215 protein-coding genes, 1 other RNA gene and 1 pseudogene (2 of these 217 only partly in view) are annotated in these 230686 nt (G+C 32.5%); 80 read left to right on the top strand and 137 right to left on the bottom strand.

Annotated elements, in window-relative coordinates; genetic code table 11:
• The 25 genes from FEF17_RS09165 to FEF17_RS09045 all read right to left on the bottom strand — a co-directional run.
• Nucleotides 1-1011: the 5' portion of an exopolysaccharide biosynthesis polyprenyl glycosylphosphotransferase gene (locus FEF17_RS09165; protein WP_139002028.1), read on the bottom strand. The gene continues 381 nt to the left of window position 1, outside the view; the window shows 1011 of its 1392 coding nt (coding positions 1-1011); the start codon lies at nt 1009-1011; the stop codon falls past the left edge of the window.
• A gap of 57 nt (nt 1012-1068) precedes the next feature.
• Nucleotides 1069-2082, bottom strand: coding sequence for a glycosyltransferase family 4 protein (locus FEF17_RS09160; protein ID WP_139002027.1), 1014 nt, complete (start codon nt 2080-2082; stop codon nt 1069-1071).
• Nucleotides 2039-3397: an O-antigen ligase family protein gene (locus FEF17_RS09155; RefSeq protein WP_246046815.1), complete on the bottom strand. Its 1359-nt coding sequence runs from the start codon at nt 3395-3397 to the stop codon at nt 2039-2041. Before FEF17_RS09155 ends, FEF17_RS09160 begins: the two co-directional genes overlap by 44 nt.
• 11 nt (nt 3398-3408) lie before the next feature.
• On the bottom strand, nt 3409-4218 hold the full coding sequence (locus tag FEF17_RS09150) for a hypothetical protein (protein WP_139002026.1): 810 nt from the start codon (nt 4216-4218) through the stop codon (nt 3409-3411).
• Nucleotides 4218-5348 carry a glycosyltransferase family 4 protein gene (locus FEF17_RS09145; RefSeq protein ID WP_139002025.1) on the bottom strand — a complete coding sequence of 377 codons (1131 nt, stop codon included), beginning with the start codon at nt 5346-5348 and terminating at the stop codon, nt 4218-4220. Before FEF17_RS09145 ends, FEF17_RS09150 begins: the two co-directional genes overlap by 1 nt.
• Nucleotides 5345-6418: a glycosyltransferase family 4 protein gene (locus tag FEF17_RS09140; RefSeq protein WP_139002024.1), complete on the bottom strand. Its 1074-nt coding sequence runs from the start codon at nt 6416-6418 to the stop codon at nt 5345-5347. Before FEF17_RS09140 ends, FEF17_RS09145 begins: the two co-directional genes overlap by 4 nt.
• A 23-nt stretch (nt 6419-6441) precedes the next feature.
• Nucleotides 6442-7773: a glycosyltransferase family 2 protein gene (locus FEF17_RS09135; RefSeq protein WP_139002023.1), complete on the bottom strand. Its 1332-nt coding sequence runs from the start codon at nt 7771-7773 to the stop codon at nt 6442-6444.
• A 62-nt stretch (nt 7774-7835) separates the two neighbouring features.
• Complete coding sequence (locus tag FEF17_RS09130; protein WP_139002022.1) at nt 7836-8912, bottom strand: glycosyltransferase family 4 protein; 1077 nt, start codon at nt 8910-8912, stop codon at nt 7836-7838.
• A gap of 12 nt (nt 8913-8924) precedes the next feature.
• Nucleotides 8925-9533, bottom strand: a complete 609-nt coding sequence (locus tag FEF17_RS09125) for a sulfotransferase (RefSeq protein ID WP_139002021.1) — start codon at nt 9531-9533, stop codon at nt 8925-8927.
• Nucleotides 9530-10462, bottom strand: a complete 933-nt coding sequence (locus FEF17_RS09120; protein WP_139002020.1) for an FkbM family methyltransferase — start codon at nt 10460-10462, stop codon at nt 9530-9532. The genes FEF17_RS09125 and FEF17_RS09120 overlap by 4 nt, the downstream gene beginning before the upstream one ends.
• Nucleotides 10459-11535, bottom strand: coding sequence for a glycosyltransferase (locus FEF17_RS09115; protein ID WP_139002019.1), 1077 nt, complete (start codon nt 11533-11535; stop codon nt 10459-10461). The genes FEF17_RS09120 and FEF17_RS09115 overlap by 4 nt, the downstream gene beginning before the upstream one ends.
• Nucleotides 11536-11613: 78 nt before the next feature.
• Nucleotides 11614-12345, bottom strand: a complete 732-nt coding sequence (locus FEF17_RS09110) for a class I SAM-dependent methyltransferase (protein WP_139002018.1) — start codon at nt 12343-12345, stop codon at nt 11614-11616.
• A gap of 78 nt (nt 12346-12423) precedes the next feature.
• Entirely contained in the window at nt 12424-13617 is a 1194-nt protein-coding gene (locus FEF17_RS09105; protein ID WP_139002017.1) for a glycosyltransferase family 4 protein, read from the bottom strand.
• A gap of 13 nt (nt 13618-13630) precedes the next feature.
• Nucleotides 13631-14797 (bottom strand): glycosyltransferase family 4 protein, encoded by a 1167-nt coding sequence (locus FEF17_RS09100; RefSeq protein WP_139002016.1) that lies wholly within the window; start codon nt 14795-14797, stop codon nt 13631-13633.
• Between the two features lie 10 nt (nt 14798-14807).
• A complete protein-coding gene (locus tag FEF17_RS09095; RefSeq protein ID WP_246046814.1) occupies nt 14808-15917 on the bottom strand; it encodes a glycosyltransferase family 4 protein in 1110 nt (369 codons plus the stop codon).
• Between the two features lie 94 nt (nt 15918-16011).
• Nucleotides 16012-16782 (bottom strand): class I SAM-dependent methyltransferase, encoded by a 771-nt coding sequence (locus FEF17_RS09090; protein ID WP_139002015.1) that lies wholly within the window; start codon nt 16780-16782, stop codon nt 16012-16014.
• Nucleotides 16783-16881: 99 nt separating this feature from the next.
• A complete protein-coding gene (locus FEF17_RS09085) occupies nt 16882-18267 on the bottom strand; it encodes an asparagine synthase-related protein (RefSeq protein ID WP_139002014.1) in 1386 nt (461 codons plus the stop codon).
• A gap of 10 nt (nt 18268-18277) precedes the next feature.
• Complete coding sequence (locus FEF17_RS09080) at nt 18278-19207, bottom strand: glycosyltransferase family 2 protein (RefSeq protein ID WP_170180987.1); 930 nt, start codon at nt 19205-19207, stop codon at nt 18278-18280.
• Nucleotides 19208-19217: 10 nt separating this feature from the next.
• Entirely contained in the window at nt 19218-20135 is a 918-nt protein-coding gene (locus tag FEF17_RS09075; protein WP_139002012.1) for a glycosyltransferase family 2 protein, read from the bottom strand.
• A complete protein-coding gene (locus FEF17_RS09070) occupies nt 20125-20784 on the bottom strand; it encodes a class I SAM-dependent methyltransferase (RefSeq protein ID WP_139002011.1) in 660 nt (219 codons plus the stop codon). The genes FEF17_RS09075 and FEF17_RS09070 overlap by 11 nt, the downstream gene beginning before the upstream one ends.
• The gene (locus FEF17_RS09065) at nt 20774-21544 is read right to left on the bottom strand and encodes a glycosyltransferase domain-containing protein (protein WP_139002010.1); all 771 of its coding nucleotides are present in this window, start codon (nt 21542-21544) and stop codon (nt 20774-20776) included. The genes FEF17_RS09070 and FEF17_RS09065 overlap by 11 nt, the downstream gene beginning before the upstream one ends.
• Nucleotides 21544-22773 (bottom strand): TDP-N-acetylfucosamine:lipid II N-acetylfucosaminyltransferase family protein, encoded by a 1230-nt coding sequence (locus tag FEF17_RS09060; RefSeq protein WP_139002009.1) that lies wholly within the window; start codon nt 22771-22773, stop codon nt 21544-21546. Before FEF17_RS09060 ends, FEF17_RS09065 begins: the two co-directional genes overlap by 1 nt.
• A gap of 117 nt (nt 22774-22890) precedes the next feature.
• Nucleotides 22891-23298, bottom strand: a complete 408-nt coding sequence (locus FEF17_RS09055) for a GNAT family N-acetyltransferase (protein WP_139002008.1) — start codon at nt 23296-23298, stop codon at nt 22891-22893.
• Nucleotides 23295-23984, bottom strand: coding sequence for a WbqC family protein (locus FEF17_RS09050; protein ID WP_139002007.1), 690 nt, complete (start codon nt 23982-23984; stop codon nt 23295-23297). Before FEF17_RS09050 ends, FEF17_RS09055 begins: the two co-directional genes overlap by 4 nt.
• Nucleotides 23981-25054: a DegT/DnrJ/EryC1/StrS family aminotransferase gene (locus FEF17_RS09045; protein WP_139002006.1), complete on the bottom strand. Its 1074-nt coding sequence runs from the start codon at nt 25052-25054 to the stop codon at nt 23981-23983. The genes FEF17_RS09050 and FEF17_RS09045 overlap by 4 nt, the downstream gene beginning before the upstream one ends.
• Before the next feature lie 338 nt (nt 25055-25392).
• Here FEF17_RS09045 and FEF17_RS09040 point away from each other — a divergent pair, with 338 nt between their 5' ends.
• From FEF17_RS09040 to FEF17_RS09025, 4 genes are all read left to right on the top strand, one after another.
• On the top strand, nt 25393-26319 hold the full coding sequence (locus FEF17_RS09040) for a glycosyltransferase family 2 protein (protein ID WP_139002005.1): 927 nt from the start codon (nt 25393-25395) through the stop codon (nt 26317-26319).
• Nucleotides 26312-27196: a methionyl-tRNA formyltransferase gene (locus FEF17_RS09035; RefSeq protein ID WP_139002004.1), complete on the top strand. Its 885-nt coding sequence runs from the start codon at nt 26312-26314 to the stop codon at nt 27194-27196. The genes FEF17_RS09040 and FEF17_RS09035 overlap by 8 nt, the downstream gene beginning before the upstream one ends.
• Entirely contained in the window at nt 27193-28311 is a 1119-nt protein-coding gene (gene rffA / locus FEF17_RS09030; protein ID WP_139002003.1) for a dTDP-4-amino-4,6-dideoxygalactose transaminase, read from the top strand. Before FEF17_RS09035 ends, rffA begins: the two co-directional genes overlap by 4 nt.
• A gap of 66 nt (nt 28312-28377) precedes the next feature.
• Complete coding sequence (locus FEF17_RS09025) at nt 28378-30108, top strand: hypothetical protein (protein WP_139002002.1); 1731 nt, start codon at nt 28378-28380, stop codon at nt 30106-30108.
• Nucleotides 30109-30196: 88 nt separating this feature from the next.
• Here FEF17_RS09025 and FEF17_RS09020 read toward each other — a convergent pair whose 3' ends face one another.
• From FEF17_RS09020 to FEF17_RS08925, 20 genes are all read right to left on the bottom strand, one after another.
• Complete coding sequence (locus FEF17_RS09020; RefSeq protein WP_139002001.1) at nt 30197-30403, bottom strand: hypothetical protein; 207 nt, start codon at nt 30401-30403, stop codon at nt 30197-30199.
• Nucleotides 30404-30910: 507 nt separating this feature from the next.
• Nucleotides 30911-32767 (bottom strand): asparagine synthase (glutamine-hydrolyzing), encoded by a 1857-nt coding sequence (gene asnB, locus FEF17_RS09015; protein ID WP_139002000.1) that lies wholly within the window; start codon nt 32765-32767, stop codon nt 30911-30913.
• Nucleotides 32768-32769: 2 nt separating this feature from the next.
• Nucleotides 32770-33609 (bottom strand): glycosyltransferase family 2 protein, encoded by an 840-nt coding sequence (locus FEF17_RS09010; protein WP_139001999.1) that lies wholly within the window; start codon nt 33607-33609, stop codon nt 32770-32772.
• A 2-nt stretch (nt 33610-33611) separates the two neighbouring features.
• The gene (locus FEF17_RS09005; protein WP_139001998.1) at nt 33612-34550 is read right to left on the bottom strand and encodes a glycosyltransferase family 2 protein; all 939 of its coding nucleotides are present in this window, start codon (nt 34548-34550) and stop codon (nt 33612-33614) included.
• Complete coding sequence (locus FEF17_RS09000; protein ID WP_139001997.1) at nt 34550-35416, bottom strand: glycosyltransferase family 2 protein; 867 nt, start codon at nt 35414-35416, stop codon at nt 34550-34552. The genes FEF17_RS09005 and FEF17_RS09000 overlap by 1 nt, the downstream gene beginning before the upstream one ends.
• Nucleotides 35409-36476, bottom strand: a complete 1068-nt coding sequence (locus FEF17_RS08995; RefSeq protein WP_139001996.1) for a glycosyltransferase WbsX family protein — start codon at nt 36474-36476, stop codon at nt 35409-35411. The genes FEF17_RS09000 and FEF17_RS08995 overlap by 8 nt, the downstream gene beginning before the upstream one ends.
• A gap of 4 nt (nt 36477-36480) precedes the next feature.
• A complete protein-coding gene (locus tag FEF17_RS08990; protein WP_211342469.1) occupies nt 36481-37059 on the bottom strand; it encodes a class I SAM-dependent methyltransferase in 579 nt (192 codons plus the stop codon).
• A gap of 204 nt (nt 37060-37263) precedes the next feature.
• Entirely contained in the window at nt 37264-38409 is a 1146-nt protein-coding gene (locus tag FEF17_RS08985) for a glycosyltransferase family 4 protein (protein WP_139001995.1), read from the bottom strand.
• Complete coding sequence (locus FEF17_RS08980) at nt 38409-39551, bottom strand: glycosyltransferase (RefSeq protein WP_139001994.1); 1143 nt, start codon at nt 39549-39551, stop codon at nt 38409-38411. Before FEF17_RS08980 ends, FEF17_RS08985 begins: the two co-directional genes overlap by 1 nt.
• 5 nt (nt 39552-39556) lie before the next feature.
• Entirely contained in the window at nt 39557-40942 is a 1386-nt protein-coding gene (locus FEF17_RS08975) for a UDP-N-acetyl glucosamine 2-epimerase (protein WP_139001993.1), read from the bottom strand.
• On the bottom strand, nt 40926-41864 hold the full coding sequence (locus FEF17_RS08970; RefSeq protein ID WP_139001992.1) for a sulfotransferase domain-containing protein: 939 nt from the start codon (nt 41862-41864) through the stop codon (nt 40926-40928). Before FEF17_RS08970 ends, FEF17_RS08975 begins: the two co-directional genes overlap by 17 nt.
• Before the next feature lie 25 nt (nt 41865-41889).
• Entirely contained in the window at nt 41890-42648 is a 759-nt protein-coding gene (locus tag FEF17_RS08965; RefSeq protein WP_139001991.1) for a TylF/MycF/NovP-related O-methyltransferase, read from the bottom strand.
• Nucleotides 42645-43451 carry a sulfotransferase domain-containing protein gene (locus tag FEF17_RS08960; protein WP_139001990.1) on the bottom strand — a complete coding sequence of 269 codons (807 nt, stop codon included), beginning with the start codon at nt 43449-43451 and terminating at the stop codon, nt 42645-42647. Before FEF17_RS08960 ends, FEF17_RS08965 begins: the two co-directional genes overlap by 4 nt.
• Nucleotides 43432-44130 (bottom strand): SGNH/GDSL hydrolase family protein, encoded by a 699-nt coding sequence (locus tag FEF17_RS08955; RefSeq protein ID WP_139001989.1) that lies wholly within the window; start codon nt 44128-44130, stop codon nt 43432-43434. The genes FEF17_RS08960 and FEF17_RS08955 overlap by 20 nt, the downstream gene beginning before the upstream one ends.
• Nucleotides 44123-45358 (bottom strand): ABC transporter ATP-binding protein, encoded by a 1236-nt coding sequence (locus tag FEF17_RS08950; RefSeq protein WP_139001988.1) that lies wholly within the window; start codon nt 45356-45358, stop codon nt 44123-44125. Before FEF17_RS08950 ends, FEF17_RS08955 begins: the two co-directional genes overlap by 8 nt.
• Nucleotides 45358-46203 carry an ABC transporter permease gene (locus tag FEF17_RS08945; RefSeq protein ID WP_139001987.1) on the bottom strand — a complete coding sequence of 282 codons (846 nt, stop codon included), beginning with the start codon at nt 46201-46203 and terminating at the stop codon, nt 45358-45360. The genes FEF17_RS08950 and FEF17_RS08945 overlap by 1 nt, the downstream gene beginning before the upstream one ends.
• Before the next feature lie 21 nt (nt 46204-46224).
• Complete coding sequence (locus FEF17_RS08940; RefSeq protein WP_139001986.1) at nt 46225-47211, bottom strand: SDR family oxidoreductase; 987 nt, start codon at nt 47209-47211, stop codon at nt 46225-46227.
• Nucleotides 47211-48503: a nucleotide sugar dehydrogenase gene (locus FEF17_RS08935; protein WP_139001985.1), complete on the bottom strand. Its 1293-nt coding sequence runs from the start codon at nt 48501-48503 to the stop codon at nt 47211-47213. The genes FEF17_RS08940 and FEF17_RS08935 overlap by 1 nt, the downstream gene beginning before the upstream one ends.
• 20 nt (nt 48504-48523) lie before the next feature.
• The gene (locus FEF17_RS08930) at nt 48524-50998 is read right to left on the bottom strand and encodes an exopolysaccharide transport family protein (protein WP_139001984.1); all 2475 of its coding nucleotides are present in this window, start codon (nt 50996-50998) and stop codon (nt 48524-48526) included.
• 1 nt (nt 50999) lies between these two features.
• Nucleotides 51000-51806: a polysaccharide biosynthesis/export family protein gene (locus FEF17_RS08925; RefSeq protein WP_139001983.1), complete on the bottom strand. Its 807-nt coding sequence runs from the start codon at nt 51804-51806 to the stop codon at nt 51000-51002.
• A 625-nt stretch (nt 51807-52431) separates the two neighbouring features.
• On the opposite strand from FEF17_RS08925, the gene FEF17_RS08920 reads away from it, so the two are divergent.
• On the top strand, nt 52432-53184 hold the full coding sequence (locus FEF17_RS08920; protein ID WP_139001982.1) for a hypothetical protein: 753 nt from the start codon (nt 52432-52434) through the stop codon (nt 53182-53184).
• Between the two features lie 257 nt (nt 53185-53441).
• Here the strand turns inward: FEF17_RS08920 and cysC are convergent, their stop codons facing one another.
• From cysC to cysQ, 3 genes are all read right to left on the bottom strand, one after another.
• Complete coding sequence (cysC, locus tag FEF17_RS08915; RefSeq protein ID WP_139001981.1) at nt 53442-54035, bottom strand: adenylyl-sulfate kinase; 594 nt, start codon at nt 54033-54035, stop codon at nt 53442-53444.
• 363 nt (nt 54036-54398) lie between these two features.
• Nucleotides 54399-54824, bottom strand: coding sequence for a DUF2061 domain-containing protein (locus tag FEF17_RS08910; RefSeq protein WP_139001980.1), 426 nt, complete (start codon nt 54822-54824; stop codon nt 54399-54401).
• Nucleotides 54817-55620, bottom strand: coding sequence for a 3'(2'),5'-bisphosphate nucleotidase CysQ (gene cysQ / locus FEF17_RS08905; protein ID WP_139001979.1), 804 nt, complete (start codon nt 55618-55620; stop codon nt 54817-54819). Before cysQ ends, FEF17_RS08910 begins: the two co-directional genes overlap by 8 nt.
• A gap of 146 nt (nt 55621-55766) precedes the next feature.
• Here cysQ and abc-f point away from each other — a divergent pair, with 146 nt between their 5' ends.
• From abc-f to FEF17_RS08855, 10 genes are all read left to right on the top strand, one after another.
• A complete protein-coding gene (gene abc-f, locus FEF17_RS08900; RefSeq protein WP_139001978.1) occupies nt 55767-57632 on the top strand; it encodes a ribosomal protection-like ABC-F family protein in 1866 nt (621 codons plus the stop codon).
• A gap of 245 nt (nt 57633-57877) precedes the next feature.
• Complete coding sequence (locus FEF17_RS08895; protein ID WP_139001977.1) at nt 57878-58186, top strand: GIY-YIG nuclease family protein; 309 nt, start codon at nt 57878-57880, stop codon at nt 58184-58186.
• Nucleotides 58187-58288: 102 nt separating this feature from the next.
• Nucleotides 58289-59062 carry an O-methyltransferase gene (locus tag FEF17_RS08890; protein WP_139001976.1) on the top strand — a complete coding sequence of 258 codons (774 nt, stop codon included), beginning with the start codon at nt 58289-58291 and terminating at the stop codon, nt 59060-59062.
• A gap of 67 nt (nt 59063-59129) precedes the next feature.
• The gene (locus FEF17_RS08885) at nt 59130-59702 is read left to right on the top strand and encodes a cob(I)yrinic acid a,c-diamide adenosyltransferase (protein WP_139001975.1); all 573 of its coding nucleotides are present in this window, start codon (nt 59130-59132) and stop codon (nt 59700-59702) included.
• 284 nt (nt 59703-59986) lie between these two features.
• Entirely contained in the window at nt 59987-60208 is a 222-nt protein-coding gene (locus FEF17_RS08880) for a DUF2795 domain-containing protein (protein WP_019387375.1), read from the top strand.
• Nucleotides 60209-60454: 246 nt separating this feature from the next.
• Complete coding sequence (gene secA, locus FEF17_RS08875) at nt 60455-63811, top strand: preprotein translocase subunit SecA (RefSeq protein WP_139001974.1); 3357 nt, start codon at nt 60455-60457, stop codon at nt 63809-63811.
• 13 nt (nt 63812-63824) lie between these two features.
• A complete protein-coding gene (locus FEF17_RS08870; protein WP_139001973.1) occupies nt 63825-64622 on the top strand; it encodes a M23 family metallopeptidase in 798 nt (265 codons plus the stop codon).
• A 199-nt stretch (nt 64623-64821) separates the two neighbouring features.
• A complete protein-coding gene (locus FEF17_RS08865; protein ID WP_139001972.1) occupies nt 64822-65406 on the top strand; it encodes a YceI family protein in 585 nt (194 codons plus the stop codon).
• Nucleotides 65407-65429: 23 nt separating this feature from the next.
• On the top strand, nt 65430-66713 hold the full coding sequence (locus tag FEF17_RS08860; protein WP_139001971.1) for a hypothetical protein: 1284 nt from the start codon (nt 65430-65432) through the stop codon (nt 66711-66713).
• 95 nt (nt 66714-66808) lie between these two features.
• Entirely contained in the window at nt 66809-67393 is a 585-nt protein-coding gene (locus FEF17_RS08855; RefSeq protein WP_139001970.1) for a YceI family protein, read from the top strand.
• 72 nt (nt 67394-67465) lie between these two features.
• Here the strand turns inward: FEF17_RS08855 and argS are convergent, their stop codons facing one another.
• Nucleotides 67466-69250 carry an arginine--tRNA ligase gene (argS, locus tag FEF17_RS08850; RefSeq protein WP_139001969.1) on the bottom strand — a complete coding sequence of 595 codons (1785 nt, stop codon included), beginning with the start codon at nt 69248-69250 and terminating at the stop codon, nt 67466-67468.
• Nucleotides 69251-69762: 512 nt separating this feature from the next.
• On the opposite strand from argS, the gene FEF17_RS08845 reads away from it, so the two are divergent.
• Entirely contained in the window at nt 69763-71820 is a 2058-nt protein-coding gene (locus tag FEF17_RS08845; RefSeq protein ID WP_139001968.1) for a tetratricopeptide repeat-containing sensor histidine kinase, read from the top strand.
• A 2-nt stretch (nt 71821-71822) separates the two neighbouring features.
• On the opposite strand, the gene ctlX is transcribed toward FEF17_RS08845, so the two are convergent.
• From ctlX to rpsL, 38 genes are all read right to left on the bottom strand, one after another.
• Nucleotides 71823-72758 carry a citrulline utilization hydrolase CtlX gene (gene ctlX / locus FEF17_RS08840; protein WP_139001967.1) on the bottom strand — a complete coding sequence of 312 codons (936 nt, stop codon included), beginning with the start codon at nt 72756-72758 and terminating at the stop codon, nt 71823-71825.
• 36 nt (nt 72759-72794) lie between these two features.
• Nucleotides 72795-74096, bottom strand: coding sequence for a M20/M25/M40 family metallo-hydrolase (locus FEF17_RS08835; protein WP_139001966.1), 1302 nt, complete (start codon nt 74094-74096; stop codon nt 72795-72797).
• An 18-nt stretch (nt 74097-74114) separates the two neighbouring features.
• The gene (locus FEF17_RS08830) at nt 74115-75029 is read right to left on the bottom strand and encodes a dimethylarginine dimethylaminohydrolase family protein (protein ID WP_139001965.1); all 915 of its coding nucleotides are present in this window, start codon (nt 75027-75029) and stop codon (nt 74115-74117) included.
• A gap of 142 nt (nt 75030-75171) precedes the next feature.
• Entirely contained in the window at nt 75172-76458 is a 1287-nt protein-coding gene (locus FEF17_RS08825) for a citrate synthase (RefSeq protein ID WP_139001964.1), read from the bottom strand.
• Nucleotides 76459-76631: 173 nt separating this feature from the next.
• A complete protein-coding gene (gene eno / locus FEF17_RS08820; RefSeq protein ID WP_139001963.1) occupies nt 76632-77921 on the bottom strand; it encodes a phosphopyruvate hydratase in 1290 nt (429 codons plus the stop codon).
• Nucleotides 77922-78058: 137 nt separating this feature from the next.
• On the bottom strand, nt 78059-79180 hold the full coding sequence (gene carA / locus FEF17_RS08815; RefSeq protein ID WP_139001962.1) for a glutamine-hydrolyzing carbamoyl-phosphate synthase small subunit: 1122 nt from the start codon (nt 79178-79180) through the stop codon (nt 78059-78061).
• An 84-nt stretch (nt 79181-79264) separates the two neighbouring features.
• The gene (rplQ, locus tag FEF17_RS08810; protein WP_139001961.1) at nt 79265-79738 is read right to left on the bottom strand and encodes a 50S ribosomal protein L17; all 474 of its coding nucleotides are present in this window, start codon (nt 79736-79738) and stop codon (nt 79265-79267) included.
• 59 nt (nt 79739-79797) lie between these two features.
• Nucleotides 79798-80790, bottom strand: coding sequence for a DNA-directed RNA polymerase subunit alpha (locus tag FEF17_RS08805; RefSeq protein WP_139001960.1), 993 nt, complete (start codon nt 80788-80790; stop codon nt 79798-79800).
• A gap of 98 nt (nt 80791-80888) precedes the next feature.
• Nucleotides 80889-81494: a 30S ribosomal protein S4 gene (gene rpsD / locus FEF17_RS08800; RefSeq protein ID WP_139001959.1), complete on the bottom strand. Its 606-nt coding sequence runs from the start codon at nt 81492-81494 to the stop codon at nt 80889-80891.
• A 96-nt stretch (nt 81495-81590) separates the two neighbouring features.
• Entirely contained in the window at nt 81591-81974 is a 384-nt protein-coding gene (rpsK, locus tag FEF17_RS08795; RefSeq protein WP_139001958.1) for a 30S ribosomal protein S11, read from the bottom strand.
• 8 nt (nt 81975-81982) lie between these two features.
• Nucleotides 81983-82357 carry a 30S ribosomal protein S13 gene (rpsM, locus tag FEF17_RS08790; protein ID WP_139001957.1) on the bottom strand — a complete coding sequence of 125 codons (375 nt, stop codon included), beginning with the start codon at nt 82355-82357 and terminating at the stop codon, nt 81983-81985.
• Nucleotides 82358-82463: 106 nt separating this feature from the next.
• On the bottom strand, nt 82464-82580 hold the full coding sequence (ykgO, locus tag FEF17_RS08785; protein WP_010181906.1) for a type B 50S ribosomal protein L36: 117 nt from the start codon (nt 82578-82580) through the stop codon (nt 82464-82466).
• Nucleotide 82581: 1 nt separating this feature from the next.
• A complete protein-coding gene (gene infA, locus FEF17_RS08780; RefSeq protein ID WP_007094967.1) occupies nt 82582-82797 on the bottom strand; it encodes a translation initiation factor IF-1 in 216 nt (71 codons plus the stop codon).
• Between the two features lie 10 nt (nt 82798-82807).
• A complete protein-coding gene (gene secY / locus FEF17_RS08775) occupies nt 82808-84154 on the bottom strand; it encodes a preprotein translocase subunit SecY (RefSeq protein WP_139001956.1) in 1347 nt (448 codons plus the stop codon).
• Nucleotides 84155-84168: 14 nt separating this feature from the next.
• Nucleotides 84169-84621 carry a 50S ribosomal protein L15 gene (rplO, locus tag FEF17_RS08770; RefSeq protein WP_139001955.1) on the bottom strand — a complete coding sequence of 151 codons (453 nt, stop codon included), beginning with the start codon at nt 84619-84621 and terminating at the stop codon, nt 84169-84171.
• Between the two features lie 15 nt (nt 84622-84636).
• Nucleotides 84637-84816 (bottom strand): 50S ribosomal protein L30, encoded by a 180-nt coding sequence (gene rpmD / locus FEF17_RS08765; protein WP_099563536.1) that lies wholly within the window; start codon nt 84814-84816, stop codon nt 84637-84639.
• A gap of 11 nt (nt 84817-84827) precedes the next feature.
• Nucleotides 84828-85352, bottom strand: a complete 525-nt coding sequence (rpsE, locus tag FEF17_RS08760; protein ID WP_136480155.1) for a 30S ribosomal protein S5 — start codon at nt 85350-85352, stop codon at nt 84828-84830.
• Between the two features lie 6 nt (nt 85353-85358).
• Nucleotides 85359-85715 (bottom strand): 50S ribosomal protein L18, encoded by a 357-nt coding sequence (rplR, locus tag FEF17_RS08755; protein ID WP_139001954.1) that lies wholly within the window; start codon nt 85713-85715, stop codon nt 85359-85361.
• Between the two features lie 10 nt (nt 85716-85725).
• Nucleotides 85726-86268, bottom strand: a complete 543-nt coding sequence (rplF, locus tag FEF17_RS08750; RefSeq protein WP_139001953.1) for a 50S ribosomal protein L6 — start codon at nt 86266-86268, stop codon at nt 85726-85728.
• Between the two features lie 18 nt (nt 86269-86286).
• On the bottom strand, nt 86287-86685 hold the full coding sequence (gene rpsH, locus FEF17_RS08745; protein ID WP_139001952.1) for a 30S ribosomal protein S8: 399 nt from the start codon (nt 86683-86685) through the stop codon (nt 86287-86289).
• A 68-nt stretch (nt 86686-86753) separates the two neighbouring features.
• Nucleotides 86754-87023, bottom strand: coding sequence for a 30S ribosomal protein S14 (rpsN, locus tag FEF17_RS08740; RefSeq protein ID WP_139001951.1), 270 nt, complete (start codon nt 87021-87023; stop codon nt 86754-86756).
• A 3-nt stretch (nt 87024-87026) separates the two neighbouring features.
• Nucleotides 87027-87578, bottom strand: coding sequence for a 50S ribosomal protein L5 (rplE, locus tag FEF17_RS08735; protein ID WP_139001950.1), 552 nt, complete (start codon nt 87576-87578; stop codon nt 87027-87029).
• Nucleotides 87579-87580: 2 nt separating this feature from the next.
• Nucleotides 87581-87892, bottom strand: a complete 312-nt coding sequence (gene rplX, locus FEF17_RS08730; protein WP_139001949.1) for a 50S ribosomal protein L24 — start codon at nt 87890-87892, stop codon at nt 87581-87583.
• Nucleotides 87893-87906: 14 nt separating this feature from the next.
• Nucleotides 87907-88275: a 50S ribosomal protein L14 gene (rplN, locus tag FEF17_RS08725; RefSeq protein ID WP_019386277.1), complete on the bottom strand. Its 369-nt coding sequence runs from the start codon at nt 88273-88275 to the stop codon at nt 87907-87909.
• Between the two features lie 2 nt (nt 88276-88277).
• The gene (gene rpsQ, locus FEF17_RS08720) at nt 88278-88535 is read right to left on the bottom strand and encodes a 30S ribosomal protein S17 (RefSeq protein WP_139001948.1); all 258 of its coding nucleotides are present in this window, start codon (nt 88533-88535) and stop codon (nt 88278-88280) included.
• A 12-nt stretch (nt 88536-88547) separates the two neighbouring features.
• Complete coding sequence (gene rpmC / locus FEF17_RS08715; RefSeq protein WP_139001947.1) at nt 88548-88739, bottom strand: 50S ribosomal protein L29; 192 nt, start codon at nt 88737-88739, stop codon at nt 88548-88550.
• A gap of 13 nt (nt 88740-88752) precedes the next feature.
• Nucleotides 88753-89172: a 50S ribosomal protein L16 gene (gene rplP / locus FEF17_RS08710; protein WP_139001946.1), complete on the bottom strand. Its 420-nt coding sequence runs from the start codon at nt 89170-89172 to the stop codon at nt 88753-88755.
• A gap of 21 nt (nt 89173-89193) precedes the next feature.
• Complete coding sequence (gene rpsC / locus FEF17_RS08705; protein ID WP_092847748.1) at nt 89194-89913, bottom strand: 30S ribosomal protein S3; 720 nt, start codon at nt 89911-89913, stop codon at nt 89194-89196.
• Between the two features lie 7 nt (nt 89914-89920).
• A complete protein-coding gene (rplV, locus tag FEF17_RS08700; RefSeq protein WP_139001945.1) occupies nt 89921-90328 on the bottom strand; it encodes a 50S ribosomal protein L22 in 408 nt (135 codons plus the stop codon).
• Between the two features lie 6 nt (nt 90329-90334).
• Nucleotides 90335-90613 (bottom strand): 30S ribosomal protein S19, encoded by a 279-nt coding sequence (rpsS, locus tag FEF17_RS08695; protein WP_139001944.1) that lies wholly within the window; start codon nt 90611-90613, stop codon nt 90335-90337.
• A 3-nt stretch (nt 90614-90616) separates the two neighbouring features.
• The gene (gene rplB / locus FEF17_RS08690; protein ID WP_139001943.1) at nt 90617-91444 is read right to left on the bottom strand and encodes a 50S ribosomal protein L2; all 828 of its coding nucleotides are present in this window, start codon (nt 91442-91444) and stop codon (nt 90617-90619) included.
• A 5-nt stretch (nt 91445-91449) separates the two neighbouring features.
• On the bottom strand, nt 91450-91740 hold the full coding sequence (gene rplW, locus FEF17_RS08685) for a 50S ribosomal protein L23 (protein ID WP_139001942.1): 291 nt from the start codon (nt 91738-91740) through the stop codon (nt 91450-91452).
• Between the two features lie 7 nt (nt 91741-91747).
• Nucleotides 91748-92377: a 50S ribosomal protein L4 gene (rplD, locus tag FEF17_RS08680; protein WP_139001941.1), complete on the bottom strand. Its 630-nt coding sequence runs from the start codon at nt 92375-92377 to the stop codon at nt 91748-91750.
• A complete protein-coding gene (gene rplC, locus FEF17_RS08675) occupies nt 92377-92994 on the bottom strand; it encodes a 50S ribosomal protein L3 (RefSeq protein ID WP_139001940.1) in 618 nt (205 codons plus the stop codon). The genes rplD and rplC overlap by 1 nt, the downstream gene beginning before the upstream one ends.
• Before the next feature lie 164 nt (nt 92995-93158).
• Nucleotides 93159-93464 carry a 30S ribosomal protein S10 gene (gene rpsJ / locus FEF17_RS08670; protein WP_007650482.1) on the bottom strand — a complete coding sequence of 102 codons (306 nt, stop codon included), beginning with the start codon at nt 93462-93464 and terminating at the stop codon, nt 93159-93161.
• An 11-nt stretch (nt 93465-93475) separates the two neighbouring features.
• Entirely contained in the window at nt 93476-95602 is a 2127-nt protein-coding gene (gene fusA, locus FEF17_RS08665; protein ID WP_139001939.1) for an elongation factor G, read from the bottom strand.
• Between the two features lie 6 nt (nt 95603-95608).
• Entirely contained in the window at nt 95609-96085 is a 477-nt protein-coding gene (gene rpsG / locus FEF17_RS08660) for a 30S ribosomal protein S7 (protein WP_139001938.1), read from the bottom strand.
• A 21-nt stretch (nt 96086-96106) separates the two neighbouring features.
• Entirely contained in the window at nt 96107-96481 is a 375-nt protein-coding gene (gene rpsL / locus FEF17_RS08655; RefSeq protein ID WP_102756994.1) for a 30S ribosomal protein S12, read from the bottom strand.
• Between the two features lie 178 nt (nt 96482-96659).
• Here rpsL and FEF17_RS08650 point away from each other — a divergent pair, with 178 nt between their 5' ends.
• The 4 genes from FEF17_RS08650 (at nt 96660) to FEF17_RS08635 (ending at nt 104262) form a co-directional block, all read left to right on the top strand.
• Nucleotides 96660-98354 (top strand): POTRA domain-containing protein, encoded by a 1695-nt coding sequence (locus FEF17_RS08650; protein ID WP_139001937.1) that lies wholly within the window; start codon nt 96660-96662, stop codon nt 98352-98354.
• Between the two features lie 115 nt (nt 98355-98469).
• The gene (locus FEF17_RS08645) at nt 98470-101673 is read left to right on the top strand and encodes a SusC/RagA family TonB-linked outer membrane protein (RefSeq protein ID WP_139001936.1); all 3204 of its coding nucleotides are present in this window, start codon (nt 98470-98472) and stop codon (nt 101671-101673) included.
• Between the two features lie 19 nt (nt 101674-101692).
• Nucleotides 101693-103360, top strand: a complete 1668-nt coding sequence (locus tag FEF17_RS08640; protein ID WP_139001935.1) for a SusD/RagB family nutrient-binding outer membrane lipoprotein — start codon at nt 101693-101695, stop codon at nt 103358-103360.
• Nucleotides 103361-103371: 11 nt separating this feature from the next.
• A complete protein-coding gene (locus FEF17_RS08635) occupies nt 103372-104262 on the top strand; it encodes a hypothetical protein (RefSeq protein ID WP_139001934.1) in 891 nt (296 codons plus the stop codon).
• A gap of 621 nt (nt 104263-104883) precedes the next feature.
• Here FEF17_RS08635 and FEF17_RS08630 read toward each other — a convergent pair.
• Entirely contained in the window at nt 104884-108840 is a 3957-nt protein-coding gene (locus FEF17_RS08630; protein ID WP_139001933.1) for an FG-GAP-like repeat-containing protein, read from the bottom strand.
• 434 nt (nt 108841-109274) lie between these two features.
• On the opposite strand from FEF17_RS08630, the gene FEF17_RS08625 reads away from it, so the two are divergent.
• From FEF17_RS08625 to rlmB, 10 genes are all read left to right on the top strand, one after another.
• Nucleotides 109275-110933, top strand: a complete 1659-nt coding sequence (locus FEF17_RS08625) for an aryl-sulfate sulfotransferase (protein ID WP_139001932.1) — start codon at nt 109275-109277, stop codon at nt 110931-110933.
• A gap of 319 nt (nt 110934-111252) precedes the next feature.
• Nucleotides 111253-114384 (top strand): SusC/RagA family TonB-linked outer membrane protein, encoded by a 3132-nt coding sequence (locus tag FEF17_RS08620; protein WP_139001931.1) that lies wholly within the window; start codon nt 111253-111255, stop codon nt 114382-114384.
• Nucleotides 114385-114442: 58 nt separating this feature from the next.
• A complete protein-coding gene (locus FEF17_RS08615; RefSeq protein WP_170180985.1) occupies nt 114443-115822 on the top strand; it encodes a SusD/RagB family nutrient-binding outer membrane lipoprotein in 1380 nt (459 codons plus the stop codon).
• Between the two features lie 11 nt (nt 115823-115833).
• Nucleotides 115834-116757: a hypothetical protein gene (locus FEF17_RS08610; protein WP_139001929.1), complete on the top strand. Its 924-nt coding sequence runs from the start codon at nt 115834-115836 to the stop codon at nt 116755-116757.
• Between the two features lie 456 nt (nt 116758-117213).
• Complete coding sequence (locus FEF17_RS08605; protein ID WP_139001928.1) at nt 117214-120312, top strand: SusC/RagA family TonB-linked outer membrane protein; 3099 nt, start codon at nt 117214-117216, stop codon at nt 120310-120312.
• 10 nt (nt 120313-120322) lie between these two features.
• Entirely contained in the window at nt 120323-121798 is a 1476-nt protein-coding gene (locus FEF17_RS08600) for a RagB/SusD family nutrient uptake outer membrane protein (RefSeq protein WP_170180984.1), read from the top strand.
• Between the two features lie 15 nt (nt 121799-121813).
• The gene (locus FEF17_RS08595) at nt 121814-122707 is read left to right on the top strand and encodes a hypothetical protein (RefSeq protein WP_139001926.1); all 894 of its coding nucleotides are present in this window, start codon (nt 121814-121816) and stop codon (nt 122705-122707) included.
• 11 nt (nt 122708-122718) lie between these two features.
• Nucleotides 122719-123597 carry a hypothetical protein gene (locus FEF17_RS08590; protein ID WP_139001925.1) on the top strand — a complete coding sequence of 293 codons (879 nt, stop codon included), beginning with the start codon at nt 122719-122721 and terminating at the stop codon, nt 123595-123597.
• Nucleotides 123598-123697: 100 nt separating this feature from the next.
• The gene (locus FEF17_RS08585) at nt 123698-126508 is read left to right on the top strand and encodes a T9SS type A sorting domain-containing protein (protein ID WP_139001924.1); all 2811 of its coding nucleotides are present in this window, start codon (nt 123698-123700) and stop codon (nt 126506-126508) included.
• 59 nt (nt 126509-126567) lie between these two features.
• Entirely contained in the window at nt 126568-127305 is a 738-nt protein-coding gene (gene rlmB, locus FEF17_RS08580; RefSeq protein ID WP_139001923.1) for a 23S rRNA (guanosine(2251)-2'-O)-methyltransferase RlmB, read from the top strand.
• Nucleotides 127306-127313: 8 nt separating this feature from the next.
• Here the strand turns inward: rlmB and FEF17_RS08575 are convergent, their stop codons facing one another.
• Together FEF17_RS08575 and FEF17_RS08570 are read right to left on the bottom strand one after the other, a co-directional pair.
• Nucleotides 127314-128594: an aryl-sulfate sulfotransferase gene (locus FEF17_RS08575; protein ID WP_139001922.1), complete on the bottom strand. Its 1281-nt coding sequence runs from the start codon at nt 128592-128594 to the stop codon at nt 127314-127316.
• A gap of 73 nt (nt 128595-128667) precedes the next feature.
• Nucleotides 128668-129399, bottom strand: coding sequence for a rhomboid family intramembrane serine protease (locus FEF17_RS08570; protein WP_139001921.1), 732 nt, complete (start codon nt 129397-129399; stop codon nt 128668-128670).
• 133 nt (nt 129400-129532) lie between these two features.
• Here FEF17_RS08570 and FEF17_RS08565 point away from each other — a divergent pair, with 133 nt between their 5' ends.
• Nucleotides 129533-130816: a replication-associated recombination protein A gene (locus FEF17_RS08565; RefSeq protein ID WP_139001920.1), complete on the top strand. Its 1284-nt coding sequence runs from the start codon at nt 129533-129535 to the stop codon at nt 130814-130816.
• 14 nt (nt 130817-130830) lie between these two features.
• Here FEF17_RS08565 and FEF17_RS08560 read toward each other — a convergent pair whose 3' ends face one another.
• The 4 genes from FEF17_RS08560 to radC form a co-directional block, all read right to left on the bottom strand.
• On the bottom strand, nt 130831-131712 hold the full coding sequence (locus FEF17_RS08560) for a hypothetical protein (RefSeq protein ID WP_139001919.1): 882 nt from the start codon (nt 131710-131712) through the stop codon (nt 130831-130833).
• A gap of 71 nt (nt 131713-131783) precedes the next feature.
• Nucleotides 131784-132473 (bottom strand): YjjG family noncanonical pyrimidine nucleotidase, encoded by a 690-nt coding sequence (locus FEF17_RS08555; RefSeq protein WP_139001918.1) that lies wholly within the window; start codon nt 132471-132473, stop codon nt 131784-131786.
• Nucleotides 132463-133764 carry a DUF7033 domain-containing protein gene (locus tag FEF17_RS08550; RefSeq protein WP_139001917.1) on the bottom strand — a complete coding sequence of 434 codons (1302 nt, stop codon included), beginning with the start codon at nt 133762-133764 and terminating at the stop codon, nt 132463-132465. The genes FEF17_RS08555 and FEF17_RS08550 overlap by 11 nt, the downstream gene beginning before the upstream one ends.
• Nucleotides 133764-134462: a RadC family protein gene (gene radC / locus FEF17_RS08545; RefSeq protein WP_139001916.1), complete on the bottom strand. Its 699-nt coding sequence runs from the start codon at nt 134460-134462 to the stop codon at nt 133764-133766. The genes FEF17_RS08550 and radC overlap by 1 nt, the downstream gene beginning before the upstream one ends.
• 49 nt (nt 134463-134511) lie before the next feature.
• Here radC and FEF17_RS08540 point away from each other — a divergent pair, with 49 nt between their 5' ends.
• Genes FEF17_RS08540 through FEF17_RS08530 form a run of 3 tightly spaced genes read left to right on the top strand, consistent with a single transcriptional unit; the run spans nt 134512 to nt 136489 of the window.
• Nucleotides 134512-134955 carry a DUF1569 domain-containing protein gene (locus tag FEF17_RS08540; RefSeq protein WP_139001915.1) on the top strand — a complete coding sequence of 148 codons (444 nt, stop codon included), beginning with the start codon at nt 134512-134514 and terminating at the stop codon, nt 134953-134955.
• A gap of 6 nt (nt 134956-134961) precedes the next feature.
• On the top strand, nt 134962-135555 hold the full coding sequence (locus FEF17_RS08535; RefSeq protein WP_139001914.1) for an FMN-binding negative transcriptional regulator: 594 nt from the start codon (nt 134962-134964) through the stop codon (nt 135553-135555).
• 43 nt (nt 135556-135598) lie between these two features.
• Nucleotides 135599-136489: a dienelactone hydrolase family protein gene (locus tag FEF17_RS08530; protein WP_139001913.1), complete on the top strand. Its 891-nt coding sequence runs from the start codon at nt 135599-135601 to the stop codon at nt 136487-136489.
• 37 nt (nt 136490-136526) lie between these two features.
• On the opposite strand, the gene FEF17_RS08525 is transcribed toward FEF17_RS08530, so the two are convergent.
• A complete protein-coding gene (locus FEF17_RS08525; protein WP_139001912.1) occupies nt 136527-137882 on the bottom strand; it encodes a UDP-N-acetylmuramate--L-alanine ligase in 1356 nt (451 codons plus the stop codon).
• 101 nt (nt 137883-137983) lie between these two features.
• A complete protein-coding gene (locus FEF17_RS08520; protein WP_246046812.1) occupies nt 137984-138901 on the bottom strand; it encodes a tetratricopeptide repeat protein in 918 nt (305 codons plus the stop codon).
• A gap of 216 nt (nt 138902-139117) precedes the next feature.
• Here FEF17_RS08520 and FEF17_RS08515 point away from each other — a divergent pair, with 216 nt between their 5' ends.
• The gene (locus FEF17_RS08515; RefSeq protein WP_139001910.1) at nt 139118-145234 is read left to right on the top strand and encodes an alpha-2-macroglobulin family protein; all 6117 of its coding nucleotides are present in this window, start codon (nt 139118-139120) and stop codon (nt 145232-145234) included.
• Here FEF17_RS08515 and FEF17_RS08510 read toward each other — a convergent pair whose 3' ends face one another.
• Both FEF17_RS08510 and FEF17_RS08505 read right to left on the bottom strand, forming a co-directional pair.
• A complete protein-coding gene (locus tag FEF17_RS08510) occupies nt 145235-146152 on the bottom strand; it encodes a hypothetical protein (protein WP_139001909.1) in 918 nt (305 codons plus the stop codon). It lies immediately after the preceding gene.
• 803 nt (nt 146153-146955) lie between these two features.
• Nucleotides 146956-147471 carry a DUF4136 domain-containing protein gene (locus tag FEF17_RS08505; RefSeq protein ID WP_139001908.1) on the bottom strand — a complete coding sequence of 172 codons (516 nt, stop codon included), beginning with the start codon at nt 147469-147471 and terminating at the stop codon, nt 146956-146958.
• A 135-nt stretch (nt 147472-147606) separates the two neighbouring features.
• Between FEF17_RS08505 and FEF17_RS08500 the strand changes: the two genes are divergently transcribed.
• Nucleotides 147607-148542, top strand: coding sequence for a glycosyltransferase family 2 protein (locus tag FEF17_RS08500; RefSeq protein ID WP_139001907.1), 936 nt, complete (start codon nt 147607-147609; stop codon nt 148540-148542).
• Here FEF17_RS08500 and FEF17_RS08495 read toward each other — a convergent pair.
• Nucleotides 148526-148933, bottom strand: a complete 408-nt coding sequence (locus FEF17_RS08495) for a sugar 3,4-ketoisomerase (protein WP_139001906.1) — start codon at nt 148931-148933, stop codon at nt 148526-148528. The genes FEF17_RS08500 and FEF17_RS08495 overlap by 17 nt on opposite strands.
• 1 nt (nt 148934) lies before the next feature.
• Nucleotides 148935-150026: a glycosyltransferase gene (locus FEF17_RS08490; RefSeq protein WP_139001905.1), complete on the bottom strand. Its 1092-nt coding sequence runs from the start codon at nt 150024-150026 to the stop codon at nt 148935-148937.
• A 52-nt stretch (nt 150027-150078) separates the two neighbouring features.
• Here FEF17_RS08490 and FEF17_RS08485 point away from each other — a divergent pair, with 52 nt between their 5' ends.
• The gene (locus FEF17_RS08485) at nt 150079-150951 is read left to right on the top strand and encodes a glycosyltransferase family 2 protein (protein WP_139001904.1); all 873 of its coding nucleotides are present in this window, start codon (nt 150079-150081) and stop codon (nt 150949-150951) included.
• A gap of 4 nt (nt 150952-150955) precedes the next feature.
• Here FEF17_RS08485 and FEF17_RS08480 read toward each other — a convergent pair whose 3' ends face one another.
• The 8 genes from FEF17_RS08480 to typA form a co-directional block, all read right to left on the bottom strand.
• Nucleotides 150956-152401, bottom strand: a complete 1446-nt coding sequence (locus FEF17_RS08480) for an oligosaccharide flippase family protein (protein ID WP_139001903.1) — start codon at nt 152399-152401, stop codon at nt 150956-150958.
• Entirely contained in the window at nt 152402-153400 is a 999-nt protein-coding gene (locus FEF17_RS08475; protein WP_139001902.1) for a hypothetical protein, read from the bottom strand.
• Nucleotides 153401-153970: an acyltransferase gene (locus FEF17_RS08470; protein ID WP_139001901.1), complete on the bottom strand. Its 570-nt coding sequence runs from the start codon at nt 153968-153970 to the stop codon at nt 153401-153403. It abuts the gene before it with no gap.
• Nucleotides 153970-155073, bottom strand: coding sequence for a DegT/DnrJ/EryC1/StrS family aminotransferase (locus FEF17_RS08465; protein WP_139001900.1), 1104 nt, complete (start codon nt 155071-155073; stop codon nt 153970-153972). Before FEF17_RS08465 ends, FEF17_RS08470 begins: the two co-directional genes overlap by 1 nt.
• On the bottom strand, nt 155070-155942 hold the full coding sequence (locus FEF17_RS08460; protein WP_246046811.1) for a GNAT family N-acetyltransferase: 873 nt from the start codon (nt 155940-155942) through the stop codon (nt 155070-155072). Before FEF17_RS08460 ends, FEF17_RS08465 begins: the two co-directional genes overlap by 4 nt.
• 143 nt (nt 155943-156085) lie before the next feature.
• Nucleotides 156086-157390, bottom strand: coding sequence for an O-antigen translocase (locus tag FEF17_RS08455; protein ID WP_139001898.1), 1305 nt, complete (start codon nt 157388-157390; stop codon nt 156086-156088).
• Nucleotides 157391-157554: 164 nt separating this feature from the next.
• The gene (locus tag FEF17_RS08450; protein WP_139001897.1) at nt 157555-157797 is read right to left on the bottom strand and encodes a uroporphyrinogen decarboxylase; all 243 of its coding nucleotides are present in this window, start codon (nt 157795-157797) and stop codon (nt 157555-157557) included.
• A gap of 70 nt (nt 157798-157867) precedes the next feature.
• Nucleotides 157868-159667, bottom strand: a complete 1800-nt coding sequence (gene typA, locus FEF17_RS08445) for a translational GTPase TypA (RefSeq protein WP_139001896.1) — start codon at nt 159665-159667, stop codon at nt 157868-157870.
• Between the two features lie 172 nt (nt 159668-159839).
• Between typA and FEF17_RS08440 the strand changes: the two genes are divergently transcribed.
• Nucleotides 159840-160199, top strand: a complete 360-nt coding sequence (locus FEF17_RS08440) for a hypothetical protein (RefSeq protein ID WP_139001895.1) — start codon at nt 159840-159842, stop codon at nt 160197-160199.
• A 31-nt stretch (nt 160200-160230) separates the two neighbouring features.
• Nucleotides 160231-161052, top strand: coding sequence for a 3-deoxy-8-phosphooctulonate synthase (kdsA, locus tag FEF17_RS08435; protein ID WP_139001894.1), 822 nt, complete (start codon nt 160231-160233; stop codon nt 161050-161052).
• On the opposite strand, the gene FEF17_RS08430 is transcribed toward kdsA, so the two are convergent.
• The 4 genes from FEF17_RS08430 to FEF17_RS08415 all read right to left on the bottom strand — a co-directional run bounded on the left by FEF17_RS08430 (nt 161049) and on the right by FEF17_RS08415 (nt 164202).
• On the bottom strand, nt 161049-161426 hold the full coding sequence (locus tag FEF17_RS08430; RefSeq protein ID WP_139001893.1) for a DUF1801 domain-containing protein: 378 nt from the start codon (nt 161424-161426) through the stop codon (nt 161049-161051). The genes kdsA and FEF17_RS08430 overlap by 4 nt on opposite strands.
• A 39-nt stretch (nt 161427-161465) precedes the next feature.
• Complete coding sequence (locus tag FEF17_RS08425; protein WP_139001892.1) at nt 161466-162200, bottom strand: slipin family protein; 735 nt, start codon at nt 162198-162200, stop codon at nt 161466-161468.
• Nucleotides 162201-162412: 212 nt separating this feature from the next.
• On the bottom strand, nt 162413-162934 hold the full coding sequence (locus FEF17_RS08420; protein WP_139001891.1) for a hypothetical protein: 522 nt from the start codon (nt 162932-162934) through the stop codon (nt 162413-162415).
• 68 nt (nt 162935-163002) lie between these two features.
• Complete coding sequence (locus tag FEF17_RS08415) at nt 163003-164202, bottom strand: NAD(P)-dependent oxidoreductase (RefSeq protein ID WP_139002167.1); 1200 nt, start codon at nt 164200-164202, stop codon at nt 163003-163005.
• Nucleotides 164203-164561: 359 nt separating this feature from the next.
• Between FEF17_RS08415 and ssrA the strand changes: the two genes are divergently transcribed.
• The 3 genes from ssrA to FEF17_RS08400 all read left to right on the top strand — a co-directional run bounded on the left by ssrA (nt 164562) and on the right by FEF17_RS08400 (nt 167421).
• Nucleotides 164562-164955, top strand: a transfer-messenger RNA (tmRNA) gene (gene ssrA / locus FEF17_RS08410).
• Between the two features lie 613 nt (nt 164956-165568).
• A complete protein-coding gene (locus tag FEF17_RS08405; RefSeq protein ID WP_139001890.1) occupies nt 165569-166948 on the top strand; it encodes a sugar porter family MFS transporter in 1380 nt (459 codons plus the stop codon).
• Nucleotides 166949-167040: 92 nt separating this feature from the next.
• A complete protein-coding gene (locus FEF17_RS08400; protein WP_246046810.1) occupies nt 167041-167421 on the top strand; it encodes a formylglycine-generating enzyme family protein in 381 nt (126 codons plus the stop codon).
• A 2-nt stretch (nt 167422-167423) separates the two neighbouring features.
• Here the strand turns inward: FEF17_RS08400 and FEF17_RS14420 are convergent.
• Together FEF17_RS14420 and FEF17_RS08390 are read right to left on the bottom strand one after the other, a co-directional pair.
• Nucleotides 167424-167567: pseudogene (locus FEF17_RS14420) on the bottom strand (CDGSH iron-sulfur domain-containing protein); the annotation flags it as partial.
• Between the two features lie 42 nt (nt 167568-167609).
• The gene (locus tag FEF17_RS08390; protein WP_139001889.1) at nt 167610-167843 is read right to left on the bottom strand and encodes a (4Fe-4S)-binding protein; all 234 of its coding nucleotides are present in this window, start codon (nt 167841-167843) and stop codon (nt 167610-167612) included.
• A gap of 117 nt (nt 167844-167960) precedes the next feature.
• Here FEF17_RS08390 and kynU point away from each other — a divergent pair, with 117 nt between their 5' ends.
• The 9 genes from kynU to FEF17_RS08345 all read left to right on the top strand — a co-directional run bounded on the left by kynU (nt 167961) and on the right by FEF17_RS08345 (nt 176121).
• On the top strand, nt 167961-169235 hold the full coding sequence (gene kynU, locus FEF17_RS08385; protein ID WP_139001888.1) for a kynureninase: 1275 nt from the start codon (nt 167961-167963) through the stop codon (nt 169233-169235).
• Entirely contained in the window at nt 169225-170643 is a 1419-nt protein-coding gene (locus FEF17_RS08380) for an FAD-dependent oxidoreductase (RefSeq protein ID WP_139001887.1), read from the top strand. The genes kynU and FEF17_RS08380 overlap by 11 nt, the downstream gene beginning before the upstream one ends.
• Before the next feature lie 5 nt (nt 170644-170648).
• Nucleotides 170649-171050 (top strand): RidA family protein, encoded by a 402-nt coding sequence (locus FEF17_RS08375; protein ID WP_139001886.1) that lies wholly within the window; start codon nt 170649-170651, stop codon nt 171048-171050.
• A gap of 65 nt (nt 171051-171115) precedes the next feature.
• The gene (locus tag FEF17_RS08370; RefSeq protein WP_139001885.1) at nt 171116-172558 is read left to right on the top strand and encodes an aldehyde dehydrogenase; all 1443 of its coding nucleotides are present in this window, start codon (nt 171116-171118) and stop codon (nt 172556-172558) included.
• Nucleotides 172539-173003 carry a GNAT family N-acetyltransferase gene (locus FEF17_RS08365; protein WP_139001884.1) on the top strand — a complete coding sequence of 155 codons (465 nt, stop codon included), beginning with the start codon at nt 172539-172541 and terminating at the stop codon, nt 173001-173003. Before FEF17_RS08370 ends, FEF17_RS08365 begins: the two co-directional genes overlap by 20 nt.
• 1 nt (nt 173004) lies before the next feature.
• Nucleotides 173005-173787, top strand: a complete 783-nt coding sequence (locus FEF17_RS08360; RefSeq protein WP_139001883.1) for an SDR family oxidoreductase — start codon at nt 173005-173007, stop codon at nt 173785-173787.
• Nucleotides 173788-173822: 35 nt separating this feature from the next.
• Nucleotides 173823-174356: a 3-hydroxyanthranilate 3,4-dioxygenase gene (locus tag FEF17_RS08355; RefSeq protein ID WP_139001882.1), complete on the top strand. Its 534-nt coding sequence runs from the start codon at nt 173823-173825 to the stop codon at nt 174354-174356.
• Nucleotides 174357-174394: 38 nt separating this feature from the next.
• Nucleotides 174395-175477 (top strand): amidohydrolase family protein, encoded by a 1083-nt coding sequence (locus FEF17_RS08350; RefSeq protein WP_139001881.1) that lies wholly within the window; start codon nt 174395-174397, stop codon nt 175475-175477.
• Entirely contained in the window at nt 175477-176121 is a 645-nt protein-coding gene (locus FEF17_RS08345) for an O-methyltransferase (RefSeq protein ID WP_139001880.1), read from the top strand. The genes FEF17_RS08350 and FEF17_RS08345 overlap by 1 nt, the downstream gene beginning before the upstream one ends.
• A gap of 10 nt (nt 176122-176131) precedes the next feature.
• Here FEF17_RS08345 and FEF17_RS08340 read toward each other — a convergent pair whose 3' ends face one another.
• The 6 genes from FEF17_RS08340 to FEF17_RS08315 all read right to left on the bottom strand — a co-directional run bounded on the left by FEF17_RS08340 (nt 176132) and on the right by FEF17_RS08315 (nt 183576).
• A complete protein-coding gene (locus tag FEF17_RS08340) occupies nt 176132-178402 on the bottom strand; it encodes an ATP-binding protein (RefSeq protein WP_139001879.1) in 2271 nt (756 codons plus the stop codon).
• Nucleotides 178403-178528: 126 nt separating this feature from the next.
• Entirely contained in the window at nt 178529-178816 is a 288-nt protein-coding gene (locus FEF17_RS08335; RefSeq protein WP_139001878.1) for a Sec-independent protein translocase subunit TatA/TatB, read from the bottom strand.
• Between the two features lie 79 nt (nt 178817-178895).
• Nucleotides 178896-181199 (bottom strand): M1 family metallopeptidase, encoded by a 2304-nt coding sequence (locus FEF17_RS08330; RefSeq protein ID WP_139001877.1) that lies wholly within the window; start codon nt 181197-181199, stop codon nt 178896-178898.
• Nucleotides 181200-181310: 111 nt separating this feature from the next.
• Nucleotides 181311-181814: a DUF6702 family protein gene (locus FEF17_RS08325; RefSeq protein ID WP_139001876.1), complete on the bottom strand. Its 504-nt coding sequence runs from the start codon at nt 181812-181814 to the stop codon at nt 181311-181313.
• 60 nt (nt 181815-181874) lie between these two features.
• Nucleotides 181875-182675, bottom strand: a complete 801-nt coding sequence (locus tag FEF17_RS08320) for a peptidase associated/transthyretin-like domain-containing protein (protein ID WP_139001875.1) — start codon at nt 182673-182675, stop codon at nt 181875-181877.
• 79 nt (nt 182676-182754) lie between these two features.
• The gene (locus tag FEF17_RS08315) at nt 182755-183576 is read right to left on the bottom strand and encodes a carboxypeptidase-like regulatory domain-containing protein (RefSeq protein WP_246046809.1); all 822 of its coding nucleotides are present in this window, start codon (nt 183574-183576) and stop codon (nt 182755-182757) included.
• An 87-nt stretch (nt 183577-183663) separates the two neighbouring features.
• On the opposite strand from FEF17_RS08315, the gene pepE reads away from it, so the two are divergent.
• The gene (gene pepE / locus FEF17_RS08310; RefSeq protein WP_139001874.1) at nt 183664-184371 is read left to right on the top strand and encodes a dipeptidase PepE; all 708 of its coding nucleotides are present in this window, start codon (nt 183664-183666) and stop codon (nt 184369-184371) included.
• A gap of 2 nt (nt 184372-184373) precedes the next feature.
• On the opposite strand, the gene FEF17_RS08305 is transcribed toward pepE, so the two are convergent.
• A complete protein-coding gene (locus FEF17_RS08305) occupies nt 184374-184799 on the bottom strand; it encodes a GNAT family N-acetyltransferase (protein ID WP_139001873.1) in 426 nt (141 codons plus the stop codon).
• A 122-nt stretch (nt 184800-184921) separates the two neighbouring features.
• On the opposite strand from FEF17_RS08305, the gene FEF17_RS08300 reads away from it, so the two are divergent.
• A complete protein-coding gene (locus FEF17_RS08300; protein WP_139001872.1) occupies nt 184922-185689 on the top strand; it encodes a M48 family metalloprotease in 768 nt (255 codons plus the stop codon).
• Nucleotides 185690-185766: 77 nt separating this feature from the next.
• Here the strand turns inward: FEF17_RS08300 and FEF17_RS08295 are convergent, their stop codons facing one another.
• On the bottom strand, nt 185767-186162 hold the full coding sequence (locus FEF17_RS08295) for an ankyrin repeat domain-containing protein (RefSeq protein WP_139001871.1): 396 nt from the start codon (nt 186160-186162) through the stop codon (nt 185767-185769).
• Nucleotides 186163-186408: 246 nt separating this feature from the next.
• Between FEF17_RS08295 and gpmI the strand changes: the two genes are divergently transcribed.
• From gpmI to FEF17_RS08270, 5 genes are read left to right on the top strand one after another with little or no spacing between them, the layout of a single operon-like run.
• Entirely contained in the window at nt 186409-187926 is a 1518-nt protein-coding gene (gene gpmI, locus FEF17_RS08290; RefSeq protein WP_139001870.1) for a 2,3-bisphosphoglycerate-independent phosphoglycerate mutase, read from the top strand.
• A gap of 38 nt (nt 187927-187964) precedes the next feature.
• The gene (locus FEF17_RS08285; protein WP_139001869.1) at nt 187965-188369 is read left to right on the top strand and encodes a BT0820 family HAD-type phosphatase; all 405 of its coding nucleotides are present in this window, start codon (nt 187965-187967) and stop codon (nt 188367-188369) included.
• Nucleotides 188370-188413: 44 nt separating this feature from the next.
• Nucleotides 188414-189232: a type I methionyl aminopeptidase gene (gene map, locus FEF17_RS08280; RefSeq protein WP_139001868.1), complete on the top strand. Its 819-nt coding sequence runs from the start codon at nt 188414-188416 to the stop codon at nt 189230-189232.
• 2 nt (nt 189233-189234) lie between these two features.
• Nucleotides 189235-189552: a cupin domain-containing protein gene (locus FEF17_RS08275; protein ID WP_139001867.1), complete on the top strand. Its 318-nt coding sequence runs from the start codon at nt 189235-189237 to the stop codon at nt 189550-189552.
• A gap of 6 nt (nt 189553-189558) precedes the next feature.
• Entirely contained in the window at nt 189559-190323 is a 765-nt protein-coding gene (locus FEF17_RS08270) for a class I SAM-dependent methyltransferase (RefSeq protein WP_139001866.1), read from the top strand.
• A gap of 81 nt (nt 190324-190404) precedes the next feature.
• On the opposite strand, the gene FEF17_RS08265 is transcribed toward FEF17_RS08270, so the two are convergent.
• Nucleotides 190405-191403 carry an FAD:protein FMN transferase gene (locus tag FEF17_RS08265; RefSeq protein WP_139001865.1) on the bottom strand — a complete coding sequence of 333 codons (999 nt, stop codon included), beginning with the start codon at nt 191401-191403 and terminating at the stop codon, nt 190405-190407.
• Entirely contained in the window at nt 191404-191781 is a 378-nt protein-coding gene (locus FEF17_RS08260) for a DUF8840 domain-containing protein (RefSeq protein ID WP_139001864.1), read from the bottom strand.
• A 78-nt stretch (nt 191782-191859) separates the two neighbouring features.
• Between FEF17_RS08260 and FEF17_RS08255 the strand changes: the two genes are divergently transcribed.
• The 7 genes from FEF17_RS08255 to FEF17_RS08225 all read left to right on the top strand — a co-directional run bounded on the left by FEF17_RS08255 (nt 191860) and on the right by FEF17_RS08225 (nt 197827).
• On the top strand, nt 191860-193299 hold the full coding sequence (locus FEF17_RS08255) for an SLC13 family permease (RefSeq protein WP_139001863.1): 1440 nt from the start codon (nt 191860-191862) through the stop codon (nt 193297-193299).
• 92 nt (nt 193300-193391) lie between these two features.
• Nucleotides 193392-194141: a DUF6090 family protein gene (locus tag FEF17_RS08250; RefSeq protein WP_139001862.1), complete on the top strand. Its 750-nt coding sequence runs from the start codon at nt 193392-193394 to the stop codon at nt 194139-194141.
• A 117-nt stretch (nt 194142-194258) separates the two neighbouring features.
• The gene (locus FEF17_RS08245; RefSeq protein ID WP_139001861.1) at nt 194259-195032 is read left to right on the top strand and encodes a DUF6090 family protein; all 774 of its coding nucleotides are present in this window, start codon (nt 194259-194261) and stop codon (nt 195030-195032) included.
• Nucleotides 195025-195780: a DUF6090 family protein gene (locus FEF17_RS08240; RefSeq protein WP_139001860.1), complete on the top strand. Its 756-nt coding sequence runs from the start codon at nt 195025-195027 to the stop codon at nt 195778-195780. The genes FEF17_RS08245 and FEF17_RS08240 overlap by 8 nt, the downstream gene beginning before the upstream one ends.
• Before the next feature lie 16 nt (nt 195781-195796).
• Nucleotides 195797-196558 carry a DUF6090 family protein gene (locus tag FEF17_RS08235; RefSeq protein ID WP_139001859.1) on the top strand — a complete coding sequence of 254 codons (762 nt, stop codon included), beginning with the start codon at nt 195797-195799 and terminating at the stop codon, nt 196556-196558.
• Between the two features lie 8 nt (nt 196559-196566).
• The gene (locus FEF17_RS08230) at nt 196567-197328 is read left to right on the top strand and encodes a DUF6090 family protein (RefSeq protein ID WP_139001858.1); all 762 of its coding nucleotides are present in this window, start codon (nt 196567-196569) and stop codon (nt 197326-197328) included.
• A 49-nt stretch (nt 197329-197377) separates the two neighbouring features.
• Nucleotides 197378-197827, top strand: coding sequence for a Na(+)-translocating NADH-quinone reductase subunit F (locus tag FEF17_RS08225; RefSeq protein ID WP_139001857.1), 450 nt, complete (start codon nt 197378-197380; stop codon nt 197825-197827).
• Nucleotides 197828-197938: 111 nt separating this feature from the next.
• Here FEF17_RS08225 and nqrF read toward each other — a convergent pair whose 3' ends face one another.
• The 6 genes from nqrF to FEF17_RS08195 are packed head-to-tail and all read right to left on the bottom strand — an operon-like array spanning nt 197939 to nt 204011.
• The gene (gene nqrF, locus FEF17_RS08220) at nt 197939-199246 is read right to left on the bottom strand and encodes an NADH:ubiquinone reductase (Na(+)-transporting) subunit F (protein ID WP_139002165.1); all 1308 of its coding nucleotides are present in this window, start codon (nt 199244-199246) and stop codon (nt 197939-197941) included.
• A 1-nt stretch (nt 199247) separates the two neighbouring features.
• Nucleotides 199248-199994: an NADH:ubiquinone reductase (Na(+)-transporting) subunit E gene (gene nqrE, locus FEF17_RS08215; protein WP_139001856.1), complete on the bottom strand. Its 747-nt coding sequence runs from the start codon at nt 199992-199994 to the stop codon at nt 199248-199250.
• Nucleotides 199995-200028: 34 nt separating this feature from the next.
• Nucleotides 200029-200676, bottom strand: a complete 648-nt coding sequence (locus FEF17_RS08210; protein ID WP_139001855.1) for an NADH:ubiquinone reductase (Na(+)-transporting) subunit D — start codon at nt 200674-200676, stop codon at nt 200029-200031.
• 3 nt (nt 200677-200679) lie between these two features.
• A complete protein-coding gene (locus tag FEF17_RS08205; protein WP_139001854.1) occupies nt 200680-201426 on the bottom strand; it encodes a Na(+)-translocating NADH-quinone reductase subunit C in 747 nt (248 codons plus the stop codon).
• Between the two features lie 3 nt (nt 201427-201429).
• On the bottom strand, nt 201430-202656 hold the full coding sequence (locus FEF17_RS08200) for an NADH:ubiquinone reductase (Na(+)-transporting) subunit B (RefSeq protein WP_139001853.1): 1227 nt from the start codon (nt 202654-202656) through the stop codon (nt 201430-201432).
• Nucleotides 202656-204011 carry a Na(+)-translocating NADH-quinone reductase subunit A gene (locus FEF17_RS08195; RefSeq protein WP_139001852.1) on the bottom strand — a complete coding sequence of 452 codons (1356 nt, stop codon included), beginning with the start codon at nt 204009-204011 and terminating at the stop codon, nt 202656-202658. Before FEF17_RS08195 ends, FEF17_RS08200 begins: the two co-directional genes overlap by 1 nt.
• Nucleotides 204012-204167: 156 nt before the next feature.
• Between FEF17_RS08195 and FEF17_RS08190 the strand changes: the two genes are divergently transcribed.
• Together FEF17_RS08190 and apaG are read left to right on the top strand one after the other, a co-directional pair.
• Complete coding sequence (locus tag FEF17_RS08190) at nt 204168-205418, top strand: type IX secretion system plug protein (RefSeq protein WP_139001851.1); 1251 nt, start codon at nt 204168-204170, stop codon at nt 205416-205418.
• Between the two features lie 109 nt (nt 205419-205527).
• Entirely contained in the window at nt 205528-205914 is a 387-nt protein-coding gene (gene apaG / locus FEF17_RS08185) for a Co2+/Mg2+ efflux protein ApaG (RefSeq protein ID WP_139001850.1), read from the top strand.
• Here the strand turns inward: apaG and FEF17_RS08180 are convergent.
• Together FEF17_RS08180 and FEF17_RS08175 are read right to left on the bottom strand one after the other, a co-directional pair.
• Complete coding sequence (locus FEF17_RS08180; protein ID WP_139001849.1) at nt 205911-206900, bottom strand: DUF6695 family protein; 990 nt, start codon at nt 206898-206900, stop codon at nt 205911-205913. The two genes, apaG and FEF17_RS08180, sit on opposite strands and share 4 nt — an antisense overlap.
• Nucleotides 206893-207615 (bottom strand): NRDE family protein, encoded by a 723-nt coding sequence (locus FEF17_RS08175; protein ID WP_139001848.1) that lies wholly within the window; start codon nt 207613-207615, stop codon nt 206893-206895. The genes FEF17_RS08180 and FEF17_RS08175 overlap by 8 nt, the downstream gene beginning before the upstream one ends.
• Nucleotides 207616-207766: 151 nt before the next feature.
• Here FEF17_RS08175 and pruA point away from each other — a divergent pair, with 151 nt between their 5' ends.
• From pruA to FEF17_RS08145, 6 genes are all read left to right on the top strand, one after another.
• Entirely contained in the window at nt 207767-209395 is a 1629-nt protein-coding gene (gene pruA, locus FEF17_RS08170; protein ID WP_139001847.1) for an L-glutamate gamma-semialdehyde dehydrogenase, read from the top strand.
• Between the two features lie 113 nt (nt 209396-209508).
• The gene (locus tag FEF17_RS08165; protein WP_170180983.1) at nt 209509-211869 is read left to right on the top strand and encodes a S9 family peptidase; all 2361 of its coding nucleotides are present in this window, start codon (nt 209509-209511) and stop codon (nt 211867-211869) included.
• Nucleotides 211870-212235: 366 nt separating this feature from the next.
• Nucleotides 212236-212583, top strand: a complete 348-nt coding sequence (locus FEF17_RS08160) for a YciI family protein (RefSeq protein WP_139001846.1) — start codon at nt 212236-212238, stop codon at nt 212581-212583.
• Nucleotides 212583-213827, top strand: a complete 1245-nt coding sequence (locus FEF17_RS08155; RefSeq protein WP_139001845.1) for an RNA polymerase sigma factor — start codon at nt 212583-212585, stop codon at nt 213825-213827. Before FEF17_RS08160 ends, FEF17_RS08155 begins: the two co-directional genes overlap by 1 nt.
• Nucleotides 213828-213897: 70 nt before the next feature.
• Nucleotides 213898-216324, top strand: a complete 2427-nt coding sequence (locus tag FEF17_RS08150; protein WP_139001844.1) for a CehA/McbA family metallohydrolase — start codon at nt 213898-213900, stop codon at nt 216322-216324.
• An 88-nt stretch (nt 216325-216412) separates the two neighbouring features.
• Nucleotides 216413-217372 (top strand): tetratricopeptide repeat protein, encoded by a 960-nt coding sequence (locus FEF17_RS08145; RefSeq protein WP_139001843.1) that lies wholly within the window; start codon nt 216413-216415, stop codon nt 217370-217372.
• A gap of 6 nt (nt 217373-217378) precedes the next feature.
• Here the strand turns inward: FEF17_RS08145 and rsmG are convergent, their stop codons facing one another.
• Nucleotides 217379-218002, bottom strand: a complete 624-nt coding sequence (gene rsmG / locus FEF17_RS08140) for a 16S rRNA (guanine(527)-N(7))-methyltransferase RsmG (protein WP_139001842.1) — start codon at nt 218000-218002, stop codon at nt 217379-217381.
• Nucleotides 218003-218143: 141 nt separating this feature from the next.
• Here rsmG and FEF17_RS08135 point away from each other — a divergent pair, with 141 nt between their 5' ends.
• Complete coding sequence (locus tag FEF17_RS08135; RefSeq protein WP_139001841.1) at nt 218144-219238, top strand: fatty acid desaturase family protein; 1095 nt, start codon at nt 218144-218146, stop codon at nt 219236-219238.
• 33 nt (nt 219239-219271) lie between these two features.
• Nucleotides 219272-220456 carry a pyridoxal phosphate-dependent aminotransferase gene (locus FEF17_RS08130; protein ID WP_139001840.1) on the top strand — a complete coding sequence of 395 codons (1185 nt, stop codon included), beginning with the start codon at nt 219272-219274 and terminating at the stop codon, nt 220454-220456.
• Nucleotides 220457-220527: 71 nt separating this feature from the next.
• Here the strand turns inward: FEF17_RS08130 and FEF17_RS08125 are convergent, their stop codons facing one another.
• The 3 genes from FEF17_RS08125 to trkA form a co-directional block, all read right to left on the bottom strand.
• A complete protein-coding gene (locus FEF17_RS08125) occupies nt 220528-220782 on the bottom strand; it encodes a hypothetical protein (RefSeq protein WP_139001839.1) in 255 nt (84 codons plus the stop codon).
• A gap of 152 nt (nt 220783-220934) precedes the next feature.
• The gene (locus FEF17_RS08120) at nt 220935-222428 is read right to left on the bottom strand and encodes a TrkH family potassium uptake protein (RefSeq protein WP_139001838.1); all 1494 of its coding nucleotides are present in this window, start codon (nt 222426-222428) and stop codon (nt 220935-220937) included.
• 3 nt (nt 222429-222431) lie between these two features.
• Nucleotides 222432-223781 carry a Trk system potassium transporter TrkA gene (gene trkA, locus FEF17_RS08115; RefSeq protein WP_139001837.1) on the bottom strand — a complete coding sequence of 450 codons (1350 nt, stop codon included), beginning with the start codon at nt 223779-223781 and terminating at the stop codon, nt 222432-222434.
• A gap of 194 nt (nt 223782-223975) precedes the next feature.
• Between trkA and ubiE the strand changes: the two genes are divergently transcribed.
• Both ubiE and porT read left to right on the top strand, forming a co-directional pair.
• The gene (gene ubiE / locus FEF17_RS08110) at nt 223976-224704 is read left to right on the top strand and encodes a bifunctional demethylmenaquinone methyltransferase/2-methoxy-6-polyprenyl-1,4-benzoquinol methylase UbiE (protein ID WP_170180982.1); all 729 of its coding nucleotides are present in this window, start codon (nt 223976-223978) and stop codon (nt 224702-224704) included.
• Nucleotide 224705: 1 nt separating this feature from the next.
• A complete protein-coding gene (porT, locus tag FEF17_RS08105) occupies nt 224706-225434 on the top strand; it encodes a type IX secretion/gliding motility protein PorT/SprT (protein ID WP_139001835.1) in 729 nt (242 codons plus the stop codon).
• Between the two features lie 17 nt (nt 225435-225451).
• On the opposite strand, the gene FEF17_RS08100 is transcribed toward porT, so the two are convergent.
• Nucleotides 225452-226171, bottom strand: a complete 720-nt coding sequence (locus tag FEF17_RS08100) for a TrmH family RNA methyltransferase (protein ID WP_139001834.1) — start codon at nt 226169-226171, stop codon at nt 225452-225454.
• 186 nt (nt 226172-226357) lie between these two features.
• Between FEF17_RS08100 and tamL the strand changes: the two genes are divergently transcribed.
• The 3 genes from tamL to accD form a co-directional block, all read left to right on the top strand.
• Complete coding sequence (gene tamL, locus FEF17_RS08095; RefSeq protein WP_139001833.1) at nt 226358-228883, top strand: translocation and assembly module lipoprotein TamL; 2526 nt, start codon at nt 226358-226360, stop codon at nt 228881-228883.
• Nucleotides 228884-229016: 133 nt separating this feature from the next.
• Entirely contained in the window at nt 229017-230084 is a 1068-nt protein-coding gene (gene fbaA, locus FEF17_RS08090) for a class II fructose-bisphosphate aldolase (RefSeq protein WP_139001832.1), read from the top strand.
• A 216-nt stretch (nt 230085-230300) separates the two neighbouring features.
• A protein-coding gene (accD, locus tag FEF17_RS08085; RefSeq protein WP_139001831.1) for an acetyl-CoA carboxylase, carboxyltransferase subunit beta crosses the window boundary here: on the top strand, nt 230301-230686 show its beginning. The gene runs 472 nt beyond the window's last position; only the first 386 of its 858 coding nucleotides appear in the window; the start codon lies at nt 230301-230303; its stop codon lies off the right edge, out of view.

The raw sequence follows: 230686 nt of genomic DNA, 5'->3' as shown, positions 1-230686 counted from the left end.
TTCGGCATTTATAATCATGGTTCGGTATTTAATCATTTTAAACACATCGCCATTCTTACCAATTCTATCTTGAGTAAAAAATAAGGGCCCTCTATTACCTAAAAGGTTCCCTAATAATATTAATGGTAAAAATACAACTCCAAATACCAACCCAATAAAAGAAATTACAATATCCATAAAACGATGAAAAAACAAGTATAACTTGTTTTGGTTACTTCTACTAAATGGAAAATATTTGTAAAAATCTTTTCCTACGAATTGAACAGGAACCCTATAAGTCATCTCTTCATAAACCTGCGTATATTCCTTTATGGGAAAACCTGTTTCTAGAAGCGTAATTAACTTATGATAAATATCCGAAGTTATATTTTCCGAATTATAGGTGGCTACGACAATCTCTTTAATTTCTTCTTCTTCAATAACCTTGTGTATTTCACTTGGGTTATACTCAGGGATACCAAAAAAGCGAATACCCTCCTCTGCATCAGATTCACAATTTATAAAGCCGACAATTTTATAGTTGGGATCAGCATCCTTAAAGGCATTAATGATAGTTTCAATATTTGAAATTTCACCAACAATAAGGACTTTTTTATAAAATCGAGGAGAAATCACAAAGGTCAAATAGATAAAACGCCATAAAAAAAGCGCTGCCAATATTGAGAAATAAAAGTATAAAATCTGTAACCGATTATCTGGTAAAAATGGCGTAAAAAATGGTGTTAAGAAATAAAGTAAAACGGTAACAGAAACCGTTAATACAATGTTTGATGTTACTTGATCCATTCTACTAGACTTCTGTAAATCATAAAGCTCGAAAACAGTACCAAAGACAGAAATATAAAGTATAAGCACAAAAACCCATGTCCAATTCTCTTTTCGAATGGTAAAATAATCAAATTGAAAAACAGTGCCTACTAAATATAATACGCCTAGAACGAATAGAATATCGAAAATCCTAAGAAGAACTTTCCTTTCGGAAATATTAAAATGAATACTTCGATTAGACATGATAGAAAGATTAATAGCAACTATAAATATAAGGCCTTAATTTTAAAGGACAATGTTCTAAGTTAAAATGCTCTTCCACTGTTTTTTAACATGACTCCAATCAAATTTTTCCACCTTTTCCCTTGCTCTGCAGGTCATTTTAAGAGCGTTATCCGGATCATTGATAACACATTTTATAGCCTTAACAAAATTTTCTTCACTATTTGGCTCTACTAATATTCCATCCACACCATTTTCAATCATAAATGGCATCCCCCCAACATTAGTTGAAATAATAGGCAACCCTAATGCCATGGCTTCAATAATGCTAACAGGCATATTATCGAAATTGGTGGTATTGATAAAAATATTATAATCTTTCGAGAGCTTTATCCATTCAACTTTCGACAGTTTCCCAGTAAATTTCACGTCAACATTTAAATCATCAGCTAACTTTTGCACCTCATTTAAAGAACCTTCCGCATCAGGTCCTACCATGCACAATGTAGATGAAATACCTTCCCTGTTTAAGGATGCGAAAATTTTTATAGCCAATTCTGGGTTATAAATGTTTGAAAAAGAGCGAACCCATAGTAAGTTAACATGTTCAAAGTCTCTATTTTCAAACTGGTAATTCTTAATTTCAATTGTATTTGGTATGTGAGTTATATTCTCATATCCAAATTTTTCAAAACCGATTTTTAAATATTTAGATGGGGCGACATTCTTATAAGCATTATTAAAAATGAGTTTACTTAGTTTTGGAGTATTCTTTAGTCGATCTGGTAAGTTACCACCATGCAAAATAGGGATGTATTTCAATTTTAAAAACATGCATAACTGAGACACAAACAGGGCATAGTAGAAATTCTGCGTACTGTAGGTGTCAATGAGCACATAATCAACGTCATGTCTATGCTTAAAACAAGCCCATAACATGTCAATCAAGCGAAAAAATTTATTTGCTTTAGATGAGGCATAAAATAAATAATAATCTTCATTTTCAAATAATTGCCCTAAATAATTAATTGAAGATATATTTGCGCTTTTATGCCCTAATTTGTTTCCTATGTACAGGAGTCTTTTTTTCATAAGTTACATTTAAAAGGGCTAAAGCATATATAAAGGCAGGTGCTGCTATTCGCATTGAGGAATGGTTAATCGTTGCAAACCAAAAAAACAAAAAGCCATAAAAATAATAGTTGGTCCTATTTTTTGTACGCATTTCTAAAGGCTTAAAAATTAAAATTAAAAGAATAATAATTCCAAAAATGCCGTGTTCTGCTAAAATACGACTCACTTCATTATGTGATGTAATACCTTGACCCTCAATCTCTATCCTTTGATCTTTCGCTCTACTGGAACCTATCCCGAAAAAAGGACTCGAGATAAAACCCTCTAACTCATCCATAAATAGCTTCCCCCTTCCCGTCGTAACATCTTCTTTTTCGCGACCTAAATGATCTTTATTGGCATATCGTAATTCAATTAACCCGCCTGTTTGATTGGTACTAATGATCCAGGTAGTAAAAAGACTTAAAAAAAACAAAGCTAACACTCCAATAATTTCATTCCTACGTCTCTTTGAAACTTTAAAATAATAGATGGCCAGAAACCCCAATATGGCGATTAAAGCCGCAATCACACCACCTCTGCTAAAAGTAACAACCGCTCTATAAGACATTAAAACTAAGAGTACTGTGTTTAACAACTTCAGACCAATATTAGGTGATTTTACAAATAACCTTATTGTCATAATAAATACTCCTAAACCCAATACTGTTGAAACTTGATTAGGACCAAACCCTCCTGATGCTGTCCTATTAGAAGCTGTAGTTGTTAAAAATTCCTTAACACTTGGACTATAAAAAACCACATAAGATGTTAAGCTTATAATGGGTAATAAAACATATAATAATACTTCAGATAATTGCTGTCTGGTTACCTTTTTATCAAAACAAAATAAAGCTGCTACTCCTAAACATATGGGGCCGCTCAAAACAAAGGAAATATTAGTTCTAAAATTGGCATCAAACCTCAAGGTAGTCGAGGCGACAAAAATAGAAGGCACTAAAAATAAGAGATAAAAAAAATAAGGATAGGCTTTCCCAGAAATACCTTTAAAAATCATACCCATCATCATAAATAAAATCACTAAATATTTAGATGCTTCATACGAAAATGAACCTTTAGTAATTCTTAAAATTAATTCGGCCCCTACAAAATAAGCACAGGCTTTTAATATCTCTACCGTTTTTAAATGATCTGGCGCTATTACTGTTCTATATAAAAAGTAAGTTAAAGCAAGTAAAAAATATATTTTCGCCAGCGATTCATTAAAATAAATTAACATGCCAAGTGCAAAATGTAATACAATTGCAGAAATATATGTAACATCTAGCTTCACAAAGTTGTAATTTATGTTCGAACAAAAATTGCTCTATAATCATCCAATGCGAACTTATAATGATAACTTTTACCAAAAAGATAAACCAAAAAATGAATCACAAATACAGGGGCAAACATTTTAAAAATATTTAAAAAACTATCATAAACTTTATTAGAATAGTTGCATATTAAAAAAGGAACATTGCGTTTATCTAAAAAATTATTAGTTATAACCGATGCATTAAAACGCCTAACTTCATGAAAAGATTTAAAATTAACTTTAATATCCTGTCTTACCAATTTATATAATTCAACAACCGATAAAGGCAGCTCACTATCATGATAAAACAGGATGCCATAAGAAACATCAATTAACACCCATTTACCAAGTTGCTTACAAAATACCTCATTAAAAGAATGTCCTCCAAAGTCATTTTCAAATGGTGCCCTTGTCACCCCCCATTCTCGAACTTCTACTTCATTAATAACACAAAAATTATTGAAAATTTGTGTCAAATCACTACAAACCCCACCTTTACCTTCTAACATTATTTTAAGTGCTTTTTCTGAAGGTTCACTTAAACCTGGGCCACCTTTTATATTTTGCTCAAACCATAAACTTAACTGTTTTACCAAATCCAAATCACTTGTTGGCTTATAGTCTTTAAAAATTTTGGCATTAACTTCAAAGAAATATTCAGGAAAATCATTTAAGGTATTGACCTGATTATAGCTGCAGTCATTTATCTCTTCAATTGAAGCATTCTTAGACAACAATTTAAATCTTGTTTTATATAAAAATGGGTGTCTTTTAAATATCCAGACTAGTTTTCTAAACATCAGCTCAAAATAAAATTTTTAATTCTATTATTATAATATTCGTACGTAAACTTATACAGTTTATGTTCACTAGATTCTATCATTTTAAAATAGTCCTCCTCAGTAAAATCTAAAAGCTCCATTAACTTTTCGGTTAGTCCTTCTTCCGAAATAGCGTTTAATAACAATCCATTCTTTCTATCTTTTACATATTGACCAATTGAAGACACATTAGAGACAATAGGTAAACAGCCATAATTCATCGCTTCAGCAACAACTTTAGGAAACCCTTCAGAGGCAGATGGCAATATAATGGCGTTAGATACTTTGTAAATGGCGTGCACCTCTTTTCTGGATAGGGTGTTATGAAAAATAAAAGTTAAGCCCGATCCATCGGACAAAGACTTGTAATGATTCATTTTTGACCCTTTTCCAACAATATGTATTTGTCCGATTTTAACTTTATTGTTTTTATCTAATTTGAGAAAAGCATTCATTAATAAATTCACACCTTTTGCGTCCTCTAGCCGTCCTACAAAACAAAAATTAATAGAAGTTTTGTTAAATTTTTTAGTAGAAATACACCGTTCTCCTGCTTTAAGTTCATCCGAAGTAAGGCAAGGGTTTTCAAAAGACTTACAATGCTCTGGTTGCCCTTCCCAAACACCATTAATAGTCACGAGACTATTGCTTTTTTTTAACAACCACCTTTGAAATTGATAAGCTAAAGGGCCATGATGTTGTTGCCAATTACCTGCATATTTAAACCATCCTTTTTTACTGCTTAATAATAAATAAGGAATTACAAATACACCAATTCCCGTTGGTGCCCTAAACTGAAAATAATAGGTTCGCTTTAGTGCTTTTCTAACTTTACCAATAACAGAAGGTATAGAAATAATTAATTCTAATTTATTTTTAAGGCCTTTCCCGCCAAGTGCTTTTATCGGAATGAATTTTATTTTATTAGAAGTATAGAGAATAGTGTTGGGGGGTGCCTTGCCTTCATGTAACATGGCTACATGATATATCTCATCAAAAACTTCTAAAAGGTGATTTATTTCTGTCACCGTTGATACTAAACCAACAATATTACCATCAGTATCTTTATAATGTTCTGTATGCGATATAATGGTTAGGCCTTTCTTCACTTTAATATTGATATATAAGATTGAATAATATGAGACCAATTAAATTGTTGTACCCAACTTAAAGCACTAGCACTATAGGCTTCTTTTGAATCAAGAATATTATTGACTGCAGTAATGAATTCTTTTGAGCTATCAGAGTTAACTAAAAGACCAGAACTACCATGATTAATGGCATCTTCTATGCCACATCCTATGGAACCAATAGCCGAAACACCCAAAAGATTAGCCTCTAAAATGGCAATACCAAATCCTTCAACATCCCCTGATATGGTTTCTTTACTTAACATTATAAAAATGTCTGTTTGATCTAAAATAGAAAACACAACTTGGTCCGTTACACTGCCATGAAATGTTATGTGAGATATAACACCTAACTCTTGAGCTAATTTAGAACACCTATCAATTTCGTTAGCAATACCTACACAATGATAATGCAACCTTGGATATTGCTTAATAAGTTGAGGTAAATGTGCAATAACTTGCATCTGCCCTTTTCTTTCACTTATTCTACCAACAGTTGTTAAAACTGGGGCTCCTTTTACTTTTAATGAAACATTTAAATCTTTCCATTTATTAATATTAATTCCATTAGGAATCACAATAACTTCCCTTTTTAAGTGCTGTACCAATGACTTTGTATAATGAGATACTGCAACGATGTTGTCAAACCTCAACAAGGACTTATCAATAAAGACCTTAAGAAAGTAGGATTTGAAATTGACCTCAGTACCATGAATAATTGCAATAGATTTGAAATTTAAAAATAAACTACAAAAAGCCACATTCCAAAGTGAAAATTTACCAGTTGCGACAGCATAGTCGCCGTCCTTTAGTTTTTTAAAGGACATTACTAGTCGTTTAAAATAGGTTAATATGTTTACACTCGACCGCTTTACTCTTGATACATTAAAAGGTAAGGCTTCATCAAATTTAGCTTCTTCAACGCCTTCTTTAGAACGTCTATCAGCAATGACTTCAACTTCATAACTGTCTTTAGATAAATACAGTGCAAGATTATAGGCATGATTTCCTATCCCTCCTGGTTGAGGCGGAAATTCGGAAGTGATCATGACTAATTTATTTTTAGATGTATTCAATCTAATTTTTTTATTAATGGGCCTTCTTTTATTTTTTTGCTCGCTAATTGCCAAGATCTATATACTTGGATAAAAATTATTGGACTAATTAATATAGCTAAAAGACCTCCTAGAAATAATAAAGGTTTATTTTTTTTAAATTGATACGGTAAAACAGATAATGGTATGGTCCTTAACAAAGCTAATCTCGCCGCTTTATCTCCAAAATACATTCTAAAATAATACAACACACTCGGTATAGGTCTTGGAGCGAACCATTTTTTACTCCTATATCCATCCCAACTTCCCATTTGCCTTAATCCACCTGTACTCACTTTTAAATGTAAGCGCTCTGCAAATGGATTAGAAATATTTAAATAATTATTTAGATACGTACGCATACCAAACTCCCCATCTCCCATACGTTGCTTTTCGAATTGCCTATCAAATAATCCAATACTCTTAAATACTTCTTTTTTTATTAAAACATTGCCAGTATCTATTTGGTCACTTATTCTGAAAAAAGAATAATTCTCGGGAACTTTAGCCCCTTTTTTGGAAATTGAAATTCCAGAAGAAACATCTGCTTTAAAAAAATCAAGGCATTCTATATGGTTTTTAATCCAATCCTTTTTTACTCTACTGTCATCATCAAAGAATAAAAGATACTCTCCTTTGGACATTCTAATGCCATTATTTCGAGCTAGCCATAAAGCTTTCTCTTTTTGTTTGTCTACTATTAAATTTAAATTAAATGATTTGTAAAAATGCTCTTGAAACGCATCGGTTTGGTCTATTATAATGACCTCAAAATTTTTATAATCTTGCCGTTCTAAATCCTTCAATACATCCTTTAAAAATTCATATCTATTTAAGGTTGGAATAATGACGCTTATTTTAGGGTTTAACTTTAGTAATTCAGAATCAAAACCCTTCCAAGAATCATATTTTAAAGGCTGCTTTAAATAATTTATTCTGTTAACATGTCTTGTTTTAAAATAAGCTGAAAATTCTTTAAAGATGTTTCTAAAACTAAATATGCGCATTAGAAAAACATAAAATACCCAAACTTTATTAAAATACTTTCTAATAAACACATAATTATCATGCAACGGTAAATTATCAAAGCTTGTATAGGTTTTTGCTTCACCTATATATCCAAGTTGAATAGCTTGCCAAGACAAATCATAATTTTGCCCTTGTTTAGATAAATAGTTTGTATCATGAGTTAATTGCATTAAAATATTCCTCGGTAAATTTTCTGCAATAGGAAATATTGATTTACCATCATTTTTATAACGCTGAAAATAATGTGTAGGTTGTAAGTATTTGATAAATCTAAACAGCATGAAATGTTATAACAAGTTTTTAATATTATTTATTCTAAACGTTAAATCAATAAGCTGTATTTTCATCTTAAAATTATCTTTTTTAAATCTGAATAAATATTCTCCTTGTTAAAGTTTTCAAGATATAATTCTCTAATGTATTCTTTTTTAATGGGAGTCCCTTTAAAATACAGAGCCAATTTTTGTGTCAGAGAATCAACAGAATTAGGATTAAAAGTAATTTCACTTAATAGATTATTTTTATCTTCATGAATAAAGCTCAATGCTCCAAATCGAGAAGATACTAAAACTGGTGTTCCCAAAGCTAAAGTTTCAATTAATACTAATCCAAAAGCTTCATGCAAACTTGGTAAAACAATTACATCCATACTTTTGTAAAAATCTATCATTTCATCAACAGATAAATTGCTAATAAATTTAACTTTATAATCTAAATTGCTCTTACAAACTAATTCTTTAAGTTCTTTAATAGTCTCACCATTTCCAACAATATAAAGTATAAAGTTATCTTGACCATTATTCATAATTCTAGACAAAGCTTTAATGACTACTTGCTGATTTTTATGATGCTTAAGTCTTCCTGGGCAACCTATTTTTACAGCTTTTGATTGATTTCCAAAATTTCCAGTCATTAATTTTCCTTTATTCTCTATAATATTTGTCCAAAAAGGAATCACTTTAGTCTTACTTTCTGCTAATGCATAGGAAGTGTGCAGTTCTTTTTCCGTTAAAATTGAATTAGCAATAACAATATCCGCCAATTTTAAAAAATACCTTTTAATTAATATGTTGGATTTACTTGATTCCATTTGAACATTTAAAGAATGAGACCAAGCTAAATTATTTTTTACTCCAAAGAATTTACCAAAGAAAAGCGCTGGATTTACATAACTGAAATTTGAAATAATAACATCTGGTTTTATTTTTTTTATAATCCTATAAACATGTAAGTAATTATTTATATATCCAGATTTTTTTTCTATAAATAACTTAACGCCATCAAACTCTGCAGAATCTTTTTTTCCTTTAAATGAAAAATTAAAAACTTGATGCTCTTCTGATGATAATCTTGACGAAATTTCTTTAAAGAAACCTGATAAGTAACCTTGATTGTGTGTATAAAATATTAATATCTTCACAAATAATATTTATTAATATTTATTTCTAAAGTTCCAATATATAGAACGTAAATCCCTATACCATTTATAATTAGGTAGTTTCCGTTTTTTATTGTTCCGCGCATGTGGGAATAGGTCTTTAGGTACTATAGGCATATTTAAAAATTGACATAAAGTTTCATAATTAAAGTTTTTGTTTTGCTCCATGATTATGAAATTTTCTTTATCCTTAAAAAAATCTATAACTTCTACATTAAAATTATTATAAACGTCTATATATTTTTGCTCATAACCTTCAGCACATGGAACATTATATATTTTTTCGTGCAAAGGAATTCTTATACTGGCAAAATATTTAACAACACTTTTAATCCAATCTTGAGTGTGACGATATGTCAAAATAAATTTAGCTTCTGGGTATAGTTGGTGTAATTCTTTATAGAATAAAGGCCAGGGCATATCCTGTACAGCATCCCAATATTTTAATGTTTCAAGGATATAATTATTAAGAGATTTTTGGTCTTTAAATTTAAATAAGTTTTTATCTCCACCATAAACACGATAACCTAAATTAATTAAAGCTAATTCCAGTGAAGTAGTTCCTGTCTTTTGAAAACCAATAACAAAAACTTTAGCTTTCATAAGTATAAATAATTAAATCCAATCAATGGATTAAAGGCATTAAGAAGTATACTTCTATTTAACTCTTTTATTAAAGCTATATCTTGTTTATTTACACATATCCAGTTTTTATTGCTTTTCACTTTAAAATCGTTCAAATCTACTTCATAAATACCTATTTGGTTTATAGAATAACAATAATAATTTAAATTAACTAAATATGCATATAATTCGGCTAACTCAACATGACCCCTTTTTTTTAGATAAGATTCATTAACTTCAAGAACTAATATAGGTTTATTTTTCTGAATTAAATTTTCTGCTCCCTTTAGAACATTATATTCAAAGCCTTCAACATCTATAGAAATTAATGAAATGATTTCGTCTTTAAATTCAGAATCTAAAGTAGTTACTTTATACTCCTTAATATTTCCTGAATTATTTTGCTGTGTAATGTAACCCGATCCTGAATTGTTGCCAGAAGGTAAATTAAAAAAATCACTGCCATTTTTATTAGAAACAAGACAACTGTAGATATCTAGATTTTGAAGTCTATTTTGCTTTTTATTTAAAACAAGAGATTGAACATTTGAAGAAACAGGTTCAAAAGCATATACTTTTACCCCATGCTTTTTTGCAATATCACAAAAAGATATAGTTTCCGTACCAATATTAGCACCAACTTCAATAATATCGCCAACTTTATAGTTTAAAACTTTGTTAGCCAGAATTATATTTCTCCAGTCGAAATAACCGTGAATACTAAATTTAAAAGCATGAAAATCTGATGTATTCCCATAAAAATTGCTGCCAGTTAAACTTTTCTTTATAAAGTCTAACTTTAAAGTTTCACCTTCGGAAATTGTAATAATATTATTACGAATAGTCTGCGAAATTATCGGAGGCAAAAAGGCACATATTATCTTTGCAAGTTTATATTTAGTAATCATACCTCCTTAAGTAAACCTTTTAAAAATTTAAAATCTCTTTTTATCGCATAATTATTTTCGTAAGATTCTAGGAAGTTTTTAAAACCATTTTCAGCCAAATTATCTCTTAATGCAACATTTGTGAGTACTCTCTCGAGTTTTATTGCTAAATCGATCTCATCACCAGTTCTAAATAATAAACCTGTCTCATTATCGATAATTGTTTCTTTTATACCTGTATTGTCTGCTCCAATTACGCAGCTACCAGCACTCATAGCTTCAATGACAGTGTAACCAAAAGCCTCTGTATAACTTGGTACAATTGCACAAAAGGAGTTTTTAAATGCTCTTAAAACATCTATTTTACTTTTACTTCCCAAAAAATTAACACTTTTAGATATTTGCAATGTTTTGGTTAATTCTGTTAACATATTAAGAGAATTACCAATTCCTATAATATCAAGATGAACATTAAAGTTTTTATTTAATAGAATAGATACTGCACGAATTAATACGTCAACTCCTTTCTCTGGGTGAAGACGACCAACATATACTAACTTTAAATTATCTCTTGGAATGTCCAATAACAAATGACTATAATCGCTTACTGAATTTGGAAGCACTTTTATTTTGCTCTTTTTAATTTTATAAAAATTAGCTGCGTCAATTTTAGTGGCAGTAGAATTTGTTATAATTTGAGTACTAAATCTATAAATTATTGATTTCCTTAATATGTGAATCTTTTTATGAGAAAATTGAGTACTTAATGTTCTAATCCAAGCTATACGGATTTTAACTCTAAATAACCATCCTACAATCAAGAACATACTTACCATCCCAAATATAGAAATCATCATATCTGGCCTATAGTTTTTTACAATTTTAAGTAGAAAAACAAAGTCTTTAAACTTCGTTGGACGTTTAGAAGGCCATTTTAAAACAATAATATCCGGATTTAAAGAAATGTTAGTTTCTCGAATCTTTCCAGTAACAATTATTACTTTGCCAATTTTGGACAGTTCATTCCCCAAACTAATAAAATAGTCTGCAGTAGAATTCCTCATTAAATTAAAAGAAAGAAAAAATACTTTCATAAATAATTAGTTATCTATTCAATAATTTAGTTTAAAGATAAAAAACAATTCATCGTTCTTCTTGCTAAGAATAAAATACTACTTATAACAAATCGCAATCAAATGTGCAGTTTCAACAGAAGTGCTTTTAACACCTCTAGATTGAAAACGGTTAATAATGTTAGAGAAAATCGATTTTAGTGTATGTATCGGCTCACGTAAGCTAAAACTTCTCAAGCCTTGAACGCGATATTTCCCTGTTTTTATAGCATACTTAACCTCAACTTTTTCAAAGTATTGTTCAAGAAGTGTTTTAAGTCCTTCTTTAGTGTAATGTCGCACGTGGTCTGGATTTTTATTAGGTCCTTCATTTTTAATAAAATCACCGTTTGGTGTAGTGAAATAAGCCCAACCCCCTTTTTTAATGGCTCTAGAAATATTTTTGACAAACAAATCATCCTCAACGACATGCTCAATAACCTCAACACTAACAACAGCATCGTAAGACCTATCCTCTATCGTAGATTGCGTCATGTCCTCAATAATAATAGCGTTAATATTACTACGCTTCTTCTGAATTGATGTTAAAATATCTGATGTAAAACCAAGATTTAGTTGTTCTTGAGTTTCACTTTCTTGTGGGATGTCCTGTAATGTGATATCGGCATTAAGATTAATAGTGTATGGCGATTTTCTACCACCAACATCTAGAATTTTTAGGTGTTTCTTTTTTGTTTGCCGAATTAATTTTTTAATGTCATTTCTAACTGTTATTAAAATTACCGGCATTACTGGGTAGGTTATCCAGCGAAGAAATTCATACTTGGTCATTTAACTAAGACTATATAATATATACTTAATTCTAAATACAATATTAACGATTAAAAATTGAAATAAATTAAACTATGCCTATTTATAAAACTCGATGAATTTATGTCTTTGTTGTTCTAAATTAAATTTTTGAGTAACACGCTCTATTGCATTATTCTGTATCCTTTCTTTATCAATAGGAAGTAAATTTTTGACTTCTACTATTTTATTTGCTAGGGCTTTTGGGACTCTTTTATTGATCACCCAACCTGTTTCATTATTAATAATATTCTCTGGTAATCCTTCGGCATTAGAAACTATACACAGAAGCCCCATGGCTTGGGCTTCTAAAACAGCATTACAAAAGCCTTCTTGTATACTGTATTGCAAATAAATATCTGTTTCCTGCAAAGATTTTTTAACTTCATCTTGATTAAGCTCTCCCTTAAACTTTACATAATTAATTATACCTAATTGATGTGCCGCAAAAATGAGGCGCTCTCGCTCTTCACCGTCACCAATTATAGTAAATATAAAATCTAATCCTTGCTGTTTTAAAATAGATAATGCTTCAAGCGTATATTCCAATCCTTTTTTCCAATGCAATCTAGCCACCGTTGTTAGTTTTAAAGTACTATTAGGCTTACGATGGTTTATATTATTGAAAAATTCTACATCAATAGCAGGTGTTATAACTTGAATGTTTGCATCGTTAATGTTATAATCGATAAGTGTATGTTTCATTTCTTCAGACAGCACATGGTATTTTACATCTTTTGTAAATAACAGATCGTAACAATTTTCATGTTTCAAGGGTGTTAAATACAAGTCTGAACCTCTAAAACTCACTGCCATTTTAGATCCAATTGCAGAAGCCACATTCTCCTTATTTATGGCATTCATACCAAATCCAAAATGCAACCAATCTAATTTTTTAGTGAAGTAAAACTGATTGAAAATAATATTTTTAATTCGGTTAGTAAAGGTCAACTTATCTTGCTTATCTAATTTATAAAGATGAATGGTCTTTTTGGGATAGAAAACTAAAGCCTTAAACAGTGCTTTAAAACCATTAACAAAAACGCTAAAGCTATTACCGTTGAGTTTAGGCGCATAAAGGACTTCATATTCACAATTATAGTCATTAGGTTTCTTATAATCTACAAATAAAATAATGCGGTAATTGCTTTTTTGAAGACTCAAGATTTTATTCTTAAAAAACGTTTCAGAATATTCTGGAACATACGATAAGACAATACCAATGGTTTTTATATGTGAATTTTTGTTCTTCAAATTACCTCAAAATTCAAAATAGATTAGTGTACATATGCATCATATTACCTACCATTAATTTCTCACTATGATTTTTTTGAATTGTTTCAAGCGCATTATTAAGGATTGATTCTTTATCGCTATCTGATAACGATTTTGCTTCTTTTATGGCTTTAGCCATTGCTTCTGGGTCTCTAATGGGGACTATAAAACCGTTATGATGATTAGTAATAACTTCTTTCATACCACCACAATCTGTAGTTACAACCATTGTTTTTAATGCCATAGCTTCAAGAACCACATTGGCAATACCTTCTTCAACACTAGGTAACAGCAAGAGATCTGATGATTGTATTTGATTAACTACTTCTTTAAATGTTAACTGATCTACTAAAGTTACATGTTGTTCTAATCCCAAATCTTTTATTTGGTAAGCCAACTCAATATTATTTTTCCCTCCTACTATAACATAATTAAACTCAAAATTTTTGTTCTTTAATATTTTAAATGCATCTAGAGCGTAAGTATAGCCTTTTTTCCAATGTGGTCTACCCACTGATACTATTCTAAATATTTTATTTTCTTTATTAGCGTTGTTGTTAAAAGCATCGGGATTAATGCCACTATAGATTACATTAATGTTTTCTTTTGGTGCACCATACTTCTGTGCTTCAAAACTTATGGCATTCGATACCGCATGAAAGGCATCAACTTTTGGGAAATGGGCCTTATATGTATTGGCTAATTTTTCATTCGCTAATGGCGAGTAATTAATATGCGCACCTCTCAAACTTACTACTAATTTCATTCCAAATGCTTTTACCCAAATCCATTCATCTATTCCTTTTGCCCATTGCAAATGAAAAATATCTGGTTTATACCATAACACTGGATAGTACTTAACCCGCGATGTTAAACGATTATCTTGTTTTTGATTTAATATCTTATCTAATTTTGTCTTTTCTCTGTTCTTAAACAGCAACAACAAAATACTAAACTTTAATAAATGTAATCCCTTACGAATTTTAGTTTGCTTATACCCAAATACTGAAATGCTGTTATCATATTTAATCTTACTTTTAATAAAACCAAAAAGATAAATTTTAACATCCCCTGCCGACAGTCCGAGAATTAATCGCTCTATAAAAGTAGTACTTGGTACTTCTCCTGAATAAATTGCTATTTTAATTGTTTTGTTCAAAAAATCTAATTCAACATTTAGAAATTATATGTTTATAAAGAGCTGTATAAGATTGAATAAAGTTTTCCATAGAATAGGTCGCTTCAACTCTAGCCCTCATGTCTTGACTTAATTGAACATGTGCCTCTTCACTCATATCCAAAATATTTAAAATACAATCTTTTAAACTTTCGACATTATTTGGCTCAAACATACAGTGGGGAAAAGGGTTTAAAATATCTTTAACACCACTAACGTTTGATCCAATTACAATTTTACCTGAAGCCATCGCCTCCAGCGGCGCTAAGGGAAGTCCTTCTCCTAATTCTAATGTTGGAATAACAAACACATGCGCAACAGCATGATACGGTCTTACATCTGCTTTCTTTCCTAAAAATTGAATAGAAGAAAAGTCACCAGCCATTTTTTTTAATGATTTCGCATAGTCTCCTTGCTCTGAACCAACAATAAAAAGTTTTATGTTAGGTCTATTTAATTCAATTATTGCCTTAATTAATACTTCTATACCCTTAACCGGAATTAAATTCACCACAGAAACAACAACAAAGTCATTTGCCTTAATGTTATGTTCATTCAAAAACGCTAGGTCAGGCTTATTTTGAGGAGCATAATAATTAGTATCTACACCAAAGGGAATTTCTTTAACTTTTTCGATGGTTTTTTCAGAATAAAATGACTTCATATCTGTATTAACGATAATAATTCTTGAACTTAATACTGTTCTCCATTTCCAAGCCTTATTTCCCCATCCCATAGATTTTTTGGTATGAACCCAAGGAGTTCTTGCTAGTTTTGCGGCCAATGGCTCTGAAAAATCCGAACTCCAGTGCCAAGAATGTATCAAATCAAATTTCTCCTTTTTAAAGAATCGAATGATTTTTATAAGTCTAAAAGGGAATGTATAAAATGGGCGGTAATTTATTGCAAAAGGGAACAAATGGATTTTTACATTCATCTTTTCAATTTCCTTAAAAAAAGCGCCTTTATTATGATAGCAGCATATTTCAGGTTCAAAAAATCTTCGGTCTAAATTTTTTACCAAATCATAAACGACTTTACCACTTCCAGCTGTATCAAAATTAGTGATGGTAAATAATATTTTGATTTTTTTTTGAATCATTTCACTTAGGGCTTGGAGAATTGTAATTTGATATCTTAATTAACCAATGTTTTCTTCAATTGGACAATGTTTTGAGCGTTTTGATACTTAAAAATTATTTTTTACAATGATAAATTAATTCTGATTCTAATAAACCATATTTAAATATATCATTCTTGCTTAAAGTAGAAATAAAATGATCTACATTAACAGTGAACCCGCAACTCTCCAGTCTTTCTTTATAATCCTTTCCATAATATCTAACATGATCTGGGTGACCATATTCTTGTAGTCTTTCTTCTCGTGACGTAATATTAGGATCTTCATACGTCTTTTCTCTTTTAAAATCAATAGGAACCTGTAAAATAGCATCACCTTTTTTTGATAAAACTCGTTGCAATTCAGACATAGCTAAACGGTCATTTGGGATATGTTCTAAAACATGGGAACATAATATAAAATCAAATGAATTATCTTTAAAAGGAATTTTTGTTATATCTGCTTTGGTGATTTTCGTTTTTCCATCGTATTGCTTTGGAAATAGGTCGCAAGGAGTATATTCAATTCCACTGTTTTCAGAAAAGATGTTATAAAACATTTTCTCTGGCGCGAAATGCAATAATCGAATTTTATCTTTTGAACTCTTATCAAAAAAATTGAATTTTTCAATTAGATACAAGAACATAAGACGATGTCTTTCTAAAGAGCCGCAATTATGACATTTTCTACTTTCTCTTTTTGAAGTTCCAAATGGAGCAAACTTTTTATAGTAAGAATTACAAATAGGGCAAAACACCTCTTTTCCCTTATATTTTTGATATGCCCTATATCCATTATATTTTTTAATTACTATTTGCGGTAATATTGACTTGATTAATTGTTTCATTGAATATAAGGGTATCTATTTTGGTTGTGACCAACTCTGGCATAAATATATAATTAATTTAAATTAAGAAATGCTTTCTTGTTACTTAATAATTGGTAGTCAAAAATTATTAAACTTTTCCTGAAACAATGCCAATGTTAACATCATACTAACCGGATGCGAATACTTTATACGGTCCTTCTCCTTAAAGTTATCATAGAATTGTTGAATGATATGTAATGGAATCAAATCCTTTAATTTAGATTCAAACAACCAGTGTTTTAAATGCACATCATTTTCCTTTCCTACAAATTGTAGTTCCCAATTTCTGGAAACATAAGGCTTCCCACAGAAATCATTATACACGCGCTTAGTTTTATTAGCAACCCTGTAAGGTAAATTATAAGGAACTTTATTTAAATGATAATTATTTAAATTAAAAGGTCTCTGCTCCTGCCAGGTAATCTTTGCGAGATCTGGAGCATTTTGTTTAATGTAGGCAATCTGTAATTGCCTATTAGATAAATGTTCTTCTGGGATAGTACAAATAAATTCAAACATGCGGTTATCATAATATGGTAATGTCACTGTATGTAAAGCTTCAAAAACTGCTAAATTATTAGAAGACCATCTGGATACAAAATAGTTTGTTTTAAATGCACGTAACTTTGCATTCGTGTTATCAATTTTTATTTCTTTTAATAATTCTCTTAATCTTAAAACAAAATAAGCTTCAAAAGACCCTTCAAGATTCCATGATTGCCATAAATCATTAGCCAATTCGAAACCACCTTTTTTAAGAAGCAATTTAATAAGCACGTCAGCTTCCTCATCGAAAGATAATTGAGGCAATCCAAACGAATCAAACATCAAATCCCCCATATGGCCTAAAGAAAACACATCACCCATATCCCGGAATGAATCAAAAAATGCCATTTGGCGAGGATGGGTAAACTCTGAATAGCATTGGTTGATTTCTGCTAAATCTTCAATACAATGCCATAAATATCCTTTTGGAACCTTGAAAGATTGAAATGGGAAATGACAGGTAGCTGCAATTTTCTTGGCAATCTTAGTTTCTTGATATCCATGTTCGTACTCATAACTATAGGACTTCACATTAGGATGATTTCTTAAAGCAGCAGCTTGTGTCCTACTATCTAATCCTCCAGAAATTGGTAGAATAACATTCTTATTAGTTGTCTGTTCCTTTACAATGGTTTCAAATAAATTTGTGAATTCATGAAGTGTTTGTTGAAAGCTAATTTCTCTAGGTGAATAATGCCAATCAAACCATTTTTTAGATGCAATTAATGTATCTTTTTCATCTAACTGATTAGTAGTTCCAGGAGACAAAACCACTTCATCTCTCCAATAAGTATCTGTGTCGAAAAAAAAACCAAAAGCTATAAATAAACAAATAGCTTCAAGGTCTAATTCATGTTTCCCTTGAGTTTTTACTATGGTCTTATTTATAGGAAGTATAGGTGTTTTAATCGTTTTCATTTACAGAATTCTATTTGTAAAAATATCTATTCAACTTCAAAAACAAATCGTTTGAAATTAAATTAATTTTATATAAGTTTATAAATAACAACGCTCTCATGTAACCGAAATACGACATATAATTTTTCTTATAAAATACTTTTAAACTATTTTGAACATGGTTTAAATCTCTTTTATCCTCAGAACGACTAAAATAGCGTACACATAAAAAATAATAGCCTGTCAATAAACCTCTTTGTTCCTTATCTAAAGCGTAATGATTATTAAGGTGAGAGATTAGATAGTTTACGGATTCACAAATTATATTTATTGGTGTCTTTTTGATATTAATTGGTGAAACAGAATAAAAGAAGTCCACTTTATTATCTATTACTCTATAATTATTACTTAAAAAAAGAGCACGAATAGATAGCTCTATATCCTGTAATCTTTTTAAATGAGTATTAAATTTTCCAATTTTTATTAAAAAACCCTTATTCCATAAAATAGCAGACGTTTGCCAAATAAATTTTGCTTGTAAAAAATGATTTAAATAATTAGAATCTTTTGTAGGTGCAGGTTTATTATTTCCCTTTTCATCTATAAGATTAAAGTTTTTAAATACTGCAAAATCCTGAACCTCAATCGCTCGATTACTTATAAAATCTTCAGCTATCATATCATCTGAATCTAAAAATACTAAATGATTGTAGGATGCATGATCTACCCCAATATTTCTGCAGACAGAAGCATTTGTTTTTATATCATTAAAAACTAACTTAATGTTTTTGCAAGGATAATTCTTCAAATATTCAATTAAAGATTCTTTTATTGGGTCGTCTGAAAAATCATCAACAATAATCCACTCCCATTGTTCTGAATCTTGTTTAATTAAACTGTCATGAGTTTGTTTTATCCCTTTAAAGTCATTATGATGTGGCGTAATAATACTAATACTCATAACATATGTTTTAGGCATCTAAATAATGTAAACCTACCCCCTTATTTTTCTTCCTACTGTTTTTAATTTCTGGCAATACACTGTTTAAGAGTTTATACTTAATTAAGTTAAATAATGCATCTCTAAACATTAATTTAAAAAATGACTTAAAAGATTGTTTTAATAAAATTTGCTTCTTTTTTTTAATATGACGCTCTATTTCTTTATTAATATTTGCTAACCCTTGCTTTAAACCACGCTCAAAATGTGCTAGTTTTTCAGTTTTATTATTAAGTATCCTCTTGGGTCTAAATTCTCTATCGTGCCTTATGTAAACTTCTGGCACCACGCCAATTTTTAAATGATGATATAAAATACGTTGACAATAATTAACATCCTCACCATAGTGATGAAAAATAGGATCAAATCCTCCTATCCTCTCTATTGCGTTTCTTGGCAGTAACCATGCTGCTGCATTAATAAATGGTATTTCATAAATCTGTTGTGTATACAATTGCTTTTGTATATCATATTGGAGTTCTTTATTGTCCTTAATATACTTGGAGAAATTATAATCCATTTTTTCACCATTTCCATTAAGATGCATGGGGCTAATAACACCAAAAACAGTATTTTCTTTATGACATTTTATTAAATGATTAATAGTATTTGGTTCTAAATAAGCATCTTGATTTAATAAAAAAACATAATCTGCTCCATTATTTAATGCATGTGAAATACCAATATTATTAGCAGCACCAAAACCTAAATTTTCACTTTGTTGAAGAATTGTTATTTCTGGAAAATTTTCCTTAATAAAAGAAACCGTCCCATCAGTGGAATTATTATCTACAGCAATAACATTATAGGGATCACAACTTCTTAAACATTTAGGAAGCCATTTCATTCCATTGTAAAAAACAATTACTACGGATACTTTAGTCTTCATGAGTACAAACTACAATATGTTGAAAGGTTACAAGATCTTTATTAATCATTTTTAACAATCGAGACTTCCAATTAAATTTAGAGCCTATAGCATCACGAGATCTATAATTTCTCTTATACATAAGAACTTTTAAATCTGATGCTTTAATTAAATTAAAAACGTCCTTACGAGTAAACCAACTTAAATGCGTTCTATCAAAAATGCCTCTTGGGTTTCGAGGAAAAGTTCCTTTTATATAAACCTGAATAAATAATTCAACATGTCCTATATTGGGTAATGAAATAATAATTTTTCCATTTTCTCTTAACTTTGGTTTTAAATCGATAAGCACTTTTTGCGGATTCAATAAGTGTTCTAAAACATCTCCGAACAATATATAATCAAATAATGGAGAATCATCTATAACAGATTTTCTAAACGCTTTAGAATTTAAATCTCCACAAAACACTTTTGTGTTACATTTTTCTGCTTCTTTTGCCATGTTAGCATCAAATTCAACTCCATAAACAAAATCAGCTATATTATTCTTAATCAAATAATCACCATTCACACCTAAAGCACATCCAACATCCAAAATGGTATTTGAGTTTCCTTCTATTAATCCTAATAGATCCGTTCTTAAACCAATATAAGATTTATTATAATCCATTAAAATTTAATTTCTTTAAAATTAATATCACCTTTATTGTAAATGATTTGTGCCATTTATTAAATGATTTGGGCGTACTTGATGACAAAAAATTATACTTTGTATGATAATGATTAGAAAAAAATGAGTATTCATTTTTTTCCCTACGCCCTTTCATTATCCCTGGCTCTATATTAAACTTTTTTAAGGCGTAAGGTAATGAGAGTTGATCGCGTCTTGATTTATGTTTAATCTCATGCCACCATAAGTTAACGAATTCATGAGATAATAATTTATTATTCTTTACGACTATCGATGTGTCATATAATCCAGCTTTACACTTAATTCCTTTAACATAATATCCTAAAACTTGTTTTAATATTTTAAAAGGATAATCTTTTTCTAGTTGAATACATTTAATAGCCTCATCATAAACACAATCTCTTTGAGAATGCTTAAAAAAGGCTATTCCCTTATTTTCAACAAACTTAAGCACATTTAAAATTTTATCCTGTGCAATCTGCAAATTAGCATCATGCCAAATAATAAAATCATAACTTTTGAATTCATCTAACCCAATAATTTTATAATATCTGGCATTTTTAGTAATATCATCATAAATCGGTTTTTTATAGATAATCTTATAAGAGTCTGATTTTAATTCTTGATCATCTGAAATAAGAAAATAATCAATATTGTCATCCTCTTTATAACGCAGTGGTTCTCTAACTTGATCCTTCCCTCCAAAAACAGCCGTATAAATCGCGATTTTACATGCCATTAATTTTCCTTTAATTTAAAATCGACTATTTCAATAAGTTCAACAACCTTTTTCTTTACGGCTTCTCTCGAATATAATTTAAACAACAAAGATCTATTATGTTCTATTTCTTTTTCGCTTAACTTCGAATAAAAACTATTAGAATTAACACTATTTATATTAAAAACTTGAATGCCTAATTTTTTAAAATATTTAAATATGGGACTTTCACTGTTCAAAAATAATTTTGCACCAAAATAGCCCATTGTATTTATATTTCCGAGCGCTTGCTGTCTTTTATGGTTAAACACAGCAAAACCACATCCCGAAATAAGTTGATTATATTCATTTAAAGGCATAAAATTTAATATTGGTATAAAACTATCGCCAAAATAGTAATTGCCTTTCTCTATAACAAAATTGATATAATCCTTTTTACCTCCGTAACTTAAAGGAACAATTACCTTTTGACTATCTTGTTTATAATTTACAATCTGTTTAAAAGCATCGATATGATTATTAGTAGGAGAAGCTGAATTACCTACTAATATATTATTGGCATTTTTAACATTATATAATTCATTGTTTATGGCTAAATCTTCTATGTTAGCATATTCAAACGGAGCATAGACCAAGTTATTATTAATTCTTTTTACAAGTTCATATTCCGCAGGAACAATAGGAACAGCAATATCAATCTTTTGAACTACTTTATAAAAATCTGTTAGAAAATTAGTTTCAAGTTTTTTAACTAGAATTTTTGGAAGCCATATTTTATTATCTCTATGCTTTGAAAATAGCCATAAGGAACAATTATTAAACATTATTTTATTCCTAAGTGAAGTTTTTGTGTTTTCTCCATATAAGAAAGTATATGTTTCTCTTTCAAACATATCTTTTTTTAATAATTTCCAATTCCAATATAAATCAGAGCCCCAAATAAACCAGACCTTAAGAATGTCCTTACTGAGAACATTTACAATCCTCTGTTTTTTCAAGTGTAATGCATGCAAAAACACGACCTCAATTTTATTTTCATGTAATAAATCTTTAATTTTATGTTCATCACCTTCTTTTTGAATTAAAAATGGCTTTGCCTTTTCAGATCGCACATGCTTAAAAGGTTCATTGGTTGATTGTAAAACATAATAAATTGATTTATTAGGATAAACGTCTTCAAATAGTTTAATCGTTGAATCAATGAATTTTTCATCATTACATATGTGAAGTATTTTGTAATCAATTTTCATCTGTTTAAATTTACTGTTTTTAAATCTGTCAGATGTAATTCGCTATAAAACATTGAAGGTGGTCTAAAGAATTATATTAGCTTATTTCATAAATTCGTATATCAAACATTTGAATTTTTACAGCCTCTTTTCCATATTGATTACTCCATTTTCTACACTAGTACTAATAAACCCGTACTTTTTGTATAATTTTATAGCCTTAAAATTATCTTCTTTCACCTCAAGTCTATATAACTTATAATCTTTGTTTCGTATTTCGTTTATTGAAAACTCTAATAACCTTTTACCATATCCAGATTGCCAACATGCTTTACAAACAGCAATCATGGTTAAATATGCCGTTTCACCATTTTTATCATTTTCATAAAAAGCAATAAAAGCTTTAAGCTCACTCTCTTTAGAAATAGATATTATAGTTGCGCACTTTATAATTTTATCTACATAACTTGGGATATCCACACTTAATAATGAGTTCTCTAAATCATTATTTAAGGTTTCCAGAAAGTCAATTAATTTGCCCCTCATATTAATTCATATTGCTTTAATAATTCTTTTACCTCGTCCTTTTCATTAAACATTAATACATCAATTATAGACAACCATGGTATAAATTGATTATCATATTGCTTATAGGTTATTGGCTTTGTATTTATAAAATTTAAAGTTATCTGATTAGCATTAAAATCGTCTTTATTATATAGATTTTGCCCTCCAGTGGCATTTATATAATGTATAGCATTTAATGCTTTACATATAGCAATTACTTTGTCTTGAGCTTTTAAGTTATCATCCTTTTTTAGTTCAGATGATAATTTAAAGGTTGTTTGAATATCTAAATACTGAGCTATTCTTTGCAAAGTCATCATTAAAAATCTAGATATACTTTTTTCCTCATTCAATGCTATCTCACGAACTAATGGATATACTGCGCTAAAAAAAGGTGCTTTTCTATAGGATTGCTCAATGGTTTTCAACCACTTCTTGTTTTCAACAATTCTACTAATCTGATTTATTTTTTTATACGAACTTGCTCCTTCAACAATTAAATTTATTCTAAAAGCTTCATTTTTTACTAAAATGTTATTTCTCGTAATCCAACTTTGCTTTATAAAATTAACATCATCATAGATTACAAAAATATCAACAGCATGTATCAATTGGAAATATCCAATATAAGGAAAGAAATATGGCTGCATGATCGCTACTTTCATTCAATCTCATTTAATATTTCACATATTTTTAAAATAGATGCTTCATTTAAATCATGAGACAAAGGCAAACAAAGTATTGTTTGTGCAATAGATTCCGAAACAGGCATATCGACCTTTTTCAAATAAGGTAAATTATTTAGTGACGGATAAAAATACCGTCGCGGGTAAATATTGTTCTTATTTAATTCAAGAATTGCTGCTTTTAATTGTTTTTCAGTTTCAAAAACTACTGGATAATAACTGTAATTCCAATTGGTATTATCCCTAATTATCAAAGGTTTAAGTTTTGAAAAAATTAATTCTCTTTGGTACACATTAATAACCCTTTTTCGTTCATCTAAAATTTTTCCCATATAAGGTAAAACTGCTAAGCCCATAGCTGCTTGTAGCTCACTCATTTTAGCATTTATACCTAATCCTTGAAACTGCTCTGGGCCATCATGTCCAAAATTATGAAGGTAAAATAGTGTATTAAATAACTCCTGATTATTACAAAACATGGCACCTCCTTCTCCTGTATGAAATAATTTAGTAGCATGAAAACTGCAAGCACTTATGTCACCATAATTAAAGATAGAATTACCCTTGTAAGTAACCCCAAAACTATGGGCAGCGTCATAAATTACTTTTAGTTGGTGTTTTTTTGCAATAGCTTCAATTTTATCAACATGACAAGGGTTTCCAAATACATGCGTCGCTATAATTGCTGAAGTATTTTCAGTAATCGCTGATTCAATTTTTGTTTCATCAATCGTTAAATAGTCTGGGTGAATATCAACAAATACTGGAATGCAACCCTCCCAAACAATACTTGATGATGTGGCAACATAACTAAAAGGTGTCGTAATTATTTCACCCTTCAACTTTAAAGCCTTAATAGCTATCTGTAAAGGCAAGGTACCATTTGTTGTTGCAATAATATTTGGAACAGATAAATAGGTTTTTAATTTTTTTTCAAGTTCTAAAACCAAATTACCCCTATTTGTTATCCATTTTTTGTCCCATGCTTGCTTAAGAATGGCATTAAATTCTTCTTGTGGAGGTAAAAATGTTTTAGTTACATTAATCATTTTTTTTACTCTTTAAATATTTTGGAATTCATAGAAGATTTGTCTTAGGTTTAATACCTAAATCATAATAAATAAACAAATTTGGCTTATTCTTTAAACATCGGTGCAATCTGTTTTCAATATATAAATTAATAGTTTTTTTATTTTGATTAATTAGCATTAAAAATTAATAACATTATCAAGTAAAGAGAAAATCTATCTTCATAAAGAATAAATTTAATATCATTGTGCAATTTGCGTTTAAAGAATATTAAATTTATATAATTAAAACCAATATATTATAAAAGTTATATTTTAATTTTAATTTAATCATATCATAGTTAGAAACATTTAGTTAAATGAAAATATCTGTAGTAAGCCCTATTTATAAGACGGAAAAATCAATACAAGAATTAGTTGATAGACTAAATGAAGTATTAGCTATGCTCTGCGATAATTTTGAGATAATCTTGGTTGAAGATGGAAGCCCAGATAACTCATGGAATATTATTAAAGAAATTTGTAAGAATGATTCTAATGTAAAAGGGATTAAATTAAGTAGAAACTTTGGTCAACATAATGCCATCACTTGCGGTTTAAATGCTGCTCGAGGTGATTGGATTGTTGTTATGGACTGCGACTTACAAGATCATCCAGAAGAAATTCCAAATTTGTTTAACAAAACCAAGGAAGGCTATGATATAGTTTTTGCACAGCGAGAAAAAAGACAAGATACTTTTTTAAAAAAATTTAGTTCAATTTTTTTTTACAGAATATTAAGTTATTTAACTAACACGAAACAAGACGCTACAATTGCAAATTTTGGTATTTACAATAAAAAGGTAATACAGGCTGTATTGTCAATGAATGATTATATTCGATATTTTCCCACAATGGTGCAATGGGTTGGTTTTAAAAGCACAAAAATTAAGGTTACACACTCTTCAAGATTTGATGGCAAATCTGCATATACGTTTTCGAAACTATTGAAATTAGCTTTTAACATTATTATTTCTTATTCGGATAAGCCCCTAAGACTTTTAGTTAAATTTGGACTAATAATATCAATGCTTTCCTTCTTATATGGTCTAGTATATCTTTACAAATATTTTAATGGACTTATTGAAGTTTTAGGATTCACTAGTATAATAATTTCCATTACTTTTTTATCTGGAATTATTATTCTTACTCTTGGTTTAGTAGGGATTTATGTAGGAAAAACATTTGAACAAAGTAAGCAAAGACCAACTTTCTTAATAGAGAAAAAACTTAACACCAATGGGTAAAATTACATTATTTCTAATGTCAGAAAAAGGATATCGTTCACTGGTAACTTTTCTCGACAATTTTGACTCTAAATTAATCGATTTTGTGGTTTACGCTAGAGACAAAAATGTAATAACGGATTATGCAGAGCAAATTAATAGTTTGGCTGGAACCCATAAAATTAAAGTATACCAAAGAACTGACAATTATGTAATTAGTTCAAAATATATTATTGCTATTTCTTGGAGGTGGCTCATCGATATAACTAAGGAAAGGACATTGATAGTTATTCATGATTCGTTGCTCCCTAAATATCGCGGTTTTGCACCTTTAGTAAGTCAATTAATTAATAAAGAACCATATATTGGTGTGACTGCGGTAATTGCGAATGCAGAATATGATAAGGGAGATATCATTACTCAACAAAAAATAGAAGTAAGCTATCCTATAAAAGTGAAAAATGCCATTTCAAAGATATGCGACCTTTATGAAAGTATTCTTAAATATTTAGTTCAGGAAATAAATGAAAACGATTCACTTAAAACCGTCCCTCAAAATGCCCAAAAAGCTACTTATTCTCTCTGGAGAGACGAAGCAGATTATAAAATAAACTGGGAGTTGAGTGCATCTGAAATAAAGAATTTTATTTATTCCATTGGATTCCCTTACAAGGGTGCAACTACTAATATCCAAGATTGTAAGATTCGCATATACGATGCTCAGGAGATCGAAGATGTAACCATTATGAATAGAGATGTGGGCAAAATAATTTTCATGGACAAAGGTTTCCCTGTAGTTGTCTGTGGCAGAGGGTTACTTAAAATAACAGAAGCCGTTTATGACAAAAATTTAACTTCTATTTTTCCCTTAAAAAATTTCAGAATAAGACTAGCATGAAAATTCCATTTAACAAACCTTTCCTAACGGGAAAAGAGACGTTTTATATAAACGATGCCGTTAATTCTGGAAAAATATCCGGAAATGGTAAATACACAAAACTTTGTCATTCCTTTTTTGAAAAGAAATATGAATTTAAAAAATGTTTTTTAACTACTTCTTGTACCGATGCATTGGAAATGGCTGCTATTTTACTGGATATTCAACCAGGCGATGAGGTTATACTGCCATCGTTTACATTTGTATCGACTGCAAATGCATTTGTACTCAGGGGTGCCAAATTAGTTTTTGCTGATAGCAGTAACCAAAATCCAAATATAGATGCTAGTAAGATTGAATCACTAATCACCAAAAATACAAAAGTAATTGTTGTAGTTCATTATGCAGGAATGGCATGCGAAATGGATGAAATCATGGATATTGCTAACCAATATAATCTATTTGTTGTAGAGGACGCCGCTCAGGCCATTGATAGCTTTTATAAGGGAAAGCCCCTTGGTAGCATCGGTCACTTGGGAGCATTTTCGTTTCATGAAACAAAAAATATCACTAGTGGAGAAGGAGGTATGCTTACAATAAATGATGAAAAATTTATTGAACGAGCTGAAATTATATGGGAAAAAGGCACTAATCGTTCAGCATTTTTTAGAGGTGAAATCAATAAATATAATTGGGTAGATATTGGATCTTCATTTTTGCCCTCAGAAGTGGTTTCTGCATTTCTATATGCACAATTGGAATGTTTGGATGACCTCCAAAAAAAGCGAAAGAAGATTTGGTCCAAATACTTTGAGGCATTTAACTTAAATCAAAATAAAACCTTTGAGCTTCCATATATTCCTCACTATGCAACTAACAACGCTCATATGTTTTATGTTAATTTTAAAACTGTAAAAGAGAGGGATGAATTAATTCAAATACTTAAAAAGAATCAAATTTTAGCAGTATTTCATTACATCCCACTTCACTCCAGCCCTTTCTATTTTAACAAACACGATAGAAGGATACTTGCCAATTGCGACAGGTTTTCGGATTGCCTAGTTCGACTCCCACTATATAATGATCTGAAAAAAAAGGAACAGTCTAAAATCATAAACATTGTTAATGAGTTATAAAAAATATTTTTTAGAAATATTATAGACTGTTTATTAATGTATGTCATTTTAAATGATAATTAATTTATGAAAATTAAAAGAAAATTAATTTTATTGTTTCTATTTATATTAGTTTATCCTTTTTTGTTTATTTGGCAAGGTGGTGATTTAACAGATACTGGGTTTCATGCAATTCATTACCAATCATTTTTCAACAATTTATTGACTTACAAAGTAGATGGTCTTCCTTCGGATAGTTTATCTTTCTTAACCAATTTAATTGGAGCAATATGGATTAAAATATTTCCAAATGCTGGAATTTTAGGCCTAATGATCCTTGAAGCCGTATTTGTAATGGCAATAACACTCGTTACATATAAATCATTAAATAATTATACTAATAACAAATCTATTTTACTGTTAGGAATCTTCTGTGGTGTTGCATTTAGTATAAGACACACAACTTTGGCTTTCTCTTACGATATATCTTCATTCTTCTTTTTATTGGTAATGAGTTTTTGCATATTAAAATATTTTCAGTTATATAAATATATCTATTTGTTTATATCGGGGATGTTACTTTTTTTAGCGTTTACTTCAAGATTTCCCAACATAATTTTTTTAGCCTTATTCCCAATTATACTTATATATCAATTCATTCATGCGAGGCAAAATAAGAGTTTTTCCTTTTTAATTCGAGAATTTTTTATTCAATGTATAGTTTTCTATTCGGGTTTCATTTTTTTATTTGGAGCTTTTTATATGATATTAAAACTAAATGGTATATGGCATGTATATATTGGATATTTTGAACTGATTGGATCAGATACAAATCCGAGTTATTCCATAAACAGGCTATTAAAAGGTTATATTAAGGATTTCCTAGAATTTAGCCCGCATATCATTATTGTAACATTAATAATATTTCCGATTTCGAGGTTATTTGAGTATGCTAAAAAACACAACAATAAATTCTATTTTTTAGTTCCATTGTCTTTATTATTTGTTTTAGCTTTTTTAATTTATGGAGGATTTTCTATCGGAAATTCCAGTGCATATGAACTAAAGTATTTTGCCCCTGCATTTTGTACATTTCCACTATTATTATCAATAATCAAAAAAGACAGATTTAGTACTGCTGTTTTAATTTTTAGTATTACTGGTATAACTCAGGTTTCAGGTACCAATACCGGAATTTTTTTGAAGTTATCTTATGGTTTGGTTGTACTAATTCCTTTATCATTAATTATTCTTTACGAGTATCGAGAGTTCAATTTCAAAAAAATAAAAATCATTACTAAACCAGTTTATTTAACAGGTATTCTTTTTATTCTATTCTTTAGTATATGGTCAAGAGTTGGTTTTATTTATCATGTAGATGCTGGGTTATTTGCAAGGATAAGGTGTACTTATCCAATCAAACATAAGAAAATGAGAGGTGTTTATACCTCTCAAAAAAATGCTGTTCACATTAACAGATTAACTAAATCAATTGAAAGAAACTTAAAAGAATCGAATACTTTATTTATATATGGACATCAGCCCATGTTTTACTATTTAACCGAACAAATTCCTCCAATAGAAAAATTTTGGCTCACAGATAATGCTATTCAAGCTGATAACCTGATTACCGTACTTGAAAAGAGCATTTTGAAAAAAGAGAAATACCCATTGATTGTTGATACTAAACAAAATATTATGAAAAGTAAAGGTCAAGAAAAGTTAAATGAGTTTTTAATAAAACACGATTATTATAAAATTGACGACGATAAAAATTTTGTGATTTGGCAGACAGATTTGAACTTTCATAGCCGATAAAATTTATCTCATCTAAAAAAATAAAATTAAGGCATATCAATAAAACAGTTAAGCTGCTAAGTGATAAACTGAGAAATAGAGCAAAAGATTAATCTTTTTGCAACGATTTGTTTGAATGTACATTAAAGTCCTTGGGTACAATTATATTAAAAAACTCCCCTAATGTCTCCCACTTATCATCATCACTTAAGGCACAATGAATCAATCGGTTAGAATCATGGTCATCAAAAAAATTAATAATTTCTTTATTTCTTGACTCAAATATGTCTATATAGTGATCCTTATGCTCAAACAAAGCTAAAAGATTGTCTTTTTTATCTACAATATAGGTAATGCTCTTACCTAGTTCAAATTTTTGATAAAACTCTTTTTCTCTTCTATATATTTACAATGCAATTTTGTGTTACCTAAAGTTTGACCATTAGAGTGTTAAAGCATGAACTTAAACCAAGACTCACTATCTCTTGTAAAAAGTATAAATTTTGAGTTTAGGAATTTATGAAATAATATTTTATAAAATTCCGGAAGCCGCCAAGGGTCATTTTCAAAAATTTGAAAGGATTTAAAATCATGAGATTAAAAAATAAATTCAAAATCACCGTTATACCAAAATGTAGTCCAATAGTTTTTTCTGGAATGACTAGATCTTACCACAGTGTACCCAAAATGTTTAAAAAAAGCAATACCAGCGGTTGTTCCACATCGTTGCATAGATATACAGAAAATTCTATTGGAACCTTTCCACTTTTGCTAAGCTTTCAAGATATTCAATCTCTTTTTCAAAAAATTAGGGATATGCTTTTTAATCATTGCTGGTATTTTTTAGAACATGGTTATATGCCCATTTTTGCCAAGCATAAATATGCCACACCCCCCAACCGTTATTGTGTTTTCTGTCAAAAAAATCACTTACAAACCTTTTAACTTTAACAATATTGATATGGTCTTCCCCGTAAAAAGGTTTTTGAGAAATATACTCTTGTACATTTTCTTTTAAATCATTTCTTAACCATTCTTCAATAGGTACACTAAATCCTTTCTTTTGTGCTTGAACTATTTTTTTTGGGTAATACATGGCTAAATTATCTTTTAATACTTTTTTAAGGTCATTATGATCATTTAATTGTAAAGGTATATTATCCCATGCATATTTAATACTATCTTTATCTAAAAAAGGGACTCTAACTTCTAAACTATTCCCCATACTGGCGCGATCTACTTTTATAAGGACCCTTTGCATATGTCCATAAAATTCATTCCACCTCAACCAGTGCAAAAGTTTCTTCTTGCTATTAATATTAGATATTTTAAATAAATCATTTACCTCTTTTGAAAAAACATCTTTTTCAAAAAAAGAATTCAATATATTTGGTAATATGTACTGTTGTTTTGATTTAATCCATTCTCCCAAAGTTCTGTAAGAATAAGGTGCCCAAGTGTTAATTATATTTAGTTTGTTTAGAATTGCAATCAAGGGTTTTCTAATAAAAAATGGAACCAAAAACCACTGCCTTTTATTTAAGACATCTAACATTCTAGGATATCCAAAAAACAACTCATCACCTCCATCTCCTGAAAGCATGACTGTATGAGATTTTCGTGCCTTTTTTGTAATTACATAGGTTGGTACACTTGAATAATCACCAAAAGGTTCTGAAAAGTATTTAAAATGTTCTTCAACATGAGAAACAATCTCAGATTCATCAACTTTTTCCAAAGTATGGGCTATCTGTAAGTGCTTTGCATAACCAACGGCCTTCTTACTTTCGTCAAATTTAACATGGTCAATACCAAAAGTAAAGGCTTCAATATCTTTTTTTGACACCTTGGCAACCGCCGTAATTAAAGGGCTATCAACACCGCCACTTAAAAAAGAAGCCAAAGGTACATCACTTGCTAATTGCTTATAAACCGCTTTCTTTAAAACGGCATTGTAAGTCATCTTCAGTCCTTTTTTATTTCTTTTAGAAACATATTTAGAAAAAGTTATTTGTGATTTTTTAATTAATTGCCCTTCATTTGAAAACTCTAGTAACTCTCCTGGTTTTACTTGAAAAATATTTTCATAAATGGTATTTGGAGCATGCATAAAACCAAACCCAAAATATTCTTTCATGATTTCAGGTCTTAATTTTAAAACACCCTTTTGCCAAGGGTGTTTAAATATTTGATTGAATTGAGAGGCGAATACAATGCCTTTTTTTGATATGCCGTAAAATAATGGCTTAATTCCCGCAAAGTCACGTGCTAGAGAAACCGTTTTATTACTATTGTCTACAATGGCAATGGCAAACATTCCATTAAGCATACTTATGGTTTTATCAATGCCAAATTTATCCAATAAATGAATTAATATCTCAGTATCAGATGTGGATTGCAAATTTTTTAATTGGTATCTTTTTTGAAGTGCTTTATAATTATAAATCTCTCCATTAAACACCACGGTATATCGTTTTGAAACCGACTGTTTGGGCTGATTGCCATTTTCTGAAATATCTAAAATTGCTAACCGATTAAAACCCAATTGAAAATCATCTTCTCTTATAACTTCTGTACTATCTGGCCCCCTAAGCTTAGATAATTCTAATAAAGAATCGAACAGCACGCTATTTGTTAAGTCGCTATTATTAAAAGAAAATTCACCTAAAAATCCGCACATAATTAAGATTGATTCAATAACCGTTTAACCACTAACAAAAAATGAAATTTTGTTCTTACTAGCCTTAATTGTAATATCGAATTAAAAAAATTTTTGTAATACTTTCGTAATATCGTTTTCTTTAATGCTAAAGTTAATGCTTCTGAAAAATATTTTTTACTCATTTTATAAGTATGAACATCTAACATTAATGTTCTACTACCAACATCCCTACTACCTCCCACTGGAGCAACAGCATGTAATAATTTTGCCTTACTATTATACCTAATTGCAACTCCTCTTAAATAGAGTCTTAAAGCAAGATCTCTATCTTCTCCAGCTCCAGTTGGATCTAAACTTTCATCAAAAGAGCCTATTTCAAAAAAGAGGTTCTTTTCTATTGCAGCACAACAGCCCGGAAAAGAGATGCAATCTCTTGAAGTTTTAGAATCTGGATTATTGGTCAACACTTTTATAAAATTTTCGCTAGGAGACTTTAAAAAATCGCTGTCTTTTCTTAAATAATTTCCTTCTAAATCACAAACAGCTCCAGCTACAGCTAAATAGTCACCTTTCAAAATCGGCTTGGTAATTTCCTTAATAAAATCATTACCAACCCGAGCATCATCATCCAGAAAAACCAAGATATTACCTTTAGCAACTTTGGAGGCAATATTTCTAGAAACACATGGACCTTTGGATTTTGTAATTATATGATTGCAGTCTAAAATTGGCTTAGGCTCATCAGATTGATCTACAACAATAATTTCAAAGTCCTTGAAATTTTGATCTTTTAGATCATTTATTAAAGCAATGATATAAAAATATCTATTTCGGGTAGGTATAATAATACTTACATACATAATTAACTGTCTAAATAATGTGGATGTTTTGTGATGGTTGTATTTCTGCTATGTTCAATAGACGCGATCGCTTTATTAAAATAAACATACTTTTTAAAATAACCTATGACATTTTTAAAGTTAAACTTAAATAAATTAATAAGAATAAGTCTAAAAATATGCTTTCTAACACCATTATAATCACTTTTATTAATCACTTTATTGATATCGCATAAATTTATTTTGAGTTTATTTAACGCATCTCTATAATAATTCCTAGTAAACAACTCTTCAGGTTTTGTGTACCTCACTACACTATCGTGCTCAATAAAACAATTAGGAACAATTCCAATTTTAAAACCGTGGTATTGGACGCGCTGACAATAATTATTGTCTTCACCATAATGAAAAAAAACAGGGTCAAAACCACCTACAACTTCTAGAATATTCCTTTTTAACAACCAACAAGCCGCATTAACAAATGGGGCTTCGTAGACACTTTTCAATTTTTTTTCTAGAACAAAATCAGAATAAAAATTTGGGTTATTCAATGCAAATTTCGAAAAATAATGTTCTAAATTATTGCCATCCCAATTTAAGTGAATGGGACTCAAAACACCGTATTCTTGATAATTTTTACCCGCATTAATTAAACTTTTGATAGTGCTTGGACGTATTTTAGCATCTTGATTAAGCAATAAAACATAATCTGCTCCTAATTTTAAAGCATGTGATATGCCCAAATTATTTGCTTTTCCAAAACCTAAATTCTCATTTTGCTTTAATATTGTAACATTTGGAAAATTAGTTTCAATAACATCTACTGTAGTATCTGAACTATTATTATCAACTACGATTGTAAAAACTGGCACTTCACTTAGGTTAAGACTATCTAAACAGTCTTTAATCCAAGAAACACCATTATAACTTGCAATAACCACAAAGACTTTAGGTGTATTCATTATTTTAATGTCTTAAGTTTTCGATACACTTTAAATAAAAAAAAATACCTCTTAAGTAAAAACCATCTAAAATTATTATGCAAAAACCAAAAATAGCGCTTGTAAAGAATGCTATAGTAAAGTTCATGATCATTCAACTTATTTTTATTGTTTAAAAAAGACATTTGATTTAGATGCAATCTAAAACTTGCTAATGGTTCATGCAAAAAACCTATTTTATAATGCTTTAGAAATCGCAGCCAATATTCATAATCTACTAATTGAAACATTGACTCATCAAAAAAACCAACTAATGGAATAGCAGATTTTTTAAACATAACTGCTACAGGTTCGCCTATAATATTAATAGGTTTTCTCTTAAAATAAGGCGCTTTAAGTATATCTTTTCCATCCATAACATGAATATAATTTTCATTCATTGGAAGATTACACTGTAAATTTTTGAAATTAGCAATCCAGTTTTTCGTAAAACTATTGTCTTCTGCAGATATAATATGCCTTTTACAACAAACCAAACCAATTTTTTTATCAATAACAAAAGCATCTACCATTTTTTTTATGCAGCTTGGCTCTAAAACATCATCTTGAAATAAAAACTTAATATATTCTCCTTTGGCATGTTTGATACAATGGTTCCAGTTGGCACTTATCTCTGAAGGTTGGTGATGCAATATAATGATAGGCAATTTGGTTTTTTTGCGATAAGATTCTATCAGTTCTAAAGTAGAGTCTGTAGACCCATCATCACTTACAATAATTTCCAGATTGGTATAGGTCTGAGCAATTGCACTATTTATAGCCTCTTGTATATAAGAGGCACCATTATAAGTTGGTATGCAAATTGAAACTAAAGATGATCTATTCATTATTTTCTATAGCCTTTTTAGTCGCTTCTAAATAGTAGGTACCATATTTAACGCAAGGTTCTAAATGATTCCCTTCTGCCCACTCATTCATAGCATTAATAAAGATAAAATTTTCATCTTTAGAATAGGGCTTAAAAATTTTAACTATATAATTTAACCACTCATAATAAATCTTTGGACTATTATTAATCCCTATAATGCCATTGTTGCCCTTTCTAGCAGAGTTATCCCAACCAGGCGTAACACACCTAAATAATTTATGGTTTGGCAAAACTCTAGAAATTATACGATCTACCCCTAATTGATAGTCTTTAATATCTAAATTAGGGTTCTTATTAAAAATTTTATCCCAAAAAGAGGGTTTCTTTTTCTCCATCATCACAGTATGCGGAGAAAATTCAATGGCTGCATCAAAATCTATCTTATGTGGTGGTGTATTATCATGAAAGCTTTCTGTAATACACAAATATAAACCTTCATAGCCATACTCATTGATAGCAATATCTTTCCAAACGCTTACGGTTTCTTTAATATTTGGAAATAATTGATGCCTGTAAATTACAAATACGGGTTTATTATCTACTCTTATATATCTTTCATCTTTGAAGACATTTTCGCAAAGCCAACGCATATGGTTTTTATCATCCTCGACACTATACTTTTGCTCTATGAGTATTTCCTTATCTAAACCATCCCAACGTCTCGTCCAGTTTTCATTTGCCCAACATAACATAAAGGGCATATTAGGCTCTTGTAGCCTTAAAATTTCATCAACAGGATAGTTTAACAGGCGTTTACCGTTAAACCAATAATGATAATAACAAAAGCCATGTATTCCATATTTTTGTGCCAAATGGGCTTGAGCCATTCTAGCATCTGGTTCTCTTAAATCGTAGTAACCCAAATCTGTTGGCACGTGCGGTTGGTAATGCCCTTTAAATAGTGGTTTTGCTTTTTTAACATTAGTCCATTCCGTAAAACCTTTACCCCACCATTTATCGTTTTCTGGTATAGGATGAAACTGTGGTAAAACAAAAGCTATTGGTCTTAATTTGGGCATGGTTTTATATTTTTTTCGCAATAACAATTTCTATGTATTCTGCTCTTATGCCTTTTGATAAATCGTCTAGATATATTATTTCACACACCGCACCAGTATGCTTTTCAATAAAATTCTTTATGTCATAACCCCAGTGAAATGTTACTGGAGACCCTTTTGCATCTGCGGGATTTCCATGCCATTCTGGCTCAAATAAAAAATGAGGACTCCCATCCGGATTTTTAGCTGCCCAACGCTGTGTAGGCTTATGCTTATTAATTATAGGCACTGAAAAAATATGAGCACCGCCAGGTTTTAAAGTTCTATGTATCTCTCTAAAAGCCTTTTCTGGCTCATAAATATGTTCCATCACATCTGAAGTAACCACCAAATCAAAACTATTGCTTTTAAAGGTTTGATTTTCTAAATCTTCATTTCGAAATCCTTTTACACTACTACCAAAAGGTTCATTAGGAAAATATTGGGATGCTATATAATTTTTAGCCTGCGCTTTTAGAGTAACACTATGGCCTCTGTTACCTGGAGAAGATTCATGAATTTGTAAATCTTTCCAATTTGGATATTTAGTTATTATTACATGCATTAAAGCACGTTCTCTTGGTAAGCTGCTACAAGTACTACATTTAAAATGGTCACGCAACCAATTATGCCTAGCAATAAACTCAACGCTTTTTTCGCAGCAAGGGCAATAGCCTTTATGTTTAAAATAAAACGTGGCAATTTTATTTTCATACAATGTAGCTATTAACTTCTTTATATTATTTTTTATAGCCTTTATCAACTTAAACTATTTGCTTAATGTTTTATGTATTACATCCGCCAGTTGTGGGCAAATATTTTCTGGTGTAAAAGATGCAAACAGTGCGCTAGCATTTTCACCATGCTCTTTTAATTTATCTCTATTTTTATAATAATACACAATTTTTTCAGACATACTTTCAATATCTAAATAAGGAACAACAAAACCACCCCCTTTTTTTATAACTTCTGCACTTCCCGAAGCATTTTCAAAACAAATTATAGGTTTGCTTAACATTGCCAATTCTATACAAACTAACGGAAATGGGTCTTCTCTTGAAGTCATTAAAAACACATCAAAATCATTATAAGCCTTATTAGGCGAAGACAATTCGCCAGTAAACTCTACAATATTCTGCAACCCCAACTTTTCTATATCAGATTCTATAATTGGCTTGTCTAAAAATTCATTTCCAACCCATTTGAATTTTATGTTATGGTCTGGATAAAGTTTTGTAACATATCTAGCTACTTGTATAAATACATCATTTCCCTTGCGCCAATAAGATAATCCACTTGCGCCAACAATAAAATCATCGCTCTCCTTTTTATGAGGTTCTATATTCACTTCTGCGCACGCATAAACCACATCTATTAACTCTTCATTTATTCTCCATTTATATGTTAAATTATTTGCTACTTGATTAGAAACCGCTATAAACTTATCTATATTAGGAATGTGTTTTTTAAAATCTGGAAGTAATGTTGTAATAATAGTTTGCAACTCATGTACATGTAATAAAAATTTAACGTTAGGTGCTAATGCCTTAATAGCAGTACCATAAGGAACAGAAACAATAGTGTTTGCATATATTAGATCATAATTCTTGCTAGCTATTTTACTATAAAATTGGGTTTCCCTTACTCTTTTTTGCCTTCTTATTATTTTATTAATTACTCTATAAAAAATATTTGTGCGTTTTATTGTTCCATTGTCTATAGTACCAACTTGTTTACTGTAGTTATAAGTAGAGTTAGAAACCTCCTTGAACTCTTTTTCTAATACACCACCACGAACAAAAAGAACATCCATTTTTATGTCTTTTTTGTTTTTATGCAGCCACCGCATTAAATACAGAAGCACTAAAGGAGCACCAGATCTTGAAGCATCGTGTATTATGAAAAGAATTTTCATTATAAGAACTCTTTAATTTTATTGGAAAATGTTACAATTGGATCTTCTTTAATTACTTCAAATAATTTACTACGTGATAATTTACCCATTTCTATCCATTCATTTCGCTTTAACCAAGCTCGTTCAAGAGCCTCATCAAGGAAACTAACACTAAAAGTTTTAGCTAAGAATCCTGTTACATTATCATCTATCAGCTCTGGCGCAGCTCCAACTTCGGTACTAATTATTGGGCGTCCAAAAGACATAGCCTCTAACATCGCTAGACTTTGTCCTTCCATTCTTGAAGGCATTATACAAGCTTGATTAATACTCCAAATCGATTCTTTACTTTCAACGTGCCCTCTTAACCTTACTAAATGTTTTATATTATAGAGGTCAATTAATTTTTTTAAATGATTTTCATTAATCCCACTACCATATAAATTAAAACAAATTTTTCTTTGTTGCCATTTTTCTTGAGACAACAGTTTTAATAATAAATCTTGACCTTTATGAAACATTGCATAAGCTGCTACACAAGCCACTTGAAATACTTCATTAGGTTTAGGTTTTAAGTATGTCTGTCTATAATTAAAAGGATTGTTTATTTTAAAAACATTTTTTAATGTTAAACCCAACTGTGTTTTTAGAACCTCACGATTTTCTATAGACAAACAACCTATACCTATAGCATCGTTATAGGCTGTTTGAAGTCTTTTTATGTCCATATCATTAAGATTCTTTAAACTTGTTGCTAACTGCACTACAATAATATATGGCACATTATGATGTTTAAGATAACTAGTATAGCTCACAATTTTTGAGTCAACGTGATTGCCTACAGAAATTATTGCAAGATTATATCTAGTAATATCTTTAATAGATTCAAAATCGTTTTTAGATGTAGGAGTTACTGTCTTAAGTTTAGTTAAAACCTTATTCGTTAATCCTCCATTATGTTTTGGTTTTTTAATAGGTTTATAAACAACATTTCCTCCTGAAGCCAAAATCTGTTTAATGCAATCATGCTCAGTAGGCCATTGCTTTTTTAAAACAGTAACCTCATAATCATTTACAAAGGAAAGTGCAGTTTTACTCCACAACTCTTCACTGCCTCCCCAAGATACATGGTCATTTAATGTTATGAATAAAAAGTTAGGCATTCTTATTAAATATTTTCTAATATATAACTAATAACAGATTTGACATTTCCTTTCGGAATTAACTTTTCTGAAAGTTGTTTTTGTTGTTCAATCAAAGTTGCCCTCTCATATTCATCTAAATTAAATGCAAGTTCTATGCTATGCAATAACTCATCTTCATTAAACCCTTTTAAAGCTGCTTTTTCTTTTACAAGTGGCAAAACAGGTTCTACGGTTGAAAAATTAGCATGTATTAATGGAATCCCAAACCTCATCACCTCTACTCCTGCTGTAGAGTCTTCTGTAATAACTATAGCACTTTTAGATAACAACTCATTTATAGAAGTGTTTTTTATTCTAGCTCTATTTTGCAACTTACATTCTGATATAGCGTTTGTATAAAAAGATATGATATCCATAGGATGTGGCTTAATAATAAGTTCTATGCTTTTATTCTTCAATAAAAACTTTAAAATTACCTTTAGAATTTCTAGGCCTTCTTTATGGCTTCTAGAAGGTGCATAACATTTTAGAGGTTTATGTGGTCTTGTAATATAAAGGATAGTATTAGAAACTTTATTTTTATCTATAGCAAGATTATTTAAAAATACGTTACCAACAATCTTATAAGATATTGGTTGTGTTAAAGAATTTAGGATATATCTATTCTTTCTATGAGCACTCCATACTGCTACATAATCTGCAAAACAATCATTATAATAATAATGCTCACAGTCTAAACCGTGCTGATAAGTGAACGTTGGAATGTTTAACATTTTAGCAGCAAGCACATAATTAATATATGGCGGATGATTATCTGAATGTACATATACTGCATCTGGTTTATTAGTCTTAAGCTCTGCAACGGCTAAATTAGTTAATCGTACTGCTCCATAAATTTGTTCTTTTAAAAGCCACACATCTTCTGGGATTAAATTTATATTACTAACATTTAGGGCTTTTATTAGGTTAGAATATAATACTTCACTCCATTCTTTATCTTGCTTAACGGGGCTTAATTTTATGATACGCTTTTGGGGTAAAATATCTCCAGATATTTTTGAGATAACCTTTGCACTTTTAGACTCATGTAGTTTGCTAACAATTCCCTGTGTAAGACTGGATTGATAAGGAATAAATATAATTTTTTTTCTAGAAAATAAATTTCTCTTATAACTGCCTCTTGGCAATAGCGTAGTATAATATTGAGGAAAGTTTTTGTATTCTTCTTTATAGGCATCTACCTCATTATTACCTATACCATTTTGTATACGTAAAGCTCTACCTACTTTATCCCATAAATAAAACCTAATAATTAGGCTATAGTCTATGCCCTTATAAACTGGGTTAAAGTCGATACTTTTATACCAATTGCATACAATGTTATAGGCTCGCTTATCTAAGTCTTTCAAACCAATTATTGTTTTTTTCGTACCCAAATTTCAATAACATTTCTCCAGCAATATCATGAAAGAGCTTCCCGTCTTGCTCAATAAAATAATTCTTCCAATCTCCTGCTATACCCTTTCTAATATGAGCATTATGCTTAGCTTGACCTTTTTCTCTTCCTTGAGACATGTTTTTAAAACTAGCAGATGTAACACATTTATTAAGTATTTCTTGGTTTAATTTAACTTTTAAAAATTTAAAACATTCTGCTAATACTATTTCTGGTTTTTCAAGTAAAGCCTCATAGTGTATTATTTTAACATCGTGCTGCTTTTTTGCAGACTCTATAATTTGCAATGGCTGTAACCACTCATTCGCCCATTGTTTAATCTCTTTATCTTGAAAAAAACGCTCTAACTCTTTACCATTTTCTAAATACAAAGCTCTCCTTTGTTTTTCGAAATTATTTAATTTAACATCTTGGTGCTGTTTATTAAACCAATGAAACACACCGCTGGTTAAAACATCTCTTCCATCTCGTACCAAAAATATAAGCTTAGATTTTGGAAAATAGGTGTTTATTTGGTTTAATACTGTGTTAGAAGTGTTTAAATAAGGTGTTATTTTATCTACCACTATAGCTTTGCCAGAAATATTACGTTCTTCCTTTATAATGGTATTTATAAGCGCTTTAGTTAAACTGGTTTTATTTTGGCTAGATAAACCATGATGCAATAATAAACTGTTTACATACTTATCTAAAGTAACCCGCAATCTTGGATGTATTTGGTTTTGGTCTTTAACAAAATCTGCATAGTCACCAAACAACCTACGCTCTACACATAAAGTGTTAGGGTGTGCATTAAGCATTTTACTTAACCACGTTGTGCCAGACCTAGGAGACGCAATTATGAAGTGACAATTTAAATTATTTTTAAATAACATATTTACCTAGGTAATAAAGTTTCAGTTAGCAAAGCATCACTGCTACTTGTTGTCCACTTTTAAATTTTTCATTCTTTTGATAAGTATATCCTATATATTTAAATTTAAGTTTGTGTTCATTAACAAACTCTATCCAGGCTTTATATTCTCCGTTTCTCCAACCTGGATAATTAAAAAATTCATCAAAAACTATTATTAATCCCGGTTTTATCAATTTTGAAATATTATTAAATATAGTGACAGTTGAAGAATATAAATCACAATCTATATGTATAAGGTTTACCTCTTGTTTTAAATCTAAAATAAATGAAGGAAGAGTTTCATTAAAATAACCTTTAACCAAGTTTACATTATTATTAACTACTGGCAAATCTTTTACATCTGAAAAAGCACCCCGATTGTTAAATATCCAAGGCTCTGACAGACCCACAAATGAATCAAAACCATAAAAATCAACTTCTGGTAATAAATTAGACATGTGATTTATGGTTGAACCTTTCCATACTCCAAACTCCAAGATTGTTCCTTTTTTATCCTTATTATTTTCTTTTAATAACTTACAAGTATGCGTTAAAAGAGAAAATCTATCTTCAAAATGTAAATTTATAGGTATATTATTTATTACAAATTCTGCCGTATCATTTACCGCTATTTGCTGCATTGTATATTTTATATCATGACTCCTGTGTTCTAATTCGCATCTGATAATATCACGCATTTGAGGCAATAAAATTTTTATAATCTTTTTAGTTAAATTATTTAATATTTTACTCGTAAATTTCATTTTAAACAAATTGAAGGTTCATAATTAAATTTCTTCACCAAATCTTCGCCCCCTACCTTAATAAAATCATTGATGTTTTTATCTGTGAAATCATTTTTCCAACCTCCTGATTTACCAGAATGAAATGTAGCAGATTTTTTATCTATTAGATTATTTTTTAATAAATCTTCTGTTTTTTCATCTTCAATTCCTAAAAAAGAAATGACTTTATCTATCGCCCTAATAAATGATTCTTTGCCAAGGTTCCCACTCAGCTCTTCATATTTTAGAACGCATGTGTGGCCACTTTCAGTCCATGGAGTTAAGTGTTTATATCTTTCTTTAATTGGTTTATCCCACATAACAAATGAATCATTATCATTAAATGGTGAAAAATCCGGCATTCCATTTATAGCATAAGACAATTGCTCTTCTTTGGTTAAATTTTTAAAAAAATTATTGGCGTCCCAATTTTTCCTTAAATCGGTAACCCATCTAACTGTTGAACAAATAACATCTCTAGGGTCTCTTATAATAAATAAAACTTGAATGTTATTTTTTAAAAAAAAATCTAAAACATCTTCGTTATATCCTATATGCCCTTTCATAGCAAAACCATGCTTATAGGTAATAACTCTTTCTGAAATAATATTTATTAGCTTTCCAACATCATTGGGAGTCGATTTTACAGCTTCATCTTTATACCAATCATTTTTATTATTTAAAATAATTGATGCCATATTTAATAATAAGTGAGTACCTGATTTAGGCCAACTATTACAAAATATAATATGATCTTTTTTTTTATTTTTTCTCCAAAGCATTTTTAATCTTTTTTAGAATTAAAGGAGCGAAACTATAGTTATTTAAATGATGGTTTGTCTTATCATCATTTAATAAAGTTAATTTAACCACACCTGTTTTCTTATCAATTAATTCATCAGTTATTTTAACAAATCCAAATCCATTTATTGCAGAAATATCTTTAAGTCTGGAATTATATTTTAATGTAAGTAATGTTCTTTCTTCAATACTTGCTACCACTTCTCTACGCTCATGAGCTATTTCGCCTTTAAATCCATCAAAAATAGTTGGCAAAACAGTTTCTATAATATATAAGTTTTTAAATCCTTCTTTTTTTAAATTGACTAAGAAATTCTCGTAATTTCCTAAACTTCTTTCAAATTGAAAATCAATAGATTCATTATATTTCTTTGCTCTATACCAAATTACAAAACCACAATCTACTTCTCCTAAAAAAAAAAACAAACTATCTTTTTTAGAACACTCGGTATTAATTTTTTCTTTAAATAATTCTAACGCATTCGTTTTAGACCTAGGATTAGTTAAACCATAGGCTGTAGCCCCTCCAATTGATAAAACTTCTATTTTTTGTTTTAATATGTTTTTGTTATTTATGTACTCAAAAACTCTAGCATGGCTATCCCCAAAAACAAAAATTTTATTTTTTGATTTAAATAAATTAAAAATACGATTAATCACTTGTTAAATTATTTTTCCAACTTCCTTTTAGCAAACAAGGGGAATGAGAATAATAAGTATTCCCAATAACATTAATAGATTTTACGGATCTAATTAATGATAAAATATCTACTTCTTTATTATGGACATTTAATTCTCTTACTACAAGATGTAAACTATATACCCCAACATTAAAAAATAACTTTTCAATTTCCACATCTATACTCATTTCATCATCTAAATTAATATTATGAATAATTATATTATCATTAATTGAGCTTAATTGAGCTATTGGTTTTTGTTCTACATCATAAAAAGTTACCTTAACTGATAGCTTTTCAATAGGCTTAAAAAGTCTTAACTTAAGTCCTAATTTAAAAGACTTGTCAAATTCTAAATCTACAACCTCCTTTAACTCTCCATTAATAGCAACTTCTTGTATTTCTATACTTCCATTTCCAAATTCTGTCTTAATAGACTTACCTGCCAACTTATAATACTCTTCAATTGCTTTAGCACTATTCGCAGATTCGTTCATTACAATAACACCTCTCTCCATAAGAATAATTTCGGTACTAATTCGAGTAACTTGAGGCATACTATGCGAAACAATAATTACCGCGCACTTCTTAATTAATTCCTCTAAAACATTAAAGCATTTTAACTTAAAACCTACATCTCCCACCGCCAATACCTCATCTATAATAAGCACATCTGGTTCCATTTGCGCAGCTACAGCAAAACCTAAGCGCACCTTCATACCAGAACTGTAGTTTTGTACAGGCATATCTATAAACTCACGTATTTCTGCAAAATCTATAATAGCATCTACTTTGGCATCAATTTCTGCCCTAGTAAACCCTAAAACAGCCCCATTATTGTAAATGTTTTCTCGCCCAGTTAATATGGGGTTAAAACCTGCACCCAACTCTATTAGTGCGCCTACACGTCCTTTTATGGTCACTTTACCCTCGTCTGGTTTTATTAAACCATTTAATATTTTAAGTAAGGTAGACTTACCAGCACCATTATGCCCAATTAAACCCAAACACTCACCACGCCGCAATTCGAAATTTATATCCTTTAATGCCCAAAACTCTTTGGGTCTTAACTGTCGTTGCTTTTGGTTACCAAATAAGTTTGTAGATAAGTCTTTAACACCATACCACAGACTTGTTTTTAGGTCTTTGCAAAACTTTTTGCTTAAACCTTCTACTTTAACTAATATGTTATCTTCGTCTTCCTTCATTAGGAACTCATACGTTCAACAATTATAGGAATGGAAATTCGGTAAAACAACAACGCCAAAAAGAACATTGGTAAACATACTAAAACAATGACTATAAAATAATTTAGAAATTCTGGTGATGTACCAAATACCATATCTCTGGCTGTTAAAATTATTGCAGTAAACGGATTATATTCCATAACTGTCTTCATTATTCCTTCTTTAGGAATAACATACACTACAGGTGTTACATACATGAGCAGCTTTAAACCCATGCTTACTATCTTACCAATATCTTTATATAACATGCTTATGGGTGTTAAAAACAAACCAATAGTAGTTCCAAATAAAATGGCACCGACAATAATTACAGGAAATAAGAATAAAGACCAATTAAAACCAATACCATAAAAGAATACAAATACCAGCAGTAAAAGTATTTTTATACTAGAATTAAATAGCAACTTATAGATTCCTGAAATCACTAAGGCTTCTTTAGGAAAATTAATTTTAGACATAATGCCTTTAGCCGCATTGGTGCTTGAAGTAGGCGAATTTATGGACTCTACTATAATGGCCCATAATAAGGTGCCCGAAAACGCAAACACAGGATATGGTATACCTGTATCTGATAGTTTAACGGTCCCCGAGCTATTTAGAAATATCCACACAAAAGCTGTAGTTAGTGGACCTACAAAAGCCCAGAAAATACCGAGATAAGACTGCCTATATTGGGCTTTAATATCTCTTACCGCTAATTGTTTGGCTAAAAACCTAGAACTATAGATATCTGCTAAACTTTGTTTTAAAAGCTTAAAGATTTTTACATTGTTCTCTTTTTGATATATTCTGGTTTCTAGAGCCATTTGCGTTAAAAGACTTTAATTTTATAAATTAGATTTAAACTTTTTCCACGTTATTTTAATGCCATCATTAGCTAAAAATTCCGGGTTATAATGTAATAGTTCTTCAGCTTTTGAGATGTCTGCTAAAGAATCTTTAACATCACCTTGCCTAGTAGATTTAAATTCTGGCTCTAAATTAATATTAGCTTCAGTCTTAAAATTTTGCCATAATTGATTAATACTTAAACGTTCTCCACAGGCAACATTATAGACCTGATTACTAGCAGCTGTTCCCGCAAAAAAAGCTTTGATATTGGCTTGTACTGCGTTTTCAACAAATGTAAAATCACGTGTTTGCTCGCCATCGCCATAAATAACGGGTCGCGTATTGGATTTTATAGCTTCCATAAATAACGGAATCACGGCTGCATAAGCACCTTTAGGGCTTTGCTTGGGTCCGAACACATTAAAATAGCGTAAGCCTATGGTATCTGTACCATAAGTTTTCCCAAAAACATCAGCATACAATTCGTTCACATACTTTGTTACCGCATAAGGCGATAATGGCCTCCCTATATAATCTTCAGTTTTTGGCAAGGTTTTACTATCACCATAAGTAGAACTAGAGGCCGCATAAACCATACGTTTAACTGATGTACTTTCCTTTAAAGTAATCATCATGTTTAAAAACCCAGTTATATTTACTTCGTTTGTGACTATTGGATCTTTGATAGATCGTGGAACCGATCCCAAAGCGGCTTGATGCGACACATAGTCTATCCCTTGCATGGCGCTTTTACACGTTTCTAAATCTCGAATATCGCCTTCTATAAGTTCAAACGCAGGATGTTGCTCAAATTCTAAAACATTCTCACGATAACCATTAGAAAAATCATCTAATACCCTAACTTTTTTAGCCTTATACTTTAGCAAATACTCTACGAGATTAGAACCAATGAACCCAGCGCCTCCTGTTACCAGAAACGAATGTTTTGACAGATCGTTATTATGGTATATCTTATTGTACATTATAGTCTCGCGTCAACTTTATCTATAGGTAACATGGCCTTTACATCAAATACTACTGCGTTTTCTGATTTTAACTGATCCAAATCCAACTCTAAAAATTGCTGATGTGCAACCGCTAAAATAATAGCATTATAATTTGATTTTATTGCTTCCGGCGAATTAATCAAATTAATATTATATTCTTTTTTTACTTGATCAACAGACGCTAAAGGATCAAACACATCTACATGAATACTAAAAGATTTAAGCTCATTTATAATGTCTATTACCTTTGAATTTCTAGTATCTGGACAATTTTCTTTAAATGTAATGCCTAGCACTAAAACATTTGCGTCTTGTATTATCTGACCTTTAGCTATCATAAGTTTTACGGTCTCTTGAGCCACATAGTTACCCATGCCATCATTAACCTTACGTCCTACAAGGATTATTTCTGGATCGTAACCTACTTCAATTGCTTTTTGTGCCAAATAATAAGGATCTACACCTATGCAATGCCCTCCAACTAAACCAGGAGTGAAATTCAAAAAGTTCCATTTGGTTCCAGCGGCCTTTAACACTTCTTTAGTATCTATATCTAACAATCTAAATATTTTAGATAATTCATTTACAAAAGCAATATTAATATCGCGTTGAGCATTTTCTATGACTTTTGCAGCTTCAGCCACTTTAATAGATGGTGCCAAATACGTTCCAGCAGTAATAATAGATTTATAAAGGTCGTCTACCTTTTTTGCTGTTTCTGGAGTCGAGCCAGAGGTTATCTTTAAAATTTTAGTGACTGTATGTGTTTTATCACCAGGGTTTATACGCTCTGGGGAATAGCCTACAAAAAAATCTGTATTAAATTGTAAACCCGAAGCATCCTCTAAAACAGGAACGCAAATGTCTTCTGTAAGTCCAGGAAACACGGTAGATTCATAGATAACAATATCGTTTTTAGTAATAACTTTTCCAACAATTTTACTTGCCTTTAATAATGGTGAAAGTAATGGTTTATTGTTTGAATCGATAGGCGTAGGAACGGTGATAATGTATATGGACGCATCAGAAATATCTGAGACTTGATTAGAAATTTTTAATCCATTACTAGGATTATTTCCTCTAGACATTAAAACTTCTTTTAGAACATCACTTCGAACTTCGTGGGTTACATCTAGAACATTATTTAGATCGTTTACTCGCTTCTTATTTATATCAAACCCAATAACATGATATTGTTTGGCAAACTCAACCGCTAGGGGCAATCCAACATATCCCAATCCTATTACAGCAATTTTGTTTAACGGCATAAATAATTATAACTTATTCTTTAAATGGACTTTATTTTATTCCACAAGTTTTTGAAGACATTTTTATTGTCTTTTTCATGATAAGCATTACCATAAGTTCCGTAACCATAGCCATAGCCATAACCGTAACCATAGCCATAATTATGATTGGATTTATGCTTGTAAAAATTTAATACAAAACTTACATTCTCAATTTCACCAGCCCGATACTTTGCATTAATAAGTTGCAGCATACCTCTTTTCGTATAATCTAAGCGAATTAAAAATAATGTAGCATCTGCATATTGTGCCAACTCCAATGAATCTGAAACCAGCCCTAAAGGTGGTGTGTCTAACACAATGATATCATAGGTTTGTCGAAGTTGTACAATTAAATTTTTCAATTTATCGCCAATAAGTAATTCGGATGGATTGGGTGGTATGGGACCAGAAGTAACAACGTCTAAATTCTCTATATGCGTGCTTTCTACCACATCACTAAAATCGGTTTCCCCAATAAGATAATTGACCATGCCTTTACCATTATCTAAATCGAAGTCATCAAATATCTTTGGCTTACGTAAATCTAAACCTAACAATATGGTTTTCTTCCCAGATAAGGCATAGGCCGTTGCAATGTTTATTGAGCAAAATGTTTTCCCTTCACCACTCACAGATGATGTAAACATTAAGGTTCTTCCGCCTTCTTTACCCTGTTGTTTATATAAAAACTGCAGCCCAGAACGTATGGCTCTAAATGATTCTGCAACTGCAGATTTAGGTTTTTCAAAAACCACCAAATTATTGTGATATTTATATCTGCCAATAAGGCCAATAATAGGGATTTTGGACAAACGCTCCACCTCATCAGAACCATGAATGGTATTATCTAATAAATAAATAACAAATATTAAAAATAAGGGTATGAAAAAACCTAGCATCAAGGCCATCATATAGTTTAAAGAATTGTTAGGGCCTATACGGCCTCCACCAATATCTTTAGCTTCATCAATCATAGTGATATCAGATACATTTGCCGCCTTTACAATGGCTGCTTCACTGCGTTTAGCCAAATACACATTATAGGACTCTTGACCTATATTTAGCTTTCGTTGTATCTTTAAATACTCCTGTTGATCTTCTGGTAAGGAGCTCAATTGCGCTCTTAAACTTCCTATATTACCATTAATGATACGACGTCTATTTGTTATGGTATTTCTGGTCGCATTAATAGTTTCTAGAAGCACCCTTTTTTCAGCATCAATTTTTCGATCTAAATCTTTAAAAAGATTAGAGCCTTCTCGTGTGGTATATTCTAAATTTTGACGCTCTATTGCTAATGTCGTAATCTTAGATACACTCGCAAGAATATTATTCTCAGATATTCCAACCGACGTTGGTGCCGCAATATTGGAGTAATCGGTCTTTGTTTTTAAATAAACTTCAAGGTCATCTAAATAATTAATTTTGGTACGTTCACCTTCCTCCTCAAGTTCAAACTGCCTTAATCTAGAATTAACCTGTTTAACTTCTTCAGTTACATTAAACACTTTGTTTTTCCTTCTAAAGGCATTCATTTCTTCATTAAATCCTTTCAAGTCTGCATTTACAGCATTAAGACTACTATCTATAAACTTAATCGTATTAGTGGCATATAGGTTTTTACGCTGTAATTCGGCCTTACTTAAAATAGCCACCGTAGTATTTAAATAATCTACAATCTTCATTTTATTAGTACCGGACATCACCAAATTTAAAACGGAGCTATTATTTGAGGAAGTCCTTACCAGAATTCCATTTTTACAAGAGTTTACTATACTATCGAAGTTTAAAAATTGAATATAGAATATGGTTTCAGGATTAATCTTTCTATTTGGTCTTTTGTATAATTTAAAGTTTAAAAATGGTAAAGACACCGAATCTTTAACATTAACAATTTTTGAAAACAACCCTATTGGTACTGAAGCCCTACCTTTGGATTTATCATGATAATATTGCACACTAACGCTATTACTTTCAAACTCCGTAAACAATTCAAATTGTGTATCATTAATAAACCTTATACCCATAGGCTTACCTAACATTTGTCCTTTCGATTTATCTATTTCTATATAGAATGGTGCCCCTTTATAGATATCAATTTTATTATACTTGCCTTCGGTAAGGTAATTGATATAAAACTGCAAAGAATCTACAACCTTTTCGTTATGTGTTCGGGTTTTCAGCGTAGTAATAACCGTATTTACTTTGCCAGAAACACCTCCCCAATTAAATGAAATACTCGTATTTGCGGTAAAAAACGGATTTTGCTCAGTTTCAACAGACACTAAAGCCCCTAAACGATATACGCTTTGTTTTCTTACATTAATAAAATAAGCAATAAGTAAGGCTGCAGAAACAGAAAGCAATACAAATTTCCAAAGATTTAAAACTTTAAATAAAAACCCTCTAAAATCGAACACCATACCTTCTCTAGCATCAATATGGTCTATATTATCAAAATCGGTATTCGCCATACTAAAGTCTATCTATAATTAAATACGTACTAATTAATATGGAAAATGTTCCTAACACTGTTGTTAAAGTTTGTAACCCACTAGTACCCGTACCCCAAGATTTTTGTTTTAAAGGTTTTACATAAATAATATCATTTGGTTGAATATAGTAAAATGGCGAGTTCATAATCGCGATATCGGTTAAATCCAGATGATGAATTTTTTGCCCTTGTGGATATTGTCGAATAATTAAAACATCCTTTAAATTACCCGTAACAGGAATTTCTCCAGAATTAGCGATGGCTTCATAAATATTAACGCGTTCTTGAAATAATGTTTTTGTTCCAGGGCTACCAATTTCACCACTTGCTGTAAAGCGCATACCTGCGAGTCTAACCGTAACAAATACGTTGGCAGTTTCCTTAAATTGATCTGCTAACAATTTTTCTTTAATAATCTCTTCAATTTCTTCGGTGGTATACCCCAACACATTTATTTTACCCAGGGTTGGCACTCTAATTTGGCCATGCATATCGACTGAAAACCCATCATAATAAGCACGCTCTGCTGATGTTGAATTAACATTCCTAGCACCTCCACCTGAGCTTATAGGATTAAAAATTTCAACATTTTTTTGATCCAAAACTTTTATATTGATATTTAAAATATCATTAATTAAAACCCGATACGGTTTTTGAGTTTCAACTATTTGATGTATTGAATCTAAAGCTTTCGATTTATTTTGAAAATAAACGGTGTCTTTATGTGGAATGCATGATGCCAACAAAACACTTATAAATAAGCATGTAGCAAAAAAAAATCTCTTCATATTGAGGCATGTTGATTTGTCACAAATCTACATATTTTTTTGGTCTAAAGCCAAATTAACTAGCCCTTCACTTGTTTATAATAAAACTAAACGGAAAATTGTATCAGTGGATGAATTCAATGTGGAAGAGCGCTAGGCAAAATGATAAATGCAATAATATATATGAAGTAGTTTTTTAATACAAATTCAAACTGTTTTTCACATATTTTCTAAAATAAAAATATTCACTTATAAAGAAATCAGTCCTTATCAACGATAATTACACATACTTATATCACTAAAAAAATAAATTGTTTCAACCTGAAATTCTTCTAAACTCTTATTTATGTAAAATGATGATGATTTCATCTAATGCAACTACTTAAAATATAGAAAGTGTATCGATAATGTATCGATAGGGTATTGAAACAGTATTATCGAAACATGTTTTTAACAACCATTAATTACAGACTTAGAAAAAAAATAAATATTAAATGACGTCATTTTAAAAAACCCTTAGATAACGTAGATAATTTTACAGCATCAGAAAACCAAAAGACTCATAAAGTTGATAAGCTAATAATCACATATATCCTTTGGGTGAATCTGATAAAAAAAAATTTGTATAACTAAAACCATATAAACTATGGCAAAATTAAAAAGCTTAATTAAGATCGAAGGCACGCTAGACGATCTTACCTTTTACAAGGGCAAAGAAGGAGCGTATTTAGTAAGAACCAAAGGAGGTGTAAGTGCAAACAGAATTAAAAATGATCCTGCTTTTGCTAGAACTCGCGAAAATGGTACCGAATTTGGCCATAGTGCCACAAGTGGTAAAATATTGCGAAGAGCAATAACAAGTTTAATGGCAGATGCCAAAGACTCTGGTGTTACACCACGTTTGACTCAGGTAATGAGCAAAATCAAAAATGCCGATCTAAGCTCCATTCGAGGAGAACGGAAAGTATCAGTTGGTTTAGCTACAGAAGATGGCAAGGTAGCACTTAAAGGTTTCGATTTTAACAAACAGGCCATATTAAGTAGCGTGTTATTAGCAAATTATTCGCTTGAAACTACTACCGGTGAGATTGTTATTTCCAATCTTATAGCAAGTCAGGACTTAAGCGTACCTAGCGGTGCGACGCATGTAAGTTTTACATCGGCGTTTTTGAATCTTGATTTCTCGACAGGTGAAAAAGACCTAACGGTTAGTCCAGTATCCAATGTAACTATTAATGGAACGTTGTCATCTATTACGTTAACACCGCCAGCGGCACCAACTGGAACTGGAAATACATGCTACTTTTTAAAAATAGCATTTTTTCAAGAGATTAATGGTGTTCAGTACTCACTTAATAATGGAGCATTTAATGCCCTTAAACTAATTGAGGTATTGTAATTAAAACTCGTTAATGCGTTTAGAGGCTATCTATGTTAGATAGCCTCTTTTATTTTTAAATACATTATGAGGTAGAGAAAATAATTGAATTATCCCCTGTTATAAAAGTCAGGTTTAATTTAATTTGCTCCTCCCTTACCTGTAAGACGACCAAGCGTTAAAAATATATCAAGTTGATATATTTACTGCAGGAGCGAGCTGGTGTAAGAAGCTGAATAGTTTGCTATTCAGACGGAGGATTACTTTAAAAAACTCTGCTACATAATTTTTAGTTTATGCTTTATTTTATTAAAAATTAACGCAACAGACTCATCAATAGATTGATGTTCTGATAATTCAATATCTGGATGTTCCGGGGCTTCGTAAGGCGCAGAAATCCCGGTCATGTTTTTTATTTTTCCTGCTCTCGCTTTTTTATACAACCCCTTGATATCACGACGTTCGCATTCTTCCAGACTAGTATTAACAAAGACTTCTATATAATTATCTGCTCCAACAATTTTTTTAATATATGCTCTGTCTTTTTTATATGGAGAAATAAAAGCGCATAAAACCACAATCCCTGCATCAATAAACAATTTAGATATTTCAGCGATACGTCTGTTATTCTCAGATCTATCTTCTGGTGAAAATCCTAAATTTTTATTAATCCCTTTTCTAACATTATCGCCATCTAAAACATAAGTATGAATACCTTCATTATACAAACGTTCCTCCAATCTATTCGCTAAAGTAGATTTTCCAGCGCCAGACAAGCCCGTAAAAAACACTAAAAAGGAATGATGCTTATTCAATGCCCTTCTTTCATCGCATGATATTTTATAGGAATGTTTGGTAATATTCTTTTTCATCTATTTAAATTTTATTGTTTTTTATTGGTCATGCTTCGACATTGCTCAGCATAGAATTGTAATGCGTTAATAATCATTTCGGTTGGTATCAGCTTCTTGTTATGGCTTATGTCATAGTTTAATAATAACTATACCTGCTATGCATTTTGATTAAATAGATTAAACTAAATATCAGTTCGAGTAATTTTCTGTCAGACTGAGCGCAGTCGAAGTCAATAAAACTGTATCGAGAACAGGTTTTTTAATCGAAAAATTTGATTTTCAATAATTCTGCTCAGCTTGTCCAAGTGCTAATTTAATTCATAAAAATGAGCAAAATTCACTAGTAGCAACAATTTTTTTTCAAAACACACTAAGGTTTAACTAATTCTCATGAGATTTATTTTTACGTCTTTGTTCAATACCATAATTTAACTTATACCATCCACGTTCATGCAGGTAATACAATATCATTTTGGTAATAACTTCTACAAAACCAATACTTAAACCTGTTATTGGGTTTCCAGTAATTACCCAAGCCACTAAAACGGTATCAATAGTACCAACTACCCTCCAAGTTACTGTTTTAAATAAATGTCGCTTATTTTTTTCTTTGACATGACTTTTAAACCAGATTCGTTCATGTATATAATACAATAGAAGCTTTGTAATAACTTCTAAGGCTCCTATTTGCAAACCTACAAACGGATTCCCAGAAATAAGCCATGATAGTAAAATCGTATCTATGGTTCCTACAATGCGCCAAGTAATGGCTTTAGCTATATGCCTCTTATGTGACTTATCAGTCATTCTTAGTAACCAAAAAATGATTATTTAACAAGTTTTGCCTGTTGTAAAACATCTTTTTATTTGTTGTCATATCTATAACTTGCAATCCAACCGCTTCGCATATAGCTTGTCCTGCTGCTGTATCCCATTCCATGGTTGGTGCAAATCTAGGGTATATATCTGCTTTACCATTTGCTACTAAACAAAATTTTAAAGAACTTCCTTTAGATACAATATTAACAGTATCATATTTTGATTTCAAAGTATTTATGAAATTTAAGGTGGTATCATCAATATGAGATCTACTTGCAACTATATTTACTAAATCCTTATTGTCCGGTGAAGGTATCAATTTATCTTGCTCATGGAAAAGTTTGTCTTCATATTGCTCTGAATTTTCTACATGCAATTTATATGCATTAAATTTGGTGGCATCTGTATAATACAATTCCTTTAGTGCTGGTGCAAAAATGACACCTAAAACGGTTATACCGTTTTCGACCAATGCAATATTAACGGTAAACTCATCATTCTTTTTTATAAACTCTTTAGTACCATCTAAAGGGTCTACAATCCAACAACGCGACCACTTTTTTCTTTCAGAATAATCTAACTGCTTATTTTCTTCACTTATTATAGGGATATTTGTTTGCTCTAAATATGAATTTATAACCTGGTTTGAAGCAATATCAGCTTCCGTTAAAGGCGATTGGTCTTTTTTATAATCAACGGCATAATCACGATTATAAATCTTCATTATTTCGTCTCCTGCTTCAAGAGAAGCCTTTATGGCTACATTTAGTAGTTCTTTTAACATAGTAATGCTTTACATTATGCCTATTTTCTGGAAAGACATAATTGGTGTTTTGGGTTTAAACAAAGATTAAAAAAATTAAAACCCTAAACAACTCCATAGAACTTACTAGTTCATACATTTTTCCTTTCTTTGCAAAAAGCAAAATATTGAATTACCTCACAGTAGAAAACATAGCAAAATCTTACGGCGAACTTGTTCTTTTTGAAGACATTTCATTTAGTGTCCATAAGGACCAGAAAATAGCTTTTGTCGCTAAAAATGGCACTGGAAAAACCTCCATTTTAAACATGCTGTCTGGCGATGACATACCTGATTCTGGATCCATTATTTATAGAAAAGACGTAAAAGTGTCCTTTCTATCTCAAGACCCTAAATTTGATAATACCCTCACTGTAGAAGATGCTATTTTAGCTAGTGAAAATCCCATTTTAAAAGTTATTTCAAATTACGAAAAAGCACTTTTAAACCCAGAAGACACGGAAGCTTACCAAGCTGCCTTTGATGCTATGGAGCGTCATCAAGCTTGGGATTTTGAAACCCTTTACAAGCAAATACTGTTCAAACTAAAGCTTGATAATTTAGAACAAAAAATAAGCACGCTTTCTGGTGGACAAAAAAAGCGTTTAGCACTAGCCAATGCGCTTATCAATAAACCCGATTTACTCATTCTAGACGAGCCAACCAATCATTTAGATTTAGAAATGATCGAATGGTTAGAGTCCTTTTTCGCCAAAGAAAGTATAACCCTTTTTATGGTAACGCATGACCGCTATTTTTTAGAGCGTGTATGTAACGAAATTATCGAACTAGATGAAGGGCAATTATATAGTTATAAGGGCAACTACTCGTATTATCTGGAAAAAAGAGAAGCTCGAATTGAACGCGAGTCCGTAGAAACTGGTAAGGCCAAACAACTTTTTAAAAAAGAATTGACTTGGATGCGGCGCCAACCTAAAGCAAGAACCACAAAATCGAAATCACGAATAGACGATTTTGCAGATATAAAACATCGCGCTCACCAACGTAGAAACGACCATGAAGTACAGCTAGAACTTAATATGGAACGTTTGGGTAGTAAGATTCTAGAATTCCATAAGGTATCCAAAGCCTTCAAGGATAAAACCATTTTAAACAGCTTCGATTACACCTTTAAAAAAGGCGAGCGCGTTGGTATTATTGGAAAAAATGGGACAGGAAAAACGACCTTTTTAAATATTTTAACCCAAACAAATCAACCAGATTCTGGCAAAGTGGTTAAGGGGGATACTGTAAAATTTGGCTACTATACACAAAGCGGTATTGCCATTAAACCTGAACAAAAAGTCATTGACGTAATACGTGAATTTGGTGATTACATTCCTCTAAAAAAGGGGCGTCAAATTAGCGCTCAGCAACTCTTAGAACGTTTTTTATTTAGCAGAAAAAAACAGTATGATTTCGTTGAAAAATTAAGTGGTGGAGAACGCAAACGTCTCTATTTATGTACCGTTTTAATTCAGAACCCTAATTTTTTAATTCTCGACGAACCCACAAACGATCTCGATATTGTGACACTTAATGTTTTGGAAAGTTTTCTCCTAGATTTCCCTGGATGTATTATTGTTGTTTCACATGACCGCTATTTTATGGACAAAGTAGTCGACCATTTATTTGTATTTAAAGGTGAAGGTGTGATTGAAGATTTCCCTGGTAATTATACCGACTATAGAGTTTATGAAGATAGCCAACCCGTAATTTCTAAAACTCCTTCTGAAGATAAAAAAGATAAGCAATCATGGAAACAAAACGAAGCCTCGAAACTTTCATACAATGAAGAAAAGGAATTGAAAAACATTGAAAGTAAACTTAATTCCTTAGCCTATGATAAAAAAGAACTGGAGAATAAATTTAACAACGCTGAGTTATCCCAAGATGAGATAAACAAACTTTCTGAAGAACTTCAAACTATTATTAATACCATTGAAGCCAAAGAAGAACGCTGGTTTGAGTTATCGTCTAAATTGGAGGGATGATGGTTAGCTGTTAGCTGTTAGCTGTTAGCTGTTAGCTGTTAGCTGTTAGCTGTTAAAATATAAAGCTCTGAAATTAAAGGCATGTTATACCAAATTAAGCAATACATAAAGTTCCTTTTTAAATCTACCAACCAACATGGTATATATTCCCAATTTTAAAGACAACTGTCAGGGTGAGCGCAGTCGAACCCTCTTTTTTTATATGTTTGTACCAATTAGAAAACAAAACCTCAACTAAAACCGATATGCTATTTTATTATGTCTACATACTCAAATGTAATGATGAAAATTTCTATACGGGAATAACGAATGATTTAGAAAAAAGAGTTGCAGAACATCAATCTGGTTACGATAAAGATGCTTACACTTATAAGAGAAGACCTTTATCTTTAGAGTTTTATCAAGAATTTAATGATGTATTACAAGCTATACATTTTGAAAATAAAATTAAAAAATGGACTAGAGCGAAAAAAGCAGCTTTGATACGAGGCGATTTTAATATGCTCCAAATACTTTCTGAATGCAGAAATGCAACACACTTTAAATATAAATAAGAGGGCCCATGGCTTTGATTGCACTTCGACTGCGCTCAGTGTGACACGCTCAGCTTGACAATCAACCGTTTAGTTAAAAAAATATTGAGAATCGCTAAAAACATGTTTTACCAAATAAAGCAATACATAAAGTTCCTTTTTAAATCTACCAACCAACACGGTGTACATTCTCCATTTATATACAACATAGTGACTCAATGTTTTTACGACAAAAAAAATTACCAAGCATATAAAACCCTTTGGGATTACCGAAAATCTTTACTTAAAAACCACACACGTGTTAACGTTACAGATTTAGGCGCAGGATCCCAAGTTATGAAACAGAAAGAGCGCCAAATTTCTAGCTTAGCTAAAAACGCTGGTACTACAAATAAACGAGCACAACTTTTATATAGGCTTAGCTCCTATTTTAATCCAAAAAACATATTAGAACTAGGTACATCACTTGGAATAGCGACCTCAGCCATATCTTTAGGGAATCCAGAAGCACATATTACGACTATAGAAGGTTGTCCCAACATTTCAAAGCTAGTATTAGAACAGTTTTCAAAACTTAACTTAGAGAATACCCATGTCATTAATGGTAATTTTAAAGAAGAAATTAAAAAATTAAGCTCCAACGCATATGACCTCATCTTCTTTGATGGTAACCACCAAAAGGAAGCGACATTACATTACTTTGAAACTTTGTTAACCACTGCCCATAATGATTCTGTTTTTATTTTTGATGATATTTACTGGTCCAAAGGAATGACCGAAGCTTGGGAGACTATTAAAAATCATCCTAAAGTATCCGTAACCATCGACACTTTTAATTGGGGATTTGTCTTTTTTAGACAAGAGCAAGTAAAGGAACATTTTAGAATTAGGGTTTAATCGTAAATTAGATTATTCGTTAAGTTATGAAGTTTACCGTAAATTTGACAAAAACTACGATTAAGAAATGAAAATTTATACCAAAACAGGAGACAAAGGCACTACAGCTTTGTTTGGAGGAACACGCGTACCAAAGCATCATATTAGAATAGAAAGTTATGGAACCGTGGATGAACTTAACTCCTATCTCGGATTGATTCGCGACCAAGACATCCATCAAAATTATAAAGACACCTTGATTCATATACAAGATAGACTTTTCACCATTGGAGCTATTCTAGCTACCGACCCCGAAAAAGCTATCTTAAAAAATGGTAAAGAACGCTTGAATATCCCGAAAATTTCTGATGAAAACATCCAGCTTTTAGAAAAAGAAATGGATAGTATGGATGATGTTTTACCACCTATGACCCACTTTGTTTTGCCTGGAGGCCACCAAACGGTGTCATTCTGTCACATAGCGCGCTGCGTTTGTAGACGCGCCGAGCGTTTAGCTACAGCACTAAATGAACTGGAACCAGTTGAGTCGAATGCATTAATGTACCTAAACCGACTTTCTGACTATCTTTTTGTATTGGCACGAAAGTTGTCTTCTGACTTACAAGCAAATGAAATTAAGTGGATTCCTGAGAAGCAATAGGTTTCTTATAGAAACGGTAAGAGCGTTAGGGATTGCAGTGATAGCTTTTGGCGAGGCATGCATCGAGCCAAAACTTTAAACGAAAAGCCCGACCCTTGTGGTAACGTCAATTTAGTAATTCGAAAATTAATTTTGCTAGATTTTATTTAACCCCGCAGGAATAATTGCAAGGGTTTAGATTACAAAAAGATACGTTCTTTTAATTAATGATTTCAAATATTTCATTTTTTTCTTGTGTGTTTAAACTAAAAAATTATTTTTGCAAAAAATTAAACACATAATACATGTATTGGACTTTAGAATTAGCATCTTATTTAAGTGATGCGCCATGGCCAGCAACAAAAGACGAATTAATAGATTATGCTATTAGAACGGGTGCTCCTTTGGAGGTTGTTGAAAATTTGCAGTCAATTGAAGATGAGGGAGACTCCTACGATTCGATTGAGGAAATTTGGTCTGATTATCCAACCGATGAAGATTATCTTTGGAATGAAGATGAATATTAAATAAAGCACAAAGAACCATTAAAAAAGTCTCGATTTGAGGCTTTTTTTTATGTTATTACGCAAGAAAAAAGCATAACAAAATGTATCTTTGGAAGCGCATTATACAATGCATTATTACTTGACAAATAAATACAAATGTCATTCTGAATGCTATAAAGAATCTCTTTTTATTTTTAAGTGAGATTATTTCGACTCCGAATATATTCGGAATGCTATGAATGACAAATAAATATAAAATACATACATATGAGTTTTTTAGATTCAGTCCTAAAAGTATTTGTAGGAGACAAATCGAAACAAGATGTTAAGGCCATAACGCCTTTAGTTGATAAAATTAAAACCTTTGAATCTTCTATTGCGGCTTTATCGCATGACGAATTACGAGGAAAAACAGCAACGTTTAAAGCAAAAATTGCTGATGCTACTAAAGCCATTAACGAACAAATTGCTAATCTTTTAGAAGAAGCAGAAAACACTGAAGACATAGACCGACGTGAAGACATCTATCAAGATATTGATAAACTAAGAGATGATGTTTACGAGGTTACAGAAGGTGTTTTAAACGACATATTACCAGAAGCATTTGCGGTTGTGAAAGAAACTGCAAAACGTTTTGTGGATAACACCGAAATTACGGTTAAAGCCAATGAGTTTGACAGAACCTTGTCTGGAGAAAAAACATACGTTACCCTCGATGGGGATAATGCGACTTGGGCGAATTCATGGGACGCTGCCGGAAAACCCATTACCTGGGACATGGTGCATTACGATGTTCAGTTAATTGGTGGTATTGCACTACACCAAGGTAAGATTGCAGAAATGCAAACGGGTGAAGGTAAAACCCTTGTCGCAACGCTTCCTGTATATTTAAATGCCCTTGCCGAAAAAGGCGTTCATTTAGTAACTGTAAACGACTATCTAGCAAAACGTGATAGCGCTTGGATGGCTCCTATTTTTGAATTCCATGGGATGAGCGTTGATTGTATTGATTACCATCAACCCAACTCTGATGCTCGCAAAAAAGCTTACAATGCCGATATTACCTACGGAACGAACAACGAATTCGGTTTCGATTACTTGCGTGATAATATGGCGCACTCCCCGGACGATTTAGTACAACGTCCACATCATTACGCCATTGTTGATGAGGTGGATTCTGTTTTAGTGGATGACGCGCGTACCCCATTAATTATTTCTGGTCCAATTCCAAAAGGAGACCGTCACGAATTCAATGAATTAAAACCTAAGGTAGATGACATTGTTTCGGTACAACGAAAATATTTAACTGGTGTTTTAGCCGAAGCTAAAAAATTAATTGCGGCAGGTGATACCAAAGAAGGCGGCTTTCAATTATTGCGCGTTTATCGTGGTATCCCAAAAAATAAAGCTTTAATAAAGTTTTTATCTGAAGAAGGTGTTAAACAACTACTACAAAAAACAGAGAACTTTTACATGCAAGACAACAACCGCGAAATGCCAAAGGTTGATGCTGAATTGTACTATGTTATTGAAGAAAAAAATAATCAGATTGAATTAACCGACAAGGGTATTGAATATCTTTCTGGTAAAGACAATCCAGACTTTTTTGTCATGCCTGAAATAGGTATGGAAGTTGCCAAAATTGAGCAACAAGGTTTATCTCCAGAAGAAGAAGCCAAACTTAAGGAAGAGCTTTTTAAAGACTTTGGTGTTAAGTCTGAACGTATCCATACCCTAAATCAGCTTTTAAAAGCTTATGCTTTATTTGAAAAAGACACGCAATATGTTGTCATGGATAATAAGGTTATGATTGTTGATGAGCAAACGGGTCGTATCATGGACGGTCGTCGTTATTCTGACGGTTTACACCAAGCCATTGAAGCCAAAGAGAATGTAAAAATTGAAGATGCAACGCAAACCTTTGCTACGGTAACCTTACAAAATTACTTTAGAATGTATCGCAAATTGTCTGGTATGACAGGTACTGCGGTAACAGAAGCTGGTGAGTTTTGGGAAATATATAAATTAGATGTCGTTGAGATTCCAACCAACAAACCAATAGCTAGAGATGATAAAGAAGATTTAGTTTATAAAACTAAGCGTGAAAAGTACAACGCGGTTATCGATGATGTAATAAACTTATCGCAAGCTGGACGTCCTGTATTAATTGGTACCACTTCGGTAGAGATTTCGGAGTTACTTGGTAAAATGCTGAGCATTCGAAAAATACCGCATAACGTACTTAATGCGAAGCAACATAAAAAAGAAGCTGAAATCGTAGATCAAGCAGGTAAAACTGGACAAGTTACTATCGCAACAAATATGGCTGGTCGTGGAACCGATATTAAGTTAAGTGATGAAGTAAAAGCGGCGGGCGGTTTAGCCATTGTTGGTACAGAACGTCATGATTCTAGACGTGTTGACAGACAATTACGTGGTCGTGCGGGCCGTCAAGGAGATGTTGGTAGTTCGCAGTTTTATGTGTCTCTAGAAGATAACTTAATGCGATTATTTGGTAGTGAACGTATTGCGAAAATGATGGACCGCATGGGATTGAAAGAAGGTGAAGTGATTCAACATTCTATGATTTCTAAGTCTATAGAACGTGCGCAGAAGAAAGTTGAAGAAAACAATTTTGGTGTTCGTAAGCGATTATTAGAATATGATGATGTTATGAATGCACAACGTGAGGTGGTTTACAAACGCCGTCACCACGCATTATTTGGTGAACGTCTTCGTGTAGATTTAGCAAATATGATTTTTGATACATCTGAAGGCATTGCTGAAACTAATAAAGGGGCTAACGATTATAAGAACTTTGAGTTCGAATTGATTCGTTATTTCTCAATGAGTTCTCCTGTAACAGAAGAAGAATTTGGGAAATTATCTGAACAAGAAATCACGTCGAAAATATACAAATCGGCATTTGAGCATTACAGAGAAAAAATGGAACGCAATGCAGATATTGCTTTCCCTGTGATTAAAAATGTTTACGAAACACAACGTGATAAATTCAAGCGTATCGTTGTTCCATTTACAGACGGTGTAAAAACTTTAAACGTAGTTACCGATCTAGAAAAGGCTTACGAAACGAATGGTAAACAATTGATTACGGATTTTGAAAAGAATATTACACTTGCCATTATTGACGATGCCTGGAAAACGCATTTACGTAAAATGGATGAGTTAAAGCAATCTGTTCAATTGGCGGTTCATGAACAAAAAGACCCATTATTAATATATAAGTTTGAAGCTTTTGAGTTGTTTAAAGCTATGATTGACCAAGTAAATAAGGATGTAATTTCATTCTTGTTTAAAGGTGAATTACCACAAGAGACTCAAAACACCATACAAGAAGCAAGACAAACACGTAAAAAAGAAAATCTAAAAACACAAAAGGATGAAATTCCTAATTTAGATGAGCGTTCTGCTCAAAATAGAGCAGCTTCTAATACGCAACGTAACCAAGAAGTAGTTGAAACGATTGTTCGAGATAGACCAAAAATTGGTCGTAATGATCGTGTTACCATTAAGCACATTATGAATGGTGAAAACAAAACGGTTAAGTACAAACAAGCAGAACCCTTAATTGCAAAAGGCGAATGGGTACTGGTTGAAGATTAAAATTAAGTAGGTGTTGAAAAGAGGGTTTTTAATTGTCTGGACTTTATTGTTTTTCATCAATGCTAATAGTCAAGACATTACATTTACGAAAACTGTAGGTGATACTGCAACCACCTATAATTTTATTAATAAAACATATGCTCCTGTAACTCTTAAAATAGCCAAATTAAAAGAGATTGAGTTTTTTATAAAAGAAGGCGAGACCATTTGTAAACCGGAAGACTCTCTTATTAAAGTTATTAGTATCCCTAAGCGTCTTGTTGAAAATGATAGCACATTTAAAACTGAAGACTTCATAAATGTTTCGTATTCCTTTGGTATAAGACTTTTTAAGGATTCCATAAAAAGTCATCTTTACGAGTTACCTTTTCAAAGAAAAAAAAGATACAAAATAATGCAAGGTTTTAATGGAAAGTTTTCCCACAGTTCGGAACAATCACGCTATGCCATTGATTTTAAAATGCCTATTGGAGATACAATCGTTGCAGCAAGAAGTGGGTATGTAGTTCATGCTATTTCTCATTTTACCGAACGTGGTGGCAGAGAGTTTAGGAATAAAGCTAACCAAATCATTGTTTTCCATGATGATGGTACACTTGCATTCTATGTTCACCTAGATACAAATGGTGTTCTTGTAAAAGTAAACGACTATGTTAAAGCAGGACAGCCTATAGGCATTTCCGGTTTCACTGGTTTTACAACAAAACCACATTTACATTTCGTAGTACGTAATTTTGATTCTGCAATACCAATAGAATTTAAAAAGCAAAAAAATATTGGCAGTAAATCGGGTGTTTGGATAAAGAATTAATCCTCAATTATTCTAACTTTTTAAGACTAATCCCTCCAAACTTATCCGTAAAATAATTGAACATTCCTTAATTGTTACTCATAATTAATAAATATACATCAATAGAAAGGTAACATTTACCTGCTATAATAGATATATGACAAAAGTCATATTAATATGTACTTTAAACATTGACCTTTGTATTAGTAATTAAAAGGCGATGAAAACACTATTAAAACATACCCTAATAATACAGTTATTTCTAATTGTATTTCTATTTCAAACGAGTAGCGCTCAAAATTTTGAATTAGTTCCAGAAGAATCCACACTTATCATAAACGGTACTTCTAATCTTCATGATTGGACTATTACTTCTAGTTCATGTACAGGCACTATATCTTTTAATGATATTAATAAATGTTCGATTAATAGTTTAAAATTTGAAGTACCACCCATCTCTTTAAAGAGTGGTAAAAAAGGAATGGATAAAAACACTTACAAGGCATTAAAAACAGATGAATTTAAAAATATAAAGTTCCTATTAACAGAAGTTACAACTTTAAATAATAGCAACCCAAACAATTATAGTATAGAGGTTGAAGGAGTTTTATCCATTATGGAAAACAATAAGAAAATCTTATTGAAGAATAATATTCTATTAAACAATAATAATGTATGCATTGAAGGTTCTAAAAAGATAAAGATGACAGATTTTGGTGTTGAACCACCAAAAGCTCTTTTCGGAACAATTACTACTGGCGATGAAATTACAATTGATTACAAATTAATTTTTAAAACTATATAACAACCACACTTAATTCAAATATTATGAAAGCAATGTATAAAAATGCGTTAATCGCAATGATTTTAATGGTGAGTTTCACCTTAAATGCTCAAAACAGGCAATTAGATAATTTTAGATCACCTGACAAAAACGGCATTAACGTTTTTGAAACCCCAAAAGACACAGTAAGCACATTTGAAAATGTAAAAGTACGTGTTGGTGGGTCATCAACCCTTCAATATCAAGCATTGGATCACGAAAACTCTGGCGCTGTGGAATTAGCAAATATTGGTGCTAACTTTAATTTAGCAACTGCTAATTTAGATTTAGATGTTGCTTTGGCAAAAGGTGTTCGTATGCACTTACGTACTTATTTATCATCCCGTCACCATCCAGAACCTTATGTAAAGGGTGGCTATTTTCAAATTGATAATTTAGACTTTATTAGCGAGGGTCTTTTAGAGAATTTCATGAAACATGCTACTTTAAAAATCGGTCATATGGAAAACAACTATGGTGATGCCCATTTTAGGAGAACTGATAACTCTCAGGCAATTTATAATCCGTTTGTTGGCAACTTGATTATGGATGCGTTTACTACAGAAGTAGGTGCAGAATTATACTACTATGGAGACACTGGTTTTTTTGGAATGTTAGGTATCGCTAACGGTAAATTAAACCAATCAACAGAAGACCCATTAAAGAGAGGAACAACTGACTACACAAGCGATTTAACTGGTGGTGCTTCTCTTTTAGCAAAACTAGGTTACGATAAGCAATTTAATGAAGAATTCAGATTCCGATTGACTGGTTCTATATATAACACGGGATTTACTCCAAACTTATATCTATATTCTGCAGACAGGACTGGCTCAAGATATTACCACGTAATGGAACCTGTAGCATCATCTGGTTTTAGATCAGGAAGATTTAGTCCTGACATCAGAAATAGTGTTACTGCTATTATGATAAACCCATTCTTTAAGTATGGAGGCTTAGAGTTTTTCGGAACTGTTGAAACTGTATCTGGTAAATCGACTGGAGATTCAGATACTAGAGCAACAACCCAAGTTGCAGGTGAACTAATTTACAGGTTTGGTGAATCAGAAAATTTCTACTTAGGATCTAGATATAATAATGTAAACTCAGAACAAGCTTCTGGTAACGATGTAAGTATAAATAGATTTCAACTCGGCGCTGGTTGGTTTATGACTAAGAACATACTCCTCAAGGCTGAATATATGAGTCAAAGTTATAATGACTTTTCAGGAATCTTAGAGGATGGTAAGTTCAATGGCCTTATGGTTGAAGCTGTTATAAGTTTCTAAGGTAATTTAGATTACTTTTGATTAAGTCTTGGTGTGAAAAAAATGACTCTAATATTTTAATTTACACCAAGGCTTATCCCTTTAAATAAAATAAAATGAACAGATTTGTTGCATATATAATGATACTCCTAATGTTTAGCTTTAATGATTATTCAGACATTAGAGAAACTTTGGTGGTTATTACGCCTTCTAGTAAAGTAGAAATAAAGGGAAAGACAAATATTAACAAGTTTAATTGCTATTTTGATTGTTCAAACATTAAGAATCCCATCCCAATTAGCTACCAATTTAATGACACAAATATGTTATTTCATAATACTAAATTGATATTACAAAACTCTTGTTTTGATTGCAGAAATAACGGAATGAACAAGGATTTTTATAACTTACTTAATTCTGATATACATCCTTCAATTATGATGGAGTTAGTATCTGTTAAAAAACAGGACCTAAATACAAATTTTAATGCCCTTGTAAATATTGAATTATCAGGTGTTAAAAAATCTTATTACATACCAGTTATAATAGAAAAAAATGAGTCGATTTCCATTAATGGCTCGATTAAATTAAATATATGTGATTTTAATTTAGACCCACCTACAAAGGCCTTAGGTTTAATTGTTGTAGATGAAGAAATAGAAATTATCTTACAATTGGAAGTCAAAGAACAAATAAATTAGTGCCTTAATCCTGTAGCCTCCTTATAAAGTTTAAACAGAATGCTTTCAATTAGTAGTATATTATTAGAGCTACTACATCCTTTCCGGCACCTCTATCCCTAATACACTAAAAGCATTCTTAATAGTTTGGGCTACTTTCTTTGACAATTGAACTCTGAATAATTTTTCATTATCAGAGTCTGCTCCCAAAATAGACACGTTTTGGTAAAAGGAATTAAACTCTTTAACCAGGTCGTAAGTATAATTAGCGATTAATGCAGGACTATGCTGCTCAGCTGCATTTTGGATAACTTCTGGAAATAATTGTAACTGCTTAATAAGTTCGCGCTCTTTATCGTGAAGAGAAAGGTCACTTGCGTTTATTGCATCAGAAGAATCTGGATTTGCTTTTCTTAAAATGGATTGAATTCTAGCATATGTATATTGAATAAATGGCCCAGTATTTCCTTGAAAATCAATGGACTCCTTCGGATCAAACAAAATACGTTTTTTAGGATCTACCTTCAAAATGAAATACTTTAAAGCACCCAAACCAATGGTTTTATAAAGCGCTTGTTTTTCTTCTTGAGTATAGCCATCAAGTTTTCCTAATTCTTCAGAAATCTCTCCTGCAGTCTTTGCCATTTCATCAATTAAATCGTCTGCATCTACCACAGTACCTTCTCTACTTTTCATCTTTCCGCTTGGTAAATCAACCATCCCATAACTTAAATGGTATAAGTTTTTAGCCCAATCAAATCCAAGCTTTTTAAGAATTAAAAACAAGACTTTAAAATGGTAATCTTGTTCGTTCCCAACAGTGTAAACCATCCCGCCAACATCTGGAAAATCCTTTATACGCTGAATTGCTGTACCAATATCTTGTGTCATATAAACAGCTGTACCATCGCCTCTTTGTACTATTTTTTTATCAAGACCTTCTTCGGTTAAATCACACCAAACTGAACCATCTTCCTCCTTTTCGAATACACCTGTTTTTAAACCTTCAATTACAAATTCCTTTCCTAACAAATACGTTTTACTTTCGTAATACAAGGTATCAAAATCGACCCCTAAATTCTCGTAAGTCTCATTAAAACCATCATAAACCCAACCATTCATTTTTTTCCAAAGCCCTACAACTTCATTATCTCCATCTTCCCATTTACGCAACATCTCTTGAGCTTCCAATAAAATAGGCGCTTCCTTTTTGGCTTCCTCTTCTGCTTTACCTCGATTAACTAAACTCTGTATTTCCTTTTTATATTCTTGGTCAAATTTTACATAATAGTTACCAACCAACTTATCACCTTTTAAACCAGTGCTATCAGGTGTTTCTCCATTTCCAAAACGTTTCCAAGCCAACATGCTTTTGCAAATATGAATCCCTCGATCGTTAATAATTTGCGTTTTATAAACTTTCTTACCAGAAGCCTTTAAAATTTCGGCAACACTATAACCTAATAAATTGTTTCTAATATGCCCTAAGTGAAGTGGTTTGTTAGTATTTGGTGATGAATACTCAACCATAATAGCGTTATCTCCAGATTTGGATTTAACAAATCCGTAGCTACTATCGCCCTTTATATCATTAAAAAAATTGATGTAATACGAATCATCAATTTCAATATTTAAAAAGCCTTTTACAATATTAAACGCTTTTACTTCTTCAACATTATTAACTAAATATTCTCCAATGATTTCCCCAATTTGCACGGGATTTCCTTTTACATATCGAAGCATTGGAAAAATAACCACCGTAATATCTCCTGCAAACTCCTTGCGCGTTGCTTGAAATTCCACAGATGGAATTTCCAATTGATAAGTTGCTAAAACAGCTTGCTTTACTTGATTAATTAAGGTCTCTTGAAGGCTCATTAATAGTCGCTTTTTAAGTGTGCAAATATAGAATATTTATTGCTTTTTAGCTTTGTGATAGTTAGCAAAAAGCCCTTGGAAAAATATAACTAACCTTCAATAAATTTTTCACTCTAACATCATTCGAACAAACAAAACATAAATTTCATTAGGATCTCCATTAATTATCTATGTTTGAAGCCTTTAAAATATTATATAAAAATGATACATCTCATCGATAAAAGTGTAGTTTTTCTATGATTTCTGCCGTTAATCTATTCGTCGATTTTTACATAAAAAATACGGCTCATTTCATCTAATTTATTGGTAGTAAAACCTAGAAATTAGCTTTTCATAGGTGTTTTTATAACTTTTGTTAAAGCTATTAATCAACTAGATAATTTACATATCGTTTTTTAACGCTAATAATCAAAACATATTAAGCTTAACATATAGAGTTTTCTTGTTCCCTCAATAAAGACCTCTAGATATAACTACTTATTAAAAGAACTTGGTTATATATCGCAAATTGTATGAATAAAATAATTACGTTAGGTCTGTTATTAGCTATTTCATTGGGGTTTTCTCAAACCCAAGAAATAGACAGTCTAACCATACAATTAGCCTTTCAGAAACAAGATTCTTTAAAAGCTGACACCTCAATAAAACTCATTGAATCACTCTATAATGCTAATGACCTTGATAGAGCTTTAAAATACATTTTAGAAACCGAAAAGCTAGCGACTACACTTAACTACAATAAAGGGCTTGCAGAAGTAAACTTCTATAAAGCATCAATCTATGCCCAAAAAGACGATTATATTAATGCAGTTAGCAGTTATTCAAAATCTAAAGCACTTTTCAAAAGCCTTGAAGACATCTTGGGAGTTGCGCGAGTTAATAACAGTATTGGTTTAATTGAAATTAAACGAGGTAACTATAAAAAAGGACTACAATATGCCTTGTCAGCAATCAATATTTTAGAACAACGCGATTTAAAATACGAACTTAATATTGCTTACAGCAATTTAGCACAGGCCTACTTTAGCATAAAATCCTATGATAAGGCTACCGAATTCTATTTAAAAGCTTTAAATATTCAAGAAACTTTAGGAGATTCTGAAGGTGTAAATGAATCGCATAGCCAGCTAGCAGAATTATACTCGATGAAAAAAGAGCATAGAAAAGCAATTGAGTATTACAATAAAGTTTTAAACGCGAATCAATCCAACGACTCCATAACCGGACAAGTATCTGCTAAATTAGGTGGTGAATATTTACAGTTTAATGATTTTGATAATGCCTCAAAATACTTGTTACAATCTTTAAACATTAACAGAAGAATAAAGAATGAGAGCGGTCTATTAACCTCACTAAACAATCTAGGAGCATTAAATTTACAACAAAGACGTTTAATTCTTGCAGAAAGACAACTACTTGAAGCTGGATCCATAGCTAAACGGATCGATAACAAACAAGAATTGCTTACTTATTACGATTTAATGAAAACTTTAGATTCTACTAAGCGACGTTTTGATCGTGCTTTTGTTTGGCAGCGTGAATATTTCACGCTTAAAAACACTTTAAACAAAGAAAATATTACGAATAATGTAATTCCTGAAATGAATTTAGATTCCGAATTAGGAGTCACAGAAACTACTGATTCTGAGAATATTGCAAGTACCAATAACGAGATCCTTTCTGACAGTCAAGAAAAAATGAAGCGCTTTAAGCTATTGTTTTATGTGTTACTTGCTGCTCTTGTTTTAATGGGAATATTTTTGTTTTTGGTTTATTCAAAACAGAACGACAATGTAAAATATGTTCAGGAGCTTGAAGAAAAGAATATTAAGATTGAATTGCAAAATGAGGCTTTCGTTGAACAAACCAAACATTTGGAGAGTGTTAATCAAGTAAAAGATAAATTATTTTCTATTATCTCTCACGACTTAAAAGACTCGTTATCCTCTATTAACGGATTTATCAACTTATTAAGAGATGGTTCGTTATCGCGAGAAGAGTTTGACAATTTAATTCCCGAATTAAGTGAGAACGCTAATAATGCGTCACTGCTTTTATTCAACCTCTTAAATTGGTCTAAATCACAAATGCAATCACTAGATCCTAAACCAAGCCTATTTGATATTCAAGATATTTTTGAAGATAAAGTAAAACTTATAGAACAGCGCATGGAAAGTAAAGGTATCAACTTGGTCGATCACTCCTTACGTGATTTCGCTTATGCTGACAAAAGTATGATTGAAATCGTTGTTCAAAACCTACTTGCCAATGCTTTAAAATTTTGTAACAGTGGTGATACGATTACGGTTTCCAATCATATTAGTAATGGTCATTGTATTTTAAGTGTAGCCGATACTGGCGTTGGTATATCCAAAGAAAATATTGGTAAGCTTTTTAAAAGCAGCTCTTTTACCACTGTAGGAACAAACAATGAAAAAGGAACCGGTTTAGGGCTGTCTATTTGCAAAGAATTAGTTGAACTTAATAAAGGTAAAATTTGGGTTGAAAGCACCTTAAATGTTGGTAGCACCTTTTACGTGCAGTTACCTAAACAAAAACCTGAGATATAAAATTAAGCTTTTGGCAAAAACACCTCTGCCATCATGCAACGTGCACTGCCGCCTCCACATGCTTCAATAGTATCTAATGAGCTTGTTAGAATGTTAGAATGTTTTCTAAGTGTTTTTATTTGATTTTCATTTAATGAATCATGAGCAGCTTGACTCATAATTAAATAAAGCTCATTATTCTTGCCTTTAACTTGCAACATATTTCCAGCGAAATTGTTCACTTGAGCCTCATTTATAGCAACAATTTCTTTTCCATCTTCTTTAAGATGCTTAATGACATTTTTACGCTCTTTCTTATCATCAATACTTTCCAAACAAATTACTGCGAAGGTCTCTCCTACGCAAATCATAACATTAGTATGGTAAATAGCTTTTCGTTCACCATTTACTGTTTGGTTAGATGTAAAAACAACTGGGAAGAACTCGAAATCCTCACAAAATTCTATAAACAAATCTTCATCTGCTCTTGGAGATAAAGCACAATATGCTTTACGATTAATACGGTCTAAAATTACACTACCTGTTCCTTCTAAAAACACTTGTTCTAGTTCAGCTTCAGTATAGTCTATTATATTGTTTATTAAAAAGCCTTTTTCTTCTAAGGTTTCTAAAATATCCTCTCGACGTTCCAAGCGTCTATTTTCTGCAAACATTGGATATAGACCAACGTCACCATTTTCATGAAAAGAAACCCAGTTATTCGGAAAAATAGAATCTGGTGTATCCGTTTCTTTTCTATCATCCACAACAATAACATTGACTCCAATACCGCGCAATTTTTCAACATAACTATCAAACTCCTTCTGAGCCTTAGCATTAATGGCATCGGGCAACATGTTTTCCAAATTCTTTTGGTAATAATTGTTTACAGCCGTTTGTTCATTCATCCTAAAACTTACAGGACGAATCATTAAAATAGTATTTGTTGTTTGTTGCATGAAAAAAGGAAATTACAAAATTAACTATGCTAACTCTTATTGATTAATTAATCTATATATCAATATTGCAGTACGCTTTATTAAGTCTTCAATAGTGTTAAGATTTACCGTTTCTTCTGGTGTATGAGCACCTCGTCCCATAGTCCCTAAACCATCCAAACAATCTACATATTCGGCAACAAAAGAAACATCGGCAGCACCGCGCCTGCCAGGATCGTAAGCATCTACTTTACCTTGACCCAAATCCAAACTTACTTGATTTAATTCCTTCAATAGATTATAATTACCTTCTGATGGTCCCATTGCTGGATAACTATCAATAAATGGAATTTTAGCTGATGTGTTAGGTAAATTATTTTTAACAATTTCTCTCATCTTACTTCTAGCTCGCTCTTTCTGTTCTTCAGAAATAAACCTTAAACCACCTTCCACCACAACAGTTTGAGCCACCACATTAGTTTTACCAAAAGCCTTTCCTTTAGTTAACTCACTATCATAATCGACTTGTGTACCTCCTAAAATAACTCCAGGGTTAAAAGTTAGATACTGCTCTCCTTTAACGTCATTATAAAATTCGTTGAGAACTCTAGACATTTCAAAAATAGCTCCAGCTCCTACCCTTTCATTAAAAATCCCAGAAGAATGTGCACGCTTACCACTGACTTCGACCTTCCAACCTGAGGAACCTCTCCTTGCCACTGTAGCATTATTAAACCCTGTAGATGTCTCAAATCCTAAAGCAATATCACTACGTTTAGCTGCAGCTATTAAATCTCTTCTGCTAATTGATAATGGTTTACCAGAAGCTTCCTCATCGCCGGTAAATGCAACAATTATTTGGGCATCATCTAAAAGACCACTTTCGGCCAATGCTTTAAGCGCATAAAGCACAATTACATTTCCACCCTTCATATCATTTCCTCCCGGTGCATGTGCAATGCTATCATTAATCATTTTAAACTTTTGAAAAGGACTATCCACTTCAAAAACGGTATCTAGATGTCCAATTAAGAGCAATCTTTTCCCTTTGGTTCCTTTAGACTCCGCAAAAAGATGGCCAGAGCGATTAACCTCAGACATATCATACCAAATTGGTTCAAATCCAATATCTTGAAATGCATTTGCGAATACATCACCTACTTGCTTAACACCTTTGTGGTTCATTGTACCACTGTTAATATTTACAACTTCTTTTAAAAAGTTAATAGCCTCGGTATTATTCGACTCAACCGCTTTAATTATTTTCTTTTCTATACGATTAATATTTTGCGCATTGATCGTTAAAACACAACTCGTTATGCATACAACTACAATTTTTAAAGTGCATATTCTTTTCATATCAATAAATTTCTAAAATTAATCTCGGTATAATGGCATGGTAGTGCATCGTAATAAACCTTCTTGCTTTCCAATTTCGGCATATGGCACCTCTTCAACTACAAAACCTTGTTCCCTAAGCCATGTATTTAATCGTGTAAAGTTTCTCTCCGAAATAATGACATCTTCAGAAATTGAAAACACATTACTATACATCTCATACATTTCCTCCTTAGTAATTTCAAAGACATTCTCCTTTCCGAAGAAATTCACGAGCCATTCATATTCACTTTCTAATAAAAACCCGTTTTTATGAATTATAGCTTTTCCTTTTCCTAAAGGATTAAAACAACAATCTAGGTGTAATGCATTCTCTTTAGGGTTTGAATTGGATTTTCTTAATTCAAACGACTTAACTGTTTTATCTGGAAATAGTTCTTGAATTGCTGTAACAGCAGCTACATTGGTTCGCGCTGTAATTAATTCTGAATAATCTTCACCTGAATATGTCCCGATAAAAATATAATCATTCCAAGGCATGACATCTCCACCTTCGACATGACAAGCTTCAGGAAGAATAATTCTATTCTCTTCTGAAACTTGGTTCCATATATAATCAATTGCGGCTACTTCTTCTTCACGATGTGGTAATATGTTTGCTTCAATAATTTTATCCTCTATAACAAATGCTATGTCTCTCGAAAATATCTGATTGCAATCCTTTATAACTTCGGGTCTATAAACTTCAATGTTATACTTCTTAAAAACAGCAGCGACGGCATTCAATTCCATTACCATATCCTCTTCATTTGGATAAGTTCCTGCAATGATGTGTTCTATGCTTTTTGGGTCGTAACAATCTTCTATTTTAGGTGTAGGACCGTTACTTTCAGCAGTACCTAAAACAACTGCTCTAAGCCTTGACGTTTCATTTTTTACATTTAATTCTAGCATACTCTAAACCTAAAATCGTTAAGGGCTCAAAGCTAATAATTATTTAAGCACTTTTTACATTATTCATAAAAATATTGCTTAAAAAAATAAAAGCTTCATGATTTTTTCATGAAGCTTAACAATAATGTAAAAAACATCGAAATTATCTTTTATCGATTGGCATAAATGCTCTTTCTTTTTCACCAATATATAACTGTCTTGGTCGTCCAATTGGTTCTTTACGCAAACGCATTTCGCGCCATTGCGCGATCCAACCTGGTAAGCGTCCTAAAGCGAACATAACTGTAAACATTTCTGTTGGAATACCCATTGCTCTATAAATAATCCCTGAGTAGAAATCTACGTTAGGATATAATTTTCTATCAACAAAATACTTATCTGTTAAAGCTTCTTTCTCTAACCCCTTAGCGATATCTAAAATTGGGTCTTCAACACCTAAATCTCCTAAAACCTCATCTGCTGCAACTTTTATAATTTTAGCGCGAGGATCAAAGTTTTTATAAACACGATGACCGAATCCCATTAAACGGAAAGGGTCTGCCTTATCTTTAGCCTTAGCCATATATTTTTTAGTATCACCACCATCTTCTTTTATGGCTTCAAGCATTTCTAAAACTGCTTGGTTGGCTCCGCCATGCAGAGGCCCCCAAAGTGCTGAAATTCCTGCTGATACTGAAACAAATAATCCAGCATGTGAAGATCCTGTTATTCTCACCGTTGATGTAGAGCAGTTTTGTTCATGATCTGCATGCAGAATTAATAACTTATCCAAGGCGTTAACTAAAATAGGATTTTGGACGTAACAGCTATTTGGCCTTGAAAACATCATTTTTAAAAGATTCTCAACATAACCTAAAGAATTATCCCCATAGTCTAAAGGTAGACCTTGTTTTTTACGCATTGCCCAAGCCACTAAAATTGGAAGCTTACCAAGTAACCGCACTATGGCATTGTACATATCTTCCTCAGAATCAACATTTACTGAGGTAGGGTTAAATGCTGTTAAAGCACTTGTTAAAGAGGATAACACCCCCATTGGATGTGCCGATTTTGGAAAAGCATCTAATATCTTCTTAACATCCTCATCAACTACAGAATGTATTTTAATATCTGAGTGAAATTTTTCTAACTGATTTCCAGTAGGTAATTCCCCAAAAATTAAAAGATACGCTACTTCTAAAAAGTCCGCTTTTTCAGCTAATTCTTCAATAGAATACCCGCGGTATCTTAAAATTCCTTTTTCGCCATCTAAAAAAGTAATTGCACTTTCACAAGAACCTGTATTTTTATAGCCTGAATCTAAAGTTATAATTCCTTTTGTAGCTGCTCTAAGGCTTTTTATATCAATAGCAACTTCATTTTCTGTTCCCTCAATTAAAGGAAATTCATGTTTTTGTCCATTTATTTCTATGGAAGCAGTTTTTGCCATAAGTACCAGTAAATTTATTTTGTTACGCGGAAAGCTAAATTACGAAATATCCCCCTACTTTTAAAGCTAATAATAAATGTTTTAATCAATTGAAAAATTAATAAAATTGATAGTAAATAAAAAAGCGATTGTTTTTTCTAACAATCGCTTTTTAAAAAATGCTTAATACATTTTTATTTTACTTTAAAGGCTTTTTCCTGAGGAAAATAAGCAACCTCACCTAATTCTTCTTCAATGCGTAACAACTGATTGTATTTTGCCATACGATCACTTCGGGAAGCAGAACCCGTTTTAATTTGACCTGTATTTAATGCTACGGCCAAATCTGCTATAGTATTGTCTTCTGTCTCCCCAGAACGGTGAGACATTACCGACGTATAACCAGCATTGTGGGCCATATTTACTGCGGCAATGGTTTCGGTTAATGTTCCTATTTGATTTACTTTAATTAGGATTGAATTGGCTATACCATTTTCGATTCCTCTTGCTAAACGCTCCACATTAGTTACAAATAAATCGTCCCCTACTAATTGTACTTTATCTCCGACTAGCTCAGTTAGATATTTCCATCCATCCCAATCATTTTCATCCATTCCATCTTCTATTGAAATAATTGGATACTTCTCAACAAGTTCTGCTAAATAATCAGCTTGTTCCTTAGAAGTTCGTACAACACCTGTATCACCTTCAAACTTCGTATAATCGTATTTTCCATCTTCGTAAAATTCGGCAGAAGCACAGTCTAATGCAATTTTGACCTCATCACCAAATTTGTATCCTGCGTTTTCAACTGCCTTAGCTATAGTTTCAATAGCGTCCTCTGTTCCATCTAATGTAGGCGCAAAACCACCTTCGTCTCCAACAGCAGTACTTAAATTTCTATCGTGTAATACCTTTTTAAGGTTGTGAAAAATCTCGGTACCCATTTGCATAGCATGTGTAAAGTTTTTAGCTTTTACTGGCATAACCATGAACTCTTGAAATGCAATAGGTGCATCACTATGAGAACCTCCATTAATAATATTCATCATTGGTAATGGCAGGGTATTTCCAGAAACACCACCAACATATCTATATAATGGTAAACCCAACTCATTTGCAGCTGCTTTAGCTACAGCTAAAGAAACACCCAAAATGGCATTAGCTCCTAATTTAGATTTATTTGGTGTACCATCCAGATCAATCATCATTTGATCGATTAAATTTTGCTCAAATACTGAAACACCAAGTAGTTCTTGAGAAATTATAGCGTTTACATTTTCAACAGCTTTTAAAACACCTTTTCCCATGTAAGCATTACCGCCATCCCTCAATTCTACAGCTTCATGCTCTCCTGTTGAAGCACCTGAAGGCACTGCTGCTCTTCCTAATACATTGTTTTCTGTTACTACATCAACTTCTACAGTTGGATTACCTCTTGAATCAAGAATTTGTCTTGCGTGAACATTTATTATAATACTCATAATTGGTTTATTTTTAAGCTATTTATTAACACAAATTTACGGCTAAATCTTCTCTTTTTTTAGCTATTTAAGAATAAATCTATTAAAACGTTGCTATAACGTTTTAGTAAAATTTAGTCCATTTTAGACCATTAATTTTATACTGTTGACAGTTTACTTTTTTTAATGTTTTCAATGAACTGATCGAATAAATACGAAGAATCATGTGGTCCTGGACTTGCCTCTGGATGATATTGAACTGAGAAACAGTTTTTGTCTTTCATAGCTAGTCCAGCTACAGTATGATCGTTTAAGTGTAAATGAGTGACCTCTAATTCTGAATTTGCCTCGGCGTCTTCTCTATTAACCGCAAATCCATGATTTTGCGAAGTTATTTCGCCTTTTCCAGTAATCAAATTTTTGACTGGGTGATTAATTCCGCGGTGACCATTATGCATTTTATAAGTTGACACCCCATTGGCCAATGCAATTACTTGATGTCCTAAGCAAATACCAAACAATGGTAAATCTCTTCTTATAATCTCCTTGGCTACTGCTTGAGCTTCAATTAATGGTTCAGGGTCTCCAGGTCCGTTTGATAAAAAGTACCCATCCGGATTAAACGCTTCTAAATCCTCAAATCTAGAATTATATGGGAATACTTTTATATAGGTATCTCTACTTGCAATATTTCTTAATATATTTCTCTTTATACCTATATCTAGAGCTGCCACTCGGAACGTTGCATTTTCATCACCAAAATAATAAGGTTCTTTAGTTGACACTTTTGATGCTAATTCTAACCCTTCCATATTTGGAACTTCAGCTAGTTGCTTTTTTAAGCCTTCAATATTATCAACCTCGGTAGAAATTACGGCGTTCATAGCACCATTATCTCGAATATAACTTACTAATGCTCTTGTGTCTACATCAGAAATAGCTAGCAAATTATTTTGATCTAGAAAATCTTCTAGTGATCCTTCAGAATCAATCCGAGAATACTCGTAACTAAAGTTTTTTACTATTAGTCCAGCTATTTTTATAGAATCTGACTCAACTTCATCTGCATTAGTACCGTAATTCCCAATATGTGCATTAGTAGCAACCATAAGTTGTCCATAATATGATGGGTCTGTAAATATCTCTTGATACCCTGTCATTCCAGTATTAAAACATACTTCACCAAATGCTGTTCCTTGTTTATTGCCTACTGCTTTACCGTAAAAAATGGTGCCATCTGCAAGAAGAATGATGGCTTTTTGTCGTTTTTGATATTTCATTAAAAAAAAAGTTTTACAAAATTGCATAAAAAAAAGGATAAACTAAAATAGTTTATCCTTTATATTTCAAATGCTTATTAACATTTATTCTTCTTCGTTTGATGCTTGAGTTTCAACTGGAGCAGCAACAACAGGTTTAGAACCTCCTCTTCTACTTCTTCTAGTAGTTTTCTTCTCCTTCTTGCCTGCATTATAGATTTCGTTGTAATCTACTAACTCAATCATTGCCATATCTGCATTATCACCAAGTCTATTTCCTAATTTGATTATTCTTGTATAACCACCTGGACGATCTGCAACTTTAACAGCTACTTCTCTAAACAGCTCTGTCACCGCATCTTTTTGTCTTAAACGCGACATTACAATACGTCTATTGTGAGTTGTATCTTCCTTAGACTTTGTAATCATTGGCTCAACGAACTGTTTTAATGCTTTTGCTTTAGCTACAGTAGTGTTAATACGTTTATGCTCAATTAAAGAACAAGCCATATTTGCCAACATAGATTTTCTATGTGCTGTCTTTCTACCTAAATGGTTTACTTTTTTTCCGTGTCTCATGACATTTGTTTTATCATCTTGCTACCAAACTCGATTACCGAGGAGCAAAATATGATTAATTAATCTTTATCTAATTTATATTTTGTTAAATCCATTCCGAAGTTTAAACCTTTAACATTTACTAGCTCTTCAAGCTCTGTTAATGATTTTTTTCCAAAGTTACGGAACTTCATTAAGTCATTTTTATTAAATGATACTAAGTCCCCTAAAGTATCTACCTCTGCAGCTTTTAAACAGTTAAGCGCACGAACAGATAAATCCATGTCAATTAATTTTGTTTTAAGTAACTGTCTCATGTGTAGTGACTCTTCATCATAAGTTTCAGTTTGTGCAATTTCATCAGCTTCTAATGTGATACGCTCATCAGAGAATAACATGAAGTGGTGAATTAATGTTTTAGCAGCCTCTGTTAATGCATCTTGTGGTGTAATAGAGCCATCAGTAATGATTTCAAAAACTAATTTTTCATAATCCGTTTTTTGCTCAACACGATAGTTTTCTATACTATACTTTACATTTTTTATTGGCGTGTAAATTGAATCGGTAAAAATAGTTCCCATTGGTGCAGAAGCTTTTTTATTTTCTTCAGCAGGAACATATCCTCTACCTTTTTCAATAGTAATTTCTAAATTGAAATTTACTTTAGGATCTAAGTTACAGATAACCAATTCTGAATTTAAAACTTGGAATCCTGAGATAAACTTCTGAAAATCACCAGCTAAAATTTGTTCTTGACCAGAGATTGATATAGAAATAGATTCATTATCAATATCTTCAATTTGTCTTTTAAAACGTACTTGTTTTAAGTTTAAGATGATTTCTGTTACATCTTCCACTACACCTGCAATTGCAGAAAACTCATGATCTACACCTTCAATTCTAACTGAAGTGATTGCAAACCCTTCTAAAGAAGATAATAAAACTCTTCTTAATGCATTTCCTACTGTTAAGCCATAACCAGGTTCTAACGGTCTGAATTCGAATTTACCTTCGAAATCAGTTGAGTTAATCATGATTACTTTGTCAGGCTTTTGAAAATTAAATACTGCCATAATTTGTTTCTTCGTTTTAATTGTTATTTAGTTGCGCGATTTAAAAGTTTGAAGAAGACTAATAAATCCTTTGGCTAAATACCAATATGATTAATTTATTATTTAGAGTATAATTCGACTATGAATTGCTCGTTTATGTTTTCTGGGATTTGAATTCTGGCTGGCACAGAAACATAAGTTCCTTGTTTTGTGTCATCATTCCAAGTAATCCACTCATAAACATGACTTGAATTTGAAAGTGATCTTTCAATTGCTTCAAGGGATTTAGATTTTTCTCTTACAGCAACTACATCTCCTGCTTTTAAAGAGTAAGAAGGAATATTTACTAATTCCCCATTTACAGTAATGTGTCTATGAGATACTAATTGTCTTGCACCACTTCTTGTTGGAGCAATACCCATTCTGAATACAACATTATCTAATCTAGATTCACATAATTGTAAAAGAACCTCACCAGTAATCCCTTGGGCTGCTCTAGCTTTTTTAAACAATCCTCTAAATTGACGCTCTAAAATACCATAAGTATATTTAGCTTTTTGCTTCTCTTGTAGTTGGATTGCGTATTCAGATTTTTTTCCACGTCTTCTGTTATTTCCATGTTGACCTGGAGGGTAATTTCTTTTTTCGAATGATTTATCATCTCCGAAGATAGCTTCGCCAAATTTACGAGCTATTTTAGTTTTAGGACCAGTATATCTTGCCATTTTAAATTTGTTTTTGAGAGTGATTATGAATTAAGGTCTTAATCTTATCCTTCGATAATCGTTGATCTCTCGTTGATACTTGTTATTATTAATTTATTAAACTCTTCTGCGTTTAGGAGGTCTACAGCCATTGTGTGGTAACGGTGTAACATCGATAATTTCAGTTACTTCAATACCAGCATTGTGAATAGAACGGATAGCGGATTCTCTACCATTTCCTGGGCCTTTTACATAAACCTTTACTTTCTTCAATCCAGCTTCCACTGCTACACCAGCAGCATCTTCAGCAGCTAATTGAGCAGCATAAGGTGTGTTTTTCTTAGAACCTCTAAATCCCATTTTACCAGCAGAAGACCATGAAATAACGTCTCCTTTTTTGTTGGTAAGTGAAATAATAATGTTATTGAAAGAAGCAGTAACATGTGCTTCTCCAACAGAGTCTACAACAACTTTACGTTTTTTAGTGCTTGTCTTTGCCATATTACTTATTATTTAGTTGCTTTTTTCTTGTTAGCAACAGTTTTTCTTCTACCTTTTCTTGTTCTAGAATTGTTTTTAGTTCTTTGTCCTCTTAAAGGAAGACCAGATCTATGACGAATACCTCTGTAACAACCAATATCCATTAATCGCTTAATGTTTAATTGTGTTTCAGAACGTAATTCACCTTCGATAGTAAAAGTACCAACAGCTTCACGAATTCCGCTAATTTGGTCATCTGTCCAATCTTGAACTTTAATACTTTCATCTACCTTAGCAGTAGCTAAAATATCTTTTGCTCTACTTCTACCTATTCCATAGATATAAGTTAAAGAGATTACTCCTCTTTTGTTTTTTGGTATGTCTACACCTGCAATTCTTGCCATTCTTTTTTAGTTTTTAGTTGTCAGCTTTTAGTTGTTAGAATCCTAAACATTGCTATTTCAAACAGATTCATCTAACTTCTAATTACTAATGACTAGTATCTTTTTATTAACCTTGTCTTTGTTTAAATCTAGGGTTCTTCTTGTTTATTACGTAAAGTCTACCTTTTCTACGCACGATTTTACAATCGGCACTTCTTTTCTTTAATGATGCTCTTACTTTCATCTTAGTATCTGTATGTTATACGAGCCTTTGTTAAATCGTAAGGACTCATTTCTAATTTTACTTTATCTCCTGGTAATAATTTAATGTAATGCATACGCATTTTACCAGAAATATGAGCAGTCACAATGTGACCATTTTCTAATTCTACACGAAACATGGCATTCGATAATGCCTCTATAATTGTTCCGTCTTGTTCTATTGCTGCTTGTTTTGCCATAGTATAAAAATTAAGCTACTGCTTTTCTATTTTTACCAGTTTTCATCAAACCATCATAGTGTCTATTTAACAAGTAAGAATTTACTTGTTGCATAGTGTCTATTGCAACTCCAACCATAATTAATAATGAAGTTCCTCCGAAAAATAAAGCCCATCCTGCCTGAACGTTCATAAGCTTAACTATGAATGATGGGAACACAGCTATTAATGCTAAGAATATAGATCCAGGTAACGTTATTTGAGACATTATTTTATCTAAATACTCAGATGTTTCAGATCCAGGACGAATACCAGGAATAAAACCACCACTACGTTTTAAATCATCTGCCATTTTATTTGTTGGTACCGTAATTGCCGTGTAGAAATATGTGAATACAATAATCAATAATGCAAATACAACATTATACCAAAAACCAAAAATATCAGAGAATTGAGTTTGCATCCATGCTCCAACAGTAGTTTCTTTTAAGAAAGAAGACCCGCCTATCAAACTTGGCACAAACATAATAGCCTGAGCAAATATAATTGGCATTACACCCGAAGCATTAAGCTTTAACGGAATGTATTGTCTTGATCCTGCCATAGCACTTTTTTCGTATCCTCCAGAAGCTGTTCTTCTAGCATACTGAACAGCAATTTTTCTTACTGCCATTACCAATAAAATAGAAGCCAAAATAATTACAAACCACACAACTAATTCGAAAAGAATTAACATCACATTATTTCCTTCTAATCTCGTTGCTGCATTTTGTAAAAATGCCTGCGGTAAAGTTGCAATAATACCTACCATAATTAAAAGTGAAATACCATTACCGATACCTTTATCTGTAATCTTTTCACCTAACCACATAGCAAAAATACAACCAGTAACTAAGATAACTACTGATGAAAAATAGAACAACCCACCAGTACCAAGTAAAAATGCACTTTGTGGAATTCCTAATGCTGGTAGACTAGCAAGGTAACCTGGAGCTTGAACCAAACAAATTGCAATCGTTAACCAACGTGTAATTTGAGTTATCTTCTTCTGACCACTAGCACCTTCTTTTTGTAACTTCTGTAAATAAGGAATAGCAATTCCCATTAACTGCACAACAATAGAAGCAGAAATGTAAGGCATAATACCCAAAGCGAAAACCGAAGCATTTGCAAAAGCTCCACCAGTGAAGGCATTAAGTAAACCTAACAACCCACTATCAGTACTATCTGCCAATCCACCTAATTGGGCTGCATCAATACCTGGTAAAACTACTTGAGCACCAAAACGATAAACTAATAACAGACTCAATGTAACTATGATTCTGTTTCTTAATTCCTCTATTTTCCAAACATTTTTTAATGATTCTATAAATTTCATACTTATAAAAAGTCTTATATAGTTACAGCTTCTCCTCCTGCAGCTTCGATAGCAGCTTTTGCTGAAGCAGTAAACTTATGAGCAGATACTTTTAATTTTGCCTTCAATTCACCACGACCTAATATTTTAACTAAATCGTTTTTACCAGCTAAACGGTTTGCGAATAATGTATCAAAATCTACTGTATCTTTTATTTTCTTATCATCAACCAATTGCTGTAGAGTATCTAAATTGATACCTTGATATTCAACACGGTTAATATTTGTAAAACCAAATTTAGGCACACGTCTTTGAAGTGGCATTTGCCCTCCCTCAAATCCTAGTTTCTTAGAATAACCAGAACGTGACTTTGCTCCTTTGTGACCACGTGTTGCCGTACCACCTTTACCAGAACCTTGTCCTCTACCTATTCTCTTTCCTTGGTTTTTTACTGAACCTTCTGCAGGTTTTAAATTACTTAAATCCATTTTCAGTTTATATTTTTAAGCTTCTTCTACAGAAACTAAATGTGAAACTTTAGCAACCATACCAAGAATATTTGGTGTAGCCTCATGCTCTTTTACCTGACCAATCTTTTTAAGACCCAGAGCTTCTAAAGTTCTTTTTTGTCTTTGAGTACGATTGATTGCGCTTTTAACTTTTGTTACTTTAATCTTTGCCATCTCTGTCTGTATTAAGCGTTAAAAACTTGTTCAAGTGTAATACCTCTATCTCTAGCGATTGCGTTTGCGTCTCTTAATTGTAACAAAGCATCAAAAGTTGCTTTTACAACGTTATGTGGATTTGATGATCCTTGAGATTTTGATAATACATCATGTACACCAACTGCTTCAAGTACCGTTCTTACAGCACCACCAGCAATTACACCTGTACCAGGGGCAGCAGGAATAATATTTACTCTAGCACCTCCGTACTTACCTTTTTGCTCATGTGGCAACGTTCCTTTTATAATAGGAATACGTACTAAGTTTTTCTTAGCGTCTTCAACAGCTTTTGCTATGGCACTTGCAACGTCTTTAGATTTCCCTAAACCTTGACCTACAACTCCATTCTCATCTCCCACAACAACAATTGCTGAAAAACCAAACGCTCTACCACCTTTAGTTACTTTAGTAACTCTTTGTACACCAACTAAACGATCTTTAAGATCTAATCCACCTGGTTTTACTAACTCTGCACTTTTATATTTTTGAAACATAATTTCTTAGAATTTTAGTCCTGCTTCTCTAGCTCCTTCAGCTAATTGTTTAACTCTACCGTGATATAAATAACCTCCTCTATCAAACGAGACAGCTTCTACACCAGCTTTTAAAGCTTTTTCAGCAAGCGCTTTACCTACTAATTTAGCTACTTCAGATTTAGTTACTTTTGCAGCACTAATGTCTTTATCTCTAGAAGATGCAGCACTGATTGTGTTACCAGTATTGTCATCTACTAATTGAGCATAAATTTCTTTATTACTTCTATAAACAGCTAACCTTGGTCTTGCTTCTGTACCAGAAACTACCTTACGGATTCTGTTTTTTATTCTTAGTCTTCTTTCGTTCTTTGTTAATGCCATAACTTAATTATTAAGCTGATTTACCTGCTTTTCTTCTTAATTCCTCACCAACAAACTTAACACCTTTACCTTTGTAAGGCTCTGGTTTTCTGAAACCGCGAATTTTAGCAGCTACTTGTCCCACAAGTTGTTTATCAAAAGAGGATAATTTAATTATTGGGTTTTTACCTTTTTCTGATACTGTTTCAACTTTTACTTCCGGAGCAATGTTCAAAACTATATTATGAGAAAAACCTAAAGCCAAATCTAATTTTTGTCCTTGGTTAGATGCTCTATAACCTACACCTACTAATTCTAGTTCTTTGGTCCATCCTTTTGAAACACCTTCTATCATATTGTGCATTAATGATCTGTATAAACCATGTTTTGCTTTTTGATCTTTAGTGTCAGAAGAACGTGTAACCCAAACGCTACCGTCTTCAACTTTAATTTCAATAGAATCGAAATTTTGTGTTAACTCCCCTAATTTACCTTTAACAGTTACAGTGCTATCTTTAACTTCTACTGTTACACCTTCTGGAATGGCTACTGGATTATTTCCTATTCTTGACATTTCTTTCTGGCTTTAAAATTAGTATACGTAACATAAAACTTCGCCACCAACATTATCTCTTGTAGCCTGCTTACCTGTCATAACTCCATGAGAAGTTGAAACTATTGCAATACCAAGACCGTTTAAGATTCTAGGCAAATCGTTAGCACCAGCATACTTACGTAAACCTGGAGTACTAATTCTTTGAAGTTTTTTAATTACTGGTTCTTTTGTTTCTTTGTTGTACTTAAGGGCTATTTTAATTGTTCCTTGTACAGTAGAATCATCAAATTTATAACTTAAAATATATCCTTGTTCAAATAATATTTTAGTTATGTCTTTCTTTAAATTAGATGCAGGAATCTCTACCACTCTGTGGTTAGCACGCACTGCGTTTCTAATTCTTGTCAAATAATCCGCAATTGGATCTGAGTACATAATGAATTGATTTTGTGGTCTTGGTTTTCGAACTATTTCGAACCTTAAACCCGATTATTTAAATAATATTACCAACTTGCTTTTCTAACTCCAGGGATAAGACCTTGATTAGCCATTTCTCTAAACGTTACACGAGAAATTCCAAAATCTCTCATATATCCTTTAGGTCTCCCTGTTAATTTACATCTATTATGCTGACGTATAGGTGAAGCATTTTTAGGCAACTTTTGTAATGCTTCATAATCTCCAGCTTCTTTTAAAGCTTTTCTTTTTTCAGCATACTTAGCTACTGTTTTAGCTCTTTTTACCTCACGGGCTTTCATTGATTCTTTAGCCATATCTTAATTCTTTTTAAAAGGTAACCCTAGTTCAGTTAATAATGATTTTGCTTCTTTATCAGTATCTGCTGTAGTAACAAATGTGATATCCATACCAGAAATTTTATTCACTTTATCAATGTTTATTTCTGGAAAGATAATTTGTTCTGTAACTCCTAAATTATAGTTACCTCTACCATCAAATCCTGTAGCTTTAATTCCGCTAAAATCTCTAACACGTGGAAGTGCCGAAGTAACTAAACGGTCTAAAAACTCATACATTCTTTCTCCTCGTAAGGTTACTTTAGCCCCAATTGGCATACCTTTACGTAATTTGAAAGATGCAACGTCTTTTTTAGAAATAGTTGCTATAGCTTTTTGTCCAGATATTGTTGTTAACTCTTCTACAGCGTAGTCGATTAACTTCTTGTCTGCAACTGCTGCTCCAACACCTTTAGATATTACAATCTTAGTAAGTTTAGGAACTTGCATTACATTTTTATATCCAAATTCGTCTGTAAGAGCTGCAATTACTCTGCTTTTATACTCTTCTTTAAGTCTAGGTGAATATGCCATAACTATATTACTTCATTAGATTTTGTTGAAAATCTTACTTTTTTATCGCCTTCTATTCTGTAACCCACTCTAGTTGTATCTCCTTTTGAAGTTAACAACGATAAGTTTGAAACATGAATAGCTGCTTCTTTCTCTACGATTCCACCTTGAGGGTTTTGAGCACTTGGTTTAGTATGTTTCTTAACCAAGTTTACACCTTCAATAATCGCTTTGTTCTTGTCTATTAATACCTTTTGCACTTTTCCTTCAGATCCTTTATGGTCTCCAGCAATTACTTTAACAGTATCTCCAGTTTTTATTTTAAGCTTTCCCATCTTAATAATTTGTATTAAAGCACCTCTGGTGCTAATGATACAATCTTCATGAATTGTTTGTCACGAAGTTCTCTAGCAACAGGACCAAATACACGTGTACCTCTCATCTCACCCGTTGGGTTTAACAACACACATGCGTTATCGTCAAATCTTATATAAGATCCGTCTGGTCTTCTTACTTCTTTCTTAGTACGTACAACAACTGCTGTAGAAACTGCTCCTTTTTTAATGTTTCCATTAGGAGTGGCATCTTTTACAGAAACAACAATTTTGTCTCCAACAGAAGCGTATCTTCTTTTAGTACCACCAAGAACACGGATAGTTAAAACTTCCTTTGCTCCGGTGTTATCTGCTACTTTAAGTCTTGATTCTTGTTGTACCATAATTACTTAGCTCTTTCAATTATTTCAACTAATCTCCAACATTTAGATTTACTTAAAGGTCTTGTTTCCATGATTCTTACAGTATCTCCTTCGTTGCAGTCATTTTGCTCGTCGTGTGCTACGTACTTTTTAGTCTTTAGTACGAACTTACCATACATAGGGTGCTTTACTTTTTTCACCTCAGAAACCACAATAGATTTCTGCATTTTGTTACTTGTAACAACTCCTATACGTTCTTTTCTTAAATTTCTTGTTTCCATCTTTCAGCAGAATTATTGTAATTCTCTTTTAGTTAATTCAGTCGCAATTCTAGCTACGGTACGTCTTATTGCACGTAACTGAATTGGATTTTCTAAAGGAGATATTGCATGAGCCAATTTTAGGTCTGAATAACTCTTTTTTGTTTCACCAAGTTTTTCTTGTAACTCAGCTACAGATAATTCTTTAATTTCTGATTGTTTCATAATATCAAATAAATTATGCTTCGTAATCTCTAGCGATTATAAACTTAGTTTTAACCGGTAATTTTTGAGCAGCTAAACGTAATGCTTCTTTAGCAACGTCTAATGGCACACCACCAACTTCAAATAAAACACGACCAGGTCTACATACTGCTACCCATAGTTCTACACCACCTTTACCTTTACCCATACGTACTTCAAGAGGCTTTTTTGTAATAGGCTTGTCTGGAAATATTTTAATCCAAAGTTGACCTTCTCTTTTCATGTAACGCGTAGCGGCAATACGTGCTGCTTCAATTTGACGTGCTGTAATAAACGTAGCGTCTAATGCTTTTATTCCAAAAGTACCGTTTGAAAGTTGGTGTCCTCTTCCAGAGAGACCTTTCATACGTCCTTTTTGCTGTTTACGAAATTTTGTTCTTTTAGGCTGTAACATTTTTCTTTACTTTATAAAAAATTACTTTCTACGACGAGGCCCTTTATTTCCGCCACGTCCTGCTCCACCTTTTCCTTGCTTCTTAGATAAACCAACAAGCGGAGAAAGCTCTCTTTTACCATATACTTCACCTTTCATGATCCATACTTTTACACCCAATCTACCATAAGTAGTGTGTGCTTCAACTAAAGCATAGTCAATATCGGCTCTAAAAGTTGATAAAGGAATACGTCCTTCTTTGTAGTGCTCAGATCGCGCCATTTCAGCACCATTTAAACGACCACTAATTTGGATTTTAATTCCTTCAGCATTCATACGCATTGTAGCAGCGATAGCCATCTTGATTGCACGTCTGTATGAAATTCTGTTTTCAATTTGACGAGCAATACTAGATCCTACTAAAAATGCATCTAGTTCAGGTCTTTTAATCTCAAAGATGTTAATCTGAACTTCTTTTCCAGTAATTTTTTTAAGCTCTTCTTTTAACTTGTCTACCTCTTGACCGCCTTTACCGATAATAATACCAGGTCTGGCAGTAGTGATAGTAACGGTTACAAGTTTTAAAGTTCTTTCAATAATTACTCTACTTACACTAGCTTTAGATAAACGCGCGTGAACGTATTTTCTAATCTTATCGTCTTCGGCAAGTTTATCACCATAATCGTTTCCTCCGTACCAGTTAGATTCCCATCCTCTGATAATTCCTAAGCGATTTCCGATTGGATTTGTTTTTTGTCCCATACTCTTATTAAGCTTGTGTGTTATTGTTAGCCCCAACCACTAATGTTACGTGGTTAGAACGTTTTCTTATTCTGTGTGCACGACCTTGAGGCGCTGGACGTAATCTCTTTAACATCGATCCACCATCAACTCTAATCTCTTTTACAAATAATTCTGCAGATTCAACATCAGCATCCTCGTTCTTTGCTTGCCAGTTAGCGATAGCTGATAATAACAACTTCTCTAATCTTCCAGATGCTTCTTTGTTGTTGAACTTTAAGATATTAAGTGCATTCTCTACCTTTTCACCTCTTACTAAATCGGCTACTAAGCGCATTTTTCTTGGTGACGTAGGACAGTTATTAAGTTTTGCAAAAGCAACGTGCTTTTTTGCTTCCTTAATAGCGTCTGCCATTTGTTTTTTACGACTTCCCATAGCTTACTACTTTTTACCTTTATTTTTAGCACCTGCATGTCCACGGAATGAACGTGTTGGTGAAAATTCTCCTAATTTATGACCTACCATGTTTTCAGTTACATAAACTGGAACAAATTGACGGCCATTGTGCACTGCTATAGTTTGTCCAACGAAATCTGGAGTAATCATACTTGCACGAGACCAAGTTTTTATTACTGTTTTCTTGTTAGACTCAACATTTGCAGCTACTTTTCTTTCTAATTTATAATGAACGTAAGGTCCTTTTTTTAATGATCTTGCCATGTCTTATTTCTTTCTACGTTCTACAATATATTTATTACTTGCTTTTGTTTTGGAACGTGTTCTATAACCTTTAGCTGGAATACCATTTCTAGATCTTGGGTGTCCACCTGAAGATTTACCTTCACCACCACCCATTGGATGATCAACTGGATTCATAACTACTGGTCTAGTACGTGGTCTTCTACCTAACCATCTTGTTCTACCTGCTTTTCCTCCTACTAGTAATTGATGATCTGAATTAGATACAACACCTATTGTAGCCATACAGTTCACAAGAATTAATCTTGTTTCACCTGAAGGTAATTTAACAGTAGCAAACTTACCATCCCTTGCCATTAACTGAGCAAACGCTCCAGCACTACGAGCCATAACAGCTCCTTGCCCTGGACGTAATTCTAAACAAGAAATAATAGTTCCTAATGGAATTTCACTTAATGGCATAGCGTTTCCAATTTCTGGAGCAACACCTTCTTTTCCAGACACTACATTTTGCCCAACTTGTAAACCATTTTGTGCAATAATGTATCTCTTTTCACCATCTTGATAATTCAACAAAGCGATAAAAGCTGTTCTATTAGGATCATACTGGATTGAAGCTACTTCAGCAGGAATTCCTGCTTTGTCTCTCTTAAAATCGATAATACGATACTTTTTCTTATGACCACCACCTATATAGCGCATAGTCATTTTCCCACGATTGTTTCTACCACCAGACCTTTTATTCGGAACGAGTAAACTCTTTTCCGGCTTATCAGTAGTAATGGCATCGTAACCGTTTACTACTCTAAATCGCTGTCCTGGTGTGATTGGTTTTAATTTTCTTACTGACATTCTAATTACATATTAGCATATAAATCAATCATCTCACCATCCGCCAGTTGTACAATTGCTTTTTTAACAGCATTTGTTTTACCATGTTGAATACCAGTTTTTGTATACTTGGTACTACGATCTGGACGGACATTTATAGTACGAACTTTTTCAACAGAAACACCATAAGTAGCCTCTACAGCTTTTTTGATTTCCACCTTGTTCGCCTTTGTATTTACTGAGAAAGTATAGCAGTTTCTTAACTCGCTATCTGCTGTCGCTTTTTCAGTAATTATTGGTTTAATTAAGATACTCATCTGTTTCTTATTTACTTAAGTTAGATTCAATTCCTTCTAAAGCACCTTCTAAAAGTATCACTTGATTTGCATTTAAAATCTTATAAGTGCTTAATTCTGAAGAAGTTACAACTTCAGACCCTTTTAAATTGCGCGATGACAAATATACGTTATTATTTGACCCACCCAACACAAACAAAGATTTTTTGTTTTCAAGCTCAAGAGCTTTTAAAATTGCTGTAAAGTTTTTAGTTTTTGGAGTGTCGAAATTAAAGTCTTCTAAAACTGTAATTGACTTTTCTCCAGCTTTAATACTTAAGGCAGATTTACGCGCTAAACGCTTTAAATTTTTATTAAGTTTGAAGCTATAATTTCTTGGTCTTGGACCAAACATACGTCCACCTCCTTTAAAAATTCCAGACTTAATACTACCTGCTCTTGCCGTACCTGTTCCTTTTTGCTTTTTAATCTTACGTGTACTACCAGTAATCTCAGCTCTTTCTTTAGATTTGTGAGTACCTTGTCTTTGGTTTGCTAAATATTGTTTAACATCCATATACACAGCGTGATTATTAGGCTCAATAGCAAACACATCTTTAGAAAGGTCTGCCTTTCTACCTGTGTCTTTTCCGTTTATATCTAAAACTGCTACTTTCATTACTTCTGAATTGTTACATAAGCGTTTTTGTGTCCAGGTACACAACCTTTAACAACGAGTAGATTCTTTTCAGCAACTACTTTTAAAACTCTTAAATTTTGAACTTTCACTTTTTCACCACCCATTCTTCCAGCCATTTTCATGCCTTTGAATACACGTGCAGGATAAGATGCAGCCCCAATAGAACCCGGCGCTCTCAAACGGTTATGTTGACCGTGAGTAGCTTGACCTACACCACCAAAACCATGACGTTTTACAACACCCTGAAATCCTTTACCTTTTGATGTACCCGCAATATCAACAAATTCACCTTCAGCGAAATGTTCTACAGTGATAGCATCTCCTAATTTGTACTCCTCATCAAAACCTTTGAATTCAGCAATTTTACGCTTTACAGAAGTACCCGCTTTTTTAGCATGACCTAAGTCTGCTTTAGTAGCGCTTTTTTCTGTCGCGTCATCGAAACCGAGTTGAATAGCTTCATAGCCGTCAACCTCTTCAGTTCTGACTTGGGTAACGATACATGGTCCAGCTTCGATAACTGTACAAGGAATATTCTTCCCGTTTTCATCGAAGATGCTGGTCATACCGATTTTTTTTCCAATTAACCCAGACATATTTATTTATTATTAATTATTACTATTTCGTTGAAACCTAATTCAACATTCTTTTTAAAAACTTCAGGGACAAAATACCTTTCGTCCCTGAAATGTATTTATCCGTTTTTCTCGCGACCGCATCGGTGAGACATGTCATTCGGCAACTAACTACCGAAATATACTTATACTTTAATCTCTACTTCAACACCACTTGGTAATTCAAGCTTCATCAAGGCATCAATTGTTTTTGATGACGACGAGTAGATATCTAACAATCTTTTATAAGAAGATAGTTGAAACTGCTCTCTTGATTTCTTGTTTACATGCGGAGAACGTAACACAGTGAAAATTTTCTTGTGCGTTGGTAATGGAATTGGTCCAGTTACTACAGCTCCAGTACTTTTTACTGTTTTTACAATCTTATCAGCAGATTTATCTACCAAATTGTGATCGTAAGACTTAAGTTTTATTCTGATTTTTTGACTCATTTTCTTAAATTTTAAGCTTCAACGCCTTTAGCTGCTTTAATTACTTCCTCAGATATGTTAGAAGGAGTTTCGGCATAGTGTGAAAATTCCATTGTTGATGTCGCACGTCCTGATGATAATGTTCTTAAAGTAGTAACATAACCAAACATTTCAGATAATGGTACAGTAGCTTTTACAGTTTTTGCACCAGCTCTATCTCCCATGTCACTTACTTGTCCTCTTCTTCTATTTAAATCTCCAACAATGTCACCCATGTTTTCTTCAGGAGTAATTACCTCAAGTTTCATGATTGGTTCCATAATTACTGCTTTTGCAGCTTTTGCAGAATTTTTAAATCCAAGTTTAGCGGCCAATTCGAAAGATAACTGATCAGAATCCACATCATGGTAAGACCCATCTTTTAATGTTACTTTCATAGAATCAACTTCGTAACCTGCTAAAGGTCCATTAACCATTGCCATTTTAAATCCTTTTTCAATTGAAGGGATAAATTCTTTGGGAACGTTACCACCTTTGATTATAGATTCAAACTGAAGTCCAGTTACACCTTCATCAGCTGGTTCAATAGTAAATACAATATCAGCAAACTTACCACGACCACCAGATTGCTTCTTATAAACCTCTCTATGATCAGCAGCTTGTGTAATAGCCTCTTTGTACTCAACCTGCGGTTGACCTTGATTTACTTCAACCTTAAACTCACGCTTAAGACGGTCAACAATAATATCTAAGTGAAGCTCACCCATTCCAGAAATAATAGTCTGTCCTGAAGCTTCATCTGTTCTTGCTGTAAATGTTGGATCTTCTTCAGCTAATTTTGCTAAAGACATACCTAACTTATCAACATCAGCTTTAGTTTTTGGCTCAACCGCGATACCAATTACTGGATCTGGGAAGTCCATAGATTCTAAAACGATAGGATGTTTTTCATCAGACATAGTATCACCAGTCTTGATGTCTTTAAATCCTACTGCTGCTCCGATATCTCCTGCCTCGATATAATCGATAGCATTTTGTTTATTAGAGTGCATTTGATAAATACGAGAGATACGTTCTTTTTTACCTGAACGGTTATTCAAGATATAAGAACCAGCATCTAAACGACCAGAATACGCTCTAAAGAATGCTAAACGACCTACAAACGGATCGGTAGCAATTTTAAATGCTAATGCAGCAAAAGGATCTTTTGCATCTGGCTTACGAATTTCATCTGCACCAGTATCTGGGTTAGTTCCTACAATGTTATCTCTATCAGTTGGAGAAGGCAAATAACGACATACAGCATCTAATAAGAATTGCACACCTTTATTTTTAAATGCAGAACCACAAATCATTGGAATAATAGCCATATCCATTACAGCAGCTCTAAGTGCAGCATGCACTTCGTCTTCAGTAATAGAATCTTCATCTTCCATGAATTTTTCTAAAAGGTTTTCATCGTAAGTTGCAACTTCTTCAATAAGTAATGCTCTATATTTTCTAGCTTCCTCTTTAAGCTCTTCTGGAATTTCAATAACATCAAAAGTTGCCCCTTGAGTTTCATCATGCCATACAATAGCTCTGTTTTTAACTAAATCGATAATACCTTTAAAATCTATTTCGTCACCAATGTTTAAAACGATTGGCACCGCGTTAGATTTCAACATATCTTTTACTTGTTGACAAACACCTAAAAAGTTAGATCCTTGACGGTCCATTTTATTAACGAAACCGATACGAGGCACTTTGTAGTTATCTGCTAATCTCCAGTTAGTTTCAGATTGTGGCTCAACACCATCAACTGCACTAAATAAGAATACTAATCCATCAAGTACACGTAATGAACGATTTACCTCTACGGTAAAATCAACGTGACCTGGTGTGTCAATTATATTAAAGTGATATCCTTTTGTTTCTGGTGTAGGCTCCCCATTTTCGATTGGGAACTTCCATGTACAAGTTGTTGCAGCAGAAGTAATTGTAATACCTCTTTCTTGCTCTTGCTCCATCCAGTCCATTGTAGCAGCACCATCATGTACTTCTCCAATTTTGTGAGATACACCTGTATAATAAAGAATACGTTCTGTTGTAGTAGTTTTTCCTGCATCAATATGCGCAGCAATACCTATGTTTCTTGTATATTTTAAATCTCTAGCCATTTCCTATTAAAATCTAAAGTGAGAGAATGCTTTGTTTGCTTCTGCCATCTTATGAGTATCAACTCTTTTCTTAACAGCTGCTCCTTCTTCTTTAGCTGCGGCTAAGATTTCTGCTGCTAGACGGTTAGCCATAGATTTTTCGTTCCTTTTACGAGAATAGCCAATTAGCCATTTCATTGCTGTAGAAACTTTACGGTCTGGACGGATTTGCATTGGAATTTGAAATGTTGCACCACCAACTCTACGACTACGTACTTCTACGTGAGGCATAACGTTAGATAAGGCGTCTTTCCAAATCTCTAATGCTGTTTTTTCTTCGTCAGTTTTTTTTGAATCTACAATATCGATAGCATCGTAGAATACTTTAAAAGCCACCGACTTCTTGCCATCCCACATCATCATGTTAACGAAACGAGTTACTAACTGATCGTTAAATCGTGGATCCGGTAAAAGCGGTCTCTTTTTTGCTGCTCTTTTTCTCATGTCTTCTTCTTAAAGTTTAAATTACTTCTTAGGGCGTTTAGCACCATACTTAGATCTACGTTGTGTTCTACCTGAAACACCTGCTGTGTCCAAAGCACCACGCACAATATGATATCTAACTCCTGGCAAATCTTTTACCCTTCCACCTCTAACCAATACTATCGAGTGCTCTTGTAGATTATGTCCTTCACCACCAATGTATGCATTAACCTCGTTACCGTTTGTTAAACGAACCCTTGCCACCTTTCTCATTGCTGAGTTTGGTTTTTTAGGAGTTGTTGTGTAAACACGAGTACATACACCACGTCTTTGCGGACAAGAATCTAAAGCAGCCGATTTACTCTTCTTGGTTATTTTGGCTCTTCCTGTTCTTACTAATTGTGAAATTGTTGGCATATATAATATATATAAATTTAAAAATCCTCTTCTTAGAGGGCTGCAAAGGTAGAAATTAAAATGAATTATTCAAACCCTAAAACATTAATTTTTAGGAGTTTTTAAAAATATCCCAATCTACTATATTATAAGTGTCTATTTTCCGTTAGTTTTACAGCAACAAAGAGCAGATTTTACCGTGCAAAGAATTCCTTTTTTAGTCCTTATAATTTATACACTTTTTTCATCGGAATTGATTTGTCAAAATTTAAACCTAAAAGTTTCTGGTAAAACTGATTTCGAAACCAAAATCATTGACTCTTTAAACTACTTAAAATTCCACAAGGATTATAACAGTATAGAATTTGAAATCGATTCTATTCAAAGCGCATTATTTAAAAAAGGTTTTATTGAAAACAAACTAGAAACACTTAAACAAATTAACGACTCTATTTTTGGGGCTGAAATCCATTTAAAGTCAAAATATTACACCATATATATATACCATAATAAAGGGCAAGTAGACGATGAAACAATTCAAATGATTTCAAGTCAAGTTTTTGATGACTATTTTGTTCTAAATTTTAGTGAGGTTGAAAACGCTTTAAACTTTATTAATTCGAAAATTTCTGAAAAGGGGTTTCCTTTTTCAAAGCTGAAGTTATCTCATATAAAAATAAGAGATAGCTCAAACTTAGAAGCACAACTTACTGTTGACTCTGAAGCACAAAAAAGAATGATTAACAATATCATTATAAAAGGTTATGAAAAATTCCCAAAATCTTATCTAAGATATTTCTTGAAAATTAAACCCAATGAAACTTTTGATCTAGCCGAAATAAAGAAAAAAAGTGAACGCCTTCAAAATCTCAGGTTTGCAAATCAAATTAAACCACCAGAAGTATTATTCACCGAAGACTCAACCAATCTATATTTATATATTAAAAAAACTAAAAGCAATAACTTTGATGGTTTCTTAGGTTTTGGAACCAATGATGAAACTAATAATCTAGAATTTGATGGCTATCTCAATTTGAACCTTACCAATAATCTAAATTATGGCGAGTCTTTCAGACTTATCTATAAGAGTGATGAAAACGATCAAAAAACGTTTAACGCGAACTTGTCTATGCCTTATTTGTTCAAATCCCCCTTTGGCATAGACCTTTCTTTGCAGATATTTAAACGAGACTCATCATTTACAACTACTAATCAAATTGGTAAGCTTCATTATCAAATTAGCTCAAAGTCAAAAATTTATACTGGCCTAAACTCTTCTACATCAAATAACTTGTTGTCCAATAATAACTCGCAATTAATTAGTGATTACGATGCAACATATTATTCCTTAGCCTATGAGTTTTTATCACAACAACCAAATAACTTACTATTTCCTGTAAAAGCAGCATTATTTCTTGAAACGAGCTTTGGCAAAAGAAAAACCACAAATACTTCGGAAAAGCAAACACAATTATTTATTGACGCTTTTAAGATCATTAACCTAAATATTCGCAATAGTCTTTATTTTAGGATAAATGGGTCGTCAATGGATTCAGACTCATATTTTGAAAATGAGCTTGTGCGTTTTGGAGGCATAAATTCAATTAGAGGGTTTGAAGAAAATAGTTTATATGCTTCTTTGTTTGCATTAATTAATACAGAATATAGATTTCAAATTAGTAACAGCATCTATATACACACTATAACAGACGTTGCATATTTTGAAAACCAAATAACTAAAATTAAAGAGAAACTTTTTGGTTATGGGTTCGGTTTTGGCCTTTTAACTAAAGCTGGTATTTTAAAGTTTAATTATGCAAATGGTAAAACAGAAAACCAAAAATTCAAGCTCTCAAATTCAAAGGTGCATGTTAGCTTAATCGCCAACTTCTAATTGTCTGTTTTATTTACCATTTTTTATTGAGCATGAGAAATTTTATCTCAAATTTGTTGTTTTATTTACTTATTATTAAGATTTTTGGCCAGAACTAATTCAAACAAATCAAAAAATGAAAACAAAGTTTAGTGTACTAACGCTACTATTAGCGTTTGTTGTGCAATTTTCTTTTGCACAAGAAAAGACAGTTTCTGGTACGGTATCTGACGGTAACGGTATGCCTCTCCCAGGAGCAACAGTCTTAGTTAAAGGTACCACCAATGGTACGTCAACAGATTTTGATGGTAATTATTCAATAACATTAAGCCAAGGAGATGTCCTTGTTTTTAGTTTTGTTGGATATAACACTCAAGAAATAGCTGTAGGAGCTTCAAATTCAATTAATGCTACAATGCAGGATGATGCTACAACTCTTGAAGAGGTAGTTGTAACCGCACAAGGTATTAGAAGAGAGAAAAAAGCTCTTGGATATGCTGTTTCAACATTAAAAGGAGAAGCTGTAGCTGAAAGACCTGAAACAGATGTAGCGAGAGCTTTATCTGGTCAAGTAGCTGGCGTAAATATCCTTGGTGGAAGTGGTATTGCAGGTAGTGGTACTAATATTACCATAAGGGGTTTTTCTAGTATAACAGGTGACAATCAACCTTTAATAATCGTTGATGGGGTTCCCTTTTCAAATTCAACAAATGAAACAAGTACTTTTTCTACAACTGAATCTGGTAATAATTCCGCAAGTAGGCTTTTAGATTTAGATCCCAATAATATTTCAGAAGTTAGTGTCTTAAAAGGTTTAAGTGCTACAACTTTATATGGTGAACAAGGTAGAAATGGTGTAATATTAATTACTACTAAAAATGGGTCTGGTGAAACACAAAAGAAACTTGAAGTAAGTGTTAACAGTTCTTATTTTGTTGAACAGATTTCTTCTACTCCTGACTATCAGAACAGATATGGTGGAGGATGGCAAAATAGCTTAGGTAAAGCTTTTAGTAACTGGGGAGCGGAATTTACTACGCCTTATTCAACAACTACACACGTTTATTCAGGAAACGCTTATGCAGCAGCTCAAAATGCTGGAGGAGTAACTTTTGATGATGAATTTCCACAATTTGCTGGAAACACATCTTACGTTTATAGACCCTATAATAGTGTAGAAGACTTTTTTACTACTGGGTATACAAATGTAAATAACATAAATGTTTCTAAATCTTCTGAAAACTTAAACATAAATCTTTCTTACACAAATACAGATCAGAAAGGTTTTACACCAAACAACACGTTAAGAAGAAATAACTTTAACATAGGTGGAACAGCAAAACTTTCAAACAGATTCACTTTTAATGGATCTATGATGTATACAAATACAGATAAAGTAAGTCCTCCAAATGCTTCAAGTACTGGAGCAAGTAATGTTTCAGTGGGAGGCACCGGTGTTTTTGCAAATGTTTTCTATACTCCAAGATCAGTTGATTTAATGGGGCTTCCTTATAAGGATAGTCAAAACCGTAGTGTTTACTATCGTGGTGGGAATGATATACAAAATCCAAGATGGACCGCTGAGAATGAAATTGACCAAGAAATCACAGACAGAATTTTCCTTTCTATGTCAGGGACATATAAGCTTACAGATTGGATGTCATTGACGTGGCGTACAGGTCTTGATAGTTACAACGAAACTGCATCTTTTAAAGTAAATAAAGGAGGTATTAATCTTCCTAATGGATTATATTATGAAACTCGTGCTACAGAGAAAACTTGGGACCATTCATTTATAACCAATATAGATACAGACTTAAGTGAGAAAATTAACTTATCAGCTACGGCCGGTTTTAATAGTCGAAGAAATACATACACTTCGTCTACTGTTAATTACGATAGACAACTTATTTATGGTCTATTTTTTGCGAATAATTTTGAAAACAGAAATGCTACAGACCTTTATCAAGAACAGCAAAATGTATATGGTTTATATGGTTCTGCAACATTTGGTTATGAAAACTACTTATACCTAAATGTTTCAGGTAGAAATGACTGGGCTTCAACTCACGAATCTGGAAACAACTCTTTATTTTATCCTGGTGCTAGTGTTTCTTTTATCCCAACTTCTGCTTTTCCAAGTCTTAAAAGCAATACTCTAAATTACTTGAAGCTTCGATTTGGCTATGGTAGTTCTGCGAGGTTTGCTGGACCATATGTTACAAGAAATGCTCTAGGTGTTCAAGCAAGAGGATGGCTAGATAGAAGTGGTAATCCAGTAAATGTTAATGGAAGTAATGTTAACATAAATGATAGTGGTATCAATAGGTTAGGGAATCCTGACCTGAAACCTGAATTAGTTTCAGAATTAGAACTTGGTTTAGAATTTAAACTTCTTAATAACCGTTTAGGGTTTGAGGCAAGTGTTTACAAGAAAGAAGCCGAAGATCAGATTTTAGATCAAAGAGTAGATCCGGCTTCGGGTTACACTGTTACAGCAATTAATGCTGGTAACTTAGAAACTGAAGGAATTGAAATAGGTATTAATGCTGTGCCTTACCAGAATGATAATTTCCGATGGGATTTAATTTTAAATTTCGATGCCTATGAAAGTACAGTTACAGAATTACCAGTGGATGGTGCTTTATTTTTATCTGGTCCATTTTCTAACTTAGGGAATTTTGCAATAGAAGGACAGCCATTTAATACTATGATGGGAGATGTAGTTCAAAGAGATGCTAGCGGAAATCCTATTGTTGGAACTGATGGTTTATATTTACTTCAAGATGAGATTGGTATAATTGGAGACCCTAATCCAGATTGGAACAGCACTTTTATTAATAATATTTCTTATAAAGGCTTTAAATTTTCAATGCAATGGGATTATACACATGGTGGTGATATGTACTCTGCTACGGCTAACACGCTACTTATACGTGGTCAAGCTGGAGAAACAGGTTTTGACAGAACAATTCCTGTAGTAGCTCCTGGCGTTTTTGCTAATGGTACTCCAAATAATATTCAAATTTCTTCGAATGATCATTATTGGGAGAACTTGGGTAATGAAGAGTTTAAAGTATATGATGCATCAACTTTGAGGCTAAGAGAAGTATCTTTATCATATTCCTTTCCTAAAAAGGTTCTTGATAAAACGCCTTTTGGAAACTTAACTATTTCAGCAACTGGGAACAACATGTGGTTTAAAGCATTTAATTTCCCTGACTCTATAAATTTTGATCCATCAGTAAGTAGTGAAGGTGTTGGGAACTCGAGAGGTTTTGACCTATTAACTGGCCCTACTGCGAAAAGATATGGGATATCAGTAAGAGCTTCATTCTAAAAAAAGAAATTAAAAAATTATGAATACAAAAAATAAAATATCAATACTATTCTTTGCATTGTTTCTTGTTATACTCTCTTGTGAGACAACAAATTTAGATGTAAATGAGAATCCTAATAGTGCTACACCAGAATCTGCTGATGTTAACCTATTACTTAATGGAACTTTGCTAGATTTTTCTAAATGGGTTTCTGAAGAAGATGATGACAATCGCTATGGCTTTGAAGCCGGTATGCGTGTTGTAAGAATGTTACACATGTATGGTCCTCTTTACGAAAATGCTTTTGAACCAGGGGATTTCGATGATGTCTGGAGACAAGCATATGCAGGTGTTTTAATTGATGTTAAAAATCTTAAAAATTTAGCATCTCAGAATGACCTGTTCCACCACATTGGTGTTGCTCAAATTCTTGAATCGTACACATTAACCACTTTAGTCGACTTTTTTGGGGATGTACCTTATTCTGAAGGGCTTCAAGGTGACGCAGGAGTATTTAATCCTAATGTTGATGACGATCAAGAATTATATAATACGGCACTTGGTTTACTAGACGAAGCAATTGCAAACTTAGAAAGTTCACCATCCGCATCATTAAGTTCAGTTAGTGATCTTTTTTATGGTGGTAACACTAATAAGTGGATTACTTTGGCAAAAACTCTTAAACTTAGAATTTATAATAATGTTAGACATGTAGATGAAAGTGCTTCTTTGGCAGGTATTAATGCATTACTAGCCGATGGAGATTTAATGGAAAGTGCTTCAGATGATTTCAATGTAGTTTTTGGAACCAATAATACGGCTCCAGATGTAAGACATCCTCAATATGTAAACAATTACGAAAATACTCCTAGTGGTGAATACATGTCGATGTACTTTATGAATTTAATGGTAAGCACTGATGATCCTAGAACTCGATACTATTTCTATAGACAAGTAGAAGAATTCCCTCCAGCAACTGCGCAAGGTATTTTTGACCTTCCGTGTCTTGCCGAAAGCTACCCAAGCCATTACACTCCTGGTGTAGATCCTTTTTGTACTTCTATTGGCTCTGGTTACTGGGGTCGTATACATGGTGATGCTCAAGGTTTACCATCAGATGAGATTAAAATTACTACATGGGGCACATACCCAATAGGTGGTAAATTTGATGACGACTCTTTTTCAGCTGTTGGTGCTACTTCTGGTATGCAAGGAGCAGGTATTCAGCCAGTAATGTTATCTTCTTATGCTTACTTCATGAGAGCTGAAGCTGCATTAGAATTAGGAACCACAGATAGTGATGTTGAAATGCTAGAAGAGGGCATGAGAGCTTCTTTTGACAAAGTTGTTAATTTTGATGCAACTACGTTAGATAACTCTTTTGCTGCCACAGAAACTGATATTGATGATTATGTAGCTGATGTTTTAGCTGCTTATTCAACTGCAACTCCTGAGGATAAATTAAACATAATTATGACTCAAGCGTTTATTGCTTCTTGGGGTAATGGTGTGGAGCCTTATAATAACTATAGAAGAACTGGAATGCCTTTAAATATACAACCTACACAATCATCTGCTCCAGGTGCTTTTATACGTACATTTAAATACCCTTCTGTAGCTATTGATAATAATACCAATATAGATTCAAAACCAAATCAAACTGTTAAAGTTTTTTGGGATTTGAATGATGCTAATTTAGATTTTTAAAAAAATAAATCATGAAAAAAATAATAAACATTTTAGTTCTTCCATGCTTAATCTTATTTAGCTTGAGTTCTTGTGAAGAAGAAGAGAAAGACCCTTTTTATAAATTAAGTTTTGATGAAATTGAAACTGGTGCTTATTTTAGATCTATTTTAGCTGGTGGTACTGTGAATTTAAATGACCTCGATAATTCAGTCTATAATATTCAAGGGGAATTAGTTACTCCTGAAGCTGGTGCTGATGTAGAAAGTATAGAATTATGGGTTGAATTTAAAGACAGATCAACTGATTCTGGTGATGATGATTCCGTGGCTTCTACGTTTGTAACCTCAATAAGTTCTTCATCATTACCAACAAACTCTAACGGTTTTCCAGAACATACTTTTAATATGACTATTCCTGAAGCAATGACAGCATTAGGCCTTGATTCTAGCCAAATTTCTGGCGGAGATCAATTCTTTTTTCAGGTAGTAATAATTATGACTGATGGAAGAGTATTTGATAAGGATACTTCAGGAGATAGTATTAAAGGAGAATTATTTTTTGCTTCTCCATTTGAATACACAGCAACCGTAGTTTGTATAGCTTTTCCTATTCCTGGAGACTGGGTATTAGATATGATCGATTTATTTGGTGATGGATGGAATGGTGGTAACATAGTTGTTAGTTTAGATGGAGTACAAACTACTTATTTTCCTCCTGGATCTAGTCTAACAGAAATTATTACTGTTGCACCGGGAACTTCAGAATTTACTTTTACATATACCGCAGGTGGTTGGGAAGGTGAAAACCTTTATACACTAACAGACCCAAATGGTGTAGTAGTCTTAGATGAAGGTGTAGGTGATTATAGTCAAGAAAATGGTCCTAGAGAAGGGGAGCTATTGAATGTATGCCCTGATTAGTGCCTTCTGCTACTAATAGTAATCTATAAACGACCAATCAAAGGTTTTTTATTCAGAATTAATATTTTTAAGATCTCAGAACAAATCATGATTTGTTCTGAGATCTTTTTATTTTCAATTTCAATAAAATTAGAATATGTATTTAAAGAGGTGTATTATAATCTTATAATCCCAATTTAAATGACCTAAGAGATTAAATATATTTAGGTTCTAAAACCTTAAATTAAGGCAAGAGCAAAAAGTAGGGTTTATAGAGATTAAAAATATTGATTTACATTTCAGATTAATAACGAACATTATTTAACAGGTATCCCAATAAATAAGCAACTATTCTTAGTTCATTTGTTGATTTAAATATTCACGAATAACGCATGAAGCATAAGGAATATCATAATACTGCCAACTACTTAATACAGTTTAAACCACTAACAGTTATCAATTAAGTGAAATTTATAATTTGAGAGGTAAATGAATTTATTAGTTTAATAAAAAAACATTTTAAGTTTAATACTCAAAATTAATATCTGCCTTTTTATTTGTAGAAACCGATTCTCTTAGAGATCTAATCTTAAAAGTCTCTATAAAGAGAATATGCAAAAAACTTGATTTTAATTTAAAATGCTAATTTATTACTAATTTCCAGATTTGATTATCTGATTTTAATATATAAATACCAGATTTTAAAGCAGAATTAAATTCTATATGAGTTTGGCTATTTAGTTCTTTGAAATTATATTTTATTGGAATGTTTCTACCGTTTATATCAAATAATTTTAGAGTAATATTTGGTTTTGAGTTTGTCAAAATTATTCGATGGTCTGAATTTATAGGGTTAGGAAAAAGTTTAATACTGCCAACTTCTTTGGCTGAACTACTAAAATAAGATTTTGCTAATTTAAAAGCATCAACCCCGACCTGCTCACCAATTAAACGACCAGGAATATCATCCATAGGCGGATGTATGCCTCCCCATATCCTTGAAAGACTACATTGGTCTGATGCATCTCTATAAGTAGCCCATTGTAATATAATATCTTGACTAGGTCCTTCTTCAAAAACCAAAAATTCATTCTTTTTAGCAACGAACTCACCCATTCCACCGGGAAAATATTCAGAGCCTGTAATTTTTGTTAAAACTTCAGCAGCTGCTCTTGAATAGGTCGAATGTCCAGAAACATATCCTGCAAAAGGAGGAGTCACAAAGGAAGGTCTTTGATATGGCCACCAATTCTCGGCCAAAATCCAGCCAACATCTGCGATATCGGTATCAGTATTTTCTATATAATCATGTCCTTTCCACGTGTAAAGTTTTATTTTACCTAGATTTTCTCGTACATCACCTACCAAGTCATCATTTTCTCCAACTACCTCAATATATCCATCTATTAATGGAATTCCTTCTTCATGATAGTTTTCTAAACTCATATCTGTACTCTGGCCTTTCTCAGACATATATCTAATCGCAGAAATAGGTCGAATATAATCGTACCATCCTTTAATACTCCAGGCGGCTATTGCCGCATCATGCATTGCTCCTCCTAAGGAAAAGTATGATTTCACTTCCCATTCTAAATCATCCAAAACTGGTCCCGTTCCTTCAAATTTTTTGCTGAAATTTGGCTGATCGTTAACATAATTCAAAATAGTAAACCAGTGCCCTGGTGGTGTTTCAGAATCTGGACCATCAGCCCAGAACTCAGCAAGAACTCTAGTATAATCTCCTCGTGGTACCAATTGCGATTCATATAGCTCATTAGTTATTGGATTCATAGATCGACCAATACTAATATCACCTCCATATATTAAATCGTAAAAGCTATCGTAACTAGAAAAATTTTCAGGAAAAGAATCAGAAGAAATATTACCGAGGGATTTAGGTGAAATATCCCATAACACACCATCATTTGGAGATAAGTGAGAACCCCATACAGACACCAAAGAAAAACCCCATTTATAAATATCTGAAGATTGATCATCCCCTAGCCCTATAAAAGGAGGAGCTCCAGGATCATGATATACACTATAAGTATTTGAGTTTCTAGAAAAAATAGATTGTGAGTCTTCCGATAAGGCAAATGAATAAGTATTACCCCATTCTGGGCTTAAAAATTCTGGAACTGAATTATCTGTAGAAACTACATTACCGCTCTGATCTATATATACTTCTAATGACAAAGGTTGCCAGCGATTCGGATCTGTAATTGATTCATTACCAGGTAAAATGGGCAGTAAAGGATCATTAGCAGGTTGATAATACTGATTTTCATAACTACCTATCTCGTTAGCACCATCCTGCATTCCATATTCAATAATCTTACTTCCAATATAATTCCCAAGTGCTGCTGGATTTCCGTTTGAATAATCTATTGAATTGAATTCTAAATCATAATCCAACAAATACATTAAATTGTCAAACATTTCAATAGTTGTCTCTTTATTTGGTGAATTTTGGAACCTAAACTTCAACAAAGTATATAATGCATAACTAAGTGTTTCTTCAACTTTCTCTTTATTATCTCCTACAACTTTAGACGCATAATTCTCATCAAATGCACATGTAAAACCATTTAATTTATTTCCAACAAAATAGGGTTCGCTATTATCATCATGGATGGCCCAAGCATCATACATAGCCATACTGGCATGAAACAAATTTCTTGCATGTACTGTTGGACGTGCATAATCATTTCTAATAGCATGAAGCAAAACTTCATTCCACAACCTTGCAATCGAATAGTTGCTATTATTTACTGAAGGTAAACTTAAATTAATTTCAATAACACTCGCCTCTACCGAACAATTACTAGATTCATTAATAACCGAGATAACCCCACTGGAGGCAATATCCCATCTAACACGAATTGTATTTGAATCTTCTCCTTCAATAATATGTCCATTTATTACACTCCATCTGTAAATCGCATCTTTCTCAGGAGAACTTATTGAATAGGTTTCAACTTTTAAAGGGTTGGAATCTAAATTTCCCGTAACTAAAATATTATCTAAAATTATACAAGATCCGTCATCAATTGTAGCATTTGGGTCAAAATTACAAGAGTCTGGGTCTGTGCAACCAAAAATTTGAGTATTAGTCTCACCTGTTCCTTCTATTAAGGTTAAGTGCTGATTGGCATCAATATCATAAAAGTAATCTTCTACCCCACTTAACCATTTTACCTTAACATAGTCAACGCTCGTATTATTGCCAATTCCAAAAATTTCAGAAGCAGAATTTTGGGATAAATACCCCTCACCACATAAAGTATATCGATATTGAACTTCTCCTGCGGTTGAAATCTCAATTACGGAACCAATACCGTCTATATTACTCTCAACCCCTTGAAGTTTAATCTTTAACCAGTTATTGGTTGTATTGGTACTATTCTTCCATAAATCGACATTTTTATTATCTCTATTAGTAACAATTATATCCAATAAACCGTCATTATCAATATCTCCAATAGCATTAGAATGGCTTTCTTTCGTATCATCTAAAAACCCATAGCTTGAAGAATTTACAAAATTTTCGTTACCTTGATTTTCAAAAAACAAAGAAGAATTATAAACGCTGCTGCCATCTAATGAACTAGTTACATATAAATCCAAATCCATATCATTATCTGAATCTAAAAAAACGGCACCCCAGCAAAAACCATATACTAGTGTTCCAGCGTTAACAGAAATATCAGTAAAAGTATTATCTCCATTATTTTTAAAAAATGCATTTCCATCATCTGGACTACCTGAAACATATATATCAAACCAACCGTCACTATTAAAATCATCAATTGTAACAGTCATAGCATCAATATCGGTATCTGTACCTGATACTACACTTACATCGGTAAACGTTCCGTTTCCATTATTTTCATAAAGAATATTTTTATTAAATACCCTATCATTGGACACATAAATATCCTGCCAACCATCATTATTATAATCAAAAAATGCAGAGCAAAATGAAAGGTGACCAACTTGACTTATTCCCGCTGAAGAACTAATGTTAGTAAATGTGCCATCACCATCATTTTTGTATAAATAATTAGGCACTTGCTTCGTTGGATCAAAACTGGAAAGAAAAACATCCAAATAACCATCATTATCTATATCCCCCCAAGAAGCACCGTAGGTATAAATGTTAATTTCTGGTAAACCTGTACTAGATGTTATGTCAATAAAAACGTTGTCACCATCATTTCTTAAAAGTTTATTACCACTTGTAAAGCTTGTGACAAACATATCTTTATCTCCATCATTATCAAAATCAACCCAAGTAACTGATTTTGTTTCATAAGATAAATTTGGAATACTAAAAAATTGTTCAACAAAAGTTCCATTAACATTTTTAAAAAAACGTATTTGTTGATTTTCATCGGTGGTAAAGGTTAAATCATCCCAACCATCATTATCAAAATCAAAAAATGAAACGCCGTTACCATGTTGAGTATCTCCAGAAGAAAAAATCAAACCTAAATCAACAGCTTGATTAACAAAATTGATTTGTGAAAATCCTCTGTTCACAAGCCCACTAATAGATAGAATAAGGCAAACTTTAACTAAAAAAAAATCTTTTTTCATAAACCTATGCAATATCTAACTAAATTTAGATTTTTAAAACAATTTAATAATAAAAATAATTTAAAGTTAATTCTGTTCTTTTTTAACATTTCTGGATACAACTCATAAGATTAAGTATTATTAAGTTGTTTAATTTAGGCTTTGGCTTTGGCTTTGAAACTAATTAAAATCCAATAATTTTCTTAAAATTTATTTCATATTTATTGATTTATTTACGTTTTATTAGGATTTTTGAAGCTGACTAATTCTGATAAAAAATTATAGTTAAAGAAGAAACATTTTTTTATTTCACTTTTACCAAGCAATAAACTAGGCTATTTCATTAGTGCAAATTTAGGTTGAGTTAGAAGATAATTTTTGTTTGTACTCATAAATTTTGAGCAGATAAAAAAAGGTGTTCATAAAACTTTAAAAAAAGAAAAATCATTCATTTAATGATCACATTAATCTCAATATTAAAAAATTCAACTTGCAACTTAATTATACTCTTTTTATCAGTTAACTTTATATGTTCCCAAAATACAGTTGGAGTTATTTCTAATACAACAGACTCATTTGATGGATACACCCTATTTACAGCACAAACCGAAACTTATTTAATTAATAATTGTGGCCAAGTTATTAACCAATGGTCTAGTCAATACCCTCCTGGAAACGCTGTCTATTTATTAGAAAACGGTAATTTATTAAGAGCTGCTAAAATTGATAATCCTACCATTGATTTTGGTGGAACTGGAGGGCGAATTGAACTTTTTGATTGGGATGGGTCTCTTATCTGGGAATATGAATACAATTCGGATGAAGTCAGGCAGCATCATGATATTTTTCCAATGCCTAATGGAAATATACTTATACTCGCAGTTAAAGTAATGTCTAATGCAGATGCTATCCAAGCCGGACGAGATCCTAATACATTATCAGAAACAGTACTTTATAACGAGCAAATAATAGAAATACAACCAACTGGCACAAATACCGGAAATATTATTTGGGAATGGAACATTCAGGATCACTTTATTCAAGATTTGTTTGCAGATAAGGATAACTATGGAGTGGTTGAAGAAAATCCACAGTTATTAGATATTAATTATTTAGGAATGTCACAAGGTAATGCTAATTGGATGCATATTAATTCGATGCAGTATTACGATGCACTAGATCAAATAGTACTTAGCTCAAGACTTCTAAACGAGTTTTACATTATTGATCACTCTACATCTACCAGCGAAGCAGCATCTCATTCGGGAGGAATTTATGGAAAGGGTGGAGACTTGCTGTATCGATGGGGCAACCCGCAAAGCTATAAACAAGGGGGCTCTCAAGATCAAAAATTATTTGGTCAGCATTTTCCACATTTTATTCCCAATGGCTTAAACGATGCCGGTAAAATAATTCTCTATAATAATGGATTTGACAGAAGTCCATCTTTTTCTGAGGTTTTTATAATTGACCCTATGACAGATGCTCCTGGCTTTTATTCATATACACAAGACGCGGCTTATGGGCCATTAAATATTGATTACAGTTATATTGATCCTGATGATTCTACTAATTTTTATTCTGCTATTTTATCAAGTGCACAGCGATTACCAAATGGCAATATCTTGATTTGTGAGGGCACTAAAGGCCGGTTGTTTGAAATTGATAATAATGATGAAGTAAAATGGGAATATATTAATCCAGTAACTAGAACTGGCACTATTAGCCAAGGAACCAACCCCCTAGGAAAAGGTAATGCTTTATTTAGAGCTTTAAAATACGACAAAGACTATCCTGCCTTTAATCAAAAAGATTTAAGTCCTGGTGAAAGTATTGAGTCACCCACAAATATAGATGCTTGCCTTTCTTTATCTATGCCAAATAATAAATACTTGAATTTAAATATTTATCCTAATCCTATTGAAGATTATATTCAATTTAAATCAAGTGAACCAGTTACAAAATTCAGGATTTATTCTATTCTTGGAGAAAAAATAAAAACGGCAAAAGTAAATAATAAAAAAATTGACATATCTACTTTACAATCAGGTATTTATATAATAGAATTAATTTTTGCGAATCGTATTGTAAAAAGAAAGTTTGTAAAAAAATAATTGTGTATTTAATTTAAGAAACCTCTGTCCCTTGCAAATATTAAGAGTAAAAGAATTCTTCATTAAAATATTAACTTGTTGGTAGATTTTTAAAATACAAAATCCAATATTAACTATCTGGCTTAACAAATCTGGATTTTTCCTGACCATAACCATTATTAAAACACAAGATTTAAACTTTTGAAAGAAATTCCAAAAGCTAATTCAAGTGATATTAAGAGAACTAGTCTTAAAATACTTTTAAAATTTATACCATATTAATTGTTTTATTAAGATTTTATTAAGATTTTTGACATTGACTAATTCAAATAATTATAACATGAAAACAAAGTTTAGTGGAATGCTAGCGCTTTTGCTGGCGTTTGCTGTGCAATTTACTTTTGCACAACAAAAGACTATTTCTGGTACGGTTTCCGACGATAGTGGATTACCTCTACCAGGAACAACAGTCTTAATTAAAGGTACATCTTCTGGTGCCTCTGCAGATTTCGATGGTAAATATTCAATAGATGTAAGTCAAGGGGCTACTCTTGTATTTAGTTTTGTTGGATATAATACTCAAGAAATTATTGTAGGAACATCGAATACTATTAATGTTACAATGGTAGAAGATGCTCAAGCTTTAGAAGAGGTAGTTGTAACTGCTTTAGGAATAAAAAGAGAAGCAAGAAATTTGGCCTATGGAACCGATGTAGTTAAAGCTGCGGAATTGACTAGAGCTCGTGAAACAAATATCAGTAATGCCTTACAAGGTAAGGTTACAGGTGTTCAAGTAACTAACTCTGGTGGTAATCTTGGTGGTTCTTCTAAAGTAATAGTTCGTGGTGTATCATCACTTTCGGGAAGAAATAACCCATTATGGATTGTTGATGGTGTTTTAATTAATGATTCGCAAACTGTTTCTGGAGATACTAATAGAATTACTGGTAACAGAGATTTTGCCAATGGTGCATCTGCAATTAACCCTGATGATGTAGAATCCATAAATGTACTTAAAGGTGCGGCTGCAACAGCTTTATATGGTTCTCGTGCAGCAGCAGGGGCAATTGTGGTAACCACAAAACGTGGTAAGGAAGGCGTTGGACCAACGGTTAATATCAACTCTTCTTTAAGATTCGATAACTTGTTTAGAATACCTGATTATCAAACAGAATATGCCGGTGGTACTGGAGGTAGATTTGATGCCGGATTAGGTGTAGACTGGGGACCTAGAATCGTTGGGCAAACCGAACAAAACCTTGCTATAACTGGTGCTACTGGCCCACTAACAGCGGTTAAAGATAATGGTATAAATGAGTTTTACAAAACAGGCCAAACTGCTATTAACAATTTCGCTATCTCAGATGGTAGTGAAAAATATGACTACCGTCTTAGTTTGACGAACTGGGCTCAAACTGGTATTCTTCCTGGTGCTGAGCTTGACAGAACTACTGTCAATTTAAATGCTGGTCTTAGACATAGTGATAAGTTAAGATCTAGATTTAGTGTTCAATATGCAAAAACTAAAACTAGAGGTACTGGAGCTGCTGGTGCAAATGATCCAAACATTTTTGCCTTGCATCAATTTAGTAGCACAGTAGATCCTAGAGATTATATTCCTTGGAAAGACGCATCTGGAAATCAGATTAACACCTTATTTGACAATACAGGTCTTGAAGCAAATAACCCTTACTGGTTAAGAAATGAGAATTTAAATAATAGAGATGATGATAGAATATTCGGAAATTTCGAAATGACGTATACTCCTTGGCAGGATTTATCGTTTACTGGAAGAGTTGGAATGGACTTATTAGACGATAGAAGGCTAATTGAAAATAGTAAAGGAACGATTGGTAGATTACAAGGTGATTTTATTAGTGACAATATAAGACGTTTCGAAGTAACTGCTGATTTTATAGCCAATTATACAAAAACTCTTAATGAAGACTTCAACCTTAGTATATTAGGAGGTGTGCAATACAACTCTAGAGAATTTGAAAGACAATATATTGAAGGTGTTAATTTATTAATACCAGAATTGTTTAGTCCAGCTAATGCAGCACAAGTAATTGCTAATAGAGACTTTGCTGAATCTAGAGTTATTGGTCTCTATGGTTCTGCTGAAATAGAATATAAAAATTATCTAACTCTTACTGTAACAGGTAGAAATGACTGGACATCTACTTTGCCAAAAGATAACAATAACTACTTTTACCCTTCAGTAGGTATGGCTTTTGTTTTTACTGATGCTTTTAACATTCAAAGTGATATTTTATCATATGGTAAGTTACGTGGAAGTTGGGCAAAGGTTGGTAATGATACAACACCTTACTTATTAGATTTTAGGTTTACTCCTCAATCTACTGCCGATGGTCAGTATGGGTTAGATTTAAATTTCCCATTAAACGGAGCTTTGGCATACTCTGCTTCTGCTACGATTCCACCAGATGCATTACTTCCGGAGGAACAAACTTCTTATGAAGTTGGTTTGGAATTAAAATTATTTAAGGGTAGAATAGGATTAGATCTTTCTTATTTTAATACAAGAAATGAAGATCAAATTCTTAATGTTCCAATTCCGGAATCTACTGGTTTTGGCTTCAACACTCAAAATGTTGGTCGTGTAGATAATGAAGGTTTTGAAATAGCAATAGATGCTACACCTCTTAAAATTGGTGATTTTACATGGAGAACAAATATCAATTGGTCTAAAGTAGAAAGTGAAGTTATTTCATTAACTTCAGGTGTTGAAAGAATAACTATAGCATCTGGTTTCTCGAGTGTTCAAGTTATCGCAGAACCAGGTAAACCATTCCAATTGAGTGCTATACCATTTTTAAAAGACCCTGTTTCGGGAAGACCAATTATTGATCCAAATACTGGTAGAAGACAAGCGGGAGCAGTCGAGTCTTTTGGATCTGTTTTACCAGATTGGACAGCCGGTTTTGTTAACAATTTTAGTTATAAAGGTTTTAATCTTTCTGCAACTATTGATGCTCGATGGGGCGGCGTAATGAAATCATCTACTGTTGAAGACTTACAGCAGCAAGGTTTAGTTACTGAAACTTTAGCAAATAGAGAAGGTGCATTTATTGATACTGCTGGTGTTTTAGATAATGGTGATGGAACTTTTAGAGATAATGACGTACCATTACTTAATGCAGAAGACTTTTGGAGTAACTCGCTAGGTATCGGTAATGCTTCAGAGGCCTACATATTTGACGCATCATTTGTAAAATTGAGAGAAGTTTCACTTTCTTACACTTTTAATAAAGAGCAATTAGGTAATGGATTTCTTCAAGGTCTTTCACTTGGTATAGAAGGAAGAAATTTAGCATTACTTTACTCAAAAGTACCTCATATTGACCCAGAAGCTAGTTTGTTCGGATCTGGCGCAGATGGTTTTGGAGTTGAAAGAGCGAGCGTACCTTCTACAAGAAGTGTAGGTTTCAATGTAAGATTAACATTTTAATAATATATACAAAATGAAAAAAATATATTCAATAATAATATTATCAACTGTTTTCACTTTGAGTTCTATATACTCATGTGACAATACGTTAGATATAAATACAGATCCGCTTGCCGCGACATCTGCAGACCCTAATGCAGTATTACCATTTGTGTTTGGCGAATATTCTGCTAGGAAAGTTTCAGAACTAGGGACGAGAATTTGTGACGTATCGCAATATATATCAAATACTTTTAATAGTCCTAATAGAGGTGCCGTTAGTGGAACTCTTTCAGGAAATACTTGGGGTGTTTGGTATGTTAGTATGCTTGGTAACCTGTCATTAGTAAAAGCTGATGCAGCAGCTGCAGGCCCTACTAGTAATAATGTAAATGCAATTGCCACAGCTTTAATGGCAAATACATTTCTTGAATTAACGTGTATTTGGGAAAAAGTTCCTTATACAGAAGCATTAGATGGGGCTAATTTTCCAGCACCAAATTTTGATGATCAAGAAGTTGTTTTAAATGGTGTTGTAGACCTTTGTGATGAAGCTATTGCGCTTATTGACGCTCATAGCACTGAGGGACAATTTAGCATTACACCTTCAAGTGATATGTTCTACGGAGGTGATTTATCTAAATGGAAAATTTTTACTAATTCATTAAAATTACGTGCCTTAATGCTACTTAGAAGTGGTGGTGCCAATGTTGATTCTCAAATTACAGCGGTATTGGGTGAAGAGTTAATGACGTCTAATAGTCAAGCTGCGTTTGTCCCTTATGCAGGTGGCCCTGGTGCTCAAAGTGCAATGCTTGGTATTATTACAGCGTTTTTTGGACCTGATAATGAAAGTCAAAATATATTTGGCCCTGGTGACCCAATAGACGAACTTTTAAATGGGTCAGGTGATCCTCGTTGGGATTTATGGGTAGCTAGAAATGATTTAGATCCACCTGGTAATGATGTTTTTCCAGATCCAGAGACTTCTGTATTAAGTAATAATATAATTAGGGGTGACCTTCCAGATGTTTTAATGAATCCAAGCGAAATAGATTTATATAAAGCGGAATTAGCTTTAGATGGTTTTGCAAGTGCTGGTTCAGCAGAAACAAATTACAAAAATGGTATAAGAAATTCAATTAAATGGTGGGGTCAAGATATCCCAGGTGTATTAGCACTAGCTACCGATGCCGACATTGATACTTATGTTGATGGATTATCTGCGCCAACTATGGATGATATTTATAACCAGCAATACTTAGCTGCATTTAATCAACCTGTTCTAGCTTGGAATCATGTAAGAAGGAATAAAATCCCTGTATTATCTCCACCACCGGGCTCTAGTATTTCAACAATATTAAAAAGATTTACATATCCGCCTGATGAAATTGGAAATAACCCAAGTACACCAGCAAATGTACAGACAGACGTACCAATGTGGTTTGAAAACTTATAAAAAAAAAGAAAATGAAAAAAATAGTTTATATATTATTTAGTATACTTTTAACAGGCTTTTATGCTTGTGAGACAGACTATGATGCCGCAGACCAAGGTATAACATTGGAAGAACTTCCTAAGTATGTTGCTTTTAGTGTTTCAGGTGTTGTTACAACTATTGATGACATTGATGTGTCTGAGGCCGATGGAGATACAGACGATGAAATTAATGTTGAAATCCCAGGAGGAACTACTAGCGATGTTACAGTAAATTTTGCTTTTAGTGGTACTGCCGTATACGGAACAGATTTTACTGTAGATGGTGGAACTAGTGCTGGAGGTAGTATTACAATTAAATATGATAATACTCCTAATATTGATGGACTACCATTTAATGCTGACTTAGTAGTTAATTTGTTAAAAGATGATTTACAGGACGGAAATAAAACCTTAATTATCACTTTAACCTCTGCATCAAACGCTGATGGTGAAATAGCTGTTGGCCGCGCAGGTACAGATTTATTAAAAACTGTAACAATTAATATTTCTGATGTTGATTGTGGCGATGTTGCAGGAGTTTATGATGTAACCGGTACTATTCTCGTGGATGATTTTGGTTCTGGTCCATACGCCTACACTGATCAAATAGCTTTAGCAGATTGTTCAACTGAAGGAGAGTATCTTATTTCTGATATTACAGGTGGGCTTTATACAAATGATTATGCAACTTCATATGGTGTAGATCCGGCTTCTGCTGTTATCGAATTTGATCCAACTATGGATGGTCCAGTTACATGGAGTGATGTTTCTGATCAATTTGATGGAGAAGTTTTAGAAGACCCATTAGCTGCGGAGCCAAGTAATTATGATGCCACTAATGGGATTATAACAATTTATTGGACAGCCACTGCTTATGGTGAACGTGGTATTACTGTATATACTATACAACCATAATCAATAAAATTAAAATATTTAAAACCTCGGTATTGTTATACCGAGGTTTTATTTTTATAATCTATATTGTTTGTAACATTTACATTTAAAGAATTTTATCTCAATAAAAGATTAATAAAGAATAACTATTTTAATAAAAATAGCCTAGAGGTTAGTTATTTCTTAAATTAAAATCTGGTAAAAAAACCCCATTAGTTCTTAATTAGTTGAAGAAATAGATATATTCCTTTGAAGTAAAAATCAAATTACATTACCTTATCCTTCGCCAAAGGCATTAAATAAAATTACTTAAATAGATCTGCATATTACCTTCTAAAAAACACAATAATTCGAAGTTATTTATTAATTTTTAGCATTAATTTTATCACTTTTGTAATTAATTTTAAGTTCTTTCTTTGTTTTATTAACTTTTTTTTAAGATTTTTGAGATTGACTAATTTTATAATAATTATAACTATGAAAAGAAAGTTTAGTGGAATGCTAACGCTATTTCTAGCGTTGGTCGTGCAATTAACATTTGCACAAGAAAAGACAATTTCAGGTACCGTTACAGATGAAATTGGGCTTCCTTTACCTGGAACAACTGTTTTGCTCAAAGGAACATCTTCAGGTACATCTTCAGATTTTGATGGTAATTATTCAATAAAAGCAAATACAGGGCAAGTCCTTGTTTTTAGTTTTATTGGCTACACAAATCAAGAAGTTACTGTAGGGAGTTCAAATACAATTAATATTGTATTACAAGAGAGCACTTCTTCGTTAGAAGAGGTTGTTGTAACTGCCTATGGTGGAGTATCTACTTTAAGGGCGAGTGCAGCTGCTGTATCAACTGTACAGGCAGTAATTTTAGAAGATAGAGCCAATGCCTCTGCCATACAAAATCTTCAAGGACAAGTTGCCGGTTTAAATATTGCAACGGGTACTGGACAACCCGGAGCGGATTCGCTTATTATCTTAAGGGGTCCTGGATCTATTAATGGTAATATTGAACCTCTATTTATTGTTGATGGAATTGCAGTTGATGAAGACAACTTTAGAAGTATAAATCCAAATGACATTGCAACTTATTCGGTATTAAAAGATGCGGCAGCAGCTAATATTTATGGTAATAGAGCAGCGAATGGTGCAATAGTTATTACAACAAAGAGAGGGAATTTTAACGAAGCATTAAAATTTCAATATACTTCAACTTATGGTTACAACGAATTACAGGATCAACCCTTTGAATTGATGAATACATCAGAAATTTTAAACTTCCAGCGTACTTATGATGAAGGAAGAGGGGCAGGTCTAACTAATAGCGAAATAGCTACAATAGCGCGTCAAGTAAACACCAGTTGGACAGACATTTTCTTTAGAAAAGGAACCACATCTTCTCATGATCTAGCTATTACATCTGGAGGAGAAAATTCTTCTAATTATACTTCCCTTCAATATTTCGAACAAGACGGTATTTTTATAGGATCAGAATTTCAACGTTTTACTATTAGAAATAACTTTAATGGTAAGTCTAGTGATGATAAATTTAACTATAGCATGAACGTTTCTCTAGGTTTTTCTGAGACTAATGAATTAGATAATGCAGGATCTGGAAATACATTTTTTAATCCTTTTAGTGCCGCATTGCAAGGCCTACCTTATTTAAGTCCTTTTGATGCCGATGGATCTCTAACTAGAGATGGCGGAATACAACCAGGAGACATAACGGCTTTATTAGCTGCAGGAGCAACAAATTTCCCCTATGTACTATTAAATAGTATAAGTTTTAATACAGATAAAGAAGAAGAAATTAAAATTCTAGCTTCTTTTAATGCGAACTGGAACTTTGCTGAAAATTTAACAGCTGGTGTTCAAATGGGTGCTGATCTTGGAACTGAAAGAAGAACAGAAATTTTACATCCCGAATCCATTTTAGGACCATTTCAATCAGATTTTTCGGTTGATGCTCAATTTGGAGGAGTTCAAGAAGAATATTACACCAGAGACTTTAGATTTAATATTGTAAACTCTATAGGGTATGCAAATACATTTGGTGAAGTTCATGATTTTGATGCTACTGCCTATTTTGAATATGTAAAAGGACACTTTGATGGTTTTAACTTTAGACAAGAAGGTATCGATCCAAGATTAGTTGGGACTGGTGCTGGTTTAATTGCAGGCAGAACAACAGAAGAAATTGATGGTGAAACGGTAAACCCTTATATCCCAACTGTCGGTAGGACAGATTTAAATGTAGGAAACTTATCTATTTTTGGAACTTTAAATTATACGTATAATAACAAATATGGATTTTCTGCTTCCATAAGAAGAGACAATTCTTTTAGATTTGTTGAAGAAAATAAATGGGGAACATTTTACTCTGTTGCAGCAAGATGGAATATTGATGAAGAGAGCTTCATGGATAACACGGCTTTTAATCTCTTAAAATTAAGAGCGTCTCATGGTGTATCAGGAAATGATAGAATTGGATCTGGTTACTACTCATCACTAGACGATACCAGAGAGTTATTTGGTACAGGACTTAGTTACAACGGAAGCAATGGTACCTTTCCTAATCAGAGAGCGAATGTTACATTAAGATGGGAAGAAACAACTCAAACCAACATAGGTATAGACTTTGGTCTTTGGAAAAATAAATTTAGTGGTGCTATTGATGTATATGAAAAAACAACAGATGACCTTTTTCAAAGTGATAGAATTTCTGCTATTAATGGCCAAGGAACCATTAGCTCTAATATAGGCTCTATGGTTAATAAAGGAATTGAACTGGATTTAAAATATACTATTATTCAGAATAAAGATTGGAATGTTTCGGTATTTGCAAACGGTTCTTATAACAAAAATGAAGTAGAACAGTTACCTCCATCTACAGATGGGCTTGTAAATTTAGGAGGTTCTACTGCAACTGGTGAAGGAGAACCATTAGGGTCCTTCTATTTGGTAAGATATGCAGGTGTTAATCCTTCAAATGGTAATCCGTTGTTTTATACAGCAGACAATCAACTTACTGAAACATTAACTGATGATGATAGAGTATTTACTGGTAAATCCATTTATCCTGTTTGGCAAGGAGGGTTTGGAGCTTCGATTAGATATAAAGGTTTTGAGCTTAGTAACCAGTGGTCTTTTGTAGCAGATATATATAGAAATAATTTAGATTTTGCTGATTTAGAAGAAGGGTCACAAGGGTCTGTAGAAAATGGTAGAAACAGATCGGTTTCTTTATTTAATGCTTGGGAGAATATAGGTGACATAACCCATATTCCTCGTATAAATTCTTCACTGGGTAGTGTTGATTATATTAATCAAACAGATAGGTATTTAGAAGATGCTTCTTTTTTAAGACTTAGAAATATAACTTTAGGCTATGTCCTACCACGAAAGTTTTTAGAAAACATACCAATTACTGGTTTTAGAGTTTATGTACAGGGTGAAAATTTATTGACTTTTACCAAATACCGAGGTTGGGATCCAGAATCTAACTTTAGAACAACGGATAGAGGTCAATTCCCAACCCCTAAGATATATACATTTGGAGCAACAATAAACTTTTAAAAAAATGAAAATGAAAACATATAAATTTTTTACAACAATTTTTAGCTCTATGGTTTTATTGTTAGCCATGTCTTGTAGCGATGCTACCGATATTGTGCAAGATGGTGAGCTAAATGAAGCTGCTGCAATAAAGGATGTTGTAGACCTTCAAAGTGCACTTAATAGCGTTTATTCATCTTATGGCCCTGATTTTGGTGGTAATGGTTCTGGAGATGTTATTTATTTTAATGCTATTTTTACCGATAACTTAAAATCTGGTGTTGCTAATAATGGACAAGGGTCTCAAGCCTATGGTTTTTTAGTTGATATTAGTGGTAATTCTATTTCAGAATTTTTATGGCCAAATCGTTACTTAACAATTTTTAGAGCAAATATTGCTCTTAATGCCTTAAATAATTTAACAATAGAATCAACTGATCTTGATGAAGCAAATCATATTAAAGGGCAACTATTGGCTTTAAGAGCTCTAGCCCACTTTGATTTATTTCAATACTTTACATCAGATTATCAAAATGACGCGGCTTTATCTATTATTAATGTAGATTTTATTCCTACGATAGCAGATCAATTTGAGAGAAATACAGTTGCCGAAACTCTAGCTTTTATAAAAGCAGATTTAAACGAAGCTGCAACTTTACTAGATCCAAATAACTCAACAAGTGCTAATCCAATTTTTATTAATAACGATTTTATTGATGCTCTTAAAGTTAACATTGCCTTATTGGAAGGTGATAATAGTTCGACTATTATGAATCTAGCAGAAAGTTTGCTTGCTAAATATCCTTTGGCAAATCAAACTGAGTATTTTAATATATTTTCCGATGACAGTAATGCAGAGGTTATTTTTAAGTTATCGCGAGTAAATGGAACAAATGGTATTGGAGATTTATTCTACTTTAATCAGGTAGATCCAGACGATGCCTATTTAGAAGCTTCTAACGAACTTTATAACGAATTATCTGAGGTACCAAATGATATTCGCTTTTTTACAAATATAGATAGTCAAAGTAATTTTATTGCCACTAACGACCCTGATAATTTATTGCTAATTGGGAAATATCCTGGCTCAGGTGATGGACTTCAAATTAATGATATTAAAGTTATGCGTTCTGCGGAAATATTATTGATAAAAGCAGAAATGGAAGCTCGAAATAACATGCTCGTGGAAGCAGCTACATCTATTCAAGATTTAAGGACTGCGAGAGTAGGTACTCCACAGCCTTTACCAGTATATACTAATTTAAATGATGCCTTAGTAGATATTTTAAAAGAGAGAAGAAAAGAACTTTGCTTTGAAGGACAGCGTTTTTTAGACTTAAAACGTCTTGGAGGAGAACTTAATATAGGTGTTGATAGACTAAGTGTAGACTGTGAGTCGTTTGAAGCTCCATGTAATTTAGAAGCTAATAATTTTAGATTCACATTAGGTATTCCTCAATCTGAATTAAATGGTAACAGAGTTATCACGCAGAATTCTGGATATTAATTAAAAAAAATAATTATGAAAAATATATATAAACTTATTTTTTCTTTAGTATTAATTACAGGCTTTTATTCCTGTGATGAAACTGTAGAACCAACCATTTATAACGGGGATGAGAGCACGAATAGAACATTTCTTTCTTTTCCAGCAACAATTGTTAACCTACCAGTCGCAATTGATGCTACAGGAAGTGTTACTCTTACTTTAAATTCAAGTACTAAATCTTCAACAGATCGTACTTTTAATATTAATTTAGTTAATGAAGCAGATATTGAGGAAGGTGACGATTCACCTTTTACAACGGCAAACCCTTTAACATTTTCATTACCATCTACTTTAACAATTCCTGCAGATTCCTATCAAGCATCCATAACTATTATGGGGATGGATAATAATTTGGTTGAGCCAGCTAGTAAGCAAATTGTATTTAAACTAGAAGGTTTAAGTGCAAATGATGATATGGATACAAATCAAGTAATTGTAAATATTTTTGAAGTATGTCCTATTGTTGCAGATTTTAGCGGTAGTTATCTTATGGAACAAGTTACTCCTATTAATCCTTGCGATGGAGTTCAGTTTTTTGAAAATCAAATAGTAGAAATCGCTTCAACTGGCGATACCTCTCGTTCCTTCAGCGCCATTTATTTAGAAGGTATTAGCGCTTCTTTTCCATTACTTAGAATAGACTTTTCTTTGGTTTGTAATGAGGTTATAGTTAATGTTACCGATACTGGTTTAGGATGTTCAGGAGGGACAACACCTCCTATTAATGTAGGACCAGCTGCTACGCCATCTACATACATAGCAACTGAAGATTCTGTTTTCGAAGTTACTATAAATGAATATTTTTCAGAAGATGCTGAATGTGGATGTACACCATACGATACAACTTTTAGATTTACAAAACAATAACACTTAATATTATGAAACATATATATAAAATATTTTTATTCTTAGCTGTTATCGTTTCCTTTAACAGTTGTGACAATAGTGAAGGTGATAATGAAGGTAAGTTTGATGCCTTTCCTGAAACTGGATGGGTTGAGTTTAATTCAAGTTCAGAGCTTAGTTTCTCTTTATTAGATTTTGATTTATCAGAAGCTGTTATAGTTCCCCTTGAAATTGATGTTCAAGTACCTGTTAATCCTACAGATTTAATAATAAACTATAGTTTAGTTTCAGTTTCTGGAGCTGATCCAAATTCAATTTTTAGCAACTCAGGCAAGGTGATTGCAGAAGCTGGAAAATCTAGTTTTCAAGGTAACTACTACCCCGTTTTAGAATTAGATTTAAAAGAGGCTGCAAGTATTACTGAAATATTAATTTTTGATGTCGTACTAAACTCTACTAGCAGAGCAGAAGTGACTGCAGGAGTTTCCGGAGGAAATAGATTAACGTCTGTTCGTATCGAAATTTGCCCATTGTTTACAGAATTTAAAGGCACTTTTTCTGTTACCGAAAACTTTATTGAAGGTAGTCCATTTGCAGGTTCCCCGCTAGGAAGCTTTTTTGGAGAAAGTTACCAAGTTGAGATAGCGTCATTGACAGATACCAGGTTCCTTATTACAGCCAGCTCGGGGTTTGACTCTTTCCTTTGGCCGGATACAGTTATGACTTTAGGAGATTGTGAAACTGGCCCCGTAAGTTTTGATGATGCTATTGATCCAGTAAGTCCAGTAATTGCTTTTTTCAGGTTGATGACTGTAGAATCAGCATCACTCGATTATGTTAATAAAACAATTACCTGTACTGGTGTATTAGGTGAATTCGGTCCTTATCAATTTGTTCTAACAAAATTATAGAGATATTCAATAAATGTATATTAAAAAAGTCAGCTGGAACCAGCTGACTTTTTTTTTTTAATTTCATTATCTTTAGAAAAAAATAATTGTTCCTAAAAAAATGAAAAAAACAAAACTAGTTCTCCTAAGTTTCTCGAGTATCCTTTTAGTTACCATAGTACTCTTAAATCTAAGAGAAATACAACAAAAATCTGATATAGATTTAAGAGAACTTCACCAAAAACATTTAGAACATAGTCCTTTTACAAATACGGGGGATTTAACTAAACAAGAACGTCATGAAGCGGGCCTTCCTCCAAATAGATATTACGAACGCTTATGGGAATTAACATTAGACCCAAGTACAGGTAGACCCATGCCCGAAAGGTTGATCGATATTCAAAATACACTGAGAAGCCAAAGAAAAAGTACTGCAAAAGGTGTTGGAGGAGATAATGATAATGCCTGGGTAGAGCGTGGACCAAATAATGTTGGAGGTAGAACAAGAGGTATTATGTTCGATCCTAACGATGTAGGTAACCCAGATCCTAACGACGACTATACGCGTGTTTTCGCTGGTGGTGTTTCTGGTGGGTTATGGGTTAATGAAGATATTACAGACTCAAATTCTTCATGGACATTGGTTCCTGGGATTGATGAAACTATATCGGTTAATGTAATTATTTCAGATCCCAACGATTCTGATGTTTTCTATATTGGCTCTGGCGAATCTTATGTTTTCGGAGATGCTGTTGGTAGAGGGATTTGGAAGTCTATTGATGGTGGTGCTACTTGGAATAATATTTTTGGCGGCTACATAGATAACGATGGAGGACAGGATATTGAAGGTGTTTTTTACATAAACGACTTGGTTGCAAGAGATGTTGGTGCGACTACTGAGTTGTATGCTGCTGTTGCTGGTAACTTCTATAAATTTTCTGATAATCCTAATCAATTTCATGGCCTTCAAGACCAAGGGCTTTATAAATCTATCAATGGTGGTGCTTCTTGGACACGATTTAACATTACCGAATCTAATGGAACATTCTCTAACCCTTGCGATATAGAGCTAGACCTAAATAATAATATATGGTTTACGACCACAAGAAGTTATTATGGATTTGATGGTGGTAAAATATACAAATCTACTAACGGGACTACTTTTACATTGGAGCACACCATTTCTAATGCCAGAAGGACAGAATTAGAACCATCTAGCTTGGATGCTAATAAATTTTGGATAGCCGCAGATGTACCAGGTCCAACTGCAAATGATGGAAGAGATGTAGATCTTTTTATTACTACAAACGCCTTTGGGATAGTTGCCAACATGCTTGAGCCAAATGATGCGGATAACGATATAAGTAGCACCGACTATGCCAGAGAACAAGCCTTTTATAATCTATTAATTGAAGCTGACGCCAATGACAATTTAATTGTTGGCGGTATTAATTTGTTTAGAACCAGTAATGATGGTGTCAATTGGTCGCAAATATCAAAATGGTCAAACAACCCAGGCTTAAATACTCTTAATGTCTCATTAATAGGTCCCGACCAGCATGCGGCTATACAGAGACCTGGTGCTGGAAATACCAATAAATTTGTTTTTGGTAATGACAATGGCGTGTATTACACGGATAATATTAATGCATTTGCATCTTCTAACGCAATTACCTCAAGGAACGAAAACTATATTACCTCACAATTCTACTATGGTGATATTAGCAATACAGACCTTACGGGAGGAACACAGGATAATGGGACCTTATTAGCCACGTCTGCATCCAATGGGACCAACAGTTTTGTAGACCCATTTGGCGGTGATGGCGGCTATACCGAGATTGATGATAGTAGAACCTATATGATACAAAGTTACCCGCGAAATACGCATCGCTATATAAGCTATCCATCTCTTGCAACTAGTTATACTATATCAACTCCAGAGGATGCTGTTAATGATGTAGATAGAGGCGATTTTATTAATCAAGCCGAGTTAGATGAAAACTTGAATATCTTGTATACCAATGCTTCTACTTCTAATCCTGATAATTTTGTTATTGAAAGAATTTCTAATTTCACTTCTGGTTCTGGCAATGTTGTAAATGACTTTTTGACTAATAATTTTATGGACGCACGTCCCACAGCCTTGAAGGTTTCGCCTCATACTACGAGTTCTACAACATTACTAATTGGATTAGAAAATGGCAAAGTATTACAAGTAAAAACAGCAGATACGTCACCTAACTGGCTAAACTTACCTAACATTAATCCTATTGGTGAATTTACAGGTAGTGTATCAGATTTAGCCTATGGCATAGACGAAACAGAAATTTTTGTGACCATTCATAATTATGGTGTTACAAGTATATGGTTTTCGGATGACAGTGGAGCCTCTTGGGTATCCATAGAAGGCAACCTTCCAGATTTACCTGTTAAATGTATTTTACAAAATCCATTACTCCCAAGTGAGTTAATAATTGGAACAGAACTTGGCGTGTGGTCAACTTCAGATTATACAGTTACCAACCCTGTTTGGCAAACCGCCTATAATGGTATGAGTGATGTAACTGTTTTAGATCTTGACCTAAGACCTAGCGATAATACAATTTTAGCAACCACCCATGGTCGTGGTTTATTTACGAGTCAATTTACCTCCGTGCCTTTATCGGTTAATGAGAATCAAGATGTTAGTGCCTCAGTAAAGGTATATCCAACAATTTCTAATGGCGACATTACTATCTCTACTTCTCTTAACTTAGGCAAAAGTAAGTTGCAAGTATTTAATATTTCTGGCAAAGAAGTTTTTAATACAGATATTGATTTAAATGCTAATACGCAGAAAATTAATTTAACTTCATTTTCGTCTGGTTTATATTTAATTAAAATAAATAAGAACAATCTAAATATTACTAAAAAAATAATTCTTAAGTAGTTGTATCTATAAACTAAAAACCACCTTTTTCAAGGTGGTTTTTTTATACCTTTACCCCAATGGAAAACCAAACACAAATATTCGGTATAAGAGCCATTATAGAAGCTATTAATGCTGGAGAAACCATAGATAAAGTTTTTTTACAAAAAGGGCTAAAAGGTGAGTTATTCGCGGAATTAGAAGCTGTTTTAAGAAAGAATTCAATCAATTCTTCTTATGTACCAGTTGAAAAATTAAATAGACTTACCAAAAAGAACCATCAAGGTGCTGTGGCCCAAATATCGCCTATCGGTTTTCATAACATGGAAGAACTTGTTTTAAGTGTTATAGAATCTGGTAAAACACCCTTGTTCTTATTACTTGACCAATTAAGCGATGTTCGTAATTTTGGAGCTATTATTCGAACAGCAGAGTGTACGGGTGTTAATGGTATAATTATTCAAAAAAAAGGTGGTGCACCTGTAAATGGAGACACTATTAAAACAAGTGCAGGAGCAGTTTTTAAAATACCTATTTGTAAAGTAGACCATATTAAAGATGCCGTATTCTTCATGCAGGCATCAGGCATTAAAGTAATTGCTGCTACCGAAAAAACTAGTGAGATATTGTACGATATATCATTTAATGAACCCTGTGCCATTATTATGGGTTCGGAAGGTCGAGGTATTAATCCATCAACTTTGAAAGTTGTGGATGCTAAAGTGAAACTCCCATTACTAGGTGATATAGAATCTCTTAATGTGTCAGTGGCTTGTGGCGCTTTTTTATATGAAGTCGTTAGGCAAAGGCAAAGCTAATATTTAGATTAAAGGTTCAAATTAATGATTTCCGAATCAGTCAAAAAATAATTATAAGCTCTCCAAAATCTTCCTGAACCGTTGTATTTCCAAACAACTTCTTTTTCAGGTGTAACTTCCCAAAATCCATAGTCACCTTCACAAATTAAGGTATTACCATTTTTAAGCCTTACTGCACCAGATATGCGACTATTAAACAAAGCTGAGTCAGTAAATCGCCATACTTCCTCTGGCTCATTATTAGAGTCTGGGTTAAGCTGAAAATCATTTGGCATTTTAAATTCATGAACTATAGACTGCCCCTCTGCAGTATTGTTATTAAAAACCAATATATTACCTGCACCAGGTTCATCAGACTCCAAAAAATTTGGAAAGTGGTTATTATCAAACAATCTTGTACCAAAAGTATTGTTATAAGCTTCAGGGTTTCCAAACCTATAAATTAAATCACCACCTTTATTATAATTACCTCCTTCATGTGATGAAGCTTCTATGGTTGTTGTGGAATGATCAATAACCCAAACTTCACTATAAAAATTAACGCTTAAATAAATTAAATCCTTATTTAAATCATAATCTATACCATTTGCATGCATTAAATCTCCATCTTCCCTTATATTATAATTATGGTTAATAAGTTGTGGGTTGTCTTTTACAATTCCAAAATTAGGAAGATCGCTATCTGTATCTTGTATTATATGATCTTTTGTATGCCATTCCCAAACTATTTTATTCGTGTTTGGGTCAACTTCAATTAGTGACTCAGTAAAAACATCAAAAGTAACATCTATTCCCATAGCCTTAGCCTCTTCAGCCAAGATACGTTCCCATGCCATAATTAAAATATTCCCACTTGGAAGCATTTCTACATCGTGGTGGGCCAATAAATTATCTGAATAATAATTAAATTCCCAATCAATAGAACCATCAATATTAATAATCCTAACTATACCTCCAAAACCACCAAAAAAGAAACTAAGATTACTAGCTTTAAATATTCCTAATAGTTTTCCACTTGGTAATAATTCTAAATCATTACCTAAACCAATATCGAAATCCCAACTTTTTAGAATTTCACCCTTTTTATTAACTAAATAAGAAGACTTTCCTGCGTTAACAACTGCTAAAACCAAACTATTCTCAATTCCTTCTAACTCGAATAATTCTACCTCTTCTGCTAGAACAACTTCTTCTTCTGGTTCATCAATTATAGTAAAATCATCGTTACTACGACAGGATATACTTAAAAGAATACTAATTAATAAACATACTATACAATACTTTTTCATTTTTATTTATAAAGCTAACAAAACAATTTTATAACTAGTACATAAGTCATTAAATTAGTTATGGCCAATAATTTTAATCTTTATTTTTTTTTAAGGTATAAATAACATCAATTTGCTCTTCTTCAGATTCGGTTTGAATCTGGGTTTTTTCAATAAAATTACCATCAGCATCAAAATGCTTTAAAAATGGATCGTCATCTTCATTGTAATTCTCCTCTTCCCACACATATTTTTTTGGCTTAGCAATTTCCTTTCGAAAATATACGGCGAATAATATACCAACAATAAGACCTGATAAATGCCCTTCCCAAGAAATCCCCTTTTCAATAGGTATGGTATACCAAATCATACTGCCATAAAGAAAAACCACCAATAAAGATAAAGCTATAAGCCTATAATGCTTTGCTAAAACACCCTTGAAAAAAGTAAAACTTACAAGCACGTAAATTAAACCACTCGCTCCAATATGGTATGAAGGTCTTCCAATACACCATGTTAAAAATCCCGAAAAAACTATTCCTATTAAAATGACTTTCCATGCAATTGGTCTGTAGAAGTAAAACAAAGCCATAGAGAGCACGAATAAAGGAATGGAATTATGATAAATATGTTGGATGTCTCCATGTATAAAAGGACTTAAAATTATGCCTCTTAAGCCTTTTAAGGATTGAGGGTAAATACCATATTTACTAAAATTATAGCCAAAACGAACTTCGAACCAAAAAATTAACCAAATAATTAGTACAAATAAAATAGGGTATGCTAATACTCCAGTTGAAAATTTAAAATGCTCTTGATGTTTCATGCAGATTAAATATAGCAAATAGTTAACCAAGTTAATAATTGATGCAATATTGTCAGTAATGAAATAATCTATGGACAAAGGAAAACTAATTTCTGACTAGAGCAAAGCAAAAAATTTAAAGTATTTTTACTTTATGAATTTAAATGAACCGTTAGCAGAACGTTTAAGGCCAAAATCCTTAAAAGATTATGTAAGTCAATCGCATTTGGTAGGCAAAGATGGTGCATTAACGCGACATATTGAGCAAGGACTAATTCCCTCTATGATTTTCTGGGGGCCTCCAGGTACAGGTAAAACAACTTTAGCAAATATAATTGCTACAGAATCTGGAAGACCATTTTATACCCTAAGCGCCATTAATTCTGGAGTTAAAGATATTCGTGAGGTTATTGAGAAAGCGAAACAAAGTGGTGGATTATTTACAACCAAAAACCCCATTCTGTTTATTGATGAAATACACCGCTTTAGTAAATCGCAGCAAGATTCCTTATTACAAGCAGTTGAAAAAGGCTGGATAACCCTTATTGGGGCAACTACCGAAAATCCGAGTTTCGAGGTTATCTCTGCACTTCTATCGCGCTGTCAGGTTTACATATTGAATGCCTTTGATAAAAAAGATTTAGAAACCCTTTTAAAGCGTTCTATTGAAAAAGACGAAAATATTTCTAAAAAGAAAATAACATTACAAGAAACAAGTGCACTTTTACGGCTTTCTGGTGGTGACGCACGAAAATTATTGAATATTTTTGAGCTTATTGTTAATGCTTTCGATTCTGACGACATCATTATAACAGATAAAGCTGTTCTACAAAAAGTTCAGAATAACACAGTTCATTATGATAAAACAGGAGAACAGCATTACGACATTATTTCGGCTTTTATAAAATCTATAAGAGGTAGCGACCCAAATGCTGCTGTATATTGGCTTGCAAGAATGATAGAAGGCGGAGAAGATGTTAAATTTATTGCACGCCGATTATTAATTTTAGCTAGTGAAGATATAGGAAATGCTAATCCTACCGCCTTAGTTATAGCAAATAACACCTTTCAAGCAGTATCAACAATTGGTTATCCTGAATCCAGGATTATTTTAAGCCAATGTGCAACTTATTTAGCGTGTTCTCCAAAAAGTAATGCGGCATACTTGGCTATAAGTAAAGCACAGCAGCTTGTTAAACAAACAGGTGTTTTATCTGTACCATTAGAAATTAGAAATGCTCCTACAAAATTGATGAAAGAAATTGGTTATGGTGACAACTATAAATATGCGCATAATTACGACCTAAATTTTGCAAGCCAAGAGTTTATGCCAAAGGATATTATAAATACAACTTTATACGAACCCGGTAATAATTCTAGAGAAAATGCACAACGTGATTTTTTAAAATTACGTTGGAAAGATAAATATGGCTATTAATTCTTGTTCCTATTCTAAAACTTTATGTTAAGAGTTTCTTGCTTCAAAACATTATTTGAATAATACTCTAGTACCCATTCATCATCTTTTTTGTAAAGAATAGCACTTTTACCCTCTATTAGGAAAGTATTATTAAGACCTGTTGCCTTAATTTTATAGACTACTTTAGGAGAACTGTCAACCAATTGAAAGCCATTATCAATTTCTTGAGCATATAACACATTTGATACTAATTTTTCACTAAAAGGTTTATTGACTTTAACTTCCTTTATAGGCTCCTTTTTTACTTCTTTAGCAATGGACAGCGGTTCAGAAATTTTTGGCTCAGGCTTTGCAACATTTATAACTTTTTCTTTTTTAAGATTTTTAATTTCCGCTTTTAATTGTTGAATCTCTTCGACTACCTTATTATTATCTTTAAGCTTAGGACTTGGATCTGCGGATGCTATAAGGTTTTCATTAGGTTTGTAACTGTAATTCAGCGCTTCAACCGACTGAAAAGCATCTCTTAAAGCCAAATTATATGCAGTTTTATATACTTTTTCCCTACTCTCTCCTATTATGGAAGTGAACACTACTTTATCATTACAATCCTTAAGTTCAATTTTTAATTTAGTTTTAAACATGCCAGGCTCTTTTAAGACATCCGATTCTAATGCCAAACATCTATTAACCATTAAATCATCGGGATACTCGCTACCTTCTAAAACAGCTTTAAAACCATACTTATTAAATAAAAACTTAGTTAAAGAATTTAATTGATATTTATCATTTTCATTTAAAAAGTCAAACTTTACAGGGACAATTACATATTTATAATTATTCAAATTTGCTTGAGAAAAGAGAGGTGCAGTTAAGAAACATATTATAAGCACTGAAAATAGTCTAGTCATCATTTTACTAATATTGTTATTTTATTCTTTTGTAAATATAGTCTTTTTGAAGTTTTATTTTTTAAGCTATTCAGTTATAAAAACTTCTTTAATTGAATTAAATTGTTGACACTTCTTAAGTTCTTATCTACGTTTTTATCATTTACATCAAAAAAAACGGTATCCATACCCACGTTTTGAGCACCAATTATATCTGCTTCATAACTATCACCTATCATGATGCTTTGATCCATAACCGCATTAGCCTTATCTATTGCATAATGAAAAATTTTAGGATTGGGTTTTTTTACGCCAACCATTTCCGAATTAGTAACCGTTTTAAAATATTTCGAAATACCGGAATTATTAAGTTTCTTGTGCTGTACTTCATCAAATCCGTTCGTAATAATATGTAAATTATATTTCAAACTTAAATAATCTAATATTTCAAAAGTATTTTCGAATAAATAGTTAAAAGTAGAGAGATGCGTTATATAGTCCTCTGATAACTTAATAACTAAAGATTTATCAAATTCCATTCCCACAGCTAAAAAAGCTTCATTAAGCCTTACAAAACGTAAGGATTTTTTATCTATTTTATCTTCCCTGTAAAGTCTCCAATACTTTAAATTTATAGGAACATAATACTCTAAAAACTTGTCGGTATTAATATCTAGATTATTTAGTTTGAAAATTTTGTCAAAAGTAAAAGCAGAATTTTTATCAAAATCCCACAGGGTATGATCAAGATCAAAGAAAACATCAGTTATACCATTAACCTTCATTCGCAGAACCTAATATTATATTAAACAATTCCTTAAATCCGTTCCAATGTTGTAAGTTACTAAAGGTGTAATTATGAAATACTGGGACAAATTGTCCATTAACCTTTTTTACTTCAGAAATAACTTCATTCAAAGTCTTTTTTTTATCTAAAAAGGATTTATTTTTTAACAAGGCATAATCCATAATGTGATAGGAATTTATTTTTAGTGGCGTTTGGGTTTCAAAATCTAAATCGTAAAATAAAAATGGTGTACAAGATCCAGCTCTAAACCCAATATGATTGGGGTAGCCCATAGTATAGTCTTCTTTGATTTCAAGTTCGACAAGGTTTCTATATGATTCTGGAAAATTTAATTTAGAATATGAATTACGAGAAGCAATTAACGACGAATTAATTATGGCTTCCATTTTCCCCTTTTCTTTTTTTAAAAGCAAATTGTTTTCTAAAGCAAAATAGGAAATTTTCAACCCAACGTGACAATAATCACCAACATGTTTAATTAAAGATTTGAAATTCTTTTTATTAACATTAATTCCTTTGTCGTAAGTAGAAAACGCTCCAATTAAAAAGAAAAATAAAAACTTATATTTTGTCTGTTTCTGTTTATTTATAATGTATTTATAGGTGTCGTAAGGATCATGTTTTAGAGAGAATAACACAGCATATCTATTATATAAACGTTTTAACTTTAATCCAAAAAGGTCCTTTAAAGTTCCTCCAAAAGTTCTCATAATACCTTTTAGTCTAAAATTATATGCCGATGGCACATCTATAATTGGTTTAATGGAATAAGCTCGTTCTGGAAAAACAAAGTCAGGATAAAGTTCTCTGAGAATAGCTTTAAATTTATAGGCCCAAATATCGACTACTGGTTGGTGTAAAAAACCATGTTTATAAGCAATACTTTCGGTTGCTATAAATCTGCCAAACTCATCCTTTACTTGCGGTAGATATTCCTCATACCTTGCCAATAAATAAAACGAAGCTGCGAAAATATCGAAAGGCATGGTACTCTTTTCTCCATTGTAAAAAAAGCATTTAGTATTCTCCCACTGGTGCACGTTTATTTCTATGTCAGACAAGCCTTGTTCGTATAGAATCTCATGACTTTTAACAAAAAACTCATTACCTAATTGTTGCCTAGTATAAGACATTTTTAATCCATCGTGCGCAATAAACTCCTCTACTTTAGTGGTGAAGTCTACTTTAAAACCAAGTACTCTGGTACAAATATGTTTAAAGACATATTTTAATCTGGGCGATATTTTATGAGTATAAACTAAAAGCATTAGAGAATGGAGTCATCGGCAAAACTAAAATATGCCTTTTCGGTTACAATTAGGTGATCTAATACTTTTATATCTATACTTTGTGCAGCCAATTTCAATTTTTGAGTAATCTGTTTATCTGCTTCACTTGGTTTTAAAGTACCTGATGGATGATTATGAGCCACTATTAATCCAGTTGCTCCAACCTCTAGAGCATTTTTTAATACCAATCGAACATCAACCAATGTACCTGAAATTCCTCCCTTACTCAATTGATTTTTTTGAATAACCTTATTAGAGTTATTTAAATAGATAATCCAAAATTCTTCATGCTGAAGCTCACCAATTATAGGTTGCATCAACTCAAAAACCGATAAACTAGAGGTTATTTTACTTTTTTCAAGTGCCTCTTCTCCCCTACGTCTTCTTCCCAATTCTAAGGCTGCAGCAATTGTAATTGCTTTTGCTTCTCCTATCCCTTTAAAGGTCATGAGTTGCTTTATGGATAACTTTCCGAGTTCGCTCAAATTATTATCTACACTAGCCAAAATACGTTTGCATAGGGCTACAGCACTTTCATCTCTATTTCCCGATCCTATTAAAATAGCGACTAATTCTGCATCGCTTAATGATGCTTTACCTTTATATAGAAGTTTCTCTCTAGGCTGGTCGTCTTGCGACCAATTTTTAATAGAAAAGGAGCTTGGTTTTTCTTGCATTGGTTAAAGATAAATATTGTAAATTTCAGAAGCAATAAAATTTAATCAGATGAAATCTATCTTTAATGATGACTCCTTTAATGAACTTTTAAACCGTGTTGAAAGGCTTAATAAAGATTCAGCTCCAAAATGGGGTAAAATGTCTGTAGCACAAATGGTTTGGCATTGCCAAGGACCACTTAATATTATTTTGGAGAAGAACGATTATGGTATGAAACCCAGCTTATTGGCTAAACTCTTTTTTAAGAAATCATTGTATAACGATACCCCTTGGAGAAAGGGGCTACCCACAGCCAAATTTCTAAAAACCAAGGAATATAAAGAATTCGATAAAGAAAAAGATGTTCTGGTTTCATTAATGAATGAATTATACACTCAAAGAAACAAAGAAGAATGGAAAGCGCATCCTGCCTTTGGGTATTTCACTAAAGACCAATGGGGACAAATGCAATACAAACACTTAGATCATCATTTAAGACAATTTGGTGTTTAAAAACTTATGAAATATCCACCGCCACATCATCAAGACAACAACCTCGATCATATGATTGAGGTTATTAAAACCTATCCACTTGCTACGGTTATTTCAGTGGAAAATAATGAGCCAATCATAACACATCTACCCTTAATATTAAACGATGCAGGGAAACTTATTGGACACATCGACATTTATAATTCGCAAGCTCAATTACTTAAGGATAATAAAAAGATTACCATTATTTTTACTGGACCACAATGCTATATATCGCCAAGTGTTTATAGCACTACGCAACTACCTACTTGGAACTATATTAAGGTACACATAAAAGGAACCGTAAAAGCCATTGATAGTAAAGAAGCTTTGAAAAAATCTTTAATAACCATGACCGAATTTCTTGAAACTCCAGATCATAAATATGTTTTAGATCCAGATAATAAGCGAATGGAAGGTAATTTAGACTACATTAAAATGTTCGAAATTACCATTGATAGTTGGGAAGGGAAATTTAAACTCTCACAAGACAAAAGACCAAAGGACATTGAACTTGCTCGAACTGAATTGATTCGCGCTAACCAAGCAAGTATTGTAGCATTTTTAGAGAAGGTGTTTTAAGATTTTGTAAATTAGTGTTAATTAACTATCTAAATCTTTTAACATGAAACCTTTAAAAAAAGAAGATATTAAGCAAGAAGTCTTTGATCTTTACGATGATTATGCTCACAATAAGTTAAACCGGAGACAATTTGCAGAGAAATTATCTTTATACGCTATTGGCGGAGTAACTATCTCCTCTCTATTAAGTTTTATGTCTCCTAATTATGTTGATAGCATATTAGTAAAACCCAATGACCCAACATTAGATTCAGGTTTTATAACCTTTGAATCTCCAAAGGGTGGTGGAACTATTAAAGGTTTACTATCTATGCCAAAGGATGCCACAAAAAAGCTTCCTGGTGTTATTGTGGTTCATGAAAATAGAGGGCTTAACCCCTACATTGAAGACGTTGGAAGACGAACAGCAAAAGAAGGATTTATAAGTTTAGCACCCGACGCGTTATCACCCCTAGGTGGTTACCCTGGAAATGATGATGATGGCAGAGCGTTACAGAAAAAAAGAGATAGAAATGAAATGATTGAAGACTTTATAGCGGCCTATAATTATCTTAAATCACATGATGATTGTAATGGCAATGTTGGTGTAGTTGGATTCTGTTTTGGTGGTTGGATTTCTAATATGATGGCGGTACGTTTACCCGATTTAGGAGCGGCTGTACCCTATTATGGCAGACAACCATCTGATGAAGATGCAGTTAAAATAAAAGCACCTCTCCTACTACAATATGGCGAACTAGATAAGCGAGTAAATGCCGGTTGGCCAGCTTTTGAAGCTATATTAAAAGCTAATAATATTGAGTATCAAGCTTATATTTATCCCGATGTAAATCATGGCTTTCATAACAATACCACACCAAGGTTTAATAAACCAGCTGCTGATTTGTCTTGGGAAAGAACTATTACCTTTTTTAAGAAACACCTAAGGGACTAACCATTACACTGCCTTCATTATGCAATGTTTTGAATAATTATTTTATTAGTCTTCTAACCTCATCAAAATCCAAACCACCATAGTTTCCAGAACTCATTAAAAGCAATGCTTTATTATCGAATTTTCCCGAAAAGAGAAATTTTTTAAAATCATCTGGGTTGGTGAAGATAATTAAATCGTCCCGTTCAAAAGCAGTGGCTATTTGCTGGTGGGTGACTTCTTCAAGTTTTTTAATTTCAACAGCATCGGGTGAATAAAAAACAACACCAACATCGGCTTCATCTAAGGAGCCTTTATATTCTTTCAAAAATTTAGCATTTAAACTGCTGTAAGTATGCAGTTCTAAACAGGCTACTAAAGTTCTGTCTTTATATTGCTCTTTCACCGCCTTAGTGGTTGCCTTCACTTTACTCGGTGAATGTGCGAAATCTTTATAAGCAACACTTGTATCACTCTCGGCAATTTTTTCAAGTCGCTTGCTAGCTCCTTTAAAAGTGGCAATAGCTTCATAAAAATCATCTTCATCAATCCCCATGTGCTGGCAAATCCATTTTGCACCAGCCAAATTATTAAGGTTGTGTTCGCCAAAAATTTCAATTGGTAATTCGCCTTCAGGTGTTTCTAATAGTGTTTGTCCATTTTCAACAGAATACGCAGGAGTATTATAAGGTATTTTCCTAATAGCATTTTCACTAGCTTCTACAACTCGCTTTACTTCTTCATCCTCTTCATTGTAATTTATACTTCCCCCAGAAACAATAGAATCTACAAAAATACTAAACTGTTCTATGTAATTTTCATAGGTTGGAAACACATTTATATGATCCCAAGCAATCCCACTTAACAACGCAATATTCGGCTTATATAAATGAAATTTTGGGCGTCTATCAATTGGAGAACTTAAATATTCATCACCTTCTAAAACTATAAAGTCGTTATCCTCTGTTAGTTTTACCATCACATCAAAACCTTCCAATTGTGCACCTACCATATAATCTACATCTTTATCGTGATAATGCATTACATGAAGAATCATGGAAGTAATTGTCGTTTTACCATGACTTCCACCAATTACAACTCTAGTTTTATGTTTGGACTGTTCATATAAAAATTCCGGATAACTATAAATCTTCAGATCTAATTCTTGTGCTTTTAATAATTCGGGATTATTTGCTTTAGCATGCATACCTAAAACAATAGCATCTACACTAGGTGTTATTTTTTCTGGATACCAACCAAATTTTTCTGGTAATAAGCCTTTGGCTTCCAAACGAGATTTTGAGGGATCGAAAATGGTATCATCACTTCCTGTTACCATGTATCCTTTATTGTGTAATGCTATGGCCAAATTGTGCATAGCGGCACCACCAATAGCGATAAAATGTACATTCATAAAACAAATATCTACTTATAAGTTTAAAGTTCAAAGTTTAAAGTTTAAAAGTTTAGATATGGCAAAAGGATAGCTTGAAAGCTAGATGAAAAGATGAAATCCTAAAGACTTAAAATCAATTCTTTTTGCTCCTTAAATGGTTTTATTTCTGGAAGTTCAGCTAAAGCCAGGTCAATATATTTTAATGCTTCTAATTTATTGTTTTGATGCATATGTATTTGTGCCAATCGATAATGTGCCCAAGCCATTGGAACACCATCCTTTAACGAATAATTCTTGAGATAGGTTTTTAAACAACGTTCTCCTTTTTGTAATTGAATGTTATATTCTGCAGATATTTTTCCTATTTGATAATGTAACGCATTACGCTCATGCCTTTTCTGTGCAGCTTCAATGTTGGCTATCGCCTTCTCCGGAGCATCTTCATTCTCGTATAAATCGGTAAGCTTTTGAAAACAAGTAAGTGACCCACCTTCTTTAATAGCCATTTTATAATATTTCTCAGCAAGTTCTAGTTTGTCATCATACTCATAAATATAGCCTTTGGCAAGGTAACCATCTACTTTAGATATATTCTGAAGCTCATTAGCATACTTGAGGGATTTGGTTTTACTTCCTCCTACGATACCCGGTAATTGCATATATAATTCAACTAATGCCCATCTTACCTCAATATGATTAGGATCTAAATTAGCCGATTTTATAAGTGCATCTTTAGCGTCTCCAATTAATCCAAGTGCTCTTAATTTACTAATAGATTTTGCTTTCAAGGCTAGGACACCACCATACTTAAACTGATAGTTAGCATTTTTTGGCTGCACTTCAATTAGGCTTTCATAAGTATTTATAGCTTCGTCCCATTTTTCTTGATGAAAATAGGCATGTCCCAGTAACTCAATTCCTTCTAAATCCTTTGGGTATGACTGCAAATATCCTTTAATATACTGCTCTGCTTTGTTATACTGTTTTTTCTTAAATAAGGCATCGGCTCCATCAAGATTTGGTTGACAGATAGCCATAATTGGACATAGTATAAAAAACAAAAATTTCTTCATAGCAAATAAGTAGAAAGCACAAAAATAAGATTTCGAAACCAAATTTTATTAATAACGCCGAAAAGTTAACTTCTATTTTAGATTTAAAACAGTTAATTTCAATCAACAAAACAAATACTTTAATCATTGCTTGTTCTTTGGAATGACTTTTGAAAGTAGTTTAAAGACAAAATCAAACAAATGAAGCAGTCAATATTTATATTTCTTATTCTATTATTTTCAAGCTATGCATATGCACAAAGATCTACTTACGACCAACTATGGCTCGAAGTTGAAAAGCATGAACTCGAAGGCTTACCTAAATCGGCTTTAAAAGTAGTAGAGCAAATATATACAAAGGCCAATAAAGATGAAAATCATCCGCAAGTCATAAAAACCTTGTTGTTTAAAAGCAAATTTGCTTTAACATTAGAAGAAGATGCACAACTAAAAATTATTAATGATTTTAAAAAGGAAATTGAAGTAAGCTCTTTTCCTATTAACAATGTTTTAGAAAGTATTTTAGCCGATTTATACTGGCAATATTTTCAACAAAACAGATGGAAGTTTTACAACCGAACCAAAACAACTGAAAAAATAAATAAAAATGATTTTCGCACTTGGGATTTGGAAACAATTTTTGAAGAAATCCATTTCCACTTTAAGAAATCCTTAAACGGTGGTTTACTCCTGCAACTTGAGCCTTTAGAAAAATATAGTGCACTTTTAACCGAACAGAAAAACTCAAAACTGTACAGACCTACCCTCTTTGATTTTCTAAGTCATAACGCTTTAGATTTCTACAAATCCAATGAAACCCATCTAAATAAACCTGCATATAAATTTGAAATTGACAACCCAAAATTTATAGCTGATTCTGAAAAGTTTTCAGTTTTAAAAATTGAATCTAAAGACTCGACATCACTTCAATTAAATGCCTTAAAAATCTATCAGGATTTAGTTCAATTTCATTTAAAAGATAAATTGCCTTTTGCATTAGTCGAAGTGAATATTGAACGATTAAATTTTGTACAACAACACGCCACATTTGCAAATAAACAAGACTTATTCCTGAAATCACTGCAGGTTGAAAGTGATAAATACAAAGGACAAAAAACTAAAGGGTTATATGATTTTGAAATGGCTTCTGTTTACCTTCAGCAGAGTCAATCTTACAAACCCAAAACCAACGAAATACATAGGTGGAAGGCAAAAGAAGCAATTGACATGTGCAACAACATCATGACTGAATTCCCAGAAAGTAAAAGCGCAGAAAAAAGCACCATTTTAAAATACCAAATTGAACAACAAACTTTAAGAATTACTACTGAGGAGTTTTTACCTGTTCAAAAACATGCACGATTATTAATAAACTATAAAAACTTAGACTATTTAAAGCTTAACGCTTATAAACTCTCTCAAAGGCAAATTGATAAATTCGGAAAAATACACAGACAAAGTGAGCAATGGGAATTCATACAAAAATTAGATGCATCCAAAACTTGGGAAAGCCGTCTTAAAAATGAATGTGATTTTCAATCACATAGTACAGAAATTTCTATTCCAAAACTCAACAATGGAAGATATTTGATAGTAGCTACCACAAAAGATGACAAAGATAATACATTTGCTTTTACTCATATTCAAATAACGAATATGGCTTTGGTAAACACCAATACAGCCAATTATCAAATTTTTCAAATTATAGATAGAAATAACGGCAAACCAATATCTAATGCTGACGTTGAAGTATCATATTATAGAAGAAATGAAAGAACTCTGGAACAAGAAGATTACACAACAAACCGTTTTGGTGAGGTTAAAATAGAAAAGGATAGTGACTGGTACCGAAATGTAAACTTAAAAGTTAAAAGCTCTAATGAGGTTGCTTATTTCACAGCTAATTGGATAGCGGGCAAGGAGCAACGAATTCGACAAAAAACACAATACAAAGCATTTTTATTTACCGATAGAAGTATTTATAGACCTGGGCAAACAGTATATTTTAAGTCCATCGTAATGCGAACTAAGAAAGGTAAAAGTGACATTTTACCTAACGAAACTATATATGCGACACTATATAATGTAAATGATGAAGACTTGAAGGAATTAGAGTTAAAGACCAACGAATATGGTTCTATTTCTGGTGAATTTATTTTACCAAACAACGGCTTGAATGGACAATATTATATCGAGTTAGATGCCGATGATATAGATATATATGAAGAATACAGATTCTCGGTTGAGGAATATAAGCGACCAAAATTTGAAACAAAGTTCATCCCAATTACTGAAACATTTAAAATCAATGATTCTATTAGTATAATAGGAAATGCACTGACATACGCAGGAAGTAATGTTACAAATGCTAAAGTTGCATATCGCGTGCACAGACAAGTGCAATACCCACACTGGTATTATTGGTATCGCCCAAATCCAAACAGTGAAGCGCAAGAAATAACTCATGGCGAAACTACAACAGATGCCTCTGGAAATTTTGAAATAACTTTTAAAGCTTTAGCCGATAGGAGTGTTTCTAAAAGCAGTTTACCTATTTTTAAATATGAAGTTACTGCCGATGTAATCGATTTAAATGGTGAAACAAGAAGCGCCGCAACTATCGTTAATGTTGGTTATCATGCATTAACTGCTAATCTTAGTATTGATAATATTTTGGATAAAACGAAGAAAGATCATATTCTAAATATTGAAACAAAAAACTTGAATGGCGAATTTGTTCCAGCAAAAGGCAATATTAAAATATATAAATTAAAGGCACCTAGTACCGTATTAAGACCGCGCCCTTGGTCAGCTCCCGATTATCAAGAATTTTCGAAGGAAGCCTTTAAAAATTTGTTTCCACATGATGCATTTCTGGATGAAGACAACCCTAATAATTGGAATAAAGGCGAACTAGTTATGGAAACGGCCTTTAATACAGAGGTTTCAAAAACTATCAAACTCAATAAAATTAAGAAATGGGTTTCTGGTTCATACTTAATAACGTTAGAGAGCAAAGACAAATTTGGTCAATTGGTAAAAGATGAAATAAAGACCACTTTATATAGCGATAAAGATAAAACACTTGCAGACCAAGAATTATTTAACATCTCCACTGATAAACCATCGTATAAGAATGGGGAGACTGCATATATAACTTTGGCTTCGGCCTCCGAAAATATTTGGGTTACATTTTCAGTAGAAAAAGACAAAAAAATCATTCAAACAGAAGTTATTGAATTAAACTCGAACAAAAGGGTTATTAGTATTCCTGTAACACAGGGTGATACTGGTGGCTTTGCAGTTCATTACAGTTACGCAGCCTATAATAGTTTTAATAGTGGTACTCAAATAATACCTGTTCCTTATCCAAAAACCAATCTTGAGATAGAAACCTTAACATTTAGAGACAGATTACAACCTGGAACAGACGAAACTTGGGAATTTAAAATAAAAGGGGCTTATGGTGAAAAGGTAAGCGCTGAATTTTTAGCGAGTATGTATGATGCTTCGTTAGATCAATTCAAGGAGCATAACTGGAATTTTAGTCCTATTACACGCTCATCATACTATTCTAACGTAAGTCGAAGGGCTTATCAAAGTTTTGGAACACGAAACTTTAGAGTATATCAAGATAGACTTCGGGCAAATTACCCGCAACAAGCCTATGATCAGTTGAATTGGTTTGGATTTAGTTTTGGATACAACCAATCATTAAGAATTAGAGGTAATGCGAGCGTTTCTATGGCACTTAGTGGTCGTGTCCCAGGAGTTCAAATTGTGGCAGATGAAATGGAAGTTGAAGAATCTATATTAATGATGGAGAATGATGATAACTTGGATGAAGTAGTCGTAACTGGTATGGCTATTAAAAAAGAACCTAAGAGTCTTGGTTATACTATTAATAGTAACAATGCTGATGTTTATAATTCTACCGAAAATGGTCCAAACTTCGACAACATAAAAATTCGTACAAATCTGCAAGAAACAGCCTTTTTCTTCCCGAAGTTAAAAACCGATGAAGCAGGCAACGTAAGTTTCAGTTTTACCACACCAGAAAGCTTAACCCAATGGAAATTGCAACTTTTAGCGCATACAAAACTATTAGAGAGTGCTTCTAAATCATTAACTACGGTAACTCAAAAGGAGTTAATGGTTATCCCTAATGCACCACGTTTTTTGCGTGAAGGAGACAAAATTTTTATTAGTACTAAAATTGCAAATTTAACAGAGAAACTAATATCGGGACAAGCCATTTTACTCTTAACAGATGGCATTACTGGAAACTCTGTTGATATAAAGCTTGACAATACTGAAAACGATAAAACCTTTTCCTTAGAATCAAAGGGTAATACGGAGGTCTCGTGGCTCTTAACCATTCCGGATGATGTCCAAGTAGTTCAATATAAAGTCGTAGCAAAATCCGATGATTTTAGCGATGGAGAGCAAAATGCTTTACCAGTTTTAAACAATCGCATATTAGTTACCGAAACACTTCCTATGTGGGTTAGAAGTAATCAAACTAAAACATTCACTTTAGATAAATTAAAAAATAATTCCTCCTCTACACTTAAACACCACAAACTAACCTTAGAGATGACATCGAACCCTGCTTGGTATGCGGTACAAGCTTTACCCTATTTAATGGAATACCCCTATGAATGCAACGAACAAACATTTTCAAGATATTATGCCAATGCCTTAGCAAGTCATATTGCCAACTCCAATCCTCGAATCCAAGAAGTTTTTAACCAATGGCGCAACGCTGATGTATTGATTAGTAATCTTGAAAAGAATCAGGAATTAAAATCTATTCTAATTCAAGAAACCCCTTGGCTGCGAGATGTACAAAGTGAAACAGAGCAAAAAAAGCGCATTGCTTTACTATTCGATTTGAATAAAATGAATAACGAATTGCAATCTGCTCTAAATAAATTGAAAAGCAGTCAAATGTCTTCTGGTGGATGGCCTTGGTTTAATGGCGGATATGAAAACCGATATATCACACAGCATATCATTGCAGGTTTTGGTCACTTAAAACAGCTCAATGTCACCATGAGTAAAGTCGATGGGTCTCAGTTGATTCAAAAAGCTATCAATTATTTAGATAATCAATTCATTAAAGAATATAAAGACATAAGAAAGTATGATGCGAAAGTGGATTTAAACAAAGATCATTTAAGCCATACACAATTGCATTATTTATATATGAGAAGCTTCTTCAACGATGTTAAAAAATCTAAAGAGGTTGAAAATATTATTAATTATTATCAAAATCAAATTCAAAAATACTGGTTAAGTCGATCGCTTTATTCTAAAGGATTAATGGCATTAATATCGTATAGAAATAATGACGAAAAAACAGCTTCCAAAATTTTAAAATCTCTAAAAGAAACAAGTGTGACTTCAGATGAATTAGGTATGTATTGGAAATCAAATACTAATTCGTGGCACTGGTATCAGGCCCAAATTGAAACACAAGCTTTAATGATTGAAGTCTTCTCTGAAGCTGGATCTATTATTCAGAGCGACACAAAAAATCTCGAAACCATCGATAATCTTAAAATTTGGTTACTTAAAAACAAACAAACTAATCAGTGGAAAACAACCAAATCTACCACAGAAGCCGTTTACGCCTTATTACTTCAAGGAAGTGACTGGTTAAGTGTTACAGAAATGGTTGAAGTTGTTTTGGGTGGCCAAAAAATAAATCCAAAAAAACTAGAAAAAGTAAAAATTGAAGCTGGAACTGGCTACTATAAAACAGTTTGGAAAGGACAAGAGATTGCTCCAGAAATGGGAGAAGTTACCATTACAAAAAAAGAAAAAGGTATTGCCTGGAGTAGCCTATATTGGCAATATTTTGAAGATTTAGATAATATAACTGCAGCAGAAACGCCTTTAAGTCTTAAGAAAAAATTATTCAAAAAAACAAATACAGATAAAGGAGAAAAAATAACCGAAATAACTTCTAATACCAACTTAAAAATAGGTGATTTAGTTAGAGTGCGCATTGAACTTAAGAGCGATAGAAACATGGAATTTCTTCACATGAAAGACATGAGAGCTTCAGGATTAGAGCCTGTAAATGTTATTTCTAAATACAAATGGCAAGATGGTTTAGGTTATTATGAAAGTACCAAAGACGCTTCTATAAACTTTTTCTTCAGCTACTTACCTAAAGGCGTTTATGTGTTTGAATATGATTTACGCATTAATAATTCAGGAGACATGAGTAACGGTATAACTACCATTCAAAGTATGTATGCTCCAGAATTTAGCAGCCATAGTGAAGGTGTTAGAATTGATGTTTTTTAATTATTTATAAAAAGGTTCTTCACTAACTAAGTTAAATCCTCTATTTATTAATATAAAATCAGACTTTTTTAAAATATTACACACAATAACAACTGAATCGTTTTCAATTTGGCCGTGAAAAATAATACTTTTTTCATCGGGCATTTCATAAAACAACTTTAGTGTATCGCTTGTTTTATTGATATCAACAAGTATTAATGTATTTTTCAACGAATCAATTTCAGAGTGAAATAATCGCTCATCACCCTTATTATTAATAACTTCGGTTCTTCCGTTATATTCCATAACTAAATATTTCCACATTGTGCCCGAGATGTTAGATGCTGAAATTGGACTGTTATTCTTTTTATAAGTGATAACATCATAAATTCCATAAAATTTAGTTTTTGAAAACTGGCCTTCTAAAATCATATTTCTATTCCTCAATTTAAATCCTGCCAAAACAATAATAATAACCATAATAGATATCTTAGCAAAAGCACCTATTCTATACAGATAGATATTATTTAATGCTTCTGGCCGTCTAACAAGTTTTAAAGAAACTCTTTTCGTTGTAAAAAAAAATATAAATATTTTCTTTATATCGTGTGATAGTAAAAATAAAGTAATCAACATGAGGTGAGTGGTAACTATCTTTAAAGGAACATCAAAACTGTAATTTATTACCATCACATTTAGTGTGACAAAAAAAGTTATAATAAGCCCGAATGTTAAAGTTCTTCTAAATAGTAATAATATTGCCATAACTTCAGCAATTCCCATAAAGATATTGTACCCTTTAGAATAGCCTAAAAATGTCCATGCGAGTCCCATTGGAGAAGAATTACCAAAGGTCTTTACTAATCTGGACAAACTAGGTTCTGGGAATTGTAAGTAGAATAGCTTTACTAATCCATAGTTTACTAAAATGATTCCCAAATAAAATCTAAATAATAACTTGAGCCAATAATATATTGTATTGTTTTTCTCGTTATCAATATTCAAAAAAGTCCAAATTATTGAAAATAAAATTGCCAGGGCAAAACAACAAAATAAAGTTATAAAATGCTGGCTGCTATCTATATTACCTTTTAATGAATTACTAGAAACTAAAGCGATATTGAAAACATTATCCGCTAGCCAAGACAAAAAATCATTATAATAACTATTAGGAATATTTAATGTCGTAACTATTCTATTAAATACGTCATTAACAATAAAAAGTGAAAAATAAATGAAAACAAAATGTAAAACAATTTGTTTTAAAAGGTTTTTATTCTGACTAAAAATTTTAAATTCAACCATTTTGTAATTTTATAGTTCAAAATAAATATACACTAAAACAACAAAAAGTTAATAAAATATAAATTTGATTATTATTTATCTTTAAACAATTTTGCCAATAAAGAGCGATATTTATATAACACTATAAACTTATTTGTTCCCTAATTTACTGCTTACAATCAATGGAAAAAATCGGTATTGTTTTATTTAATACTGGTAATAATTAGTGTTTTAGTTTTTAAATTTATATGCTTTTGACAGCTATTAAATATAGCTTCATGACGGCTTTAAGAAGAATTTTTAATATTTAATTAGTGAATAATTTTACAATGAGTTATAAAATCACCTCTTAGATGGTAAATGAAGAATCTACATAAAGCCAACATTTTGATAATTAAAATATTAAATTCTTCACTATTGTTCTGAATCAAACTAAAAGTACTATTTAGACATCATAATTATTTAGGTGGATACTTAACCAAAATTTTATCTACAATTGCTGTAAATCGTGCCTCCCTTTTTTCTGGTGTCGCATTAGGATTAAAACTCGATTCACTTATTGCTTGCCAAAATAAACCAATACCTTCTTCATCCACGAATTCGAAAATAATTTGTCGGTTAACATTAGCTTGACCTATTGGTAAACCTATTGAAATTCCGCCGCCAACATTTCTTCCTCCACCGCCAACTCCTACTCCAACGGTATTTCGTTGCGCTGCTTGAAACTCGCTGCTTTTTATATCGATGTAAAAATCTGGTTTATCTGATAACGAAAACCCTTTTTGTGCCATTTTTAAATCTAACACATCCAACAACCGTTTAGTATCCAATGCACTTAAACCCGTTTGCATATCTCCATAATAGTTATAAGTTTTAAACTTTGAAAAATCTGTACTTTTTTCAAAATCGTAATTCACATAAATTGGAGCACAAGAAACAAAAAGTAATAGCATTAGAATTTGATATACCTTCATAGTAGAAATTTTAATATAAAGTTAAGCAAAAATTGTTCTATTTAATTCGTTAATCGCTTATCCAGTTCATATAGAGTTTAACCAATTCGTATTTGTCCTCTAATTGCATTATTTTTACTCACTAAAATCGAAACGATGCCTTTTTTTTCTGTGGTTATTCCTTTATATAATAAGGAAGATTATATAGAAGATACTTTAAAGAGTGTCATGAATCAAACATTTACAGATTTTGAGATTATTATTGTTGATGATGGCTCTACCGATAAAAGCCTCCTAAAAATTAATTCATTTGAAGACCTCAGAATAAAAGTATTTCATCAAAATAATCAAGGTGCATCGGCATCTAGGAACAAAGGTATTGAACTCGCAAAAGCTAATATAATTGCTTTTTTAGATGCAGACGATATATGGTTACCAAACCATTTGGAAACTCTTAAAAATCTTGTTAACGATTTCCCTAATTGTGGATTGTATTGCAGCAGATATCAAACAAAACTTACAAAAAGAAAAATTATAAAGCATAGCTTTAGTGATGTTATTGCCGACAATTTTAGAGGCATAATACCCGATTTCTTTAAAGCTAGTTTAATGCATAGGGTTGCTCATACATCTGCTCTTGCAATTCATAAAAATATCTTTGCAAAATATGGTGTATTCGATTTGGATATTTCAAGCGGACAAGATTTAGATTTGTGGGTCAGAATTGGTGCATATAGTGATGTCGCCATTTCAAACGAAATTACATCTATTTACAGATTTGAAATTCCCAATACACTTTCAAAAACGAGTTTTCTAAAAAAAAATCTCATTGATTTTAAAAAATTTGAAACGTTAGAACAGACGAATAAAAGTTTAAAGCAATTTTTAGATCTTTATCGATTGGAATATGCTATTCATTATAGAATGGCAGGTAGTATATTAAATTCAAAAATGCTACTCAAGGAAATTAGATCTAAGATCCCAGTAAAATCGAAGATTTTGCTAAACTTACACCCTAAATTGCTTCAGTTATTGTTAAAAACTAAGCATCTTTTAAAAAGAATAGGATTTAACTTCACAATTTACCAGTAATTATTTTGTCTCTATAATCATTAAAGTCCCTAATATAATCTTCTTCTTTAAAAATATCTGAGGCTATGACTAAACAAACTGCTCCTGACGAAAAGTTTTTTAGTTCTCTCCAAACACCATTATTAATAAGCAACCCCTCAAAAGGTTTGTTTAACAAAACGGTTTCTTCTTCATTTATGTTATTTAGAACTACCTCAAAACTTCCCGAAAGTGCAATTAAAAACTCTTTTTGTTCAATATGAGCATGCCCGCCACGTTCAGCTCCTGCGGGAACATCATAAAGATAGTACACACGTTTAAAAGAAAATGGTAAGATTTCCTTTTCTATAACCGAGAGGTTACCTCTATAATCTTCAATTTTGGGTATGTTAATTTTCTTGCCTATAGTCATTCTAATCTTGTTTTAATAATAGCAACCACGACTTTTTTATTTTTTCATGTGAAAATTTCATGATACTATTTTTAGCATTTTTACTATACTTATCCAATAGTTCCTTGTTGTTAAACAATTTATTCATTGCTTTTAATAAGGCCTCAAAATCTTGATCTTTAACTAATATACCATTTACATTTGGTTTTATAATTTCATTTGGCCCACTAAACAAATCGAAGCTAATTGCCGGGGTCGAGCAAGCCATAGCTTCTAATAACACCATAGGAAATCCTTCATATTTGCTAGATAAGACTAGAAACAATGCATTTTGAATATATGCTTTAGGATTGTCCAAGGATCCCGTAAATACGAGATTATTAGATATTTTCAATGAGTTAGCCAAAACTTCACAATCTTCTTTTTGACTACCATCCCCTACCAATACCAATTTTATCTGATTGTTAGGTAAGCACGACTTAGAATAGACTTCAATTAACCTATCAAATTGCTTTAAGGGTTCTATTCTACCAACGGCAATAATATATTTAAAATTAAAAGGTGAAATTGACTTTTCTTCATAGTCTTTTATGCCAATAGAATTATAAATACACTTTAAATTATTTAATCCATATTTCGCTTCTATGGACTTTTTAATCCCATTAGAACAACATACCATAGCAAAGGCATTATTATATAAATAGTTGGTAAACCAGACCTGTTTTTGCAAGTAAGTTTCAATTCTTGAACTATGAATATTGTAAATAATTTTTGTTTTAGGGTAGATAAATTTAGAAATAATGAATTCTGAAAATGGGTTTAATCGATAGCGCTGATCTATAATATAATCAAATTTTGATTTTTTTAAATACTTTTTAAACGCCAGGTATCTTCTCAATCTTTTAAAAAATCCACCTTTATTTTTAGAAGAAACATTAAAATTTTTATACTCATTTATAGTATTTAGATTATCACACTGATCCAATAATAAGAGTTCAACTAAAATACCCTTTTCACTATATAATAGCTCATATAAATTGGTAACAACTCGAGATAATCCTCCGAGATCTAAACTATATGCTACAATGGCTATTTTAGTTGTTTTCTTTTGCAATACTATTTTGATTGGTTACTTTAGGGACAAATATAAAACATAGTTTTAACCGATGGTAAATAAACCCAAAGTTACTGTTATTTGCACTTGTTATAACCACGAACACTATGTTGTTGATGCTCTTAATTCTATATTGAACCAAACCTATCCAAACATTCAACTTATAATAATTGACGACTGTAGTACCGACAACTCAGTTAACGTAATTGAACAGTGGATTAAGGGAAGAAAGGATATTCTGTTTTTAAAAAACACCCAAAACCTTGGTAGTATAAAAACATTTAATACGGCTTACAAACACGTTCAAGGTGAATATATTCTGGATTTAGCCGCAGACGATATCCTTTTAAACCATTGTATTCACGAGCTAGTTAATGCTTTTGCTGACAACGAATTTAAAAATATTGGGATTGTATATGGCAATATAAATTTAGTAGATGAAGATCGAAACCATCTTTCAATTTATTATGACAACACCGAAAACCCAGAAAGCGGCGATATTTATAAAATGGTTATAGGAAGAACAACAAAAATATGCTCCATAGCTTCCATGATAAAAAAAACTGTTTTTGATGCTGTGGGGGGCTATGATGAAAGTTTATCCTACGAAGATTTAGATTTATGGGTTAGAGTTTCTAGAAACTATAATTTTCAATATATTCCATTGGTTCTTGCCGAAAAAAGAGAACTAAATAATTCGTTAAGTGCACATTTCTTAAAAAGGAATAATCTTTCTTATAAATTGCATACTTCTACTTTAAAAATTTTCGAAAAAATCCTCGAACTTAACGTTTCAAAAGATGAATACCGCATCATGCTAAAAAGAATTTATTTTGAAATATTTAAATTTTTAAAGGCTAGGCAATTTTTGCTTCTTTTAAGATTATTACTAATAGGTTTAAAAGCAACCTTCAAGAGTATATAAATATTTATTGAAGAAGTGATTTCTTCAAACTTATAAAAGAATAACTTACAGAAATAATAAAAAGAATAATTATAAGGTAATTAAAGTTTTTAAAATCTGTCCATAGTATGGCCAACATAGCCCCAAGAGAAAGTAGTATTGAAATTATAATAATCCTTAAGGTCTTTTTTCTAAATTTAAAATTATAATAAACTCGAGCAACGTAATAATTATAAACCCCAGAAACCAAAAACATAATAACCATAGCTATGCCTAAACCTAATAATCCTAAATAATAAAACAAAACCAGAGAAGCCACTACATTTACAGCATCACCTAACAAATTTTGGGTTAAAAAAAGTCGTTTATGTCCTTTAATTAAAGATATAAATCCAATAGGCCAAACGATAGCCTTTAAAATTATACCAAACAACCCCACTTTTAATATACTTAATACGCTTAAAAATTCTGCAGTATATAATAAACCAATTAAAAAAGGCGCCACTAAATATAATAACATTACAGCTGGTACTACGATTAATAAAGCAAATTCGGTTTGATCATTAATTAAGTCGTCAAAATAAGTTTTGTTGTTTTCATAATTACAAAGTCTAGGATAAAAATCGTTCGACATTGTTGCAAAAACCATCCCTAAATAGCCAACCAAAATAGTGTTACTTACCTGGTAAACACCAAGAACTTCGAAAGAATAATAAGTTTTTAAATACCATCTAATAATGTAAAAGCATAATTGCCCAAAAATAGCACTTACACTTAATAGAAGACCTAATTTTACTAAGGGTAGTCCTTCTTTAAAAACATGTTTTATTGAAATTGGTTTTCTTAGCACTTCCACATGACGCGTAAAATAAAGACTGAGAAGTAATGCGAATAATGCCGTAGTAATTATTACTGGTATTATTGCTTCGAGTCCAAAATAATAATAACCTACCACGGTAATAACTGAGGACAATATTGCATTAACAATATTATATTTTACAATAAGATTAATGCTCTTTTTAGCTTGTAATACTGCTAATCTTATATTTGCTACCGAGGTAAAAATAAAATAGGCTCCAAGTGCAATTATCCACCACTGTTTAGAATAATCGTCAAAAATAATTTGAGTTATCTGTTTTGAAAAAACTACAATAGCAACTAACCCTAATATTCCTGTTGCAAATGTCCACTTATAAACAATTTGTAATGTTCTTCCCGATTTTAGTTTGTTTGATTCCTGATCTTCAAGAGCTATTTCTCGAACACTGCTAGAAGCAATTCCCAAATTAGTAATGCTATATATTAAGCCTAATATATTTCCAAGCAATCCTATAATTCCAATACCAGTAGGTCCCAAAAAAATAGCCGCAATTTTATTACTAAATAAACGCGCCATCATAGTAACGATTTGAGATGCCCCAAATAAACGCGTATTTTTAAAGATTACTTTATGAAAACTTTTTTGATTCATTTAAATGTCGCAACCAATAACTCTGAATTCTTGCTTAAAATTACCAACCCAATCTTGCCATTGATTTATGTATGTATCAGATTTATCATTTGATTTTAAAATATCTTTTATTTTATTTTCATCTAAATCCGATTCCAAATTAGTGGAGAAAAAACTATCATTTGATAGCCAAAAATTATTCAACACATAATTAAAATTATGAATAGAAAATCTAGAATAATTATATTTTGACGATGCCGACGACATAAACCCTGTTTTTAATACCTCTATATTTGTTCTTCCAAAATATACTTTATTATCCTTAACATACTTTAAAGCATTTTTTATTTGTTCTTTTTCATTAACCTTATTTGCAGAGTTTTTCCAAATACTCAAAAAATAACTTTTCTTAAAAATAGCACCGGCTACCGAATAAATTGTATAATACTTTAACGCTTGGGTAGTTGAGACTAAACCATGAATTCTCAATAGTTTTTGCCAAATAATGTTATGCTTTGTATATAGATATTTATAGATTATTGGCTGTTTAATTTTAATTCCTGTTTTATAAATCACAAAATCATCATTTTGTTTAATAACATTATCGCCAATAACTTTTTTATTTGAAACCCAGAACAATTTAAGCAAAGCTAAATTCTCTTTCTCACAATAACGCCTTAATCTTGCAATATCAATTTGCTTTGTAAACCAAATATCATCTTCTAGAACAATAAAATAGTCTGAAGCTATTTTAGCAACTTCATACCAGAGCTTAGAAGGGATTATTTCTGGTAACTCATAATTTTGAGATTCAATTAGTTTAGATTTCTGTTTATAATTATCTGATTTTATAATTATTACATCTGGATACTTTAATTTTATCTTATCTAAATAAACTTGAGGTGTTCCATCATCGAGAATAAAAATTTTGCCATTAAAGTTTTTAACGAATAAAAAAATGCTGAATAAACATCGATCTAAATAATACGCTCTATTAAACGATTTTATTATTATATCCATTTACAATGTTCTAACGACTTTAGCTGGATTTCCAGCCACAATTACATTATCTGGAAAAGACTTGCTTAAAATACTGCCAGAACCTATAACAGAATTATTTCCTATCGTAACCCCTTTTAGAATAGTTACATTACTTCCAATAAACACATTTTTACCAATAATAACCGGTTCTGCAGGAGGGTTAGTATCATTTCTTTTTTCTGCCTCTAAATGATGAAAATCGCTATCCACTATTGAAACATTAACTCCAATAACACAATTATCTTGTATTTCAATACCACTATTTGAGACAGCACTAAAATTGTTATTAATAACAACATTATTACCTATTTCTATTCTTGAAATTTTCTCTCTAGCTTCAAGATAGCTATAATGAGAGTAAAATAAAGGTGATTGCTGATAGCCGAATTGAACATTTTCTCCAATAATTATTTGCCCGTTTCCGGAAAACAGAACTGGTGATATTAAATCTGGTCTATGCCCCGTAGGTCTCAAATCTGACAACCAGCTATATTTTAGTCTTCTAGCTTTTATAAACAACAATCCTTTAATTTTTTTTATTAAACCCATTAATAATTATTTAAGGCAGTAATTATTTTTTCAACATCACGACTCTTTATATAGGGATTTAATGGTATGCTTATAACTTCGTCGTGTATATTTTCGGTAATTGGTAATGACTTGTTATTCCAACTTTTAAAAACTTTCTGTTTATGAGGGGGAATAGGATAAAAAATTAGTGTTTCAACACCATTTTTCAATAGAAATTCTTTTAATTCATTTCGATTCTTTGTTCTAATTACAAATACGTGAAATACATGATTTTTGGAGCCATCCCAATAAGGCAGCAATATTTTTTTATTATTAATTTCACTGACGTATTTTTTTGCTATCTCTCTCCTTTTTTCATTCTCTTTATCTAAATAAGGAAGTTTAATGTTAAGCATAGAAGCCTGAACTTCATCAAGCCTATTATTATATCCCAAAGCATCATTCTTAAATTTAGTAGACCTACCATAATTTCTCAACTTGTATATCATCTTAGCTAAAGAATCATCGCTAGTAGTTACCGCTCCAGCATCACCCAAAGCACCTAGGTTTTTTGTGGGGTAAAAACTAAAAGCTGCCGCGTCTCCTAAATTACCAGCTTTTCTACCAAGATCCATATCACGAGCACCATGAGCCTGAGCAGCATCCTCTATAACCAATAAATCATACTTTCTCGATATTTCCAATATACCTTTCATATCGGCAAGCATGCCATATAAATGTACAGCTAAAATAGCTTTTGTTTTATCTGAAATTTTCTTGGTTATTTCTAATGGATCAATATTAAAGGTATCCTCATTTGGCTCTACCAAAACTGGTTCTAGTCCTGCATTAATTATTGCCAAAATAGAGGCTATATATGTATTAGCCGCTACTATTACTTGATCTCCTTTTTTTAATTTCCCCAACCTTATGTAGGACTTAAATATTAAGGTTAACGCATCAAGCCCATTACTAACACCAATACAATGATTTACACCGCAAAAATCTGCAAATTTATTTTCAAATTGTATTACTTGACTTCCTAAAATATAGTAGCCTTCATCTAAAAAATTTCTAAAAGCCTTTTTTAATTGCTCTTCATAATGCTGGTTTATTATTTTTAAATCTAAAAACTTAATCATTGCATTACATTTTCTAATAATTTATAATTTTTAGTTTCAATAATAAATACATCGCTCGTAACGGTACCAGTTCCAAAACCTTCTTTCCAAAATAACAACCCTTTATTTATGGTATTATCATCATTTCCTTTAGAGGTTCCTAGATCAAAATACTTCTTTTGCGGATACACATTATTTATTAAATGTAGTTGTAAAAAATCTAAGCTTCCTAAGGTGTTTTTATTTTTATCTCCTGAGATATATTGCAATTTTGCTACTTCGTCTGATTGAAAAATAGTAGCACCCGCGACAATCTTGTTTTCATAAAACACATTAAACTGTCTTAAATTTTTGGGAAATTTCTTTTTTAACAGGGTAATCTCTTTTAGGCTATGTAAAGGCATTGCGTTATAATTCTCTACTAAGTTTGGTATTAATATATTATTCCAAAAAGTTTTAAAATCACCTTCTTCTTTTACAACCAAACCATGTTTTACGCCTCTTTTTTCGCCTTCTAACCTACTTTTAGAATACAATGTTTTATTGTCTGAACAAAGAACACTATGCAAATAACGTTCAACAATATTTGCTTTTAGTAAATCAGCCATGAATGATAATTCTCCGCTTGGCTTTTTTAAATAAACAAAAGGTATCTCCTTTATCTGTAAAAATTTAATTCCATTAAATTCTAAGAAAGTTAAAATTTTATAAAAAATATCTATTACAGAGCCAAATTTTTGATTGAACTCTAAAATAAGCCCTCCATAACTTAAACCTTGATGAGAATACAATTTATTTCCAACTTTATTTGCAGGTAAAAGTGCAGATAGCTTGTTACCTTTAAAAACCATTAATGAATAATCTTCAAATCTATCTTGATGATATTCCATAAAATCTCTGTAAAAAAGAAATGTAGAATTTTTAGCCTCTGAAACAAAGTTGTCCCAAAGCCCTTTGTGTTCCGGACTATATTTCTTTATACTATAGATAACTATAAAATATACTTAATAAACTAGAATAAAACCCAATTATATTAGTCGTCAAACTTTCTTTCGTCTACTCCAAAAAGAGAACTTCCGAATATAAGCAATATAACACCATAATACATAATGTAACTAACCAAATGACCAATTACAGCTCCTTCTACCCCATATATTTTAATAAAATAAATACTTGTTGTATAGGTAATAATCACCAAAAAAGCCTCAGTTATAATATAATGCCAAAACATTTTTTTCGCTAAAAATTGGTATGCGATAACGATAGACATAACTTTGAAAAAATCCCCTAATAATTGCCATAAGAATAAATCTTCAACCGGTTCAAATTCAGTGGAAAAAACAAGTGTGACAATTAAAGATTTAAATAAATATATAAGCAACAACCCAAGAGCAAAAATTGGGATTATTGTTTTATAAAAACTAAACACCTCTTTCCTAAACTCTCTTGAGTTATTTATTTCAGAAAATCTGGGTAAGATATAAAGGGCCATTAAGGTGTTAACTAACATGAGGTAGTACTTTGAAATTCTTGTCATGGCTTCCCAAAAACCAGCGTCTTTATAGCTAACATGCTCAATAATATAAGACCTTATAGCAATGGCTACTATTGGCAAAATAACAGCCGAAAATAATGCCATTATGGAATATGAACTTAATTTTTTAAATACATTGATGCTAACTTGCTTTAACTGGATATAACCAATTAAACTACGTCTGTTTATAATACCCACAAGGGTAATTAAAAATATGAGAGACTCTGCTATAACAACTGATATTAGCGCACCCTCTATTTTCTTTTGATAAATTAACAGAAGCGTAATAGATAAGCCTAAAATCTGACCAATGATATTTATTACTATCAATATTTTATACTTTGAAAATCCATTCATTATTGAAAATGAAAACATATTCAGCGCATAAAATGGGAGTACAATAGCAAAAATGCGTATCACATAAGCATAATTTCCATAAAACGGAAATATGAGATTATTAATAGTATGTGCATTAAAATAAATTAAAAGCGACACCAAAATCGTGGCTATAAAACCAAAATAAAATGTTGTAGAAATGGTTTTACTTAACCTGATTGAATCCTCCTTAAAAGCAGCAATATATTTAACTGCGCCATTGTAAAATCCTAAAATAGAGATGGTTTGAAAAGCACTAACAAAATTCCTTAAGTTACCTATCAATGCTAGCCCTTCCGCCCCAATAAAAATAGCAATGGCCTTTGAAGTTAAAACACCAGCAATAATCTTAGTAAAAACAGATGCCGTTTTTAAAGATGCAATTTTTATTAATACTTTACTGTTTATGTATTCTAATAATCTCTTCAATTAATACAAGTTACCTTTTATTAGAAATATATGATTGTAAAATCAAGTGTAGGGTGCTTATTAATTAATCCTTCCGGAGCGAACCAAAGATACAAAATGATTTAAGTTTGACTAATTAAATTAGACCAACTGGAAGAAATAAATTATGTTTTAAACAGAATACTTTAGGAAGTTCTTTTTCTCATTAAGTAATAAGCATTTACAGCAAATATAGCCACATTTGCTATAATGATTGGCAATCCAATTCTTAAGTTTGGCATTAAAAACCCGTATAGCACAAATAAAATACAACCTGCCATATTGAGCAAACGTAATCCTTTTATTGTCCTCATTGTAAATGAAATTAAAACCATTAGAGACGCTAAATAGCCAACATATTCTGTACCTGTGATTCCGAATAATTCCATATTCCAATAATAGCAAAAAAAAAGAGAAACTCAATTCGAATTTCTCTTTTATAACGCTGTTTATAATTCGTTATAACGACTTATTTCGTTTTCGTTCAACCTCGGTTAAAAATATCTTCCTTAAACGCAAATGACCTGGGGTTACCTCCACATATTCATCTTTCTGAATATATTCCAATGCTTCCTCTAAGGAAAACTTTATAGCTGGTACAATTTTAGCTTTATCATCGGCACCAGCCGAACGTACGTTACTCAATTTTTTGGTTTTGGTAACATTAACTGTCATATCGTCTCCTCGAGAGTTTTCACCAATAACCTGTCCTTCATAAATATCTTCTCCTGGATCGATAAAAAACTTACCTCTATCTTGTAATTTATCAATTGAATAGGGAATAGCTTGTCCCTTTTCCATGGAAACCAAACTCCCATTTTGTCTTTCTGGAATACCGCCCTTTAAAGGTTGATACTCTTTAAATCGGTGTGCCATTATAGCTTCTCCTGCTGTAGCTGTTAATAACTGATTCCTTAAACCAATAATTCCTCTTGATGGTACAATAAACTCACAAACCATACGATCACCTTTAGCTTCCATACTTAACATTTCACCTTTACGCATGGTTACCATTTCTATAGCTTTACCTGAAACAACTTCTGGTAAATCAATAGTCATTTCTTCAACCGGTTCACATTTTACACCATCGATTTCTTTAATAATTACTTGCGGTTGTCCTATTTGAAGCTCATAACCTTCTCGACGCATGGTTTCGATTAAAACAGATAAATGAAGTACACCTCTACCAAATACCATGAACTTATCTGCGCTATCTGTTTCTTCAACACGAAGTGCTAAATTCTTTTCAAGTTCTTTTGTTAATCTATCCTTTATATGACGCGATGTTACATACTTACCATCTTTACCGAAAAATGGCGAATCGTTAATAGTAAATAACATGCTCATTGTTGGCTCATCAATGGCAATGGTTTTTAAACCTTCTGGTGCTTCCCAATCGGCAACTGTATCTCCAATTTCAAAACCTTCTAAACCTACAATGGCACAAATATCACCCGCTTGAACCACATCAACTTTTTTACGTCCTAAACCTTCAAAAGTGTGTAATTCTTTTATTTTAGATTTCACAATGCTCCCGTCTCTTTTTACCAAAGAAATATTCTGACCCACTTTTAACTCGCCACGTGTTAAGCGACCTATTGCAATTCTTCCTGTAAAGGATGAGAAATCTAAAGATGTTATAAGCATTTGAGTGGTTCCAGCTTCAATCTTAGGCGATGGTATATGATCTATAACCATATCAAGCAATGGTTCAATGTTTTCAGTTTCATGTTGCCAATCATCACTCATCCAATTGTTTTTTGCAGAACCATATACCGTTGGAAAATCCAACTGCCATTCTTCTGCACCTAACTCAAACATTAAATCAAAAACCTTTTCATGTACTTCGTCGGGTGTACAGTTCTCCTTATCTACTTTATTGATTACAACGCAGGGTTTCAAACCTAAGTCAATAGCTTTCTGTAAAACAAAACGCGTTTGTGGCATAGGACCTTCAAAAGCATCAACCAATAACAAGACACCATCTGCCATATTTAAGACACGCTCTACTTCACCACCAAAATCGGCGTGACCAGGTGTATCGATAATATTGATTTTAGTTTCCTTGTAAATTACAGAAACATTTTTAGACGTAATTGTAATACCTCTTTCACGCTCTAAATCATTATTATCAAGAATCAAATCACCAGTATTTTCATTCTCACGAAATAACTGACAATGGTACATTATCTTATCTACCAAAGTCGTTTTACCATGATCGACGTGAGCTATAATTGCAATATTTTTGATACTTGTCATACTACCCCATTTTAAGCGTGCAAATGTACGCTATATTTTAACATGTTAATCATTATCTAATGATATTTAGTTAATTAAATGTTATAATTAAACTTTTAAAAACTATTCCATACTTTTTATCGTTTAACCTTCTAAAGAACCAAACCTAATTCTTGAATTTATTTAGTGCCCTATGAAAACGATTAAAAATTACACAAAGTTTATTCCTTATCTGTACTTTATATTTGTGGCAGCATATTGTTTTACTATTGTTAACAGAACAGAAGGTTTTACAGCTTACCCAATTTTACTTTTAAGTATTCCATTTTTATATCAATTAGTTAAACCTAGTAGAAGTCTAAACTTTACTTTAGGAATCACATTTGTTTGTATATCTTCCTACCTTATTATGGTCTTTATATCAGACAGTTTAAACATAATCTCCATTTCCGAGATGTTTAATAAAATTATGATTTATGGTGGATTGCTAGCTTTCTTAAGTTTTATAATGTCCTTGTGGATGATAAGAAATAGTTTAAAAGAAACTTTTTAATATGTAACTTTGTGGCTTAAATTTAAAGCCAATGACTCTTAGCGATGTTCCTCAACTCAAACACATAAATTCAAACAATTTTTTTCTGCTGTGTGGCCCCTGCGCCATAGAAGGAGAAGATATGGCTCTACGTATCGCTGAAAAGGTAGTTTCAATTACTGATAAGTTAGAAATACCTTATGTATTTAAAGGAAGTTTTAAAAAAGCTAACCGCAGTAGAATTGATAGTTTCACAGGTATAGGAAATGAAAAGGCATTGAAGATTCTCAAAAAAGTATCTGAAACTTTTGATGTCCCAACCGTAACAGATATCCATGAAGTTTCTGATGCCTCTTTAGCTGCGGAATATGTAGATGTCTTACAAATTCCAGCTTTTTTAGTACGACAAACGGATTTAGTGGTTGCAGCGGCCAAAACCGGTAAAGTTGTTAACTTAAAAAAGGGACAGTTTATGAGTCCTGAAGCTATGAAACATGCCGTTCAAAAAGTTAAAGACGCTGGAAACGAAAACGCTTGGATAACAGATCGAGGAACTATGTTTGGTTACCAAGACATGATTGTTGATTTTAGAGGTATTCCAACCATGCGCAAATATGCTCCAACTGTTTTGGATGTTACACACTCTTTACAGCAACCAAATCAAAGTGCTGGTGTAACAGGAGGCCGACCAGATATGATAGAAACCATTGCCAGAGCTGGTATCGTAAACCATGTTGATGGCTTATTTATTGAAACACACTTTGATCCCGCTAATGCAAAAAGTGACGGAGCAAATATGCTGCATTTGGCTAATTTGGAAAATCTGTTAACTAACTTGGTTGCTATAAGAAAAACTATAAACAGTTTAGCTTAGAAAAACCATACCTTTTTACTATTTCTAGCATGGTCTGCAGCGGCATATAAAAGCGCTTCAAAACTTTCTTGGTCTAAATCTTCAATAGTTTTAAGTTGAATCGAACGTACTTGTTTTCTATTGTTATGATTTTTTAGAATGGGAAATTCTTTTTCAATCAGAATACCTTGCACAAAAGCGACATCAACATAATTTTTCCCTTTTAAAATATTCAAATAGACCATAGGTTTTTTTCTAATATTATAAAAAGGAACGCCATAACTATACCTTTCCTCCACATCAGGTAAAGTATGTAAAATCACATCTCTAACATAAAGCATTATGGACTGATAAGGCTCTTTCTGCCTTATAAAATATTCGTCTACAGGTTTCAAATTCTTTTTTTTGTCAAATTTAATAAATAGCACGGAGTACTATTGTTTATTTTTTGGCAACACCTCTTCAGGGAAAGGGAATAAAATCGTTGAGTTCTTTTCTGCGGCAATATTAGATAAAGTTTGATACAACCTTAATTTTATTGCAGATGGCGACTGATCTATTAATTTACCCGCTTCTAACAATTTGCCTGCTGCTTGCTCTTCAGCCAATGCCAAAATAATACGGGCTCTTCTTGACCGTTCTGCCTCGGCTTGATTCGCCATCATGCGTTTCATATTTTCAGGTAATTGAATGTCCTTTATTTTAACATCAATAATATTAACGCCCCATTCTTTGGTTTCTACCTCTACAATATTCTTAATATTCTTACCCATTTCTTCTCGTTTGGATAAAATAGTGTCTAATTCCACTTTACCGCAAACATCACGCAAAGCTGCTTGGGATAATTGGGTTATAGCAAAAGTATATTCCTCTACTTCCAGAACTGCCATTTCTGGATTGACAATTTTAAAAAAAACCACACCATCTATACTACAAGGTACATTGTCTTCTGTCATAACTTCTTGAGAGACCACATTAATTGTAATAACACGAATATCTACTTTTTGTATAGTTTCTATAATAGGAATTATCCATCTAAACCCTGGTTGTAAAGTTTTAATATACTTACCAAACCTAAATTTTAAAGCACGTTTGTATTCAAAAACAATTCGTATTCCTGATAATAGAAATAGAAAAAAAAGAACGGTTAACAGTAGTGGTGGATTCATAATGCATTATTTAATTATTAAAATCTAAACGAAACGTGCTATAAGTTCGTTAATATTCAATAAATACAAAATGATATTTATCATCTCTTAACAGAGATTTTGGTGTTTAAACAACTACCATAAAATTGATATAAAGCCAAGTAGAACAGGCTACAAATAAAAAAACCACCTAGAAAGAATTTAGGTGGTTTTTAATAATTATTTTTTACTAGTTAATTATTTAAATAATTCATTAAACCAGAATAATCGCCATAACCTTGGCTATATATTATTTTTCCATTTTCATCAAAATCTAAAGAATTATATACTTTTATAACGCCAGATTTTGCCTCTGTAGAATCTGTTGCAGGCAAAGTAACTTCCCAAGCACCATAATAACGTACAGATCCATCAGGCTTTTTGGTTTCTGGATTAACACCTGGTAACAATTGTGGTGGGTTGGCTAGAAATTTAAAATCGTATCGCTCTAAAAATTGCTTATCCATAGCCTTAGCTTCATCACTTTGAATCATTATGGTGTCTACTTCTGCTCCAAAAAAAGTGTTTAACCCAATCGCATTTTCAGCAAAAATGGAATAGTCTGGTTTTTCATTTTCCCAATCGGTAATAGATTTTAAAACAGTTTGGGCATTTTGCTTAAATAATTCATTTGCAGAATTATCTTCTTTAGGAGCCTCTTTACAGCCTACAATTAGTAATAGCGCTAAGGATGAAAGCGAACAAATAATTTTCATAATATTAGTGGTTTTTAAGTTTAAGGAAAGAAAGGTAACACATTTATTTGAATTTAAGCCACTTATTCCTATCCATCAACATAATCCTGTAAATAACTAAAACGATCTGTTAATTTTCCATTTTCAGTTATTTTAGCACGGTTGAGGACACCATCCTCATCACCATTAAAAAAAGCAGGCAACACATGTTGTAAAAACTGCTCTCCAAAACCTTCGCTTGCATCTTGCGGAAGTTCACAGGGTAAATTATCAACTGCCATAACAGTTATGGCGTTTTCGTTTTTATAATCAACCTCAGATTCGGTTTGTGGGTCATAACCATAAATGGGATCTGCTATAGTTGATGCGCGTAATGTTGTGGCCACTGGCCCATCGACATCACAACTAATATCTGCCACAACTCTAATGTTAAAATCTGGACATTTCACATCGTCTCTTGTGTATAAATATGGGGCTCCATCACCATAAAAATGACCAGCAATATAATAATCAGTTACTTTTGCGAAACGCATAAAATTAGAGACGTAATCTTCTGGGTTATTATAAAAATCTGCATTATTTAATACTCCCCCATCTTCGCGTTTGTTATAATCTAAAACATCTATTTTGCAATATATAGGTTCGTTATATACTTTATTAAGATAGTCCACTACTGAAACAGGTTTAATATGCATAGCATCCAACATTTCTTTAGCGCCATTAGACACTTTACCACTTCCTGTCAACAATATTTTTATGTTTGGAAGATTAATTTTATTGAGCTCTTCAATTAACGCTGCTTGATTGGGTAATGGGCCTGCTTTTGGCAAATGCCATGAATCGTATTTTAATCCCCATGCTCTAAAACCGTTATAAGCCCCAACGATGCCCGCATAACGCCCAAAACCTATTAAGCGGAATCCCTTTTGGTTAACTATGGTTTCATGATCGTATAGCTCTATGTTTTTTTCTAGAATGGCTTTTAACAACTTTCTATTATAAGGTTGTTTCTTAATAGTATGTGAAAAGAAAAAGTATTTTCTATTAGGTATTAACGCATCAATTGGGACTTCTTTTACCCCAATCATGACATCACAATCTGATATATCTTCAGTTACTTCAAAATCTAAGGCTCGGTAAGCTGCATCTGGAAATACGCGAATATCTGAAGCTTCAACTTTAAATTCAGCTTGTGGCAAATTATCTCTAGCCTCAGCTAATTTTGTTGGTGAGAATACTACGCGACGATCTGGTGGGTTTTTACGTTCTTTTATGATAGCGAATTTGATGTTCATTCGTATAATTGTTAATTTATTTTTTTGAAAATAAAAATTGGTATAAATTTTGACTAAATGTAAATAGATTTGAAGTGGTAAACAAAGTTTTTTGATACCTTTGCTTTCCGCGTTAGGGATTGAAGCGGCATACTTTTTTGTACTAGTATTAAGTTTAAATAATATATGCCCTTAAAGTAGATTACTATTTTTAGTTAAATACTGAAATAAGTTCAGTACAAAGAAGATATAGCGGAAAGCCCGACTCACTTTTGCCGGTAAAAGCAAAAGTGGGTAACGCCCACTTCTCGATACGATTTTTAAGAAAAATGAAAATCACTCGAAGTGACAAAAATTACTATTTAATTGCAAAAGGGGTCGACTGGTTTTGACAGCGAGATTAATTGAACGGTAAGCACGTCGTGTAATGGTTTTGAAACACGTAAAAGGCTAAATCAACTTTTAAACGGCGAGAATAACTACGCTTTAGCTGCATAATCTGAATTATAGTAAGATTAGCCTAGGTACACAAGGTGTACAAGCTTTATGTCTCCAGAAAGCCTTGGTTAATGGCGTTCTTTTTAGAGGCATCGTAAATATTAACTAAGATTGGGTAGTGCTTTGATGCCCTTTCGAGATTAAGAAGCTAAGTTTTAAGTAGGTTGTCTTTAACCAGCTTATTATCGAAAACCCAAGAATAGACTAAACGTGTAGAAAGCTCTTTGGTTACTTGTTTGGACGAGAGTTCGATTCTCTCCGACTCCACAATTAAATCCTCAACTTATTAATAAGTTGAGGATTTTATTTAATCACCATGTTTATCCAATAATCAAAATTAGATCTAAGTCTGAATTCTCTTTTTCTCAGGAAATATAAAATCTTATCATTTAATATTTAATCAAGTAGATGCTTTTTCCTTTAGTTTTTTTGGATACTAAACAAAAAGTAAATACTCGTAAGCATTTTTAGAAGTAAGAAAGAGACCCCAATCTGTGATTCCCATATTACGCCTCAAAGTACATGAGCAAATTCCATCCTTTTTATGGCTTAACTTTGTAATACAAAGTTTGTATTTTTTAACTATAATATAATATTGTTTCATGAATATGAGAAATGAGACATAGTGAAAATATATTATTAATTTGATATAAACCTTTTAATCCGTAGTTTAGATTTTTTGATTCCAATTATCAATAAAACTATATAGTGAAGGTATAAGTATTATAAAATAGAAAACTAATTAAAATACTTTTTCTGATGATAAATTGACAAATAAAGATAACCATTAAACTTAAAACACATAATATCAATAGATTAGACTTACAAAAACCAAAACAATAACCTTTTATTAAAATTTTAAAAAGGTGTAAACACACAAATTATGAATAAAAAAACTTTTTTGTTATTAATAACAGCAGTATCTGCTTTGGGCGGATTATTATTTGGCTATGATACAGGAGTCATTAATGGGGCGCAATTTTATTTAAGTAAGCATTTTGATTTGGATTCAGCCATGAAAGGCTGGGTAGTAGGAAGTGCTCTTTTAGGTTGTTTAGTTGGCGCTATTGTTGCTGGTCCTTTTAGTATAAGATTTGGCAGAAAATATTCTTTAATAATTTCGGCAGTGTTATTTTCAATTTCAGCCTTTGGATCTGGTTTGCCATCTATATTTTCAGAGTCAGTTTCATTACTAGTTATATTTAGAATTATTGGAGGTTTAGGTATTGGTATAGCATCAATGAATGCTCCTATGTATATAGCAGAAATAGCTCCAAGTAATATAAGAGGAAAAATGGTTACTTACTACCAACTTGCCATTGTTATTGGTTTTTTTGTAGTGTTTTTGGCTACTTATTTTATTGGAAATAATTTATCGGAAGCAGAGAATATTGAATTTGGTTGGAAACATATGTTCTGGTCAGAATTAATTCCTAGTTGTCTATTTTTGGTACTATTGTTTTTTGTTCCTAAAAGTCCGAGATGGCTAGCACTTAAAGGAAAGGATAATGAAGCATTGGCTATCTTAACCAAGATTCATGGTGAAGATCAAGCAAACCAAGAAATAGAAGAAATAAAAACCTCTCTTGATACTAGCGATAGTAATATCAAAGTGAATTATTTTTCAAAAATAATCCTTGGAATTATAATTATTGGAACTACACTTTCTGTATTACAACAATTTACGGGAATTAACGCGGTATTATATTATGGAGCTGATATTTTTGAAAAAGCACTTGGCTTTGGTAAAGAGGACATTTTAGCGCAACAAATATTATTAGCATTTATAAACCTTATATTTACTTTCATTGCTATGTTCACGGTAGATAAATTAGGAAGGAAGCCATTAATATATATTGGATCAATTGGCATGATAGCTGGGTTTTTATTGTTAGGAATCACACTACAACAACAATCTGTTGGGTTTTTATCTTTATTGGGTGTGTTAATTTTCATAGCTTCATTTGCACTTTCTATGGGGCCTGTTGTTTGGGTTCTACTTTCTGAAATGTTTCCAAATAAAATACGCAGTGTTGCTATGTCTGTAGCTGTCGCAGCTCAGTGGGCTGCAAATTATGTGGTTTCACAATCTTTTCCAGTTGTAATGGATAGTGAAGTAAATAATAGTGCTACTTGGAATGGTTCTCTACCTTATTTTTTATTTATAATGTTTATTTTATTAATAATGTTGGTAACGTATAAATATATTCCTGAGACTAAAGGAAAATCTCTTGAAGAAATTGAGGGGTTCTGGAAGGAATGATTTTTCATATCCTAAATTAACTGTGAATGACTAATCAATACCGTTTATTTTTGGTGTGATGAAAGATCTAAGCTTTCCCAAATGGCAAATAGTTGGAAGGTGAATTTCCTTTAAACAACACATCAGAGAATGGTTACGAACGTCTTGCACCTGTTAAATCCTATCCAGCGAATAGCTTCGGTCTCTATGATATGGCTGGTAACGTTTGGGAATGGACTAACGATTGGTACAATATTAAATATTATAAAGAACTAGCCTCACAAAACAAAACAATCATTAATCCTTTGGGTGCGGACACTGCTTACAATCCGAATAATACCTACATAAAAAAAATTATTAAAGGTGGGTCATTTTTGTGTAGCGATTCCTATTGTGCAAGTTATAGAGTATCTTCAAGAATGGCTACAGATACAGATTCTGCACAAGAACATTTAGGCTTAAGAACAGTTGAAACACAAGATATGATCAAATAACATCAACCTTTAAACTCCAACTTCACATGCGCCCCGTCACAATAGGGCTTATTATCAGATTTACCACATCTGCAAAAGGCTGTTGTTTTATTTTTGGTTTCTTGGGTTCCATCTCTATGGGTTACTCTAAGTGTTCCGTATACTAATAATGGACCATTCTCTAAAACCTCAACTTTAGTATATAATACTTATGAAGTATTATCGTCTTCATCATTCATATAATAAGTTAATGCTCCAGAAGGACACTGTTTTACCTGATTAATTAATGAATCTGTTGATGCAGCTTCTATTCTTAGCCAAGGACGAACTTTAGGTCTAAAAACATCTGGAAGCCCCTTTACGCATATTCCAGAATGTATACACTTATCAGCCTCCCATACTATGGTCATTTCATCATTAGAATACTTTTTAGTCTTTGCCATATCAATAACTTTTTTACTAAATATACGAAAAAAACAACACACAAAATATCCGCATTTAAGCTATTCATTTCTAAGTTTATATTGCTTATTTTTGTTAGAAACCGAAAAACAACTACTTTGTCCAAATATCAATTAGGTCTAGATTATGCAAAACAACAAGACCAAAACGATAAGTTAGCTGCTTACCGAGATAAGTTCCATATCCCAAAAGACGAACATGGAAATGACTTGATATACATGACCGGTAATTCATTGGGGTTACAGCCCAAATCAACAAAATATTACGTTGAACAAGAGCTTGAAGATTGGGCTAAATTAGGGGTTGAAGGACATACAGAAGCCAAAAATCCTTGGTTGCCATATCATGAATTTCTTACGTATAACATGGCTAAAATTGTAGGAGCTAAACCCATTGAAGTTGTTGTAATGAACACCTTAACAGCTAACCTTCATTTGATGATGGTCTCATTTTATCAACCTATAAACGAACGTTATAAAATACTAATTGAAAGTGATGCGTTCCCTTCTGATAAATATGCTGTTGAGTCTCAGTTAAGACATCATGGATATAACGATAAAGAAGGACTCATTTTATGGAAACCTAGAGAAGATGAAGAACTTTTAAGATATGAAGATTTAGAGGAATTACTTGAATCTCACGGCCATGAAATTGCGCTCATTATGATTGGTGGTGTAAATTATTACACAGGGCAGTTTTTCGATTTAAAACGCATAACAACATTAGCACATAAATATGGTTGCAAAGTTGGGTTTGACTGCGCTCACGGAGCAGGCAATGTAGAACTTAATCTACACGATTCTGATGCCGATTTTGCCGTTTGGTGTACATACAAATATTTAAATTCTGGCCCAGGTAGTTTAGCTGGTTGTTTCGTCCATGAAAAACATGCCTTTAATAAAGACTTAAATCGTTTTACTGGATGGTGGAGTCATAATAAAAAAACGCGTTTCAATATGCGTGATGAATTTGATGTCCTTCCAGGAGCAGAAGGTTGGCAATTAAGCAACCCTCCTATTTTATCTATGGCAGCGATAAAAGCATCCTTAGATATTTTTAATGAAGTTGGGATGGAAAAATTAGTAAAAAAGTCAAGAATCCTAACGGGTTATTTTGAATTTCTACTAAAACAACTTGGAGAAAATGTAATTAAAATAATTACGCCTTCAAACCAAGAAGAACGCGGATGCCAACTATCTATACAAGTTTTAAATGCTGATAAAACATTGCATCATAAGTTAACTAAAGCTGGCGTAATTAGTGATTGGCGTCAACCAGATGTTATTCGCTGTGCTCCTGTTCCCTTGTACAATTCATTCGAAGATATTTATTTAATGGTTGAAAAACTAAAAGCGATATTGAATGCCAACTAAACAACAAAATATTCTAATTATAGGCGCAGGTCTTTGTGGTTCTCTTTTAGCATTACGACTTGGTCAAAGAGGTTATAACGTTGTTGTGTATGAAATGCGACCAGATTTACGTAAAGTAGATATAAGCGCTGGTCGATCCATAAATTTAGCGTTTTCAGATAGAGGAAACAAAGCCATGAAACTTGTTGGAATTGAAGATAAAGTAAAGGCATTGTGTATTCCAATGCATGGTCGGATGATTCATGATATAAACGGAGTCTCTCATTTATCAAACTATAGTGGTCGCGAACACGAATATATAAATTCTATTTCAAGGGGTGGTTTAAACGCTTTATTATTAGATGAAGCTGAAAAACATAATAACGTTAAAATTTATTTTAATAAAACATGTAAATCTGTAGATTTCGAAAATACAACCGCTTTATTTAAAGATTATCATTCAAAGAAAGAATTTATCGAAGATGCCGACATCATAATTGCAACAGATGGCGCGGGTTCTGCCATGAGAAAAAGTTACTATTTGGGTAAAAAGTTTTTATTTAGCTTTTCACAAGATTATCTAACTCATGGTTATAAAGAATTAAGTATTCTACCAAAAGAAAATGGAGATTATAAAACCTATAAAAATGCCCTTCATATCTGGCCAAGAGGTGATTTTATGCTAATAGCCTTACCTAATTTAGATGGAAGCTTTACCGTTACATTATTTTTAAGTTATAACGAAGGAAATTATAATTTCAACAACCTTACCAATGAAGAAGTGGTATTAGAATTTTTCAAAAAAGAATTTCCAGACGCCTTATCATTAATGCCTAATCTTTTAGATGATTTTTTCCAAAACCCCACTGCACCTTTGGGTACAGTTAAATGTTCGCCGTGGCATTATAGAGGAAATACATTATTAATGGGTGATGCTGCCCATGCCATAGTTCCTTTTTATGGTCAAGGCATGAATGCTTCGTTTGAAGATGTTGTAGAATTTGATAAAGTTCTAGATGAAAATGTAGAAAATTGGGAAGCTGTTTTTAAAACCTATGAATCTACTCGCAAAAAAGACACTGACGCTATTGCTGATTTGGCGATTGATAATTTCCATGAAATGAAAGACCATGTAGCTAATCCTATATTCCAAGAAAAGCGTAAATTGGAAATGGCTTTAGAAAAAGAGTTTCCAAATGAGTACTCCTCAAAGTATTCCTTGGTAACCTTTAATGAAGGTATGGGTTATAGAAATGCCATGTTAAGAGGTCGTGCGCAAGACAAGGCCATTTTAAATATGCTTTCAGATGGAGACATCTCGACTGTGATCGATATAACAAAAGAAAAGCTAAAAGAGATTTTAGAACAAGTAAAAACAGAAACAGAAGCTATTCTTGAAGACGATAGAATTGCTGGATTGAAACAATAATAAATATGAACGACAAAGTTACCCCAAGAGGCGCATACCCACACACCAAACGGGTTGGTGATTTTATATTTGTATCTGGAACAAGTTCAAGAATGGCAGACAACACTATTGCTGGTGTAGATATTATCGACGAGATGGGAACCAAACGTTTAAATATTGAAGTTCAAACTCGTGAAGTTTTGAAGAATATTGAAAAGAATTTAGCCAATGAAGGCGCCACATTAAAAGATGTGGTGGATGTGACTTCCTTTTTGGTAAACATGAATGATTTTGCAGGTTACAATAAAGCGTATGCTGAATTTTTTGATAAAGAAACGGGACCTACTCGAACAACTGTAGCAGTGCATCAATTACCACATCCAGATTTAGTTGTGGAAATTAAAGTTATGGCGTTCAAAAAGAAATAGCTATCATTCCACCTTAGAACCGGAATCCAAATTAACAGATTCCTGCCTACGCAGGAATGACAAAAATGAAAAAGATCCAAAACTTCATAAACGGTAAATTTACAAATCCAATTTCTAATAATTGGATAGACAACTATTGTCCATTTAATGGTGAAGTTTACAGTTTGACACCTAACTCTTCAAAAGAAGATGTAGAAAGTGCCTATCAAAGCGCGGAATTTGCTTTTACGTTGTGGTCTCAAACCACATTAGAAGAGCGCAGTAGAATTCTAATTAAAATTTCAGAATTGCTGGAAAAAAACTTAGAACGATTTGCAGAAGCTGAAAGTAGAGATAATGGAAAGCCTATTAGCTTAGCAAAAGCAATAGATATTCCTAGAGCAGCCAGTAATTTTAGATTTTTCGGAAATGCCATTACACAATTTGCAAGCGAAAGTCATGAGAGCGTTGGTCAAAACGCTATTAATTACACACTTCGTCAACCCATTGGGGTTGTAGGTTGTATTTCGCCTTGGAATCTTCCACTCTATTTATTTACTTGGAAAATAGCACCAGCAATAGCAGCAGGCAATTGTGTGGTTGCCAAACCAAGTGAAGTTACACCAATGACAGCATATCTTTTGAGTGAGATACTAAATGAGGCTGGCCTCCCAAAAGGTGTTTTAAATATTGTTCATGGATTAGGAACCACAACAGGTCAAGCTATTGTAGTACACCCCAACATTAAAGCCATCTCCTTCACAGGAGGCACAACCACTGGAGCACATATTGCCAAAATCGCCGCTCCCATGTTTAAAAAATTATCTCTTGAACTTGGTGGAAAAAACCCAAACATCATTTTTGCGGATTGCGATTATGAGAATATGTTGGAGACCACTGTTCGTTCTTCATTTGCTAATCAAGGACAAATTTGTCTCTGTGGTAGTCGTATTTTTGTTGAAGCTTCTATTTACGATAAATTTAAAACTGACTTTGTTAAAAAAGTAAAACAACTAAAAGTTGGACATCCAGCTGAAAGCTCAACAGATATTGGCGCCTTGGTTTCGAGACTACATTTAGATAAAGTTTTAAGCTACATTGAAATTGGCAAAAAAGAAGGCGGAAAAATACTTTGTGGCGGCAATCAAGTAATTATTTATAATTATGAAAATGGTTATTATTTAGAACCTACAGTTATTGAAGTTAATAGTGATGAATGCAGAATAAACCAAGAGGAAATATTTGGACCTGTTGTTACCATTATGCCTTTTAAAAATGAAGATGATGTTTTACATATGGCAAACAAAGTAAAATATGGCTTATCTGCGACTATATGGACCAATAATTTAAAGCGTACTATGCGATTGAGTAATCAATTGCATGCAGGAATCGTTTGGGTGAATACCTGGATGTTGCGCGATTTACGAACGCCATTTGGTGGTGTAAAAGCATCAGGTGTTGGTAGAGAAGGTGGATTTGAAGCATTACGCTTTTTTACGGAAGCTAAAAATGTATGTGTTAAATATTGATGTTATGGTAGCTCTAGAACATGATATTTACTTTTCATCAGATTTCAAAGACATGGATTTGAAGCTAATTTATAAGTTTATTAAAAACTCCTATTGGGGTCTATCTAGAACATTTGAAGAGCAAAAAATAGCTTCAGAGAATACTATTAACTTTGGTTTGTTTCAAAATGGACATCAGATTGCCTATGCAAGAGTTATGACAGATAAAGTTTTTTTCGCTTATCTTTTAGATGTTTTTGTAATTGAAAGGCATCAAGGCAAAGGGTTTTCAAAAATTCTAATTGATAACATATTGAAATTTTCAGAATTAAGAAATATTGATAAATGGATGCTTGCAACAAAAGACGCTCATTCAATTTACACAAAATTCGGATTTACTGGAATAAAAAGTCCAGAAAAAATAATGGAAAAACTTAGCCCCAGAGCTAAACTAATTTACGAATAATATGGATTTAAAATTAAACAATAAAAACGCATTAGTCTGCGGAAGCACTCAAGGGATAGGAAAAGCTGTAGCTTTTGCATTAGCGGCAGAGGGTGTAAATGTAACGCTAGTTGCTAGAAACAGAGAAAAGTTAAAAGCTATTCTAGCAGAGTTACCAAACCATAATAAACACAGTTATATTGTTGCCGATTTTTCTAATCCTAGAGAATTGCAAGAACAAGTCATAAAATTTATTGAAAAAGAACATGGGTTTCATATTGTAGTAAATAATACAGGAGGTCCAAGAAGTGGTGCAATATTAACGGCAAGTTTAGAAGAATTTGATAATGCGTTTACCATGCATTTAAAATGTAACCATGTCTTAGCTCAAGCTACTATTCCCTTTATGAAAGAAAGTGGCTTTGGTAGAATAGTAAATGTTATTTCAACTTCTGTTAAAGAACCTATTCCAGGTCTTGGTGTAAGTAATACAACAAGAGGAGCAGTAGGAAACTGGAGTAAAACGCTAGCTGAAGAAGTCGCCGCTCATGGTATTACTGTTAATAATGTATTACCTGGTTTTACAGAAACGGAACGTTTAAACGAAATCATCAAAATTAAGGCAAATGGCTCTAATACTTCGATTGAAGAGATGACGGAAATTATGAAAAATTATACGCCGGCTAAACGCTTTGCAAAACCTGAAGAAACTGCGAATGTTATTACATTTTTGGCTAGTGAAGCTGCGAGCTATGTAAATGGAATTAACGTTCCCGTTGATGGTGGTCGCACAAAAAGTTTGTAACTTTAAACAGATAATAATTTTCTAAAAATACAGTCATGAGTAATCTAACATCACCAATAAATTTTAAAGCTTGGATTGAAGAAAACAGACACCTTTTAAAACCACCTGTTGGCAATAAAGTGGTTTGGAAAGATGGTGATTTTATTGTGATGGTTGTGGGAGGGCCAAATAGCCGAAAAGATTATCATTATAACGAAACTCCAGAATTTTTCTATCAGATTGAAGGTGATATTGTATTAAAAATAATAGATAAAGGAACGCCTAAAGATGTTCATATAAAAGAAGGTGATATTTATTTATTACCCCCTAAAGTCCCTCATTCACCCCAAAGAGGTCCGAACACAGTAGGTTTGGTTATAGAGTATCCTAGAGAAAAAGGTGTACAAGATGCTTTACTTTGGTTTTGTGAAAATTGCACAACCAAATTATATGAGGAAGATTTTACTCTTGACAATATTGAAACCGATATGCCTAAAATTTTTGATAAATATTATGGCAATAAAGATAAGCGGAGTTGTCCAAATTGTGGAGAAATAATGCAACCACCAAAAAAAGTACAAATAGATTAATTATAACTTAAAGATTCCTGACCTCTCAGGATTTTAAAATGAAACGCAAATTAAGAATAAATGGTCATTCGCATTTACTTCCTTACCCAGAAGAAATACCAGAATTCATGCGTGAAAAAGGCATATTTTGGGTAGACAAAGACCGGAAATTTATGTTACAAAAAGGGTGGAAACGCCCTGTAACGGATTCTAGTTTTTTTCTAAACGAAAAATTAGAATGGATGGAACGCAATAAGCTAGACCATGCTGTTGTGCTTAATCTATCTCAATTATATGGTAATGGCTTACGTGTTGAAGAAATGAAGAAAGCACTGCGCTTTCAGAATGATTTTAATGCAAAAATTCAACACGACTATCCGAGTAAGTTTACCTGTGGTTTTGTAGTACATCCAGCATTTATAAGAAGTGCTTGTTGGGAAATTGAACGTTGTGTTGAATCTCATGGCTTGCAACTATTATGCTTACCAACGCATTACATGGATACCATAGGAACGTGGCGCTGTATTTTTGATGAAGAAAACGAACCTATTTTTGAAATGGCAGACAAGTATAATCTCGCTGTGGAAATTCATCCTTATGATGGCGAAAAGTTCATTAAGCTTGAAAATACATCTTGGCGTTTTCATTTAATTTGGATGCTGGCACAATGTGCCGATGCTTATCATTTTCTAACATTAAATGGTTATCAAGAAAAATTTCCAAATATGCGTACTTGTTTTGCTCATGGTGGCCAATTAGCGCAAATTAACTTAGGAAGACGTATTCAAGGTTTTGACGGTAGACCAGATTTATTCGAAGGTAAACACCACCCTAGAAAAGCTGTGGGTCATAAAAACATCTTTTTTGACACTTTAGTTCATGATACTGGTGGATTGGAGCTTTTGATTCGCAATCACGGCGCTAAGCAAGTTCTAATGGGGTTAGACGACCCATATCCCTTAGGTGAAATGGAGAGTAAACCTCAATCATCTTATCCGGGAAAACTATTGGATTTAGCAATTGAAAGAAACATAATTAATGAAAAAGAGTATGACGATATTTGGGAGCATAATGTTATTCAATGGTTATGTGGAGACAGTGATGAGGCAAAAGAAAAATTGTTAAATAGAATTTTAAGCTAGTGCATTTTATCCCAGAAGAATTAGACGATTATGTTGTAAAACATTCTGAAGACGAACCAGAGTTATTACAACAACTAAATAGAGAAACTTACCAAAAAATTCTGCAACCTCGTATGCTTAGCGGACACTATCAAGGCAGATTATTAAGTATAATTTCGAAACTAGTTAACCCCAAAAATATCTTAGAGATTGGCACCTATACAGGATATTCGGCACTTTGTTTAGCTGAAGGCATTCAAGCTAGTGGGGAATTACATACTATTGACATAAATGAGGAACTAGTCGATTTTCAGCGTAAATATTTTAACAAATCTGGTTATGGAACTCAAATTATCCAACATTTAGGAAATGCTCTAGATATCATTCCCAATCTTAAAGTTAGTTTTGATTTAGTCTTTATTGATGCCGATAAAGAAAACTACTCGAACTATTTTAATTGTATTATTGACAGATTAAATACTGGTTGTATTATTTTATCTGATAATGTACTTTGGAGTGGAAAGGTTTTGGAAACTAAATTTAAAAAAGATGACACGTCTACACCTGCATTAATTGCATATAATACACTTTTAAAAACAGATCCACGTGTTGAAACCGTGGTTTTACCAATAAGAGATGGCTTAACCATAAGTAGAAAAATTTAGCATTTCTCTATTAAGAAGCGATTACCAAATTAACTTCACAAGATTTTGCGTTTTGAATGTGGGTATCTATTGTTTGGAAAAATTCGTAATTATCAAATGGTTTTGTAATAATATCGGTGTATCCAATTACTTTGTAATCCTGCCTCACTTCTTCTATATCCGCAGCTGTTAAAGCTATTATTGGAATTTCATTATTAAACTCTCTAATTGCTTTTGTTGCTTCATTTCCGTTCATTAATGGCATATTAATATCCATTAAAACAAGATCGAATCGGTTTGTTTTCATCATTTCAACTGCCTCCAACCCATTGCTAACGATATCATATGAATAGTTTTGTTTTAGGAGTAAATTCTTCGTTACAATTTGGTTTATCTTATTGTCCTCAGCAATTAATACTTTATAATTTTTATCAGAATTTACGTGAATACTTTTTGTTTTATTTAAATCCAAAACGGCTTTGTTCTCCTTGTCAATTTCAAAATCAACATTGAAACTGAATTTAGTGCCTTTACCTACTTCACTTTCAAGTTCTATTTTACTTTTAAATAATTGAACAATATTCTTTGTTATAGATAGTCCTAAACCTGTACCCGGGTAATTTATATTACTCTCATTACTAAGTTGAGAAAAATTATCGAAAATGGTTTTGAATTTTTCCTTCGGAATTCCAATACCATTGTCTTCAACTTCAAAACGTAATGCGATATTATTACCTTCAATATTTAATAGCTTTATTCTTAAATCTATGGTTCCACTTTCTGTAAACTTTATGCTATTACCAATAAGGTTAATTAAAACTTGGGAAAGCCTAACATTATCGCACTTTATATAATCTGGGATTTCATTATCTATTTGTACTTTAATTTTATTGTTAGTCTCTTGAAGCCTGTAATCAAAAGAATCTACAATGCGCTGTGTAAGTGACTCCAAATTAACTGAAACATTTTTAAGCTCGATTTTTTGTGCCTCCATCTTATTTACTTGCAGTATATCATTTACCAAGTTTAAAAGATAATCTCCCGAATATTTCAGCGATTTCAGGTACTTAGTATCTCTCTCGCTAAAGTTTTTCTTTTCATTTAATAAAAGCGATGTAATACCAACAACTCCATATAATGGTGTTCTTAACTCGTGAGAAACATTAGAAATAAATTTTGATTTTAGCTCAGATGATTTTAAAGCTTGAATTGTTGCAACTTGCAACTCTTTATTTCTCACTTTAAGCGCGTTTCCTAATTTTCTTTTAGATATATAACTAACAAATAATGTTACTAAGGATACAAACAATAAAAATAGGATCACCGAAATAATAATATTGATTCGCTTCATCTCATTAGTCATTTCTAGCTGCTGTAGCCTTTTGTAATCGGCAAAATCTGCATTGAATTTATAGTCTTCAATAAGAAATTTTGACTTTGTAATAATGTCCTGCTTTACTCTTTCTGCGTTTATATATTTATCTCGGTATGTATTATGCATTAATAAGTTAGCATAGGCTTCATTACTATTGCCAGCCTTAGAATACATTTTTCCTAACTCCCTATAAGAATTACTCAATAACATTAATGCCTTATCTCCATTATTATTTTCTAATGAAGCAATTGCTTTTTGCAACTTTAACTCTGCATTATTATATAATTCCTGTTTAAGAAAATACAATCCATAGACATAATTAAAGTAACCTAAAGCATAAAAATCTTCATCAACCTCATTAAAATCATTTTTAGCGCGAAGTAATGGAATTAGAGATTTTTCAAATTGATTACTATCTAAATAGGCTTGAGCCAAATTCATTCTAATTCTGAATAACACCTTTTGAATTTCTTCTTTATCAAATTCATTTCGCAATTCATTACTATTTATGGACGTATGCTTTAATGCCCTTTCTAGATAAGAAATAGCATTATCTAACCCCTTTTTATCTTTATATAGAATACCCAGACTCAAATAAGACTTCGCAATTAAACTGTTATCATTAATTCTTTTTGATACTTTTAGCATGGCTTGATAACAGGCTTCTGCAGATTCTTGATTCTGCATCAAGCCATAGATATTCCCCAAGTTGAAATTAGCTACGGCACTACCATATAAATCTTCGATTGAATCTGACAATACTTTGGCTTGGCTAAATTCGTCGAAAGACTCTGCTATTTTATTGTTGTGATAATGTTTTAATGCTGAAGAATTTAAATCATCAATTTCCTTGATAATTTCTCTATCCCTTTGGGCAAAAGTGACTAATGCAAAGGACAGAAAACATGTTAATAGGTAGGTTTTCATTAATGAAATAATTTGATTTGGGATGATTAAATTATTCGTTTTAATGAAAAGAAGTAAAAAATAATCGTTAAAAAGCAGTCTATTTCGGACAAATAGATAAACTACTCAATTACCAGATATGTAATTTTAAAATTTCCGTTTAACGGACCCCGTGAAGTCTTCTAGATCGTCTTTAACCTTATCTAGCTCCTTTTTAACATCTGAAGTAATACTGGTATCAATACCATTTTTCTCAGCTGTTTTTGTGATTTCATGCTTAATATCATTGGTGGCATCTTTTAAGGTTCGCATCCCTTTTCCCAATCCGCGAGCTATTTCGGGCAATTTATCTGCACCAAAAACCATAATAGCTATAAACAAAATAAAAGCTATTTCTCCACCACTAATAAACAAAAATGTTGTTTGTTGTATCACGTCACAAATATAGTGAGATGTTTTGTTAGAATAAAAAAAGCCGATTGTTAAAATCGGCTTTTATGTAATTATAAATATTTTATCCTTTTACCTTATTCTTAAATTGTTCAAACTCACTCTGCATAATTTCCTTAGGCCAGGAATTATTAGATGTATCCACATCTGCCGTTTCAAGATTGGGATCAATGGTAATAGACACAATTTCCTTTTCTGAGGCAATTGCTTTACTAACTTCTTTATCATTAAACCTCCATATTTGAGCTGGATAAGTCTCAGTTTTAGAAGTACCGTCTTTAAAAGTATATTCAACAATAATAGGCATAACTAAACCACCAGGCTTTTCGAACGTAATGTTATAGAAAAATTTCGGCTCTTTAATATTTGTACGTTCTTCTGCTGTAAAGTTATCCATAATATACTCCTTTAAGGGTTTAGTATTTTCTAAAAGTGTACCATTGCGCATGTCTTCTTTATACTCTTCACTACCTTCTTCGACCATATACACCAAAGGTTTTAACCGACTTCTGCTTATATTTTGATCTTTCATTAAATCCAACATATAAGCATTGGGTTCTGAAGATACATGATATTTTTTAACCTCTTTTACACCAATATCCACCCAATCTGTGGTATAAAACCAACCTCTCCAAAACCAATCTAAATCGAATGCAGAGGCATCTTCCATTGTGCGAAAGAAATCCTCCGGAGTTGGGTGTTTAAACATCCATCGCTGTGCATATTCTTTAAAAGCATAATCAAATAACTCCTCGCCCATCACTGTCTCTCGCAAAATATTTAGAGCTGTTGCTGGTTTTCCATAAGCATTATTACCAAATTGATATGTATTTAATCCTTTAGTCATTATAGGTGCAATATAATCTTGATTTCCACTCATATATGGCACAATCATTCTTGCTGGACCTCTATCTGACGGAAAAAATTTGTCTTGAGGTGATAATGCAGAAGGATATTTTTTTCCAAATTCTTGCTCTGCAACATATTGAACAAATGTGTTTAATCCCTCATCCATCCATGTCCACTGACGCTCATCACTATTCACAATCATAGGAAAAAAGTTATGACCAACTTCATGAATAATAACACCCATCATACCGTATTTAACGCGGTCACTATAGGTACCATCTTCCTTTGGGCGACCATAATTCCAGCAAATCATAGGATATTCCATTCCTTGTCTTTTGGCATGTACTGAAATAGCTTTGTGATAAGGATAATCGAACGTCATTCTAGAATACGATTCTAACGTACTAGCGACAGCCTTGGTGGACCAATCTTCCCATAATGGGTTACCTTCTTTTGGATAGAGCGATACAGCCATAACATCCTTTTCCCCTATTTTAACGGCCATCATATCCCAAATAAACTTTCTGGATGTTGCAAATCCAAAATCACGAACATTTTCAGCTTTCAATTTCCAAGTTTTTGTTTCGTTCGAAAAACCTTTTTCTGCAACTTCAGCTTCCTCTTGAGTAACAATTAACACAGGTTCAGTATAAGACTTTTTTGCCTTATTATAACGTTCCATCATAGTTTTAGAGAACACTTCTTTTCTATTGGTAAGTACCCCCGTACCGTCCAAAATATGATCTGCCGGCACTGTAATATTTACTTCATAATCTCCAAAAGGTAAAGCGAATTCATCACGCCCCCAAAACTGAGAATTTTGCCAACCTTCAACATCGCTATAAACGGCCATTCTTGGAAAAAACTGGGCTATTACATATGCCCTATTGCCATCATTTGCAAAATACTCATAACCCGAACGCCCATCTTCTACAACATGGTCATTGATATTATACCACCATTTTATTGAAAATGAAAATTTCTCCTTAGACTGTAAAGCTTTTGGCAACTCAATTCGCATCATTGTTCTATTAATCATATACTCGAGTGGCTTTCCATTTGTATCTTTTACCTCCTTAATATTAAACCCTCTTTCTAGATCACCTTTTAAATACTCTGAAGCGAACTGACTTGGCTGAAAAACTGGCGCAATACCACTCGATTCAATTAACGGTGATTTTGAATCCTTTGCACGTTTATTTTGCTCTAGTTGAACCCATAAATATTTTAAAACATCTGGAGAATTATTGGTATATGTAATGGTCTCGGAACCAGAAATCTTTGCATTTTTATCGTCTAAAACAATATCCATTTTATAATCTGCTTGCTGCTGATAATAAGCAACACCAGGTGCACCAGAAGCTGCTCTATACATGTTAGGAGTTGAAAACTCATCATAAAGCTGCTTGAATTTGTTGATGTTTTTATGACCTGTTTTAGGTTTGGACGACTCTTCTTGTGCATTAGAAGTTCCTAAAACGAATAATAATCCAATTAGGGTAAAGGCAATCTTTTTCATTATCTATTTTTAAATTAAATACAATAAATGCTGTTTTTAAGGAGAATATATTGTGTTGTTTTCACTAAAAACGCTCGAAAATAATCATTTCGATACATTAATAACTTTATTTTAATTAAAATTTAACACAGCAGTATTGTCATGCGAAATGAGAATGTAACTTTTTTTAGAAGCGTTAATATTTGTCTTAATAATATTTTGCTGATCTTCAAATAAATCAAACAAAACTTGATTTGATATTTCGAAGGAATTTATTCTTTTCACCTCTTCAATTTCCAAAAAACATCGAACAATATCAATATCATATTCCTTACCAATAAATGTAAAATATACTTCTTCATTGTTTATTTTAATTTTAATTTTTTCATCCAAGTACCGTTCCATATACATATCAACAGTTGTGGGTTCATCTTCTCCTGCTAGAATTATATTTTCATCATATCGCTCTCTCAGCAAATTTTCAAAATCATCAATAAAAATTCGGGTAATTATTTGAACCGATTCTTTATCTTTTACATAATCAATTTGCGTCACACTAATATAATACTTATGTGCAAGGGTAAAAGCAAACAAAGGAATTAGCAATAACGATAGAAGAAGTAATCTGTATTTCATTTATTGATTTTTTTTGTAAAAGTAATTATTTTGATATTTCAAAAAGCATTCCGAAAATAATTAATCCTCAGAAAACTTGATGTTTTCTTGATACTGCCTATATTTCTTTCTTAAAAAGATTAATATTTTAAAATCTGATTGCCGGTAGCAGTGTGATAAAAAGTTTGGGTCGTCTGCACAGAAATAAAAAAAATCTGCCAACCGTTCCTCTTTTAATGGATTAGATGCTAAAAAATCTACAGTTAAACGTGCCTTTATACTTCGAATTAGAGTCTCTTTTGATTCAATAGCAACTCTATTTTTAAGCATTTTGGTTCTTCCAGAAATGCCATTCAATATTGGATTTAAAGAAATTCCTCCTGTTAAAGCACCCAACAGCATCTTAGGTTTAAATTCTCCAGCTTCACTTAAGCGCCTTTCGCTTTGCGTTGCAATTTTTCCAGTATAACCGGGTATTCCCACATCATAAAAATTTATTGGTGGGTCGCCTTCTACGTTTTTTAAATCTGAGGCTAAATCTCCCGTTAGTATCTTCCCCACTAATACCTCATCAAGTTCGTTAACTTGCTCTTTTAGATTTACAAATATATTCTTCGATGCTATTACAGCATCGTTAATAATTACTGAATGCATTTTATGTTGAATAGATGAAAATTGCAACGTATCGTTAATACTTACATAAATTATAAATAGACCCTCTTTGTTTGTAGTAGTAAAGTATTGTTTAGTTTTATTTATTACATGAATATTTTCAACGTTTGAAGTGCTTACAATCTTACCTTCAATTTCAACTGATTGTGAAAAACCCAAATGTATATTAACAATAAACAATAAAGTTGATAAAAATATTAGCCGCTTCATTAATGTCTGAAAACTTCAAAGAACGCCTTTGATCTCTTAAATAAAATGTAATTAGGATTTAAACTTTTGTTAAAAGTTTTTATTTGGCTTCCAAAAACTCTTTACTTCGTTGATATAGAACTTCCAAAAACTCTATTTCTCTACCGTAGTTCAAGAGATCAAAATTGAAATTTTTTCCTTCAACATAACGTATAAATTCTTCAACTCGGTGTTCTGGAATATTAAAGTTGTTTATTAAAAATTCTGAACCAAAATAATACTTTACAGACTCTATGGGAACGTCTGGAATCCCAAGTTTTTCTTTATTTCTTACTTCAGATCTGAAAAGAGGTAAAAGCAATTGATCGACCACATTAACAACATTAAGTCCATTAACCATAGGTAAATGTTGCCTTTCAATTGAAATGTTTTCGACCTTTGTGCTAAGATCTTTTTCAAATTCAAATTCTTCTTTATTCTTTATTCCAAAATACAAGACATCTAACTTTGGTTTAAAAAGTTTCTTTCTTGAAATATCCACATCTAAATCTCCAGTTAAATTCTTTGAAAACACAATAACTTCGGCTAATTGATTTATTTCTTCAATTAAAAAAATTTTCATTGAGCTAGAATTAATGATGTCTTCATTAACCCTAAAATTTATATTTTGATATTGCAGAGCACTAACTTCAATTAAATCATTCAAACCAACTTGCAAATTGAATTCTCCATTTTCGTTAGTAATAACACCTTTATTTGAAGACGCATTAAATATTGTAATTCCTGAAATATCATTGCCTTCAACGATTACTTTTCCATTAACATTAATACGATCGAAGTTTTGAGCTATACAATGAAAGCTAATAAAAACAAGTAAATATAAAAGTGTATTCTTCATATCAATTTTTACTAAAAATAACATTTTAAATTCTTTTTTTCTATTGAAATGGCTTTAAAGTTTTAATACATATCATAAATGTCTAATTTTACATCACTAAAGTTAATTGTAATGAAAAACATTATTATTGCCAGCACTTCCACACTACATGGTGGAGACTATTTAGAATACCTTTTAGATGATTTAGTTGTTTTTTTTGAGGGAAAAAATGAAATCATATTTATTCCTTATGCTCGACCTAGTGGAATCTCACATGACCTATACACTGAAAAAGTAAGTAAAGCATTTTCTAAAATCGATAAAACCGTTTCTGGACTTCATACTTTTAAAAACCCTAATGATTGCATTAAAAATGCTAAAGCTATATTTACCGGTGGTGGCAACACCTTTTTGCTCACAAATACTTTATATAAAAATAACCTAATAGAACCTTTAAAAAAAGCGATTGACAATGGGACACCATACTTAGGTACTAGTGCTGGAAGTAACATTTGTGGCCTAACTATTAAAACTACTAATGACATGCCTATTATTTACCCACCTAGCTTCAAGGCACTTGGTTTTGTTCCTTTTAATATTAATCCGCATTATTTGGATCCCGATGTGAATAGCAAGCATATGGGCGAAACTCGCGAAACAAGAATTAAAGAGTTTCATAATTTTAATACAGAACCAGTTGTGGGTTTAAGAGAAGGCAGTTGGTTAAGTGTAAAAGAAGATTCAATTATTTTAAAAGGAAATTTAAACGCTAGAATTTTTCAATATAATAAGACTCCTTATGAGGTATCTCCAGAAACTGAACTCAACTTATTAAACTAAAATTATACATTCTTTAGAAAGTGAAATCCTAAAATTCTGAATCCCTCATTATAATAAAATTTATGAGAACTTGGATTGCTCACATAGGTATTTAATTCAATTGTTTCACAACCTTTATCTTTAACATAACTGTAAATCCAATTAAAAAAAGCTTTGCCAATTCCTTTCCCTCTATAAGATTCATCAATATAGACATGATCTGGCTCGACGCTTTTACCCGAATAATGTCTTGTACAATACCATAATCCTGAAACTCCAATTATTTTATTATTATCACAAATAACAGCACATTCGTAATTCTGTTTTGTCATTTCTATAAAACGAGATTCTAGCACCTCGGCAGAAACTTTATAATCATTTAATTTTTCAACCAGAGGAACTACTAAATGTATATTCTTACTTTCTAAAATTTTAAATTCGCAGGTCATAATAGAAATAATTCTGTTTAAATTAACATGTGACAATTGCCAAAAGTATGTGTCAACAATATATGGAATACCTAGATTATAAAATTATAATTTTTTGTAATTTTAGTTACTAAATTTTTATCATGAGAGGAAGAAACCTAAAAGTTAGATTGCTAATAGGAGCTGCTATCGCTATTTTCTTTATTTTAAAAAGATGCAGTCAACAAGAAGTTAACCCCTACACAGGAAGAACACAGACTATTTCTATGACTCCAGATAAAGAAATAGCTATAGGTCTTCAAAGTGCACCCCAAATGGCGAAACAACATGGTGGTCTGCACCCTAACAATCAGTATCAAGGTTTGGTTGACAATGTTGGCAGTAAATTAGTAAATAATAGTATTGCAAAAGAAACTCCTTATAAGTATGAGTTTCATTTACTAGCTGACCCCAATACGATTAACGCTTTTGCGCTTCCAGGAGGACAAATATTCATAACTCATGCATTATTTTCAAAACTAGAGAATGAAGACCAACTTGCCGGCGTTTTGGGTCATGAAATAGGGCACGTCTTGGGACGACATAGTGCGGAACGAATAGCTGAAAGTGAATATTGGCAAGGTCTTACAACCGCGGGTTCTGTTGGAGCGGACATGGGTGGATTAATTAATGGTATTGGACAAAACACATTGCTTACCAATGGAAGAGATGACGAATTAGAAAGTGACGAATTAGGGGTTCTTTTTATGATAAAAGCAAATTATAATCCTGAAGAAATGATTGGTGTTATGGAAATACTTAAAGCTGCAGCAGGCCCTAGTCGAGTGCCAGAGTTTCAAAGCACCCATCCAGACCCCGATAATAGAATAGAAAAGATTCGAGAAGCTATTGAGAAATATAAAGATCAATAAAAAAAGCCCTTTATAAGGGCTTTTTCTAGAGTGACTAGCTCTGTTCTAATAAATATAACAATTTAGTTATATATAATTTACTTTTTCTTTTTTGTCAAAGCATCTTTAATAATGGCATGTGCATCTTTAGCCTTATGCAATTCAGCATATTTTAAAGCTGTCATACCTTTGTCTGATTTAGCTTTTAATTTAGCTCCTTTAGAAATCAAAAGTTCTAAAATGTCAGCTCTGTTAAATTTTGCCGCATACATAACTGGAGTCATGCCATTAGATCTCTCATTGATATCAGCACCTAAATTAATAAGTTTTTTAACTGTATCGATGTCACCTTTAGCAATGGAAACACAAAAAGGGCTAACTTTAAAATAAGCCGTTGTTTCATAATTAGTAACTGCAGTGTCAAATGTTTTAGCGTTAACTGTAACAATTGAGAAACATAACGCTAATGCGGAAATAATGAATGTTTTTTTCATGATGAAAGAATTTAATTTGATTAATGATTCGTTTTTTGATATACTAAAGAGACGACATATTTTTTAATTTGTTACATAAAAAATAATAAATAACACATTTTTAACTTTTCTTTTAGGTTTCTTTAATAGAACAATAAAAAATTAATATTCCGCTAAAACTCCATGTTTAACAAGTAATTAAAGATGTATTTAAAGAACTTTCTGGTTTTACTTTTTTATCTTTGAGCGGTCAAAATTTAAACCAAAATGAATAAAAAAGTCATCTTAATGATTCTTGACGGGTGGGGGAAATCACCGGACCCAAAGGTATCTGCAATCGATAATGCAAACACACCTTTTATAGATTCATTGTATACAAAATATCCAAGTGCCTCTTTAAGAACAGACGGTTTACATGTAGGATTACCAGAAGGTCAAATGGGTAATAGCGAAGTTGGACACATGAATCTTGGTGCAGGACGAATTGTGTATCAAGATCTTGTTAAAGTAAATTTAGCTGTTGAAAATAAAACACTTAATAAAGAAAAAGTTTTAGTTGATGCTTTTCATTATGCTAAAGAAAATAATAAAGATTTACACTTTCTGGGACTTTTAAGCGATGGTGGTGTACATTCGCACATAAATCACCTTTTTGGTTTAATAGATGCCGCTAATGAATTTGGTTTAAAAAACACTTATGTGCATGGCTTTACAGATGGTCGTGATGTTGGCCCGAAAACTGGAAGCGGTTTTGTTTCTAAATTACATGACCACCTCAAAAATGGCCAGACCAAATTGGCATCAATATCGGGACGGTATTATGCAATGGACAGAGATAAACGCTGGGAACGTGTTAAATTGGCTTATGATGCCATTGTAAATGCTAAAGGGAGTTTTTCTAAAAATGCTGTCGAGACCATAAATGAAAGTTACAAGAATGATATAACCGACGAATTTATCAAACCAATTATTATGGTTGATGAAAATGATAATCCTGTAGCAAAAGTGAAAGAGGGTGACGTTATTATTTTCTTTAATTTTAGAACAGATCGTGGAAGAGAATTAACTGAAGTATTATCTCAAGTTGATTTTCCAGACTATGACATGAAAAAATTAAACCTTCATTATGTAACGTTAACTAATTATGATGATAGTTATGAAAATGTGAAGGTTATATTTAATAAAGAAAACTTAACCGAAACATTAGGAGAGGTTCTCGAAAAAAATAAGAAAAAACAAATTAGAATAGCCGAAACTGAAAAATATCCTCATGTTACATTTTTCTTTTCTGGTGGACAAGAAACGCCTTTTGAAGGAGAATCGCGTATTTTAAGAAACTCTCCAAAAGTGGCGACATACGATTTAAAACCAGAAATGAGCGCTTACGAACTTAGAGATGCTTTAGTTCCAGAATTGGAAAAAGGCGATGTCGATTTTGTTTGTTTAAATTTTGCTAATGGCGACATGGTTGGTCATACTGGCGTTATGGATGCTGCCATTAAAGCCTGTGAAGCCGTTGATGTATGTGTAAAAGATGTGGTTACTACGGCTTTAGATAATGATTATACAACGTTGCTAATTGCAGATCATGGTAATTGTGAAACTATGATGAATCCCGACGGCTCGCCACATACAGCACATACTACTAATCCAGTTCCTGTTATATTAATAGATAACGATTTAAAATCCATTAAAGATGGTATTTTAGGCGATTTAGCACCAACCATTTTAAAACTTATGGGTGTAGAACAGCCCAAAGCCATGACTAGACGTTCATTAGTTTAAAAAGTTGTAGCTTTACATTTAGTGATGTTTTCTTTTTTATGAATTTCAGCGAAACCCTAATAATCGCCGTAGATTTTGATGGCACCATTGTAGATGATGCTTATCCTAAAATTGGTAAGCCAAAACTTTTTGCACTAGAAACATTGAAGAAACTTCAAGAAAAAGGACATCGTCTTATTCTTTGGACCTATAGATCTGGAAAGCGATTGGAAGAAGCTGTCCAGTTTTGCTCAGAACAAGGTATTTTATTCTATGCAGTTAACAAAAGTTTTCCTGAAGAACAATTCTCATTAGAAAATAGCAGAAAAATTCACGCCGATTTATTTATAGATGATCGTAATATTGGTGGATTTCCGGGATGGGGAAAAGTTTACCAAATACTTACTAATGAAGAACCAAATATTCCCAAAAAGAAAAAGGGTTTCTTCAATTTTTTCAAATAAGTCGCAACTCTTTTTTTGAGTATCTTTGCACATATTTTTTAATCATGATTGTAGTAAAAACAAGAGAGGAAATTGAATTAATGCGCGAAAGTGCCTTAATTGTATCCAAAACACTTGGTATTCTAGCCAAAGAAATTAAACCTGGTGTAACAACACTTCAGTTAGATAAAATTGCTGAAGAATATATTAGAGACCAAGGTGCCATACCTGGTTTTTTAGGGTTATATGATTTCCCAAACACCTTATGTATGAGTCCTAATACTCAGGTGGTACATGGATTTCCTACAAACGAACCTTTGAAAGAAGGCGATATTATTTCTATCGATTGTGGTGCATTAAAAAATGAATTTTATGGTGACCACGCCTACACCTTCGCAGTCGGTGAAATTGACCCAGAAACAGAAAAGTTACTTCAAGTAACCAAAGAATCCTTGTATGTGGGGATTAGAGAATTTAAAGCTAACAATCGCGTTGGAGATGTAGGTTACGCTATACAGAAATATTGTGAAAACCATGGTTATGGTGTGGTTAGAGAACTTGTTGGACATGGTTTAGGCAGAAAGATGCATGAAGACCCAGAAATGCCAAATTATGGTAAGCGTGGTCGTGGCAAAAAGTTTATTGAAGGTATGGTTGTGGCCATTGAGCCTATGATTAATATGGGAACACATCGCATTAAACAGCACAGAGATGGCTGGACCATCACCACACTAGACAATAAACCTTCTGCGCATTTTGAACATGATGTAGCCTTAATAGATGGCAAGCCAGAATTACTATCTACCTTTGCATATATTTATGATGCACTAGGTATTGAAAGTAATGAAGAAGATGAATTTCGTCAAGAAGCCTTAGTTCTATAAATATGGCACTATCCTTCTCCAAAATACCAACCAAAGAACTAGTTAAAGGAGTTACTGGTAAATACGCCCATGGGTCAACATTTACTGTAGGTTATGTGTCAATAGAAAAAGGAGCCATAATGCCTTCACATTCGCATATTCATGAGCAAACTACTCATGTATTATCTGGCCAGTTAGAAATGACGGTTAATGCAAAAGCTGAAATTTTAGAGACTGGAGATATTATTGTTATTCCTTCAAATGCTTTGCACAGTGCACGAGCCTTAACCAATTGTGAAGTTATTGATACATTTTGCCCTGTCCGTGAAGATTATAAATAATTTCGGTTGAAAAAGTTTTTTAAACTTATACTAAACGTAATTCCAAGACCTATTTTGATTAGGTTAAGTTATTTAATTAGACCCATTCTAGCCTTTTTTTTAAAAGGAAATACATACACAGATCCCATAGATGGTAATAGCTTTAAGAGCTTTTTACCTTATGGCTATGGTACACAGCGTAATAATGTTTTATCGCCATCTACATTAAGTTTGGAACGCCATAGACTTTTGTGGCTTTATTTAAAGAATGAAACAGATTTCTTCACAGCAAAGCAAAGAATACTTCATTTTGCTCCCGAGCAAGCATTTTATAAACGCTTTAGGAAAATGAATAATCTTGAGTATGTAACAACAGATTTAAATTCACCATTGGCAGATGTTAAAGCCGACATATGTAACCTTCCTTTTGATAATGACTCATTCGATTTAATACTTTGCAACCATGTATTAGAGCATATCCCAAATGACACAAAAGCTATGCAAGAACTTTATCGTGTTTTAAGAAATGGAGGCATGGGAATATTTCAAATTCCGCAGGATTTGAATCGAGAAACTACTTTTGAAGACGACACTATTACTGATAAAAAAGAACGTGCTAAAATTTTCGGACAGTATGATCACGTTCGTATTTACGGTATCGACTATTTTGATAAACTACGAAGTATTGGATTTAAAGTTAAAGAGGTAGATTATACAGCTACACTTTCTGATAATGACATTGAAAAATACTGTCTAGCAAAAGGAGAAATTATACCGGTTGTTTATAAATGATTATTATTCCGAATCAAGGTTCAGTATGACGACGCCATTCCTTTACTTCATTTATATAATTACACGTCACTATTAAACCCTTTAGTATTCAGGGAATCCGTTTAATGATAATGTTTCAAATTCATTATTATCATTTTCATAAATTAAATACACCTTAAGCTCTGGATGTGTTTCTAAAAACGATTTCGCTTTATCAAGACCCATAGTTTTAAATGCTGTGGCATAAGCATCTGCTACCATGCAGCTTTCAGTAACTACAGAAATACTCAACAAATTAGTTTTACTAGGATATCCCGTTTTAGTATCAATAATGTGCGAATAACGGTTTCCATTTTCATCTACTTTAAACTTTCGGTATGTTCCTGAAGTTGCCATGGATTCATTTAGCAAGCTTACCGCTTTAAATATAATCTGCTTATGCTCGAAATTTGGTTCTTCTACACCAACCTTCCATCTCGAATCCTTTTCAACATTAATACCTTTTGTTTTTATTTCACCACCAATTTCTACCAAGTAATTGTTTATATTTTTTGATTCTAAAAATTCACCCAAAACATCCACACCATACCCCTTAGCAATGGCATTAAAATCGAGAAATGTTTCCGCTTTTTTAAGCACTCTATTATTAGAAATAGAAACCTTATTAAAACCTACCGATAGCATCAAACTATCAATTTTTAAACTATCTAGACCAATTATTTCTTTTTCTGGCCCAAAATCCCACGCATTAACTACAGCTCCAATCGTAGGGTCAAATGCACCACCTGTTTCATTAAAAATCTTCTTTGATTTTTCAAATACTTTAAAAAAATGTTCATCGATTTCGACATCTTCATTTCTGTTTATTTTCGAAATATCAGAATTCCTTTGATAGGTAGACAAAGATTTATTTAAAACATAAAATAAACTATCGAACTGTTTTTGATAGTTTTTATTTGAATTATAAATGACTTTATAAGATGTTCCAAAAACATTTCCTTTAAGAATTGTATTGGTCGGATTTGACGATTTAGGTTTATTTGCATCGTCTTTACATGAACTCAAAACGAGGCATAAAAGAATGACTAAAAGGTTTTTCATTTAATTCAAATTAGTTTCAACAATCTGAATTCCGTTATACTCTAAAAGATATTCCTCATTAAGGTAAATAGGCAATTTTTCTCCGTTAGGATTTCCAATACCAACACCTGCATACAACACTTTGGCATCTTTTTCTCGTGCATGTTTTTTAAAAGATTCCATCCATACAACATCATAATTATTCGGGTTATCGGGCAAAATAACAGCTCTAACTATTACGAAAAAATATTGTTTATTCTTATCTATACACACAAACTGCGGATGTTTCTTCAACTTGCTATTCACCGCAATAAACTCAAATCCTCGTTCTTCCAAATCCTCTCCCACATGGTTCATTGCTAAATTGTGTAATTCCTGATCGGTAAGTGGTTTACTCATTTAACAAAATTACTACTAATATCCATTTCATTAAAATTTTAACTACATTTAAAACATCTATTAAATTATAGGAAAATAATGGCAAACCAACCTGTTTCAAAAAAAGTGGGTCTATTTACAGGGCCTCTTCTCTTCTTAATTATTCAATTTTCTGGTTTACAAATAATTTCACCTGAAGCAAATACAGTAATTGCTGTTGCCTTATGGATGGTGACATGGTGGATTACAGAGGCTGTATCCATATCGGTAACCTCTTTACTACCATTACTTTTATTCCCATTGTTTAAAGTGATGCCAATAGCTGATGTTGGGGCAAATTATGGAAGTCCCATTGTGTTTCTGTTTTTTGGTGGATTTGTTTTAGCACTTGCTTTAGAAAAAGTTAATCTCCACAGACGAATCGCCTTAAACATTATAAAAAAAACTGGAACTACTCCAAATAAAGTCATTTTAGGCTTCATGATTGCCACAGCCTTTATGAGCATGTGGATAAGTAATACCGCAAGTACAGTTGTCATGCTTCCTATCGCTCTATCGGTTATTAAACTACTTATTAATGACGATGACGGCTTTACGAAAAAAGATCAGAACTTTGCGCTTAGTGTCATGTTAGGCATTGCTTTTTCAGCCAATGCAGGTGGTATTGCAACCGTTATCGGAACGCCACCGAATTCTGTTTTAATTGGGTTGCTGGAAAACGAATATAATATAGAAGTGTCTTTTTTCAAATGGATGCTTATAGGTCTTCCTGTTTCTATCGTTTTAATTACTATTATTTATTTCGTTTTAGTGAAATGGATGTTCCCTAGTAAAGGATTAATTTTTAACGCTTCAAAAGATGTTATTGACAATGAATTAAAAAAACTTGGAAAAACGTCTCCAAGAGAAAGACAAGTGCTTATAACTTTTGGAGTTATTGTATTCTTATGGATTTCGCGAAGTCTTATCAATTCTTTAATTCCTGGATTAGGCTTATCCGATACTATGATTAGTATTTTAGGTGCGTTGGCTTTATTTACTATTCCATTTAACCTTAAAAAAGGACAGTTTATTTTAAAATGGAACGATACACAAAAGTTAGCTTGGGGTATTTTAATTTTATTTGGTGGCGGTTTGGCTTTAGCTAAGGGAATGTCTGCAAGTGGTATTGTAAATACCGTTGCCACTGCCATTTCTACTAGTTCAATTAGTATTCTATTAATGGCTAGTTTACTTATTTTCCTCATGTTATTTATGACCGAACTCATGAGCAATGTTGCTTTAGTAGCTGTTCTGGCTCCGGTTGTAGCTGGTATTGCTATTGGTTTAGACATTCCATTACTTTACTTATTAATCCCAGTGACCATAGCAAGTAGTTGTGCTTTTATGTTACCAATGGCAACGCCACCAAATGCTATTGTATTTGCAAGTGGTTATGTAAAAGTAAGTCAAATGGCTAAAGCAGGGGTGATTCTTAATTTAATATCTGTTGCGCTTCTAATTTTACTCTTTCAATTTTTTGTGCCTTTAATATTTTAGCTATATGAAAAGTGTAACTTAATATTACTGTATATCCTATCCCAATCTAACCTATACTAACTTGAACTACTTGCAACAAATTTTGCAAGTACATGATTAAATTCTTTAGAAATATCCGTAAAAAGCTTTTAGCCGAAGGCCACACCAGCAAATACCTTAAATATGCCATTGGTGAAATTGTATTAGTAGTCATTGGAATATTAATTGCACTTCAAATTAATAATTGGAATGAAGATAGAAAGGATAGGGAATTAGAAAAAGAATTCTTAGTCGCTTTAAAAGAAACTCTAAACCGTGATTTAGACAGGAACTTGGCCAGTCAAAAAGTAAATCAAAGAGCCTTAAATTCCATACGTGTTTTAACAAAGCATATAGAACAAGATCTACAATATAACGACTCTCTAAAACACCATTTTGGAGCTATGAGTAATTTCCATTTTTGGGACTTAAGTGAAAGTGTCTTCGAATCTTTAAAAGCTAAAGGTTTGGATTTAATATCTAATAACAACCTAAGAGATTCTTTAGCGCTAGCATATGGCAATCATAACAAATCAATCAATTTTGCAGGTTTCAGATACCACGACTACATGGATCACGCTATCTTTAATATTTTCAATAATCACTTCAAGGAGGCTTGGGGTAATGCCGTGAATAGTCCTAGTGCGACTATTATGGAACCATTAGACTACGAATCGTTAAAATCGAATAAAGAGTTTATGTACTTTTTGAAAACCCTTCCCAATCTGCATTATTATAAACTAACGACACCTCTAAAGGACACTCAAATATTGCTGGAAAGATTATTATTTCTAATAGATAAAGAATTAAAAAAACTTGACTAAAATAAATGATTAAATTCTTTAGATTATCGAAACACAATTTGGCTTTTGCAAAATCAAATGCCCGCGGACATTAGGTGGAGATAGCCGCTTGCTGAAAAAATTAACAACCATAAACGCATGATAAAGTTCTTAAGAAAAATACGTTACAACCTTGTAAGTTCAGGAAAGACATCCAAGTACCTAAAATATGCTATTGGCGAAATTATTCTTGTGGTAATAGGTATTTTAATCGCTTTACAAATTAATAATTGGAATGAAAATGTAAAAGCAAGAAGAACAGAAGTAAAATTATTAAATGAACTAAAAGACGATCTCCTTAAAACTAAAGAAGATTTATTAACCGACATTTATAAATCCGTTAGAAATCAAAATGTTACAGATTCTATTTATCTGGAAATTATGAAACATAGAGATAATGATACAAATTTAGAATTAAAAATATCTACCTCTTATCTTTCTGATAACCCATTACTTTATCCCAAATTAAGCGCCTACAAATCACTTCAATCCTATGGAATAAATACAATAAACAATGATTCTTTGAGAAAACAGATTACCGAATTTTATGAGTTAAAACTAAATAGGGTTAACTACGTAGAATCTCTTATTATGGATTTAAATGAAACACAATTTAAAACGTACTTTAACCGTAAATCTGTACCTAGTAATAATTGTGATAACTGCCTTACTTTAAAAGAACAATTTAAAATATACGACAAAACAAATCAAAACATCTTTATACTAGTAAATCCAAATGATGAATTCGTTCACATGCTAAAAAGCAAGTATGGCATGGTTGCCGAGCTTGAAAGGCGTTATTTAAATCTAAATACTACAATTGATACTATTGTAAGACATATTAACAAAGACATTGGCATTAAAAATGATTAAATTCTTTAGAAACATCCGTAAAAAACTTTTAGCCGAAGGCAACACCAGCAAATACCTTAAATATGCTATTGGTGAAATTATATTAGTTGTCATTGGAATTTTAATTGCACTTCAGATAAATAATTGGAACGAGGGTAGAAAACTCCTTGACAAAAGAGATAACTTAATATCATCACTCATTGAAGATTTTGAGTATAATACAAAAGAAAACAAAAACATTCTATTGTTATACGAGAAACAATTGAATACCATGGATAATTATTTCCATTTAATTTCTAAAACGAATCAAACAGTTTCCGTGGATTCCCTAAGAAGCATGGCCCGATCTTTTTTTACCTTTGACACATTTTTTCCTAATATGACCGCCTATAATGAGGCAGAATCTAGTGGAAATTTAAGCTTGCTAGACAATAAATTATTACTGCAGGAATTCACGAAATTACAGCAAGAAATAGAGACTCTTAAATTGTATAATGAAGCGGGAACCTACACATTCCATAACGGTACAAGTTGGGAATTTAGAAAGAGTGTTGAACCAGGCACAATATATAATAGTATTTACTCGGGTTCAACTGCAAAAGATATTCCATATTCAGATTATCAATCCATTATGCAATCATCCTTGGCGAAGAATGCTTTACAAAACGAGAACATGATGATAGGAAATTGTTATAGTATTTTAAAAAGAATGGATAATAACTCCAAAAACATTCTTGAAATACTTCACAAAATGAAACAACCCAAATAAAGTTTAAGAACGAACCATGATAAAATTCTTTAGAAACATTCGTAAAAAGCTTTTAGCCGAAGGCAATACAATTAAATACCTAAAATATGCTATTGGAGAAATTGTCTTAGTAGTCATTGGAATTTTAATTGCACTTCAAATTAATAATTGGAATGAAGACAGACTAGAACAAAGAGAAGAAACTAAATTACTTGAGAATTTAAAAATAGATTTTAAACAAACAATTATTGAGTTTAATGAAATGAACTCCAATAGACAAATTATCCTCTCTGCTAATTATGAATTAACCAAGCTCAACGCAAATGATGAGTTTTTAAATACAAAGAAAATTGACACTTTAATAGGGTTTACATTTATAGTCCCAACCTTTAATGGCAAATCTGGGTCGTTAATGGTTTTATTGAACTCAGGCAAAATAAACATTTTAAAAAACGAGGCGTTAAAAAAACTGCTTTTCTCATGGCCATCAGAGGTTGAAGATATGACTGAAGGCGAGATAGATTCAAAAAAGTTAACCCTTGAATCTTATCTACCAATAGTTAGAAAATATGCAAACGTATCAGAGATTATTCGTACTAGTCCTGTCCTACCAATAAAGCCACAAATTAGACCTAAAGGAATCAGTTCAAATTATAAAGATCTTCTTAATGACAGGGAATTCATTAGCTTACTATATCACTTAGAACTTTTTGCTTTAGATAATATTCAAGAAACAGAAAAACTCATAAAAATTTCGGAATCAATTATTGAAATAATAGACTCCGAACTAAAACAATAATTCCAAGCATGATTAAATTCTTTAGAAACATTCGTAAAAAGCTTTTAAATGAAGGCAGCACAAGCAAATACTTTAAATACGCCATTGGTGAAATAATACTTGTGGTTATTGGGATTTTAATTGCGCTTCAAATTAATAATTGGAATCAAACACGTCTAGATAAAAACTTAGAAAAAACTATGCTCAAAGAGATTAAGAGTGCTTTGGTACAAGATTTAGAAAATGTTGAGATGATTAAAGCAAGAATATCAAGAAAAGCAGAAGGCATCCAAGAACTGCTCTCAATGATTGCTTCTAAAAAACCATACCCAGATTCTACATTGTTAAAGACATATAATAAAATGTCTCTTGGTTACACGGTTACCCTTAACAAAGGAGCTTATGAGGGATTAAAATCAATTGGACTTGATAAAATTTCTAACGATTCCTTAAGAAAAGAATTGATATTGATTTATGAATTATACTTTCCCACTTTTGAGCATTTCTTTAAGGAATCTGATGAAGACACGAGAAATAAAGATTATAAATTACAACTTCATAATAAACTTTGGAAACGCATTCAAATACAAATGCCAAACAAAAATTACAAAATTGTAAGTAGTCCAATAAATTCGACAGAATTTTTAAAACAAGAAGAGTTATTAGATCGAATAAAAATTGCTCAAGATAATTTGAACTACACTAACTTTAGAATTCCAGGTTTAGAGATGATTATTAAAGGTGGGATAAATATTATAGACAAAGAATTAGGCAAGCGATTACAAAATTAGTAATTCTTATTTATACAATACTTTTGTATCTTTAGAATAAAAAGTAGTTATGAAGACTTCTCTTCGCTTAGAATCAGCTATAAATAGACTGTACATAGCATTTCACAATAACACCTTAAACCCAGAGTGCTGTAAACAATGTGCCGTGGGTAATATTTTGAATAATACCGATAGTTGGAAACATTTATCTGATAATCATGGTAGTTTACAACTTAATTATGTAGGTAGCGTACATCAAACACTAGGAAGAAAATTTAATGGCTATACGCCTTTAGAATTATTACAAATAGAAGCTGCTTTTTTAAAAGCCTGTGGTTATAAATTACCTATTCATCATAAAAACAAAAAGCCAAAAAACCCAATGGACAAGGACAACTTGTTTAAAGGATTAAGCGAAGTCATTGTATTTTTATGCCAATTAGATGGTGTTGAAAATGTGATGGATTACACAAAACTATTTGAAGTTGAAAAAGACAAACCAAAATACACATTAACTTAAGAGCTAACTTTGAAAGCAAAAAAAAACCAACTCAATTGAGTTGGTTTTTGTTTATTATAGACCCTTCGACTGCGTTCAGGGTGACTTTAATTTTAAATTTCGCTTTGCGACCTAACCTCCAAAGTCATCAAATCTAATGTGTTCATCTGGGATACCAAAATCCTCACCCATTTTTTGAACCGCTTTATTCATTAATGGTGGTCCACAGAAATACAATTCTATATCTTCAGGAGATTCATGTTTGCTTAAATAGTTATCAATAACACAATTGTGTATAAATCCAACAAAACCGTCTCCAGGTGCGTCGATATCTTCTTTTACCTTCCAATTATCTTCTGGTAAAGGTTCAGATAAAGCCAAGTAGAAGTTAAAGTTAGGGAAATCCTTTTCTAATTGATAGAAGTGATCTAAGTAGAATAACTCACGCTTTGAACGTCCACCATACCAATAGGTTACTTTTCTACCTGTCTTCAATGTTTTGAACAAGTGATATAAATGAGAACGCATTGGTGCCATACCAGCTCCACCTCCTACATAAAGCATTTCGCTTTCAGACTCATTAATAAAGAACTCACCATAAGGACCAGAAATCGTTACTTTATCACCTGGTTTCTGAGCAAAAATATAAGAAGATGCTACACCAGGGTTTACATCCATCCAGCCGTTTTTAGCACGATCCCATGGTGGTGTTGCAATACGAACATTAAGCATGATCTCGCGTCCTTCAGCTGGGTAAGAAGCCATAGAGTAAGCGCGTTCAACCGTTTCGCTATTCTTCATTACTAAAGGCCAAAGACCAAATTTATCCCATTCTGCTTGAAACTTATCTGGAGTTTCATGCTCTTCTGGGTGTGCTGTAATATCAATATCGGAATATTTTATTTCGCACTGAGGAATCTCAATTTGAATATACCCCCCAGCTTTGTAACCCATATCCTCTGGGATTTCAACTACAAACTCCTTGATAAATGATGCTACATTATAATTTCGAACAACGGTAGCTTCCCATTTCTTAATTCCAAAAACTTCTTCTGGAATAGTAATATTCATGTCTTGTTTTACTTTAACCTGACATGCTAATCTCGCTCCATGTTGCAATTCTTTTCTTGAAAAATGAGGTGTTTCTGTTGGAAGAGCTTCGCCTCCACCTTCTAGTACATGGCATTCACATTGAATACATGTTCCTCCTCCACCACAAGCAGATGGTAAAAATATTTTGTTCCCTCCAAGAGTAGATAAAAGCGTTCCACCAGAAGCTACTTCAATCTCTTTTTCACCATTTATGGTAATCTTTACGGGACCAGATGGTGATAGTTTTTGCTTTACAAATAATAGTAGTGCTACCAATAATAACGTTATAATTAAAAACGCTACTACAGTTGCTGCTATTGTTCCTAATGTACCGGCTGCCAATATCATATTACTCATTTACTTTTATGTTGTTAGCTACTACTTTATCTTCAGACGTTTCGACTTCATTCAACGTACTATTTTCTTTTGTTTCTTCTATTACGGAAGCGGTTACTTCTTCCTTAGGACTTTCCTCGTCACCACCTGTTAACATACCACCAAAGCTCATAAAACCAATAGCCATAAGACCTGTAATAATAAATGTAATACCCAATCCTCTTAGAGCCGGAGGAACACTTGAATATCTTATTTTCTCACGGATAGCAGCAATTGCTAAAATAGCTAAAAACCAACCAATTCCAGAACCTATTCCATAAGTTGTTGCTAAACCTAATGTTGCAATTTCACGAGATTGCATAAATAAAGAACCTCCTAGAATCGCACAGTTTACAGCAATAAGTGGTAAGAATATACCAAGTGAGTTATATAAGGATGGCGAAAACTTCTCTACAACTATTTCTACCAATTGAACCATGGTTGCAATAGTTGCAATAAACATGATGAAAGATAAAAAGCTTAAGTCAAAATCAGCATACTCTCCTCCTAACCAAACCAAAGCACCAGGTTGTAATAAGTATTGATCTAATAACCAGTTTAAAGGCACCGTAATTGCTAAAACAAAAATCACTGCTGCACCTAAACCTACTGCTGTACTTACTTTTTTAGATACTGCCAAATAAGAGCACATTCCTAAGAATGTGGCAAATACCATGTTATCTATAAATATCGATTTAAAAAATAATTCTATGTGTTCCATTTATTCTTAATTATGAATTCAGAATTCTGAATTATTAATGATCTTCTATTAATGCTTTATTTCTACTACGCTGTACCCAAATAATGATACCAACAACTATTAGCGCCATTGGAGACAATAACATGAAACCGTTATTTTCATAACCTAAAGAATACAATCCTGTTTTCTCAATTGGGTCTCCTAAAACTTTAAATCCTAATAAAGTCCCAGAACCTAATAATTCTCTAAAGAATCCAACGATAATTAATATCACTCCATATCCAGCAGCATTTCCAATTCCATCAAGGAAAGAACGCCAAGGACCGTTTCCTAAAGCAAAAGCTTCAAAACGCCCCATAATGATACAATTGGTAATAATTAATCCGACAAATACCGAAAGTGTTTTACTTAGCTCGTAAGCAAAAGCTTTTAATACTTGGTCCACAATAATTACTAAAGCAGCTACTACAATTAACTGCACAATAATTCTAATTTTTGAAGGGATGATATTTCTCAATAAAGAAATAACCACATTACCAACACCTAGAACAAATAATACCGAAATAGACATTACAATAGACGCTTTTAATTCTGCTGTAATTGCCAATGCAGAACAAATACCAAGTACCTGAATAGTAATTGGGTTATTATCCGCTAATGGATCTAATATTAACTTGCTATCTTTTTTTGAAAGTAAGCCCATAAATTAGTTGTTTTTTAAGTTATTGAAATAAGATACGTAAAGCTTTAAATCGCTTCTTATCATAGCGGAAACTCCATCACCTGTAATAGTAGCTCCTGCTATTGCATCTACTTCGTTATCTGTTTTATCTAGATTCTTAGGATCTGCATTACCTTTAGCGACCGTAATGCCTTTAAAAGTTCCGTTAGCTTTTAGATGTTCTCCAATGAAATCATCCATAAAGAAGCGTTGCTTAATATTAGCCCCTAAACCAGGAGTCTCTCCTTTATGATCAAAATAAGCACCTTGCACAACCATGTTTTCATCCATAGCAACGTAGGCCCAAATAGCATCCCAAAGTCCTTTCCCTCTTATTGGTGCGATGTAATAGGATTTCCCATCTTTCTCTCCAACAAATAACGGTAACCTTCTCTCTTGTCCAGCTTTGGCATTAGCTTGCTCCTTTTTAACATCAATTAAATACGCTTGGTCATCTTCAGAGACTTCTCCTCCTTGTATCACTAATTGTTTTTTAATATATTTTTTGAAAAGGTCTGGTGCATCAGCAGTAGAAACAAAATTAGCACTGCTCTCATCGTTTTCGTTTACACCCATAGCATACAAAATGTTTTGCTGCTTTTCTAAGCGTTTGTTTTCATCTATAGTAGGCTTTAAAGATGATGCAGCAAAAGCTAACAACGATCCTACAACCAAAACCATACCTACCGCAAATAGGACTGTATACGAATTTTTATCAGTATCCATTGCCATAATTTATGCTGTTTTAACTTTTAAACGTTTCATTCTTTTCTTAACATTACCTTGAACCACATAATGGTCTATAGTTGGTGCAAACACATTCATCAATAGGATGGCTAGCATAACACCTTCTGGATATGCTGGATTAAATACGCGAATCAATATTGAAATAAATCCAACTAAGAATCCGTAAATCCATTTTCCTTTGTTAGTTTGGGATGCAGTAACAGGATCCGTTGCCATAAACACGGTACCAAAGGCAAAACCTCCAATTATCAAATGGTGCCACCATGTTGTACTCATTAAACCGTAAAACTTACTACTTTCAGTAATCCATCCAGAATCAACAACACCATTAAATATTAATCCCATAGCAATAGCTCCTATTGCAGAAGACATCATAATTCTCCAACTTCCTATTTTTGAAAAGATTAAAAATAACGCACCTAATAATATGAGTAACGTCGAAGTTTCTCCAACCGAACCAGGAATAAATCCAAAAAACATATCCATAACCTCATAGCCTGCCTCCTTGCCTTGAGCCAAACTACCTAGAATAGTTTCACCTGAAATGGCATCTAAACTCTCACCAGCAGCAATAGCTTGATCGCGTTCTACAGCTCCATGAACCCAAACTTTATCTCCAGACATCCAAGTAGGATAAGCAAAGAACAAAAAGGCTCTAATAGTTAATGCAGGATTCAAGATATTCATTCCTGTTCCACCAAATACTTCCTTTCCTATAACAACTCCAAAGGCAACTGCTACTGCTAACATCCACAACGGAATATCAACAGGAACAATAAGTGGCACTAGCATACCTGTTACTAAGTAACCTTCTTCTACCTCATGCTTCTTTATAACTGCAAAAAGGAATTCAATGGCTAAACCAACACCATAAGAAACAATTACTAAAGGAAGAATTTTCCAAAATCCAACCAAAAAGTTATCTAACGTCCAAAACTCGGCGCTTAAAAACCCACCTGTTACAGCTTGAATTTCACCTAAAGCAATGTAATGCTGATAACCCGCATTAAACATACCAAATAATAAACATGGCACCATAGCCATAATTACAGTATTCATGGTACGTTTTAAATCATCGGCTGCTTTAATATGAGTACCACCATGAGTGGTTTCATTAGGTAAGTATAAGAATGTATGAATCGCGTTAAACGCAGGCGCCATTTTGGTGCCCTTATACTTCATTTTTAATTTGTGTAAATTACTTTTTAAACCCATTACCCTATCTCTTTTAGCATTAAGTCCAATCCTTCTCTTATAATTTTTTGATGTGGTTGCTTAGACACGCAAACAAATTCTGTTAAGGCGAAATCTTCTGGAGCAACTTCGTACATACCTAAAGCCTCCATTTCATCTAAATCTTGGTACATACAGGCTTTTAAAATCTGCATCGGGTAAATATCCAAAGGGAAAACCTCTTCGTAAGTCCCCGTTGTTACAAAGGCTCTATGTTCTCCGTTTGTATTCGTATTAAGATTGTATTGTTTCTTTGGATTCAACCAAGAAAACGTTAAGGCTCGCGACGTTGATATCTTGTTAAAAACAGGTTTATTCCATCCGAAAAGTTCGTAATCATCACCCTCTGGAATTACAGAAATAACATTGCTGTAATAGTCTAAACTTCCATCTGGTTTGATGTGCTTTCCACTTAAAACATTTCCAGAAATAACACGTACATGAGCGTCTTGAGAAATTCCTTTGTCGTAAATAATAGTTGCTACTTCACTACCAATTTTAGTAGTAAAATATCTTGGTTTTTCGACTGAAGAACCTACCAGTGCTACTACACGTTCTGCATTAAATTTCCCCGTTAAAAGTAATTCTCCAATAATTACTAAATCTTGGGCACTAACTGTCCAAGCAACTTCTCCCTTATTAATCGGGTCTACTTTATTAATTAATGTTCCCACATTCCCTGATGGGTGTGGACCAGAAACTTTATGATAAGTCACTCCAGATAAACCAGCTAATGGTGAATTGGAATTTTTTCCTATCCCGATATGCACAGCTCCTTCAGTAAGTTTACCTAAAGCTAGTATTGCCACTTGCAACTCAGCTTCTTTACCTTGAAGCGTAAAATCTAAATCGGCAGCTAATGGCGCACTAGCATATCCAGAAATAAATATCGCTTTGGGCGCTTTGTCTGGATTGGCAATAACATCATAGGGACGTTGTTTAATAAATGGCCAACAACCCGATGAAAGTAAATGTGCTTTTACATCTTCACCTTTAGTCGAATCTAAACTAAATTTTCCTAAATCTTGATAAGATTGCTTCTTATCAGATTCAATTTTTATAGCATCGATACGTCTTTTTGGGCCTCTTAACACTTCAATTACTTTCCCCGAAACCGGAGATGCAAATTTTATAGCTTCGTTAGACTTATCGTAAAACAAAACCCCTCCTGCCTTAACAACAGTTCCTTCTTTTGCAACAAGTTTTGGAATAGTACCGTGAAAATCCTCTGGTCTTATGGTGCAGTAGTTACTGATAATCGCTTGTTCGACAGATTTCTCAGCTTCACCTTTAAGATTAATGTCCAGACCTTTTTTAATCCGAATGTCGTTTGACATATTTATTTTAATTGAAATTAGTTGTCTAAAAATCGGTGCAAAAATACGAATTAATAAAACAGTTTTATAAAAAATTAGATAGAATTTTATACCACCTATATTCATTACGAATTTGGGTATGAATTTTGATTATCTTTACAAAAAACATTGCTGTAAATGACATTTAAGTATTTTTTTTCAATACTAGCTTATCTGGTTCCTGTGTTACTTTTTGCTCAAGTTGAAGAAGTAAATCCTCCAGATTATATAAAATCTATTACTTTTAAAAGTACAAGTAGTGCCCTTGGCGAACTCCCAATTTTAAAATTAGGAGAAACTTTTTATTTGGAGTTTGACGCCTTAGTGTCTAACGAGCCTGATTTCTATTATAAAATTGAACATTACGATTACGACTGGACAGAATCAGTTTTGGTTAAGCCAGAATTTTTGCTTGGTGTCGATAACTTTAGAATTCAAGATTACAGGAATTCTTTTAATACTTACCAATTATATTCTCATTACAGATTATCTATTCCAAATCAGCAAACAAAAGCTTTAAAAGTATCCGGAAATTATTTAATCTCAATTTTTGATAGAGACGATAACCTTGTTTTCTCAAGAAAACTTATGATTTATGAAGATTTAGTTAAACCTGGAATTATCATAAAGCGTTCTCGAGATATTAGTACTATTGAGAACTTGCAAACCGTAGATATGGAAATTACTACTGGTCCACAAATTAATAATCCATTACAAACGATAAAAACATTAATTATTCAAAACAGAAATTTGAATACAGCTATTAAAAATACAAAACCACAATACACAATCGGCAATAAGCTTATTTATCGTTACGTGAGTGAAACAGCTTTCCCTGGAGGTAACGAATATTTATTTTTTGAAACTAAAGACGTAAGAGCCGCTGCCATGGGTGTTCAATTTATTGATTTAAAAGATATTTACCATAGCTATTTGTTTACTAATGTGCCAAGAGCAGAATTACCCTATACCTTTAACCCAGATATTAATGGTCAGTTTAAAATTACTGCAATTGATAGAGAAGATGTTACTGTTGAAGCCGACTATACACAGGTACATTTCACACTTAAGTATCCAGAGTTAACCAATGGTGAACGTATTTTTGTTTATGGCAACTATAATAATTATGCTTTAGAGGACTATAATGAATTGCTTTACAACCTGGAACGAGGTTTGTATGAAACCGATTTTAAATTAAAGCAAGGCTTTTATAACTATAAATATGTTATTCTAAAAGCAGATGGGAAGTTGGATGAAGGACGTATAAGTGGTAACTTTTGGCAAACTGAAAACAACTACAAAGTTCTGGTTTATTACCGTGATTTAGGCGCTCGGTATGACAGAATTGTTGGATTTAATGAAGTGTCATCAACAAATATTACCAATTAATCGTGTATTTCACCCGATTTTTATATCATATAAGTTAAAATTAAACGTTAAACACTTAATATTTACTATTTTAGACCCCGTAACCAAATCCCATTTTCATTAATTACCAATGGTACAACAAGTAACAAGAGGCATAAAAATTTCGGTTATTACTAAGTACGAAGGATCATTTTATAAAGATTATAAAATACAATACGCCTTTGAATATACAATTACCATTGAAAACCAAAGTAAAGATTCGGTGCAATTGAACGCTCGCCATTGGGAAATTTTGGATGCTCTAAACAATCTGGAAACTGTTACGGGTGAGGGAGTTATTGGTAAAAAACCCGTTTTAAAACCAGGTGAATCTCACACTTATACTTCTGGATGTTTGTTAACCTCTCCTTTTGGAGCAATGCAAGGATTTTATAGCATGGTTAACTTTACAACTACGAAAAAATTTAAAGTTATTATCCCTACTTTTAAATTGAGTGCACCGTTTGCAATAAATTAAACTCTACTAAACCTAAAGGTTATCTCTTTTTGCTTCACATGAAAAAATTTACAATTGGAGTAATGTATTACTTCATAATGTGTGTCATAGTCAAAATTATCGTCTTCAACAATAAAAAGTGCATCACAATCTATATTTCCATATGGTGAAATCCTTCTAAATCTATATTCTGAAGTCTTTTCAGTTTTATACAACTCAAACCAAGAACCAGCTGCAATACCAGATAACCATTGGGCATGTTCAATTCTCACATCATTTTGTTTTGGCGTTAAAGTCCCAACAAAATTAACTTCATGGTCTTTCAATTTATCTAAAAAACATCTAATATTTTCGCTTTTTTGGGAACCTTTAAATTGAGAAATAATCCCCGTTTCAGCAACTTCATATACATGATTTTCTGTATCTGCTAATAACACATTTCCAACCGTGCTTGGTGTAAACCATTTCGAGTTTTTTAGCCTTTGTTTAATTGCACCATTTGTTACCGACGCAATTAAGGAATCTGTAACAAAACGCGCACAATTACAAGCATCTTTTATAAATGCAGCATAGCGAATAAAATGTTTGCTTTGCATTTTACAAATATGCGTTCGAGCTTTCTGATAATTAATGGCATTGCAAACTGAAGCGATCAACTTACCATCCCCGTGAGTTAATTTAGGGTTTGTTCCTAAAAATACTAGAATCTCATTGAGATTTTTTATCTCATCATTCTCAATTTCTGCTTTTAATGGAAAATCTAATTCATTATCGGTATCTTTCCCCCTAACACGACCATTTGGTTCTGGTGTAATATATCTTCCAAAATCATGATATTCCAATATCCCCGTTTCTTTGTTAATGAGAACCAAGGCAGCATGACCAGCTCGTAAATAATTTTTCTTACCAATCCCTAAATATCTTAGAAAAGGAGAAAACCACTCCTTAGATACCATAACAATGGTATCGGGATAGGCCAATGTTAAAATAATACCTGTATTATCCATTAACTACTTCGGATAAGTTGAAGGTTTTGGACGTAACCTTTTTAGTTTGAAGATTCTCATACCGCATTTCAACTTCTCTACCTTGTTTTTCAACTTGAGTAATACTTGTTGTTTTAACAAATCCGCGATTCATAATAACACCAAAATTCATATTACTAACGTCTTCTGTACTATGAAAATTCAAGATGCTTTGTGAGTTCAACTCATTGGAAACCATAAAATTTTTGAACCATTGCTCACGCTCTATTTGCATCGTTTTGGAATATAATGTTGAGGACGACCATATTCTAGGAACTAACGGCAACTCCCTAAAATGCTTTTTTGAACCATCCCAAACTAATTCATAGAAGCTTAACTTAGTATTCCAATCTGCAATCACAATTGTAAAAGGTTCTATACCCATAAAGTTATATGAATCTACTGTTTCTACAATATTATCAGCAACCATAAAATCATTGGCTACAATACCTCTACTCTTTCTATAATTAGATTGTCGTTTGTGCTTTTCAAAAGCACCATTAAGCACACAAACCACGCGATTTTTTTCGCCTATACCAATCCATGTGCCTCCCATTTTATCTTTTGGAAATAATAGTTTAGTTTCTGCTATCACGTAAAAATCTGGGGACAAAGATGCTCTATCTGGAGCTTCATCGCGATTTGAAGTTAATATGAAATTATTTTTTCCTTGTGGAATTAATGTTACTGTACACATAAAATCAGTAGTCTATTTACCTTGGGGCAACTTACAAAAAATAAATAAAATTTAACGTCATTTTAAGAAGTCCTGAAATCAATAAACAATTTAATAATTCGTAAATTTGCACCTCATTTACTGAAAAATCAATAATAAAAATTAACAAATCATGGGAAAAGGCTTTTTTAATGTACCAATTGCGGTTAATGAACCTGTTAAATCCTACGCACCGGGAACACAGGAACGCGACGCCGTATTAGATGCTTATAAAGTTATGTTCAACAGCAAAGTTGACGTACCATTATATATTAATGGTGAAGATGTACAAACTGGAAACACCAGAACTATGTCACCACCGCACGACCATCAGCATGTTGTTGGTACCTACCATCTGGCTGAACAAAAACATATTGAAGACGCCATTGAAACGGCTTTAGAAGCTCGTAAAAGTTGGAGTCAAATGCCTTGGGAACAACGTGCAGGTATCTTTTTAAAAGCAGCCGAACTCATTGCAGGACCTTACCGTGCCAAAATAAATGCTGCAACTATGATTGCGCAATCAAAAACTATTCACCAAGCTGAAATTGATGCAGCCTGTGAATTGATTGACTTTTTACGTTTTAATGTGCAATTTATGGCCGATATCTACATGGAGCAGCCTGAAAGCACAAGTGATGCTTGGAATCGTGTGGAATATCGCCCACTTGAAGGGTTCACCTATGCCGTAACCCCATTTAACTTTACGGCAATTGCAGGAAACCTACCTGCTTGTATGGCATTGATGGGTAACGTTGTCATTTGGAAGCCTAGTGACAGTCAAATATATTCTGCAAAAGTTATTATGGACGTATTTGAAGAAGCGGGTGTTCCTCCAGGTGTCATTAATGTCGTGTTTGGAGATCCAGTAATGATTACGAATACCGTTATGGCAAGTCCAGATTTTTCGGGATTGCACTTTACTGGTTCTACGTTTATCTTTAAAGAACTTTGGAAACAAATAGGTAACAATATACACAACTATAAAACCTACCCACGCATAGTTGGCGAAACCGGTGGAAAGGATTTTATTGTTGCCCATAAATCGGCTAATGCCAAACAAGTAGCCACCGCTATAGTTCGTGGTGCTTTTGAGTTTCAAGGTCAAAAATGTAGTGCTGCATCCCGTGCATATATTCCAAAGAGTCTATGGAGCGATGTAAAGAATTATGTTTTAGAGGATTTAAAATCATTTAAAATGGGGTCTCCAGAAGATATGGGCAACTTCATCACAGCCGTAATCCATGAGGGTTCGTTTGATAAACTAGCAAAATATATTGATGACGCAAAAGCTGATGCCGATGCGGAAATTATTGCTGGCGGGAATTACGATAAAAGCAAAGGCTATTTTATAGAACCAACGGTTATCCTAGCCAAAGACCCAAAATACACCACCATGTGTACGGAGTTATTCGGTCCCGTAATCACCATTTATGTTTACGAAGATGATGACTATGCCGAAACATTAAAATTGGTAGATGAAACTAGTGAATATGCACTTACAGGTGCTATTTTAGCAAAAGACCGATATGCAATTACTCAAGCTACTGAAGCTTTACAAAACTGTGCTGGTAACTTTTATATCAATGACAAACCAACAGGAGCCGTAGTTGGTCAGCAACCATTTGGTGGTGCTAGAGCATCGGGTACAAACGACAAAGCAGGTAGTGCACAAAACTTGCTAAGATGGGTATCTCCAAGAATGATAAAGGAAACGTTTGTGACGCCCACGGATTATAGATATCCGTTTTTGGGGGAATAATATTTTGAATATAATTTAAAACTAAAGAGATTGCTTTTATAAAGCAGTCTCTTTTTTGTTGTATTTTTTGCTTAGCCCGAAATACTTTAAATTAGAGACAAATATAAATTTCCATGAAACCATTTAGCTTTAAACTTCTCTTTTTAGTCACTACTCTAAGTTTTTCTCAAATTGAAAATCAATCGCAACTTACAATAGATAACATGATGAAAGGTGAAGATTTTGTAGGCTATTTACCAACAAATATTAAATGGGCAGACAATAGTAAAGATATTTATTTCAGCTGGAATCCAGATAAAGATACCATTCGTTCAACATACAAAGTAAATATCGATTCTAAAGAAATAAACAAACTCTCTTTTGATGAGCTGAAAGCACAAACAAATGGTGGAGATTACTCTAAAGATTATAAACTGAAAGTTTATGAAAAAGAAGGTGATTTATTTTTAATGAATACAGCATCTTATATTTCAAAACGCATCACCAATACCAATGCAAGAGAGTCTAATCCGCAATTATCAAGTGATCAAAAATCGATAATTTACCAACAAGATAACAACATTTTTCAATGGAATATTGATGACGGAACTACAAAACAACTCACTGATTTTAGAAGTGGAAAAGAAAAATCAGAAAGCAAACTTAACAATCAAGATCAATGGTTACAAGACGACCAATTAAAGTATTTTGAGATTCTTGAAAAGCGAAAAAATGAATCTGATGCTCAAAAATACAGAAGAGAGCAAACTGCTTTAGAAAGACCAGAAACTATTTATTTGGGCGATAAAAATATAAATAATTTAAATGTTTCACCTAATTCAAACTATGTTGTATATGGTTTATATATTAAACCAAAAGACAAGAAAACTACAGTACCAAATTACGTTACAGAAAGCGGGTATACTACTGATTTAAACGCAAGATCAAAAGTAGGAAGTGAACAAAATACTTATGAATCCTGGGTTTTAAATATAAAAACAGGAGAAACCGTTCAAATTAAAACAGATAGTATTGAAGGCATTAAAGACAAACCAAAGTATTTAAAAGAATATGCTGAAAATCTTGAAGATTATAAAGGGACTTATGATGATCCTAGAGAAGTACGTTTTAGCAAACCTATATTTTCTGATGATGGTAAAGCCGTTATAAATATTACTTCTTCTGATTACAAAGATCGTTGGATTATGTTAATTGATCTTTCTAATGGAAAATTAAAACAAATTGACAGACAACATGATGATGCTTGGATTGGTGGTCCCGGAGTTGGTTGGTTCTCTGGAGGCGTTATCGGGTGGATAGACAACGATAATATTTGGTTTAAATCTGAAAAGACAGGTTATGCGCATCTATATTCTGCAAATGTAAATACAGGAAAAATTAAAGCATTAACTACTGGTGATTTTGAAATTTTGGATGTCAATTTATCAAAAAATAAAAAAACCTTTTACCTTACGAGTAATAAAGTGAGTCCGCACGAACATCATTTTTATCATTTACCCTCAAAAGGTGGCGAAATGGTTCAAATTACTTCTAAAAAAGGAGGTCATGAGATTACCATTTCACCAGACGAAAAACAATTGGCCATTCGTTATTCTTACTCCAACAAACCTTGGGAATTATATGTGATGCCTAATAAAAAAGAGGCAAAAATGGCACAATTAACCACCTCAACCACCGATACTTTTAAATCTTACAACTGGTCAGATTCTGAAATTATAAACTTTACCGCAAGAGATGGCGCAAAAGTACCTGCAACACTTTACAAGCCTAAACCAGAAAAGAAAAACGGTGCTGCGGTTATTTTTGTTCATGGTGCGGGTTATACTCAAAATGTACATTATTGGTGGCCATCTTATTACAGAGAATATATGTTCCATAATTTTCTTGCGGATAATGGATACACCGTTTTGGCTATAGATTTTAGAGCAAGTAAAGGTTATGGTCGCGATTGGCGCACGGCAATTTACAGACACATGGGTGGTAAAGATTTGGATGACCAAGTTGATGGTGCTAAATATTTAGTTGACAAACACGGAATTGATAAAGGCAAACTAGGAATTTATGGTGGTTCATATGGTGGTTTCATTACATTAATGGCCATGTTTAATGAACCTGACACTTTTAAAAGTGGGGCAGCATTACGTCCAGTAGCAGATTGGGCGCACTATAATCATGGGTATACCGCAAATATTTTAAATACTCCTGTGGAAGACTCTTTAGCTTATCAACGTAGTTCTCCTATTTATTTTGCTGAAGGCTTAAAAGGTAATTTATTAATGTTACACGGTATGATTGATACCAATGTGCATTTTCAAGATGTGGTGCGTTTATCTCAGCGTTTAATTGAACTTAAAAAAGAAAACTGGGAACTTGCAGTTTTTCCTTTAGAAAGTCATGGTTTTGTTGAAGCGTCAAGTTGGTCTGACCAGTACAGACGTATTTTTAAATTGTTTCAGGAGACGTTGCGAGAGTAGATAGAAACACCTCTTAACTTTATGAGAAAAATTAGATGATTTCGTTTTCAAAGTCGAACTGCATTTAGCAGGTAGTTAAATGAACTTACAAAAAAAATTCTAGTTCCTTTTTTTGCGTTAAGGATTGAAGCGGCATCCTTTTTGTTTTTTAGCAAAAAGATATAGCTGAAAGCCTGACCCGATAGGGTAACGCCCAAGTTCTATATCTATTTTTTAAAAAAACAAGAATTATTAGAAGGTATACAACTTATGCTTCACAAAAAAGAGATTCCTACCTAAACAAGAATTTAATAAATTTGAAAAATGTGTCCCCTTTCATATTTTGGGAAACGTCTTAACTATATAAACCATAAAAAATATATAATTATGAAAGAATTTATGATGATTTTCATTGGAGCCGATTACACCGAATTAGGGCTTTCACCTGAAGACCTTCAAAACCGCATGGGAAAGTGGTTTGCTTGGAACGATAAAATGACAGCAGCAGGTGTTGTAAGCCATGGCAATGCCTTAACGCCTCAAATTCGTCGAGTTGTTGGAGCTAACAGAACGGTTACCGATTTAACCTCAGCTGAGGTTAAAGAAATAGTCGGGGGTTACTACATTGTTAAAGCTAATGATTTTGATGAAGTCGAAAAAATAGCTGAAGATTATCCAGATTACGATTTAGGGGGCACTGTTGAAATACGTGAAATCATGGTGTTCGACCAATAATGGAAACCAAACTCATAGACCATCTTTTTCGCCACCATAGCGGAAAGATGGTTTCTGTTTTAACCCGTATTTTTGGTTTAAAGCATCTTGAAATAATTGAAGATGCAGTTCAAGACACCTTTATAAAAGCCAGTTTAAGTTGGCGAACTAAACAACCAGAAAACCCAGAAGCTTGGTTAACACAAGCCGCAAAAAATAGAGTACTTGATATTTTTAGAAAGTTAAAAACTGAGCAGAAACACCTGCCTAACTTCAATCAAGGCACAGATGCTATTGCTTTAAGCGACTTGTTTTTAGACACTGAAATTGAAGACGCTCAACTTCGAATGATTTTCACAGCCTGCCACCCAAAACTTGATCCAAGAGATCGTATTTCGTTTGCATTAAAGACGGTCTCAGGGTTTAGTATTAAAGAAATTTCATCTGCTTTACTTACCAAAGAAGATACTATTAAAAAGCGATTATCTCGAGCTAAAAAAGCCGTTCAAGACTCAAATATTCAATTTGAAATCCCCAAAGGAAAGTCATTATCGCAAAGACTTGAAAGTGTAATGGAAGTTTTGTATCTCATTTTCAATGAAGGTTTTCATTCAAATAAAAAAGAACAATTAATAAGAAAAGATCTTTGTCGTGAAGCACTTCGCTTAACCCAACTACTATTAAAAAATAATCTTACACGCACTCCAGAAGTATATGCACTTTGTGCTGTTATGTGTTTTCATTCATCAAGATTAGAAACTAAAACAAGTACTGAAAATGAACTTCTAGATTTAAAAAATCAAGACCGGTCTAAATGGTATTGGCCCTTAATAAAACTCGGTAACACCATGATGAATAAAGCCGTTGAAACCAATGCATTTTCGTGTTATCATTATGAAGCTGCTATTGCCGCCGAACATTTAAAAGCTAGAACCTTTGAAGCCACAGATTGGGATAAAATACTTTACTGGTATCAATGCTTAAACATACTGCAACCTATGCCTTCGAATGTATTGACCATGGCTGTTATTTGTATGCAAAAACAAGATTTCAAAATGGCAAACACATATTTAGAACAACTTAAACCAGAAGACTTCAATCAGCGCTCCTATTTATACTATGGCACACTTTCAGATTATTATCATGGTATAAATAATTTGGATAAAGCTTGTAAATTTCTAGATTTAGCCCTTACACACGTATCTAATGACCTTGAAAAAGATTATTTAATCAAGAAAAATCTATTATTAAATAGGAAAAAATAAGATTCACAATCTGATAATATAATTCTTCATAAATTAGTTGCATTAAGACTAACCTGTTCATAAACTTTTCATGAGACATTATATTTCACTCTTTGCCATATTTTTTATTTGCATTAATCTACTTTCAGCTCAATGGACAAATAGATACCCGAAAGTTGATGGTTTTGGCCATCATGTCTACCTAGAAGGCTACGAACTACCCATTTTAAACGCTGGTCCTACAGACCCTGCTCCTTCACCATCGGGCGAATCAATAGTATTCGCTGCAAAAGGGTGGTTATGGCTAATGGATTTAAAATCATTAGTGGCAAAACGAATAACTACATCTTCTGCAGTAGATTCAAGTCCAAATTGGTCACCAGATGGCACACAAATAGTTTTTGTTAGAGACAATAGTTTAGACACCAACATTGTACTTCTTGATATCTTCTCGAATAAAGAAACTATTCTAATTGATACAGAAAAATTAGATTTAGACCCTATTTTTTCTCAAGACGGAAAACACATATACTATGCATCGGGTGAACATGGGTCAATCGATCTTTGGAGGTTAGACTTATCAAGTAAAGAAAATACAGCTATCACAGATTCTGGAGATCTAGAGCGTCTTCCTGTTTCCGTGAATTCCGATGAAGGATTAATTTACCTCAAAAAAATGGGGTTTTCTTATGACTCTATCGAATTGTTAGATTTAGCAGATAATAAATCTCATCCATTAGCAGAAGAAAATTTCACCTCTCAAGCCAATTTTTCACTATCACCAGACAATAGAACCCTAGTCTACTCATGGCCTCATGGAGATGATTATGAGTTACGCTTACTTGACATTCAAATTCCGAAAAGCACCTTATTACTTACTAAAAGTAGCCAGTTGCCACTGTTTCCAAAATTTAGTTACGATGGTAATTGGGTTTATTATTGTGAATCCAATGAAAATGAAAGAACAGAATTAAAACGAATTAGTGTCAATGGAGGTATACCAGAATTAATTGAAATAACAAATTGGGATTTCAACACGCCAACAGGCAAACTAAAAATAACAAGTAAAGTAGACAATAAAATTTCTCCTGTACGAATGAATATTATAAATAGTTCAGGACACCCTATTTTGCCAGAAACTGGATCTGTACGTTCAGATGGACAAAACGGATTAGTCTTTTTTTACTCACCAGGTGAAATTGAAATTGTAGCTCCATTGGGTGAAATAACAGTGACAGCGGTTCACGGTTTCTCAACTCAAATTGCAAAGAAAACAATCGTCTTAGATAGGTCTGACCAAACAAACGAAATTAATCTAACTAAAATTTGGGACGCTCAAACCAATGGATGGTATTCTGGCGACAATCATTTTCATTTAAATTATGGTGGCACAAATCAATTGGATCCAACAGATATTGTTTTAGATCTAAAAGGAGAAGATGTAGATGTTGGGTTTCCTTTATTAGCGAATTTAGGACAGCGATTTTTAGAGCAAGATTTATGGAATTGGAACCGTGATGAAACCCCATTGATTTATTTTGGACAAGAAGTGAGGTCCCACTTCCTTGGACACCTTGGGCTACTAGGAATTAAGGATTTATATTGGCCTTGGGTTTGGGGACCTCGGTATGATATTTACGGTCGAGACGATCGCTTAAATGCAGAACCTTTGCGTTTTGCTAGAAGTCAGAATGCATTAGGGGGTTATGTTCATCCTGTTAGTGTTAGAGACCCCTTTAACGAGAATGGCTCTAGAAGAATCCCTATTGAACTTATTGCAGACAGCGTATTGGGTGAAACGGATGTAATTGAGTTAGGTTGCCTGTGGTCTGACGAAATTGGAACAGCTAACCTTTGGCATAAATTTTTAAACCTTGGTTTACCCATAACAGCTTCGGCAGGTAGTGACGTTATGAATGATTTATATCGCACCATGGCTATTGGAGCCACCAGAGTATATGTTAAACCAGAAGGACCACTAACCATTAATAGCTATTTAAAGGCTTTAAAAGAAGGTAGGAGTTTCGTTTCCAATGGTCCTTTAGTGGAATTTGAGGTTGATGGTAAAATTCCTGGTGAAGTTATTGAAGCAGGTCAAAAAAAAGTAAGTTGGAAGCTGAAGGTACACGCTCCTATTGCCTTCGATAAAGTTGAAATATTTGTAAATGGCAATGTGGTTGCAACAAAAAAAGGAATGAGTGGCACAACTAGTAAAACCTATAAAGGTACTCTAGCTGTTCCTGCTGGAGGTTGGGTTACAGTTAGAGTTTCTGGCGGAGATATAACATGGCCTTTAATGGATAGCTATCCATATGCTGAAACAAGTCCTATTTGGTTTAATAACATTGGAAGTATAAATTCGACTAGTGCTAAGGAATCGGCTCAAATCCTTTTAAATCTTTTGGAAGTATCTAAATCAAGATTAAATTATGGGTATGGGAGCAATCCAATCCCTAAATTAAATGCTCATTTTGAAAAAGCGAGACTAAAATTATCAGCAATTATAAAAGATCAATAATTAATAAAATTTAGATTAATCCACCCAAAATTTCACGAAGCATTCAAAGCGGTATATTTTTTGCTATCTTTATTTTAAAAATTTCTAAATGAAGAAAATCTTTATCCTACTATTTGCATTAACACCGTTTCTTATTCTAGGACAGGCAAAAAAGATTTACCGACAAGCCTTAAGATCTACAGACCTTAATGAAAAAATTGAATTACTTAATCAAGTTATAGACATTGAGCCTAATAATCTTGATGCTTATTTTCATCGTGCACTTGCTAAGAATGATCTGGGAAATTACCATGGAGCCATTGTGGACTATTCAAAAATAATTATTGAAGAACCTGATGCCGACACCTATTTTAACCGAGGAAATTCCAGATACAACCTTGAAGATTTTAATGGCGCAAAAGCCGATTATACGAAAGCTGTTGCCTTAGATAAAAATTTTGTTGACGCTCAATACAGTTTAGCATGTGCAAAATATGATTTGGGAGAATACGAAAGAGCCATAAAAGATTTTGATGCTGTTTTAAAAGTAATTCCCGATTTACAAATTGCCTATACACTTAGAGCTTCGGCACATGCAGCTCTAGAGAATTACAAGAAAGCACTTAAGGATTATTCGACAGCCATTCTTGTTAATCCTAGTTCTGATGCTTTTTATAATAGAGGTTTATTTTACCTCGATATTAATTATTTTCAAAAAGCAAATGCGGATTTTAATCTAGCTATTAGATTAGATAGACAAAATAGTTTCCCTTACTTTTATCGTGGTACAACTTTTCTATTTCTTGGAAAATATAAAGACGCCATTGAAGATTATATGATAAATTTAAAATTCGACTCCTTAGATTTCGATGCCCTTTTAGGCTTAGCAATTGCCCATTATAAAATTGGAGATTCCGACTCGGCTAAAGCATATTTTCAAAAAAGCAAAAACATACTTTTAGATAAAGCTAACCCCGATATACCCATAGAACAATTTGCTGCTTCCTATTGGTATTTAAAACAGTCTATGTTTTTTAAAAGTGTGTTTTACGATTTGAATAAATTGTAATATGGTCTAATACTTTAAAGGTAAGTGCACCACTTTTTTAGTATCAAAAAATGATTCAGTGTAATAATCCCTCAAATTATAAATCTTAGCTTTCTGATAATTTTGAAGTTCTTCGGTTAAATCTCCTCCTTTTAAGTAAATAATACCATTCTTAAGCTCATGGTTTTGTTTTTTTGAAATTTTACCTTTTGTCCAATGTACAAAAGTAGGCATTGCAGCAACTGCACGACTTACAATAAAATCATAAGTTTCATCAATTGCCTCTACTCTACTGTGAGTTGTTCTTACATTGGTTATCCCTAAACCTTCAACTACTTCATTTACAACTTTTAATTTTTTTGCTATACTGTCTACAAGATGAAATGAACACTTAGGAAATAAAATGGCTAAAGGAATTCCAGGAAAACCACCGCCTGTGCCGACATCCAAAATACGACTACCATTCTTAAAAGTAATCAATTTAGCTATCCCTAAAGAATGTAACACATGTCGCAAATACAACTCATCGATATCTTTTCGTGAAACAACATTAATCTTTAAATTCCAATCTTTATAAAGTGATTCTAACTTTTTAAAGTTATTAATTTGATCTTCAGTTAGATTAGGAAAGTACTTCAGAATAAGCTCCATTCATGTTAAATTTTCAACAAAAATATACTTTTTATGTGCATATTTTTACAAAAAAACGTTATTACTTCAATTGCTTTATACCTATCTTTGCCGCAGGTATGATCGATAATCTTTATTTTTAATCATATTAAAATTAATAGCATGACTAAACAAGCATTAACCTTTTCTAGAAAGGACTCTGCAAAATTTTTTAAGACGCTTAACAAACGTGTTAACGACTACTTTAAAGACAATAACATTAAACGTACTGGTAATTGGAAGCTATACTTAAAAGCAATTTTTATGTTTGCTTTATTAGTTGTTCCAGTGGTTTTAGTTTTAACAATAACTCTACCTGGATGGGTACAAATTTTATGCATGATTACCACTGGAATAGGGATGGCAGGTGTTGGCATGAATGTTATGCATGATGCTAACCATGGTTCTTTTTCTAGTAAAAAATGGGTTAATAAATTAATGGGAAGCAGTATTTATATACTTGCTGGAAATGACTACAATTGGAAAGTTCAACATAATGTTTTACACCACACATATACCAATATTCAAGGGCATGATGAAGATATTGATGCAGGAAGAATAATCCGATTTTCAAAGCACACCAGATGGTTGAGAATTCATAAATATCAAAGATATTACGCGTTTTTTTTATATGGTTTACTTACTGCAAATTGGGCTATTACAACCGACTTTATTCAAACCTACCAATATCTTAAAAGGAAACTAGCCTATGGTAAATTTCCCAATCCAACAACGCAATGGACCAAGTTAATAATTGGAAAAATAGTGTATTATTCTATTTGGGTCGTATTACCACTTTCATTAGGCTTTGCATGGTGGGAAGTTTTAATTGGTTTTGTGGTTATGCACTACACTGCTGGAATTATTCTGAGCGTTATTTTTCAATTGGCTCATGTTATGCCAAATACAGAAATGCCATTGCCAGATAAAAATGGTAATATGAAAAACACATGGGCCATTCATCAATTACTTACCACATCGAACTTTTCTCCAAAAAGCTGGTTAGCTAGTTTTTATACAGGTGGATTAAACAGACAAGTGGAGCATCATTTATTTTCACATATCAGTCATATCCATTATGGTAAAATTGCCAAGATAGTGAAGCAAACCGCTAAAGAATTCAGCCTACCCTACAACGAATACAATACCTTCTGGAAAGCTGTAGCAGAACATTATAACCAATTAAAAATATTAGGCAGAAAACCGGCATTAGCCTAAAGCATACACTTACATATAAACAAAAACAAATAAATGCAATTACTATCCGATAGAATTTTAAACATGTCTACGTCTGCCACTTTAGCAATGGCAGCAAAAGCAAGAGAACTTAGAGGCGAAGGAAAAGACATTATTGGTTTGAGCCTAGGAGAACCAGATTTTAAGGTTCCTGATTTTATTAGAGAAGCAGCTATTCAAGCCATTAATGATGGTTATAACTCTTATACTCCTGTTGATGGTTATGGAGAACTTAAAGAAGCTATTATAACTAAGTTTAAACGTGATAACAAATTAAGTTATACACCATCTCAGATAGTAGTTTCAACAGGGGCTAAACAATGCTTAGCAAATATTGCTGGAGTTATGCTTAATGAAGGCGATGAAGTCCTTTTACCATGCCCATATTGGGTTAGTTATTCTGATATCGTAAAATTATATGATGGCGTTCCTATTGAGGTAAAAACGTCCATTGATACCGATTTTAAAATGACGGCGGAACAACTTGAAGCCGCAATCACTCCGAAGACTAAAATGATTTGGTTCAGTTCTCCTTGTAACCCAAGTGGTTCTGTTTACAGTGAAACTGAGTTAAGAGCATTAGCCGATGTTTTAGTTAAACATCCTAATATTTATGTTGTTTCAGACGAAATATACGAGCATATTAATTATGGTCAAGGTCATGCGAGTATGGCTGCGTTTGAAGATATGTATAACAATACCATCACTGTGAACGGTGTTTCTAAAGCCTTCGCTATGACAGGATGGCGTATTGGCTTTATTGGTGCTCCAGAAAAAATTGCAAGAGCATGTAATAAAATGCAAGGTCAAATGACTAGTGGCGCAAACTGTATAGCTCAACGTGCGGTAATTACAGCTTTAAATGAATCACCTTCTCGTGTTCAATATATGATTGACGAATTTAAAGAACGTCGTGATTTAATATTAAGCCTTGTTAACGATATTCAAGGCTTTAAGGCAAATACACCAGTTGGTGCCTTTTATGTCTTTCCAGATGTAACTTACTTCTTTGGAAAAACTCTGAAAGGTCACAAAATTAACAACGCTTCAGATTTCTCTTTATACTTATTAGAAGAAGCTCTTGTTGCTACTGTAACTGGTGATGCCTTTGGAAACCCTAATTGCATTAGAATTTCTTATGCCGCATCTAAAGAGCAAATAATTGAAGCTATCAAACGTATAAAAGCTGCTGTGAGTTAAATTTTACTCTAAAAAATAAATACGAAAATGAAAAAGCCGCTTATAAGTGGCTTTTTTTTATGGCTTACTTTTTAATTCAATATAAGTAAAGCTATAGTTAAAAATACAGACAATTTTATTGCAGTTGCAGCAACACTAGAAGATACAAAAAAATGACTTTTAACACTTTGTCGGATTCCGAAAAGAGAATTGCTATTCATTTTTGAATAATTGCTCTCAACTACATTTTTATAAGAAGAATTTAAAAAATTTGAAGGCTTTACAATTAAGTCCTCTTTTTGCCTAGGCAATGGTTCGACATTTTCTGATGATAATACTAATTCCATGATTTAAAATATTTAATTGGTTATATAATTAAGACGCTGATACTATAAAAATGTTACAGCAAATAATTACATAACTATCTAAAAATCAATTATAAAAATTCGAAAACACCTATAAACACTGATGAGATTTAAAAAAAGTATTCAGTGAAAAATTATCGATTCCTCCAAAAAAATGGTGTAAATAACACCAATACTGTAAACAATTCTAAACGTCCAATTAACATTAAAAATGAAGACCACCATTTTCCTAACGCTGGCAATGATTCATAATTATTTACAGGTCCAAAATCACCCAATGCTGGTCCAACATTTCCTAAACTTGAAGCAGATAATCCGATAGCAGACACAAAATCGATCTCAAACATAGAAAACACTAAAGCCCCTATAATAAAGGAGAGCATATACAAAATAAAGAAGGCTAATATGTTAAAAACAATATCTCCAGAAATAGACTTGGTATTATACCGAACAGGCAAAATGGCATTTGGATGCAACGAACGTTTAAACTCTAAAAAACCATTCTTTATTAAAATTAAGTGTCGCACTACTTTAACACCACCAGAAGTACTTCCCGCAGATCCTCCTAAAAACATTAAGCCAAAGAAGAAAACCATCAAAAAGGGTGTCCATAGGGTGTAATCTGCAGTTACAAAACCTGTTGTAGTTACAATTGCTAAAACCTGAAAAAGACCATGCCTAAAAGCACTCTCTTCTTCTCCATAAATCATTGGGTGAGATATTGAAGAAACAGAAACATCTGCCCTGAAGTATATTATTAAGGTTGCAATTAGAGTAAATATGGCAATAAACTTAAAATATAGTTTAAACTCCTCGTCCTTAATTATTTTTTGAACTTTTCCTTTAAATGCAAAATAACTTAAAACAAAATTAGTCCCTGCTAAAAACATAAATACCATAATGATATATTGTATTATGGGTTGTCCATTCCAATGCGCAATACTTGCATTTTTAGTCGAAAAGCCTCCTGTCGATAAAGTACACAAGGCATGATTAATAGCATCAAAAAATGACATACCTGCGACTTGAAGTAAAATAGTCTCGGCAGCCGTATATCCAAAATATATAAGCCATAGTCGTTTTGCCGTGTCTGTAATTCTAGGATGTAATTTATCAGCACTTGGACCTGGCGCTTCTGCAGCAAACATCTGCATACCTCCTATTCCCAGTAATGGTAGTATCGCAATTGCTAAAACAATAATTCCCATCCCGCCTATCCAATGTGTTAAACTACGCCAAAACAACACCCCTTTAGGGACGATTTCAATATCATTTAAAATTGATGCCCCAGTAGTTGTATAACCGGACATAGTTTCGAAAAAAGCATTTGTAAAACTTGGAACACTTTGAGTTAAAACATAAGGCAAAGTGCCCGATAATGCCATAATAATCCAGCCAAAAGCAACTACAATATACCCTTCGCGCTTATTCATTTCCTTGGTATGTTTTCTTGTAAGTACCATTACAACAAGACCAACAAGTAAGGTAATAGCTGAGGCAGAAAATAATTGAAGTGTAACACCATCCTTATAAATAAGACTAAATAAGGTTGCTAAAAGCATAAACCCGCCATTGAAAAGAACAAGTAAGCCTAGAAAATGAAAAATTATTTTGTAATTAAGTTTCATGAATTAAAGAAACAATTTTTCTACACCTTTTATGGATCGTAAAAGACAGCATACAACAACACGGTCCCCTTCCTGAATTTTAAAATCTCCCAGAGCAATTAACCCCACACCATTTCTAATTACGCCACCAATTATCGCAGACCTAGGAAAATCTATGTTTTTAATATACTTATTAGCGATTGCTGAGGTTGACTTAACTTCAAATTCCAATAACTCGGCGTTCATGTTATTAAGCTTTGTCATGGCAACTACTTCACCTTTTCGGATGTATCTAAAAATATTATTAGCCGCTAAAAGCTTTTTATTAATGAGTGTATCTATACCAATAGAGTGAGATAACTCAAAATAATCCATGTTTTCAACTAAAGCAATTGATTTCTTTACACCTTTACTTTTTGCAACAAGGCAAGACATAATATTGGTTTCAGAGTTATTACCAACCGCAATGAAGGCATCCATATCGCTAATACTTTCTTCATCGAGGATATCAACATCTCTACCATCACTATTTATTACTAATACGTTTGGCAAATTATCGGCTATTTCAAAAGCACGTTCCTTGCTCTGCTCTAAAAGCTTGACATTATAGCCTTTATCACTTAAATCTCTGGCTGTTTTATATCCAATTTGGGTACCGCCAAGAATCATAACACTTTTAATCTCTCGGATTATCTTACCCGTAAGTTTACAAAGCTCCTCAGCGCCACCTTCAGATGTAATAAAAACGACAGTATCTCCTTCTTTAAAAATAGTGTCTCCTCGAGGTATTAAAGTATATTGTGTCCCAGCTCTTTGTATTGCAATAGGAACAAAATGAATTTCAGGAAATATTTGCGCCGCTTCTTTTACTGTTCTTCCAACAAACTGAGCCTCTTTGGAAAGCGTAAGACCTGCCATTGTAAGCGCACCTTCTTCAAACTCGTAATTATCATCAAATGAAGATTGTTTTAACGATAGCTCAATTTCAGATGCAGCAAGGGCTTCAGGTGAAATTAATTCATCTATACCAAATTTTGTAAATCCAACTTCATCTTTATGGTTTATAAATTCAGTGTTTGAAATTCTTGCAATTGTGCGTTTCGCTCCTAATTGTTTTGCCAGAACGCAAACCGTAATATTTATAGTTTCAGACGAGGTAACGCCTATCACTAAATCGCTAGACTCAACACGTGATTCTTTAAGTATGGCTATTGAAGTAGAATCACCCCTTACAACCTTTATATCTAAATGATTATCTGCGTAGGCTAGACTGTCTTTATCGGTGTCAATTAGAGTAATCTCTTGCGATTCATAAGACAACAATTTTGCTAAATGAAATCCAACTTCACCAGCTCCAGCAATAATTATTTTCATTATTTAATTATCATAAAAAAGAGTTGCAAAGATAGTATAAAATAGGTATTGCTACATTAAATTCAACCAATATAATAATCTACTACTTCTTATTTAGTATTTCTATTAGTGTAATATAAATTACATATATTTTGACTTTGTTCGATAAGATAAAGTAAAAATATATTGAGTATGTTTGCACAAAATTTATTGATTTGTCAAAAGTAAAGCCCTACAAAAACAGTGATTTAGGAAAGAAAGAACAAGTCACGAAAATGTTTGATACCATTTCGGGAGATTATGATGGTTTAAATCGCGTAATATCTTTTGGAATTGATGTAAAATGGCGCAAAAAGGTTGTGAAAATTGTTTCCGATTGCTATCCAAAAACTGTTTTAGATATAGCTACTGGCACTGGCGATTTAGCCATTAATTTAGCCAAAACCAATGCAGAAAAAATAATTGGTCTAGACATTAGTAGTGGCATGTTAGAGATTGGAAAAGAAAAAATAAAAAAGAAAAACCTAGAAGCTCGAATAGAGATGATTTTAGGGGATTCTGAAAACATGCCATTCGAAGACAACACATTCGATGCCATTACAGTTGCTTTTGGAATAAGAAATTTTGAGACGCTTGAAAAAGGCTTAAAAGAAATTCTTCGTGTTTTAAAACCTAACGGCACTTTTGTTATTTTAGAAACTTCTATGCCAGATAAAACACCCTTTAAACAAGGTTATATTTTTTATACAAAAAATATTTTACCGGCAATTGGCCGTGTTTTTTCTAAAGATAGAAGTGCTTACAAGTATTTATGTGAATCGGCGTCTGTTTTTCCTTATGGTGAAGCATTGAACAATATTTTACATAAAATTGGGTTTATTAATGTTGAAGATTTTCCGCAAACCTTTGGTGTTGCAACAATTTATGTATCATCTAAACCATAATATGAAACAACTTTTCATTTTAATAACCTTCTTTTTTGCATTACATCAAGCTCACGCTCAATTATTTACCAAAAAGAAAGTACAGTATGACGCTAACCAAGGAAAGCGCTCTACCGATAATGATTTGTTAAGATGGGGATACTTTCTAGGAATTAATAACTACGATTTTAATTTTGATTATAACAACGATTTACGTGATGTCTATGTTAAAAGAAGTCCAGGTTTTAGTGTTGGTTTAATTGGAAACTTACGTGTTAATGATTATATCGATTTACGTTTAGAGCCGGGATTAATAATTACAACGCGCGAGTTAAACTATAGTGCTAATTATTTTCAAGGAATGAGTTTCTCTGATTCCGATTTAATTCGAGAGGTAAAATCAACATACATCCACATTCCTTTATTATTAAAATTTTCTACTAAACGTATTAATAACTTTAAACCCTTTATTGTTGGCGGTTTTTCAACAGCATTGAACCTATCAAGTAACGAAACAAACCCCAATGACAATAGAAATGGGCAATTTAGAACTACCAAAAACAACTTGTTTTATGAATTAGGTTTTGGTATCGACTTTTACTTTTATAATTTCAAATTCTCCCCATCCATTCGAGGTGTTTTCAGCTTAAATGATGAATTAATTAGAGATGAAGACCCGAATAGTCCATGGACAAGTAACATTGCCAATATGAAAACTAGAGGTGTTTTTATTAATTTCACATTTCAATAGAACAAATTAATTTTAGGTCAGGCCCTACTAAACTCACTCAATAAAATTGCTGTAGCGGTTGCAACATTTAAACTTTCTGTTGCTTGAATATCACCAAACCGGGGAATGGCTATTTTTTTATTTATTAAATTCTCTACGGTTTTGGATACCCCATGAGCCTCATTGCCCATAACCAATATTCCTTTTTTAGGCAATTCCATGTTGTAAACATTTTCGCCGTCCATATATGCACCAAATATTGGTAAAGAAGTTCTCTGTAAGAAATCGTTTAAGTCGACATAACTTATATTCACCCTTGCAATGGATCCCATTGTTGCTTGAATAACTTTAGGATTATAACAATCTACAGTTTCTTTACTGCATACCAATTCTTTAATTCCAAACCAATCGCAAAGTCTAATAATAGTACCTAAATTTCCAGGGTCACCAATAGCATCTAAAGCCACAAAAAATCCATCTTTCTCAATTGGTTTGGACTTTGGAATTTCAAAAATGGCTAAACTTTTATTAGGTGTTTTAAAAAAGCTAATGCGTTTTAATTCCGCTTCGGTAATTAAAATTCCTGCTTTGGCATTAAAATTGAGTGATTCTGTACTATATAATGTATGTAAAACAAGGTTAGACTGCAATAACTCTTTTATTGTTTTTATGCCCTCTACAACAAAAAGTCCATGTTGTTGTCTATACTTTTTTTGCTTGAGACTAGTAATTAATTTTATTTGACTTTTTGATAGCATCACATCTTGTTTTTGGTTTATAAAGTAAATGAAAATTGATGTGTTTGTTTAAGAGAATATAAGATTATTTTAAATATTTTTTTCGATTCAAATAATGTATTTTTGAATTCGAGAGCTCAACATTATTAAATCGAAAAAACAAAACCCTTGTTTTTAGATTTATACTTGAATTAATTTCATACTTATTTGAAACAACAACTCTTTAAAATATTTGTACTTACAGTTCTTGCATCCTATTTATCATCTTGTGATGCGGTGAAAAGAATTTCTGAAAACGAGTATTTACTTACCGAAAACAAGGTTATAGTAAACGGTAAAAAAGAAAGCTCTGAAACTATTAATAATTTATTATACCAAAAGCCGAATAGGAAAATCATTGGAGTTCCACTTCGTTTGCATATCTATAATGCCGCTCGACCAGAAATAGATTCCATTTTACAAGCTAAAATTTACAATGATCTTGAAAAGGTTGAACGCAAAACTAAATTATTATCTAGGAAGCAACTTGACAAAGATATTGAAACGCGAAAAGGATTTAATTCATGGTTAAAGAAAACTGGAGAGGCACCAGTAATTGTAAGTTCAAAGAAAACAAGTAAATCTATTAAACGATTCAGAGATTATTACTTTAATAATGGTTGGTTTGATGTAGACGCCACTTTTTATATTAATAAGGCAGAGAATAAACGAGCCAATATAGATTACTACATAACCACCGGAAAAGCGTTTCTAATTGACTCTATTTCAAAAAAAATCACCTCACCTTTGGTGGAGCTTTTATATGAAGCAAGTGAAAAGAATTCACTAATTAAAATAGGCGAACAATATAGAACACAAAATTTTGAAAATGAGAGAGAGCGTATTTCAACCGAATTACGAAACTCAGGTCTTTATCATTTTAGTCAAGACTATGTCACTTTTGAAATTGATACCATTGGTACAGATAAAAATGTTAATGTGGGTGTTCAAATACAAGATAGAGCCATAAGAACTCCCGATTCTTTAGAGCGCGTTCCTTTTAAAATATTTAAAGTAGATCGTGTAAATATTATTACAGATGGTACTTTTGCTAATAGAAGTAATTCGTTTAAAGATTCTATAACCTATGATAATTATAATCTCTACAGCTATGGAGAAATGCGTTATAAGCCAAAAGCCTTAACCGATGCAATTTTTATTACACCAAATACGGTTTTTAGAGATATAGACAGAACGAGATCTTATCGACATTTAAGTGAATTGCGTACATTTAAATACCCCGACATAAATTATGTAGAAGAGACCGATTCTACTTTAACCGCAAACATATTTTTGTCACCCTTAAAGAAATTTAGCCTAGGTTTTAGAGCAGAAGTTTCCCAAAGTAACATTCAATCTGTTGGGTTTGGTTTGAATCCTAGTTTACTAATTCGTAATATTTTTAAAGGCGCTGAAACATTTGAAGTTTCGGGTATTGCTTCGGTAGGTTCATCTAAAGATAAAAACGATGAAAACGATCCATTTTTTGACATTAATGAAATTGGTGTTGATTTAAGATTAACCATACCTCGAATTTTTTCACCGTTCAATACCGAAAAAATAATTCCTAAATATATGTCTCCAAGCACTAGTATTAGCTTGTCGACTACAAGTCAAACTAATATTGGTTTAGATAAACAAACTTTTAGCGGAAGCTTTAATTACAAATGGTCTCCATCCGATAAAATCACTAACAATCTGGACTTATTTAATGTGCAATATGTTAGAAATTTGAATGTTGAAAACTATTTTAGAGTATACGACACATCGTTTAACTCATTAAATAGTATCGCCCAAGATGTTAATTATATAGATCCCTCTGCTACTTTAAGCATTCCAGACGAAGCCGACAATTTCATTAACTACGCACTCGCAACACCTACACCTAATGAAATTACTAATAACCAGTTATTAACTATTAATAGTATTAACGAAAGAAAGGGAAGACTAACCGAGAACAACTTAATTTTTTCATCAAGTTTTGGTCTTACCAAGGATGGACGGACCAATTTATTTGACGAAGACTTTTCAATTTTTCGGTTTAGACTGGAGTTAGCAGGTAATTTATTAGCCAATGCTTCCCAATTATTAGGATTACAAAAAGATAGTGACGATCGTTTTGAAATTTTTAATGTGGCATTTTCACAATATGTAAAAACCGAATTCGACTATATTAAACACTGGGATTTAGGTAAAAAGAACGTACTTGCCATGCGCAGTTATTTAGGGATTGCTATCCCTTATGGAAACTCTACAAACATTCCATTCGCAAAGAGTTTCTTTGCTGGAGGTGCAAATGATAATCGAGCTTGGACTGCTTATAGTCTTGGACCAGGAAGTTCAGAAACCACAAACGAGTTTAATGAAGCCAATTTAAAACTCGCATTGGGTATAGAACAGCGTTTTAATGTTTTTGAAAATTTAAACGCCGCAGTATTTATTGATGCTGGTAACATTTGGAATGTATTAGACGATGTTGACGACGACCGCGCTACATTTACCGAATTTAATTCTTTGGAAGATATCGCCGTTGGCTCTGGGTTTGGTTTGCGATACGATTTTAGTTTTTTTGTGTTTCGTTTCGATATTGGATTTAAAACATACGACCCGTCTTATCGGGATGAAAATCGTTGGTTTAATGATTATAATTTCTCCAATGCGGTCTATAATATTGGTATAAACTACCCTTTTTAACTCACATATTTCTGTATAACACTATAACGTTTTAGTTTTATTTTAAGCTATTCAAGTCATATAATCACATTTAATTATTGAAATTTTGATTACTTTTGTTTCTCAATAATTTAGAAATCATATTAACAAAAAAATGGGACACAATATAAAACCAGGAGTAGCAACAGGGCAAGAAGTTCAAGCTATTTTCAACCATGCTAAAGCTAATAATTATGCACTTCCAGCAGTTAATGTTATCGGTTCCGATACTATAAACGGTGTTTTGGAAACAGCAAGAGATTTAAATGCACCTGTAATTATTCAATTTTCTAATGGGGGAGCTCAATTTAATGCTGGTAAAGGCTTGAGCAATGACGGACAGAAAGCGGCCATAGCTGGTGCTGTAGCTGGAGCTAAACATGTTCATACATTAGCTGAGGCGTATGGTGTTCCTGTAATTTTACATACTGACCATTGTGCCAAAAAATTGTTACCGTGGATAGATGGTTTACTTGATGCTAGTGAAAAACATTTTGCCGAAACTGGTAAATCTTTATTCAGTTCTCACATGATTGACCTTTCTGAAGAACCGATTGAAGAAAACATCGAAATATGTAAGCAATACCTTGAAAGAATGAGCAAAATGGGTATGACTTTAGAGATTGAGCTTGGTATTACAGGTGGTGAAGAAGATGGTGTTGATAATAGTGATGTCGATGTTTCAAAATTATATACTCAGCCAGAAGAAGTCGCTTACGCCTACGAAGAGTTAAGTAAAGTTAGCCCACAGTTTACAATAGCTGCAGCATTTGGTAATGTACATGGTGTTTACAAACCAGGAAATGTAAAATTAACGCCAAAAATCTTAAAAAATTCTCAAGAATATATTACAAAAAAGTATGGTGTTGAAGAAAACCATATCGATTTTGTATTCCACGGAGGGTCTGGTTCTACAGTAGAAGAAATTCGCGAAGGCATTAGCTACGGGGTTATTAAAATGAATATTGACACCGATTTGCAATATGCATTTATGAGTGGTATTAGAGATTATATGGGCGCGAAAGCAGACTACTTAAAATCTCAAATTGGTAATCCTGAGGGTGATGATTCTCCAAACAAGAAATACTACGACCCACGAGTTTGGTTACGTGAAGGTGAAAAAACTTTTGTAGCTCGACTAAAAAAGGCGTTCGAAGATTTAAATAATGTTAATACTTTATAAAGATTAGTCATTAACATAACATATTATTAAAGGCTCTGTTTTTCAGAGTCTTTTTTATTCGCTATTATTGATTTCCATAACAAAAACACTTGACCGTTACTTCTAATTTAAAAAAAGGTTTAATTTTGTGGTCAGACATTTTTAAAATCTGTCTTAATCCTTAACACTAATTTTGAAATTTAAAACAATATCAAAATTATAAAATCATAAATCACTATGTCTTGGTTTAAAAGAAAAGATAAAGGAATACAAACGTCTACTGAAGAAAAAAAAGACACTCCTAAAGGCCTTTGGTATAAATCGCCTACTGGAAAAATAATAGATACTAAAGAGCTTGAACAAAATTTTTACGTAAGTCCAGAAGATGGCTATCATGTTAGAATTGGCAGTAAAGAATACTTCGAAATACTTTTCGACGACAATAAATTTAAAGAGCTAGATGCTAGTTTAGAATCTAAAGATCCTTTAAAATTTGTTGATACTAAAAAATACCCAGAGCGTTTAAAAGCCGCTCAAGACAAAACCAAACTTAAAGATGCTGTTCGTGCGGCAGTTGGAAAATCTAAAGGTAAAGACTTAGTGGTTGCTTGTATGGATTTTAG

Source organism: Hyunsoonleella aestuarii, assembly GCF_006148925.1.
GTDB lineage: Bacteria > Bacteroidota > Bacteroidia > Flavobacteriales > Flavobacteriaceae > Algibacter_D > Algibacter_D aestuarii.
Note: the sequence above shows the minus strand (reverse complement) of the source record. Positions and strands in the feature narration are given on the sequence as shown.

Bases quoted from the DNA above. Each gene is read 5' to 3' on its own strand.
- FEF17_RS08240 (WP_139001860.1), top strand. From the start codon at position 195,025: ATGATTAAATTCTTTAGAAACATCCGTAAAAAACTTTTAGCCGAAGGC.
- FEF17_RS09095 (WP_246046814.1), bottom strand. From the start codon at position 15,917: ATGATTCAAAAAAAAATCAAAATATTATTTACCATCACTAATTTTGAT.
- FEF17_RS08380 (WP_139001887.1), top strand. From the start codon at position 169,225: ATGCCAACTAAACAACAAAATATTCTAATTATAGGCGCAGGTCTTTGT.
- FEF17_RS08945 (WP_139001987.1), bottom strand. From the start codon at position 46,203: ATGGCTCTAGAAACCAGAATATATCAAAAAGAGAACAATGTAAAAATC.
- FEF17_RS08175 (WP_139001848.1), bottom strand. From the start codon at position 207,615: ATGTGTACAGTAACATTAATTCCACAAGGAAAAAATAATTTCATATTA.
- FEF17_RS09085 (WP_139002014.1), bottom strand. From the start codon at position 18,267: ATGAAAACGATTAAAACACCTATACTTCCTATAAATAAGACCATAGTA.
- FEF17_RS08520 (WP_246046812.1), bottom strand. From the start codon at position 138,901: ATGGCTATCTGTCAACCAAATCTTGATGGAGCCGATGCCTTATTTAAG.
- rplB (WP_139001943.1), bottom strand. From the start codon at position 91,444: ATGTCAGTAAGAAAATTAAAACCAATCACACCAGGACAGCGATTTAGA.
- porT (WP_139001835.1), top strand. From the start codon at position 224,706: ATGAAACAACTTTTCATTTTAATAACCTTCTTTTTTGCATTACATCAA.
- FEF17_RS08540 (WP_139001915.1), top strand. From the start codon at position 134,512: ATGAAATCTATCTTTAATGATGACTCCTTTAATGAACTTTTAAACCGT.
- FEF17_RS09120 (WP_139002020.1), bottom strand. From the start codon at position 10,462: ATGATTACTAAATATAAACTTGCAAAGATAATATGTGCCTTTTTGCCT.
- FEF17_RS08375 (WP_139001886.1), top strand. From the start codon at position 170,649: ATGAACGACAAAGTTACCCCAAGAGGCGCATACCCACACACCAAACGG.
- FEF17_RS08460 (WP_246046811.1), bottom strand. From the start codon at position 155,942: ATGGAATATCATCAAGATAGATTTGAAGATTATTCATTAATGGTTTTT.
- FEF17_RS08600 (WP_170180984.1), top strand. From the start codon at position 120,323: ATGAAAACATATAAATTTTTTACAACAATTTTTAGCTCTATGGTTTTA.
- FEF17_RS08245 (WP_139001861.1), top strand. From the start codon at position 194,259: ATGATAAAGTTCTTAAGAAAAATACGTTACAACCTTGTAAGTTCAGGA.
- FEF17_RS08845 (WP_139001968.1), top strand. From the start codon at position 69,763: ATGAATAAAATAATTACGTTAGGTCTGTTATTAGCTATTTCATTGGGG.
- FEF17_RS08125 (WP_139001839.1), bottom strand. From the start codon at position 220,782: ATGGAATTAGTATTATCATCAGAAAATGTCGAACCATTGCCTAGGCAA.
- FEF17_RS08450 (WP_139001897.1), bottom strand. From the start codon at position 157,797: ATGGAATTATTCGGAATCACAGGTACAGAATATGTTGGCTATTTAGCG.
- gpmI (WP_139001870.1), top strand. From the start codon at position 186,409: ATGAATAAAAAAGTCATCTTAATGATTCTTGACGGGTGGGGGAAATCA.
- FEF17_RS08500 (WP_139001907.1), top strand. From the start codon at position 147,607: ATGCCTTTTTTTTCTGTGGTTATTCCTTTATATAATAAGGAAGATTAT.
- argS (WP_139001969.1), bottom strand. From the start codon at position 69,250: ATGAGCCTTCAAGAGACCTTAATTAATCAAGTAAAGCAAGCTGTTTTA.
- FEF17_RS08985 (WP_139001995.1), bottom strand. From the start codon at position 38,409: ATGAAAATTCTTTTCATAATACACGATGCTTCAAGATCTGGTGCTCCT.
- FEF17_RS08995 (WP_139001996.1), bottom strand. From the start codon at position 36,476: ATGCCCAAATTAAGACCAATAGCTTTTGTTTTACCACAGTTTCATCCT.
- FEF17_RS08230 (WP_139001858.1), top strand. From the start codon at position 196,567: ATGATTAAATTCTTTAGAAACATTCGTAAAAAGCTTTTAAATGAAGGC.
- FEF17_RS08100 (WP_139001834.1), bottom strand. From the start codon at position 226,171: ATGCTATCAAAAAGTCAAATAAAATTAATTACTAGTCTCAAGCAAAAA.
- apaG (WP_139001850.1), top strand. From the start codon at position 205,528: ATGGTACAACAAGTAACAAGAGGCATAAAAATTTCGGTTATTACTAAG.
- FEF17_RS09075 (WP_139002012.1), bottom strand. From the start codon at position 20,135: ATGAAGACTAAAGTATCCGTAGTAATTGTTTTTTACAATGGAATGAAA.
- rpsG (WP_139001938.1), bottom strand. From the start codon at position 96,085: ATGAGAAAAAGAGCAGCAAAAAAGAGACCGCTTTTACCGGATCCACGA.
- trkA (WP_139001837.1), bottom strand. From the start codon at position 223,781: ATGAAAATAATTATTGCTGGAGCTGGTGAAGTTGGATTTCATTTAGCA.
- FEF17_RS08535 (WP_139001914.1), top strand. From the start codon at position 134,962: ATGAAATATCCACCGCCACATCATCAAGACAACAACCTCGATCATATG.
- FEF17_RS09080 (WP_170180987.1), bottom strand. From the start codon at position 19,207: ATGAGTATTAGTATTATTACGCCACATCATAATGACTTTAAAGGGATA.
- FEF17_RS08895 (WP_139001977.1), top strand. From the start codon at position 57,878: ATGCTATTTTATTATGTCTACATACTCAAATGTAATGATGAAAATTTC.
- FEF17_RS08485 (WP_139001904.1), top strand. From the start codon at position 150,079: ATGGTAAATAAACCCAAAGTTACTGTTATTTGCACTTGTTATAACCAC.
- FEF17_RS09115 (WP_139002019.1), bottom strand. From the start codon at position 11,535: ATGAAAGTATTTTTTCTTTCTTTTAATTTAATGAGGAATTCTACTGCA.
- FEF17_RS08190 (WP_139001851.1), top strand. From the start codon at position 204,168: ATGACATTTAAGTATTTTTTTTCAATACTAGCTTATCTGGTTCCTGTG.
- FEF17_RS09010 (WP_139001999.1), bottom strand. From the start codon at position 33,609: ATGTATGTAAGTATTATTATACCTACCCGAAATAGATATTTTTATATC.
- rplN (WP_019386277.1), bottom strand. From the start codon at position 88,275: ATGGTACAACAAGAATCAAGACTTAAAGTAGCAGATAACACCGGAGCA.
- rpsK (WP_139001958.1), bottom strand. From the start codon at position 81,974: ATGGCAAAGACAAGCACTAAAAAACGTAAAGTTGTTGTAGACTCTGTT.
- rpsN (WP_139001951.1), bottom strand. From the start codon at position 87,023: ATGGCTAAAGAATCAATGAAAGCCCGTGAGGTAAAAAGAGCTAAAACA.
- FEF17_RS08885 (WP_139001975.1), top strand. From the start codon at position 59,130: ATGAAAATTTATACCAAAACAGGAGACAAAGGCACTACAGCTTTGTTT.
- FEF17_RS08465 (WP_139001900.1), bottom strand. From the start codon at position 155,073: ATGATTAAGTTTTTAGATTTAAAAATAATAAACCAGCATTATGAAGAG.
- asnB (WP_139002000.1), bottom strand. From the start codon at position 32,767: ATGTGCGGATTTTTAGGTGAATTTTCTTTTAATAATAGCGACTTAACA.
- pepE (WP_139001874.1), top strand. From the start codon at position 183,664: ATGAAAAACATTATTATTGCCAGCACTTCCACACTACATGGTGGAGAC.
- kdsA (WP_139001894.1), top strand. From the start codon at position 160,231: ATGACTCTTAGCGATGTTCCTCAACTCAAACACATAAATTCAAACAAT.
- nqrF (WP_139002165.1), bottom strand. From the start codon at position 199,246: ATGATATTGGCAGCCGGTACATTAGGAACAATAGCAGCAACTGTAGTA.
- rpsC (WP_092847748.1), bottom strand. From the start codon at position 89,913: ATGGGACAAAAAACAAATCCAATCGGAAATCGCTTAGGAATTATCAGA.
- FEF17_RS08830 (WP_139001965.1), bottom strand. From the start codon at position 75,029: ATGCTAGAATTAAATGTAAAAAATGAAACGTCAAGGCTTAGAGCAGTT.
- FEF17_RS08325 (WP_139001876.1), bottom strand. From the start codon at position 181,814: ATGAAATACAGATTACTTCTTCTATCGTTATTGCTAATTCCTTTGTTT.
- nqrE (WP_139001856.1), bottom strand. From the start codon at position 199,994: ATGGAACACATAGAATTATTTTTTAAATCGATATTTATAGATAACATG.
- FEF17_RS08205 (WP_139001854.1), bottom strand. From the start codon at position 201,426: ATGGCAATGGATACTGATAAAAATTCGTATACAGTCCTATTTGCGGTA.
- map (WP_139001868.1), top strand. From the start codon at position 188,414: ATGATTGTAGTAAAAACAAGAGAGGAAATTGAATTAATGCGCGAAAGT.
- rpsD (WP_139001959.1), bottom strand. From the start codon at position 81,494: ATGGCAAGATATACTGGTCCTAAAACTAAAATAGCTCGTAAATTTGGC.
- pruA (WP_139001847.1), top strand. From the start codon at position 207,767: ATGGGAAAAGGCTTTTTTAATGTACCAATTGCGGTTAATGAACCTGTT.
- FEF17_RS09040 (WP_139002005.1), top strand. From the start codon at position 25,393: ATGAAAATATCTGTAGTAAGCCCTATTTATAAGACGGAAAAATCAATA.
- FEF17_RS09055 (WP_139002008.1), bottom strand. From the start codon at position 23,298: ATGAGGGGCAAATTAATTGACTTTCTGGAAACCTTAAATAATGATTTA.
- FEF17_RS08505 (WP_139001908.1), bottom strand. From the start codon at position 147,471: ATGAAGGTATATCAAATTCTAATGCTATTACTTTTTGTTTCTTGTGCT.
- FEF17_RS08645 (WP_139001936.1), top strand. From the start codon at position 98,470: ATGAAAACAAAGTTTAGTGTACTAACGCTACTATTAGCGTTTGTTGTG.
- FEF17_RS08495 (WP_139001906.1), bottom strand. From the start codon at position 148,933: ATGACTATAGGCAAGAAAATTAACATACCCAAAATTGAAGATTATAGA.
- FEF17_RS08370 (WP_139001885.1), top strand. From the start codon at position 171,116: ATGAAAAAGATCCAAAACTTCATAAACGGTAAATTTACAAATCCAATT.
- FEF17_RS08865 (WP_139001972.1), top strand. From the start codon at position 64,822: ATGAAAACACTATTAAAACATACCCTAATAATACAGTTATTTCTAATT.
- rplX (WP_139001949.1), bottom strand. From the start codon at position 87,892: ATGGGAAAGCTTAAAATAAAAACTGGAGATACTGTTAAAGTAATTGCT.
- secA (WP_139001974.1), top strand. From the start codon at position 60,455: ATGAGTTTTTTAGATTCAGTCCTAAAAGTATTTGTAGGAGACAAATCG.
- FEF17_RS08930 (WP_139001984.1), bottom strand. From the start codon at position 50,998: ATGGCGAATACCGATTTTGATAATATAGACCATATTGATGCTAGAGAA.
- FEF17_RS08515 (WP_139001910.1), top strand. From the start codon at position 139,118: ATGAAGCAGTCAATATTTATATTTCTTATTCTATTATTTTCAAGCTAT.
- FEF17_RS08360 (WP_139001883.1), top strand. From the start codon at position 173,005: ATGGATTTAAAATTAAACAATAAAAACGCATTAGTCTGCGGAAGCACT.
- FEF17_RS08130 (WP_139001840.1), top strand. From the start codon at position 219,272: ATGCAATTACTATCCGATAGAATTTTAAACATGTCTACGTCTGCCACT.
- FEF17_RS08295 (WP_139001871.1), bottom strand. From the start codon at position 186,162: ATGAAAAAAACATTCATTATTTCCGCATTAGCGTTATGTTTCTCAATT.
- FEF17_RS08120 (WP_139001838.1), bottom strand. From the start codon at position 222,428: ATGAAACTTAATTACAAAATAATTTTTCATTTTCTAGGCTTACTTGTT.
- FEF17_RS08910 (WP_139001980.1), bottom strand. From the start codon at position 54,824: ATGACTGATAAGTCACATAAGAGGCATATAGCTAAAGCCATTACTTGG.
- FEF17_RS08470 (WP_139001901.1), bottom strand. From the start codon at position 153,970: ATGGGTTTAATAAAAAAAATTAAAGGATTGTTGTTTATAAAAGCTAGA.
- FEF17_RS08525 (WP_139001912.1), bottom strand. From the start codon at position 137,882: ATGAATGTACATTTTATCGCTATTGGTGGTGCCGCTATGCACAATTTG.
- FEF17_RS09070 (WP_139002011.1), bottom strand. From the start codon at position 20,784: ATGGATTATAATAAATCTTATATTGGTTTAAGAACGGATCTATTAGGA.
- rplV (WP_139001945.1), bottom strand. From the start codon at position 90,328: ATGGGAAGTCGTAAAAAACAAATGGCAGACGCTATTAAGGAAGCAAAA.
- FEF17_RS09005 (WP_139001998.1), bottom strand. From the start codon at position 34,550: ATGAATACACCTAAAGTCTTTGTGGTTATTGCAAGTTATAATGGTGTT.
- FEF17_RS09025 (WP_139002002.1), top strand. From the start codon at position 28,378: ATGAAAATTAAAAGAAAATTAATTTTATTGTTTCTATTTATATTAGTT.
- rpmC (WP_139001947.1), bottom strand. From the start codon at position 88,739: ATGAAACAATCAGAAATTAAAGAATTATCTGTAGCTGAGTTACAAGAA.
- FEF17_RS08550 (WP_139001917.1), bottom strand. From the start codon at position 133,764: ATGCTTTTAGTTTATACTCATAAAATATCGCCCAGATTAAAATATGTC.
- FEF17_RS08635 (WP_139001934.1), top strand. From the start codon at position 103,372: ATGAAAAAAATAATAAACATTTTAGTTCTTCCATGCTTAATCTTATTT.
- FEF17_RS08880 (WP_019387375.1), top strand. From the start codon at position 59,987: ATGTATTGGACTTTAGAATTAGCATCTTATTTAAGTGATGCGCCATGG.
- FEF17_RS09160 (WP_139002027.1), bottom strand. From the start codon at position 2,082: ATGAAAAAAAGACTCCTGTACATAGGAAACAAATTAGGGCATAAAAGC.
- FEF17_RS08990 (WP_211342469.1), bottom strand. From the start codon at position 37,059: ATGCATGTAATAATAACTAAATATCCAAATTGGAAAGATTTACAAATT.
- FEF17_RS08950 (WP_139001988.1), bottom strand. From the start codon at position 45,358: ATGAAGGAAGACGAAGATAACATATTAGTTAAAGTAGAAGGTTTAAGC.
- fbaA (WP_139001832.1), top strand. From the start codon at position 229,017: ATGGGACACAATATAAAACCAGGAGTAGCAACAGGGCAAGAAGTTCAA.
- FEF17_RS08275 (WP_139001867.1), top strand. From the start codon at position 189,235: ATGGCACTATCCTTCTCCAAAATACCAACCAAAGAACTAGTTAAAGGA.
- FEF17_RS09110 (WP_139002018.1), bottom strand. From the start codon at position 12,345: ATGACCAAGTATGAATTTCTTCGCTGGATAACCTACCCAGTAATGCCG.
- secY (WP_139001956.1), bottom strand. From the start codon at position 84,154: ATGAAATTTATAGAATCATTAAAAAATGTTTGGAAAATAGAGGAATTA.
- FEF17_RS08305 (WP_139001873.1), bottom strand. From the start codon at position 184,799: ATGACCTGCGAATTTAAAATTTTAGAAAGTAAGAATATACATTTAGTA.
- FEF17_RS09065 (WP_139002010.1), bottom strand. From the start codon at position 21,544: ATGGCATGTAAAATCGCGATTTATACGGCTGTTTTTGGAGGGAAGGAT.
- carA (WP_139001962.1), bottom strand. From the start codon at position 79,180: ATGAAATATCAAAAACGACAAAAAGCCATCATTCTTCTTGCAGATGGC.
- FEF17_RS08835 (WP_139001966.1), bottom strand. From the start codon at position 74,096: ATGAAAAGAATATGCACTTTAAAAATTGTAGTTGTATGCATAACGAGT.
- FEF17_RS08605 (WP_139001928.1), top strand. From the start codon at position 117,214: ATGAAAAGAAAGTTTAGTGGAATGCTAACGCTATTTCTAGCGTTGGTC.
- FEF17_RS08630 (WP_139001933.1), bottom strand. From the start codon at position 108,840: ATGAAAAAAGATTTTTTTTTAGTTAAAGTTTGCCTTATTCTATCTATT.
- FEF17_RS08960 (WP_139001990.1), bottom strand. From the start codon at position 43,451: ATGCTTTGGAGAAAAAATAAAAAAAAAGATCATATTATATTTTGTAAT.
- FEF17_RS08625 (WP_139001932.1), top strand. From the start codon at position 109,275: ATGATCACATTAATCTCAATATTAAAAAATTCAACTTGCAACTTAATT.
- FEF17_RS08965 (WP_139001991.1), bottom strand. From the start codon at position 42,648: ATGAAATTTACGAGTAAAATATTAAATAATTTAACTAAAAAGATTATA.
- FEF17_RS08855 (WP_139001970.1), top strand. From the start codon at position 66,809: ATGAACAGATTTGTTGCATATATAATGATACTCCTAATGTTTAGCTTT.
- FEF17_RS09090 (WP_139002015.1), bottom strand. From the start codon at position 16,782: ATGAAACAATTAATCAAGTCAATATTACCGCAAATAGTAATTAAAAAA.
- FEF17_RS08300 (WP_139001872.1), top strand. From the start codon at position 184,922: ATGAGAGGAAGAAACCTAAAAGTTAGATTGCTAATAGGAGCTGCTATC.
- FEF17_RS08195 (WP_139001852.1), bottom strand. From the start codon at position 204,011: ATGTCAAACGACATTCGGATTAAAAAAGGTCTGGACATTAATCTTAAA.
- FEF17_RS08475 (WP_139001902.1), bottom strand. From the start codon at position 153,400: ATGGATATAATAATAAAATCGTTTAATAGAGCGTATTATTTAGATCGA.
- FEF17_RS08560 (WP_139001919.1), bottom strand. From the start codon at position 131,712: ATGATGACTAGACTATTTTCAGTGCTTATAATATGTTTCTTAACTGCA.
- FEF17_RS09045 (WP_139002006.1), bottom strand. From the start codon at position 25,054: ATGATTAATGTAACTAAAACATTTTTACCTCCACAAGAAGAATTTAAT.
- rffA (WP_139002003.1), top strand. From the start codon at position 27,193: ATGAAAATTCCATTTAACAAACCTTTCCTAACGGGAAAAGAGACGTTT.
- FEF17_RS08200 (WP_139001853.1), bottom strand. From the start codon at position 202,656: ATGGGTTTAAAAAGTAATTTACACAAATTAAAAATGAAGTATAAGGGC.
- FEF17_RS09135 (WP_139002023.1), bottom strand. From the start codon at position 7,773: ATGCTGTTTAGATTTATCAAATACTTACAACCTACACATTATTTTCAG.
- eno (WP_139001963.1), bottom strand. From the start codon at position 77,921: ATGAGTATTATAATAAATGTTCACGCAAGACAAATTCTTGATTCAAGA.
- rpsE (WP_136480155.1), bottom strand. From the start codon at position 85,352: ATGTTTCAAAAATATAAAAGTGCAGAGTTAGTAAAACCAGGTGGATTA.
- FEF17_RS08920 (WP_139001982.1), top strand. From the start codon at position 52,432: ATGGCAAAATTAAAAAGCTTAATTAAGATCGAAGGCACGCTAGACGAT.
- FEF17_RS08180 (WP_139001849.1), bottom strand. From the start codon at position 206,900: ATGGATAATACAGGTATTATTTTAACATTGGCCTATCCCGATACCATT.
- rplQ (WP_139001961.1), bottom strand. From the start codon at position 79,738: ATGAGACACGGAAAAAAAGTAAACCATTTAGGTAGAAAGACAGCACAT.
- FEF17_RS08390 (WP_139001889.1), bottom strand. From the start codon at position 167,843: ATGGCAAAGACTAAAAAGTATTCTAATGATGAAATGACCATAGTATGG.
- FEF17_RS08355 (WP_139001882.1), top strand. From the start codon at position 173,823: ATGAGTAATCTAACATCACCAATAAATTTTAAAGCTTGGATTGAAGAA.
- rplE (WP_139001950.1), bottom strand. From the start codon at position 87,578: ATGGCATATTCACCTAGACTTAAAGAAGAGTATAAAAGCAGAGTAATT.
- fusA (WP_139001939.1), bottom strand. From the start codon at position 95,602: ATGGCTAGAGATTTAAAATATACAAGAAACATAGGTATTGCTGCGCAT.
- rplD (WP_139001941.1), bottom strand. From the start codon at position 92,377: ATGAAAGTAGCAGTTTTAGATATAAACGGAAAAGACACAGGTAGAAAG.
- FEF17_RS08235 (WP_139001859.1), top strand. From the start codon at position 195,797: ATGATAAAATTCTTTAGAAACATTCGTAAAAAGCTTTTAGCCGAAGGC.
- FEF17_RS08925 (WP_139001983.1), bottom strand. From the start codon at position 51,806: ATGAAGAGATTTTTTTTTGCTACATGCTTATTTATAAGTGTTTTGTTG.
- FEF17_RS08575 (WP_139001922.1), bottom strand. From the start codon at position 128,594: ATGAAAAAGTATTGTATAGTATGTTTATTAATTAGTATTCTTTTAAGT.
- FEF17_RS08225 (WP_139001857.1), top strand. From the start codon at position 197,378: ATGAAGACTTCTCTTCGCTTAGAATCAGCTATAAATAGACTGTACATA.
- FEF17_RS08610 (WP_139001929.1), top strand. From the start codon at position 115,834: ATGAAAAAAATAGTTTATATATTATTTAGTATACTTTTAACAGGCTTT.
- FEF17_RS08250 (WP_139001862.1), top strand. From the start codon at position 193,392: ATGATTAAATTCTTTAGAAATATCCGTAAAAAGCTTTTAGCCGAAGGC.
- FEF17_RS09000 (WP_139001997.1), bottom strand. From the start codon at position 35,416: ATGAATAGATCATCTTTAGTTTCAATTTGCATACCAACTTATAATGGT.
- rsmG (WP_139001842.1), bottom strand. From the start codon at position 218,002: ATGGAGCTTATTCTGAAGTACTTTCCTAATCTAACTGAAGATCAAATT.
- FEF17_RS08935 (WP_139001985.1), bottom strand. From the start codon at position 48,503: ATGCCGTTAAACAAAATTGCTGTAATAGGATTGGGATATGTTGGATTG.
- FEF17_RS08530 (WP_139001913.1), top strand. From the start codon at position 135,599: ATGAAACCTTTAAAAAAAGAAGATATTAAGCAAGAAGTCTTTGATCTT.
- cysQ (WP_139001979.1), bottom strand. From the start codon at position 55,620: ATGTTAAAAGAACTACTAAATGTAGCCATAAAGGCTTCTCTTGAAGCA.
- FEF17_RS08590 (WP_139001925.1), top strand. From the start codon at position 122,719: ATGAAACATATATATAAAATATTTTTATTCTTAGCTGTTATCGTTTCC.
- infA (WP_007094967.1), bottom strand. From the start codon at position 82,797: ATGGCAAAACAAGCAGCAATAGAACAAGACGGAACAATTATAGAGGCA.
- rpsH (WP_139001952.1), bottom strand. From the start codon at position 86,685: ATGTACTCAGATCCAATTGCGGATTATTTGACAAGAATTAGAAACGCA.
- rpsQ (WP_139001948.1), bottom strand. From the start codon at position 88,535: ATGGAAACAAGAAATTTAAGAAAAGAACGTATAGGAGTTGTTACAAGT.
- FEF17_RS08155 (WP_139001845.1), top strand. From the start codon at position 212,583: ATGGAAACCAAACTCATAGACCATCTTTTTCGCCACCATAGCGGAAAG.
- FEF17_RS08260 (WP_139001864.1), bottom strand. From the start codon at position 191,781: ATGAGTAAACCACTTACCGATCAGGAATTACACAATTTAGCAATGAAC.
- rplR (WP_139001954.1), bottom strand. From the start codon at position 85,715: ATGGCATTAACAAAGAACGAAAGAAGACTAAGAATAAAAAACAGAATC.
- cysC (WP_139001981.1), bottom strand. From the start codon at position 54,035: ATGAAAAAGAATATTACCAAACATTCCTATAAAATATCATGCGATGAA.
- rplW (WP_139001942.1), bottom strand. From the start codon at position 91,740: ATGAGTATCTTAATTAAACCAATAATTACTGAAAAAGCGACAGCAGAT.
- FEF17_RS08620 (WP_139001931.1), top strand. From the start codon at position 111,253: ATGAAAACAAAGTTTAGTGGAATGCTAGCGCTTTTGCTGGCGTTTGCT.
- FEF17_RS08570 (WP_139001921.1), bottom strand. From the start codon at position 129,399: ATGAAACATCAAGAGCATTTTAAATTTTCAACTGGAGTATTAGCATAC.
- FEF17_RS08585 (WP_139001924.1), top strand. From the start codon at position 123,698: ATGAAAAAAACAAAACTAGTTCTCCTAAGTTTCTCGAGTATCCTTTTA.
- FEF17_RS08365 (WP_139001884.1), top strand. From the start codon at position 172,539: ATGTATGTGTTAAATATTGATGTTATGGTAGCTCTAGAACATGATATT.
- rpsL (WP_102756994.1), bottom strand. From the start codon at position 96,481: ATGCCAACAATTTCACAATTAGTAAGAACAGGAAGAGCCAAAATAACC.
- FEF17_RS08265 (WP_139001865.1), bottom strand. From the start codon at position 191,403: ATGAAAAACCTTTTAGTCATTCTTTTATGCCTCGTTTTGAGTTCATGT.
- FEF17_RS08150 (WP_139001844.1), top strand. From the start codon at position 213,898: ATGAGACATTATATTTCACTCTTTGCCATATTTTTTATTTGCATTAAT.
- FEF17_RS08320 (WP_139001875.1), bottom strand. From the start codon at position 182,675: ATGAAGCGGCTAATATTTTTATCAACTTTATTGTTTATTGTTAATATA.
- FEF17_RS08405 (WP_139001890.1), top strand. From the start codon at position 165,569: ATGAATAAAAAAACTTTTTTGTTATTAATAACAGCAGTATCTGCTTTG.
- FEF17_RS08420 (WP_139001891.1), bottom strand. From the start codon at position 162,934: ATGAAAATTATTTGTTCGCTTTCATCCTTAGCGCTATTACTAATTGTA.
- rplC (WP_139001940.1), bottom strand. From the start codon at position 92,994: ATGTCTGGGTTAATTGGAAAAAAAATCGGTATGACCAGCATCTTCGAT.
- FEF17_RS08860 (WP_139001971.1), top strand. From the start codon at position 65,430: ATGAAAGCAATGTATAAAAATGCGTTAATCGCAATGATTTTAATGGTG.
- FEF17_RS09125 (WP_139002021.1), bottom strand. From the start codon at position 9,533: ATGAAAGCTAAAGTTTTTGTTATTGGTTTTCAAAAGACAGGAACTACT.
- FEF17_RS08825 (WP_139001964.1), bottom strand. From the start codon at position 76,458: ATGGCAAAAACTGCTTCCATAGAAATAAATGGACAAAAACATGAATTT.
- FEF17_RS08350 (WP_139001881.1), top strand. From the start codon at position 174,395: ATGAAACGCAAATTAAGAATAAATGGTCATTCGCATTTACTTCCTTAC.
- rlmB (WP_139001923.1), top strand. From the start codon at position 126,568: ATGGAAAACCAAACACAAATATTCGGTATAAGAGCCATTATAGAAGCT.
- FEF17_RS08640 (WP_139001935.1), top strand. From the start codon at position 101,693: ATGAATACAAAAAATAAAATATCAATACTATTCTTTGCATTGTTTCTT.
- FEF17_RS09050 (WP_139002007.1), bottom strand. From the start codon at position 23,984: ATGAAAGTAGCGATCATGCAGCCATATTTCTTTCCTTATATTGGATAT.
- rpmD (WP_099563536.1), bottom strand. From the start codon at position 84,816: ATGGCAAAGATTAAAGTAACAAAAGTTAAAAGCGCAATCAATCGTACT.
- FEF17_RS08980 (WP_139001994.1), bottom strand. From the start codon at position 39,551: ATGCCTAACTTTTTATTCATAACATTAAATGACCATGTATCTTGGGGA.
- FEF17_RS08340 (WP_139001879.1), bottom strand. From the start codon at position 178,402: ATGAAAACCTACCTATTAACATGTTTTCTGTCCTTTGCATTAGTCACT.
- FEF17_RS08940 (WP_139001986.1), bottom strand. From the start codon at position 47,211: ATGTACAATAAGATATACCATAATAACGATCTGTCAAAACATTCGTTT.
- radC (WP_139001916.1), bottom strand. From the start codon at position 134,462: ATGCAAGAAAAACCAAGCTCCTTTTCTATTAAAAATTGGTCGCAAGAC.
- FEF17_RS08595 (WP_139001926.1), top strand. From the start codon at position 121,814: ATGAAAAATATATATAAACTTATTTTTTCTTTAGTATTAATTACAGGC.
- rplF (WP_139001953.1), bottom strand. From the start codon at position 86,268: ATGTCAAGAATAGGAAATAATCCAGTAGCCATTCCAGAAGGTGTAACA.
- FEF17_RS08555 (WP_139001918.1), bottom strand. From the start codon at position 132,473: ATGAAGGTTAATGGTATAACTGATGTTTTCTTTGATCTTGATCATACC.
- FEF17_RS08285 (WP_139001869.1), top strand. From the start codon at position 187,965: ATGAATTTCAGCGAAACCCTAATAATCGCCGTAGATTTTGATGGCACC.
- FEF17_RS08160 (WP_139001846.1), top strand. From the start codon at position 212,236: ATGAAAGAATTTATGATGATTTTCATTGGAGCCGATTACACCGAATTA.
- FEF17_RS08440 (WP_139001895.1), top strand. From the start codon at position 159,840: ATGAAAACGATTAAAAATTACACAAAGTTTATTCCTTATCTGTACTTT.
- rpsS (WP_139001944.1), bottom strand. From the start codon at position 90,613: ATGGCAAGATCATTAAAAAAAGGACCTTACGTTCATTATAAATTAGAA.
- FEF17_RS08255 (WP_139001863.1), top strand. From the start codon at position 191,860: ATGGCAAACCAACCTGTTTCAAAAAAAGTGGGTCTATTTACAGGGCCT.
- FEF17_RS08890 (WP_139001976.1), top strand. From the start codon at position 58,289: ATGTTTTACCAAATAAAGCAATACATAAAGTTCCTTTTTAAATCTACC.
- FEF17_RS08135 (WP_139001841.1), top strand. From the start codon at position 218,144: ATGACTAAACAAGCATTAACCTTTTCTAGAAAGGACTCTGCAAAATTT.
- rplO (WP_139001955.1), bottom strand. From the start codon at position 84,621: ATGGATTTAAGTAATTTAAAACCTGCAGAAGGTTCAGTAAAAAACCAA.
- FEF17_RS08480 (WP_139001903.1), bottom strand. From the start codon at position 152,401: ATGAATCAAAAAAGTTTTCATAAAGTAATCTTTAAAAATACGCGTTTA.
- FEF17_RS09035 (WP_139002004.1), top strand. From the start codon at position 26,312: ATGGGTAAAATTACATTATTTCTAATGTCAGAAAAAGGATATCGTTCA.
- FEF17_RS08145 (WP_139001843.1), top strand. From the start codon at position 216,413: ATGAAGAAAATCTTTATCCTACTATTTGCATTAACACCGTTTCTTATT.
- FEF17_RS09060 (WP_139002009.1), bottom strand. From the start codon at position 22,773: ATGAAAATTGATTACAAAATACTTCACATATGTAATGATGAAAAATTC.
- FEF17_RS09150 (WP_139002026.1), bottom strand. From the start codon at position 4,218: ATGTTTAGAAAACTAGTCTGGATATTTAAAAGACACCCATTTTTATAT.
- FEF17_RS08330 (WP_139001877.1), bottom strand. From the start codon at position 181,199: ATGAAAAAGATTGCCTTTACCCTAATTGGATTATTATTCGTTTTAGGA.
- FEF17_RS08970 (WP_139001992.1), bottom strand. From the start codon at position 41,864: ATGTTATTTAAAAATAATTTAAATTGTCACTTCATAATTGCGTCTCCT.
- FEF17_RS08425 (WP_139001892.1), bottom strand. From the start codon at position 162,200: ATGAATCCACCACTACTGTTAACCGTTCTTTTTTTTCTATTTCTATTA.
- typA (WP_139001896.1), bottom strand. From the start codon at position 159,667: ATGACAAGTATCAAAAATATTGCAATTATAGCTCACGTCGATCATGGT.
- ykgO (WP_010181906.1), bottom strand. From the start codon at position 82,580: ATGAAAGTAAGAGCATCATTAAAGAAAAGAAGTGCCGATTGTAAAATC.
- FEF17_RS08565 (WP_139001920.1), top strand. From the start codon at position 129,533: ATGAATTTAAATGAACCGTTAGCAGAACGTTTAAGGCCAAAATCCTTA.
- FEF17_RS09140 (WP_139002024.1), bottom strand. From the start codon at position 6,418: ATGATCACTTCCGAATTTCCGCCTCAACCAGGAGGGATAGGAAATCAT.
- rpsM (WP_139001957.1), bottom strand. From the start codon at position 82,357: ATGGCAAGAATTGCAGGTGTAGACATACCAAAAAACAAAAGAGGAGTA.
- ctlX (WP_139001967.1), bottom strand. From the start codon at position 72,758: ATGCAACAAACAACAAATACTATTTTAATGATTCGTCCTGTAAGTTTT.
- FEF17_RS08165 (WP_170180983.1), top strand. From the start codon at position 209,509: ATGAAACCATTTAGCTTTAAACTTCTCTTTTTAGTCACTACTCTAAGT.
- FEF17_RS08210 (WP_139001855.1), bottom strand. From the start codon at position 200,676: ATGGGCTTACTTTCAAAAAAAGATAGCAAGTTAATATTAGATCCATTA.
- FEF17_RS08805 (WP_139001960.1), bottom strand. From the start codon at position 80,790: ATGGCAGTATTTAATTTTCAAAAGCCTGACAAAGTAATCATGATTAAC.
- rplP (WP_139001946.1), bottom strand. From the start codon at position 89,172: ATGTTACAGCCTAAAAGAACAAAATTTCGTAAACAGCAAAAAGGACGT.
- rpsJ (WP_007650482.1), bottom strand. From the start codon at position 93,464: ATGAGTCAAAAAATCAGAATAAAACTTAAGTCTTACGATCACAATTTG.
- FEF17_RS08315 (WP_246046809.1), bottom strand. From the start codon at position 183,576: ATGTTATTTTTAGTAAAAATTGATATGAAGAATACACTTTTATATTTA.